Source organism: Asanoa hainanensis (assembly GCF_900188485.1).
Lineage (GTDB): Bacteria > Actinomycetota > Actinomycetes > Mycobacteriales > Micromonosporaceae > Asanoa > Asanoa hainanensis.
Genome location: NZ_FZPH01000013.1, coordinates 56,093 through 275,858 on the forward strand (window position 1 = coordinate 56,093; position 219,766 = coordinate 275,858).

Consider the following 219,766-nt stretch of genomic DNA (forward strand, 5'->3'; position numbering starts at 1 on the left):
TGGCTGGCAGCTTCTCGCAGCCCAGCACCGGGCTCCCGCCGAGGGCAACGAAGAGCTCGTCGGTCATCGGCACCAGCGCCATGCCTTGCGGCAACGGCACGACGACCGCGGACCGCGCCATGGTCCTCAGCACCTCGGGGCGGCCGATGACCGCTTCGAGCACGAAAGCCATCAGGCGTCGGCCGGGTCGATCACGCGTACGCCGGGCCAGCGGGTCGTGGGGTTGTGGCGGGTCAGGCGTTCGCGGGAGCGTTCCACCGTGATCGGGCGTGGGTTGCGGCGCCAGACGCCGCCCAGCAGGTCGGTCAGGCCGTGTGGGGCGCAGACCTCCAGCTCGCCGGCGGCGGTCAGGCGGACCGCTACCGCGGTCGCCGTCTCCGGCCACGTGGCGATGGCCTCCGCGGCGCTGCTCAGCGGCGGGATGGGGCCGCCGCCGAAGTGTGCCGGGTACCAGGTGTGCACCGCCGCCTGGTTCGTCGCCTCCCAGGGCACCGCTGGTAGCAGTGCGGTCAGCGCCTCCGTGGCCGTGCGGTCGCGGTCGCGGGTCAGGTCCGTCGGGTCGAAGAACGCCACGTCGACGTCGCGTACGCCGGTGGGGTCGAAGCCCGTGCCGAAGCGCGTGTCCCAGACCAGGTTGCGCACGGCGCCCGCGCCGGTCCAGGCGTCCGGCAGGTTCGACGCGCGCACCGCGGTCAGCACGGCCATCAGCCACGGGCTGGACCGCACCAGCTCGGTCAACTCCGTCTCGGGCATCGGCACAGCATGTCAGCCGAGCAGGTCCACCTGGGTGCCCGCGCCGGCCTGCGCGGCCTGTTGGTAGACGGCCCAGCTCAGCGCGAGGTCCTGCCAGGGCAGCCCGACCGGGCTGTAGACGCTGGTCATCCCCGGCGCGACAGACGGGAGCTCGCCGCGCAGCACCGCACCCAACGTGCCCGCGCACCCGTCGACGCTCAGGCCCGCGCTGCCCAGCGCGCCTCCCGCCAGCGCCAGGTCCACGTCGTCGACGATCAGCCGGCTCGCGGCCAGCAGGTCCGCCGACAGCTCACGCTTGCCCGGCTCGTCCGCGCCGAGGGACGTCAGGTGCTGCCCAGGACGGACGTCCGCACGCCCGAGCAGCGGCTCGCGCGACCAGGTGGCGAGCACCACCACGTCCGCCGCAGCGGCCACCTCGCGCGGCGATGACAGGACCGATGCGGGCAGGGCCGCCGCGCGGGCCGGGTCGAGGTCGGTCGCGACGACGCGGGACCACGGGCGCAGGTGGCGCAGGCCAGCCAGGGTGGTGGCGGCTTGCGCGCCCGCGCCGACGAAGCCGAGCGTGCGCGCGTCCGGCGGGGCCAGCGTGTGTGTGCCCAACGCCGCGGCCAGGCCCGTCCGCCACGCCGTCACGCTGGCCGAGTCGAGCAGGGCGAGCAGTTCGCCGTCGACGAGGGAGTGCAGGCAGACCACGCCGCGCAAGGCCGGCGCGGCGGCGGGGAACTTGGCGTTGACCTTCACCGTGTACGCGGGCACGTCCGGCAGCAGACCCGGCATCAGGCAGGTCGCGGTGCCCGGGCCGGGCAGGTCGGTGCGGACCCGCAACGCCTGCGGCGAAACGACCGGGGCGCGGAACCCGGCGGCCAGCAGGTCCAGCACCGCGCCCGGGTCGACGGCGGAGGCAACGTCACGGCGGCCGAGGAGCAAGGTCACCCGGCCAGTCTGGACCACGAACGCCACCCCCGACCAAGGGAGGCCAGGGGTGGCGAAGGCAAGCTCAGTCGTCGGAACCATGGCCACGACCACCATGGCCGCCACGGTCGCCGCCCTTGTCGTCGTCGCTGTCCAGCTTCACGATCTCACCGGTCGCGCGGTCGACGTAGACGTCGTGCTCGACGCCGGCCCGTACGATCTCCACCTTCCACGTCGCGAAGCCGTGTTCGAACTCGGACTCGATCTCGGTGACCGTGCCGCCACCGACCTTGGCCAGCGCGATCCGGCGTGCCTCGGGGGCACCTAGGTCACCGGCCAGCGGCGGCTTCGTGCTGGTGGCCGAGTCGTCCGGCGTGGGCTCGGAAGTGAACGAGGGTGTCGCGGTCGGCACCGCGCTGCCGAGGCCGGTCAGCGGGCTGGCACCGTCGTCGGCCGCGGCCGCCAGCGCCGTGCCGGTGACGGCGAGCGCCGCCATGCCGGCCAGGGTGACGATCACCGGTGTGCGCTTCATGTCATGACCTCCGTATCGGGGTGATACGGACGAGGTTCGGCCAAGCATGGATAGCGGCGCGCTGCGCGAGCGCTAAGCCCGGGTTAAAGCCAGAGTGACCACCGCGCCCCCACCGGGACCGTCCGAAATGTCCAAAGCGCCACCCGCCGCCCGCCGCGCGATGTCCAGCCCGAGACCGGTCCCTCCCCCAGCGCTCACACCCCGAGAAACCAGAGCGCCGCCCAGACCCGGGCCCTCGTCGGACACCACCAGCACCCCGTCCGCCGACAGCGACACCGCGAAGGGCGTCCCGTCCGGCGTATGCGCGAACACGTTGCCGAGCAGGGCGTCGACCGCCGCCGCGAGCTCGTCGGCGGCCAGCTCGACCAGCACGGGCCCGTCGACCAGCGACAACCGCAACGCCCGACCCGTGTCCTCGGCCAGCACCGACCAGAACTCCACCCGGTCGCGTACGACCTCGACCGCGTCACAGACAGCCGAGCCCGACGGCGAGCTCCGCCATCGGGCCTGGCGGATCAGCCCGGTCACCGCCCGCTCCAACGCGTCGACCCCGGCCGCCACCCGGCCCCGCTCGTCGGGGTCGCGCACGGACTCGACCTCGAGCCGCAACGCGGTCAACGGCGTACGCAACCGGTGCGACAGGTCGGCCACCTGCTCCCGCTCCTCGCGCAGCAGCACCTGGATCCGCTCGGCCAGGTGGTTGAGCGCGCCGGCCACCTCGCGCAGCTCCGGCGGGCCGGCCGGCACCACCGCGCGGGCACCCAGCTCCGCCCGCGCCAGCCGGTGCGACACCTGGGACAGGTCGTCGATCGGGCGCACGAGGCCGCGCGCCAGCCGGTCGGCGACGAGCAGGCCGAGCACGACCAGCAGCAGGCCCAGGGCGGCGAGCACGAGCCAGGCCCGGCCCACTCCGGCATGCAGGTCGGCCCGCGGTACGACCGTGCGGATCACCGCGGTCCCACCGGTCCGGCCGACGCCGATCACGATCTCCCGCCCGCCGTCGAGGGATGCGGTCAGGCTCGTGCCGGTCGCGGCGAGGTCGACGGCCGGCGTACGCGGGACCGCCGCACCGATCGGTGCCCCACCGTCCGGGAGGAACACCGTGACGGGTCGGCCGGAAGCGGTGAGCTGGTCGACGGTCAGCTCGATGGCGGCCCGGTCGGCGGTGCCGACCACCGGCACGATGCCCTGGAGGTCGGCGGTGGCCCGGCCGGTGGCCCGGTCCTCGGCCACTCCGCGCAGCAGCAGCGCGAGCGGCACCAGGAAGGCGATCAGGATCAACGACGTCGTCGCCGCGACCAGCAGGGTGAGCCGCCGTCTCACGACGGCTCGCCCGGTGCCGACAGCCGCACGCCGACGCCCCGGACGGTGTGCAGGTAGCGCGGCGCCGCGGCGGTCTCGCCCAGCTTGCGGCGCAGCCAGGACAGGTGCACGTCGACGGTCTTGTCGGCCCCGCCGTATGGGATCTGCCAGACCTCGGTCATCAGCTCCCGCTTGGTGACCACCTCACCCCGCCGGGTGGCCAGGTGGTGCAGCAGATCGAACTCCCGGGGCGTGAGGTCGATCGGCTCGCCGTCGAGGCGTACCCCGTGCGATCTCGGGTCGATCTCCAGACCGCCCACGACGACGGTCTCGTCGGCCGTGCCGGGCGACCCGACGCGGCGCAGCACCGCCCGCACCCGGGCGTCGAGCTGGGCGGCGGTGAACGGCTTGACCAGGTAGTCGTCGGCGCCCGCGTCGAGCACGCGGACGATCTCGGTCTCGGCGTCCCGGGCCGTCGCGACGATCACCGGCACCCGGCTCACCGCGCGCAGCATCCGCAGCAACTCGGCGCCGTCGACGTCGGGCAGGCCCAGGTCGAGCACCACCAGGTCCGGACGGTCGTCGAGGGCCGCCCGCAGCCCGTCCATCGCGGTGGTCGCGGCCGCGACCGCGTGCCCGCGATCCCGCAACGCCCGCAGCAGGGGCGCACGGATGGCCGGATCGTCCTCGATGAGCAGCAGGCGCGGCACAGCTCGCACCGTATCCCCCCGGTGCCCGGCCGGTCGGCTCGCTTAACCCGCTCTTAGCGTCGCGCGGTGCCGTTCTTAGCGTGCGACCGGGCATAGTCGGGTGGTGTCCCGCCGCAGTCTCGCCGCGCTCGGATGGCTCGCCGCCGTCGTGGTCGCCACACTGGCCGGCATCGGCGCGATCCGGCTGGTCGGCGACAGCCTCACGGGTACGCCCGGCGGCGTCCGCAGCCAGGCGGAAGTGGCGCGCGACCTGGCCGCGGCGGCCGACCGCAGCCCCGCGCCGACCATCGCGCCGCCGGCGTCGCCAACCGAAAGCACCACACCGCCGAGTGACGTCCAACGTAAGACCTTCCAGATCGCGGGCGGCACGGTGGTGGCCCGCTGCGAGAACGGGCTGGTGTCGATCGAGACCTGGTCGGCAGCGCAGGGTTTCGCCCTGCGTGACCTCGACGAAGGCCCGGACGACGAGGCGGAGGCCAAGTTCGAGGGCGCCGGCGGCCGGTCCGAGATCAAGCTGGAGTGCCGGGCCGGTCAGCCGGTCCGGAAGGGACACGACGACTGACGGCCGCCGATCCCCCGGTAGGCTCCGGCCATGCACCAGCGATGGCTGCTCGGCGCCGCGTCCCTGGGAGCGGTGTGGGGTGCCGCCGCGATCGCCTTCGACCTCCCCGTGCTGCTGCTCGACTTCCTGCTGCATCTCGGCCCGACGCTGCTCGGGGTCGGTGCGCTGGTCGCGCTGATCGGCTGGCTTCCCGCCGGGCCGGCCAGCTTCGAGGTCAACGGCGACACGTTCGTGGCGCCGACCAACCGCCGCCGCACGATCGAGACCGCCGCCCTGGTGCTGGTGCTGACCTCGCAGGCGGCGCTCGCGATCGACCGGTTCGCCGACGGCGGTGGCACCTTCGACGCGATCGTCTCGGTCGTGCTCGGCCTGCTCGCCGCGGCGCTGCTGCTCCGCTCGCTGCTGGTGCCGAACACGGTCGAACTGCGCGCGGAAGGGCTGCGGATCCCGGGTCGCCTGCACCGCGTCGACGTGCCGTGGGCCGCGATCCAGCCGGGCACGCCGTGGGCGCCGCAGGTGCGTACGCAGCGGCTCGAGCTGCGCGTGGGCAAGGGATATCTGGTGCGCCCGCCGAGCGAGCGCCGCCAGCGCCTCGACGTGCCGATCGACGTGCTGGACATCCACCCGTGGTTCCTGGCCGACGCGATCCGCTACTACGTCGCCCATCCCGAGCACCGCGAGTCGATCGGCCGCCCGGCCGAGCTCGAACGGCTGTCGCGGCGGCTCCGCGACGGTGGCGCGCCGCCCGCGCTGCCGGCCGGCCCGACCGTCAGCGTCGTGCGGCAGGCCGAGGCGCCGCAGAGTGAACGGACGACCGCCGCGCACCGGAGATAGAGCCAATCGCGTGCGTGATGCTCAGCAACTCCTCGCCGACGCCAAAGTGATCGCGGTCGTCGGTGCCTCGCGCGACCCCGGCAAGGCCGCGCACTCCGTCCCGCTCCAGATGCAGCGCTACGGCTGGCGGATCATCCCCGTCAACCCGTTCGTCAACGAGCTGTTCGGCGAGAAGGTCTACCGCTCGGTGGCCGAGATCCCGTTCCCGGTCGACCTGGTCAACGTCTTCCGCCCGGCCGCCGACGCACCCGACGTGGTGCGCGACGCGATCGCGGCCGGCGCGCCGGCCGTCTGGCTCCAGCTCGACATCGTCTCGCCCGAGGCACGCGAGCTCGCCACGGAGGCCGGCCTCGACTACGTCGAAGACCGCTGCCTGGCCGTCGAGCGCGCGGTCGGCGCCCTCACCCGCATCTAGCGCATTTGCTCTGCTTACATCGGCGCATCACCCGTAGCCGGCCTACCGGTGATGCGTCCGTGGAGGCAGAGCAAATGCGGTCGCGAGGTGGCAGGCGGGGAGCTACCGTCCGAGCATGCTGACGGTGCGGCGGGCCGGGAACGACGACGACTACGCGCTCGTACGCCAGGTGCGGATGGCCGTCATCCCTTACGAGCGGGCGCCCACCGTCGCCGAGATGCGGGCGTCGTTGACCCGCGACTCGCTCGTGCTCGTGGTCGAAGACGACGGCAAGCTGATCGGCAGCGGTTCGGCCGACCACTCCAGCATCTCGGGCGCCGCGGTGGTGACGCCGCGGGTGCTGCCCGAGTTCCGCCGGCAGGGTGTCGGCACCCGGGTGCTGTCCCACCTCTGGGCGCACGCCGTCACGCTGGGCGTCGAGCACGTACTCGCCCACGCCGACGACGAGGGCTCCCGGGCGTTCGCCGAGCGGCACGGCTTCACCGAGGTCGACCGCCAGGTCGAGCAGGTGCGCGCCGTCGGCGCCGAGCCGTCTCCCCCGCCCCGCACCGACGTCGAGGTGGTCACCGTCGCGCAGCGGCCGGACCTGTGGGACCTCGCCTACGAGACGCTCGCCGCACAGGCGTTCGAGGACATGGCGCTGATCGCCCCGATGCACGCGTCCATCGACGAGTGGCGGACGAGCTGGATCGGCGACCCGACAGCGATGTTCCTGGCCGTCGAGGGCGGCGAGCCGGTCGCGCTGGCCGGCCTGATCGCCGACGCGGACAACCCGCACCGGGCCGAGAACGCGCTGACCGTGGTCCGCCGCGACTGGCGCGGTCGGGGCGTGGCGGCCTACCTCAAGCGGATCGCCCTCGCGCACGCCGCCGTCACCGGGATCACCGAGGTCTACACCTGGACCCAGCGGGGCAACGCCGACATGCGGCGGCTCAACGAGCACCTCGGCTACGCGACCCGGCTACAGAGCTTCACCATGCGCCGGCCGGTGTAGCGAGGGTGCCCGTGTCCGCAGCGGCGAGAACGCGGCGATCAGGGCAACAAAGCCCAGGCCAAGACCGAGAACCAGCATCACCGCGGGTACGCCGGCCCGCGCCGCCGCGAACGTGACCAGCGGTGCGCCGAGCGGGCCCGGGAGGTAGTGGACGGTCCAGAACGCCGACGTGACCCGACCGAGCAGGTGGTCCGGGGTGATCTCCTGGCGCAGCGACATCGAGCAGGTGCCGGCCACGCCCTGGCAGAACAGGATCAGCGCGACCAGGCCGGCCAGGACCGGCACCACCGTCGCGCTTCCGGCGGCGGCCAGGGCGACCGCGTCAGGGCGTACGCGCCGATCCAACAGGCACCGAAGCCGAGCCGGCGGCGGAGCACGGCGACCACCGTCCCGGCCACGACCGTGCCCGCCGCGCCGACCGCGAAGACCACGCCGACCGCGCCGGTGCCCTGGCCGAGGTCCGCCCGCAGCCGATAGACAAGCAGGTCGTCCATCGTGTACGTGAGGAGGATGACGCCGCACAGCAACAGCGTGATCGTGCGCAGCACCGGGTGCCCCCAGAGGAACCGCAGGCCGGTGACGAAGCCGCGGATCGGCGACTCCCGCGACGGCGCGCTCTCCCGGGGCCGCAGCCGCACGAACGACATCGCGATCGCCGACAGCCCGAAGCTGACCGCGTCGATCCCGATCACCCACGCCGGGTCGAGCACCGCGAACAGCGCGCCGGCGATCGCCGGGCCGGTGATGCCCGCGACCGCGAACGAGGCCGAGAGCAGGCCGTTGGCCTGGGTGATCTGCTCCTTGCCGACCAACGCCGGCACCGCGGTGATGTAGCCGACCTGGTAGAGCATCCCGGCCGCGGCGCCGAGCGGCATCGCGACGTAGAGCACCCAGACGTGCGGCTCGACCAGCCAAACCAGCGGCCAGGCCGTAGAGCCACCACCGGCACCGCGAGGGTGGTCAGCGAGTCACCGGCGACCGAGACGGTCTGCAGGACCCAGAAGAGCAGGAAGTTCCGGTCCTGGCGTAACGACACGCGCCGAGCCTAGATGCGGTACTCCTTCAGCAGGCCCCGCGAGATGATCGTTTTTTGGATCTCCGACGTGCCCTCGCCGATGAGCAGGAACGGCGCCTCGCGCATCAGGCGCTCGATCTCGTATTCGGCGGAGTAGCCGTAGCCGCCGTGGATCCGGAACGCCTCCTGCACCACCTCGGCGCAGTATTCCGAGGCGAGCAGCTTGGCCATCCCCGCTTCGACGTCGTTGCGGGCGCCGGCGTCCTTGAGCCGGGCCGCGTTGACCATCAGCGCGTGCGCCGCCTCGATCTTCGTGGCCATCTCGGCGAGCTTGAACGCGATCGCCTGGTGGCCGGCGAGCGGCTCGCCGAACGTGTGGCGTTGCTGCGCGTACGCGATGGCCAGCTCGAACGCCCTGATCGAGATGCCGCACGCGCGCGCGGCCACGTTGACCCGGCCGACCTCGATGCCGTCCATCATCTGGTAGAAGCCGCGGCCGAGCTGGTCGGGGCCGCCGAGCACGGCCGACTCCGGCACCGCGTGCCCGTCGAGGATCATCTCGGTGGTCTCGACGCCCTTGTAACCCATCTTCGCGATCTTCCCGGGAATGGTCAGCCCGGGCGCGGTCTCGCCGAAGCCGGGCTCCTTCTCCAGCAGGAAGCACGTCATGTTGCCGTAGACACTGTCGGCACCGACGTCGGTGCGCACGAGGGTGGCCACCACCGACGAGTAGGCGCCGTTGGTCAGCCACATCTTCTGGCCGTCGAGGACGTACGCGTCGCCGTCGCGCCGGGCTGTCGACCGGATCGCGGCCACGTCCGAGCCGCAGCCGGGTTCCGACATCGAGAACGCGCCGCGCACCTCGCCCGTCGCCATCTTCGGCAGCAGGGTCGCGCGTTGCTCGTCCGAGCCGTGGTGCGCGATCAGGTACGCGACGATGAAGTGGGTGTTGACGATCCCGGAGATCGACATCCAACCCCGGGAAAGCTCCTCGACCACCAGCGCGTACGTGAGCAGCGACTCACCCAGGCCGCCGTGCTCCTCGTCGATGGTCAGTCCGAAAAGGCCCATCTCGCGCATGCCGTCGACGATGTCGGCCGGGTACTCGTCGGCATGCTCGAGCCGTTGCGCGTGCGGAATGATCTCTTTGTCGACGAACTCCCGCACCGTCTCGAGGATCGACGTTTGCACGTCGGTGAGGTTCGGTGTCTGGGCCAGGCGCGCCATGACCCACATCTTCCCTCGTCACGAGGGTGGGCGGGGCGGGAAAGCGTTTAGTAGCGTGCCGGCATGAGTTACCCCCCGCCGCCGAACCAGCCCGACCCCTACCAGCCCGGTCAGCCGTACGACCCGCAGCAGTCCGCGCCGCCGTCGTACGGGCCGCCGCCGGTCTCGGGACAGCCCGACCCGTACGGCCAGTACCCGCCGGCTCAGCCCGCTTACGGCGCCGGCTACCCGCAGCAGCAGCCGTACGGCTACCCCGCCGGCTACCCGCAGCAGCGCCGCACCAGCGTGATGGCGATCCTGGCGTTGGTCCTCGGCATCCTGATCCCGCCGGCGGGCATCGTGCTCGGCCACATCGCCAAGAAGCAGCTGCGCACCTCCGGCGAGGACGGCGCGGGCCTGGCCACCGCCGGCCTGATCATCGGCTACGTGCTGACCGGCCTCTACATCCTCGGCTGCTGCGGCATCATCGGGCTTGGCATGCTGAGCTCTGACGTCAACACCGGCAGCGTCAGCGACACGGGCTACTAGCGGAACTGGGCCTCGCGCACACTGTTGCCGCCGTCGACCACCAGCATCTGGCCGGTGATGTACGACGCGGCCGGTGAGCAGAGGAAGGCGATCGCGGCGGCCACCTCGTCGGGGGTGCCCGGGCGGCCGATCGGTGTGCCGAGACCCTGCTTGATCTCGGTGACCGTGGACGCGGCGGTGTAGATGGTGCCCGGCGCGACCGCGTTGACCGTCACGCCGTCGGCCACCATCTCCATGGCCAGCGCCCGGGTCAGGCCGATCACACCGGCCTTGGCCGCGGCGTAGGCCGCCTCGGTCGGCAACGCGTTGACGGGGCCGGCCGTGGCCGAGAGGTTGACGATGCGGCCCCAGCCGCGTTCGGCCATGCCGGCGATGAACGCCCGGCTGCACAGGAACGCGGTGCTGAGGTTGCGGTCGATCTCGGAGCGCCACTCGTCGAACGTGAGCTGACCGACCGGACGGAGCACCTCCGGGCTGGCCCGGCTCGCCAGGCCGGCGTTGTTGACCAGCACCTCGACGTCGCCGAGCTGCTCGGCGACCGCGTCGGCCAGCGCGCCGACCTCGGCTTCGTCGGTCAGGTCGGCGACGAACCCGGTGGCGCCGAGCTCGGTCGCGCGGTCGTGGATGCGTCGGGTGGTCGACACGATGGCCACCCGGGCGCCGAGCTGACGCAGCCGGCGGGCGGTCGCGTAGCCGATGCCGTCGGGACTGCCGGCCCCCGTGACCAGCGCGACCCGGCCGTCGAGGCGCACCGTGGTCAGCCCGTCGTCGGCCTGCGTGTCGATTCCCATGCGTGAGATCCTGCCCGGTCCGCGCAACACCGGCAACGACACCCCCTGTCGGAGGAGGACACGGGCCGCCGGAGAATGCGTCCGGCCGATACCCTACGGGCGCCAGCCTGGCCCGACCTCGGAGAGCGCGATGACCGACCAGAACCCGAACGCACCCTTCGACCCGACCGTGCCGATGGCGGATCCCACGGTGCCGAGCCAGCCGGTCTACCCGGCCCCGGCTCAGCCGGCCTACCCGCCGGCCGAGCGCTACCCGGCCGCGCCGGCCTACCCCGCGACACCGGGCTACCCGCCCGCGCCCGGCTATCCGGCTCCGGCGGGCTACCCCGGGTCCGAATACGCCGCGCCGGTGAGCGCCTACCCCGGCTACGGCTACCCCGCGGCGCCGAAGACCAACGGCCTCGCGATCGCCGCCCTGGTCTGCTCGCTCGCCGGGCTCGTCACCTGCATCTCGGCCCCGGTCGGCGCGATCCTCGGCCACGTCGCGCGCAAGCAGATCCGCGAGCGCGGCGAGGGCGGCGACGGCATGGCGCTGGCCGGCATCATCGTCGGCTGGATCCTGACCGCGCTGCTGCTGGGCTATCTCGCGTTCATCATCATCATGGTCATCATCGGCGCCAACGAGGGCATGTTCGACGACCCGTACGCGTTGATGGGCGCCTTGTTCAGCTCTCCGGTGGGGTGAACCGGGAGGTCCGGGTCAGCCCGGCGGCCCGGCCCTTGGCCGCGATGACCAGGGCCATCTTGCGCGACGCCTCGTCGATCATCTCGTCGCCGAGCATGACGGCGCCGAGCTTGCCGCCGGCCTCCGACGTCGCGTGCTCGTACGCGTCGAGGATGAGCTCCGCCCGGTCGTAGTCGTCCTGCGCCGGGGCGTAGATCTCGTTGGCCGCGTCGATCTGCCCCGGGTGCAGGACCCACTTGCCGTCGAAGCCGAGCGCGGCGGAGCGCTTGGCCACCTCGCGGAACGCGTCGACGTCGCGGATCTGCAGGAACGGGCCGTCGATCGCCTGCTTGTCGTGCATCCGCGCGGCCATCAGCAGGCGCATCAGGATGTAGTGGTACGGGTCGCCCGGGTAGTCCGGGATGAGCCCACCGACCACCAGCGACCGCATGTTGATCGACGCCATGAAGTCGGCCGGACCGAAGATGATCGTCTCGACCCGGGGCGACGCCGACGCGATCGCGTCCACGTTGACCAGACCGGCGGCGTTCTCGATCTGGGCCTCGATGCCGATGCCGCCGACCGGCAGGCCGACCGCCTTCTCGATCTGGGTAAGCGTGAGATCCAGCCACTCGATGTGCGCCGCCGACTGCACCTTGGGCAGCATCACGCAGTCCAGGTTGGCTCCGGCGCCCTCGACCACCTCGACCACGTCGCGGTAGGTCCACTCGGTGGTCAGGTCGTTGACCCGGACGACCCGGGTTTTGGTGCCCCAGTCGCCCTCGTTGAGCGCCGCGACGACGTTCTTGCGGGCCTCCGGTTTGGCCAGCGGGGCCACCGCGTCCTCGAGATCCAGGAAGACCTGGTCGGCCGGAAGTCCGCGGGCCTTGTCGAGCATCTTCAGACTGGATCCGGGTACGGCCAAACAGGACCGGCGTGGGCGACCCGCAGCAACCATCGACGTGTCCTCACGATCGTTATTGTTAGCTCAGCACTGGCTTAACCAGACGGTAACCTCGCGCGAAGACCGAGGAGAACCAAGCTGTGGAAGAAGTCACCGGCCGAGTCGTAGTGATCACCGGGGCCAGCTCCGGCATCGGCCTGTCCGCCGCCGTCGCCCTGGCCGGGCGCGGTGACCAGGTCGTTCTCGTCGGTCGCGACCCGGCCCGGCTGGCCGCGGCCGCCGCCGAGGTGCGCGACGCCACCGGCACGCTGCCCGCGTCGTTCCGCGCCGACTTCGCCGCTCTCGACGACGTGCGGGAGCTCGCCGGGCAGTTGCGCGCGGCGTACGACCGGATCGACGTGCTGGCCAACAACGCGGGGGCGATCGTGCTGCACCCGGCGACCACCGTGGATGGTCACGAGCTGACCATCCAGGCCAACCACCTGGCCAGCTTCCTGCTCACCGTGCTGCTGCACGACCGGATCGGGCGGATGGTGGTGACGGCGTCGGGAGCACACCGCTGGGGCAACCTCGACCCGCGCGACCTCAACCGGCCACTGGAGCGCTACGTGCCGTTCCGCGCGTACGGCACGAGCAAGCAGGCCAACATCCTGTTCGCCGGCGAGGCGGCCCGGCAGTGGCCCGGGATGATGGCCTTCTCGTTCCACCCTGGCGCCGTGCGCACCCGGTTCTACAACGACAACCGGCTGGTCGCCTGGGGCATGAAGCACTCGCCGCTGCTGCGCAGCCCGGAGAAGGGCGCCGAGACGCTGGTCTACCTGGCCACGGCCGACCCGGCGCGCCTGGTCAACGGCGCCTACTACGTCGACAAGAAGCCACGCCGGGTCGGCCGCAAGGCCACCGACCCGGCCATGGCCGCCGCCTTGTGGAAGGCCAGCGAACAGGCGATCAGCTAGTCAGGGCAGGGTGCCGGCGGTCTCGACCTCGAGGGCGCGAGCCCGGCGGCCGGCGTGCGCGCCGCCCAGCACCACGATCAGGACGCCGACCATCAGCAGGGCGAGCCCGGCCAAGGACTCGGCCGGCGGCACCTGGTCGAGCCAGAGCCAGGCGATCAGGCCGGCGCCCGGCACCTCCAGCAGGATCAGCACGCTGATCGTGGTGGCCGAGACCCGCCGCAGCGCGTAGTTGAACATCGTGTGGCCCAGCAGCTGGGCGCCGGCGACCAGGCCCAGGATGGCCAGCCAGGTCGTGGCCGGGTAGCCGCCCAGCGACTGGCCCGACGCGACGCAGATGACCAGCAGGAGCACCGCGCAGACCGAATAGCAGATGGTCGTGTACGTGGTCGTGCTGAGCGTGACCCGGGCCCGCTCGCCGAACGCGGTGTAGGCCGCCGCCATCATCGCGCCCAGCACGGCCAGCAGGTCGCCCAGCACCGCGCGGGACGAGACGCCGAAGTCGGCGCCGGTAGCCAGCACCGCACCGAGCACCGCGACGCCGATGCCGGCCCAGGTGACCGTGCGGAGCCGGCGGCCCTGGGCGACCGAGATCAGCCCCTGCCAGACCGGCTGGGTGGCGACCAGGGCGGTGGACGCCGCCACGGTGGTGAACCGGATGCTCGGCATCCAGGCCGCGAAGTGGGCCGCGAGGGCTACCCCGGCCAGCACGCAGAACGCGGCTTCGCGGCGGGCCAGGTTGGCGTACTCGGCGCGGCGCGCGAACAGCGAGATCGGGCCGAGCACGCCGACCGCCAGCGCGTTGCGCCAGAACGCGATGGCCAGCGCCGGCGCGGCCGTGGCGAACGCGATCAGCGGGCCCGAGGTGGACACGGCGAGGACCGCGACGACGAGCGCCATGGACGCGGCCGGGTCGAGTGCGGGGCGGGGCACAGTGAACCATCCTCACAAATCACTTACTGCGGCTATCCGACTACTCTCGGTCGATCAGCCGATAGGGTGCGACGGTCAACCGTCGATAGGCTCGCCCGGTCTTGCCAGCTACTGCCCCCAGGTCATGCCATGGAGGCTGATGTTGCCCGCATTACGCGCCGTCGTGTTCGACTTCTTCGGCACTCTCACCCGGTCCGTCCACCGCGGCCCCGAGCACCTCGAGATCGCCCGCATCCTGGGATGCGATCCCCGGGTCATGATCTCGCTGCTGGACGCCACGTACTACCGCCGGGCCAGCGGCGATCTCGGCTCGGCGGAGGACACCCTGCGCTGGATCGCCGTCCGCGCCGGGGCCGACCCGTCCGACGACGCGGTCCGGGCGGCGCTCGACTGTCGCCTGCACGCGCTGCGCCGCGACACGGAACTGCGCGACGAGGCCGTGCCCGTGCTCTGGGCCCTGCGGCTGCGCGGGCTGCGGACGGCGCTGATCAGCGACTGCACCCACGAACTGCCGGTGATGCTGCCGGGCCTCGCGGTCGCACCGCTGCTCGACGCCGCGGTGTTCTCCGTCGAGGAGGGGGTCTGCAAGCCCGACCCGAGCATCTACCTGGCGGCCTGCCAGCAGCTCCACGTGGCGCCCGCCGAATGCCTGTACGTCGGTGACGGCGGCAGCCACGAGCTGACCGGCGCCGCCGAGGTCGGCATGACCGCGATCCGGCTGGCCGCCCCCGACCTGGCCGACCACCTGGTCTTCGCGGCCGACCGCGACTGGTCCGGCCGGTCGGTCACCCACCTCGTCGGCGTCCTCGACGAGGTGGACCGTGGCGCACCCGCCGCCCTCCCGGCAGGATGAGAGCCATGACGGACGCCGTGGTGGAAGAGGCGATCAAGAAAGCGGCCATTGCCTGGGTGTCCGTCGACGGCGGCCCGGCACGCGGCCTGTGGTGCGTGCCGGTCGACGGTGCTCTCTACGTCGTCACCGGCATCGGTGAGCAGCAGCTGGCCGGGCTGGCCGGGGCCGGCACGGCCGAGGTGACGCTGCGCGGCGACCACGGCGGCCGGATCGTCACCTGGACGGCCGACGTGCGCCGCGTGCAGCCGGGCGACGACGAGTGGAACACGGTCGCCCCTCAGGTCGGCGGCAAGCGGCTCAACGCGCCGGGCCCGACCGACAAGCTGATCGAACGCTGGGCGATGGACTGCACGCTGAGCTGCCTGAGCCCGGCGGCGGGCGGGCCTGTGGTGACCCGGCCCGACCTGCCGGACGGCAGCCTCGCCGAGGTGCCCCGTGACACCCCGGCGACCCGGCCCGTCCGCAAGCCGTTCCGCCTGCACAAGGTGCGCAAGCGCTAGTCCCGGAACCACAGTGCGGCGTCGCCGCCGTACGGGGTCAGCAGCAGCGCCGGCAGGACGACGGCGGAGATCGCGGCGGCCAGCAGGACCCGCCAGGCCAGGGGGCTGACCCGGCGCCGGCCGATTCCCAGCAGCGGCATCGAGACGAACAGCAGCAGCGGGGAGAGCACGACGCCGGCGTACGAGAACACCATGACCGCCGCGTACAGGGGCAGTGGCAACACGTCCTTGGGGTCGTGCGCGCCGCTGAGCATGGCGACGCGGTCGGCTCCGGTGGCCACCATGCGCACCGTGAAGCTGACCAGGACGGTCGCGATCGCGGCGCCGAACGCGAGGTGGGCCGCCGTGACGGCACGGACACCCACGCGCACCAGGTCGGTCGGCGGGCGCGGGGGCGCGGCCGCGTCGGCGGGCGGCAGGACCGCCGCGAGCAGCAGGGTCAGCGCCAGGGCGGCCAGACCCATCCCTTCGGGGAGCGTGCCGGTGAACAGGGTCGGACCCGACACGTCGAGTTCGGCGGCGGTGCTGACCGCGACCGCGCCGACGAGCAGCAGGCCCGAGGCGCCGGTCAGCGCGATCAGGAGCTGCCCGGCCGGCGTGCGGGACCGGAACCGCCGCAACGTCCAGGCTCCGGCCAACCAGCCGGCCAGGGCGCCGAGGAGGACGGCGACGATGCCGACGGGCAGGAGCGCGGCGGGCCAGGGGTACCGCGTGTGGAAGGACGCTCCGAGCTCGGGTTCGGCCGGCACACCGCCCGCGACCGTGACGACCAGCGTGCGGCCGTCGCGTTCGAGGGTGAACCGGTGCGCGTCGATCGGGTCCACCGCCCACCCCTCGGCGACTGCCCGGTCACGCACCAGGACGGCCAGGTCGTCGAGGGACTGCGATCGCGTCGCGAAGGTGAGCTCGACCTCGGTCGGGCCACCGAATGTCGTCAACATCCGCTCCTGGTCGCCGACCAGGGGCGCGTCGTGCGGCAGCAGCGCCGCGGAGGCCAGAAACAGCGAGTCCTTGCTGTTCTCGGACGCGGTGGTGAGCCGGATCGCCGCACCGAGCGCGAGGTAGGCCACCGCGGCCGCGCAGAGGAGCGCGACCAGGGCGTAGCCGCGCCCGTGGGGCGGCGCGAACCGCTGGCGCAGGCCACCACGGACCAGGTCCCACACGTCGCCGACCGGCGGCCGAGCGCGGCCGGGTGGAACGGCCTCCAGCAGCGTCGTGACGATCTCGTCGCCCCGGGCCCGCCGGTAGGCGCGCGGGTAGGCCAGCAGCAGCCGCCGGTAGTCGCGTTCGAGCCCGGTCACGATGCCGCGCCGAACGCGAGCCGGGTCGTGCGGCGCAGCCGGGCGGCCGCCAGGGCCGCGTTGGCCCGGAGGCGGTCGACCTCGGCGGACAGCGCCGCCCCGCCGTCGTCGGTCAGCCGGTAGTAGCGGCGCAGCCGGCCGTCGACGGCTTCCTCCCGGTCGACGACCAGCAGCCCTTCCTCGGTGAGCCGGTCGAGTGCGGCGTAGAGCGTGCCCGCGCGCAGCGTGATCCGCCCGCCGGAGAGGTCGTTGACGGCCTGGATCACTCCGTAGCCGTGCAACGGCTGCTCGGCGAGCGCCGTGAGAATGAAGAAGGTCGGTTCCTGCATGGCCATGCGGGGATGCTACCGACCATCGGCATATACCGCCAGCCTGACTATCCGACGAACGGCGGCACCGCCATCTCGCCGCGGGCGATCGGCACCACGCTGCCGGTCACCCGGGCCGTGGTCACGGCGCCGGACGCGGCCGTCACCACACACTCCAGTACGGACGGTCGGTGCAGCTCGAGGCCCTGGTGCACCACGTAGCCGCTCTCGCCGTCGGCCGGCAGCAGGCCGCTGGTGACCAGCCAGACACCGAGGCCGAGGGCGGCCGAGCCGGTCGCCGGGTCCTCGGGCACGGACAGCCCGGGCACGAACACCCGCACGTGCGCGGTGCGGCTCTGCGGATCCCAGGAGAAGACGTCGATGCTGTGTGCCGCCACCCCGTCGGCCGCACCGGTGTCGAGCCGGGCCCGGGCCACGGCGTCCGCGCGTACCGGCAGATAGGGGAACTCCAGACCACAACCGGCGATCCGGGGCGGCCCGGCGGGGTCGAGGTCGTCGGCCGTCAGCCCGACCGCGGCCAGCAGCGGAGCGGGGTCGAGCGGCTCGCCGACCGTGGCGGTGCCGCCGGTCAGCGTCGCGGTCGACCCGGAGACCACGACCGGAAGTAATCCCGCGCCGCACTCCTGGACGACCGCACCCGCGGCGAACATCCCGCGCGCGCTCGCGGTCACCGCGGCGCCGACGCTCGGGTGCCCTGCGAACGGAAGCTCGCTGTTGGGAGTGAAGATCCGCGCGCGATAGGTGGCCGCGGCGCCGGGCGTCGGCGGCAGCACGAACACCGTCTCGGACAGGTTGAACTCGCGGGCCAGCTCCTGCATCTGGCTGCCGGCCAGGTCCTCGGCGCCGAACACCACGGCCAGGGGATTGCCGGTGAACGGCCGGTCGGTGAAGACGTCGACGATCTCGTACGCCACGCTAGACATGCGAGACAGCCTAGGGAATTAGTCTTGGGTAGTGACGACGGCGCGGGTTTATATCGCCAGGCTCGCGGGCCTGCCGGTCTACGACCCCAACGGGGACCAGGTCGGTCGGATCCGTGACGCCGTGGCCCGCCTGCGCACCACCAACCGCCCGCCCCAGGTCGTCGGCCTGGTCGCGGAGATGACGGTCCGCCGCCGGATCTTCCTGCCGATGGGCCGGTTCACCTCGATCGACGCGGACGCGGTCGTGCTCAGCACCGGCACGCTCAACCTGCGCCGGTTCGAGAAGCGCCCCAACGAGCTGCTGGTCCTCGAAGACCTGCTGGACCGCCGGGTGACGATCCTGCCCGAGGAGACCCCGGGCGTGGTCGTCGACCTGGCGATGGAGACCAACCGCACCGGTGAGTGGTCGCTGGTCAAGGTCGCCGTCCGCCAGCCGAGCCGCCGGCTCACCCGGCGTGGCCAGCTGGTCGAGCTGGAGTGGGATCGCGTACGCGGGCTGATCGGGCTCACCGACACCCAGGGCACCGCCGGGCTGCTCGCCGTGCTGGAACAGATGCGCCCGGCCGACGTCGCCAACGCGCTGCAGGAGATGTCCGACACCCGGCGCAACGAGGTCGCCGCGGCGCTCGACGACGAGCGGCTCGCCGACGTGCTCAGCGAGCTTCCCGAGCACGACCAGGTGGAGATCCTGGCCGTGCTCGACCAGGAGCGCGCGGCGGACATCCTCGAGGAGATGGACGCCGACGACGCGGCCGACCTGCTCGGCGAGCTGTCCGGCCCGGACCGGCAGGCGCTGCTCGACCTGATGGAGCCCGACGAGGCCGAGCCGGTGCGGCAGTTGCTCAAATACACGGCTGGCACGGCCGGCAGCGTGATGACCTCCGAGCCGGTGATCCTCACCCCGGACGCCACGGTCGCCGACGCGCTGGCCCGCATCCGCGAGCCGCAGCTGCCCCCGGCGGTGGCGGCCCAGGTGTTCGTCGCCCGGGCGCCGATGGCCACGCCGACCGGGCGCTACCTCGGCATGGTGCACTTCCAGAAGCTGCTCCGGGAGCCACCCTCGGAGATCATCGGCGGCGTGGTCGACAGCGGCATCAACCCGCTGCGCCCGGAGACCCCGCTGATCGAGGTCACCCGCCGGATGGCCATGTACGACCTGGTCGCGATGCCGGTCGTCGACGCCAACAACCGCCTGGTCGGCGCCGTGACCGTCGACGACGTGCTCGACCACTCGCTCCCGCCGGACTGGCGCGACCGCGACGTACCCGACGAGCCGGGCGTGCCCGTACCCGCGCCGCCACACGTCGTGCCACCGAGGGACCGCACCGATGGCTGAGCCACGCCCGCCCGCGCGGCTGGACCAACCGCGCGAGCCCCGCCGGCTGGCCATGCCCCGGTTCGACCCGGAGTCCTTCGGCCGCTGGTCGGAGGCGATCGCCCGGGCGCTCGGCACGGCGAAGTTCCTCGTCTACATGACCATCGTGATCCTGCTGTGGGTGGGCTGGAACACACTGGCGCCGTCGGGCTGGCGCTTCGACCCGTACACCTTCACGTTCCTGACCTTGATCCTCTCCTTGCAGGCGTCGTACGCCGCGCCGCTGATCCTGCTCGCGCAGAACCGGCAGGCCGACCGCGACCGCCTCGCGCTGGAGGAGGACCGGCGGCGCGCCGCGGCGCAGAAGGCCGACACGGAATACCTGACGCGCGAGATCGCCTCGCTGCGGCTCGCGATCGGCGAGGTCGCCACCCGCGACTTCCTGCGCTCGGAGCTGGGCCGACTCGCCGAGGATCTCGACGAGCTCCAGCGCCGCCGCAAGCGCAAGTCGAAGCAGAGCCTCGCCGAGCCGGACGACCACGCGGACACCGACGCCTGACAGCCGGCATACAGTTGCAGCATGTCTGCGCCTGCCACGTCTCGTGAGGAAGCCATCCAGGCCGCCCTCGCCACCGTCGACGACCCGGAGATTCGCCGCCCGATCACCGATCTGGGCATGGTCAAATCGTTCACGATCGACGAAGACGGGCTCGTGCGCGTCGAGCTGTTGCTGACCGTCTCCGGTTGCCCCTTGCGCGACAAGCTCAACAACGACATCACCAGCGCCGTGAGTGCCGTGCCCGGCGTCAGCGGCGTGCTGGTCGACTTCGGCGTGATGAGCAAGGAGCAGCGCCAGGACCTGCAGACCCGACTGCGCGGTGGTGGCGGCGCCGAGCCGGTCATCCCGTTCGCCGAGCCGGGTTCCCGCACCCGGGTGTACGCGATCGCCAGCGGCAAGGGCGGCGTCGGCAAGTCGAGCGTCACGGTCAACCTGGCCGCCGCACTGGCCGCGCGCGGCCTGTCCGTCGGCGTGGTCGACGCCGACATCTACGGCCACTCGGTGCCGCGGATGCTCGGTGCCGCCGGCAAACCCACCCGGGTCGAAGACATGATCATGCCGCCCGAGTCGCACGGCGTGAAGGTGATCTCGATCGGCATGTTCACCGCCCAGAACGCGGCGGTGGTCTGGCGCGGCCCGATGCTGCACCGGGCCCTCCAGCAGTTCCTCGCCGACGTCTACTGGGGCGACCTCGACGTGCTGCTGCTCGACCTGCCGCCGGGCACCGGCGACGTGGCGATCTCCCTGGCCCAGCTGCTGCCCAACGCGGAGATCCTGGTGGTCACCACCCCGCAGACCGCCGCGGCCGAGGTCGCCGAGCGGGCCGGAGCCATCTCGCTGCAGACCCACCAGCGCCTGGTCGGCGTCGTCGAGAACATGTCGTGGCTCGAGCTGCCGACCGGCGAGCGGATGGAGATCTTCGGCTCCGGCGGCGGCCAGGTGGTCGCCGAGAAGCTGAGCCGCACGCTGGGTGCCGAGGTGCCGCTGCTGGGTCAGATCCCGCTGGACACCCGGGTCCGCGAGGCCGGCGACGCCGGCCTGCCGATCGTGCTCGCCGAGCCGACCGCCCCGGCCGCCCAGGCCATCACGGCGGTGGCCGACCGGCTGGCCGTGCGCCGCGAGTCGCTGGTCGGCAAGCCCCTGGGCCTGAAGCCGGCCGGCCGGTAACGCTTTACGTGTAGTCGTCGAACGAGCGACGGGCCGGCGGGGCAGGAGTGCTGGCCGTGCCCGTCGCCGGGCTCTTGACGTCGGCCGCCTTCGCGACGTCCTTGAGGTCCTGGTGCACCCCGGACAGGTCGGACTTGGCGTCGTCGAACATCTTCTGCAGCGGCTTGCGCAGCGACTCCTGCTCCTCCTCGCTCATCAGGTGCTTGCGGATGAACGCCTTCGGGTGCAGGTCTTCGAGCTGGATGTCGGTGCCGAGCTCGCGGCTCAGGTCACCGGTCGCGTTGCTGGCCATCTTGCGCAGGTTGCGGACCATGCGCAGGCCGTCGGTGATCACGTTGGGCAGCTTGTCGCCGAAGATCAACAGAGCGACCAGCACGAGCAGGCCGATTTCCCACCAGTTCAAGTTGTCGAGCAACAGGGCCTCCCTCGTGCGTTCCCCGGCGCAACCATACGCGCGGCCCGAGCGGGAAGGGAACGGCCGAGGCTACTGGGCGTCTGCGGCCAACGTCACCGACGCGGTCTGCGTCTCCGTGCCGCGCCGGTATTCCACCGTGACGACCGCGCCCGGCGCGTATTTGCGGACCAGGGCGATCAGGTCGGTCGACTCCTCCAGCGGGTGCCGGTCGATCCTGGTCACGACGTCGCCGGCGCGCAGGCCGGCCGCCTGGGCCGGGCCGCCCGGCTCGACGGTGTCGAGGCGGACCCCGGTGCCCGTCGTGCGCCCGTTGGTCACCTTGGCGCCGATCACCGTGCGGCGGGCCTTGCCGGTGTCGATGATGTCCTGCGCGACCCGTTTCGCCTGGTTGATCGGGATCGCGAAGGCCAGGCCGATGTTGCCTGCGGTGGTGTCGTCGGCGGACACCGACTTGATCACCGCGTTGACCCCGATCACCCGGCCGCCGCCGTCGACCAGCGGGCCGCCCGAGTTGCCCTGGTTGACGGCCGCGTCGGTCTGGATCGCGGCGTAGTAGCGGACCGGCCCGCCCGGGTCGCCGGCCTGGATCGTCCGGTCGACCGCGCTGACGATGCCGGAGGTGACCGTGTTGGCCAGTGCCAGCGGCGAGCCGATGGCGAGCACCGGGTCACCGACCGCGATCGTGTCGGAGTCGCCGAACTCGATCGGCGTCAGGCCCTCGCGGGCCAACTTGATCACCGCGATGTCGGACTCCGGGTCTTGGCCGACCAGCTTGGCCGAGGCGACGCTGCCGTCGCTGAAGACCGCCGTGTACGTCCTCGTGCCGCTGCCCTCGACCACGTGGTCGTTGGTGATGACGTAGCCGTCGGCCGAGACCACGAAGCCGGAACCGAGGCTGGAGCCCTCGCTGGAGGCCACCCGCACGGTGACCACGCTCGGCAGCAGGCGCGCGGCAACGCCGGCCACCGAGTCCGGCGGGCGGTTGGCCGCCGCCGGTGGTGTGGCGCCGTTGCCGCCGAGCACGGTGCGCCCGCCGACCCCGCTACGAGCGGCGAACGCGTAGCCGAGGGAACCACCGAGCAGGCCCGCGAGCAGGGCCGACACCACGGCGACGACCAGCACCGAGCGGTTGCCGGGCGGGCGCGGCGCGTTCGGGTCGACCACGGGCTCGGGCTCCGCGGCGCCGGTCGGGCCGGGCGGGAGCACGACCGCGGCCGGTGCGTGCGGGTCGCGCCAGGGGTCGCCCAACGCGTCGGACCACCACGGGCTGGCCGGCACCGAGCTCGTCGGTGGCGGGCCAGCGGGCCGGCCACCACCGGGCTGATACCCGTTCCAGCCGTCGGTCACGTCGCCTCCCGGTCGCCGCCCAGTACCCCGACTCAAGGATTACATGGATACCTGAAGAGCATTCAGTAGTTGCCGAACGCCTTCCGGGCACCGCCCGTCCATCCAACACCGACGGTGCGCTCTACGCTCATACCCGGTCCCCCCGCTTCCCCCTCGCACGGAGGTTCACCCATGGGCACCGCCGGCCCGGCGTCAGCGCAGGCGCTGCAGTTCGCCGACGCGTACCCGCCCGAGGACCTGGTGCTGCAGACGGCGCGCCGGCTCGCCGACGAGGTCGGGCTCGCATGCGTGACACCCGGTGCCGGAGCGGCGCTGCGCCTGCTGGCCGCCGCGGGCAACGCCCGGTCGCTGGTCGAGATCGGCACCGGCACCGGAGTGAGCGGTGTCTGGCTGCTGCGGGGCATGCGCCGCGACGGCGTGCTCACCACGATCGACGTCGAGAACGAACACCAGCGGGTGGCCCGGCGGATCTTCCAGGAGGCCGGTTTCGCGCCGTCGCGTACGCGGATCATCACCGGGCGTGCCCTCGACGTGCTGCCGCGGCTCACCGACGGCGGATACGACCTGGTGTTCGTCGACGCGGACCCGACCGAGTACGCGGCCTGCGTCGCCGCCGCCCGCCGGCTCCTGCGCGTCGGCGGCGTGCTCGCGGTCAACAACGCCCTGGCCGGCGGCCGGATCGGCGACCCGGCCGCCCGCGACCCGGAGACGGTGCTCATTCGCGAGGTGGTCAAGGACCTGCGCGACTCCGACGACTGGGTGCCCGCGCTGCTGCCCACCGGTGCCGGCCTGCTCACCGCGGTCCGCCGCTAAAGGGTCGCCAGCCAGCGCAGGAGGGTGCGTACGCCCCAGCCGGTCGCGCCCTTGGACAGTTCGGAACTGTCGGACTCGATCCAGGACGGGGCTGACATGTCGATGTGCACCCACCGGTCACGCAGCGGCCCGGTGAACTCGGCCAGGTAGAGCGCGGCCATCACCGAGCCCGCGCCGCCCTCCGAGGCGATGCTGCTCAGGTCGGCCAGGTCGCTGCTGAGGAAGTCGCGGTAGTCGGTCGTCAGCGGCATCCGCCAGACCTGCTCGCCCGCGTCGGTGGCGGCCTCGGTGAACGACTTGGCCAGCCCGTCGTTGTCGCTGTAGAGCGCCGCGGTGCGCTTGCCGAGCGCGACCGCGTTGGCCCCGGTCAGCGTGGCCAGGTCGACGATCACGTCGGGCTCCAGCCGGTCGACGGCGTAGGCCAGCGCGTCGGCCAGCACCAGCCGGCCCTCGGCGTCGCTGTTGTTGCTCTCGCTGGTGCGGCCGCCGTAGTGCCGGATCACGTCGCCGGGCCGGAAGGCCGAGCCGCTGACCAGGTTCTCCGCGAGCGGGGCGAGCGCGGTCACCCGAACGGGGAGGCGCAGCGCGGCGGCGGCGATCGTCGCGGCCACGATGGCGGCCGCGCCGCCCATGTCCTTGCGCATGAGCTTCATCGCGTCGCGCGGCTTGATCGAGATGCCGCCGGTGTCGAACGTGATGCCCTTGCCGACCAGCACGACGTGCTGAGTCGCCTCCGCAGGCGACCCATCGAGCCCAGTCGCGCCTGCGGGCGCGTAGGTGAGCTCGACCAGGCGCGGCCCGCGGGACGAGCCGCCACCGACGGCCAGGATGCCCCCGAAGCCCTCGGCGGCGAGCTGCTGCGGATCACGGACCGAGATGGTCAGTCCGTCGTACGCCGCCGCGGCTGCACTGACCCGCTCGGCGAACCATTCCGGCGTCTTGCGGTCGGACGGCATGTTGGTCAGGTCGCGGGCCAGCGTGGTGGCCTCGGCGGTGGCCCGGGCGACGGTCAGCGCTTCCTCGTCGGGCGGGCCGGCCAGCAGCACCTCGTCGAGCGCCGGCGGCGCGTCGGGGCGTGGCGCGCCGAGCCGGAAGCGGTAGGAACCGAGCAGGACGCCTTCGGCGAACGCGCGGAGGTCGATGTCGTCGGCGGTCGGGAGGGCGACCGTGACGGTGCTGGTGCGAGCCGCGGACCGGGCCAGGCCGGCACCGGCGGCGCGCCACCCGCTGGCCCCGCCGTCGCCGACGCCGACCAGCAGCACCTTCGACGGCCGCTGGCCCGGCCGGGGCAGCACCTCGACGACGCCGCCCTTCCCGCTGTGGTCGGCGGCCAGCGCGACCACGTCAGCGGGCAGCCCCGCCCGCAGCGGCTCGCCGGCCCGGGTGGGCACGACGAGCGTCTCGGCGGCTACGTCTGCCGGGTCGATAAAACGAAATGTGGGCACGCCGGCCTCCGGGTTGTGCTGAGCTGTCCTGCGCGGGCTGTCCTTGCGACAAGGAGCCCGCCGGCAGCCCGGGCGGGGCGTGCCGGCGGGCGCGGTTCGGACGTCAGCCGGCAGCGGTCTTCAGTGCGTCACCGAGCGCGTTGGCCTCGTCAGGGGTCATCTCAACGACGAGCCGCCCTCCGCCTTCCAGCGGAACCCGCATCACGATGCCCCGGCCCTCCTTGGTGACCTCCAGCGGACCATCGCCCGTCCGCGGCTTCATCGCCGCCATGTTGTCTCCCCTCAGACTCGCCAGGGTGGTGGGTTATCCCACAGCCTCTTCGTACCGGCGGCACCACGCTACGGCCCGTGGCACCGTATTACCCGAGGGCGCCTCGCAGGGCGCCGACCAATGATTTTCCCTGATAACCACCGCTGGGCCCAAACCGAGCCGGTATTGATGTGACAGCATCTAGCTTATCTTGAAAGTGGCTGTCACAATGTGCGGTCATGCAGGCACGGTCGGCACTCTTCGACCTCTACGGTGACTACCTGCGCCCCCGCGGCGGCAGGGCACCCGTGGCGGCGTTGGTTCGCCTGCTCGCACCCCTCGGCATCGCACCGCCCGCGGTCCGCACCGCCGTGTCCCGCATGGTGCGACAAGGCTGGCTGCACCCCCTGCGGCTGGCCGCCGGACCGGGCTATCTGATCACGTCGAAGGCCGCGCGCCGGCTCGACGAGGCCGCCGCCCGGATCTACCGCACCAACCGGCCGGGCTGGGACGGGCGCTTCGACCTGATCGTGCTGGAGGCACCGGCGGCGCGTCGGGAACGCCAACGCCTCGGTGCGAACCTCAGCTATCTCGGCTACGGCATGCTCGACGAGCGCACCTGGGTCGCCACCCGGCCCGGCCTCGACGTCGACGCGCTGCTCGTCGAGACCGGCATCGGCTACGAGCGGTTCACCGCGACCCACGCCGCCGGCTCGTCCGGTGCGATGGCGGTGGTGCGGCGCGCCTGGGATCTGGCCGAGATCGGCAACGCGTACGAGGCCTTCGTCGCCGAACAACGCCCGTTGCTGTCGCACGTGACACCGCGCAGCGAGGACGAGCACGCGTACGCGGCCAGGTTCCGGCTCGTGCACGCCTGGCGCACGTTCCTGTTCCGCGACCCGCAGCTTCCGCCGGCCCTGCTGCCCGAGCGCTGGGCGGGCACCAACGCGGCCGCGTTCTTCGACCGGCACGCCACGCGGCTGCGCCCGGCCGCGGACCGCTACGTGGAAAGCTGTCTCGAAGCGGGCCTGCGGGCCGCCCGATCGAAAGGTTCCTGACACGTGAGTGACGTGCTGCTCGTCGACCGCACCGACGCCGTGGTGACGCTGACCCTCAACCGGCCCGAGGCGATGAACGCGCTCGACGTGCCGCTCAAGGAAGCGCTCCGGGACGCCCTCGCGGCGCTGGAGACCGACCGCTCCTGCCGCGCCGTGGTGCTGGCCGGTGCGGGCCGGGCGTTCTGCGCCGGCCAGGATCTCCGCGAGCACGTCGGCGTGTTGGAGTCCGGGGCCGCGGACTCGCTCGACACGGTCCGCCGCCACTACAACCCGATCGCGTCCAAGCTCGGCAGCATGCCCAAGCCGGTGATCGCCGCGGTCGGTGGCATGGCCGCCGGGGCCGGTGCCGGCCTCGCGCTGCTGGCCGACTTCCGCATCGGCGGCCCGAGCACGTCGTTCCTGATGGCGTTCGCCAACGTCGGCCTGGCCGCCGACACCGGATTGTCCTGGTCGCTGCCCCGGCTCGTCGGCCACGCGAAGGCGATCGAGCTGCTGATGCTGGCCGAGCAGGTCAAGGCCGACGAGGCGCACCGGCTCGGCCTGCTGACCCGGGTGACCGACAACGACGCCGACGTCCTGTCGACGGCGCAGGAGCTGGCCGCCCGGCTCGCCGCCGGCCCGACGGTGGCCTACGCGGCGATCAAGCGCGAGCTCTCCGTCGGCGACGCCGGCACACTGCAGGACGCGCTGTCCGCGGAGGCACAGGCCCAGTCGATCAGCGGCGCCACCGCCGACCACCGCAACGCCACGACCGCCTTTGTCGAAAAGCGGAAGCCCACCTTCGAAGGGCGCTAGCTAGTCCTCTTCCTCCGGGTCCTGGTTGGCTTCCTCGCCCAGGACGAAGGCCTGCATGGCCAGCTCGTCGTCGGATGGGGCCACGTAGGTGGGTAGCTCGCGGGGGCCGAGCTCCATCACGTAGGACCAGAAGAGGCGGACCGCCTCGGCCGGGGTGGGTGCTTCGATCGGCAGGTCGAGGCTCACCAGCCAGGTGCGGTTGTCGACGGCGGGCGTGACCCGGGCCGAGAGGGCCGCGAAGGTCGGTGCGTCGACCGGCGTCAGCGGGCCGGCCAGGGTCAGCTCAGCGGCGTCGGCCGGCTCGTCGAAGAAGCGGCGCGTGTAGGTGACCACCACCGGGCCGCCGGGTGCGACGTCGGCGTTGTCCGGGTCGTCGTCGGCGCGGCCGGCACCCGCCGTGATGCGGCCGAGCGCCACCACCCGCGGCGCCGGCTCCTCGGCGACGACCAGCACCTGGTCGCCCTCGACCGGGCCGGGGACGTCACCTCCGTCGGACAGCTCGAGCGTCTCGTGGTGGAAGAGCCGCTCGCTTGCCAACCTCGCCTCGGGGATGACGACCGCCCACTGTGCCATGCCGACCATCCCACCACAGGGCCTCGCCAGGTCAGTGCGGCGGCACGTGGCAGCCCTCCAGATGGTCGTCGACCATGCCGGTCGCCTGCATCAGCGCGTAGGCCGTGGTCGGGCCGACGAACCGGAACCCGCGCTTCTTGAGGTCTTTGGCCATCGCGGTCGACTCGGGCGTGGTGGCCGGGACCTCGGCGCCACCGCGCGGGCGGTGGGGCCGGGGCGGCGGCGCGTAGGACCACAGCAGCTTGCTCAGGCCACCGGGCAGCTCGAGCGCGGCGCGGGCGTTGGCGATCGCGGCGTCGACCTTCTGCCGGTTGCGCACGATCCCCACGTCGGCCATCAGGCGGGCGACGTCACCGGCGTCGTACGCGGCCACCTTTTTGATCTTGAAGTGGTCGAAGGCAGCCCGGAAGTTTTCCCTCTTGCGCAGGATGGTCAGCCAGGACAGGCCCGACTGGAACGCCTCCAGCGTCATCCGCTCGTAGAGATGGTCGTCACCGCGCAGCGGCTGCCCCCACTCGGTGTCGTGGTAGGCGAGGTAGTCGGTGCTGCTGCCCCACGGGCAGCGCGCCTTGCCGTCGGCGCCGATCACGAGGTCTGTCACGAGCCCGAGCCTATGAGCCGGGTACGACAGTATTTACGGCAGCCGACCGGCCTCGACCAGGCGCGCGAAGCGCTTGAGGGCCTGGGTCAGGCTGAGCTTCGAACCCGGCCACAGCACCGGCCAGGCGACCCGGCCCGCGGCGCCGCCGGGCAGGTGGAACCACTCGTGCCAGACGACCTGGGTGCGATCCTGGCCCATCGGGGTGCAGCGCAGCACGCCCGGGCCGCGCAGCAGCCGGCCCTGGTGGATGACCCGCACCTCGTACGGCGGGTCCAGCCGCGCCACCCGGAACTCGTCCCGGAGGACGGCGGGACCCAGCGCGGTGACCGCCTCGATCACCGAGCCCTCACCGCCGTCGCCGGAGATCACCCGAACGGTGGTGAACGGGATCCACTCGCCCTGCCGGCGCCAGGCAGTGAACGCCTCGTACACCTGCTTCGCGGGCGCGCGGACGATGACCGTCGCGGTGACCTCGCCGGCACCGGGCTGGGCGGCCTCCCGCAGGTCCTCCTCCCTCATCGGCGCGCCGATTCGGCGTCTTCCGCCGGAGTCGGGACTTCTGAGGTTTCCGACGCGATGGCCGATTTCCTGATTGGCGCGCCTTCCGGCGAAACGCCCGGGCCTTCGGTGTCGGTCGGCTCCGCGGCCTCGGTCGGCTCCGCCACGGCGGCCGCGGCCCGCTTGCTCGGGCGCGAGGTGCGGGTCGTGGCGGTCCGCCTGGTGCGCGGCTTGGTCGCCGCGGCCGGCTCGGTGACGCTGAGCTGCTCGGACGCCGCAGCCGGCTCAGCTGCGGACGACTCAGCTGCGGACGACTCAGCTGCGGACGACTCAGCTGCGGGCGGCTCGGTCGCGGCCGGCTCGGCTGCGGGCGGCCCGGCTGCGGGCTGCTCGGTCGCCGCCGTCGCACCGGCCGACTCGACCTTGGGGGCCGGCTCCGGCTCGGGCTCCGCGACCGCGGCGACCGCGGTCGAGTCCTGCCCGTCGACCGCCGGTTCGGCCTGGTCAGGCGACACCTCGGCGGCTTCGGAGACCGACCCGGACGAGGCCTCCAGGGCCGGCTCCTCGGCTGCGGCAGCCTCCGTGGCCGCGTCGGCGATTTCGGCAGAGTCAGCCGGGCGGGTGAACTCGGTCCACCCCGGCTTGCCCGGTTCGGTCGCCGCGGGCGCGGGCGGCGGCGGGGCCTGGGCGGCCTCGCGGGCCCGGCGCAGCGCGTCGGCGTCCAGGGTCCGGCCCTCGCGAAGCGCGTTGACCTCGGCCTCCAGGACCCCGATCAGCTCGTCCTTGTAGCCGATGTCGTAGGCCGCGCGCCGCAGCGCCTGGTCGACCTGGGACATCCGGTAGCCCCGGGTGGCCAGGTCGAAGCGCACGTCGCCGAGGTCGGACTCCAGCAGTGGCCGGGTGGTGGGCAGCGGCAACGCCCGCCCGTCGGGCTCGGCGGGCGACAGGCCCGGGTCGCGTCCGCTGACCAGCACGGTCACGCCGAACACGACCGCCGCGACCGTGACCGCGACGACCACAATAAGGAGTAGCTGACCCATACGCCCGATCGTGGCATGTCGCGCCGAGAGGGTCGACCCCGCCACCCCGTCGTCCACCTTCGCGGGCAAGGATCAAGCCAGTGGTACGACGGCGGCAGGAGGAATCGATATGTCGGGCGAGTTGCGGCTGGGTCCGCGTACGTTCGGCCCGACCGACCTCGTGGTCATGGCGATCGTGAACCGGACACCCGACTCGTTCTTCGACCGGGGCGCGACATATGCCGCCGACGCCGCCCTGCGCGCGGTCGAGGCAGCGGTCCGGGACGGCGCCGACGTCATCGACATCGGCGGTGTGAAGGCTGGCCCGGGCGACCACGTCGACCCCGCCGAGGAGATCGCCCGCACGGTCGCCACCGTGGCCACGGTGCGCGCGGCCTTCCCGGACACGGTCATCTCGATCGACACCTGGCGGGCCGAGGTCGCCACCGAGGCGGTCGCGGCCGGCGCGGACCTGATCAACGACACCTGGGCCGGCGCCGACCCGCACCTGGCCGAGGTCGCCGCCGCGACGGGTGCGGGACTGGTCTGCACCCACGCGGGCGGCCTGCGGCCGCGCACCCGCCCGCACCGGGCCGCGTTCACCGACGTGGTCACCGACGCCGTCGACACGGTCACCGCGCTGGCCCGACGGGCGGAGGCGCTGGGCGTGCGCAAGGACGGCATCGTCGTCGACCCCGCGCACGACTTCGGCAAGAACACCCGGCACTCGCTGGAGCTCACCCGGCGGCTGGGCGACCTGGTGGCCACCGGCTGGCCGGTGCTGGTCGCGCTGTCCAACAAGGACTTCATCGGCGAGACGCTCGACCTGCCGGTGGCGGAGCGGCTGGAGGGCACCCTCGCGGCGACCGCCGTCTCGGCCTGGCTGGGCGCCCGGCTGTTCCGGGCCCACCAGGTGCGCGAGACCCGCCGGGTGCTCGACACGGTGGCGTCGATCCGCGGCGACCGCCCGCCGGCCGTCTCCCGCCGCGGCCTCGCCTGAGCGTCAGGTCCAGTTGAGGATCTTCTTGCGCCAGGCGTAGAGGATGCCCAGCGCGAGAACGGCCACGAAGATGGCCATTTCCACCACTGTCGTCGCGCCGAAGCCGGGACGGTCGAAGACCACCGCCCACGGAAAGAGAAAAACGGCTTCGACCGCGAAAAGCACGTAAAGGTACGCGTACACGTAATAGCGGATCTGCATTTGTGCCCAGTCGCCACCGACCGGGTCGACGCCGCTCTCGTAGGTCGCGCGCTTGCCCGCGGGCTCGGCCGGGTTGGCCGGGCTGAGCAGCCGGTTGGCGGTGAACGCCCCGACAAAGATCAGCACGCTCGCCAACAGGAGGAGCCCCAGCGTCGCGTACGACCCGAGGTAACCCGTCATGGCCGGGACTCTACCGCCGTTCGGGCGATTCGAGTCGGCCGATGATCTCGGGTCGTCCGGCGAAGGGCAGGAGTTACGGTTCTGTTTCCGACCGAACGGGTGTCCAGCGGCAAGTAACGCCGAATAATGAGGCACCCAACGACGGTCGGAGGAGCCATGGCGAACAGCCGGCGCGCGCACGCGATGCGGCGCGCGGCCGTCGCCGGCCTGATCGCGGCCGGCCTCACGGCCCTCATCGTTACCGTCCCGTCGATGGGAGCCGGCGCGGCCGGCCCGGTCGGCGGCACAAGGGTCCTCGACCCCGTTGGCGACACGGCCACCAACCCGGGCGACCCCGACACCGGCGCGACCGGCGCGACCGAGCCGGACCCGCCGCCGACCAACCCGATGTCGAGCAGCGACCCGACGACGCCGGATCCGACCGCTTCGCCGACCACCGACCCGCAGCCGACCACCGACCCACAGCCGACCGCCGACCCGCCGAGCCGGCCGCCGGTCCTGCAGCCGTCGGTCAAAGTGGACCGTCCGACGGCGCAGCCGCCCGAACCGCCCGGCCCGGTGCTCCCCGGTGAGCCGCGGCTCGGCGCCACGATCTCGACCGGCGACATCGGGCTGGGCTGGTCCTACTGGTCCCGGTCCAGCAGCCCGGCCACCCTCCGGGTGGTGATCCGCAACACGGGCTCGATCGTCGAGCGGATGACCCTGCGATACACGCTGCCGGCCGGGGTGACCGACGCCGGCACGCCGGGCTGCACGCTCGCCGGCGGGCGCTCGTACGTGTGCGGCTCCTGGGTCGTCGGGCCGGGCCAGCGCTTCGAGACCGCGGTCCGCGTCCAGGTGGCCGGCGACGCCTGGCTGCGGATGCCGCTGGGTGGCTCGGTCGACATCACCGCGGCCGCGGTCGCCCGGCCCGACCTCGGCACGGTCGTCGACAACCAGGGCTTCGCGGTGCTCTTCCCGCCCGGGCCGCCGGTCGCCGGGATCGGGCTCACGGCCGCCGAGGTCAACTTCGCCGCGGTCGACGGCCCCGCCAACCTGCGGGTCGAGCTGACCAACACCGGCGACGACACCTCGACGGGTGCCATCGAGGTGCTGCTGCCCGACGGCGTGACGGTCGACGGCCAGCCCGACGGCTGCGCGCCCAACGGCGAGCGCTACCGGTGCGAGCTGGGTCAGCTGGCCGTGGGCCAGACGGTCACGACCACGCTAGCGCTGCTCGCGACGGCCGAGGCACAACGGCTGGCACCGCTGTCCGGTGCGGCGTTCGGCATGCTGACCTCGGGCGGCCGCACCAAGCAGGTGCAGATGAGCTTCCGGATCACCGCCGCCGCGGCCACCGCCACGCCGGCGGCCAGCCCGGTCGCCGTCGTCGGCCCGACGGCCTCCCAGGGCGTGATCGGTGGCCTCGTGCCGGTCGCCGACAGCAGCGGCGGGCTGACCACCGTGCAGAAGACCGCGCTCGCCCTGGTGATCGTCTCGGTACTCCTCGTGGTCTTGGCGGTCGCTCTCGCCACGTCGTCGCTACGGCGCCGTATAGAAGACGACACCACCGCGGCCCTCGATATGGGGAGCCGAGACTAGGCCCGCGAGCAGTGCTTTCGCTCACAAGTAAGGCAACCCTGACCCCGCCATGAGAAGGTCGTCTCACCGGGCGGGACCCGGTACGTGGAAAGGCTGTTCCCGGGACGTACGCTTTTCCAAGACACAACATGGAGCGGGACGGCCCAACGACGCGCGACCCCGCCGCCGCCGTCCGGCAAGGAGGTCAGCTTCTCGTGGCCAAACAGGTCCGTCAACTGGATCGCGTGGTCATCCGCTTCGCTGGCGACTCCGGCGACGGCATGCAGCTCACCGGCGATCGGTTCACGTCGGAGACCGCCCAGCTCGGCAACGACATCTCGACGCTTCCCAACTTCCCCGCGGAGATCCGGGCGCCCGCCGGCACCCTGCCCGGGGTCTCAAGCTTCCAGGTGCACTTCGCCGACTACGACATCCTCACGCCGGGCGACGCGCCCAACGTGCTGGTCGCGATGAACCCGGCGGCGCTCAAGGCCAACCTGGGTGACCTGCCGCGCGGGGCCGACATCATCGTCAACACCGACGAGTTCACGAAGCGCAACCTCACCAAGGTGGGTTACACGGCGAACCCGCTCGAAGACGGCTCGCTCGACGGCTACTCGCTGCATCCGGTCGCGCTGACCGCGATGACGATCGGCGCCCTCGCCGACCACGACGTGTCGAAGAAAGACGCCGAGCGCGCGAAGAACATGTTCGCCCTCGGCCTGCTCTCGTGGATGTACTCGCGGCCGTACGACTCGACGATCCGCTTCCTGGAGCGCAAGTTCGCCGCCCGCCCGGAACTCGTCGCGGCCAACATCGCGGCGTTCAAGGCCGGCTGGAACTTCGGCGAGACGACCGAGGACTTCGGCGTCCGCTACGAGGTCAAGCCGGCCAAGATGAGCCCCGGGACCTACCGCAACATCACCGGCAACCAGGCGCTGTCGCTGGGCCTCGTGGCCGCCGGCGTGCGCTCGGGCCTGCCGGTGTTCCTGGGTGCCTACCCGATCACCCCGGCGTCCGACATCCTGCACGAGCTGAGCAAGCACAAGCGGTTCGGCGTCACCACCATGCAGGCCGAGGACGAGATCGCCGCGATCGGTGCCGCGCTCGGCGCCTCGTACGGCGGCAGCCTGGGCATCACCACCACCTCCGGCCCGGGCGTCGCGCTCAAGGGCGAGACCATCTCGCTGGCGGTCGCGCTGGAGCTGCCGCTGGTGATCATCGACGTGCAGCGGGCCGGCCCGTCGACCGGTATGCCGACCAAGACCGAGCAGGCCGACCTCAACATGGCGCTGTTCGGCCGGCACGGCGAGGCGCCGGTCGCCGTCGTCGCGCCGCGGTCGCCGTCCGACTGCTTCTTCGCCGCGCTCGAGGCCGCTCGGATCGCCCTGACCTACCGCACGCCGGTGATCCTGCTGTCCGACAACTACGTCGCCAACGGCTCGGAGCCCTGGCTGCTGCCCGAGGTCGACTCGCTGCCCGACCTGCGGGTCGACTTCGCGACCGAGCCCAACGGCGAAGACGGCAAGACGTTCCTTCCCTACCTGCGCGACCCGGTCACGATGGCCCGGCCGTGGGCGATCCCCGGCACGCCGGGGTTGGAGCACCGGATCGGCGGTCTGGAGAAGGCCGACAAGACGGGCGACATCTCGTACGACCCGGCCAACCACGACTTCATGGTGCGCACCCGGGCCGCCCGGATCGAGGGCATTCCGGTGCCTGACGTCGAGGTGGAAGACCCCGACGGCGACGCACGGACGCTGGTGCTGGGCTGGGGCTCGACCTACGGCCCGATCGGCGCCGCCTGCCGGGCGCTGCGCCACCGCGGCCTGCCGATCGCGCAGGCCCACCTGCGGCACCTCTCGCCGCTGCCGGCCAACCTCGGCGAGGTGCTGCGCGCGTACGACCGGGTGGTCGTCCCCGAGATGAACCTGGGCCAGCTCGCCCACGTCATCCGGGGCCGTTACCTGGTCGACGCCATCCCTTACAACCAGGTCAGCGGCCTGCCGTTCACGGCCGCGAAGCTTGAGTCGATGCTCGAGGAAGTCGTGAAGAATGGCTAATCCCGTCGCAGTGAAGCTGACCCAGAAGGACTTCAAGTCCGACCAGGAGGTTCGCTGGTGTCCCGGGTGCGGTGACTACGCGATCCTCGCCGCCGTCCAGTCGTTCATGCCCGAGCTGCAGATCCCGCGCGAGCGCACCGTGTTCGTGTCCGGCATCGGCTGCTCGTCGCGCTTCCCGTACTACATGAACACGTACGGCATGCACTCGATCCACGGCCGCGCGCCGGCGATCGCGACCGGCCTGTCGGTCAGCCGCCCCGACCTGTCGGTCTGGGTGGTCACCGGCGACGGCGACGCGCTCTCGATCGGCGGCAACCACCTGATCCACGCGCTGCGCCGCAACGTCAACCTGAAGATCCTGCTGTTCAACAACCGGATCTACGGGCTGACCAAGGGGCAGTACTCGCCGACGTCCGAGATCGGCAAGATCACCAAGTCGACGCCGGTCGGCTCGGCGGACTCGCCGTTCAACCCGCTCTCGCTGGCGTTGGGCGCCGAGGCCACCTTCGTCGCACGGACCCTCGACTCCGACCGCAAGCACCTCCAGTCGGTGCTGCGCGCCGCGGCCGAGCACAACGGTTCCGCGTTCGTCGAGATCTACCAGAACTGCAACATCTTCAACGACGGCGCGTTCGAGACCCTCAAGGACCCGGCCACCCGCGACGAATACCTGATCCGGCTCGAGCACGGCCAGCCGATCACCTTCGGCGCCGACGGCCAGCGCTGCGTGGTGCACCCGCCGGGCGGCTTCGGCCTCGAGGTGCGCGACACGGCGTCGGTGGACCCGGCCGACATCGTCGTGCACGACGCCACGGTTTCCGAGCCGGCGTACGCGTTCGCGCTGTCCCGCCTGCCCGGGCTCGACCTGCGCAACACGCCGATCGGGGTGTTCCGCAAGGTGGACCGGCCGTCCTACGACGAGCTGGTGGTGTCGCAGGTCGAGACCGCGAAGGCGAAGGCGACCGGCACGCCCGAGGACCAGCTCGCCGGGCTGCTCACCGCCGGCGACACCTGGACGATTCTGTAACTGCTCCTACCGGCCCTCGGCCAGCGCCGAGGGTCGGTCGTCGCGGACGTAGACCAGCATGTCGCCGGTCTCGATCGTGAGGCCGGCCGGCTCGGCCAGCGAGACGACCTTGCCCCGCCGCACCAGGGCGATGACCAGCGGTTCCAGGTCGCGCGGCGCCGAGCCGACCTCGCGGCGTTCGGCGGAGCGGATCGCCAGCGCCATGCCCTGGCCCGGGGTCAGCAGGTCCTCGACCACCTCGATCAGCGGCGGCGCCGAGGTCGACAGTCCGAGCAGCCGGCCGGCGGTGGACGCCGAGACGATCACGTGGTGCGCGCCGCTCTGCCGCAGCAGGGGCGCGTTCTCGGCCTCGCGGGCCGCCGCGATGATCCGCACCTTGCCGGCGGTGAGCTGGCGCACCGTCAGCGTCACCAGCACCGCCGCGTCGTCGCTGTGGGTGGCGATGATCACTGACTTGGCGTCTTTGACGTGCGCCTCCAGCAGCGTCGCCGACCGGGTCGCGGAGCCTTCGATGCCGACCAGCCCGTTGGCGATCGCCGACCGCAGGGCGGTGGGATCCTTCTCGACCACCACGATCTTGCGCTTGTCCAGGCCGTCTTCCAGCAGCACGTTGACGGCGCTGCGGCCCTTCGTCCCGTACCCGCAGATGATCACGTGGTCTTTCACTTTCTTCCTCCACCGCGTCAGCCGCAGGTTGGTGCGGTACTGCTCGGTCAGCACCTCGAGGGTGGTGCCGACCAGGATGATCAGGAAGAGCACGCGGGCCGGCGTGATCACGAAGACGTTGACCAGGCGGGCCGACTCACTGATCGGCGTGATGTCGCCGTAGCCGGTCGTCGAGAGCGTCACCACCGCGTAGTACGCGCTGTCCAGCAGCGTCAGCGGGGTCTCGGTGATGTCGCGGTAGCCGTCGCGGTCGACGTAGACGATCAGCACGACCACCAGGACCAGCGCGACGGCAGCCAACAGCCGCACGCCGAGCGCGCGCAGAGGACTCTGGCGTACCCGGGGAAAATGGATCACGCCGTCTCCCGCACGCCCACACCTTAAACGAGGCGCGCGAGACCCGACGCCCGGGAATCAGGCCTTGTCCGACTCGGCGTCTCCGATCAGCGCACCTCGATAGGTGCGGGAGCGCCGGGGATGCGGTGGCTGCGGCTCGACGCCGCCACGGTTGGGGCGCGGCTCGTGGATGACGACCGTGGTGTTGTCGTCGCCGTCGCGGTCGGCCCGGTGCCGGGCGGCGGTCACCGGCTCCGCGGCGAACCGGCTGGAGCCGGCGGCCAGGTCCGGGTGCTCGACCGCGAGCGCCATCCCGGCCGCCTGCTCGAGCGTGAGTTCCGCGCCACCCGCGTAGGCCGCGTCGAACGCCGCGTCGCCGAGCACCGACCGGATGGCCGCCTGCTCCTGCGACCAGTAGGCCGCGAACAGGCTGCCCCCGCCGCGCTGCGTCGTGCGGGTCGCCTGCGCCGCGCCGAACAGCCGGGCGGCGGTCTTCGGGTCACCGCCCTGCGCGCACCGGACGGCCACCGCGTTGAGGCTGTCGCAGGCCCTGCTGCGGAACCCGTACGCCATCCGCGAGCGCAGCGCGACGACCAGGTGGTCGTGCGCCGCCACCAGGTCGCCGCGGGCGAGCGCGACCATGCCGAGCAGCATGTCGACGGTGCGCCGGCCGCGCTCGGCCGGCCGGGCGGCCTCCAGCGGGCGGGCGGCGCCGAGCAGTTCGGCGGCCTCGTCGAGGGCACCCCGTTGCCACAGCAGCTCGGCCAGGCTCAACACCGCGACCAGCGCCTCGCTCGCGACGCCGTTGTCCGTGGCCCACTCCATCACGTCGCGGCTGGCCCGCTCGGCCTCGGTCAGCCGGCCCATGTCGATCAGCGGGCCGGCGCGGCCGGCGATCACCCGGGCCAGCAGACCGGCGTCGCCCGCCTGCTGGGCGGCGGCCTCGGCGCGCTGGGCGAACCGCAGCTCCTCGGCGAACTCGCCGTCGGCGGCCGCGTGCTGCGAGTGCATGTGGTACGCCGCCGCGAGCTCGGCGTCCGGGATCGGCTCACCGGTCTCGGCGATGCGGCCGTACAGGCGGAACAGCCAGAGCCGGCCCTCGCGGGCCAACCCGCGCTCGCGCCACCACTGGTCGAGTCCGCCGGCCAGGCGCAGACCCATCCGCGCGCTGCCGCCGGTGGCCGTCCAGCGCAGTGCGGCGCGCAGCTCGTCGGCCAGCGGGTCGAGCGTGGCCAACGAGAGCGTCACCGGTCGGCCCTCGGCGTCGTGGAACACCCGCGCCAGCGCGTGCGCGCACCACGCGACGTGCCGGTCGCGGGCGCCCTGCTCCTCACCGGCGTCGACCAGGCGGCGGGCCGCGTACGCCCGGATCGGGTCGAGGATCCGGTAGGTGCTCGCCGCTCCGTGCGGCTCGACCTGGATCATCGACTTGTCGACCAGCACGGCGAGCGGGTCGAGCGGGTCGTCGTCGAGCAACCACTCCACAGTGGCCAGATCGACCGGGCCCGCGAAGACGGCCAGCCAGCGCAACAGGCGGGCGGCGCGGGGGCCGAGCGTGCGGTACGACCACGTGACGGTCGCCTGCATGGTGGCGTGGCGTTGGGTCGCCGAGCGCAACGCGGCCCGGGTCTGCGCGCTGCGCGCCCCACCCAGTGCCGCCGCGTTGAGGTCGACCGTGTCTTCCTGTTGGCCGCCCGCGTACTCCGTCGACGGGTAGCCGGGGCCGCTCTCGGCGGAGTCCTCCCGGCCGGCGTCGAGCGTGCCCAGCACGTCGTCCAGGCGCTCGGCGAGCTGGCTCGCGGAGAGCACCCGGAGCCGGGCCGCGGCGAGCTCGATGGCCAGCGGCAGGCCGTCGAGGCGGGCCACCACGCGGTGGAGCTCGCTGGACTCGGTCAGACCACCACGCCGCCCGCCACGGGCTGCCGCGGTGCGGTCGAGCAGCAGCGCCATCGCGTCGCTCGGCCCGCCGTTGGGGCCCGGCTCCGTCGACAGCGGAGGGATTCGCCACACGACCTCACCGGGCAGCCCGAACGGCTCCCGGCTGGTGGCCAGCACCCGCAGTGCGTTGCCACCGGTGAGCAGCCGGGAGATGGCCTCGGCGGACGCACCCGGCTGAGCGTCACAGGTGTCGAGCATGAGCAGCATGCGCCGGCCGGCGGCGTAGTCGACCAGGGTGTCGATCATCGGGCGGCCGGGCTCGGGGCGCAGGCCGAAGACCGCGGCGACCGCGAAGGCGACCAGGCCCGGGTCGGTGACGGTGGCGATGTCGACGAACCACACACCGTCCGGATAGGAGTCGACGAGCGTGCCGGCCACCTCGACGGCGACCCGGGTCTTGCCGGCACCGCCGGCGCCGACGACCGTCACGAGCCGGTTGTCGCGCAACAGGGCCGACAGCTCGGCGCGCTCCGTCTGCCGGCCGACGAACGACGTCACCTGGGTCGGCAGGTTGTGCGCGGCCTCGTCGACGGTGCGCGGGCGCGGGAACTCCCGCGCCAGGCCCGGTGCGACGAGTTGGAAGAGGCGTTCGCGGTCGTCGAAGCCGCGCAGGCGGTGCAGCCCCAGGTCGATCAGCGAGGCGTCGGCCGGCAGCGGTGCCGCGTGGTGTGCGGTCGACGCGGAGAGCAGCACCTGGCCGCCGTGCGCCGCGGCCGCGATCCGGGCCGCCCGGTGCACCTCGGGACTCGCGTACTCACCGGCGAGCGGGACCGCGTGTCCGGTGTGCAGGCCCATCCGGACCCGGGGCATGGCCTCGGGGGTTGGCCACTCGTGGTCGGCCAGTGCCCGCTGCGCGGTGACACAGGCGTCGAGGGCCGCGGCGGCGTCGTCGAACGCGATGAAGAACGAGTCGCCCTCGGTGAACAGCTCGACGCCGTGGCTGGCCGCGAGGGTGGCGCGCAACAGTCGCCGATGCTCGGTGAGCACCGGCCGGTAACCCGCACCGAGCATCTGGGCAAGTCGTGTCGAGCCCTCGATGTCGGTGAACAAGAAAGTCACCAGCCCACTGGGAAGGTGAACTCGTCCCGGCACGCCTGAAACCTCCGCCCCCCTGGAAGTCGGGTCCATGCTGCCGCACTCCGGACTGCCGGCGCATCGTAGGTTCGGCTGGCCCGGCCGGGCTCAAGGTCGAAAACCCGCTCCTACCTGGAGCAACGTGCCACGCCGGGGTTAACCGCGGGTGTCCGGCCCGTGGTTACACGGCTGAGTAACGAGGTGTTCCGAGGGTGGATGCGGCACCCTCGGCCAAGCTTCCCGGCCCAAAGGATGATCGACAGGCGGGTCGGCGAGCGGAGGTCAACAGCCGCAAGCGCCGCCGCAGCAACCACCGCCGCCACCCGCGGCCGGCGCGGAGGCCGCACCACCGCGACCGCCGACCGAGACGGCGGAGAGGAGCTTGACGGTGTCGCCGTGGCCGTCCGGGCACTGCGCCGGAGCGGACGCTTCGGCCATCGGACGGTTGACCTCGAAGGTGCTCCCGCAAGCGCGGCAGCGGAACTCATACCGGGGCATGCCAGACAGGGTACGGCCTCCGCGTTGCGGAAACCCTCACCCGGATCGGTAGGCTCGCTGTCGTGGGTGCCGGGGAGGAGTCACCGACGGCTGCGGGGAAGCTGCGCGCTTCCGTGCCTGACCAGCGACCGCCGGGCGATACGCCGGCCGGTCCGGAGCCGCCATCGCCGCCATCGCCCGCGAGCCCACCCACCAAAGTCGACATCGACCTCGACAAGGAGTGGGACCCGGCGAAGCGTCCGCCGCCCGGCATCGAGCGTCCGGCCGCCCGCGGTGTCCCGGGTGTCGCGGCGGTCCGGTCGGGTGCCACGGCCGTCGGCGCCTGGGCCCGCCGTCCGAGCGGCCGCCTGGTCCTGCCGGGTGTGCTGCTGTTCGCGCTGGTCACCCTGACCGCCGTAGCGGGAGCCGTCGTGCTGCCGGCCAACGCGCCGCCCGCCGCGCATCCGAGTCCGGCGACCAACCCATCGGTCGACCCGTCCGCCGGCGTCCAGCCCGACAGCGGCTTCCCGACGGGGCTGCCGACGGGCGACCCGGGCTTCCCGACCGCGTTCCCGACCAACAGCCCGTCCACCGGCGTGGGCCTGCCGCCGGTCGCGGGTGGCGGGTACGGGCAGCCGGCCGACGTCATCAACTCCTGGGCGCAGCAGGTCTCCACGAAGACGGGCATCAGCGCGACCGCGGTGCGGGCGTACGGCTACGCCGAGCTCGTCGTCGGCCAGAAGACGCCGTCCTGCCACCTCACCTGGACCACGCTCGCCGCGATCGGCAAGGTCGAGTCGGCGCACGGCACCGCCAACGGCGCCACGCTCACGGCGAGCGGGCAGTCGCTGCCGCACATCATCGGGCTGCCGCTCGACGGCCAGGGCGGCCGCCAGCGGATCACCGACACCGACAACGGCGCGATGGACGGCGATCCGACGTACGACCGCGCGGTCGGTCCGATGCAGTTCATCCCGTCCACCTGGGCGAACGCCGGCGAGGATGCGGACAACGACGGCATCAAGGACCCGCACGACATCGACGACGCAGCCCTCGCAGCGGCTAACTATCTGTGCCGTAACGGCCGGGACCTGCAGAACCCGCAGCACTGGTGGGGAGCCATCCTCAGCTACAACGACGTGCGGCGATACGCCGAGGACGTGTTCGCGGCGGCCAACGAGTACGGCACCAAGAGCCGCACGTAGCGTAGCCGCATCGGCACTTTGGAGAACTAAGGCCTTTCGCGTCGGACCCGTTAGCGGCAAGCTAGACAGGTGATGGTGCGCGAGTGGGATCCGAAAACCGCCTCCGCCGATGAACTCCGTTCGATGCTGGACAGCCTCAATGCGGTGCTCATGGCGGACCTCCCGGATGACCCACTGTGGCAAGAGAGTTATCTCCGTGAATACCTTGCGGAGACGATGCCCGGTGAGCGACGCATTTCCTGGCTCGCCGAAGAGCCCGCCGGCCGGGTCGTCGGGCACGCCAACGTGCTGCTCCTCGGCGATATCGGCGTGGTCGAGCTGCTGATCCACCCCAAGGCGCGGCGCGCCGGCCTCGCCCGGGAAATGCTCGCCCAGGCCGCCCGCAAGACGTATCACGAAGGCTTCTCCGTTATCGGTGCCGAGGTCGTCGGCGGCACCCCCGCTGTCACTTTCTTCGAGTCGGTGGGATTCGTCCGCGAATACACCGAGACCCGCAGCGTGCTCCGGCTCAACTCGGTCGACTGGCTGGCGCTGGGCGAGATGGCCCGCGGCATCGGGGCCGGCTACCGCATCGAGTTCTGCCCGGGCGGCCCGCCCGACGAGCTGCTCGAGGCCTACGCGAAGGCCAAGGCGGAGCTCCGCGAGATCGACGACGGCGACCTTGACCTGCGGCCCAGCTCCTACGACCCCCAGCGACTACGGGCGAGCCTCGACTGCCTGCACCGGCGGGGCATGCAGCCGTACATCGTGCTCGCGATCCACGACAAGACCGGCGACGTGGCAGGCCTCACCGAGGTCGTCGTCCCGGCCCAACACCCCACCCGCGCCGACCAGTACGACACGATCGTCGCCCAGGACCACCGGGGCTACGGCATCGACCGCGCCATCAAGGCCCGGATGCTCTTCGAGTTGCGTTCGGCCGAGCCCAAACTGGCCGAGGTGCAGACCTGGAACGCACAGGCCAACGAGTCGATGCTCAAGGTCAACGCCGAGCTCGGCTTCCAGGCTGACCGCGAATGGTACGAATACGGCGCTGATGTCGCCGACGTCCTCCGACACCTTGAGCACGGCGTTTAGCTAGCCGACACTGGATCGCCTTACGGGGCTGTTACACAGCCCCTGACTGCTCAACCCCTCGTTACGCCCCCACCACCCCTGGAGGCTTCCTTGCGCTCGTTGCGCGCGCCCGCGTTGCTGGCTGCCGCGACCCTCACGACGACCGCCACATTGTTCGGCGTGTCCACTGGGGCCTACGCGGCACCAACCGATCTGATCATTTCCGAGTACGTCGAAGGCTCGTCCAACAACAAGGCGGTCGAGCTCTACAACGGCACCGGCGCCCCGGTCGACCTGACCGCTTACCAACTGTCGGTCTACTTCAACGGCTCCACCACCGCCACGTTCAACCAGTCGCTGACGGGCACGGTCGCCGCCGGCGACGTCTTCGTGTTCGCGCACTCGGCCTCCGTCCCGGCCATCCTGGCCCAGGCCGACCTCACCAGCGGCTCCGGGCTGTGGAACGGCGACGACGCGATCGTCCTCCGCAAGGGCGCCGCGGTCGTCGACTCGATCGGCCAGGTCGGAGTCGACCCGGGCACCGAGTGGGGCTCGGGGCTGACCAGCACGGCCGACAACACGCTGCGTCGCAAGTCGACGGTCGAGGCGGGCGACACCGATCCGAACGACGCCTTCGACCCGGCCGCGCAGTGGGACGGCTTCGCCATCGACACCTTCGACGGGCTCGGCAGCCACTCCACCGGCGGCGGCCCCGTCGACGCACCCGCGGTGCTCACCTGCGGCAGCGCGCTGACCACCGCCGAAGGCACCGCGGCGAGCCGTGACGTCACCGCGGTCGACGCGGACGACACGATCACCGACCTCGCGGTCACCAGCGTCACACCGGCACCGGCCTCGGGCACCATCAGCCGCACGGCGTTCACCGCGGCCACGGGCCCGGGCGCGACGGCCACGGCGACGGTCACCGTCAGCGCCGAGGTGCCGGCCGGCAGCTACACGGTCGGGATCACGTCGACCGACGACACGGGCACCACCGCGACGTGCACGCTGGCCGTCCAGGTCAACGGCGTGCTCTCCGTCGGTGCGGTGCAGGGCCAGACCACCGACGCCGAGCAGGGCAAGCTCGACCGCTCGCCCCTGGCGCCGGCCAGCGGCAACAGCCAAGCGCTCTACGACGTGCGCGGCGTGGTCACCCAGCGGACCCTGTCCCGCACCTCGGCCGGCGCGCTGCAGTACGGGTTCTTCCTGCAGAGCCGCCCCGGCACCGAGGACGGCGACCCGCTGACCTCCGACGGCATCTTCGTCTACACCAGCACGTTCCAGACGCTGATCGGCGGCTACCTGCCGGTGGTCGGCGACGAGATCGTCGTCCGCGCCCGGGTCACCGAGTTCTTCAACCTGAGCCAGCTCGCCAGCGTCTCGCTCGTGTCCAAGCTGGCCAGCGGCGTGCAGGTCCCGGCCACCGACGCGGTCCCGCCGGTCGACCTGGCCAGCGCCGACCGGTTCTGGGAGCGGCACGAGGGCATGCAGATGCGCGTGCGGGCCGGCGCCCAGGCCGTCAGCGGGCGCGACGTGTTCGCCAGCACCGCGGACTCCGAGGTGTGGGTGGTCGACAAGGACGACCCGCTGCTCGACCGGGCCGACCCGTACGCCCGGCGGGTCTTCCGCGACTCGCACCCGCTCGACAACGACCCGGCCCGGTTCGACGACGAGAACGGCAACCGGATCATGTTCGGCTCGATGGGCGTCAAGGACAGCTCGGGCGACAGCTTCACGCTGCTCCCGCCGGCCCACACCTTCGACACCCTGACCAGCGACGCCACCGGTGGTCTGTACTTCTCGTTCGACAAGTACGGCATCCAGGCGGGCCAGGTCACCTTCGCGGGCGGCGCCGACCCGTCGAAGAACAACCCCCCGAAGGCCGCCAACCGCAACACGGAGTACGCGGTCGCCACGTACAACGTCGAGAATCTCTATGACTTCCGCGACGACCCGTTCGACGGCTGCGACTTCCTCGGCAACACGGGTTGCCCGGGTGTCAGCCCGCCGTTCGACTACGTGCCGGTGGACCAGGCCGACTACGACAACCAACTGGCCGCGCTGGCCGACCAGGTCACCAACGACCTGCACAGCCCCGACGTGATCCTCGTGCAGGAAGCCGAGGACCAGGACATCTGCACCGTCGCGGGCAACGCCCTGTCCTGCGGCACCACCGACAACGCCGACGGCGCGCCCGACACCATCCAGGAACTGGCGCTGACCATCAAAGCCAAGGGCGGTCCGGCGTACGCGGCAGCCTATGACCGTGACGGCGCCGACGACCGAGGCATCACCGCGGCGTTCCTCTACCGCGCGGACCGGGTCACCCTGGCCCCCGTCGACGCGGCGGACACGGTGCTGGGCGCGACCCCCACGGTCTCGTACCGGGCGCCGGGCCTGCCGTACAACACGGACGTCCAGAACCCGAAGTCGCTCAACGCCGACCTGCCCAGCGACGTCGACACGTCGACGGGCGTGGATGGCTCGGACGTCTTCACCCGCGCGCCCCAGGTAGCGAAGTTCCTGGTAGCCGCAACTCCGGGCGGCAACGAGAAGTCGGTCCTGTGGGCGGTGAGCAACCACTACTCGTCGACCCCCGACGGCCGCGTGGGCCAACGCCGCGAACAGGCCCGCTACGGCGCCGCCATCGTCACGGCGATCGAGCAGTCGGACCCGAACGCGCGGGTCGTCTACGGCGGTGACCTCAACGTCTTCCCACGCCCGGACGACCCGGTACAGAACAACCCGGGCGACCAGCTGGCCCCGCTGTACGACGCGGGCCTGCACAACCTGTGGGAGGACCTGGTCCACGACGTCCCGGCGAGCGCGTACTCGTACAGCTTCGAAGGACAGGCCCAAACGCTGGACCACCTGTTCGTCAACAACCCGCTGCACGCGGACCTGGTTGAGATGCGCGCGGCGCACATCAACGCGGACTGGGCGGCGAACTACGCGGGAGACGGCTCGAGGGGCTCCAGCGACCACGACCCACAGGTAGCCCGCTTCAACTCGAGGGCAGAACTGAAGGTCTCGGACGCCACGGTGACCGAAGGCAACACAGGCACGACAAAGCTCACGTTCACGGTGTCGGTCTCCCGCCCGCTGAGCCAGCCGGTCCTCCTGTGCGGCACCACGTTGGGCCTGACAGCCAGAGCGGGAAGCGACTACGACCCGGTGATCGGCTGCCGCACCCTAGCGGCAGGAGCCACGTCGACAACGGTGGACGTAACGGTCAAGGGCGACCGCCAACGCGAACCGAACGAAACCCTGACGCTGATAGTGGCCGGCATCCCCGGCCTGGTCCTAACAGACCCGATCGGCGTAGGCACAATCCGCAACGACGACTAACCAGCGGAACGCGAGAAGCGGCCCGGCCCCAACGGCCGGGCCGTTTCGCGTCTCACCCGCCGTAGTACTCGAGAAGCGTAGGAGGCGGCGGCAGCCAACGCTGCTGCTTGACCCGAACCTCCCACTGACTGCGCCGCCGCTGCCGATCCCGCTTACCCCGATCGCGATAAAACGTCTCAGGCGGCCGCGCGAGCCCGTAGATGTCGCCCCACCACTCCCCCGGCAACGGATCAAGAATCACGTCAAGATGAGCCGGAAACCGCCGCCGAGCGCCGTCGAGCGTGTTGTCACTGTCAGCCATAGGCCGCAAGCTCCGCCGCCCCTGATCGACCACCAAGAACCGATACCCACAAGCGGCCAGCAGCTTCTCCATCATGGCCAAACTAGGAGCCAACCCACCGGCCTCAATCCGGCTGATCGTCCCGTGACTAGCCCCACTCTTAGCCGCCAACTGCCGCTGACTGAGATCAGCCTGCCGACGAGCAGCCCGCAAAAGCCCCGAAACCGAAAGCGCCAGCCCACCCATAACGAAAAGCATGCTCGCCCGGAGCCCACCCCAACACCCCAACCCAGAACCTGTGGATAACTCCAGCGACTTTGCTCTGCACCCACATACGCACCGGCCCCCCGCGCGCACGCCGGCGCGCCCTGCGCGGGGTGGTGCGTATATGGGTGCAGAGCAAATGCGGTGAAACAGGGGGTGGGGTGGTGGGGCCGGTGATCTTTAGTAGCGCGAGCGGAGGAGGGCTGCTGCTTCTGTGGCCCAGTACGTCAGGATGATTTGGGCTCCGGCTCGGCGGATTGAGGTCAGGGTTTCCAGCAGGGCTCGTTCGCGGTCTACCCAGCCGTTCGCGGCTGCTGCTTCGACCATCGCGTACTCGCCGGAGATTTGGTACGCGGCTACCGGGATCGTTACCGCTGCTCGGACTGCGGCTATTACGTCCAGGTTTGTTAGGGCTGGTTTGACCATCACTATGTCCGCGCCCTCTTCGACGTCCAGCGCTACCTCGCGTAGGGCGTCTCGGAAGTTGGCTGGGTCCTGTTGGTACGTGCGGCGGTCGCCTTCCAAGGACGACTCCACCGCTTCGCGGAACGGGCCGTAGAACGCCGATGCGTACTTTGCCGCGTACGCCAGGATTCCTACGTCCTGGTAGCCCGCTGCGTCCAGGGACTGGCGGATTACGCCTACCTGGCCGTCCATCATTCCGGACGGGCCCACCATGTGTACGCCGGCGTCTGCCTGGGCTACCGCCATCGTGGCGTAGGACTCCAGGGTCGCGTCGTTGTCTACTCGGCCCTGGGCGTCCAGGACTCCGCAGTGGCCGTGTGAGGTGAACTCGTCCAGGCAGAGGTCGCCCATGACTACTGTGGCGTCGCCTACCTCTGAGATCACGTCTCTGATCGCTACGTTGAGGATGCCGTTCTCGTCCAGGCCGCCTGAGCCTTCTGGGTCCTTCTCCAGCGGCACGCCGAAGAGCATGATGCCGCCTACGCCTGCTCGGACCGCTTCCGCCGCGGCTTTGCGTAGCGACTCTCTCGAGTGCTGCACTACGCCGGGCATCGCCGACAGGGGGCGTGGTTCGGTCAGGCCCTCTTTGACGAACATCGGGAGTACGAGCTCCGACGGCGCCAGTTTCGTCTCTTCTACCAGGCGGCGGACCGCCTGGTTGACGCGTAGGCGGCGCGGGCGGTCCGTGGGGAAAGCCATCAGCGGAACCGCAGTGCTGTCGGACCCTGCACCTTCGAGCCGCGGCGCTGCTTCGCCGGCATCGCCGCCAGTTTTTCGCGCAGTTCCACCGCGTACGAGGCCAGGGCTTCGACCAGGTCCGGTACCGAGGCGTGGGCCGGCTGGACGTCGACCCGCAGGCCGAACTCCGTCGCCGTCTCCGCCGTCTTCGGGCCGATGACCGCGACCACCGTGCGGGTGTGCGGCTTGCCGGCGATGCCGACCAGGTTGCGGACCGTGGACGAGCTCGTGAAGAGCACCGCGTCGAAGCCGCCCGACTTGATCGCGTCGCGGATCTCGGCCGGCGGCGGGGCCGCGCGGACCGTGCGGTACGCCGTCACGTCGTCGACCTCCCAGCCCAGCTCGGTGAGGCCTGCGGCGAGCGTCTCCGTCGCGATGTCGGCGCGCGGGAGCAGCACCCGACCCACCGGGTCGAGCACCTCGTCGTGCGGCGAGAACTCGGCCAGGAGGCCCTCCGACGACTGCTCGCCGGCCGGGACCAGCTCGGGCTGGATGCCGAAGGCACGGACCGCGTCGGCCGTCGCTTCTCCTATGCAGGCGATCTTCACACCGCCGAAGTGGCGGGCGTCGAGGCCGTGCTCGCCGAACTTCTCCCAGACCGCGCGGACCGCGTTGACCGAGGTGAACAGCACCCAGGCGTAGCGGCCGTCGACCAGGCCCTTGACCGCGCGCTCCATCTGCGCCGGCGTGCGGGGCGGCTCGACCGCGATCGTCGGCACCTCGCACGGGATCGCGCCGTAGGCCCGCAGCCGGGCGCTCATCGCGCCGGCCTGCTCCTTCGTCCGCGGGACCAGCACCTTCCAGCCGTACAGCGGTCGGTTCTCCCACCAGCTCAGCTTGTCGCGGTGCGCGACGCCCGCGCCCAGGGTGAGCACCACGCGGCCGGTGAAGCCGAGGGCGGCGGCGACGAAGCTGTCGACGGTCGACGTCGTGGTGAACTGGGTCTCGCCGGTGCCGTCGCCGGTCACCCCGACCGGGGTGGTGCCGTCGAGGCCGGCGGCGAGCAGACCGTCGCGGAGGGCGGCCAGGTCACCGGCGTCGACCGCGAGGGCCAGCGAGTCGCGGGCGACCGCGGTGGCCAGCGCCTCGAAGTCCAGCGACGAGACGTCGTCGACGTCGGCCGCGGTGCGCAGCCCGGGGAGCGGAACGCCCGCGTACGTGGCCACGCCCTCGGCCTGGCCGACTCCCGGCACGACCTCGAAGTGGACGGCGGTGCGGGCGACGGCCTGCACCTCCTTGACCACCGACTCGTGCCCGAACGGGTCGCCGGCCACGAGGTGCACGGCGGAGAGTCCGGAGCGCGCGGCCGAGATCAGCACCTTGGCCACGTCGCCGGTGGTGCCCTCGGCGGGGGTGAACTGGGCGTCGTCCTTGGCCTCGGCGCGGATCGCCGCGAGCAGCGACTCCGGCACGCCGCGGTCGTAGACCACCTGGTCGGCCTCGACCAGCGCGTCGTGCGCCCGGCGGGTCAGCAGGCCCGGGTCGCCGGGTCCCGCCCCGACGAACGAGATGTGGCCTGCGGGCTTACGGGTGCGGGTCATTCTGTGCTCCCAAACAAGGTATCGGCGCCACGGTCGAGGAGCTCGGCGGCGAGTGCCTTGCCGATCTCCGCGGCGGCGCTGGGCGTTCCGGTGCGCGAAAGCCGGATGGCGCGTTCGCCATCCGCGCTGATCACCGCACCGCGCAGGTAAATCTCATCGCCGTCCTCACCCTCCGCGAGCTCCGCGTAGGCGGCGACCGGGGCACTGCACCCGGCCTCCAGTGTGGCCAGCAACGCCCGTTCCGCGGTGACCGCGGCCCGGGTCGGTCCGTCGTCGAGCGCTCCGAGCTCCGCGACCAGGTCGTGGTCGTCGTGGCGGCACTCCACCGCAAGCGCACCCTGTGCCGGTGCGGGCAGCATCAGCATGGGGTCGAGCGTTTCGGTGATCTCGTCTGCCCGCCCGAGCCGGACCACTCCGGCGCGGGCGACGACGACGGCGTCAAGGTCGGCCTCCGGGCCGGTGACCCGCCTGATCCGGGTGTCGACGTTCCCCCGGATCGGTGTCACCCGCAGCGGCAGCCGCAGCGCGTTGAGCTGAGCGATCCGGCGCATCGCGCCGGTGCCGACCGTCGCGCCCTCGGGCAGGTCGGTCAGCATCCGGCCGTCACGCGCGATGAGCGCGTCGCGCGGGTCCTCCCGCAGCGGGATGGCCGCGATGTGCAGCGCGCCCGGCTGGGCCGACGGCAGGTCTTTGTAGGAGTGCACCGCGAAGTCGATCCGGCGCTCGGTGAGCGCGTCGCGCAGCGCCGACACGAACACACCGACGCCGAGCTGGGCGACCGGAGCGGACGACCGGTCGCCGGCGGTGCTTATCTCCACCAGCTCCACCGGACGGCCGGTGGCCGCAGTCACCGCTTCGGCGACGAGGCGGGACTGGGCCAGCGCGAGCTTGCTGCCCCGGGTGCCGAGGCGCAGGGAGGTCATCTGGGTTCTCCCAACGGGGGGACGTCATCCGCCAGCGCGGTCTGCGGCACTTCGAGGTCGAAGAGCTGACGCATCAGCGCGGCGTACTGGTCGCCACCGGGCTCGGCGGCGAGTTGCCGGACCCGGACGGTCGGCGAGTGCAGGAGGCGGCGGACCACCCGGTGCACGGCATGTGCCACCTCGGCCCGCTGCTCCTCGGTCAGCTCCGGACGGCGCTGCCGGAGGCGGCCCAGCTCGGCGGCGACGACCTCGTCGGCCCGGGTGCGCAGCGCAGCCACGGTCGGTGCCACGTCGGCACCGCGCAGCCAGCCGACGAACGCCTCGACCTCGGTCTCGACGATGTCCTGCACGGCCGCCTCGTCGGCGGCGTGCTGGCCGGAGCGCAGCTCGGCGGCGAGGGTGTCGATGTCGACCACGACGACGCCGGGCAGGCCCGCGACCTCGGGCTCGACGTCGCGCGGCACGGCCAGGTCGAGCAGGACGAGCGGCGTGCTGCGACCGGGCAGGGCGGCTTCGACGGTCGCGCGGGTGAGCACCGGCTCGGTGGACGCGGTCGCGGCGATCACCAGGTCGGCCTCGGACAGCAGCCGGGGCAGGTCGGCGATCGGCGCCGCGGTCGCGCCGTAGGCGGCGGCGAGCCGGTTCGCGCGGTCGGCGCCCCGGTTGGTCACCGACACGGGGCCGACACCGAGCCGGGACAGCGTGGCCACGGAGAGGGCACCCATCGCACCGGCACCGACGACCAGCGCCGGCCGGTCGGTGAGGCCACCGGCGAAGTGGGAGGCGGCGATGTCGAGGGCCGCGGTCACCACGCTCTGGCCGGCCCGGTCGATGCCGGTCTCGGCGTGCGCCCGCTTGCCGACCCGCAGCGCCTGCTGCATGAGCTCGTGCAGGGTGCGGCCGGCGGTGTCGGACTCGGTAGCGGCGTGGTACGCGTCGCGGAGCTGGCCGAGGATCTGCGCCTCGCCGATCACCATCGAGTCGAGCCCGGTGGCGACCCGGAACGCGTGCTCGACCGCGGCGGCGTCGTGGTGCACGTAGAGGTGGTTGGCCAGCTCGGCCGGGGCGCGACCGGCGCGCTCGCCGAGCACCGAGCAGATGTCGGTGAGGCCGCCGTGGAACCCGCTGACCGCGGCGTAGATCTCCACGCGGTTGCAGGTCGAGACGATGACCGCCTCGCGTACGTAGGGCTGTGCGACCAGCTGGTCGAGCGTGTTGGTGAGGTCGGCCGCCGGGACCGCCAGCGTCTCCAGCATCGCGACCGGCGTCGTCTTGTACGAAGCGCCCACCACGATCAGGTTCACGTGCCCACCGCCTCTTCTGCAAGACCGCCCGGTAGGGAGGTCAACGCCGACTTACGGTGCTCGTGGAACGACAGGATCTGCAACTCGATCGCCAGGTCGACTTTGCGGACGTCCACCCCTTCGGGTACCGAAAGTACGCAAGGCGCGAAGTTGAGGATGCTGGTGACGCCGGCCGCGACGAGAGCGTCGGCGACGTCCTGGGCCGCGGCGGCGGGAGTGGCGATGACGCCGATCGCGATCGACTCGGCGGCGGCCACCTCGGCCAGCTCGGAGATGTGTCGCACGTCCAGGCCGTTGATCGGCTCACCCACCCGCGCCTGGTCGGCGTCGAAGAGGGCGGCGATGCGGAACCCGCGGCTCGCGAAGCCCGCGTAGCCGGCCAGCGCGTGACCGAGATTACCGACGCCGACGAGCGCGACCGCGCGGCGCTGGTCGAGCCCGAGGGTGAACTCGATCTGGTCGATGAGCAGCGCCACGTCATAACCAACCCCACGCGTCCCGTACGAACCGAGGTGGGAAAGGTCTTTTCGAAGCTTTGCCGAGTTGACCCCGGCCGCCGCGGCGAGCCCCTCGCTCGAAATGGTGTCGTTGCCCGTTTCGGCGATGTGGTGCAACGCACGAAGATATTCGGGCAGGCGGGCCACCGTCGCCTCGGGCAGGTCCGGGAGGGCGGGTACGCCGCCGGGCCGTCCGTTGGGGCCTGTCGGGCGGTGCTGGCTCATGCGACTCCGTTTTGCGATCGTCCGGCTGCCCGCGAGCGGGGCCCGCGGCAATGCCGCCCCGACCCAATGCGCGAAGACCGGCTGTGTTAACGGGATTCGTCGGGAACACAGACTAGGCGCTTGTGAACTCGTGCACAAATCGCGATCTTGGTCGCCGTTCCTGCTCACGATTATTGCGTAAATGGGACCCATACCACCAATCGCGAGTCGCGGGTACGGGGGTGAGGTACGGCCAGCCCTACCCTGAAGAGGCAAGCCGACGGGATGGGGGTAAACAGGGCCGATGCCTAGCGTCGATGGCATGACAACAGCCGTCGTTTCCAGCCCCACCCCGAGCACCACGGCTCACCGTGGCATCGTGCGTCAACTGATGACCGACTCGGCGTACGTGATCGTGGGCTTTCCGCTGGCGATCGCCGGTTTCGTCGCGGTCCTGGTCGGGCTGGTGCTCAGCGCCGGTCTGATCGTCACGGGCATCGGCCTGCCGGTGATGGCGGGAGCGCTGCTGCTCGCCCGGATCTTCGCCGACCTCGACCGGCTCGCGATCGGCCGGATCCTGCGGCTGCCCCGGGTGCGCCCCGAGTACCGCACCGCCGCACCCGACGCGGGCCTGTTCAAGCGCGTCATCGCTGTCATCGGCGACAGCCAGTCCTGGCTCGACGCCGTACACGCACTCGTCAAGTTCGTCCTGTCGATCTTCGGCTTCGTGGTCACGGTCACCTGGTGGGCCGGCGCGATCTTCGGCGCGTTCTACTGGGCCTACGACTGGGCGATCCCCCGCGGCGACGACGAGGTCGACCTCAACACGCTGCTCGGCCTGGGCGACGGCACCGGCCCGCGCCTGCTGCTGTACACCGCCATCGGGGTGTTCTTCCTGCTCAGCCTGCCGATCGTGGTGCGCGGCGTGGCCCTGCTCCAGGCCAACTTCAGCAAGGCGATGCTGACCGGCGTGGCCGAGATGCGCAGCAAGATCACCACGCTCGAAGGGCAGCGGCGCGCGGCGGTGTCGGCCGAGGCGACCGCCCTGCGCAAGCTGGAGCGCGACATCCACGACGGCCCGCAGCAACGCCTGGTCCGGCTCGCGATGGACCTCGGCCGCGCGCAGCAGCAGTTCGACCAGGACCCCGAGGCGGCCCGCCGGACCATCGAAGAGGCGCTGACCCAGACCCGGGAGACCCTCGACGAGCTCCGCTCGCTGTCCCGGGGCATCGCACCGCCGATCCTGGTCGACCGTGGCCTGCCCAGCGCGCTGGCCGCCCTCGCCGGTCGCGGTGTGATCCCGATCGACCTCTCGATAGACCAGAGCCTCGGCACCGCCGGCGGCCGGCTCGACCCGGCGCTGGAGAGCGCGGCCTACTTCGTGGTCGCCGAGTCGCTGACCAACGTCGCCAAGCACAGCCGGGCGGAGATCTGCCGGATCGCGGTCTCCCGCGAGGGCAACGACCTGCGGGTGGAGATCTCCGACGACGGCGAGGGCGGGGCGCACGTCTCCAAGGGCCACGGCCTGGCCGGCCTGGCCGACCGGGTGCACGCGGCCGGCGGGCGGCTCACCGTCACGAGCCCGGCCGGCGGTCCGACCCTGATTCAGGCCACCCTCCCGATCTGAGCGTTTCCACTACGCTCGACCGGTGCGCATAGTGATCGCTGACGACGCCGTGCTCCTCCGCGAGGGCCTGGTCCGGCTCGTGACCGAGCACGGCCACGAGGTGGCGGCCGCGGTCGGCGACGGTCCGAGCCTGGTCGAGGCCATCGTGCGGGAACGGCCCGACGTCTCGATCGTCGACGTGCGGATGCCGCCGTCACACACCGACGAGGGGCTCAAGGCGGCCGTCGAGGCGCGCCGCCTGGTGCCGGGGACCCCGGTGCTGGTGCTCTCGCAGTACGTCGAGGTGTCGTACGCCGACGACCTGCTCGCCGACCGGGCCGGCGCGGTCGGCTACCTGCTCAAGGACCGGGTGGCGGCGATCACCGAGTTCCTGGACGCGCTCGGCCGGGTGGCCGGCGGTGGCACGGTGCTCGACCCCGAGGTGGTCGCCCAGCTCCTCGTCCGGCGCCGGCGCGACGACCCGCTGCGCGAGCTGACCGCCCGCGAGCGCGAGGTGCTCGGGTTGATGGCCGAGGGCATGTCGAACACCGCGATCGCCCGCAAGCTGGTGGTCAGCGACGGCGCCGTCGAGAAGCACGTGCGCAACATCTTCACCAAGCTCCAGCTGCCGCCCGACGAGGAGCAGCACCGCCGGGTGCTCGCGGTGCTGACCTACCTACGCGGTTAGGGCGAGCGCGACGGCCTCCGAAAGCGACCCGGCGACCGGGTGCCCCGAGGCGCGCAGCCGGGCCTCGTCGGTGAACCCGCCGGTGTAGAGCACGCACCCGGCGCCCACCGAGGTGGCGGCGTCGGCATCGTCGAGCGAGTCGCCGATCAGCACCACCGACCCACCGTCGACTTCGAGCGCGTCGATGTGCCGCGCGAGATGGCCCGCCTTGAACGCGCGGTCGCCCCCGAGCGCCACCTGGACCCCGTCGACCCGCTGGAACCGCCCGTCGAGCCCGAACGCCGTCACGGCCGGCACCAGGTCCTCGTGGAACCACATGGACAGCAGCGACTGGCTGCCGCCCCAGGAGCGCATCGCGTTGACGGCGTCGTCGGCGAGCGCGCACGTCGTCAGCCCGGCCCGGTACGCGTCGTGGAAGATCTCGTCGAGCCGGTCGAACTCGTCGGCGTCGACGGCCCGCCCGAGCACCATCGCGTAGTAGTCGGCGACCGGCCGGATGAAGTGCCGCCGGTGGTGGTCGGCCGTCACGGCCGGGCCACCGACCGTCGCGAGCGCGTGGTTGGTCGCCCGTAGGACCAGCTCGAAGTCGTTGAGCAGGGTGCCGTTCCAGTCCCAGACCAGGTGAGTGCGCTTCACGGGCCGACTCTACCCACCTAGATCGACGGCCAGCCGGTCCTCCTCGACCCGCCAGTAGCCGTGCTCCTTGCCGTCGAGCAGCACCACCGGCAGCCGGTCGCCGTAGTCGCGCTCGAGCTCGAGGTCGTCGTCGACGGACAGCTCGGTCCACGCCTCGCCGGTGCGCGCCGCCACCCGGTCCAGCGCCGATCGGGCCGCGTCGCACAGGTGGCAGTCGGCCCGGGTGAGCAACGTGACCCTAGGCATCCCGCAGCTCCGCCTTGCGCACCTTGCCGATCGCCGAGTGCGGCAGCTCGGCCACGAACTCCAGCGCGGTCGGCGTCTTGAAGCGAGCGAGGTTCGCCTCGGCGTGCGAGAGCAGCTCGTCGGGGTCGACGTCGGTGCCGGGAGCGCGCACGACGAAGGCCTTGACCGTCTGCCCGGTGTACGGGTGCGGCACGCCGATCACCGCCGCCTCGGCCACGCCGGGATGGGCTTCCAGGACCTGTTCCACCTCGCGAGGGTAGACGTTGAAGCCGTTGACGATGATCAGCTCACCCCGGCGGTCGACGATGAACAGGTCACCGTCGGCATCGGCGTACGCGATGTCGCCCGTGGCCCACCAACCGTCGGCGTCGGGACCGCCACGTCCGTCGGGCCAGTAGCCGTCGAACAGGTTGGCGCCGCGAACCACGATCTCGCCGGGGTCGGTCTCCGGTGGCCCGACCTCGAGGTCGAACTCGTCACCGTCCAGATCGGACACCTCGGAGACCGGGCTGCCGTCCGGCGCGACCAGCCGCAACTCGACACCGGGAATCGCCCGCCCGATCGAGCCCGGTTTCGGCTCCGGGCTCGCCAGTGTCGAGGTGACCGCCGGTGCGGTCTCGGTCAGCCCGTACCCGACGAAGACCGGAAGCGACGTCACCTGGGTGAACCGCGTCGCGGTCTCGGGGTCCAGCGGCGCGGCGCCGCACACCGCGACCCGGACCGTCGACATCGCCGCGCCGGCGTCCGGCAACAGCGACCACGCCTGGTACATCGAGGGAACGCCGACGAGGCCGGTGACGCCGTGGCGGGCGATCAGGGCGAGCGAGTCGGCCGGATCGAAGCGGTCGACCAGCACGCCCGTGGCACCGTGATAGGCGACCGCGCCGAGCGACGAGTTGAGCCCGTAGGCGTGGAACAGCGGCAACGCGAGCAACAGGGTGTCGTCCGGGCCGACCACCGTTGGCGAGATGCCGTCGATCTGCGCGTGGTTGGCCATCAGCGCCCGGTGGCTGAGCATCGCGCCCTTGGGCGCACCTTCGGTGCCGGACGTGTAGAGCAGCACCGCGAGGTCGCCCGGCTCGACCCGGGAGCCGGCCGGACCGTCGTCCGGAAGCTTCTCGAGTACGCGCGCCAGCTCGGGCAGATCACCTCGGACGCCCTCGACGACACGCGCGACCTCGGGGCTCGCGACCAGCAAGGACGCACCCGAGTCGGCCAGCACGTGCCGCAACTCGCGCGCGGTGTACGTCGGGTTCACCGGCACCGCGACCAGGCCCGCGCGCAGGACGGCGAAGAAGGTCACCGCGTAGCGGGGTGAGTTGGGTAACGCGAGCGCAACCCGAGCGCCCGTTGGCAGGTTGAGCCCGGTGAGCGCGGCCGCGGCGGCATCGACGCGGCGGTCCAGCTCGCCCCAACGCATGCTCGTGTCGTGCCAGATCAAGGCGGTCTTGTCGGGCGACGCGGCAGCGGCTGCGGCCACCCGGTCGGCAAGTGTGTCGGAACGGCGGTCCACCACGGTCGCCGAGTCTGGCACAGTGTCGCCGACCGTGGCCACGGTTGTCGTCCAGCGCGTTGTGCGAGTGTGCGTCGCGATCCCACCTACGGGACCGTGCTCACGAACCGACGAGGCACCCGCGTGTCGCCGATCGGCTAGAGCCACCTGTGCATATCGGCGTGTCGCGATTCGGCGTGTCGCCCGCTTTCCGCAGGTGACAGCCGTCCTCCGGCTAGGTGTCTTAGGTCCGGCAGCGGACAAGATGTGCGACACGTTCAGGTGGTATCGGGAAATACTTCGGCTCTGTGTAACGGACTCCCCACACGTGGGTGATGTTGGCCCTATCATTCCTGGGTCGGCTCACCCCTTTTGTATGTGAGTCACACCCCTCATCCCCGAGGAGGCCGCTGTGCCCGTAGACGCGTTGCATGAGCACCTATGTCCCGGTGCCCCCTCGTGGTGGCTCCGGTTGGAGGGCGGCAAGTGACGGCGTACAGCTATGCCCCCGGCTGCGAGCTCCACGACGTGCCCGCCGCGCTCAGCGCCGGCCTGGCGGCGTTGCGCCGGACGGTGCACGAGATGCGGAGCCTCGACGTCCGAGGTGACGGATCCACCTGGCGTGGCGACGGTTCCGTCGCCGACGGGGGCGCCCGGCGGACCCGCAACAAGCCGCACACCGACATCCCGGGCCGGCCGGTCGGCCCGGGCAGCAACTCCAAGCAGGTCAACGGCGGTCGCGTGGGCACACCCAACCGGCCGACCATGCCGGCCCAGCCCGGTGTCGGCCAGAGCCCGGCGGAGAGCGGCGAGACCGCCGTGCTGCCCGCCGTGCCGTCGATCGCCGAGCAGCGCACCGGCGGCTCCGGCAACGCGCCGACCCAGTACCCCTCGCGCCCCGACCCGTCCGACCCGGCGACCGAGGTCTGGACCCTGGTCGAGCGGGCCCAGGCGGGCGAGGCCGAGGCGTTCGGGCTGATCTACGACCGCTACGTCGACACCGTCTTCCGGTTCGTCTACTTCCGGGTCGGCAACCGCCAGCTCGCCGAAGACCTGACGTCCGACACGTTCCTGCGCGCCCTCAAGCGCATCGGCAGCTTCACCTGGCAGGGCCGCGACCTCGGCGCCTGGCTGGTCACGATCGCCCGCAACCTGGTCGCCGACCACTTCAAGTCGGGCCGCTACCGGCTCGAGGTGACCACCGGCGACGTCCTGGACGCCGACCGCGAGGACCGCGGGCCCGAGGGCAGCCCCGAAGCCGCCGTCGTCGACCACATCACCAACGTCGCCCTGCTCACGGCCGTCAAGCAACTCAACCCCGAGCAGCAGGAGTGCATCGTGCTCCGGTTCCTCCAGGGCTTCTCGGTGGCCGAGACGGCGCAGGCGATGGGCAAGAACGAGGGAGCCATCAAGGCGCTGCAATACCGTGCGGTCAGAGCCCTCGCCCGGCTGCTGCCGGACGGGTTCCAACCGTGACCGGTGGGGACCGACCCGTAACTTTTCGTGCCCTACGACAGTTGAACTCGATGCGTCCGGTGATGGGTTTCCATCCCGGTTTCACTGTCGTAACCAGCGAAGGGAGGTGCCCGCGGTGAACTCCGTCCTTTTCCACCGGCGGCGCGCCGAGCGCTTCGCCCAGCTTCTCGACGAGGCCCACGGCGGCCGTCGTCACCACGTGCGGTCTCCGGTGGACAACGATCTCGCCGATGTCGTGGCTGTCGGGCATCGGGTGTCAGCGCTCAAACACTCGGTCGACGTCGACGTCGACCCCGAGTTCCGGATGAGCCTGCGCGCGGCCCTCGTCGCTGCGGCGGAACGCGAAGGGATCGGCGCGGTCGCCGACACCGGCGCGACCGTCGACCTGCAGGCGTTCCGGGCCGCGGCCAACGCGCCGAAGCAACGGGCGCGCCGCATCCGTACCCGTGGAGCGATCCTGGCCGGCGTCGCCGTCGGCGCGATCGCCATCTCGGGCATGTCGGCGGCCAGCGAGAACGCGGTGCCGGGCGACGCCCTCTACGGCGTCAAGCGCTCCACCGAGCGGGCCCAGCTCGCCCTGGCCAGCTCCGACCTGTCGAAGGGCCAGCTGTTCCTGGACTTCGCGCGCAACCGACTGTCGGAGGCGCGGGCCGTCAGCGACAGCGACGGGTTCGCCCGGGCGCTCGACGACATGGACGCCAACACCACCGAGGGCGTACGGCTGCTCACCACGACCGCGACGCAGCGGCACGAGATGGCCGCGCTCGACGCGGTCGACGCGTTCCTCAAGCACCAGCGCACCGAGGTCAGCGGCCTGCTCGGCACGACGACGGAGGCCCGCCACGAGCGTGCGCTGTCGTCGGTCGCGCTGCTGCTCTCGGTCGAGAAGCGGGCCGACGAGCTGCGCCGGTCGCTGGAGTGCGGCGGCGACGCGGCGGCCAGGTCCGACGCGCTGGGTCCGCTGCCGGGTGCCTGCCCGGCGGGCAGCGCACCGGCCGACGGACCGGCCGGCAAGCAGTCCGGCGGCGACGGTGTGGCCAACGAGTCGCGGCCGGAGAAGACCGACCCGAAGCCGGCCCCGTCCGGCTCGCCGGCGGCGCCCGGCTCGGCCGACCGCCCGGGTGCCAGCCCGGCACCGGCCACGCCGACCCCGGCGCCGAGCAACAACAGCAACCTCGTCGAGGATCTCGGCGACCTGCTCGGCGGGCTCGTCCCCGGTTCCTGACTCCTGCCGACCTACCACGATCGGGGCGTTCCTCACCTGGAGGAACGCCTCGATCGCTGAAGCGACGAGTTCGGCCGGATACCCTCGTTGATGGGGCCAAGGGCGGATCGGAGGCAACTGCGTGGCATCGGAGCACCGGCTGACCATCAGCACGGACGCACACGGTCACACGGCGGGTTGGGCGGCGGCCGAGCTCGAAGCGGCCCTCGAGGTCGACATCGACAAGAGCGCGGCGGCCTTCTTCGACATCGACAACACCATGCTCCAGGGCGCGTCGATCTACTGGATCGCCCGTGGGCTGGCCGCCCGGCGCTACTTCACCACCACCGACCTGGCCCGGTTCGCCTGGCAGCAGGCCCGCTACCGGCTGCTCGCGGCCGAGCACGCCGGCGACATGTCCAACGCCAAGAAGGTGGCGCTGGCGTTCATCGAGGGCTGGCGGGTCGACGACATCGAGCGGCTGACCGAAGAGATCTTCGACGAGCTGATGGCGCCGCGGATCTGGTCCGGCACCCGCGCGCTCGCGCAATTGCATCTCGACGCCGGCGAGCGGGTGTGGCTGGTCAGCGCCGCGCCGGTGGAGATCGGCCGGGTCATCGCACAGCGGCTCGGGCTGACCGGGGCGATCGGCACGGTGGCCGAGGTGATCGACGGTGCCTACACGGGCCGGCTGGTCGGCGACCTGATGCACGGCCCGGCCAAGGCCGACGCGATCACCCAGCTCGCCAACGTCGAGGGGCTCGACCTGCGGCGATGCACGGCGTACAGCGACTCCGTCAACGACCTGCCGATGCTCTCGGCCGTCGGCAACGCGGTCGCCGTCAACCCCGACAGCGGGCTGCGCCGGGCCGCCCGCGAGCAGGGCTGGGAGATGCGCGACTTCCGCACCGGCCGCAAGGCCGCCAAGGTCGCGGTGCCGTCGACACTGGCCGCGGGTCTGCTGGCCGGCGCGATCACGACGGTCCTGGCGGCCCGCCGGCGCCGCCGCGGCCAGTCCTAGCGCCTAGCGCCCGAACGGGTCTGGCCGGCGCTCCAGCAGGGTGTGCAGCGTCTGCTGGATGGTCTCCCGCACCTGGTCGGCCAGGTTGAACACGACCAGCGGGTCGTCGGCCTGGTCCTGCAGGTGCGTGGTCGGGATCGGCTTCGAGAACTCGATCAGCCACTTGCTCGGCAACGGCAGCATGCCCAGCGGCCCCAGCCAGGGGAACGTCGGCGTCACCGGGAAGTAGGGCAGGCCGAGCAGCCGGGCCAGCGGCTTGATGTCGGCGAGCATCGGGTAGATCTCCTCGGCGCCGACGATCGCGGCCGGGACGATCGGAGTGCCCGTGCGCAGCGCCGCCGACACGAACCCGCCGCGCCCGAAGCGCTGGAGCTTGTAGCGCTGCGCGTACTGCTTGCCGACGCCCTTGAAGCCCTCGGGAAAGACGCCGACGAGCTCGCCGGTGCTCAGCAGCCGCTCGGCGTCGGGGTTGCAGGCGACCGTGCCGCCGGACTTGCGGGCGAGCTCGGAGACGATCGGCATCCGGAACACCAGGTCGGCGCCGAGCAGCCGCAGGTGGCGGCGGTTGGGCGTGCGGTCGTTGACGGCCGTGGCCAGCATGATCGCGTCGAGCGCGACGGTGCCGGAGTGGTTGCCGACGACCAGCGCCGACCCGTTGGCCGGCAGGTTCTCGACGCCGAAGACCTCGGTGCGGAACCAGTCGCGGTAGAGCAGGCGCAGCAGCGGCAGGAAGACCTTGTCGGTGAGCTCCGGGTCGAACCCGAACTCGTCGACCTCGTAGTCGCCGCCCAGCCGGCGCCGCAGGAAGGCCAGCCCCTTGGCGACGCGATCGTCCCAGACGTCACCGGGTTGGTCGGCTACCGACGGCGGCAGCGGTGCTGGCCTGTCGTCGGCGGGGATCGGAGCACTGCCGTTGGCGGCCGCCGGGCCGCTGCCGTTCGGCATCGGCGGGGTGGTGCCGTTGGACGACGTCGCGTCGATCGTGAAGTCGGTGGCCGGCACGCTCCCCCGGCGGGTGGCGCCGTTGGTCTTCTGCGCCGGCGCGCGGCGGGGGGCCGCCTTGCGGGTGCTCTTGCGCGGGGGCCGGTCGGGCCGGCCCGATTCCTCAGTCATGCCTTCTCCTGCACGGTCGCGCGGGCCTGCCGGATCCCGTCGAGGATGGCCTGCTCGGCCAGGGCCAACTGCTCCCTGCGCAGCACCGCCCCACCGCGGTGGCCCGCGACGAAGTCGTCGAACGCGTCGGCGGTGCTCCGCGGGCTCCAGCCGAACTCGCCGACCAGCTTGGTCGTGTCGACCACCCGGCCGTGCACGAACAGGTCGACCTGGTCGAGCCCGTAGCCGCTGCGGCCGAGGTTGCGCACCAGGTTGGAGGCGGCGGACAGGCCCGGCTCGAGGACCGGCACCGGGATGCGGCCGGCGCGGCGGATCGCCTGCGACAGCGAGAGCACCCCGGCCCCCGCGACGTTGAACGTGCCGGCGTGGTCGTCGACCACCGACCGGTGGATGATCTCCAGCGCGTCGTCGATGTGCAGGAACTGCAGGCGCGGGTCGCGGCCGAGCACGGTGGGCACCACCGGGCGGGCGAAGTAGCGGGTCAGCGTGGTGTCGGCGCTGGAGCCGATGAACGGCGCGAAGCGCAGCACGGTCGCGGTGACGTCGGTCCGGCGGCGCCGGAAGCCACGGACGTAGCCCTCGATGTCGAGGATGTCCCGGGCGAACCCGCCGCGCGGCACCTCACGCGGCTCGGTGTCCTCGGTGAACACCGCCGGGTCGCGGAAGGACGCGCCGTACGCCGCGGTGGACGAGCGCATCACCAGCTTGCGCAGCCGCGGGGCCTGTTGGCAGGCGGCGAGCAGGTGCATGGTGCCGATGACGTTCTGCTCTTTCATCGCCGCCCGGCCGCCGTGCTGCGGGTCGGGAGCGGTGGCCAGCGCGAGGTGGACCACCGCCTCGGCCTCGAGGTCGGCGATCACGGTGCTGGCGGAGCCGGCGTCGCCGCGCACCTGCTCGACACCGTCGAGCAGGTGGGCGAACTCCGCTGGTGGCGCGTGCGGGTCGAGCCCGACCACGCGGCCGATCCGGTCGTCGGCGGCGAGCCGGGCGGCCACGTGGGCGCCCAGAAACCGGCTGACGCCGGTGACGACAACCGAGCCTGTTGGTCGCGACCTCACGTTGGCCTCCGGTCAAAGGATCAGGAGGGTGCCGCGCGGACGCGCCGGGCCACCGGCACTGACGTCAGACCCGAGCCGCCGGCCCAGGAGTGGACCTCAGGCTCGGGCCGGCGTCACTTGCCGAGACGGCGACGCTGGACGCGGGTCTTGCGCAGCAGCTTGCGGTGCTTCTTCTTGGCCATACGCTTGCGGCGCTTCTTGACCACCGAGCCCATACGACAGCCCTCTCCCAGTGAACGTGCGACATGCGCCGGACGTCACGGGGACGTGAAGGCCGACGGCGATCTGACATCGGATCCGACCCGACGGCGGGCGCATTGCACCACAGCGGGGTGAGAATCGCGATCCAGGGTACGCGTCGACCGTCGGCCCAGCCAAAGCGACCCCGGCCGCGGGGCCGTCACAGCCCCGCGGCCGGCTCCATGGCCACTCTTATGCGGACTCTTGGAACGCGCCGCGTAAATACTCGTTCACAGCGTGCTCCGGAACCCGGAACGATCGACCGACGCGCACCGCGGTGAGATCACCCGAATGCACCAAGCGGTAGACCGTCATCTTTGACACCCGCATCAATGTCGCCACCTCGGCCACCGTGAGGAACTTGACCTCCGACAGCCTGTCGGCTTGTGGTGATCCTGCCATGGCTCACCAACCAATCCATCCCCGGCGCGCGCCGTCAGGCGCTCGTGTAACTAGTACGGTAGCGGTGCCGTTGTTACCGGCGCGATCCCTTCGCGGGTTTGATCATGGTTAGTCAAGGCAACTCACCGAGTTTTCCCGAAATTTACCCCTAAAGGGGACATATCTCGATGGGCGATCAGGCCGCGGCCGCTCGCACAGCAGCCACACACTGATCATTGAGCACAGACCACGGCTCGCCGAAAACCTCTCGACTGGCCTCGTCGATCGACAACCGGTCATGTGTCAGGGCCTGCATGAAGGCCAGCACGGCGGGCTCGCCGAACCGCTCCGCGAGCTGCCGGACAGCCAGGTAGCCGATCCCGTACGCGCCGGCGACCTCCCAGTCGGCCGCGCCATCGGCGATCTTGAGATCCTCCAGCGGGCCGGCCCAGCCACGCTCCTTGACCACCTTGCGCACCTCTTCGATGCCGTCGTACGCCCGCGGAGCCGCACCGCCGGAGGCGGCGAGCTCGGCGAGCCCCTCGACCAGCCACCAGGCCGACGTGGGGAAGCCGTTCTGCGGCATCTGCGAGGCGTGCGTCATCTCGTGGCGCAACAGGTCGTCGAGGTTGTTGCGCTGCGGCGCGGCCGCGTTGATCACGACGTCGACCTGCCGCCCGCCGACGGGCAACGCGTAGCCGGCCGTCCACGCCGGCCGGTTGCCGCCGAACCACCGCTTCCACTGGTCGGTGCCCGCGTAGAACACCTCGTAGTGGGCCGGGGGCGGTCCACCGACGGCGTACCGGTCGGCGACCACGGCGGCCTTCTCGGCCTCGGCCAGCACGGTCTTGAGCTGCCCGCGCAGCGCCTTCGTGGTGGCCACGGTGACCCGCTTGCCGTGGGCGACCACGAGCTGGTCGACCTCCCACGGGCGGGGGCCGTCGTACGTCGACATCGACGGCTCGACGCCGACCAGCTTGAGCCCGGCCGCGGTGTCGGTCCACACCGTGCCGTACGTGATGGTCATCGGCTTGCAGTCGGGCTCGACGAAGCAGTGCTCGACCTCGATCAGCGTGCGCCACTTGCGCGGGCCCACCGACGAGGGGATCGAGTCGGCCGACGGCACCCAGCGGGTGACCTTCATGGCCCGCAACGAGGCGAACTGCGCGGTCAACGTCGCCTGCGCCGGGCTGGCCGGGTCGGCGATCGCGAGGAAGCCCGCCTGGTCACCGCCGAGCAGCGCGGTGCCCTGTGCAACCAGGGCCGCCCGGATCCGGTCGCGCAACCAGGCGGCGGTGACCCGCTCGGCGTCGCCCGCGACCGGGCTGCGGGCCGGCTCAGCCTTCGCCGACGGGCTCGCCGGCCAGGCCGGCGAGTCGAGCCCACGGAACACGACGACGCCGACTCCGACCGGAGCGACGCACAGCACGAGCGCGGCCACCAGGCCGAGGGAAAGCCACAAGGACCATCGCCGGCGTGGTGCCGGCGCACCTGTCTCCTCAGCCATCCGGGCGAGATTAAGGCCGTCCACCCGATCGAGGGATCAGCCGTACGGATGAGTTACTTGCGCGATTTCATGGCACGGGCGAAGAACAGCAGGTTCGCCGGACGTTCGGCCAGCCGGCGCATCATGTAGCCGTACCAGTCGGTGCCGTAGGGCACGTAGACCCGCACCGTGTAGCCCTCGTTGGCCAGCCGCAGCTGCTCGTCGGGACGCACGCCGTGCAGGAGCTGGAACTCGAAGGCGTCGGTCGAGCGGTCGAACCAGCGGGCCCGGTCCTCGGCGATCGCGATCAGCCGGGGGTCGTGGGTGGCCAGCATCGGGTAGCCCTCGCCGGACATCAGGATGTTCATGCAGCGCACGTACGACTTGTCGACGTCGATCGCCGACTGGAAGGCCACCGACTCGGGCTCCTTGTAAGCGCCCTTGCACAGCCGGACCCGGGAGCCGAGCGTGGCCAGCTCGCGGCAGTCGGCCTCGGTGCGGCGCAGGTAGGCCTGCAGCACGGCGCCGGTGGTCGGGTAGTCGAGCCGCAGCTTGGCCAGGATCTCCAGCGTGGAGTCCGTGGTGGTGTGGTCCTCCATGTCGAGGGTCACCGTCGTGCCGGCGTTGGCCGCCGCGGCGCAGATCTGCCGCGTCAGGTCGCACGCGAGCTGCTCGTCGAACTTCTGGCCGAGCGCCGAGAGCTTGACGCTGACCTCGGCGGCCGGCGTCAGGCCGCCACCACCCAGGGCGCTCAGGACCGCGAGGTACTCGTCCTTGATGGCTGTCGCCTGTGCCGGGTTGACCGTGTCCTCGCCGAGGTAGTCGAGGGTCACCCGGAGGCCGTCGCCCACCAGGTCGCGGGTCGTGTGCAGAGCGTCATCACCGGTGACGCCGGCGATGAAGCGGTGGACGACGTCGCGGGTGAGCGGAGCCGTCTCGACGAGCCGCTCGACCCGGGATGACCTGGAGGCGGCGAGGATGACCGAACGGAGCATGCCCGCAGCGTAGCGCCCGTGGGCGGGGGCTACTCGGCGAGCTTGGCACACGTTCATGATCGCTTAGCGGAGTGGCTTCGTCGCGGAGTGACCCCACGGACGAGGCACGCGCTTCCCACGTCGTCTACGGTTGTCGGGTGAACTTCGATGCGTACGCGCGCACCGCCGTTGACCTGGTCAACGCCCCGATGGAGGGCATCGACGACCTGCGGGCCGTTTTCATCGCCGACAACGCCTGGATGCGCGACGAGGTCACCGAGCGTGATGTGACGACGTTCCGCCGCGCCCAGAAGCGGCTGCGCGACGTCTTCCAGTTCGGCAGCGCCGGCCGCGACACCGAGGCGGTCAACGAGCTCAACTCCTTGCTGAAGGACCATCCGGTCCAGCCGCGGATCTCCGGGCACGATGCCAGCGACTGGCACATGCACGTGACCAGCCGCGGCGCCTCGGCCAGCAACGAGTTCCTCGCCGCGGCGGTGTGGGGCCTCGCGGTCTGGCTGACCACCCACGGCAGTGCCCGGTTCGGGGTCTGCGCCGACGACCGGTGCGGCAACGTCTACCTGGACACGTCGTCCAACAACTGCCGGCGGTTCTGCTCCGAGCGGTGCGCCACCCGCTCGCACGTGGCCGCGCACCGAGCGCGCAAGAGAGCGACATTGGCCGGCGTCTGAGCCGGCTCCGGGCGCACTGCCGGCGGTTTCCTCAGACTTTTGCTGGTGTCGGCAGGTGGGCGCGGGCGAACTCCAGCGCCGCGCCCAGGTCGGCCTCGCGGTCCGCGCGGCTCTTGGCACCCCGGGTGTTGACCTCCACGGCGATCGAGCCGCGGAAGCCCCGCCCGGCCAGCGACTCGAGCAGCTCGCCGCAGGGCTGGCTGCCGCGCCCGGGCACCAGGTGCTCGTCGCGCCCTTCGCCGCTGCCGTCGCCCAGGTGCACGTGCCGCAGGCCGTCGCCCATGGCGTCGGCCATGGCCAGCGCGTCCGTGCGGCTCGCGGCGCAGTGCGACAGATCCAGGGTGTACGCGTCGAAGCCGGACTCGGTCGGGTTCCAGCCCGGCTGGTAGGGCACGAACTCGCGGCCGGCCATGCGCACCGGGAACATGTTCTCGATGGCGAAGGTCAGGTCGCTGTGCTTGTGCGCGATCCGCTCGAGCCCCGGCTGGAACGACCGGGCGTAGTCGCGCTGCCAGCTGAACGGCGGGTGCACGACCACGGTCGGCGCCTCCACCGACTCGGCGAGCTCGGCCGCGCGGCGCAGCCGCTCCCACGGGTCCGGGCTCCACACCCGCTGGGTCACCAGCAGGCAGGGCGCGTGGACGCTGAGCACCGGCACGCCGTAGTGGGCCGCGAGGCCCTTCAGCGCCCCGGCGTCCTGGCTCACGGCGTCGGTCCAGACCATGACCTCGATGCCGTCGTAGCCCAGCCGCGCGGCCATCTCGAAGGCCGCGGCGGTCGGCTCGGGGAAGACCGAAGAGCTTGACAGGATCACGGGGGTGCGCGAGGTCACGTCAATCAGGGTAGTCCTAGGTGGCAGTGGCCACCTGGACGAGCCACCCCAAATCCATCGTTTATGCCGATTCAAGCTGGTCGAGCCGGCGCAGGATCACGCCTTCGCGGAGGGCCCACGGGCAGATGTCCGCCGCGTCGATCTGGAGCCGGCGGAGCACGGCCTCGGCCACCACCGCGCCGGCCAGCAACTGGTGTGAGCGGCTGGCGCTGACGCCTTCGAGCTCGTAGACCTGGCGCGGCGGGATCAGCCGGATGAAGCCGAGCACCTGGCGCAGACCCGTCGCGGAGAGCGCACGCGGCTCCCACAGCCCCTGCCGGGACGGTGCCGCGCCGGCGAGGCGGGCCAGCGTGCGGAACGTCTTCGAGGTCGCCACGGCGCGGTCCCAGCGGACGTCGCCCAGCTTGGCCACGGCCGCCTCGAGCTGCTTCTCCACGTACGCCTGGAGCTCGTCGACGCTCTTCGGCGACGGCGGCGACGAGGTGTCCCGGTCGACACCGAGGCGCTCGCGGCTGAGCCGGCCGGCACCCAGCGGCAGCGACATCGCGAGGTCCGGCGTCTCGTCGATGCCGGCCGCGATCTCCAGCGAGCCACCGCCGATGTCGAGCACCAGCAGCCGGCCCGCGGACCAGCCGAACCAGCGCCGGACGGCGAGGAAGGTGGCCCGGGCCTCGTCGGCGCCGGAGAGCACCTGGAGCCGCACGCCGGTCTCCTTGCGTACCCGGGCCAGCACCTCTTGCGAGTTCGTCGCGTCCCGGACCGCGGACGTGGCGAACGCCAGCAGGTCGTCGGCCTTCAGCCGGCGTGCGCTGGCCTGCGCGTCGTGCGCGGCCTTGACCAGCGCGTCCGCGCCCGCCTTGGTGAGCGCGCCGTCGGGGCCGATCTGCTCGGCCAGCCGCAGCACCGCCTTCTCCGAGTGCGCCGGCCACGGGTGCGCACCGTGGTGCGCGTCGACCAACAGCAGGTGAACGGTGTTGGAACCGACGTCGAGAACGCCCAACCTCATGTCCGAACCTTATGGCCCAACGCTTATCGCCACCGCGTTGCCGTGCGGCAACGCGGGTGGGCAGCCTATTCGGGCGTAGTCTTGTCGGGTGCCAGCACGCAACCAGCTACGCGTTCTCGTCGATTCGGCCGACGATCCCCGCAGCCGCGAGGTCGACCTGGACTTCCCGCGGGAATGGGTCGAATTCTTCGATCCCGAGGACCCCAAGCACCTCATCCGTGCCGACCTGACCTGGTTGCTGTCCCGCTGGACGTGCATCTTCGGCAAGGGTTGCCACGGCATCATCGAGGGCCGGGCCGCCGACGGTTGTTGCTCACACGGCGCGTTCTTCACCGACTCCGACGACGAGTCCCGGGTCCGCGCGGCGGCCAAGAAGCTCACGCCGGAGACCTGGCAGCACTACCGCCGCGGGTTCAAGAACTACACCGAGATGGACACCGTCGACGGCAAGACGCCGGCCCGGCGCACCGCCACCCAGAGCGCCGACGGCCCGTGCGTGTTCCTCAACGACGCGGACTTCCCGGCCGGCGGCGGCTGCGCGCTGCACGCCCAGGCCCTGCGCGACGGGGTGCACCCGCTGGAATACAAGCCGGACGTGTGCTGGCAGCTCCCGGTGCGCCGCGACCAGGACTGGAACAAGCGCCCCGACGGCACCAAGATCCTGATCACCACGCTGACCGAGTTCGACCGACGCGGCTGGGGCTCGGGCGGCCACGACCTGCACTGGTGGTGCACGTCGTCCCCGGAGGCCCACGTCGGCAGCGAGGCCATGTGGCAGTCCTACGAGCCGGAGCTGACGGCCCTGATCGGCAAGGCGGCCTACGCCAAGCTGGCCGAGATGTGCGCCGCCCGCGCCCGCCGCGGCATGGTCGCCCCACACCCCGCGGACCCGAAGCGCCGCCTCCCCCTGACCCGCACGAAGGACCTCAACGGCGCCGCGGAGCCCGCCGCCCCACCAGCGCCGAAGAAGCGCTAACCGATGCAGCTGCGGAGTCCTGCGGCGATTTCGGGAACTTCACGGATCTTGCCGGAGGCGATTCCGATCGTCAGCTCGTAGGCAAGGTCCTCGTCCAAGGGCTCCGTCGCGATCCCGTTTCGCTCGAGGAAAGCCAGCGCCGCGACAAGTCCCGTACGTTTGTTGCCGTCGACAAAGGGATGGTTGGCGACCAGCGAGTGCATGAACGCCGCAGCCTTGTCCCAGATGTCGGTGTAAGCCTCGACCCCGAACATCGCTGACTGAGGGCGCACCACAGCCGAACTCAACAGACCAGGATCGCGAAGATCGCCGCCGGCTCCGATCTCGTCCGCGATCGCCAGGACATCCGCAACCGTCAGGTAGTGGATCATTCGGCCAACCGATCGAGCAGCGGCCCATGCCGATCGGCGAACCGCCGCGCGAACGCGCGAGCCTGGTCGCTGGCCACCTGTTCCGGCAGGTCCGCCGGGACGAGCGCGGCCGCACGCCGACCGTGCCGGCTCAGATAGATCACCTTGCCGGCCTCAGCCTCGTCGACAAGCTCCGCAAGTCGGGCGCGGGCGTCACTGACGGAGATCTCTAGGTCTTCCGCGGGAGGTAGCGGCTCAGCGCTCATACCGCAAACTGTACAACGATTGTACAGATCGCGCCGCGCAGTTGCCGTTCGGCCCCGGGTCCTTGTTTGGGTTCAGGAGCTCGAGGGCGACCCGGCGCGGAGGTGGCAGCGGAGCGCAGCGCAGCGGTCTCTGGAGCGACGGTCGCGCCCACCGCGAGCCCGAGTCATGAATCCGGGCTTGATCTACGGCTCGAACTTGTAGCCGAGGCCGCGGACGGTGACGATGAAGCGCGGCGTCGACGGTTCCGGCTCGACCTTCGAGCGCAGGCGCTTGACGTGCACGTCGAGGGTCTTGGTGTCGCCCACGTAGTCGGCGCCCCAGACGCGGTCGATGAGCTGGCCTCGGGTGAGCACCCGGCCGGCGTTGCGGAGCAGCAGCTCCAGCAGCTCGAACTCCTTCAACGGCAGCTGCACCGACGAGCCGTCGACGGTCACCACGTGCCGCTCGACGTCCATCCGGACCGGGCCGGCGGCCAAGGTCGGTGCGTCCGGCTCGGTGACCTCGGTGCCCTGGCGGCGCAGCACCGCGCGGATGCGGGCGACCAGTTCGCGCGGCGAGTACGGCTTGGTGACGTAGTCGTCGGCGCCGATCTCCAGGCCGACCACCTTGTCGATCTCGCTGTCCCGGGCGGTGACCATGATGATCGGCACGCGGGAGCGCTGGCGGAGCTGGCGGCAGACCTCGGTGCCGGACATCTCCGGCAGCATGAGGTCCAGCAGCACGATGTCGGCGCCGGTCCGGTCGAACTCGGTCAGCGCCAAGGTGCCGGTCGGTGCGACCGAGACCTCGAAGCCCTCCTTGCGGAGCATGTACGAGAGGGCATCGGAGAACGACTCTTCGTCCTCGACCACGAGCACGCGGGCCACGGACTTTCCTTCCTTACCGCTCGGATCGGCTCGACTCGGCCGATCCGGTCACGATCTCAATAGAGGGGGGTAGCGGGAGGGCGGCGTCCGGCGGACTGGCCGGAAACCGGAGGGTGAACGTCGAACCCTCCCCCAGTGTGCTGACTACATCGATGCGACCGCCATGGTTGGTGGCGATGTGCTTGACGATGGCCAGGCCGAGCCCGGTGCCGCCGGTGGCCCGGGAGCGGGCGCGGTCGGCACGGTAGAACCGCTCGAAGATCCGGTCGACCTCGTCCGGCGCGATGCCGATGCCCTGGTCGGCCACCGAGAGCACGACCGACGACTCCTCGAGGGCGGTCGTGATCGTGATCCGGGTCTCTTCCTTCGAGTACGCGATCGCGTTCTCCACCAGGTTGGACAGCGCGGTGGCGAACTGGCTGTCGCTGCCGTAGACGGTCAGCCCGCGCTTGCCCTCGACCACGACCTCGATCTCGCGGGCGGCGGCCGTCGTGCGGGTGCGGTCGATCACCTCGGCGACCACCCAGTCGACCGGCACCGGCTCGGGGTCGGGCAGCGGGTCGGCGCCCTGGAGCCGGGTCAGCTCCAGAAGCTCGTTGACCAGCCGGCCCAGCCGCGTCGACTCGTGCTGGATCCGCACGGCGAACCGGCGGGCGGCGGCCACGTCCTCCTCCGGGCCGGCGCCGGGCTGCGGGCCGACGTTGGTCGGGTCGGTGGCGTCGAGCAGGGCCTCGGCGAGCAGTTGGAGCGCGCCGATCGGGGTCTTCAGCTCGTGGCTGACGTTGGCGACGAAGTCCCGGCGCACCCGGCTGACCCGGTGCGACTCGGTGACGTCGGCGGCCTCCACGGCGACGAAGTTGCCGCCGAGGCCGACCGCGCGCAGGTGCACGCCGAGGGGGTCGGAGAGGCCGTCGCCGCGCGGCAGGTCCATCTCGACCTCGCGGCGGACGCCGGAGCGGCGGACCTGGCCGGCCAGGGTACGGATGATCGGGTGCGCGACCAGGCTGCCCGGCGTGCCCGCCGAGCGGAGCAGACCCATCGCCCGGGCCGCCGGGTTGACCAGCACCACGGTGTCGTCGCTGTCGAGCACCACGACGCCGACCCGCAGCGAGTCGAGGCTCTTGCGACCCAATCCGGGCTGCGGATCGTGCCGGTCGATGGTGATCGCCTGCCTTCCCTCGCCAGCCGCGCGGGTAGGTGCGACGGTCGCTGACCCCCGCCGCCTGAAGCGCGGGATCAGCGATCCGGCGGCGAAGCCCGCCAACAGACTGACGCACACGCCAGTCACGATCGCCCATTCCACGAGGCGATCGTAGGGTCATTCTTAACGAAAAGCCTGGTCGGGCCGGAGCGAGCGGGCGCAGATCGCACAATGTTCACCGGCCGGCAGAGCGCCGTTCACTAGCGTTCTGTGGCGTACACCTACGGTGAACCGGACATATGTCAATCGTTCCCCAGGAGCACCAAATGGCCTTGCGCGAAGAGTTCCGCGCTGACCTGCACATCGTGAGTCAGCTGTTGGTCGACATGGCCGAGGCGGTCCGCACCGCCATGGGTGAGGCGACCACCGCACTGCTGCGTGCCGACAAGGCCGCCGCCGAGGACGTGATCTCCCGGGACGCCGAGGTCGACTCGCTCTACCGCCAGGTCGAGGAGCGGGTGACCGATCTCATGGCCCGCCAGGCCCCGGTGGCCAGCGACCTGCGGGTGCTGATCACCGCCCTGCAGACCGCCGCCGACCTGGAGCGGATGGGCGACCTCGCCGACCACGTGGCGAAGACCGCCCTCCGCCGGCACCCCTCACCGGCGGTCCCGGCCGAGCTCCGCCCGGTCTTCCAGGCCAAGGCCGCCGTCGCCGACAAGATGGCGGCCAAGATCGCGACAGTCATCTCGAAGCTCGACACGGTCGGCGCCGCGGAGCTGGATACCGACGACGACGCGATGGACGCGCTGCACGTCGAGCTGTTCAAGGTCATGCTCAGCCCGGACTGGCCGTACGGTGCGGAAACCGCGATCGACGGCGCCCTCTTGGGCCGTTTCTACGAGCGCTTCGCGGACCACGCCGTGAACGCCGGCCACCACGTCATCTATTTGGTGACCGGCGAACAGGTTTGATCTTTCAGCGTCCCTGGTTGGCCACGGCGGCCGCGGCTTCGGCGGCGGCCGCCGGGTCCAGGTAGGCGCCGCCCGGGGCGATCGGGCGCAGGTTGGCGTCCAGGTCGTAGCGCAGCGGGATGCCGGTCGGGATGTTGAGCTTGGCGATCGCCTCGTCGGAGATGCCGTCGAGGTGCTTGACCACGGCGCGCAGCGAGTTGCCGTGTGCGGCGACCAGCACGGTCTTGCCGGCCAGCAGGTCCGGGACGATCGCGTCGTACCAGTACGGCAGGGTGCGCACGAGCACGTCCTTGAGGCACTCGGTGCGCGGCATCAGCTCCGGCGGCAGGGCCGCGTAGCGCGGGTCGTCGGTCTGCGCCCACTCGTCGCCCGGGTCGATCGGCGGCGGCGGCACGTCGTACGACCGGCGCCAGAGCATGAACTGCTCCTCGCCGTACTCCTCGAGCGTCTGCTTCTTGTTCTTGCCCTGGAGCGCTCCGTAGTGGCGCTCGTTGAGCCGCCACGACCGGTTGACCGGAATCCAGGAGCGGCCGGCCTCGCCCAGCGCGAGCTCGCTGGTGCGGATCGCGCGCCGCAGCACGCTGGTGTGCAGCACGTCGGGCAGCAGGTCGTGCTCCCGCAGCAGCGCGCCTCCGCGGCGGGCCTCGGTCTCGCCCTTGTCGGTCAGGTCGACGTCGACCCATCCGGTGAACAGGTTCTTCGCGTTCCACTCACTCTCGCCGTGCCGGAGCAGCACCAACGTCCCCACAGTCATGCCGCCATCCTCGCGCAGCCGGTGAACCGGCCTGCGACCCACCCGGCGTGACGACCGCCATGCGGTAATCCTGATGACTTCCTGGGTGCCCACCCCCTAGGTTGCGTAAGGCCGCTGTGGATTGGCGGTCGTTACAAAAGGGGGGCCTGGGAGTGGTACGAGGCTGGTTGCGCGAGACAACGGGTGGACTGCCCAGGACGTTCTGGTACCTCTGGTGCGGCACCCTGGTCAACCGGCTCGGCGGCTTCGTACTGATCTTCTTGACGGTCTACCTGACCAAGGAGCGCGGCTTCAGCGACATCCAGGCCGGCCTCGTGGTCGGCCTGTGGAGCGCCGGCGGTGGCATCGGCACGATGGTCGGCGGCATCCTCGCCGACCGCTGGGGCCGGCGGCCGACGCTGCTGATCGCCCACGTCGGCGGCGCGAGCATGATGCTGCTGCTCGGCTTCTCGCGGCCGTTCGCGATGATCGCCGGCGTCGCGTTCGCGCTCGGCACGTTCGCCGAGGCGGCCCGGCCGGCGTTCGCCGCGATGATGGTCGACGTCGTGCCCGACCGCGACCGGGTACGCGCGTTCTCGCTGAACTACTGGGCGATCAACCTGGGCTTCGCGTCGGCGGCGATCCTCGGCGGTTTCGCGGCCCACCTCGACTACCTGCTGCTCTTCGTGCTCGACGCGTCGGCGACGCTGGTCACCGCGGCGATCGTGTTCGTCAAGATCAAGGAGACGCGACCGACCGGTGCGCACGTGCCATCGGGTGCCGGGTCGGGCCGCGGCGGGCTGGGCATGGTCCTGCGCGACCGGGTGTTCCTGATCTTCACGGGCGCCAACCTGCTGGGCGCGATGGTCTTCCTCCAGCACGTCTCGATGCTGCCGATCGCGATGAGCGACGACGGCCTCTCCTCGTCGACCTTCGGCTGGGTGATCGCGCTCAACGGCCTGCTGATCGTGCTCGGCCAGCTCTTCATCCCCAAGCTCATCGCCGGGCACGGCCGGGCCCGGGTGCTCGCGGTCGGCACGATCGTGCAGGGCGTCGGCTTCGGCCTGACGGCCCTGGCCGGAAGCGCCTGGCTGTACGCGATGACAGTGCTGATCTGGACCGTCGGCGAGATGGTCTACTCGCCGGCCAACGCGGCCACCATCGCCGACCTCGCCCCCGCCTCGGTGCGCGGCCGCTACCAGGGCGTCTTCGCGCTCTCCTGGTCGATCGCCGGTTTCACCGCACCGGTGGCCGGCGGGTTCGTCCGGGATCTGCTCGGCAACAGTGCACTGTGGATCGGCTGCGCCCTGATCGCCTTCGTGGCGGCGGCGATCAACCTGTCCGCCGGACCGGCCCGTGAGCGGCGGGCCGCGGTGATCGCGGCGGCGGCCCGGGTGCCTTCGCCGCGCGCGGCCGTCGCGCCGGCGCCGCCCGGAGTGATCAGCGACACGCTGGCGCCCACCTCGTCGGCTTCGTAGCGTCCCTTCGGTAAGGCTTCTTAACTGAAGGAGGGACCGGGGTTGCGGGCCTGGTTGCGGAACACCGCGGGCGGCCTGCCCGGCACGTACTGGTACCTCTGGACCGGCATGCTGATCAACCGGGTCGGCGCGTTCGCCATGCTGATCATGTCGGTCTACCTGACCGACGAGCGCGGCGCCTCGGCCAGCCTGGCCGGCCTGGTCGTCGGCGGCTACGGGATCGGCGGCGTCGCCGGCACGCTGCTCGGCGGCGTCCTGGCCGACCACTGGGGCCGGCGGGCGACGCTGTTCTGGGCGCACACGGTGGCGGCCGGGCTGATGGCCGCGCTGGCCTTCACCACGCACCTGGGCGCGATCGCGGCCCTGACCGTCGCACTCGGGCTCGTGCACTCGATGCCGATGCCGGCGTTCGTCGCCGCGATCGTCGACGTCGTGCCGGCCGAGCGCCGGTCACGCGCCTTCAACCTGCAGTTCTGGTCGTTCAACCTCGGCATGGCTGCGGCCGGCCTGCTCGCGGGACTGCTGGCCCAGGTGAGCTACCTGGCACTCTTCCTCGCCGACGCGGGCGCCACCGCGGTGACGGCGGCGGTGATCGCGTGGAAGGTGCCGGAGACGTTCCAGCGCCACCGCCGGGCAGAAGCGACTGGCGGCCTGCTCACCGCCCTGACCGACCGCACGTACCTGGTCTTCGTCGGGCTGACCTTCCTGCTGGCCGCGCTGTCCACCCAGACCTCGACGATCATGCCGCTGGCGATGCGGGCCGACGGGCTGAGCCCCGCCGCGTACGGGACGGTGGTCGCGATCAGCGCGGCCCTGATCGTGGTCGGCCAGCTCTTCGTGCCCCCGCTGATCGACGGACACCGCAAGCACACCGTGCTGGCCACCGCCCTCGGCCTGATCGGCCTGGGCTTCGGCGCGCTGGCCTTCGCCGACCACCTGGCCGTCTACCTGCTCGCCTCGGTGATCTGGACGATCGGCTCGATGCTGGCCGCACCGCCCAATGCCGAGGTCAACGCGGAGCTGTCCCCGGAGGAACTGCGGGGCCGCTACCAGTCGGTGTTCAGCCTGACCTTCCCTGCGGCGGCCTTCATCACCCCGGCCCTGGGCGGCCTCAGCCTCGACCACCTGGGCAGCTGGCACTGGATCGCGGTCGGCACGGTCGGCCTGGTCGCAGCCGCCGGCCACCTGCTGACGGGCCCGGCCCGCGACCGCGAAGCCGCCCGCCGGGCGCTACGGGTCCGCGAGCTGGAGCGGGTCTAAGCCGACTCTCTGATGATGAGCTCTGTGGGGAGCATCGTGATCGGTTCGATCTCTTCGCCTGCTACCAGGCGCATGAGTTGGCGGGCCATTTCGCGGCCGATCTGTTGGATCGGCTGCCGGACCGTGGTCAGCGGCGGCTCGGTGTAGCGGGCCATCTCGATGTCGTCGAAGCCGATCACGGCGACGTCGTCCGGCACCCGCCGCCCGGCCTCCCGCAGCGCCCGCAGCGCGCCGTGGGCCATCAGGTCCGAGGCCGCGAACACCGCGTCCAGCTTGGGGTCGTCGTCGAGGAGCTGGCGCATCGCGACGGTGCCGGACTCCCTGGTGAAGTCGCCGATCGCGACGATCGAGCGCCGGTCGGAGTCGCGCAGCGCCTGCCGGTAGCCGGTCAGCCGGTCGATGCCGGCCACCATGTCCTGCGGGCCGGAGATGGTCGCGATCCGCTTGCGGCCCGATTCGAGCAGGTGCCGGACGGCCGAGACCACGCCGCCGATCTGGTCGACGTCGACGTAGGGCACCTCGACCGTCGTGCGCCCGAGTGGCCGGCCGCTGCAGACGACCGGGATGCCCATCCGGATCAGCGCGGCGGGCAGCGGGTCGGCGCCGTGCATCGAGGCGAACATGACGCCGTCGACGTGGCGGCCCATCGTGTAGCGCTCGACCCGGTCGTGCCCGGCGGTGGAACCGGCGATCAACAGCACGAGCTGCTTGTCGGCGGCGTCGAGCTCCATCGAGACGCCGCGGATGACGCCGTGGAAGAACGGGTCGTCGGAGAACACCCGGGTCGGCGTCTCCGGCAGGATCAGTGCGGCGGAGTCGGTGCGCTGGGTGACCAGGCTCCGGGCGGCGAGGTTGGGCACGTAGCCGAGCTCGCGTACCGCCCGCCGAACCGCCTCCTGGATCGGTTCGGCGACCGTGGTCGAGCCGTTGACCACGCGCGACACGGTGGCCCGGGACACGCCTGCCCGCTTGGCCACCGCCTCGAGCGTCGGCCGCTCGCGCGTTCCGTTCTTCGCCCTGGTCAAGGAATCACCCCGTGCGTAACGCCGTCAGCAGGGTCGGGTCGCCGCTGACCACCAGGACATCGAAACCCACCCGGCCGTAGAGCGCCAGCAGCAGATCACTCGCGGTGCCCTCGGCCTGCACCCGGGCCGGCGGCTCGTCGGTGTCGAGGATCGTGTCGGTGTCGAGCAGCGCGACGCCCTCGCCGCGCAGTCGGACCAGCCATTCCTGGTCGGCATCGGCCGCGAAGAGCTGCACGACGCCGTGCGGGCGCTCGCCGCTCTGCCGGCGCCCGGCCGGCAGCCACGTGTCGAGCACCTCGGAGATCCCGTCGGCGGCCAGCTTCGCCTCGATCGGCTCGCTCGCCGCCAGCGACATCTGCGCGTCCCACCGGTGCACGGCGGTCTCGTGCGCCATGCGGCGGCTCCAGAACCCGGCCTTCTTGGACTGCGGCGCCCAGTTCCACAGCGGCGTCTCGGGATCGGTCGCGTCCAGAGTGGAGATCAGGGTGTCGTAGCGCATCTGCCACCAGGCCAGCGACGCTTCGCCGCCGGGCGCGTCGACGGGGTGCTCCCGGAGGTCGGGGCGCTCGGTGCCGCCCCGCTCGACCAGGGCGGTCACCCACTCGTAGCAGCTGCCCAGGTGGTGCACCAGGTCGGTGACGGTCCAGCCGGGGCAGGACGGCACCGGCGCGTCCGGCGGAGCCTGGGCCACCGCGGCGGCGAAGGCGGCCGCCTCCGCCCGCACGCCGCCGAGCCAGAAGTCCTTGGTGCCGTGCAGTCTGGTCATCGGATGCTCCTTCGGTGCGGGCCGGACCGTCGCCACTGATGCCGGAGCACCCCAGCCTAGGGTGAACAACGTGCCAGACGTTAGCGCCGAACCCCCGACCGCCACCGGCCCGCTCGATCCACGGGCGTTGGCCGACTTCACCACGCTGCGATTGGGCGGCCCGGCCAGTCAGGTGCAAACGGCGGAAAACAGCGATCAAATCGTGCAAATGGTACGCGCAGCCGCGCGCGACGATGCACCCGCCATGATCCTGGCCGGTGGCAGCAACGTGGTGATCGCCGACGCGGGCGTACCCGGACCGGTGATCCTGGTTCGGTCCCGCGGTTTCGAGGTCGTCGGGTCCGACGACGACCACGTCGTGGTCCGGGTCGCGGCCGGCGAGCCCTGGGACGAGTTCGTCGCCGCCACCGTCGACGCCGGCTGGTCCGGGGTCGAGTGCCTCTCCGGGATCCCCGGCTCGGCCGGCGCGACGCCGATCCAGAACGTCGGCGCCTACGGCCAGGAGGTCACCGAGACGATCGTCGGCGTCGAGGTCTACGACCGGCTCGACGACACCGTCCGCCGGATGGCACCGGACGAGTGCCGCTTCGCCTACCGGACCAGCGTCTTCAAGCACAGCGACCGCTGGGTGGTGCTCTCCGTCGACTTCCGGCTGGCCGTCGACCCGCGGTCGGCGCCGGTGCGCTACGCGGAGCTGGCCCGGGCGCTCGCGGTGGCGCCGGGCGAACGGGTGCCGCTGGCCGAGGCGCGGGCGGCGGTGCGCGCCCTGCGGGCCGGCAAGGGCATGGTGCTCGACCCGGCCGACCACGACACCTGGTCCGTCGGATCGTTCTTCACGAACCCGGTGCTCGACGCCGGCGCCTTCGAGTTCCTGCGCGCCCGGGCCGGCGGCGTCGGTGACCCGCCCTCGTGGCCGGCCGCGGGCGGCACGGTCAAGGTCAGCGCCGCCTGGCTGATCGACAAGTCCGGGTTCACCAAGGGCTACGGCGGGCGGGGTGGCGTGGCCATCTCCGGCAAGCACACGCTGGCGTTGACCAACCGCGGCCAGGGCAGCACGGCCGCCCTGCTCGACCTGGCCCGGGAGATCCGCGACGGCGTACACGAGCGGTTCGGCGCGACCCTGCACCCCGAGCCCGTCCTGGTCAACTGCGCTCTCTAGCGCATGGGAAGGGGGCCCGCGGCGAGCGGACCCCCTTCGGTAACCCCCACTGGACCCCCGGGTACGCACCGGGCTGGGGGTGTTGCAGAGCTCAGGCCTCGAAACGGTGGCGGCGGCGGAAAGCGGTCGCCCACAGCGCGATGACCACACCGACCAGCAGCACGCCACCGCCGATCCCGGCCACGACCCCGGCGTCCGCACCGGTCTGCGGGAGCATCGGCGTCGGCTGCGGCTCGGGCTCCTCCGTGACCGCCGGCGGCGTCGTCGGAGTGTCGGTCGGCACGCAGTAGTAGTCCTGCTTGACCGAGCCGGGCGGACACGGCGCGGCAGCCACGTGCGCGGCCGGAGCGGCCTGGGCGGCCACACTGGTCAGCGCGATCGCCGGCACCAGCAGCGCGAACGCGGCGAGAATGAGGGACAGCCGGTTACGCACAGCCTGTCCTCCCCGTCTGTGTGATGGGTTGTTGTCGAACGGCCCAACGAGGCTGCAGCGATTTAGGTGGCGTGTCCGGTTAAGGGAATTTTGTCGGCATGATCGCCGACCAGGCGACCGTCAGCTCCCCCAGGCGCCAGCGGGCCGGCCGATCCAGCACCGGCCAGCCGCCGGCCTTGACCGCGGCCACCGCGCGCTGCCAGCGCTGCCGGGCGCCGAACGTCGCGTACGGCGCCGCGTCCCGCCATCCGTCGTCCAGCGCGCGCAGCAGGTCGTACACCGGCTCGCCCGGCACGTTGTGGTGGATCAGTGCCTTGGGCAGCCGTTCGGCCAGCGTGGCCGGGGTGTCGAGGGTGGACAGCCGGGCGGCCAGGGTGAGCGAGCGCGGACCGGTCCGGTCGAGGCAGACCCAGGCGGCCAGCCGGCCGAGCTCGTCGCAGGTGCCCTCGACCACGATCCCGTCCGGCGCCAGCGCATCGGTCATCGTCGCCCAGGCGCCGGCCACCGCGTCCTCGTCGTACTGGCGCAGCACGTTGAACACCCGCACCACCACCGGGCACAGGCCGGCCAGCTCGAAGCCGCCACGAGCGAAGGTCAGCCGGGGCGGGTCGGCGGCGGGCGCGGCGGCGGCCACGCGCGCCGGGTCGATCTCCAGCCCGACCACCCGCACCTCGGGCCGCACGCGGGCCAGCCGCGACCGGAGCTCGACCGCGGTCACGGGGGTGGCGCCGTAGCCGAGGTCGACCACCAGCGGGTCGACGGCATCCCTCAACGCGGAGCCCGCGTACGCCGCGATCCAGTTGTCGATCCGGCGCAGCCGGTTGGGGTTCGTCGTCCCTCTGGTGACGAACCCCTGCGGTCGCTGCGACCTGGTCAGCTCTGCTTCCCGATGGGACCTTTAGCGACCTTGTGCTGAGCCGCCTGGGCCAGGGGCCGGACCACGATCCGGTCGATGTTGACGTGCTGGGGCCGGGTCGCCGTCCAGGCGATGCAGTCGGCGACGTCGTCCGCGGTCAGCGGCATCTCGACACCGGCGTAGACCGCGTCGGCCCGCTCCGTGTCGCCGCGGAACCGCTTGGTCGCGAACTCGTCGGTGCGGACCATGCCGGGGTCGACCTCGACCACCCGCACCGGACGGCCGGCCAGCTCGAGCCGCAACGTGCCGGTCATCGCCGTCATGCCGTGCTTGGCGGCGCTGTAGCCGCCTCCGCCCTCGTACACGATGAAGCCCGCGGTCGAGCTGACCATCACGATCGTGCCGGCCTCGGACGCCTCCAACAGCGGCAGCAGGGCCTTGGTCACCCGCAGGGTGCCGAGCACGTTGACCTCGAACATCCACTGCCAGTCGTCGACGGAGCCGTGCTCGACGGGGTCGAGGCCGAGCGCGCCGCCGGCGTTGTTGACCAGCAGGGTGACCGGCTCGTCAGGGCCGCCGGCCTCGCGGCCGTAGGACTCGGCGAGGTCGGCGACCGCCTCGGCCAGGCCCGCCACCGACTCGTCGGACGTGACGTCGCAGGGCACCGCGACCGCGCTGCCGCCGGCGTCAGTGATCTGCGTCACCAGCTCGGCCAGGCGGTCAGCCCGGCGGGCGGCGACAACGACGGTGAACCCCTCGGCGGCCAGGCGGCGGGCGGTGGCCGCCCCGATCCCGCTGGACGCGCCGGTGACGATGGCGATCGGCATGCCCACAATCCTCTCCCATCCCGTGGCGCGCCTCACTGCCGGATGAAGTCCGTCACGTCTGAACGCCGCCGGGTAGGCGTAGCCACTCGTCCGTGGGGAAGATGTCGCCTGGGGGAGAGGTTTATACATGGGCGCCCGGCGATGTCGGGCCCGGCTTGGAAGGAGCAGATGTGGTGCAGGCGCCGTTCGGCGTCGGCCGGCAGCGAGGACCCAAGCCCTGGCCGCTCCCCCGACGCATCGCCACGCTGTCCGTACACACGTCACCGCTCGACCAGCCCGGCACCGGTGACGCGGGCGGCATGAACGTCTACGTCACCGAGGTCGCCCGCCGGCTCGCCGAGGCCGGTGTCGAGACCGAGATCTTCACCCGGGCCACCTCCAGCGACCTGCCGAACACCGTCGAGATGGCGCCGGGCGTGCTGGTCCGGCACGTGATCTCCGGTCCGTTCGAGGGCCTCGCCAAGGAAGACCTCCCGGCGCAGATGTGCGCCTTCGCCACCGGCGTGCTGCGGGCCGAGGCGGCCCACGCCCCCGGCTACTACGACCTGGTGCACTCCCACTACTGGATCTCCGGACAGGTCGGCTGGCTGGCCCGGGAGCGCTGGGGCGTGCCGCTGGTGCACTCCGCGCACACCCTCGCCAAGGTCAAGAACGCCCAGCTCGCCGCCGGCGACCGCCCCGAGCCGCTGGCCCGGGTGGTCGGCGAGGAGCAGGTGGTGGCCGAGGCCGACCGGCTGGTGGCCAACACGACGTTCGAGGCCCGCGACCTGATCGACCGGTACGGTGCCGACTCCGACCTGGTCAGTGTCGTCGAGCCCGGTGTCGACCTGGACCGCTTCACCCCCGGCGACCAGGGTGCCGCCCGCCGCCGGCTGGGGCTGCCCGAGCGCGGCCACATCGTCGCGTTCGTCGGCCGGATCCAGCCGCTCAAGGCGCCCGACGTGCTGCTGGCCGCGGCCGCCGCGCTGCACGCCCGCGACCCGGAGCTCGCACGGGACCTGACCGTGGTGATCGTCGGTGGGCCGAGCGGCACCGGCCTGGCCCGGCCGGCCGCGCTGATCGAGCTCGCCGCGTCGCTCGGCATCAGCCACGCCGTGCGCTTCCTGCCGCCGCAGACCGGCAGCGACCTCGCCGACGTCTACCGCGCCGCCGACCTGGTGGCCGTGCCGTCGTACAACGAGTCGTTCGGGCTGGTCGCGGTCGAGGCGCAGGCCTGTGGCACCCCGGTGGTCGCCGCGGCGGTCGGCGGCCTGGTCACCGCGGTCCGCGACAACATCAGCGGCGTCCTCGTCGACGGGCACGACCCGGACGACTGGGCCCGGGCGCTGGGTGGGCTGCTGGCCGCGCCGGGCCTGCGGGTCGAGCTCTCCCGGGGTGCGGTCGCGCACGCCAGCGAGTTCTCCTGGTCGCGCACGGCGAGCGGGCTGCTGGCGGTTTACGGTGGTGCGGTGACGGAGCATCGGGAGCGGCTGACAGCCCGGCTCGAGGGCGAAGCGGCGGCGTTGGGCGCGGGCACGGCCGCGTGGTGAGCGGCCCTTCGCCGGCCGAGGTCGCCGCGCTGATCGAGCGGGTCTGCGCCGAACGGGAGCTCGCGATCGAGCCGACCGGCGAGCTGTCCTACGTGGTGACGCTGCCCGGCACCCACAAGCTCAAGACGACCTGCAACCTGATCGTCGGCGAGCACGCGCTGCGGGTCGAGGCGTTCGTGATGCGCCAGCCGGACGAGCGGCGCGAGGAGCTGTGGGCCTGGCTGCTCCAGCGCAACGCCCGCATGTACGGGGTCGCCTTCTCCATCGACCAGGTCGGTGACGTCTATCTGACCGGCCGCACCGGGCTGGCCGCGGTCACCGAGGACGAGCTCGACCGACTGCTCGGCGCGGTGCTCAGCTACGCCGACGACTCATTCGACACGATGCTCGAAATCGGCTTCGGCACAGCGATCCGGCGCGAGTGGGAGTGGCGCGTCAAGCGCGGCGAGTCCACGGCGAACCTCCAGGCATTCACGCATCTGTTCCCACCGACGTCCCCTACTGAACGGTAAGGACCGATGTGATGGGCGAGACAGGCATTCTCGCTTGTCCACTGATCTCGCCTCGAACTACCGTTCTCCTTAGCGCCACGCTCGAAGGGGTTTTGGGGGTAGCCGCAGGCCGCGAGGCCCGGCAACGACGAGCGCAAGCGTTGGGGGTACGGTGGCCCACCCGTTGGGGGACGGTCGGTCACCTGAAACCGGCGGGCGAGCGGGCGACGCTTACGGGGGTGGGCGTCGTTCGCCCCGCTGGTTGGCCCATCCGCTTCTGACATGATCAAGGGCGTGTCCCGCCCGCCGCAGATCTTCGCCGTCTCGCCCGCTGCCCGTCCGGCCGGCACGCCGCCTGACCAGCGCAGCGCCCTGCTCAATCACGCGATCTCGCTGACCGGCGTACCCCGGGCCAAGGTCTGCTTCGTCACCACCGCGGTCGGCGACGACCCGGCGGCGATCGCCAGCCTCTACACCGTGCTGCGGGACTCCACCGACGCCGAGCCGAGCCACTTACAGCTCTTCCCCCAGCCGAACGTCCGTGACGTGCGATCCTTCCTGCTCTCACGCGACCTGATCTGGGTCAGCGGCGGCAGCGTGGTCAACCTGCTGGCGGTCTGGCGTGCGCACCGGCTCGACGAGATCATGCGGGACTGCTGGGAGGCCGGCGTCCTGCTCGGCGGCGGCAGCGCGGGCAGCATCTGCTGGCACACCGGCGGCACCACCGACTCGTTCTCCGACGACCTCGACCCGGTGACCGACGCGCTGGGCTTCCTGCCGCACAGCAACGGTGTGCACCACGACTACGCGCACCAGCCCCGGCGGGCGCTGTTCCAGCGGTTGGTCGACGACGGGACCCTGCCACCGGGCTACGCCACCGACGACGGGGTCGGGCTGCACTACGTGGGCACCGAGCTCGTCGAGGCGGTCACCTCCGCTCCCGGGGGCGACGCGTACCGGGTCGAGCCCGGGACGCACCAGCCGCTGCACGCTCGGGTGATCGCGCAGCGGCCGGTCTAGTCGGTCTGGAGCTCTGCCTTTCCAGTGGCTCCCGACGGCTCCCCCGGCTCCTCCAGGCTGCCGTACTTGGCCAGCATCAGGCTGGACGCGATCGCCAGCGCGAAGCCGACCGCCGCGACGGGGATGAAGCCGCGCCGCGTGGTGTCACCCAACGCGAGCACGCCGACCACCGACGGAAGCACGGTCTCGCCAATCACCAGGCCGGCGGTCACGGTCGTCACCGAGGCCTTCTGGAGGCCGATCGTGTAGAAGACGAAGGCCAGGCCGCCGGCGACGACCAGGGTGTAGATCTCCGGACCGCTGAACCAGTCGACGAAGTCGACGTCCGAGATCGACCGCGCGGCCAGGGCCACGATCCCGAAGAACAGGCCGCCGACCAGACCGAGGGTCGCCGCCCGCAGCGGGTCCTTGAGCTTGATCGCCGCCAGACCGAGCAGGGCCAGCACGGGTACGGCGATCGTCAGGCCGATCCGGAACGTCCAGGAAGGCTGGTCGGCGTTCTCGCTCCCGGCCGAGACGCCGAGCAGCGCGAGACCGACGCAGACGCCGCCGACCGCCAGCCATTGGATGGTGCCGAGCCGCAGCTTGAGCAGCGGGATGGCGAGCACGGCGGTCACCGCGAGGCTGGCCGCCAGGGCCGCCTGCACCAGGAAGATGGGCAGGCTGCGCAGGGCGATGAACTGGAACACGAAGCCGGCGCCGTCGAGGGCCAGGCCGAGCAGGTACCGCCACTGCGCGAACACCCCCATCAGCGACTTCGCGCTGACGGTGTCCGAGCTCGGCGCCCGGCGGGCGGCTATCGCCTGGAACACCGACGCCGAGCCGTAGCAGATCGCCGAAACGATCGCCAGGATCAGGCCCATGAGCTGACCGTACGGGCGACGGCTTCGTTTATGGGCGGTTTAGCCGGTTTTATCCCTGCGGCTCCGGACTGGGCTCTTCCGGGCTCGGGCTCGTGTCCGCGGGGCTCGGTTCCGGGCTCGGCGTCTGGTCCTCGGGCACGACGGTCGGCTGGACGGCCGGCTCCGGTGCTTCGGTCGGCTTCGGCCGCTTGGGTTTTGGCGACGGTGCCGCCAAGGTGGTGGCCATCGGCACCAGCGTGGGCGCGTCGTCGTAGACGTCGTACTGGGCTGCCGGCGAGGGCACCCGCTCGTGCGGCGCGGTGCCCATCGCCCCCGAGCCGTCGGCCGGGGTGCCGGTGGCCTGGCGCTGACCGAGCACCCAGCCGGCCGCGACGACGACGGGCAGGCCGAGCCCGAGGATCAGCGCGAGGGTCTTCTTCGGCGTGAGCTGCACACCGGTTACACCGTTCGGGGCGGGCGCGAGGTTACGGCCCGTGACGTCGCCGGTCGTCGGTTCTTCGGTCATGTGGCGACGAGCACGACGGCCGCGTCGCTGGTGGCCGTCGATGGGCTCACCTCGGCCGCCGGCTCGCTGGTCGCGGCGGCGTCGGTGGCGGGGGCGTCGGGCTCACCCTCGGTGCCCGCCGTGCTGGTGTCACCGGTCGCCGGCTCGTCGCCGCCGGCCGACTCGGTCGTACTCGGCGTGCCGCCGGGTTCGGCCGTCTCGGTGGTCTCCGTGCCCGGCGTGGGCGCTGCGGGGGTCTCCGGGGTGCCCGTGCCCGGGTCGGTGCCTGGGTTCGTGCCTAGGTCCGTGCCGCCGGTCGTCGGGTCGGCACCGGCGGTCGGATCGGCCGGCGCGGTGGCCGCCTCGTCCGGTGCCGGTGCGACGCGCGGCGCGCCGAGCGTGACCACGATCCGGCCCTGCACCTCGGCCAGCGTCGCGTCGAAGGTGGCGTTGGCGGGCACCGTCGCGGGCGGCACCGCGAGGGGTCCGAAGACCCGGGTGGCGCCGTCGTCGACCGTCAGCACCGGCTGCGCTCCGGCCTCGGCCACCACGGTGACCGGGCGGGCTTTGCCGTCCCAGCCGGTGACGACGTCGCCGGGTGCGACCGGTGCCCCGCCCGCGTAGGTCAGCGTGTCGTCCGTGCCGAGCACCCCGTCGGTGCCGGGCTGCACGGTCCAGGCCGGCGGACTGCCCGGCGCGGGGGTGGCCGCCGGCTGGGCGGGGTCGCCGATCGCGACGACGGCGGGACCCGCGGCCGGACCGGCCGGCTTCTCCACCGCCGGGTCGGGGACCACCACGGCCTTGCCGTCGGCAGCGACGATCACGGCGTCGCTCTTGGCACTCTCGGGCCCGGTCCAGCCGCCCTTGACCGGCACCACCGTGTAGCGCCACGAGCCGGTCGGCACGCCCGAGTCGGCACAGGACTCCTTGGCGACGTTCTCCTCACAGGTCCCCTGTGGCTGCTGCACAGAGCCGGCCAGGTCGTACCGCTGTATGCGGTAGCTGTCGACCTTGCGCTCGCCGAACGTGTTGGGCGTCCACGACACGGTGACCACGTTGCCGGCCGCGCTGACGACCGGCTTGTTGCCGGGCGAGAGCGTCGCGGTCTCCGCGGTCAACACGACCTCGTCACTCTGCACCCGCCACGCGGCGATCGCCGCCCCGGCGCCGGCAACCAACGTGACAGCGGCAATGCCACCGAGCACGGCGGGGGACGTGGCGATCAGTCTCTTCACTTGTTCACCTTCGTGGCTACACCGGTGATCCGGATGGTGAAGGTGACCCCCGAGCATTCGTTGGTCACCGAGGCGGGCATCCGGATCGGAATCGAACCGGCATCACGCGACTGACGGGCGCGCACCGTTATCGGCAGCCGGCCGTCGTGCGAACCAGCGATGAGGTTGCCCGGGTGGGCGGGGCAGGCCCGGCGGGAGCTCTTGACCACCTCGCCGCTGATGCGGCTGATGCTCAGATCGAAGTGGTACGGGTTGCGCACCCGCACCGCCATCGATCGCTGCGCCCCTGGGTAGAGGCCGGCGACCGAGGTGCCCTCGATCGTGAAGCTGTGCGCGCCGGGCGCAGGCGAGTGCGGCTTCTGCCACGGCCAGCGGAGCGTGGAGAAGTTCGAGAGCTTCAGCTCGGACTCGTTGGGGACGGCGACCGAACCGGTCGCCGCCCCCGCCAGGCTGAGCACCATCGCGACGGCGGCCAGCGCCGTAGTCAGTTTCACGGCGTCTTCTCTCAGTCCGGCAGCGTCACGCCGGCGAGCGCCAGCGTGATCTCGAATGACGCGCCCTGGCACGCCTCCGGGGCGTTCTTCTTCATCACGACGGCGTCGGGCACCGTGAACTGCTCCGTGTCGCCGGCATCTACGCGTTGCGCCAACGCGTTCTGGTCGATCACGACGACGCTGCTGGCCGTGCATCCGTCGGCAAGGTGCTCCGCGTCCACCTGCACCGCCGCGCCCGAGGTGAAGGACTGCACCTCGACGGCGAAGTCGTTGGGGTTGGTGACGCTGACCACGATCGTGGCCTTGGCGCCTGGGTAGAGGTCGGACTGTGGAGCGGCCTTCGCCTGGAGCGCCGTCACGCTCCCCGCTTTGGCGGTGCCCGTGGCGGTGCCCGTGACGCTCCATGCCGCCCAGGCCACGCTCGCGATCCCCGCCACGATGACGGCGACGAGCGTGATCACCGCAGTTCGCTGGGACACGTTACGCATCGAGGTTCGCTCCTACGGAGAAGGCTTGGAAAGTGCCGCGGTGGGGCAGCTGAACCAGCCGCCCCACCGCACGTTCGGATCACGGTTGGGTGCTGAGGCCTGACACCGTCGTCGTGAGCGTGAAGGTCGCGCCCTGGCACGCATCCGGGGTGCTGAGGGCCATCTGAGCGCCGTTGACCACCGTCTGCTCGTGGTAACCCTTCTGCAGGATCACCGGGTTCGTCGGCGGCGTGAAGGACACATTGCTTCCGGCACAGTTCGCCTTGTCGGAAACGATCGTGGGCGAACCCCACGACGTGATCTGCACCGGGAAGTCGTTGGGGTTGTTCGACTTGACCAGGAGGTCCTTCGCGCCACCGGGGACCAGGTTGTAGGCCTCGCCGGTGACGGTGATCGTCTGGGCCGTGGCAGCCGTCGCGGTCGCGGTCGCGGTGCCGGTGATCGACCACACCGCCCAGGCAACTCCGCCGCTGATGCCGAGGGCGGCGACGCCGATGATTACGCCGGCGCGCTTGGTGATCTTCCGCATGATGATTCCCTTTCATAAAGCCGAACAGGCGGGAGTGGGCGAAAAGAATTCGGTGTTGGCGCCGGTCCGGTGGAGGCGGTCCGGCGCCGAGGACTACTTTGCCGCAGTTAGCGCTTTTCGCTCAACAAGCAACCGTCCGACCTTTGCTGTGCACAAATAGCGCCAGTCAACCCCGACGGCTTAACTCTTTTGAGTGGTCCGATATGCCCGTTTGGTCGACTTCATCAACGCCCGGCGATCCGCCATCACCGCCCTGACCTGCTAAAACGCCGCCGTAGCACATCGGTTAAGCGAATCGATATCGGTGTCATCCGAAACAGTGACCGAATCTCCAATTCGCGAGGTGCCTTCATTTCGCCATTGCGCGCAGCACGCGAACCAAACGCACAAATAACGGCGGCCTTCTTCCACCGGAATTGCAGCATTGGGGTCCGTCACCTATTCGCGGTCACCCGAGCTGTCAGCCCAACAATCTGATTCGGCCGGGTGGATCACTTGTCGGCGAACAACCACGAACCATGTTCTCTATGCCGCGATCTCACCAGTTCGGGAAGAGTCTTCTGGGTCGCCGCAACCGACGGAAACACTCCGGATTGTCCGCGACACCCGCCATGAACACCGCGCCGGTCTGGAACGCCGGCACCCTCTAGGAGACCTCCCTTGCAGAAGCGTTCGAAGCGCATCCTCGCCGCCACCCTCGCCGCCGCAGGCGTCCTCGTCGCGAGCGGCATCGCATACGCGACCTGGGTCCAGGCGGACGACGTCGCGGTCAACGGATCCAGCGAGACCTTCAAGCCCATCACCCTGTCCGGCGAGTGGCTTGGCCGCGACAAGGTGCAGACCGGTGACGCTGGTCTGCTTCCCGGGGAGTCCGGCGTCGTCAAGCTGACCCTCCCGGTCTCCGCGAACAACACCATCAACGCGCGGATCGCGACCATCATCGGAACGAACATCACCGCCGACCACATCTCCGGCACCGACAACGACCACTGTGCCCAGTACCTGTCGGAGGGCACCTACACGCCGACAGCCATCCTCGCTCCCGGCACGACGAACGAGATCTACCTTCTGAGGGCGGTCAAGCTGATCGACGCTGCACCGGTGACCTGCCAAGGCATGACGTTCCAGACCGAGTGGACCGTTTCCCTCGAGCCGGATCGGACCGCACCGACCGGCGGCACAAGCTTCGACCTGTCGCCGTCCAACAACTGACCCTGGCGGGTTCGGCGCCCCCCACTTCTTCGGAGGTGCGGGGCGCTCCGGCGCCTAGACGAGTAGGTCCGAAGCACCCGCCGAGTTGGATGGTCCGTCGCATGCGAGCCGGACCACCAGATCCTGACCCGTCCCGCGCCATGCCCCCGGGACCGCGTCACTCAGATCGTGTGCGCCCCAATCGAGAACCGGCACCCCAGACCGCATGATCGAGTGCATGTGCTCTGGTCGCCGCACGGCGTGTCGACCAGACCAGACACACCCGATCAACCAGCACACCGCTGATCTCCCAGACGTCGCACACCCGATCACAGCCAGGCTCGACACCCACCGGAAACCGGTCCAACCTCCACCGGCATCCCCGAGCCGCAGTACCGCCGGCAAACGCGACACGATCAGCCTGCTCGCCGCGGACACCGACTCCGGACCTACTCGTCTAGGCGACGGCCTTGACGTAGCGGTGGCAGGGGACCGGGATCGGGCCGTCGGCGGTGCTGGCCAGGTAGTCGAAGAGGCCTGCGTCTGACCAGCCGCTGCGTTCGTAGAAGCGGCGCGCTCGGGCGTTGCCTGCCGCCACCGCTAGCCAGGCCTCCGCGTAGCCCTCGGCCGCTACCTGGCGCTCGGCCTCGCCCAGCAGGACCCCGGCTACGCCGGAGCCGCGGTGGGTGGCGGAGACGTAGACCTGCTCCACCTCTTCGTCGACCACCTTGACGAAGCCGGCGATCGACTCGCCGACCAGGGCCACCGTGGTGTGCGGGAGGCCGTCGGCGGTGCGGGAGCGGAACGTATCCGGGGTGCGGACCGCCACCAGCGCGTCGGGCACGTTGCCGAGATGGCCGTCGGCCCAGCCGCGGTGCCAGATCTCGGTGAGCGCCTCGATGTCGGCCTCGCGGGCCGGGCGGAGGGTCACCTGGGGCATGCGCCGAGGCTACGGAACTGTCGTACCCCGGCGCTACGGTCCTGTCATGTCCGCACCCGGCGACGTCCCACCCGCGATCCTCACCCGGCTCCGGGCGATCTGCCGCGGGCTGCCGGAGGCCTACGAGGAGCCCGCCTGGATCGGCGTGCGCTGGCGCATCCGGCAGCGCACCATCGCCCACGTCTACACCCGCGACGACGACCCTGTCGTGCGGATGACCTTCCGCGCGCCCGACGACGAGGTCGCCGCGTTCGCCGCCGCGGGTCCGCCGTTCTTCCAGGCCGACTGGGGCGGCAACGTGGTCGGCATCACCTTCAGCCGGCGCACCGACTGGGAGGAGGTGAGCGAGCTACTGACCGAGAGCTACCGGCTCCTGGCGCCGAAGCGACTGGCGGCGCTGTTGCCCGAGCCGTCCGGATAGCGCGATTCGCCGCACGCCCGACAATCGCCCGCGCGATGATCTGGGCATGGCAAACGCGTGGATTCCGGTCATCGGCGGCCCGCAGGACGGCACCCAGGTCGAGGTACCCATCACCGACGGCCTGCCACCGAGCCCGCTCACCCACGAATGGCGCTGGACCGGCCCGGGCGGCGACAAGAAGGTCACAGAAACATATGTGGCCGACGACGCACCCGGCAGCGACCCACCGTGGCGCTACGTGCCGGAGCACTGAGGCACCGAGCCGCCGCGCGGCAGAGTAGGCCCGCCGCTCCGACAACCCGCCAGGGCGAAGTCGCCGCCACGCGGCAACTGCCGCAAGCGGCCTGCCCGCAGGACGACGGGCCGAGACGGCCGCCGCCCGGCGGCAGCCGCATCGAACGCGGCCGGGCCCGGGGTGTGAGCAGGCCCAGCAGCAGCTCAGGGAGGCCGCCGAGGCCGAGTTGCGGGCCGGGCTCGCCGAGGCGACCCGGCAAAGCCGGGCCATGCCCGGGGCGCGAAGGCGACACCGCCGCCGCGCAGCAACCGCCCCAAGCCGACACGCACGCAGGTAGGCAGAACGAGACGGCCGCTGCGCGGCAACGTCGTCTGGGTGGTGCGGGCGACCGCGCTGGCCATGATCAGGTGGGTGCCCTAAAGCTCCCGGCACCCGTGTGGCCGACACGGAAGTACGCTTAGGGGCATGTCCACGAGCGCGCCCATTTTCTACGACAATGTCCTGTGGGGCATCAACATCGCGAGCCTGATCCTGGCGCTGGTGCTGATCGGTGTCGCGTTCGTGCACTGCCTGACCCAGCGCGGCGACGCGTTCGCGGCGATCGGGTCGCTGCCCAAGGGCGGCTGGCTGGCGATTCTCGGCATCTGCTTGCTCTTGTCGTTGCTCCTCAACGACTCACTGAGTATCTTCCGCCTCATCGGCATCGGTGCGGCCCTGGTCTACCTGCTGGACGTGCGACCAGGGCTGAAGGACCTCACTGACGGCAAAGGCTTCTGGTGAGGGATTTCCGCTGGCCCCCACCGCCCGACGGGGGCCCGCGGACCTACGGGCCCGGCCCGAGCGCCCCGCGCAGCGGGCGGCCGACGCTGCCCGAGCCCGAGACCGAGGTCGTCGCCACACCCCACGGCGTGCGGCTGGAACGCCTGACCACCGGCACCGGCAGCCCGACCACCGTGTTCGCCCACGGCCTGGCCAGCGGCATCGCGGTGACGCGGCCCTACGGCAGCGCGGTCGGCGGGCGCAAGGTGTTCTTCCAGTTCCGCGGCCACGGCCGGTCCGACGCGCCCCCGGGACCCTGGTCGTACGCCGATCTGGCCCGTGACCTGCGCGCCATCGCCGACCTGTCCGGGGCGACGCGGGCGTTCGGCGTCAGCCTCGGCGCCGCCGCGCTGACCCGGCTCGTCGCCGACAGCCCGGACCGGTTCGACCGCCTCGTCTTCTTCCTCCCGGCGGTGCTCGACCAGCAACGCTCGGCCGCGGTCAAGGCCCGCCTGACCACCCTGGCCGCCGCCGTCGCCTCGGGTGACGTCGCCGCGGTCGCCGACGCGATCTCCGTCGAGTTCCCGCCCACGCTGCGGGGCACGCCGGCGGTCTGGGCGTACCTGCGGCAGCGGATCGACCAGCTCATGCGCGACGGCCTGGCCAAAGACCTGGACTCGCTCGCCGAGCAGGTGGCGATCCCCGACCCGGCGCGGCTGAGCGACGTCACCGCCAAGGCGTTGGTGATCGCCTGCGCCGGCGACGACCTGCACCCCGTGCCGACCGCCGAACGGCTCGCGGAGGCACTGCCCAACGCCACCCTGCACGTCTACGACCGACCCGGCGTGGTCTGGACCGATCGCGCGGACCTGCGTACCCGGATCTCCGACTTCCTCAACGCTCCGGAGTAGTCTGCCCGGTCATGGGCGTTTCCGAGCACGGCCGCACACACCGCCTCGACCTGATCGACCCGACGCTGCGCGAGTGGGAGTGCACGGTGCTGCACTCGTCGCCCGACGACGGCATCGTCCTGGACCGGTCGGCCTTCTACCCGGGCGGCGGTGGCCAGCCGCCGGACCACGGCACGCTGCTCTGGCAGGGCACCCAGACCCGGATCGTCGGCACGCGCAAGGGTGACGACCTCTACCTGCTGCCCGCCGTGGGTGACCCGCTGCCGCCGGTCGGCACCGCGGTGACCGGCGCGGTCGAGGATGCCCGCCGCACGATGCTCATGCGTACCCATTCAGGCCTGCACGTGCTCTGTGGTGTGGTGTTCCGCGACTTCGGCGCGCTGGTCACCGGCGGCAACATGGAGCCCGGCGAGGCCCGGATGGACTTCAACCTCCCCGAGGTGCCGCCGGACTTCAAGCTGAAGCTCGAGGAGTTGGTCAACACCGAGGTGACCGCGGACCGGGCCGTCGCGGTGAAGGTCCTCCCCCGCACCGAGGCGCTGGCGCTGCCCGACATCATCCGCACCCAGTCCAACCTGATCCCCGCCGACGAGCAGGAGATCCGGATCGTCGACATCGTGGGCCTCGACGTGCAGGCCGACGGCGGCACCCACGTGGCCTCGACGCGCCAGATCGGCCGGGTGCAGGTCGTCAAGGTCGAGAGCAAGGGCAAGGCGAACCGGCGGGTACGGGTCCGGATCGCGGACTGACGCCCAAGCAACGCGAAAGGGGACCGACCAGGTGGTCGGTCCCCTTTTCGGTGTGGCGCTTACTGCTTGGCGGTCTTCTTCGGGGGCGTGGTCGGCGCGGCCTTCTTGGCGGCAGCAGGGGCGGCGGCCGGCTTGGCCTCGTTGCCGTGCAGGGTGCCGTGCCCGTTGCTCTCCGACTTCGGCTGGATCGGCTTGCCGGTCGAGACCATGTCGGCCTGCACGACGTCGGCGGCCTCCACGACGCCGGTGCCGACGACCTTCTCGCCGCGCGCGACGAGCTCGCCGTAGAACGCGATCGCGCGCTCCTGCATCTCCTGGGCGGTCACGATGAACTGGCCGGCGTTGCGCATGGCCAGGTCACGCAGGCGGTCCATGTCGAGGTCCTCGCGACGCAGCTTGACCGCGCGCTCGTTGGCCTGCCGGTAGGCCGCGGTGGCCCGCTGGCGCAGACCGGTGGTCGTGGTGATCACCGACTGGCGCAGCTCCGCGCCGTTGTTGGCGGCCTTGTCGCCCAGGTCGTTGGCGTACGTCGGCAGCTTGAGCAGCTGACGGTAGGCCATCTCCCCGGCGCCGGCGGCCGCGTACAACGGAGCCGGAATGCGGGTCGTCTTCGGCTGGGACATCAGTTCTCCTCCTCGGCGGCCCTTGGTGCCGCCTTCTTCACGGCCTTCTTGGCCGTTTTCTTGACCACCGGCTTGGCGGGCTCCGCCGCCGGTGTTGGGGTGGCTTCTGTGTCGTCGGGCCAGCCGGTCGGGGCCTTCGTGGGCCCACCGGCGGCGCGACCGGCCGCGGCAGCGGCGGCATCAGCGGCGCGCGCGGCCTCGGCGGCCGCCTCGCTGGCGGCCTCGGCCTGCTTGGCCGTCTCCGCCTCCGCCTCGGCGTGCCGCGCGTTCTCGCGGCGGAACGTCTCGTAGATCTGGCTGAGCGACTGCTTCTGGGCGATGGTCAGCTCGGAGTCGGCGGCGATGGCGGTCAGCACGCCGTGGCCTTCCTTCTCCTCCAGCAGGCCGGCGCGCAGGTACATCACCGGCGTCGACACCCGCAGGGCGTTGGCCAGCTGCTGGAGCACCTCGGCGCTGGGCTTGCGCAGCCCGCGCTCGACCTGGCTCAGATAAGGGTTGCTGACGCCCGCCTGCTCGGCGAGCTGGCGGAGCGAGATCTGCGCGTTGCGCCGCAGGTCTCGGATGAAGCCCCCCACGTCGCGGGGCAGATCTTTCGAGGGCATGCGAACCACGTTAGCGCCGTTTGCTAGCTCCTGCAAGCGAAACGCTAACAGCAGTTAGCAGAGTCACGAAGTATCAAAAACGGACACCTACCAGGTGCTATGCAGTTCTCCGACCGTTTCGCCGCCACCCAGGACGAGCTCTTGCGCGGCCTGCTCCAGCGCCGGCCCGGTCACGCCGATCCGGCGCAACGCCGACACGAGCACCGGCCGGTTGCCCCGGTGGGCGCCGTCATCCATCTTGATCGCGACCGCGCCGGCTCCAGGCACGGCGACGGCCATGACGCCTTCGGCGCCGCCTTTGAGGAGCATTCCGGGTACGGCCGCCATCAGCTTCCGCTCCACGGTGTCGGTGCCGGAGACCAACTCCGGGTACGCGCGCATCGCGTCGGCGACGGACCGCTCCGCCCCGCCCGGTGCGGCCTCCACGAGCGTGCCGAACGCCCGGGCCAGCCCGGTCAGCGAGATGCCGAGCAGCGGCGCGCCGCAACCGTCGACGGCCGTGGCCACGATCTCCTCGCCGGCGAGGTCGGCCACCGCCGCGGTGAGTGCCTGCTGCAGCGGGTGCTCGGGCGACAGGTAGCCCTCGGTCGGCCAGCCGGCGGCCACGCAGGTCAGCAGCATGCCGGTGTGCTTGCCGGAGCAGTTCATCTGGATCCGCGACGGCTCACCGCCCGCCCGGATCGCGTCGGCGCGGGCCGCGGGGTCCAGCGGCAGGTCCGGTGGGCAGCGCAGCGCCGACTGGTCCAGCCCCACGGAGCGCAGCATCGCCGCGGCCCGGTTGACGTGGATGTCCTGGCCCCAGTGGCTGGCGCAGGCCAGCGCCAGGTCGGCCGGGTCGGTCAGCCGCAGCCCCGCGCGCAGCATGCCGACGGCCTGCATCGGCTTGTTGGACGAGCGCGGGAACATCGGCGACTCGACGTCACCGGTGGCGGCGACGGTGGTGCCGGACGCGTCGAGCACCACCACGGATCCGTGGTGGTAACCCTCCGAGAAGCCGGAACGGACGACCTCGGTGAGGCGTACGCCGCCTTCGTAGAACTTGCCCATGGCTGCGACCGTACCCCGCCTCGATCAGGAGTTGGTCTTGAGCCCGAGCAGCTCACGCGCGTCGGCCGGCGTCATCGGCGGGCGCTGGGCGAGCTGCGCGAAGCCGACCGCGCGGGCGACGAGCTGCATGTTGGACTCGACCGGACGGCCCTTGGCGTACGTCACGGTGTCTTCCATGCCGACCCGCAGGTGCCCGCCGGCCGACAGCGACGCGAGCATGACCGGGATCGTCGTGCGCCCGATGCCCGTGGCCGAGAACGTCGTGCCCGCCGGCAGGTTGCGCACCTCGTTGGCGCAGGCGACCAGGGCCGCCGTCGTGCCCGGCATCCCGCCCGGCACGCCCATGACGAAGTCGACGTGCACGTGCCCGCCCGCCGGCAGCCCGTGCTTGCTCAGCAGCCGCTCCAGCGCGGCGAGATGGCCGAGGTCGAAGATCTCGTACTCGGGGACGATGCCCCGCTCCTGCATCCGGGTGTGCAGGTCGACGACGAACTCCCAGCGGTTCATGAAGACGTCGTCGCCGAAGTTGACCGTGCCCATCGTGCAGGAGGCCATGTCGGGCTCGGCGTCGAGCACCCGCAGCCGGTCGGCCTCGGGGTCGGTCACCGCGCCGCCGCTGGAGAGCTGCACGATCAGGTCCGTCGACTCGCGCAGCGCGGCCACGGTCTCCCGTAGCCGGCCGAAGTCGAGCGTCGGCCGCGCGTCCTCGCCGCGGATGTGCACGTGGATCACCGAGGCACCGAGCGCCGCGCACTCCTTGGCGGTCACCACCAGCTCGTCGAGCGTGACAGGCAGGGCGGGCACGTCGGACTTGGCCGACTCGGCCCCGGTCGGCGCCACCGTGATCAACGTCGTTGTTGTCATAGGCGGATCCTAAGGCGGGCTCGGCCTGAACGGCCGCTCAGGTCGGGTCGATCGCCGCGGTGGACTCGCCGACGCGCAGCGTGGCGTCGTCGGGGACGTTGCGCTTGAGGACGGCCAGGGCGACCGCGCCGAGCTCGTGGTGGCGCACGGCGGTGCCGACGAAGCCGACCGTGCGGCCGTCGGAGATGACCTCGGTGCCCTTGGCCGGCGGCTGGTCGGTGGTGACGCCGTCGAGGTGCAGCAGCACCAGCCGGCGCGGCGGCCGGCCGAGGTGGTGCACCCGGGCCACCGTCTCCTGACCCCGGTAGCAGCCCTTGTCGAGGTGCACGGCCGGGCCGATCAGGTCGACCTCCGCCGGGATGGTGCGGTGGTCGGTCTCCCAGCCGAGCCGCGGCAGGCGGGCGGCCACCCGGGTCGCCTCGTACGCCCAGAGACCGGCCGGCGCGATGCCGGCGTCGAGGAGCTTGCGGGTCGTCTCGGCGAACTGCTCGCGCGGCACCAGGACGTCGACACCGAGCGTGGTGCGCCGGGCCCAGCCGCCACCGGGCAGGGGGCGGACGTCGTAGATCGTCGTCGGCCGCGGCGGCGCGTCACCCGCGGAGAACTTGGCGCCCGGCACCGCGACGGCGTCCGGCGGGGCCAACGTGCCCAGGCTCTCGTCGAGCTTGGTCGCGGCCTGGACCGCGTTGGGGCCGACCAGGGCGAACATGGCGTATTCAGCGGTGGCGTCGCGCGGGTCGACCTTGGTGAAGAACCGCATCATCTCGAGGTATTTGAGCAGCCCCGCGGTCGCGCCCGGCTCGGTGTCGAGCCAGGTGGTCTCGCCGTCCTCGGCGACCAGCGCGTGCTGCTCGACGTGCCCGTGCGGCGAGAGCACCAGCAGCTCGCTGCCCTGCCCGGCGCGCAGGTCGGCCAGGTGCTGGGTGGTCAGGGTGTGCAGCCAGGAAGCGCGTTCCTCGCCGGGCACGGCGATCACGCCCCGGTTGGACCGGTCGACCAGTGCGACGTCGTCGGCCAGCAGCCGCTGCTCGCGTACCGGGTCGCCGTAGTGCGCGGCCACCCCCCGGTCAGCGCTCTCCTCGTCGATCGCCTCGATGGCCACCGCGCCCGGTGCGTCGATCATCCCTGCTCCCGCCCCTCACAGCTCCCGCAGTCGCCGAACAGCGCCACGTGCCCGACGTCGACCCGGAACCCGCGCTCCGCGGCGAGCTGGTCCACCAGTGGTTGGAGGACCGACGGTTCGATCTCGGTCACCTCGCCGCACGACCGGCACACCAGGTGGACGTGCTGGTGGTTCCCAGCCGCGTGGTACGTCGGTGACCCGTGCGAGAGGTGCGTATGGGTAACCAGCCCGAGGTCCTCGAGCAGTTCCAAGGTGCGGTAGATGGTGGTGATGTTCACACCGGCGGCCGTCTCGCGGACCGCGCTGTGCAGCTGCTCCGGTGTCGCGTGACCAAGCTCGTAGACGGCTTCCAGGACGAGTTGGCGCTGCGCGGTCAGCCGCAGCCCGCGCGCCCGGAGCACTTCAGCAAGCGAGGAATCCGACACCATCGAATAATAGTTCGCTGGTCTACGTCGCCTTGGCCCAGCGGTTGGCGAACTCGCCGGCGTACGGCGGCGGGCCGGGCAGCGGTGTCGCGTCGGGCTGGAACAGGCCGGCCATCAGCAGCCCGAGATAGCGGCGGCGGAGCTGGCCCCGGCGTTCGTCGTCGCCGAACCGGATGGCAGCGATCATCTCGAAGAGCTGACCGAGGTCGGCCAGCTCGAGGTCGGGGCGCACCACCCGGGCCGCGTGCAGGCTCTCGACCAGCCGCTTGTTGAGCTCGCCGGCCCGGATCGCGTTGGTGGTGTGCTCCTCGGTCGGCTCGAACGTCCCGGCCAGCTTCTGCGTGAGCGAGTGCGTGTCGGCGTCGACGACCCGCACCATGAACGTCTCGAAGGTCTCCGCCGGGTCGGCGCCCGCGTCCAGAGCCGCGTTGGCCTCCTCGGCGAGCTCGACGTAGAGCAGCAAGCCGTCGAGGCAGAGCTTGGCCAGCAGCTCCTCCTTGCTCGGGTAGCGGCGGTAGAGCGCGCTGATGCCGACGCCGGCCTTGTGCGCCACAGCGGCGATCGGGGCGCTGGGATCGGCGATGAAGACCTCGCGCGCGGCGTCGAGGATCACCGAGTCGTTGCGGGCGGCCTGGGCGCGGCGGCCGCTCAGCGGGAGGGTCGTCATACCCACCACCCTACCACCGGAACGGAACGAAAAATTCTGTTCTGTTTTCCGTTCCAGGACTGGAACGGATCGTTCCGCTCTGCTAGCCTGAAGGCGGAACAGTTCATTCCGCTCCGCTTCGGAGGTCGCCGTGAGCACCGTCGTTCTTGACCCAGTCGCCATCGCTTCTCCGGCCCCCGTGGCGGCGCCGGTCCGTTCCCGCCGCTGGCTCGGCCTCTTCGCGATCCTGGCCGCGACGATCATGAACCTGCTGGACACCACGGTGGTCAACGTCGGCGCGCCGGCGATCCAGGCCTCGCTGGGCGGCAGCTACACGAGCCTGCAGTGGGTCGCCGCCTCGTACACGCTGGCCCTGGCCGTCGGTCTGCTCACCGGCGGGCGGCTCGGCGACATGTTCGGCCGGCGCCGCGTGCTGCTGGTCGGCGTGGTCGGCTTCGTCGCGGCGTCACTGCTGTGCGCGGTCGCGTGGTCGCCGGAGAGCCTGATCGCCGCGCGGGTGGTGCAGGGCCTGTTCGCGGCCATCATGGTGCCGCAGGGCTTCGGCCTGATCCGCGACCTGTTCCCGCCGCACGAGATCGGCAAGGCGTTCGGCACCTTCGGCCCGATCATCGGCTTCTCGACGATCCTCGGCCCGGTCGTGGCCGGCGCGCTGATCGACGCCGACCTGTTCGGCACCGGGTGGCGGATGGTCTTCGCGATCAACCTGCCGCTGGGCCTGTTCGCCCTGCTGGCCGGCCGGGCCGCACTGCCCGCGGCAACCGCACCGCGGACCCGCACCCGCCTGGACGTGACCGGAGCGCTGACCGCCGCGATCGGCCTGCTGCTGCTGGTCTTCCCGCTGATGCAGGGCCGCGAGGCGGGCTGGCCGGTGTGGACGTTCGCGATGATGGCGGCGGCGGTGCCGGTGCTGGTGGCGTTCGCGCTGCGGCAGATCCGCCGATCGGGCTCGGGTCGCGACCCGCTGGTGGAGCTCCGGGTGTTCACGCGCCGCTCGTACGCGTCGGGCGTGCTCTTCGTGATCTTCTTCTTCGGCGCCATCGCCGGTTTCTCGCTGGCGGTCGGAATGTTCCTGCAGCTGGTGCTCGGCTACAGCCCGATGAAGGCCAGCCTGACCATGGCGGCGTGGGCGGTGGGCGCGTTCGTCGGCTCGGGCTTCGGCAGCACGATGATGAACCGCCTGGGCCGGCACATCCTGCACATCGGACTGGCGCTGATGCTGGTCGGCACCGCCGCCCTGTACCCGGTGTTCCAGCTGGACGGCCTCGGCTTCCGGCAGTTGCTGGTGCCGCTGCTGGTCTACGGCATCGGAATGGGCATGATCTTCGTGCCGCTGTTCGACATCATCATGGGCGAGGTCCGCGACGACGAGGTCGGCTCGGCGGCAGGCATCCTGGAATCACTGCAGCAGCTGGGCGCGGTCCTGGGCGTGGCGGTCCTGGGCACGGTCTTCTTCAGCCGCATCGACGTGGGAGTGGAGCGGGTGACCCTGATCGCCCTGGCCCTGACGGCGATCACCTTCGCCCTGGGCTTCCTACTCCCCTGCAAGGCCCGCGCCTGACAAATCCCCGCAAATAAGCGCCCTCTCCACTCCAGGAGGGGGCGCTGCTTTTTGGAGGCTTTGCTCTGCACCCATATACGCACCGCAGGTCAGCGGGGGTGTTGCGTATATGGGTGCAGAGCAAAGCCTGGCGAACACCCCGGGGCGGGGTGTCCGATTTGTCAGCGCTGGAAGGTGAAGAGGCTGCGGCCCGGGGTGAGTGGGCGGCTCGGGCCCGTGTTGCGGTGCGCGCCGACTCCGTAGTCGACGTCCGGTGGTGAGACCGAGAGCGGTTCGAAGCCGGCCGCGGCGAACCAGGCCAGGAGTTGGGGCACCAGGTCGGGTTCGCGGCGGTGGCGGGTCCAGATCACGATGCCGCCCGGCGCCGTGAACTCCGGGGCTGCCGCGATCGTGGCCGCGATGTCCGCGTCCGAGATGTTGCCGAAGATTCCGCAGAACAGGACCACCTGCGCCGGGACCGCTCCCGTGTACGAGTCGGTGAGTGCCGCGTCCGCCTGGAGCACTTCGACTCGTGCCGGCAGTGTCGCGGCCGCGGCGCGTGCCCTGTCGGCCAGGATCGGGTCGAGCTCCACCAGTCGCGCGTCCACGTCTGCCGCCCGGGGGTGGTCTTCGAGGACGCCGAGGAGGTCGCGGCCCTCGCCCGCGCACAGGCTGACGACGCTCATGCGGCCGGGTGGGGCCGTGTCCAGGGCCAGGCGGATCTGCTCCTGCACCGCTACCAGTCGGCGGGAGATCGTGGAGGTCGGGTCCGCGTAGCCCGTGTGCCAGTCGACCCAGTCGCGGGCCATCAGTAGACCAGCGCCTGCGCGCCGTCGGTCAGGGCCTCTTCCACGAAAGCCGCCGCGCCCGCGATGCGTACGCCTGGGATCACGTCGGCTTCGGTGATCTCTCGGCGGGCCGCGCACTGGGTGCAGAGGGTGACGCGGCCGGCGGCCAGGACCGCGGCGAGTAGGTCTTCGAGCGGGGCCGAGTGGGGCAGTTCGAAGGTGGCCGCGCGGTCGGGGAGCGCGAACCAGGACGATTCACCGGTCAGCCACAATGAGACGTCGGCCCCGGCGGCAACTGCTGTCGCGGCGACGGTGAAGGCCTGGGCACACCGCTCCGGCGCGTCCGCCCCGGCGGTGACCTTGACGATCAGGGTACGAGCCATCGGCTCAGAATAGGATCGTTCACGTGGTGACCGAGATCGGGTTCGTGAGCCTGCTCGTGGCAGGCTTCGGCGCGTTGGCGGGTGGTCTGGTCTACCTGGCAGCACGCGTAGCAAGGGGCAGATGGTGACCGACGAGAACCCGATCGAACCCCCGCCGTGGCTCAACGCCCCGCCGGTCGATCCGTATCCGTTCGTGGAGACGTACGACCTGCGCGAGGGGCCTGACCTGCACCCGGCACTCCAGCCGCTGCTGCCGTACATCGGGTTGTGGCGCGGCCGCGGGCGCGGTGGTTTCCCGACGATCGAGGACTTCGACTACGGCCAGGAAATCAAGATCACGCACGACGGCCGGCCGTTCCTCTACTACGAGTCGCGCGCTTGGGTGATCAACGAGGAGAACCTGCCGGTCAAGCCAGCCGGTCGGGAGACCGGCTGGTGGCGCCCGGTCATGGTCGACGGCAAGGGCACCGGCGAGCTCGAGGTCCTGATCACCACGCCGAGCGGCATCATGGAGATGCACATCGGCAAGATCGAGGGCACCCGCGTCGAGATGGCGACCGACCTGGTCCTGCGCACCCCGACCGCCAAAGAGGTGACCGCCGGTCACCGCCTCTACGGCATCGTCGAAGGAGCCTTGCTGTACGCGCAGGACATGGCGGCCCTGGGCCAGCCGATGTCTCCGCACCTGTCGGCCCGCCTCATCCGCGTCGGCGGCTGACCCCAAACGCGATTCGGCCCGCGACCGAGCACGGTCGCGGGCCGAAAGAGCGAGCGCTCAGCCGAAGCGACCGGTGATGTAGTCCTCGGTCTTCTTCTGGCTCGGGTTGCTGAAGATCTTCTGGGTCGAGTCGTGCTCGATCAGGCGGCCCGGGTCGCCGGTGCGCTCGATCGAGAAGAAAGCCGTGCGGTCGCTCACGCGGGCTGCCTGCTGCATGTTGTGCGTGACGATGATGATCGTGTACTTGTCCTTCAGCTTGAACATCAGGTCTTCGATCGCCAGCGTCGAGATCGGGTCGAGGGCCGAGCACGGCTCGTCCATCAGCACGACCTGCGGCTCCACCGCGATCGTCCGCGCGATGCACAACCGCTGCTGCTGACCACCCGACAGACCCGCACCCGGCTTGCCGAGCCGGTCCTTGACCTCGTCCCACAAGTTCGCCGACCGCAACGCCTTCTCCGCCGCGTCCTGCAACACCGACTTGCGCCGCACGCCGTTGAGCTTCAAACCCGCCACCACGTTGTCGAAAATCGACATCGTCGGGAACGGGTTCGGCCGCTGGAACACCATGCCGATCATCCGGCGCACGGCCGTGACGTCGACGTCCTTGTCGTAGATGTTCTCGTCGTCGACCGTCAGCGAGCCTTCGACCCGGGCACCCGGCAGCACCTCGTGCATGCGGTTGATCGAGCGCAGGAACGTCGACTTGCCGCAACCGGACGGACCGATCAACGCGGTGACCGTCTTGGGCTCGACACGCAGGTTGATGTTGTCGATCGCCTTGAACGAACCGTAGTAGGCGGTGACCCCGGTCGCCTCGACACGCTTGGCCATTTGTCAGTCCTTCGGTTGCTAGCGGGGAATGCGGTTGCGGCGGGCAAGCAGCTTCGCCGCGATCGTGAGGATGAGGACCAGCGCCACCAGGGTGAGCGCGGCTGTCCAGGCGCGCGCCGGTGCGAAGCGCGAGGCGTCGCCGGCCTGCTGGAAGACGAACAGCGACAACGAGCCCTGCTGTGCGCTGAACGGGTTGAAGTTGATCGCGGCGCTGCCGCCCGCGACCAGCAGCACCGGGGCGGTCTCGCCTGCGGCGCGGGCGATCGACAGCATGATGCCGGTGACGATGCCGGGCAGGGCCGTCGGGATGACGATCTTCATGATCGTCTTCCACTTCGGCACGCCCAGGGCGTACGACCCTTCGCGCAGCGGTGCCGGCACGAGGCGCAGCATCTCCTCCGTCGACCGGACGATCGTCGGCAGCATCAGCACGCTCAGTGCCAGCGCGGCCGCGAAGCCCGAGAACACCGGAGCGCCGTCGTTGAACCACGGCGAGACGATGAGCACCCAGAACGCCAGCACGAACAGGCCGGCGACGATCGACGGGATGCCCGTCATGACGTCGACGAAGAACCGGATGACGAAGGTGAACCGGCCGCGGCCGTATTCCACGATGTAGATCGCACCGAGTACGCCCAGCGGGATGGTGATCAGAGCGGCGATGCCGACCTGCTCCAGCGTGCCGATGATCGCGTGGTAGGCGCCACCGTTGGGGTCCCGCGCGCCGATGTTGTTCATCGACGTCAGGAAGAAGTCGCCGTCGAGGCGGTCGAGGCCGTTGGAGACCAGCGTCCACACGACCGAGGCGAGCGGCAGGATCGCGAGGACGAACGCCGAGTGGATCAGCGCGCTCCAGGTGCGGTTGCGCGCGGAGCGCCGGCCCTCGACCGCGTTGACCGCGACGAAGATGCCGACCAGGTAGAGGACGAGCCCGACGACCAGGGTGAGCACCCAGCCGCCGATGCCGGTGCCGTAGCAGATCGCGGCCGACAGGCCGAGCGCGACGACGGCCACGCCGAGGAACGCGACCGACGGCAGCTTCTTGGTGTGCAGCTTGGGGCTCTGCCCCGGAGCCGGGAGCGTGGTGGCGGTCATGCGGCGGACTCCGTGAACTCGCGACGCCGGTAGATGATCGCGCGGGCGATCATGTTGACGACGAGGGTGATCGTGAAGAGCACGAGACCCGACGCGATGAGGGCGCCGCGGCCGATCTCGCCGGCTTCGCCGAAGCCGTTGGCGATGTTGGCGGCGATCGTGTTGCCGCCGTTCTTGATGATGTTCGGGCTGATCTCGTTGATGAAGCCGAGCGTCATCGCGAGCGCGATGGTCTCGCCGAGCGCGCGGCCGAGGCCGAGCATCACGGAGGCGATCACGCCGGGCCGGCCGTAGGGCAGGACCGCGGTGCGGATCATCTCCCACTTGGTGGAGCCGAGGGCCAGCGCCGCCTCTTCGTTGGCGGTCGGCGTCTGCATGAACACCTCGCGGGACAGCGAGGTGATGATCGGCAGCACCATGATGGCGAGCACCAGGCCACCGAGCATCAGCGAGCGGCCGAACGGGCCGTCACCGCCGAAGAGCGGGATCCAGCTGAAGTATTTGTTGAGCCAGACCGAGAAGTCCCGGACGGGCTCGACGAAGACGATCACGCCCCAGAGACCGAAGACCACACTCGGCACGGCGGCCAGCAGGTCGATCAGGAAGCCGAGCGTCGTCGCGATCCGCTGGTGCGCGTAGTGCGACAGGTAAAGCGCGATGCCCAGCGCGATCGGCACCGCCACGACCAGGGCGATCACGGCGCTGACGACCGTGCCGAAGGCCAGCGCCGCGATGCCGAAGCGGGGCGGGCTGTCGTTGGCGAACCAGTCGGTCTCGGTGAGGAAGTTGGCGTCGTCGGCGCGCAGGGCGGGCACCGCCTTGGCGATCAGGAAGACCGTGATCGCCACGATGATGACCAGGACCATCGTGCCGGCGGCCAGGGTGAGTCCGCGGAACATCGACTCCGCGCCGAACCCCTTGCGGCGCGGCAATGACCCGCCGCCGCCCAGCCCGCCACCGTTGATGCGGAAGTCTGGCGGCACCGGGGCGTTTCCACCCGGTTGCCCGTCGAGAACGCCGGTCGACGCGGTTGCGCCGGCGGGCCGGGCGTGACTGGAAGTCACACCCGGCCCCCCGGTGCTGACGTCGGCCGAGCGGGAGTGCCTGTCGGCCATCTGCTCGCTCGTTTCGTCTTCGTTCGGTTCCTAGGACTTGCTCAGGCGAGGGACTTGATAGCGGCGGCGACCTTGGTCTGGACCTCGGTCGGCAGCGGCGCGTAGCCGAGCTCGGTCAGCGAACCCTGGCCCTCCGCGCTGGCGGCGTAGCTCAGGAAGCCCTTGACCAGCGCGAGCTTGTCGGCCGGGGTGCCCTTGCTGCAGACGATCTCGTAGGTCACCAGGACGATCGGGTAGGCACCCGGGGTCTTGGTGGCGTAGTCGATCTTCATCTTGAGGTCGTCGCCGGTGCCGGTGACCTCGGCGCCCGCGATGGTCTTGCCGGCCGCCTCGGCGGTCAGCTCGGTGAACTCACCGGCGCCGTTCGCGATCTTGGCCTTGGACAGGCCGCCGTTCTCCGCGTACGACCACTCCATGTAGGCGATCGAGCCCTCGGTCGACTTCACCGAGCCGGCAACGCCGTCGGAGCCCTTGGAACCGGTGCCGCCCGGGGCCTTCCACGCCTTGGCGTTGCTGAAGGCCCAGCTGCCCGGGGCGACGGTGCTCAGGTACTTGGTGAAGTTGTCGGTCGTGCCCGACTCGTCCGACCGGTGCACGGTCTGGATGTTGGTCGACGGGAGCGTGGCGCTCGCGTTGTCGGCCTTGATCGCCGGGTCGTCCCACTTCTTGATGGCGCCGGAGAAGATCTTCGCCAGGGTGTCGGGCTTGAGCTGCAGGCCGTCGACGCCGGGCAGGTTGTAGGCGACCGCGACCGGGCCGATCACCATGGGCAGGTGGATGGCCGGGCCGGAGCCACACCGGGCGTCGGCCTGCGGCTGCTCTTCTTCCTTGAGCGCCGAGTCCGAGCCCGCGAAGTCGGCGGTCTTGGCGATGAACGACTGGATGCCGGCGCCGGAGCCGTTGGGCTCGTAGTTGATGGTCACGCCGGTGCAGAGCTGCTGGTAGGCCTTGCGCCACTCGTCAACGGCGTTCTTCTGCGCGGACGAGCCGAACGCGTTGAGCGTGCCCGTAGCGCAGTCGGCCGCCGCGGTGGAGGCGCCGCCGGTCGCACCAGGCGTGCTGGGCGCCTCGTTGTCCGAGCCACACGCGCTGAGCGCGAGCGCCGCCGTCAGAGCAAGGCAGGCGATGGTGCCGTGCCGCTGGAGCTTCACCTGAGGGATATCCCTTCGAAACGAGGTTTCTCGGTAAGGCCCGGAAGCGTGCTGCCCCCGGTGCTACCAGCGAAGTTAAGAGGGGTAGGTAGCCGACTCCCCGGGCCCGAGTGAACGTGGGGTGAACAGCTCCGGCCGCGCGGATGGCCACCTGCTGAGCCATGGATGTCGATCCCGTTAACCGGCCGCAGACGACGGCGTATGCGCGCGAGCGTTTGAGCGATGGTTCGATGTCCGCCAACCGAACAGACTCATGGGTATGACTGACGTGCTGACCGTCCGTGGCGGCTTTCTCGCGCTGGCGGTGCTGGCCACCGGGCTGGCCGCCGGCCTCTTCTACACGTTCAGCGTCGCGGTGATGCGCGGCCTCGCGAGCACCGACGACCGTACCTTCGTCATCGCCATGCGGGAGATCAACATCAAGATCCTGAATGGCCTGTTCGCGTTCTCGTTCGGCGGCGCGCTGCCCTTCACGCTGGTCGCGCTCGGTCTGAACGCGGGTGAACGGACGGTGTGGTGGATCGTCGCCGCCGCCGTCCTCTACGCGATCCAGCTCGGCATCACCTTCGGGGTCAACGTCCCGCTCAACAACGCCCTGGTCGCCGACGGCGATCCGGAGAAGCTGACCGACCCGCACGCGGTACGGGTCGCGTTCGAGGCGAAGTGGGTGCGCTGGAACCACGTGCGCACGTGGCTGTGCCTGGCGGCGTTCGTCAGCCTGATCGGCGCGGTGGCCGAGTATGGCCGCTCACTCTGAGCGGCGGTAGCTCACGTCCGTCGACCACACGGCGAAGCCGAGCCCGGTGTACAGCCGGAACGCGGCGGTGTTGGACTCGTCGACGTAGAGCATCGCCTGGTCCAGGCCGGCACCGCGCAGGTGGCGCAGCCCGGCGACGGTCAGCGCGCCGCCCAGCTTGCGACCCTGCGCGTCCGGGTCGACGCCGACGACGTACACCTCGCCGATCGGGTCGTGCTGGTGTGCGCCCTGCCCGTGCACCTTGGTCCAGTGGAAGCCGAGCAGCTCACCTGAGTCCGCGTCGACCGCCAGCAGGAAGCCGGCCGGGTCGAACCACGGCTCCGCCATCCGGATCCGCAGGTCGTCGATGGTCCACCGGCCCTGGTCCGGGTGGTGGGCGAAGGCGCGGGCGTTGACCCGCACCCAGTCCTGCTCGTCGCGGCCCGGCTCGAAGGCGCGCAGGGTGACCCCGGGCGGCAGCTCCCGTTCGGGCAGCGGCGCGAAGAGCGAGCGGCGCATCTGGAACAGCACGCGGGCCCGGGTGAAGCCGAGCTCGACGGCCAGCGCGCCGGCCGACGGGTGGTCGCCGTGCGCCCAGAGCCGCAGCGACCGTGACCCGGCCGCGGCCGCGGCGTCGATGGCGGCGTTGACCAGCTCCCGTCCGAGGCCGTGCCGGCGGCGCAGCGGGTGCACGACGAGCTCGGCGGCGGCACCCTCCACCTCGTCGGTCGTGTCGACGTGCGCGTAGCCGGCCAGCGTCCCGTCCGGATCCTGGACCAGCAGGTGTACGGCCGCCTGCTCGCCGCCGTGGCGGATGTGCAGCACCACGTGCTCGGAGAACGGGTAGGCGCCGTCGGTGTCGCCCGCCTGGGAGGCCAGGTCGAGCACCGCGGCGACCTCCGCCGGGTCGAGACGGTCGAGCCGGATCACAGTCACGTGATCACGTTAGCCGTCACCTCTGTCCGGCATGGATGGGCAGTTCGATGCCGTGGCGCTTCGGTGGGTCGATGCCCGGCGGCAGCGCGGCGAGCGCGAACCGCTTCTCCAGGTCCGGCAGGATCGTCTTGAGGGCGGTGACGGTGCCCTCCCGCTCGCCGCCGGCGTCGTGCATCAGCACGATCGAACCGATCGCCGTGCCGGTGTTGACGACGCTCTCGATGCTCTTCGCACCCGGTTTGGTCCAGTCCTGCGGGTCGACCGTCCAGTGCAGCGACGACATGCCGAACTCCTTGGCCACGTCGACCGCCGCCTGGGTCCAGGCGCCACCGGGGTGTCGGAAGTACGAGATCTTGGCGCCCGGCACCGCCTGGTGGATCGCGTCGTTCGTGCGCTTCATGTCGGCCCGGATCACCGCCTTGCTCTTCTTGCCGAGCTCCACGTCGTGGTTCCAGGTGTGGTTGCAGAGCGTGTGACCCTCGTCGACGATCTGCCGCACCAGCGCGGGGAACTGCACGACCATCTCGCCGACCAGGCAGAACGTCGCCTTGATCTGGTACTCGTCGAGCAGCGCCAGCACCTCAGGCGTGTACTTCGGATCAGGCCCGTCGTCGAAGGTCAGCGCGACCTGGAGCGTGCCGGTGGTCATCCGGCTGCCGAAGGGCCCGTCCTTGTCGGGCAGCAGCGGCGGCTGGCCGGGGCCGACGACGACCCGCTGGTTGAACACGGCGGGGATCGGCGGCATCGCTGGCACGCCCTGTTGGACCGGTCCAGGACCACCGGGCGCGGCCGTGGACGGCGGCGGAGTGTCCGGCTTCGGTGGTGGCTTGTTGGCCGCGCTCTGCTTCGCCCGATCGCGGCCCGACGGAGACGTCGCCAGGCCGCGACCGTCGTCGGCGGCGCCGCGGTGACGTTGGCCTCGGGCGGCGTCGCTGTCGTAGCTCCCGGCCGCCGCCCTGCCCTGCTCGGGCTCGTCCTGGGAGGAGTCCCCGATGAGGTGCGAGCTGCCGATGATCGCCGAGACGATGACCGTGACGATCGCGATGGTCCTGGTGGTGGGTCCGATCTTCACGAAGTCAGCGTATGGATTTTTCGTGTTTTACGTGCCCAAACCCGGACAAACGACAAAGGCCGCCCCGAAGTTACGGGGCGGCCTTTACGGAACTCGGAGAATCACACCGACAGCAGCTCGTTGTCGGGCAGGGAACGCGTGGGCGGCACGACGAACTTGTAGCCGACCTGGCGGACGGTGCCGATCATCGACTCGTATTCGGAGCCGAGCTTGGCCCGCAGCCGCCGCACGTGGACGTCGACCGTGCGGGTGCCACCGAAGTAGTCGTAGCCCCAGACCTCGCGCAGCAACTGGTCGCGGGTGAACACCCGGCCGGGGTGCTGGGCGAGGAACTTGAGCAGCTCGAACTCCTTGTAGGTGAGGTCGAGCGGGCGGCCCTTGAGCTTGGCCGCGTAGGTGTCCGGGTCGATCGCCAGCTCGCCCGCCCGGATCAGCCCGTTGGCGGCGTTGGTGGCGTTGGTCAGCCGGCCGACCGCCAGCCGCAGCCGGGCCTCGACCTCGGCGGGGCCGGCGCTGGCCAGGATCACGTCGTCGACACCCCAGTCGGCGTTGAGCGCGATCAGCCCGGCCTCGGTGACCACGGCGATCAGCGGGACGCCCAGGCCGGTCGCGTGCAGCATCCGGCAGGTCGCCCGGGCTTCGGAGAGCTCGGAGCGCGCGTCGACCAGGACGGCGTCGGGGCTCGGGCCATTGACCAGCGTGCGCACGTCGCGGGGCGCGGTGCGAACCGAGTGCGGGAGCAGGTCGAGCGCGGACAACACGCTGGCCGGCTCGCCGGCGCGAGCGGTCACCAGTAGCAGGATCTCCACGCGTCAGTCACCTCCGTCTTATCGCGGCGTTGGGGCCGCGGCGGGGAACCCGGCTTCGCTGACGGGGTGGTGCCAGCCTCGCTCAGCCGTGTTACGCCTGCGTAAACGCCCTCCACGAGTCGAACCGAGCTTAACCGATGAGGCGGCTGTAACCGCCCGGTGTCCGTCCGTTCATCTCCGGCGTTCGGTGGAGATGACCCGGCGAAGTGTCCGTGGTTGGGGCGGGTCTGGCACGATCGGTGCGTGTTCCCCTCGACTTCCCCGGCGACCTCGGCCGACGCCGGCGCTCCCGACGACGAAGATCTCGAAGAGATAGAGATCACGCCGGTCCGGCCCGCGCTGTCCGTGGCGATCGCGGTCTTCTCCGGGTTGGTCGGGATCGGTCTGATCTTCGGCGCCCAGTCCTCGAGCCCGGGCGCCCGCGTGCCGTTCGCCCTCATGCTGGCCGGCGTCCAGGCGCTCTTCGTGCTCGCCTGGCTGATGGCCACCCGCCCGCCGGCGCCGCTGGTCGTCGGCGGCGTCTGCCTGGTCGTGGCGGGCTGGAGCGACCTGCACACGGTGCGCGCGGCGGAGCCCGGGCTGGGCACGCTGGGCCTGATCGGGCTGGCCGGGGTGGCGGTCGCGGTGGCCGGCCAGGCGATCCGCCCGGACGACCGGCGGCGGATCAGCGAGTCGCTGCGGTCCACCCTCGTGCTGGTCCTCGGCATGGTCGCGTTCGCGTCGCTGGTCATGCTGAGCCGGATCCCGCTCGGCACCCAGGTGATCCTGCTGTGCGTCACGGCGAGCGCGGTCGCGCTGATGGTCGCCCGGATCGCCGACGCGGTCTACCCGAAGCCGAGGCTGGCGCCCCAGGTGCCGCGCGGCGCCAGCGGCGTGATCTTCGGTGCGATGGCCGGCACCCTGCTCAGCGCCGTCCTCGGGTCCTACCTCTTCACCTTCAGCCCCAGCAGCGCGGCCGTCGTCGGCCTGGTGGCCGCCGTCTTCGCCGTGCTCGCCGACCTGGCGGCCGACTACTCCGAGGCCGGGCGGCAGATGGCCGGCGACCGGCCCACGCTCTGGGTGGCGCGGCACATGCAGGGCCCGCTGGGCGGCTTCGCCCTCGCCGCGCCGGCCGCGTACGCCATGACGGTGTTGTTCCTGACTTGACCCGGCTGGGTAAGAAGCCGCGTAAGTAAGGAGGAAGACAACAACGAGGAGGAACGGTGACGACCACCTACTACGCGGAGGAAACCCGTCCACGACGCCGCCGCGGGCGACGCGTGTTGATCACGTTGCTCGTGATGCTCATCGTGATCGCCGGGATCCTGGTCGCGGGTGACCGGGTGGCCGCCAACTTCGCCGAGAAGAAGATCGCCGAGCAGGTCAGCCGGGAGGTGGCCGCGCAGAAGGTGCAGTCGGCCCCGCCGGAGGTGTCGGTCGGCGGCTTCCCGTTCCTGACCCAGGTGCTGGCCGGCAACTACAAGGAGATCTCGATCGTCATGCGCGACGTCAAGGGCGACGTCGACGGCAACGCGGTCAACCTGCCGCGGCTCGACGTGGTGGCCCGCGACGTGGCCGCCACGCTGAACACCCTGCGCAGCGGCCAGGGTGACGTGATCGCCAAGACCGTCGACGGCACCGGGACGGTCACGTACGAGAGCGTCACCGCCCTGATCGACCAGCCGGGCCTGAAGCTCTCCGAGCGCGACGGCAAGCTGCTCGCCAGCGCGCCGGTCGAGGTGCTCGGCCAGCGGTTCACGGTCAACGGCGCCGCGGAGCTCGCGGTCGAGGGCCGGAAGATCAAGATCAACCTCAAAGACGCGACGGCGGACGGGCTGCCGGCGGTGCCGCTCGCACAGGAAGTGGTCGCCAACTTCGTCCAGCGGATCTCGATCAGCGTGGATGTGCCGGCGCTGCCCTTCAACATGGAGCTCAAGCGGGTCGAGGCCACCACCGACGGGCTGGCCGTGACCGCGACGGCCAAGGACGTGCCGCTGAACGGGTGACCCGGCTCACCCGGTCGGCACTCCCGGATGGTGGTCAGCCCGGTGACCACGCAGTGCACTGCTGGTAGCCTTCATCCCCATGGGGACGTTCCTCACCAAACGGCGCGCGGTCGACCTGTGCCGCGTGGCCACCTGCCTGTGTCGCCCCGTCAGCTGACGGCGGCGCGCTGAGGTCTGCTCTTTCCCTTTCCCGCCCGGCAGTGCCGCCGTCGCTCTACCCGTGATCCCTAATCCTGGGTCACGCGCGTGAGCGGCGATAACCACCTTCCCCGCGCGCGTTGACTCACCACCACCTCCGTCCACACACAGGAGTGAACTGATGAGTCGCGACACCGCACTCGTTTCGGCCGACTGGGCCGAGAAGAACCTCGGCGCCTCCGGCGTGGTCTTCGTCGAGGTCGACGAGGACACCAACGCCTACGACGGTGGCCACCTGCCCGGCGCCATCAAGCTCGACTGGAAGACCGACCTCCAGGACCCGGTCCGCCGGGACTTCGTCAACAAGGAGCAGTTCGAGGCGCTGCTCTCCGCCCGGGGCATCGGCAACGACGACACCGTGGTCCTCTACGGCGGCAACAACAACTGGTTCGCGGCCTACGCGTACTGGTACTTCAAGCTCTACGGCCACGGCGACGTCAAGCTGCTCGACGGTGGCCGCAAGAAGTGGGAGCTCGACGCCCGGCCGCTGGTCAAGGACCTGCCGAGCCGCGAGCAGACCACCTACTCGGCGCAGGAGCCGGACACCACGATCCGCGCCTTCCGCGACGAGGTGGTCAAGGCGATCGGCACCCAGAACCTGGTCGACGTCCGCTCCCCCGACGAGTACGCCGGCCGCCTGCTGGCCCCGGCGCACCTTCCGCAGGAGCAGGCGCAGCGCGGTGGCCACATCCCGACCGCGGTGTCCGTGCCGTGGTCCAAGGCCGCCAACGAGGACGGCACGTTCAAGACCGATGACGAGCTCCGCGCCATCTACTCGGCCGCCGGTCTCGACGAGGGCAAGGACACCATCGCGTACTGCCGGATCGGCGAGCGTTCCTCGCACACCTGGTTCGTGCTCAAGGAGCTGCTCGGGCACGCCAACGTGAAGAACTACGACGGTTCCTGGACCGAGTACGGCTCCCTCGTCGGCGTGCCCGTCGCGCTCGGCGACGAGCCGGGGAAGGCGTGACCACGATGACGACCGTTCCCGTCGACGCCAGTTGCGCGGCGCCCGACCAGTCGGCGCCGCTGCCGGCCAGCGTCGACCTCGAGAAGGAAACCGTGATCACGGGCGTCGTGACGGCGGCGGACGGTTCCGCCGTCGGCGGCGCGTACGTCCGGCTGCTCGACGCGACCGGTGAGTTCGCCGCCGAGGTGGTCACCTCGCCGGCCGGGCAGTTCCGGTTCTTCGCCGCACCGGGCACGTGGACGCTGCGCGCCCTGTCCCGGCACGGCAACGGCGACACGACGGTCACCGCCGCGCGTGGCGTGACCGAGACCGGTGTCCAGGTCGGCTGACACTTCGCTTCACCAACGGCGCCCCGGCCATCGGTCGGGGCGCCGTCGTGTCACCATGGCCCGGTGACACGACGGCGCCGCTGGGTGGTCGGCGGCCTGGCCGCCTGGGCTCTGGTCCTCGGCGTGCTCGCCGTGGTGTCGCACCGCACCGACGAGCCGACCGTGCGCGAGCAGCGCGACCTGGCCGCGGCGTTGCGCGTGGTCGACGGGGCGGTGGGCCTCAGCCTCGCCCAGGCCGGTGCTGACGTCGTGCCGGTGCTCATGCCGGTCACGGTCGAAGAGGGTTGCCGCATCACCCCGTTCCGCGCTGGCGCGACCGCGACCAGCGTGGTCCGGTTCTTCACGCCGGACGCCGCGGCCTTCCTGGGCCGGCTCGGCACCGGCTACCCGCCGGCCTACCAGGTCGAGGTCAGCACCGACGGCAAGGCACTGCGGGCCGACGCCGGGGAGTTCGTGGCCGTGCGCGGCAAGGTGATCACGCCGAGCGAGGTGCAGGTGACCATCACGACGGGCTGCCGGCCCAGCGACGGCGTCGTGTCGGCCGACCTGCTTCCGGAGACCGAGCAGCACGCCAAGCCGGGCGAGGTCCTGTCGGTGCTGGGCGCGGCGTCGGTCGAGGAGCCGAGAGTCGCGTTCGCCCGATGCCCGTCCGGCCGGCCCGCCGCGACGGCGTCCGCCGTCGGCTACCAGGTGTCCGTCGACCCGGCCGTCGCGCGGCAGCACGACCAGGGCGTCGTGGTCGTCGACAGCGCCAAGGTCTACGCGTACCGGCGCGGTGCGAACGAGGCGGTCGTGGTGCTGCCCACCTCGGACCGGGACGCCCGGGTCTACGTGACGGAACTCTGTTGACGCGTTCCGTACAGTGTACGGGTGCTGACTGACCACATCGAGATCGTCGGAGCCCGCGAAAACAACCTCAAGGACGTCACCGTCCAGATCCCGAAGGGCCGGATCACCGTGTTCACCGGTGTCTCCGGTTCCGGCAAGTCGTCACTGGTGTTCGACACCGTCGCCGCGGAGGCACAGCGGCAGCTCAACGAGACCTTCACCGCGTTCGCCCGCAACTTCCTGCCGAGCTACGGCCAGCCCGACGTCGACTCGATCGCCAACCTGTCGGCCGCGATCGTGGTCGACCAGAAGCGGCTCGGCGGCAGCTCACGCTCGACCGTCGGCACCATCACCGACATCAACCCGCTGGTCCGGCTGCTGTTCTCGCGGGTCGGCACCCCGCACGTCGGCTACTCGAACGCGTTCTCCTTCAACGACCCGCAGGGCATGTGCCCCGAGTGCGAGGGACTCGGCCGGGTGACCACGCTCGACCTCGACAAGCTGCTCGACCGGTCGAAGTCGCTGGGCGAGGGCGCCGTGCTGCACCCCGACTTCGCGGTCGGCGGTTGGTACCTGAGCACGTACCTGGTGTCCGGCTGGTTCGACGCCGACAAGCCGCTGAGCGACTACTCCGACCAGGAATGGGAGGTGCTGCTGCACGGCACCGGCAAGGTTCCGGTCGAGTGGCAGGGCGGCAAGATAAACACGACGTACGAAGGCCTGGTCGACAAGTTCACTCGGCTCTACATCAAGAAGGACATCGGCGCGATGTCCGACCGCAACCGCGAGAGCCTCCTCCGCTTCGTCACCACCGGCACGTGCCCGCTCTGCAAGGGCGGCCGGCTGTCTCCGGCGGCGTTGTCGGTCGAGGTCGCCGGCTACCACATCACCGACCTGCTGGCGATGGAGGCGACGTCGCTGCTGGCCACGTTGGTCGAGCTGGCCGGCTCGGTCGAGGGCGCGGGCCGACCCATCGTCGAGAGCCTCACCGACCGGGTGCGCAACCTGGTGACCATCGGGCTCGGCTACATCCGGCTCGACCGCGAGACGACCAGCCTGTCCGGCGGCGAGTCGCAGCGGATCAAGATGGTCCGGCACCTGAGCAGCAGCCTGACCGACATGATGTACGTCTTCGACGAGCCCAGCATCGGCCTGCACGCGCACGACGTGCAGCGCCTCAACGAGCTGCTGGTCAAGCTGCGCGACAAGGGCAACACGGTGCTGGTCGTCGAGCACGACCGCGACGTGATCGCGGTGGCCGACCACGTGGTCGACATGGGTCCGAAGGCCGGTGCGCACGGCGGTGAGGTGGTCTTCGAAGGCAGCTTCGCGGACCTGGCGTCGGCGCCGACCCTGACCGGCCGGTTCATCCGGCACGCGCTGCCGCTCAAGGAGCGGGCCCGCACACCGACCGGCGCGTTGACCATCCGCGGCGCGACGCTCAACAACCTGCGCAACGTGACGGTCGACATCCCGACGGGCGTGCTCACGGTGGTCACGGGCGTCGCCGGGTCCGGCAAGAGCACGCTGGTCAACGAGGTGTTCCTCAGCCAGTTCCCGGACGCGATCAACATCGACCAGTCGGCGGTGGGTGCCTCGATCCGCTCGAACCCGGCCACGTACACGGGCCTGATGGACGACATCCGGCGGCTGTTCGCCAAGGCCAACGGCGTCAACGCCGGGCTGTTCAGCTTCAACTCCAAGGGCGCCTGCGCCAACTGCCAGGGCCTCGGGGTGATCTACACGGACCTCGGGTTCATGGACGGTTTCAAGTCACCGTGCGAGATCTGCCGGGGCCGGCGGTTCTCGCAGGAGGTGCTCGACTACCACCTGCGGGGCAGGTCGATCGCCGACGTGCTGGAGCTGACGGCGGCCGAGGCGGCGGAGTTCTTCACCGAGAAGAAGCTGCGCACGATCCTGTCGGCGGTCAACGACGTGGGACTCGACTATCTGCGACTGGGCCAGCCGTTGTCGACCTTGTCGGGCGGCGAGTGCCAGCGCATCAAGCTCGCCACCGAGTTGCACAAGACCGGCACGGTGTACGTGATGGACGAGCCGACCACCGGCCTCCACATGTCTGACATCTCGCATCTGTTGGCGATCATCGACCGGCTCGTCAACCAGGGCAACTCGGTGGTCGTGATCGAGCACAACCTCGACGTCATCAAGAACGCCGACTGGATCGTCGACCTCGGGCCGGAGGGCGGCACCAAGGGCGGCGAGGTGCTCTTCACTGGCCCGCCGGCCGAGCTCGTCAAGGCCGACACCCACACGGCTTCGGCGGTGCGGCGCGACCTGGCGTCGTTCGCGGCGTCCTGACCGCGGTCAGCCGTACCTGAAGCGCGGGCCGCCGTCCGCGGTGAGGTCGATCGTCGGCATCGTGCCGGCGGCCGGCTCGCGGCGGGCGGCGGCCGCGAACACCGACGGGATGTCCGCGCACTCGGCGACCTGCCGGAGCGTCATGATCGTCGGTGGCAGCATGGCCACATCGCCACGCTGGGCCTGGGCCACCGCGTCCGCCGGGCGGATCCACATGGTGTGGTCGGCCTCGCCCGAGACGTCCCGGGTGACCTGCCCGCCGGGCAGCGCCGCGACGAAGAAGTAGGCGTCGAAGCGGCGCGGCTCGAACTCCGGCGTGATCCAGCGGCTCCACGGCGCCAGCAGGTCGGCCCGCAACGTCAGGTCGCGGGTCTTGAGGAAGTCGGCGAAGCCGAGGTCCCGGCCGACCAGCGCGTGCCGGGCGGCCTCCCAGTCGTCGCCGCTGACGTCGCCGACCACGGTGTCGCCGGTCGGGCCGGCGAGCAGGACGCCGGCCTCCTCGAAGACCTCGCGGGCGGCGGCGCAGACGATCGCCTGGGCGCGCTGCGGGTCGGTGGCCAGCCGGGCGGCCAGCCCGGTCGGGTCGATGCCGAGGTCGGCCTGGGAGTCGGTGGGGTCGACACCGCCGCCGGGGAACGCGTACATCCCGCCGAAGGCCATCGCCGCGACCCGGCGGATCAGGTAGACCTCGAACCCGCTGTCTCCTGCCGGTCGCAACAGGAGAACGGTCGCCGCCAACCGCGGCGTCGCCGGTGTCTTGCCCTCGGCCACGAACCGCCGCGCGTGGTCGGCGATCTGGGGTGGCACTGCGAACTCCTCGACCACCGGCCGAGCCTATCCGCAGCGAGGTGGACTAGCGTGCGGGCCATGACGAGATGGGGAATCCTCGCGACCGGCGGGATCGCCGCCAAGTTCGCCGGCGACCTGCGCTACGCGCCCGGCGCCGAGCTGGTCGCGGTCGGCTCGCGGTCGATCGACTCGGCGAAGTCGTTCGCGGCCCGGTTCGACGCACCCCGGGCGTACGGGTCGTGGGCGGAGCTGGCCGCCGACCCCGAGGTCGACGCGATCTACGTGGCCACCCCGCACTCGGCACACCACGAGGCGGCCCTGGAGTGCCTGCGGGCCGGCAAGCCGGTGCTCTGCGAGAAGCCGGTCACCCTTGACCGGGCCAGCGCGGCCGAGCTCGTCGACACGGCACGGGCGGCCGGCGTGTTCTTCATGGAAGCCATGTGGACCCGGGTCAACCCGACCGTACGCGCGGTCCTGGACCTGATCGCCGACGGCGCGATCGGCGAGGTGACCACCGTGGCGGCCGACTTCGGCATCTACGGCCCGTTCCCGCCGTCGCACCGGCTGCGCGCCAAGGAGCTGGGCGGCGGCGCGCTGCTCGACCTGGGCGTCTACCCGGTCACGATGGCGCACCTGGTGCTCGGCGCCCCGGACCACGTCCGGTCGTGGGCCAAGATCGGACCGGAAGGCACCGACGAGAACACCGCGATCGTGTTCGGCTACGACTCGGGCGCGATGGCCACGCTGACCTGCGGCCTACTGGGCACGACACCCACCCGGGCCACGATCTCGGGCACCGGCGGGCGGATCGAAATGCCGTCGTTCTTCAACACGACCAGCTACACCCTGCACCGCCCGGGCGCGGACCCATCGACGGTGACGCGGGCCCAGGACGGCTCGGGCTACCAGTTCGAGGCGATCGAGGTGCAGCGCTGCCTGGAAGCAGGCCTGATCGAAAGCCCCCTGATCCCCCACGCCACCACCCTCGAGGTGATGGGCCTGCTCGACGAGGTCCGCACCCAGATCGGCGTCACCTACTAGCGGAAACCGGCCCATAGGCCCTCCCCCACGGCGAAGATAAGGGAAATCTTCGCTTCCCCAGGGGGTCGGCCATGCAGGCGCTTGTCGGAACGCTGACGGAGACCGAACAGGGCCTGGTCCGCGAGACGTCGGCCGACCAGCTCGCCCCGCTCGACGAGGACGAACTGGTCGCACTGCACACCCGGGTGCGCCGGGCCCGCGACAAGTACGTGAAGCTCTACCGCCGCCAGTCAGCGACCCGGGTGCGGTCAACGGGCGCACGCGGCAAGGCCCACCCACGCGGCAGCCGCGACCGCGACAAGGCCGAGGTCTTCGAAGAGGCCCTGGCCCGGGTCAGCCGCCGCCTGGCCACCGCCGCGCGCGCCGCCGCCCGCGCCTTCAAGGCGGAACGCATCGCCGAAGCCCGAGCGGCAACCTTCACCCCGCCGCCGGTTCCGCCATCGTCAGGCGGCCGCCGCAACCCACGCGGCGACCAGGTAGCCGACCGCAGCCAGCGCACCCCGGACCGCCTGAAACGCCACGCCACCACCCGAGCTGCGACAAAGCGAGCCCAGTCCCGCAAGGACTCCCGCTAGCGACAGGCCCGCGGTTGGTTCTGGAAACCAACCGCGGACCTGGCAAGCGGAGCGCTAGCGGAGCGATCCCTCGCGGGAGGAACGGTCCGGACCACCGCGAACCCGAGTCATGAATTGGATCTTCTAGAACATCGGGCGGACCGCGTAGTAGGTCAGGGCGGCCATTGCGCCGGCGGCCGGGAACGTCAACACCCATGCTCCGACGATGTTGCCGGCTACGCCCCAGCGGACCGCGGAGAGCTTCTTGGTCGCGCCCACGCCCATGATCGCTGAGGTGATCGTGTGGGTGGTCGAGATCGGGGCGCCCAGGACCAGGGCGTTGAAGTAGAGCACGCCGCTGGCCACCGTCTCCGCCGCGAAGCCCTCCGGCGGGCCCAGGTGGATGATGCGGCGGCCCAGGGTGCGGATGATCCGCCAACCACCCGCGTACGTGCCGAGCGCCAGCACCGACGCCGATGTCCAGAACGCCCACTCCGGGATCGTGCCCGGGTCGCTCTGGTGCCCGCCGACGTAGAGCGCCAGCACGATGATGCCGATCGTCTTCGCGGCGTCCTGCATGCCGTGGCCGACGGACATCGCCGCGGCCGACGCGGTCTGCGCCCAGCGGAAGCCGCGGTTGAGCTTGCTCGGTTGCCCGTTGCGGAAGAAGAACCGGATCAGCCGCATCACGATGTAGCCGAGTGCGAAGCCGACCAGCGGCGACAGGACCATCGGGAGCACGACGCTGTCCAGGACCTTGGCCCAGAGCACCGTGCCGGACGCGGCGAGGGTGGCGCCGACCAGGCCGCCGATCAGCGCGTGCGACGACGAGGAGGGCAGGCCGAAGTACCAGGTGATCAGGTTCCAGACGATCGCGCCGGCTACGCCGGCGAAGACCACGCCCAGGCTGCCGGAGCCGGTGGGCAGGTTGACCAGCCCGCTGCCGACGGTCTTGGCGACCTTCTCGCCGAAGTGGGCACCGATGAAGTTGCCGATGGCGGCCATCAGCAGGGCCACGCCGGGGGTCAGGGCCCGGGTGGAGACGCTGGTGGCGATGGCGTTGGCCGCGTCGTGGAAGCCGTTCGTGTAGTCGAAGGCCAGCGCGACGAGGATCACCGCGAGAACGGCGATAAGCGGAGCGTCCAACGGTTCAGGATTCCTTGACAGCGATCGTCTGGACCGTGTTGGCCACGTGCTCGAAGGCGTCGCAGGCCGCTTCGAGCTCGTCGGCGACCTCCTTCATCTTGAGCACGGTCAACGCGTCGTACTCGCCGGAGAAGAGCCGGACGAGCAGCATCCGGTACGCCCGGTCGCCCTCGTTCTCGAGCCGGTTGCACTCGATCCAGTAGTCCTCGAGGTCCTTCATCGACTTGAGCCGCGGCATCGCCTCGGCGGTCAGCTTGGCCTGCTGGTCCAGCACCTCGACGAGCTCGTGCATCTCCCGCGGCAGCGCCGGCAGCTTGGTCAGCCCGTAGAGGTAGAGCAGGCTGCCGACCGCTTCGAGGTGGTCCATCACGTCGTCGAGCAGCGAGCCGAGCCGGTAGATGTCCTCGCGGTCGAACGGGGTCACGAACGTCGAGTTGATCTTTTGGTACAGCTCGTGCGTGATCTGGTCGCTGTCGTGCTCGACCTCGGTGAGCCGCTCGCTGACCGACTGCACGTCGACGCCGGGCAGCGCCAGTTCCTGCAGGAGCTCGGTGCCGCGGACGTGGTTGTCAGCGGCTCTGGTGAAGAGCTCGTAAAAAGCGCCGTCGTTTGGACGGAAGGTGAACTTCACGGCACGGACCTCGTCGCGTCGAAGGGGGTGTCCGGACGCGCCGCCGGGGAACGCGTTCAACGAATGCTAGGAAACCTCGGATCGCGTTTTTCGTGGGGCTACCAGGGTCTATCCGAACGCAACCTCTGGTTCACCTGTTGTTCATCTAGATCAACCGTCCGCTTCCAACCGACGCCGCTGCGCTGCCAAGTCGTAGTCCGGCTGGGGGTAGCTGAGCTTCAGGTCGGCGAACGTCTGGCGGAGCAGATGGGACAGGGCCCAGTCGCGGTACCACTTGCGGTCGGCCGGCAGCACGTACCAGGGAGCGGCGTCGGAGTCGCACCTGGCCAGGGCCTCGGCGTACGCCGCGTGGTAGTCGTCCCAGCGCGCCCGCGAGTCGAGGTCGGACGGGTTGAACTTCCAGTGCTTGGCCGGGTCGATCAGCCGCTGCATCAACCGCTCCCGCTGTTCCTCGCGCGAGATGTGCAACATCACCTTGACCACCGTGGTGCCGCCGTCGACGACCTCGCGCTCGAAGTCGTTGATCTTCTCGTAGCGGGGCCGCCAGACCGACTCCGGCGCGAGCCCGTTGACCCGCACGATCAGCACGTCCTCGTAGTGCGACCGGTTGAACACCCCGACATAGCCGCCTGGCGGCAGGGCCTTGCGGATCCGCCAGAGGAAGCCACCCCGGCGCTCCTGCGCCGTCGGCGGGCCGAACGCCTTGATGTGCATGCCCAGCGGGTTCATCGCGCCGGCGACCCGCTTGACCGCCCCGTCCTTGCCGCCACAGTCCATCGCCTGGAGCACCAGCAGCACCGACCGGCCCTGGCCGTCGTCCACGGCGGCCTGGGCGAACAGCATCTCCTGCTGCGTGGCCAGCTCTGCGCCGATCCGCTCGACCTCGGCCCGGGCCCACAGCTTCGGGTCCTTGCCGGTGACCTTGCGGCCCGGCAGGCCCGGGGTCGACTTGGGGTCGATCGCGTCGAGGTCGATCGGGACGTCCGGACTCTCGGATCGCACGCGCAACAAGCTCCGCATATCAGGCATATCGGTCACTCCACGTGCGCTAGGCGGCGGCCGGCGGCAATGCCGACGCTGGCAGAATGCCCACAAGGGGAGGCCGGCATGCAAGACCTGGCAAGCGAGTTCGAAGCCGAGCGGGACCATCTGACCGCGGTCGCCTACCGCATGCTGGGCAGCCGGGCCGAGGCCGAAGACGCCGTGCAGGAGACCTGGCTGCGCTGCTCAGGGGCCCTGTCCGACCCGGCCGCCCGCGCCGAGATCCGCGATCTGCGGGGCTGGCTGACCACGGCCACCGCCCGGATCTGCCTCGACGTGCTGCGCTCGGCCCGCGTGCGCCGCGAGGCGTACCCCGGTCAGTGGTTGCCGGAGCCCGTGGTGACCCGCCTCGGCCCCGACGGTTTCGCCCCCGACCCCGCCGACCGCGCCGTGCTCGGCGAAGAGCTGGGCACGGCCCTGATGGTCGTGCTGGAGCGGCTCACCCCGGAGCAGCGGGTGGCGTTCGTGCTGCACGACGCGTTCGGTGTGCCGTTCGACGAGATCGCCACCGCGATGGGCAGCACGGTGCCGGCCGCCCGCCAGTTGGCGTCGCGGGCCCGGCGCGCGGTCACCGACGGCGCGCCGCGCAACACCGCCTCGCGGGCCGAACAGCGGCGCGTGGTCGAGGCGTTCCTCGGCGCGACCGAGACCGGCGACCTGGACGCGCTCATGGCGGTGCTGGCACCGGACGTGGTCTTCGTCGGCGACTCCGGCGGCTACTTCCCGGCGGCCCGCCAGCCGATCGTCGGCGCCGAGCGGGTGGCCACGTTCGTGCTCGGGCTGCTGCGCCTCCTGCCGAGCGAGACCGCCGACCTGCGGTTCGAGATCGTCGAGGTCGACGGCGCGATCGGGGTGCTGGCCGACGCGACCTACAAGGACGGCCGGCCGTTCCGGTCGGTGCTCTCGTTCGCGATCCACGACGGGCGCGTGACGGCCGCGTACAACCAGCTCAACCCGGAGAAGATCGCCCGCGTGCTCTCCTAGGTCTCAGACGACCAGGGCCAACCACTTGCGGTACGCCGTGGCGAACGGCTCGGTGCCGTCGCCCAAGGCCTGGAAGAGCAGCTTGGCCGCGGCTTCGGCGTGGGCGACCAGGTCGTCGGGGTAGCCGAAGCGGGCCCGGTGGTCGGCGAACTCGTCCTCGTCGCGCAGCTCGACCGTGCCGGTCGCCCTTCTGCGGACCACGTCGAGGTCGAGGTCGATCAGGTGCACGGTGTCGCCCCGCCACTGGGCGGGCGTGGTGATGTCGCAGTAGACCTCGCTGGTGCGCGGCGGCGGGTTGAACATGCCGCTCCACCAGGCGTCGTGCGGCACGAGCACGACAAACGGGATCTTCTCGACGGAGGGCCGACCGTGGTAGACGGATTCGGTGCCACGAGTCACGCCAAGCCAGACGCCCAGGTCGTCTTCGGCTAGGCGACGAGCGGGATAGTCCCTGTGGGCGGATCCGTCATATTTGCGGTAGACCACCCGGACGTTGTCGCTCGACACGCAAATACCCTAACCGATCCGTGGGTTACCACTCTCGCGTCCGCGGGTTAACGGCACGTGGCGCGGGCGGGGATCGTCGGGGGGTACGGGTACGGTCGCACGGTGACCTCGTCAGCGCGCACCCGTCCGTCCGCCGAGGCACTGCTCGCCGCCGCGGTGGGCGCGGTTCCCGGCGGCTCGGCCCGCGAGGGCCAACAGCGGATGACGGCCGCGATCGCCGAGAGCCTGGCCGACCGCGAGCACCTGCTGGTGCAGGCCGGCACGGGCACGGGCAAGTCGCTCGGCTACCTGGCGCCGGCGCTGACCGTCGACGGCCCGGTGGTCATCTCGACGGCGACGTTGGCGCTGCAGTCGCAACTGGTCGACCACGACATGCCCCGGCTCGCCGACGCGGTCGAGCCGGTGCTGGGCCGCCGACCGACCTTCGCCGTCCTCAAGGGACGCCACCACTATCTCTGCCTGGCCCGGTTGGAGAACTCGGCCGAGGAGGAGCCGGAAGACACGCTGTTCGACGCGCCCGCCGCCTCCCCTGCCGCTCCCGCTCCCGTCAAGTGGCTCGGCGAGGCCGGCAAGCTGGGCAAGCAGATCCTCCGCCTGCAGGAGTGGGCGATGGAGACCGCGACCGGCGACCGCGACGAGCTCGACCCGGGCGTCGACGACCTGGCCTGGAAGCAGGTCTCGATGCCGGCCCGCGAGTGCGTCGGCGCGCAGCGCTGCCCCTATGGCACGGAGTGCTTCGCCGAGGCGTCCCGGGCCCGGGCCCGCGAGGCCGACGTCGTCATCACCAACCACAGCCTGCTGGCCGTCGACATGCTCGCCGGGCGCCACATCGTGCCGCCGCACAAGCTGCTGGTCATCGACGAGGCGCACGAGCTGGCCGACCGGGTCTCCTCGGCGTCCCAGGAAGAGCTGACCCCGGAGGTGGTCGACCGGGCCGCCCGCCGGTCCCGCCCGCTGATCCAGCCCGAGCTGGCCGAGACGCTGCTCGAGGCCGGCGACGCGCTGGCCGTCGGGCTCGCCGAGGCCCCCGCCGGCCGCATCGTCGACGGGCTGCCCGACGCGCTGCGCGAGGCCTGCACGCTGCTCGACGCGGCCACCCGGCGGGCGCTCGAGAAGATCGGCGACATCAAGGCCGACGATCCCGACCCGGTGCGCAAGCAGCAGGCCAAAGCGGTGATCGGCGACATCTCCAAGACCGCGCAGCGGCTGCTCGAAGAGAACGACCACGACGTGGCCTGGGTCGAGAAGCCCGACCGCCCGGGCTCGGGCCGGCGGGCGCTGGTGGTGGCGCCGCTGTCGGTGGCCGGCACGCTGGCCACCCACCTCTACGAGGAGCGCACCGTGGTGGCGACCTCGGCGACGCTGGCCCTCGGGGGCCGCTTCGACACGGTGGCCCGCGCACTCGGCCTGCCCGGCCCGGCGCCCGCGCCCCGCACGCCGGCCGCCGCGGCCGCCGCCACGAAGACTGCCGCCCGCTCGCCCAACCTGTCGACCGCGGCCGGCGAGGTGGCCGAGATCGGCGGCCCCGGGTGGCGTTCGCTCGACGTGGGCTCGCCGTTCGAATACGCCAAGCAGGGCATCCTCTACGTCGCCGCGCACCTGCCCCGGCCGGCCGCGTCCGGTCTGCCCGCCCAGGCCGGCGAGGAGCTGATCACCCTGGTCGAGTCGCTCGGCGGCCGCACGCTGGGGTTGTTCTCGTCGCGCCGGGCCGCTCAGCAGGCCGCCGAGCTCGTCCGGGCCCGCACCGACCTGCCGGTGCTCCTCCAGGGCGACGAGGCGCTGCCGCTGCTGGTCCGCCGCTTCCGCGAAGACAAGGCCAGCTGCCTGTTCGGCGTGATGTCCCTCTGGCAGGGCGTCGACGTCCCGGGCGACGCCTGTCAGCTCGTCGTCATCGACCGGCTGCCGTTCCCCCGCCCCGACGAGCCGTTGGCCGCGGCCCGCGCGGCGGCGGTCGACGCCAGCGGCGGCTCGGGCTTCGCCGCGGTCAGCGTGCCGATCGCCGCGATCCGCCTGGCCCAGGGCGCCGGCCGCCTGATCCGCTCCCACGGCGACAAGGGCGTGGTAGCGGTCCTCGACTCCCGCCTGGAAACCGCCCGGGGTTACGGCGCCTTCCTCCGCAACTCCCTACCCCCGTTCTGGTACACGACGAAGCAGGACGTGGCGGTAGGCGCCTTGAAACGCCTGGCAGCAACGAAATAGCCGGTTCGCGCTACCCCTTGGTGCTGACTACTTCCATGCCTGGCGGGATGCTCGGGGGGCGGCGTTTGTTGAGGCGGCGGACGGCGGCGTTGAGGACGGCGATCAGTGGCACCGCGATCAGCGCGCCCACGATGCCCGCGATGACCACGCCCGAGGCGATGCTGACGATCACCGCGAGCGGGTGCAGGGCCACCGCGCGCCCCATGATCAGGGGTTGCAGGACGTGGCCTTCGAGTTGCTGCACGCCGATCACCGCGCCCAGGATGATCAAGGCGACGATCGGGCCCTGGGCTACCAGGGCTACCAGCACCGCTACCGCTCCGGAGAGGGTGGCGCCGACGATCGGGATGAAGGCGCCCAGGAACACCAGGGCGGCCAGGGCGAACGAGAACGGGATCCGGCAGATCACCAGGGCGATGCCGATGCCCACCGCGTCGATGAACGCGACCAGCACCGTCGCCCGCACGTAGTTGCCCAGCGCCGACCACGACGCCTGGCCCGCGTCGTCGACTCGCCAGCGGGCGCCCAGCGGGAAGAGCCGCACGATGAAGCGCCAGATCTTGCGGCCGTCGCGGAGGAAGAAGAACGTCGAGAAGAGCACCAGCAGCGCGCCGGTCGCGAGCTCGGCCACCGTCGCCGCCGTCGCTATCGCGCCGCTGGTGAAGCGCGACGAGTTGTCGGTGATCCACGACTGGGCCTCGTCGATGTAGCGGGTGATCTGCGCGTCGCTCAGGTGCAGCGGGCCGGTCTGCAGCCAGTTCTGGATCTGTTTGACGCCCTTGGCGGCGTCGGCGCCCAGCTGCGGCGCGCCGGAGACGAACTCGTTGACCACCAGCGTCAGCGTGCCCGCCACCGCCGCCAGGCCGCAGATCATCACCACGACCACCGCGAACGTGCGGTGCAGCCGGGCCCGCAGCAGCCAGCCGACGGCCGGCGACAGGAAAGCGGTCAGCAGCAGCGCGATGGCCAGCGGGATGACCACGAAGCGCAGGATCCCGATCACCCGGACCACGCCGTAGACCGCGATCGCCAGCACCAGCAGGCGCCAGGACCAGGCGGCCGAGATGCGCAAGCTGTACGGCACGTCGGCGTCGTCGCGGCTCGTCGTCGAGGGATGCGTCGCCGCGGTCGGTGGCGGTGGCGGCGGCTCGGCCTCGGGCACGACCGGCTGGAAGTGCTCGCCGCCGCCGCCGCTGGTCAGCTCCCGGGTGCGGGCGGACCGCACCGAGTCGCGGCCGAGCCGGTACGCGCGCCCGACGCTCGCCCTGACGTGCTGGAAACGACCCAAGACTCCCCCTGACTCGTGAATCGCCCTCCCACCGTAGCGGGAACGCGAGCCCGCCTTTGGCCCATCGCACCGTGATTCGCCCTGCGGGTCAGGCTGGTCCGGCCGCGCGGTAGCGTTCCCGGCGTGATGGCCGACTCTGAGACCGAGAAGCTGCCCATCCGGATGCTCCACGACCGCGTGCTCGTCAAGCTTGACGGTGCCGAGGGCGAGCGCCGTTCCACCGCCGGCATCGTGATCCCGGCCACCGCGTCCATGGGCCGGCGGCTGGCGTGGGCGACGGCTGTCGGCGTCGGCCCGCACGTCCGCTCGATCGTGATCGGCGACCGGGTGCTCTTCGACCCCGAGGACCGCTCCGAGGTCGAACTGCAGGGCCGGGAGTACGTGCTGCTCCGCGAGCGCGACGTGCACGCCGTGGCCGCGCAGCGGGTGGAGGACGGCTCCACCGGGCTCTACCTGTAGGTCGGGCCCCAGTAGGGCGCCGGCGGCCCGTAGTAGGGCACCGGCGGCGCGAGCACCACCGGGATCGGCACCACCGGATCCTCCGGCGCGGCCAGCGGCCGCTGGACCCCGTCCGGGAACATCACCTGGTAGCCGGCGCCGTCCCAGACGGCCGGCGGCACCTGCGGATCGCGGCCGACGAACACCTGGCGATATGCCGAGATCTCGGCCAGCAGCCGCTGCTCGTCCTCGGCGGCGCGGGCCCGGTCGGCCGGGCGGCTGTCCAGGCCCCGGTCGAGCCCGTCGCGCAGCAGCGCGAGCCGAGTGGCGGCGAACTGGAAGTCGCGCATCGCCTTGACCCCGGGCGGTCCGGCGACGCGGCGGGCCCACTGCCGGGCCGAGTGCCGGCGGGCCAGCGAGCCGAGGGCGGCCACCTCGGGCGGGCTGAGCCACCCGGCCCGCACGTAGACCGGCAGCGCCCGCTCGGTGAGCCGACCCTCCCAACCGCGCAGCCAGATGGTCAGGCCGACCACGGCGAAGAACACCGGCACCATCACGGCGATGTAGCCGTACAGCAGGATCAGGCCCTCGCCCGTGCTCAGGGCCAGCGTCGGCACCAGGTTCCAGGTGCCGTGCAGCATCATCGCGACCAGCAGGCCGGCCAGCGGGGCGCAGACGCGCACCCAGCGGTCGGCGGAGCGGGCCGCGATGCCCAGCCCGATGCCGGTCATCGAGGTGAACAGCGGGTGGGCGAAACCGGTCAGGAAGATCCGGACGATGAAGGTCAGGATCAGCATCTGCGCGCCGAACGCCGGACCGTACTGCTCCGCGCCCGCGGCGTACCCGTGGCCGCCGAGGTAGAGGATGTTCTCCACCATCGCGAAGCCGACCGCGGACAGCCCGCAGTACACGATGCCGTCGGTGATGCCGGAGAACTCCCGCCGGAACAGCAGCAGGATCAGCAACGGGCCGAGGGCCTTGGTCGTCTCCTCGATGAACGGTGCCACCAGCACCGCGACCAGGCTGTCGGGCAGGCCCAGGTTGGCGAAGAGGTGCACGGCCCCGGTGTTGACGCCGTACGAGACCAGGGTCGCGACGAACGCGCCCCAGGCGAACGCGACGGCGAGCAGCACAGCCGGCTCCGGCTCGTAGCGGTCGAGCCACAGGAAGCAGGCGACCAGCACGGGCACCGGCAGGATCGCCGCGGCCAGGCCGATCACGGTGGCCTGGATGCCGATGTTCCAGCCGAGGACGACCGACATGGCGATGGCGCAGAGCGCGATGAAGCCGATCACGCAGAACAGCACGACTACGCGCCAGCCTTGGCCGCCGCGCTGCTTGAGCCCGGTCGCGGGCCCGGGCGTGATCATGGCCGGCGTCATGGGGACAGCGTAGCGACGCTGGCCACGCCGCCGTCGATCACGAGCGAGAATGGACGGGTGAGGGATCTTGCGAGCGCCTGGCGGTCCGCCGCCCGAGGCGCCGGTGCGACCGCCGACGACCAGGCCGTCGATGCCGAGGGCTCCGCGCTGCTGGCCCGCTGGGCCGAGCCGCACCGGCACTACCACACGCTGGAGCACCTGGCGACCGTGCTCTCCATCGTGGACGAGGAGGCCGACCGGGCCGAGCAACCCGACCTCGTGCGCCTGGCCGCGTGGTTCCACGACGCCGTATACGACCCGCACACGCCGGGTGACGGGAACGAGCGGGCCTCCGCCGAGCTCGCGGTGGTCTCGCTGGTCACCCTGGGTGTGCCGACGGCGGCGATCGACGCGGTACGCCGGCTCGTGCTGCTCACGGCCGGCCACGCGGTGCAGGTCGGCGACGCCGACGGCGCACTGCTCTGCGACGCGGACCTGGCCGTGCTGGCCAGCCACCCGGCGGCCTACGACGCGTACGCCGCCGCCGTCCGGAGCGAGTACGAGTTCGTGCCGGACGCCGAGTTCCGCGCCGGCCGGGCGGCGATCCTGCGCCGGCTGCTGGAGCTGCCCGCGCTCTACCGCGACCCGGACCTGGCGGAGCGGTGGACCGAGCCGGCCCGGGCCAACCTCATCCGCGAGCTGGGTGCCCTCGACCATTGAGGTGCTTGGGGCGGCGCAGGCCGGACTCCCGCAGCACCCGCGCGATCTCCCGGCTCGGCACCACGGTGGCGCCCAGCCAGACCGCCATCGCGAAGCGGTTCGCCGGCAGGTCGTAGTGGTCGCGGTCGAACGCCCTGGGCGGCGAGCCGAGCATCTCGGCGAAGACGTGGAGCTCGGCGTACGAGACGTCGCTGACCAGGTGCGACCAGAGTCGCCCACGGTGCGGCCACGCGGGCGGATCGAGATAGACCACGAGAGAAGGCTAACGTCGCGGGTATGGCTGACCTCGTGACGCGGTTGACCGCGGTGCTGCCCGACGGCGCCGTCCTGACCGATCCCGACCTGCTCCGGGTGCACCAGCGCGACGAGGCCGACCTGGTGCCGTACGGTACGCCGGCCGTGGTGGTCCGGCCCAGGACGACCGCCGAGGTGGTCGCGGTGGTGCGCGCGGCAGCCGAGGCGGGTGTGCCGATCGTGCCGCAGGGCGCGCGGACGGGACTGGCCGGCGCGGCCAACGCGATCGACGGTGCCGTGGTGCTCTCGACGGTCGCGATGGACCGGATCGTCGAGATCGACCCGATCAACCGGTACGCCGTGGTGCAACCGGGCGTCGTCAACGCCTCGCTGGCCGCCGCCGTCGCCGCTGCGGGGCTGCGCTACCCGCCCGACCCGGGCTCGTGGGAGTCGTCGACCATCGGCGGCAACGTGGCCACCAACGCGGGCGGCATGTGCTGCGTGAAATACGGGGTCACCGCCGAGTACGTGCTGGGCCTCGAGGTCGTGCTGGCCTCCGGCGAGGTGTTGCGCACGGGCCGGCGTACCGCCAAGGGTGTCGCCGGTTATGACCTGACCAAGCTGTTCGTGGGCTCGGAGGGCACGCTCGGGGTGATCACGGAGGTCGTGGTCGGGTTGCGCCCGGCCGCCGACACCTCACTGACGCTGATCGCCCTGTTCCCGACCACCGCCGCGGCCGGTGCCGCCGTCGCCGCCATCTCCTCCGGCGGCTACGCGCCGAGCCTGCTGGAGCTGCTCGACCAGACCCACCTGAAGGCGATCGAGGCGCTGCGGCCGATGGGCCTGCGCACCGATGCCAAGGCGCTGCTGCTGGCCGCCGTCGACACCGGTTCGCGGGCCGCCGGAGACCTGGCCGAGATCGAGGCGGTCTGTACGGCGGCCGGCGCGCTGGAGGTGTTCGCGGCCACCGACGAGGTCGAGGCGGCCGAGCTCCTGCGGGCCCGCCGGCTGGCGCACCCGGCGATGGAGAAGTTCGCCGCCGACACCTACCCGGAGGGCAGCGGCGGGATCATCGTCGACGACATCGCCGTGCCCCGGACCGCGCTGGCCGCGATGCTCGACGGCATCGAGAAGATCGCGGCCGAGTACGCGTTGCCGATCGGCGTCGTCGGGCACGCCGGCGACGGCAACCTGCACCCCAACATCGTGGTCGACCGGCTCGACCCGGACTCGGTCGCGCGGGGCCGTGGCGCCTTCGACGAGATCATGCGGCTCGGCCTCGGCATGGGCGGCACCTGCACCGGTGAGCACGGCGTCGGCCTGCTGAAGAAGGACTGGCTGGAGCAGGAGATCGGCCCGGTCGGCATGGCGGTGCACCGGGCCATCAAGGGTGCGCTCGATCCGACCAGGCTGCTGAACCCGGGCAAGGTGGTCTAGGGCTTTACAGGGCCGCGCTGGTCGGGATCTCCAGGCCCCGGTCGGCGGCCAGGCCGCGGACGTCGGCCGCGCCCATCCGGGCCGCGTCGGCGGTGGCGTCGTCGGGCATCCGCTGCGACTCCCGCTCGGCGTCGACCCGGGCCAGGTAGTGCTCGACCTCGCGATCCTGGACCGCCTGGTCCCAGCCGAGCACCCCGCCCAGCACCTCGGCCGCGTGCCGCGCTGACTCGCTGCCGCGGTGGGCGGTCTCGAACGAGATCCGGGTGCGCCGGGTGAGCACGTCGTCGAGATGCAGGGCGCCTTCCGCGTACGCCGCGTAGGCCACCTCGGCCGCCAGGTATTCGGGGGCACCGGCCAGCGGGGCCGCCAACGTGGGGTCGGTCTCGACCAGTGCCAGCAGCTCGCCGGTCAGCGTGCCGTAGCGCTCCAGCAGGTGCTCGACCACGCCGGCCGGCACACCCCGGCGCCGGGCCAGGTCGGCCCGGTCCCGCCAGGTGGCCGCGAACCCGTCGGCGCCGAGCAGCGGCAGGTCGGCGGTGGTCGACGGTTGACCGCCGCCGAGGCGCCGGACCGCCCGGTCGACCACGTCGGCGGCCATCACGCGGTACGTCGTGTATTTCCCGCCGGCGACCAGCAGCAGGCCCAGCATCGGCTCGATCACCGCGTGCTCGCGGGACAGCTTCGAGGTGGCGTCGGCCTCGCCGGAGAGCAGGGGGCGCAGGCCGGCGTACACGCCCTCGATGTCGGCGGTCGACAGCGGCCTGGCCAGCCAGGGGTTGACCTGGTCGAGGATGTACTGGATGTCGCGAGCGGACGCGGCCGGGTGCGACCGGTCGAGCTCCCAGTCGGTGTCGGTCGTGCCGATGATCCAGTGACCGCCCCACGGGATCACGAAGAGCACCGAGGTCGGCGTGCGCAGGATCAGGCCGGCCTCGCCGGTGATCGCACTCCGCGGGACCACCAGGTGCACGCCCTTGGACGCGCGGACCCGGAAGCCGGGGCGGACGCCGACGTCGCCGAGCATCCGCGACATGTCGTCGCTCCACACGCCCGTGGCGGCGATCACCGTGCGGGCGCGTACCTCGAACTCGGCGTCGGGGTCGCCGGGCCGCGCCTCCATGTCGCGGACCCGGACGCCGACGACCTCGCGGGCCTGGCGCAGGAAGCCGACCGCGCGGGCGCTGGTCACCATCGCGGCGCCCAGGCTGGCGGCGGTGCGGGCGAGCGTGACGACCAGCCGGGCGTCGTCGACCTGGCCGTCGAAGTAGCGGATCGCGCCGGTGGTCACGTCGCCGCGCAGGCTCGGGAACAGCCGCCGTGCGCCCTCGCGGGTCAGGTGCTTGTGCAGCGGCATGCCCCGGCCGTGCCCGAAGACACCCGCGAACACGTCGTACGCGGCGACGCCCATGCCGTAGTAGCCCCGCCGGAAGGCCCGCCCGGGCAGGCCACCCGCCTGGAGCGGCACCAGGATCGGCACCGGGCGCACCAGGTGTGGCGCCAGCCGGGTGGCGAGCAGGCCGCGCTCGGTGAGCGCCTCGTGCACCAGGTGGAACTCGAGCTGCTCCAGGTAGCGCAGGCCGCCGTGGATGAGCTTGCTCGACCGGCTCGACGTGCCGGCCGCGTAGTCGCGCGCCTCGATGAGGGCGACCTTGAGGCCACGGGACGCCGCGTCCAGGGCGGCGCCGGCGCCGGTCACGCCACCGCCGACGACGAGCACGTCGAACCGCTCGCTGCGCAGGCGGCGCAGGTCGTCGGCTCGCCGGGTCGCGGAGAGGTGGCTGGCGGCGAAACGGGATATCGCGGGGTCACGCACGGATCCACGGTAACCCCGGCCGACCCTATGCTGGCGCCCATGGTCTTTCCGGCGGTCACGCCACGGCCCGCGCCGCCGCGCTGGCTCGGTGTCGTGGCCGCCATCGTGGCCGGCTGCTGGGTCGTGCTGGGCACGGTGGTCAGCCAGAGCCTGGGCTACCTGGCCGACCAGTTCGCCCTGCTGACCGCCGTGTCCCTGCCGGGCTGGCGGTGGCCCGCCATCGGCCTCGTGGGTTTCCTGCTGGTCTGCGTGCCGGCGATGCTCACGCGCACGCTGGCGACCGATCCGGCGCTGCGGGCGACCGGCCGCGCCTGGTTCACCGCCGCCGTGGTGCTGGCCGTGCTGACCTCGGCGCGCGTTGTTCCGGTGGTCCAGCACGAGCTCTATCTGGCGCTGTTGGCGGCGTTGGCGGCGGTCGGTGCGGTGGTCGTCGGTCGGCCCGGTCGGCTCGGTCGGCTGTGGCGGCCGCCACTCCCGGCGGCCGGCGGGTTGCTGCTGCTTCTGCCGTGGTTGTGGCTGGGTGCGCTGGGCGGGGTGCTGGAGACCGTGCTCGCCGTGGTCGCCGCGGCTTGCGTCGGGTGGCTCGCCGCGGCCGTGCTCGGTCCGGCGTTCTGGGCCCCGATGGCCGGTTGGAGCCGGGCGCGGACCATCTGGGTCGGTGGACCGCGGGCCGGCGTCGCGCTGGCGCTGCTCGGTGCGGGCGTCGGGCAGAGCGGCCCGCACCTGCTGGTGCTGCTCGGGCTGCCGATGGTCGGTCTGGCGCTAGCGGCACTGCGGCCTTCGGGCGGGCCTTCTGTTGCCTGGTTGGTCGGGCTCGGGGTGGTCGGTCCGCTGGCGTTCACCGATCCCGAAGAGGTGTCGCTGCTGCTGCTCGGGCGCGACGTGCCGTTCTGGGCCTTCGTCGCCGCCGGCTGCGCGCTCTTCGCCGGAGTGCTGCTGGCGCTGGGCTTCGGACTCGTGCGTTTGCGGCGCCCGCTCGCTCTCGGACTGGCCGGCCTGCTCGTGTTGGGCGGTGTCGGCGTCTATCTCGGGCCTGGGCAGCCCGGTTTCGCCGGCGAGCGGTTGTTCGTCGTGCTCTCCAGCCAGGCCGACCTGTCCGGGCTGCCGGGCGGCACGGGTCAGGCCGCGCTGACCGCGCGCACGACCGAGGTCTACCACCGGCTGGTCGCGCACGCCGACCGCACCCAGGCCGACCTGCGCCGCTCGCTCGACCGGTGGCATTTCTCGTACACGTCTTATTACTTGGTGAACGGGATCGAGGTGCACGGCGGCGGGCCGGCGTTGCGCTCCCTGCTGTCGCGCCGGTCCGACGTCGACCGGGTGTTGGTCGACCAGCGGCTGCGCCCGCTGCCGGCGCCGGCCCTGGCCTTGAGCGCGGGCTCGTCGCCCGCGCCGACCGGGCCGCAGTGGAACCTCACCCAGATCGGTGCGCCGGTCGCCTGGGCCTCGGGAGCGACCGGGCAGGGCATCGTGGTCGGCAGCTCCGACTCGGGCGTCGACGGCACGCATCCGGCCTTGGCGCCCGGCTTCCGGGGTGGCGACGACTCGTGGTTCGACCCGTGGTCCGGCACGTCGACGCCGACCGACTCGGGTGTGCACGGCACGCACACGCTCGGCAGTGCGGTCGGTCGCGACGGCATCGGCGTGGCGCCGGGCGCGCAGTGGGTCGGTTGCGTCAACCTGGCCCGCAACATGGGCAACCCGGCCCACTACCTGGACTGCCTCCAGTTCATGCTGGCGCCGTTCGCGGCCGGAGGCGACCCGTTCACCGCCGGGCGGCCCGACCGGGCGCCGCAGGTGCTGACCAACTCGTGGGGCTGCCCGTCGATCGAGGGCTGCGACCGGCGCGCGTTGGAGCCCGCGATGGCCGCGTTGTCCGCGGCGGGCATCTTCGTGGTCGTGGCAGCCGGGAACACCGGGCCGACCTGCGGTTCGGTCGCCGACCCACCCGCCACCTATCCCTCGGTCCTGACGGTGGGCGGGGTCGACTCCGCGGGCCGGCTGGCGCCGTCGTCCAGCCGCGGGCCGGCGCCGGGCGGGGTCGACAAGCCGGACGTGGTCGCGCCCGGTGTCGACGTGGTGTCCGCGCTGCCCGGTGGCCGGTACGGCGCGCTCACCGGCACATCGATGGCCGCGCCGCACGTCGCCGGAGTGGTCGCGCTGATGTGGTCGGCCAACCCCGCTCTGATCGGCGACGTCCCACGGACGCGGTCACTGTTGCTCGGCACCGCCGGGCCGCCGGTTCCCAATTCGTGCCCCTCCCGCGCGGGCGGGCTGGTCGACGCGGCAGCGGCCGTGCGCGCGGCCAGGTAGCCTCCGGCTCGTGGATCATGCGTACGAGCTTGCCGAGCTGACCCCCGAACGCGAGGCCGACGTCGCCGCGCTCTGCCGGATGGCCCTGGACCTGCCGTCCGACTCGATCGAGGCGGACCAGATCGTCGACCGGCTGCGCTCACCCGGCCCGGTGCCGGGGTCGGCCGGTGAACGCCGGATCACCGGCTGGGTCGCCCTGCTGGGCTCGGCCGTCGTCGGCGTGGTGCTCGGCTCGACCGGCTACGGCGACCCCTCGGTCGGGCACGTCGACCTGATCGCGGTGCATCCCGAGCATCGGCGACACGGCATCGGACGGGCGCTGCTGGCTCGAGCGGAGGCTTCTCTCGCCGAGTTCGGCGCCACCTCGATCGCCCTGGTCGGCAACGCGCCGGTGTACGCGTGGCCGGGCATCGACGTGCGCTACACGGCGGCGGTGTGCCTGGCCGAGGCGTCGGGGTACGCGCGGGCTGACATCGCGTGGAACATGACGGCGGACCTGACACCGGGATCGCCCGCGCTGGCCCCGACCACGGAGGCGGAGGCGCGACTGGCTTCGGCCGGGGTGGCGGTGCGCCGGGCGGTGCCAGCCGACGTGCCGGGGCTGGCGGAGTTCGCGGCCGCGGAGTTCGGACCCGGCTGGGGCGCCGAGGTGGCGGCGTCGGAGGGGATCCACTACGCGGTGCGGGACGGCGCGGTGCTGGGCTTCGCCTGCTGGGGCTCGTCGCGGCCGTCGTACTTCGGCCCGATGGGCACGGCCGCCGCGGCGCGCGGCCTGGGCGTCGGGGGCGTCCTGCTGCGGCGGTGCCTGCGCGAACAGCACGCGGCGGGGCTGTCGTCGGCCCAGATCGGCTGGGTCGGCCCGGTGCCGTTCTACTCGACCAACTCGGGCGCCCGCATCGAGCGGGTCTTCTTCCTGTACCGGAGGAGCGTGTAGCCCGCGCGGTGCATTGTGTCGCGAAACCCAGCGGGACGGCCGCCGAGCCCCTACCGTGCCGGAATGAGCCTCGAGGACGAGCCGACGGCATCGGAACCCTCTGGTGACCTACCCACGGCTGGCGAACCGCCACCCGTCGTAGACGAAGACCTGACGCTGCCCGGTGATCTTCCTGCTCCCGGGCCACCCCGCAACGCGACAAGCCGAGCGGACAAACGCCGCAACCAACGCCGCTAGCGCCGGCTGTTTCGGCGGCTTTGCTCTGCACCCATATACGCACCGCAGGTCAGCGGGGGTGTTGCGTATATGGGTGCAGAGCAAAGCCTGCGCGAACCTGGACAGCCGAAAGGGCGGCCCGCTCGCGCGGACCGCCCTTTGGTTTGTTGCTGTGGGGGGACTTAGAAGTCCATGTCCCCGCCGCCCGGCGCAGCCGGGGCCTTGTCCTTCTCCGGCTTGTCCGCCACCACAGCCTCGGTGGTGAGGAACAGGGCCGCGATCGACGACGCGTTCTGCAGCGCCGAACGGGTCACCTTGGCCGGGTCGATGATGCCGGCCTTGAGCAGGTCGACGTAGTCACCGGTCGCGGCGTTGAGGCCGAAGTTGGTCTCCAGGTTGCGGACCTTCTCCACGACGACGCCACCCTCGAGGCCGGCGTTGACGGCGATCTGGCGGAGCGGGGCGTCGAGCGCGATCTTCACGATCGTCGCGCCGGTCGCCTCGTCGCCAACCAGGTCGAGCTTGTCGAAGGCGGTCTTGCCGGCCTGCACCAGCGCGACGCCACCACCGGGGACGATGCCCTCTTCGACGGCGGCCTTCGCGTTGCGGACCGCGTCTTCGATGCGGTGCTTGCGCTCCTTGAGCTCGACCTCGGTGGCCGCGCCGACCTTGATGACCGCAACACCGCCGGCCAGCTTGGCCAGGCGCTCCTGCAGCTTCTCGCGGTCGTAGTCGGAGTCGCTCTTGTCGATCTCGGCGCGGATCTGGTTGACCCGACCCTGGATCTGGTCCTGGTCGCCACCACCGTCGACGATGGTGGTCTCGTCCTTGGTCACGACGACCTTGCGGGCGTGGCCCAGCATGTCGAGGCCGACGGCCTCGAGCTTGAGGCCCAGCTCCTCGCTGACGACCTGGCCGCCGGTGAGGATCGCGATGTCGGTCAGCATGGCCTTGCGGCGGTCACCGAAGCCCGGGGCCTTGACGGCGACGGACTTGAAGGTGCCACGGACCTTGTTGACGATCAGGGTGGCCAGGGCCTCGCCCTCGACGTCCTCGGCGATGACCAGCAGCGGCTTGCCGCCCTGCATGACCTTCTCGAGGATCGGGAGCAGGTCCTTGACCGACGAGATCTTGCTGTTGACGATCAGGATGTACGGGTCGTCGAGGACGGCCTCCATACGCTCCGGGTCGGTCCAGAAGTAAGGCGCGATGTAGCCCTTGTCGAAGCGCATGCCCTCGGTGAGCTCGAGCTCGAGGCCGAAGGTGTTGCTCTCCTCGACGGTGATGACGCCTTCCTTGCCGACCTTGTCCATCGCCTCGGCGATGATCTCGCCAACGCTGCTGTCGCCGGCGGAGATCGAGGCGGTGGAGGCGATCTGCTCCTTCGTCTCGACGTCCTTGGCGATCTTGGCCAGCTCTTCCGCGACGCGCGCGACGGCCGCCTCGATGCCCCGCTTCAGGGCCATCGGGTTGGCGCCGGCGGCGACGTTGCGCAGGCCCTCGCGGACCAGCGCCTGGGCCAGGACGGTCGCCGTCGTCGTGCCGTCACCGGCGACGTCGTCGGTCTTCTTGGCGACCTCCTTGACCAGCTCGGCCCCGATCTTCTCGTACGGGTCCTCGAGCTCGATCTCCTTGGCGATGCTCACACCATCGTTGGTGATGGTGGGCGCGCCCCACTTCTTCTCGAGCACGACGTTGCGGCCCTTGGGGCCCAGCGTCACCTTGACGGCGTCGGCGAGGGTGTTCATGCCCCGCTCGAGGCCGCGGCGCGCCTCCTCGTCGAACGCAATGATCTTGGCCATACGGCGTTGTCCTCCTGGACACTCGCGGTTGCCACGGCCTGGTCGGCCACGGAGAACCGCCTGCTTTACGCACCTTCGGACGTCACTACCTGGCGACAGTGACGTCCGCCGGCCGGGCCGGAAAGCCCGCGACGACCGGCCCCTGCCGAGCCCATCTCCTTAGGGCTCGACGGTGGCCCCACCGCCCCGACCATTGGCACTCACGGTTGGTGAGTGCCAATGACTTGTTTAGCACTCGGACCAGGCGAGTGCAAGCGAAGTCGGCCTCGCGGGGCACCGCGCCGGCCGTCCGGCGAGCGCCGGCCGAGCGCTGTTGGCGGGGACCGCGTACCCGGGCGTTTAGTGACCTGTCAATTGTTGAAAGGTGCCCCTGTCCGCAATGGGCAAAGTCGCGAATAGATGGCAAGACCAATGCATCATGCAGCAATTCGGCGGGCTACAAAGCCAAAGAAGCGCCGACCCCGTTCATGGGATCGGCGCTAGGTCGTCGCGGACCCGGGTGCGGTGCCCGGCTGGACTTCGCTTCAAATTAGGCGGACCTGCTCCGCCTGCGGGCCCTTCTGCCCCTGCGCGACCTCGAACTCGACGCGCTGGCCGTCGTCTAGCGACTTGTAGCCGTCCATCTGGATCGCGGAGAAGTGGACGAAGACGTCCTGACCTCCATCGACCGCGATGAAACCGTAGCCCTTTTCACTGTTGAACCACTTGACGGTGCCCTGTGCCACGGTGCACTTCCTAACCTTTGATGCGCCTGCCGGTCCAAGACCGCCCATTCAAGGCCGTTGGTGAGCCCTCGAACATTGCGGCCGAAATCGTAAGGTACACGAGGAGTGACGACCGTGCACTACCCCAAAATGGACACCCTGAGCGCCCATACCGGCGCCTCGCTCGTTAACCGAACGTGTTTCGAGGCAGACACGGCGCACAGCCCGGGCGACATCGGTCCCGTGCACGGAACACGCTCCCAGCCGTCGCCGTCGTCCTGCTGATCATCGCCGGCACGGTACTCACGATCCGCTACGTGGTGCCGAAAGAGCAGGTCACGGCGGCTTCGTCGAAACGGCCGGGCCCCGCGGTGGCCCGCGGCCGGACCCCCGAGATGCGGGTCGGAACGGTCACCACCCAGGTCGACGGCTTCCTCTCGTGGGCGTTGCTCGACCGGCGGAGCGGACGGATCACCGGCTCGTCGAACATGGCCGAACCCAGCGACACCATGTCGATGGTGAAGGCATGGTTGGCCGCCGATTACCTAAGAATTTCGGAAGATAAAGGCGAGCAGCCTTCGGATTTTCGGCTACATCAGCTCACCATCATGATCCGGGACAGCGACAACGACGCCGCGATCGCGATGTACGACCTAGTCGGCGGCCAAGACTCGATCTTTCGAATGATCAACAAGTGTGGCCTGACCGACAGCGCCCCGCACGCGTACAACTGGAGCAACACCGTGGTCTCGGCCCGCGACACGGTGCGCCTGGCGGACTGCATCGCCGACGGCCGTGCGGCGGGCCCGCGTTGGACGCAATGGTTGCTTTCGGAGATGCGCGCCGTACGCGGAACCGGCGATTTCGGCGTCCGTCGCGCATTGCCCGAACCGGCAGCGGCCACCGTAGCGATCAAGAACGGCTGGCTCCTCCGCGACGACGACGGGCTTTGGCACATGGCCTGCCTCGCGGTGACCGACCATTGGGCGATCGGCGTGCTGCTGCGCTATAGCAGCGCCCTGGGATTCGAGTACGGCGCCGCCCGGTGCGCGGCGGTCGGCGCCGAGCTCCTGGCGCCGTCGACCCCGTTGGCGACACCCTCCGCGTGACCCCGCCGGGCCGGGCATGATCAGAGCCATGCCCCTGCTCTTCTCGTACGGCACACTCCGCGACCCAGCCGTCCAACGCGCCAACTTCGGCCGCGAGCTCGGTGGCCGCTCGGACGCGCTGCCCGGCTACACGATGGGCGTCCTGGAGATCACCGAGCCGGGCGTGATCGCCCTGAGCGGCACCGCCCACCACCCGGTCGCCAGCCCGACGGGCAACCCGGTTGATCGCGTGGAAGGCACGGTCTTCGAGATCACCGACGAGGAGCTGGTCGCGGCGGACGGCTACGAGGTGTCCGACTACCGGCGCGCGCTGTGCCCGCTGGCGTCGGGCGCCCAGGCGTGGGTCTACGTGGCCGCGTGAGCTCCGTTGCCTCTCGCGCCGGTTGCCGGGTAGGCATGCCAGCATGACCCGGACCGCGCCCACCTCCTCACCGACGCTACCGCCGGCGGTCGAGGTCCGCCGGGTGCGCCCCGCGGACGCGGCCCGCACCCGGGCCCTCAGGCTGGAGATGCTCGCCGACTCCCCGCTGGCGTTCCTGGAGACGCTGGCGCAGGCAGCGGCCCGCTCGCACGCCGAGTACAAGGCCCGCATCGCGGAGACCTCGGCCGGCGACCGGATCGCCCAGTTCATCGCGGTGGCCGACGGCCGAGCGATCGCCCACGCGGGCGGCACGGTCATCCCGGAAGAGCCCGGGGTGACGGTGATCTTCGCGGTGTACGTGACCCCCGCGTGGCGCGGGAAGGGCCTGACCGGCGCCCTGACCGAGGCGGTGGCGGCCTGGTCGCGCGCGGCGGGCCGGCCGGACCTGATGCTCGAGGTGGTCGTGGGCAACGACCGCGCGGTCCGGGCGTACGAACAGGTCGGCTTTGTCGACACCGGGGTACGGCTCCCCCACCCGACCACGGCCGCGATGACGGAGCTCCAGATGCGCCGCCGCGCCTGACGGCCAGGCCAAGAGGGCGCCGACAGGCGCGGCGGGCCGCTCGGGTCGCGTCAGCCAGCCGACCTGGCAGCCCGGGCTGCCACACCTGGCACCCCCGACAGCAACGCTCGGATCTGTGCGGCGAACGCGCTCGGGTGGGTCAGGTTGCCGTTGTGGCCGCCCGGGAAGCGCTCCGCCGGCGCGCCGAGGTGGTCGGCCAGTGCCAGTGCGGCCAGGTAGTCGAAGCCGTCCTCAGGGCTGGTCGCGCCCACCGCCGGGATGATCCGGCCGTCGCGGGGGACCTCAGTGAGCGACAGGGTGTCCGTGAGGGCCGCGTCGAGGTCGTTGGTGAGGAAGTACTCGAAGTTGGCGGCGCGCTGCTCCGTGAACGGGAACGCCGTGATGCCCGGCTCGGTGGGCTGGTCGCGGGGGTCGATGCCGAGCACCGCCGCCACCTCCGCGGCGGCGGCGCGCCAACCCTCGGCCTGGTGTACGCGCCGCACACCGGCCAGCTTCGCCCTCGCCACGTCGGCATCGGCCGGCGCGAGGAAGGGCAGGGCGATCGGCTCGTGGGCGATCAGGCGGCGAAGGCTCCGGGGGTACGCGCTCAGCAGGTGCAGACCGATGACGGCGCCGAGGCTCAGGCCGAGCATGTCTGCGGGCTCGTCGGTCACCTGCCGAAGGACCGCCGCCGCGTCTTCGGCGTGCTGGCGGATGGAAACCGCGGCCGTGCGGTCGTCGGCGGTGCTCCGGGAGAGCCCGCGGCGGTCGTAGGTGACGACCGTGAACCGGTCGCTCAGGTAGCCGACGAGGTCGACCGTGCGATCGGCGTCGCCCTCGCCGCTCTGCGAGACGAGCAGGACCGGGCCGGAGCCGGCGACCTGAAACCAGAGGCGAGCACCGTCGACAGCTACGTAGTTGTTCATGGACCCAGACGCTAAAGCATCATTTCTGATGTATCAAGAGTGATGTAATCTGGCGAACATGACGCCCGTCGAGATCATCCTGTTGGGCCGGACGCTGATGAAGATCGGCGAGCAGGCCCTGCCCGCGCCGGAGGACGGCACCCCGCTGGGCGGCGAGCGCACGGTGGTCATCGTGATGAGCGACATCTTCGAAAACCCAGGCACGACCGTCGGCGAGGTAGCCCGCCGCACCGGCCTCCCCCAAAGCGCCGTCTCGGGCTCGGTGGCCCGGCTCCGCTCCGTCGGCTCGGTGATCTCGGAGCCCGACCCGCGCGACCGCCGCCGCCAGTTGCTGGCCCGCAACCCGGACCTGACGGCCCGCCGGCGCACGGTCGCGACCACCACGGTCGACGAGGCGGTAGCCGCCGCCCTGGGCCAACACACCCCCACCGACCTGACCACGGTGCTATCGGCCCTGGAAACCCTCGGCGAATGGCTCACACCGCAAACGCTCACCCGCCTACGACCGGACGGATAACCGCCACCGAGCCCAGCCGCCACGCTGCACGCACCCGGGTCGCATGACGATCCACGCCGCGGCCTGAGTGAGCGCTTACTAACCGCAGGGTGGGTAAGCGCTCACTAACCGCAGGGAGGGTGAGCGCCCGCCAACCACAAGGTGGGTAAGCGCCCACTAACCGCAGGGAGGGTGAGCGCCCGCCAACCACAAGGTGGGTAAGCGCCCACTAACCGCAGGGAGGGTGAGCGCTCACTAACCACGGAGAAGGTGAACGCCGGCCAACGGGGTCGCCGAACGACAGCGGCCCGGTCCGGCGCGCACACCCGGCCACGCGTTGGACCACGTCGGGCTACGCCCGACCACGGACGGACACGTTGGGCCAGGGCGGCCGGCGCGACCGCTATCCGCCGGGCCTGGCCACGTTCGGCCGCATCCGGTCTGTTCCGGCCGCCAGGCGCGGGTGGGTCGCGCCTGGCGGGTCGGACAGCGGCTCCGGTCAGGCCGTCGTGTGGCGGCGGGACTGGACTACGCGGAAGCGGTTGCTGACGTACGCGCCGTCGGTCAACGCGGCGTTCGCCGCCGGGTTGGCGCCCGTCGCGTGGAAGTCCGAGAACGCCGCCGACTGGTTGACGAACACTCCGCCCGTCAGGTTGCAGGAGAGGTGGACTCCCGCGTCCAGGGAGGCGTCCTCCACCGCCGACAGGACCAGCTCCGACGTTGAGTACACCGCCGCCGTCAGCGCGCCCTTGGCGAGCACCGTCGACCGGAAGATGTCGATGCTCGCCGCCGTCGAGTCGGTGGCGATGACGAACGAGATCGGGCCGAACCACTCGCGGCCGTAGACAGCCGCGTCCGCCGACGTCAGTTTCACGACCGTGGGCGTGCGTACCGTGGCCTCGGCGAAGGCTGGGTGGGCGACCGGCGACGACGGCAGGACCGCCTCGCCGACCGACTCGACCTCGGACAGGCGGGTCAGCACACCGTCGTTGACGATCGCCCCGGTCAGCTCGACCGCGCGCGCCGGGTCGCCGGTCAGCTTGGCCACCGTGGCGGCGATGCCGGCCGCGACCTCGTCGAACGACTTGTGGCCCTGGTCCGTTTCGATGCCGCCCGCAGGCACCAGGATGTTCTGCGGCGTCGTGCACATCTGGCCGCTGTAGAGGGTGAGCGAGAAGCCGATGTTGCGGCACATGCCCGCGAAGTCGTCGGTCGAGTCGACGACGATCGTGTTGACGCCGGCCTTCTCGGTGTAAACGGCGGCCTGGCGGGCGTTGGCCTCCAGCCAGTCACCGAACTCGGTCGATCCGGTGAAGTCGATGATGCGTACGGCCGGGTCCAGGGCGAGGGTCTTGGCCAGGCCCTCGCCGGGCGCCTCGGCGGCCAGCTGCACCAGGTTGGGGTCGAAGCCGGCCTCCTCCAGCGCGGCCCGCGCGTAGCGCACGGTGATCGCCAGCGGCAGCACGGCGCCCGGGTGCGGCTTGATGACCACCGGGTTGCCGGTGACCAGGCTCGCGAACAGTCCCGGGTACGAGTTCCAGGTCGGGAACGTGTTGCAGCCGATCACCAAGGCCACACCGCGGGGTACGACGTGGAAGGTCTTGGTCATCCGCAGCGGGTCGCCCTTGCCGGCCGGCTTCTCCCAGCCCGCGGTGGCGGGGTGGCGGGTCATCTCCGCGTACGCGTACGCCACCGCCTCCAGCGCCCGGTCGAGCGCGTGGGCGCCACCGGCCTGGAACGCCATCACGAACGCCTGGCCGCTGGTGAACTGCACCGCGTTGGCCAACTCGAAGATGTGGGCGTGCAGCCGGGCCAGGATCTCCATGCAGACGCCGGCGCGGGTCTGCGGGCCGGCGTCGCGCCACGCGGGCAGCGCCGCGGTCGCGGAGGCGATCAGCGTGGCCGGGTCGACGTGCGGGTACGACACGAGCAGCGGCACGCCGAAGGGGCTGCGCTCGGTGGCCACCCAGTCGGTGATGCCGGGCTGGTCGAGCGGGAACTTCGCGTCGAGGTAGCCACGGAACGCGGCCTCGCCCTCGGCCGCGGCGGTCTCACCGTAGACGCGGGGGCTGGGCGACTCGGGGTAGGCCGACCAGTAACCACGGTCCTTGATCGCTTCGGTGGCACGCTCGAGGGTCGCGGCGTGGTTGGCGAACCAGCTGTGCGGGGTCTCCGTCATACCCGCCATCTTGCCTCGTGAACCGGCGCCGGGTGCGGGCAGAACCGGTTAGGCAGTGTTTCGTATCTGGGGTCGCGGCGAGGCGGAGTCCAGGTGTCGTCAGGGTGTGCGGCGCCGTCACCCGGAGACCACACCGGTATCCGGGCAAAGGCGCCGTGCGGCCAGGCGGCGCCTGGGCCCGCCGCAGCCCGGCTCCGAGCGGGACGGCGACCAGGTCGAGGTGCGCCCCCAGGAGCAGCCGCAGATACGAAACAGGGCCTGTCCTGTCGCTCAACGTAGCCGAGCCAGCGTCACCGCCAGTGCCCGGCCGGGATACCGGCGTCGTATCCCGGTGATCCCGGGACGCCGCCAGGCGGCGGAGCCCCCAGCGGCGAGGTTGGCCGCCAGGTGCTCGGCTGGGCCCGGCGCAGACCGCGATGATCGGCGGGACCGGCCCTACAGAGCGATCTGCCAGCTGTGCCACTCGTCGACCGGGCGGAAGCCGATCGCCTCGTTGATGGCGACCATGTGCGCGTTGACCGAAGCGTTCCACGTGTCGATCGCGCGCAGGGCCGGCTCGGCGGCCAGCACCGCGCGTAGGTTCTCGACCTTGACCAGGGCGCCCAGGCGGTGGCCGCGATGGTCGGAGTCGACCAGGGTGATCTGTTGGAACGCGTGCCAGTCGGGCGCGTCGTTGAGCTCGATCGCGGTGATCGCGACCAGCTTGCCGCTGGCGTCGTGCCGGGCCGCGGTGGTGTAGGTCCGGCGACCCCGGCGCTCGCGGGCCGCTTCGAACTCGCGAAGCCGCGCGGTGTCGATCTTCATCCCTTCGACCGCCAGGTCGCCGGTCGGCGCGTCGGACATCAGCCGGCCCTCGAGGTAGGCCTGGTCGGCGGCGTGCTCCTCCGGCGTGGTACCGCTCCACCGCACCAGGCTGTAGCCCGATGCGTGCGGCCACGACGTGTCGACCAGCGCGTCGAGCGCGGCGTGGTCGAGCGACGAGACGTCGAGCCGGCGCCGGACGTCGGTCAGGGCGAGATCGGCTCCGCGCGCGCGGGCGAACGCGTGGCCGTCGGACGGGCGGGCGGGGCCGCCGGGCAGGGCGAAGACGGACTCACCGATCAGGTGCTTGCGGCCGTCGGCGCGGGAAACCTCTTCGGCATGGGCGAGCAGGGCGCGGCCGACCCCGCGCCGGCGCGCCGCCGGCGTCACGTCGAGGGTCAGGTCGGCCGTGCCGGTGTTGTCCAGGTAGGGCAGCCGCAGCTCGAGGTAGCCGGCCGGCTCGCCGTCGAGCCGCGCCAGCGCCCGGACCAGGTGGATGCCGGGCCACGGGTCGACCAGACCCGCGAAGAAGCCCTTCTCGCAGGGCGGCGGGAAGTCGGGCACGTCGGCGGCCATGCTCAGCGACCGGATCTCGAGCGCGTGCCGGCCGTCGTCGGGCCCGAGCGGGGCTACCTCGATGCTCATGCCCGCCAGGGTGCCCAACCCTGGACGGGCACGCGAGCGATTTACGCGCCGGTGCAGGTCACCGCCGGCGCCGGGTTGGAGCCCGTCCAACTGCCCAGGAAACCGAACGTGGCCGTCGCACCCGGAGCGAGGGATCCGTTGTAGGACACGTTGCGCGCGGTGACCGCGGACCCGGACTGGGTCGTGGCGGCGTTCCAGACCTGCGTGATCTGCTGGCCGGCGAACGTCCACCGCGCGGTCCACGAGCCGAACGCCGCGGACCCGGCATTTCGGACGGTCACCTCGCCCTGGAACCCGCCGTTCCACTGGCCGACGACCCGATAGGTCGCCACGCAGCCACCACCATTGGCCGGCGGCGTCGGCGAAGCAGTGGGCGAAGCGGTTGGCGAAGCGGTGGGAGACGGCGTCGGCACGCCGCCCGAGAGCACGGCGGCCAGCGCCGGATACCACCGATCCGACATCTTCTGGTCGCCGGACGCGTTGGGATGGACCCCGTCGTACGTGTCGGACGAGGTGTTGAAGCTGGTCCACTGGTCGACCACCACGATCGGGCTGGCCGCGGTCGTCTTGCCGGCAGCCCACGCGGGAATGGCGTTGTTCAGCGCGACGACGCGAGAACCGCAATCGCCGCAACTGCTGGGCGCCATCGGAATGATCTTCGCGACCAGCACCCGCATCGCCGGGTTGCTGGCGCGCATCTGGTCGACGAGCGTGCCGTACGCGGCCAGGATCGTGGCCGGTGGGATGTTGCTCCACACGTCGTTGGTGCCGAAGTGCATGAGCACGACGTCCGGCCGGGTGGCGGCGAGCCAACCGACCAACTGGTTCTGGTTGGCGACGTTGGTGGCCAGGAAGCCACCGTGTCCTTCGTTGTCGCCGTCGTGCGCCTGGCCGCAACCCTGCGGCGGAAGCGTGCCGACGAAGTCGACGTTGGTGTAGCCGGTGCTCTGGAGCCTGTTCCAGAGCAGGGATCGCCAGCAACCGGGCGAACCGGTGATCGAGTCGCCGAGCGGCATGACCCGCACGGGTGCGGCGGCGACGGAGTTGGCCGGCGCCGCGAAAGCGACGCCGATGAAGGCAGCGAGCAGGGCAGCGAGCACGGCGGCCAGGAACGCGCCGAAGCGGTGCATGGTGTTCTCCCGTCACGATGAGATGAGTGACGGCCCGGAGCTCCCAAGACATTCAAGCACGTAACTATCATGGAGGCCAGGAACGGCGAAGGCCCCGTCCGCCGGACGGGGCCTTCGACAACGTTTGGTCGGAAGGGCGGTCGCACAACGCCTCCGGCGCTGGGTCGCTAGAACTTCAAAAGTCTACGGCGGCTCGCCCTCCCGCACGGAGCATCCTGCGAGATACCCATCATGGTCGTCAAGTCCCTGTAGACATGTTTTCTCGACGGACGGCAAAATCACCGCTACGGGGTGCGATTGTTGCATCACCCGAACGTATGAGTCCATCCTGGATAACGGGCCTCCGTCAGCCCAGCAAACCGGCTTCGCGAGCTGCCCGAAGCGACGGCTTGACGCGGTAGGTCGGCCCCACCTGCTCGGCCACGGCGTCGATCGTCTTGAGCCCTTCGCCGGTGTTGAAGACGACGGTCTCCAACGACGGGTCCAACCGCCCCGACGCGACCAGCTTGCGCAACACGGCGGTGGTCACTCCACCGGCGGTTTCCGCGAACACTCCGGTGGTACGCGCGAGCAACTGGATCGCGTCGCGGATCTCGTCGTCGGTGGCGTAGTCCATCCAGCCGCCGGTGCGCTTGACCGCCTCGAGCGCGTAGAGGCCCGCCGCCGGGTCGCCGATGTTGAGCGACTTGGCGATGCCGGTCGGTCGCACCGGGACGATCTCGTCGGTGTCGTTGTGCAGCGCGGTGGCGATCGGGTTGCAGCCCGCCGACTGCGCGCCGAACACCCGCCAGCCGCCGGCCGGCGCCTCGACCAGGCCGATCTCCACGAGCTCGGTGAACGCCTTGTCGATCTTGGTCAACAGCTCGCCGCTGGCCATCGGGATGACGACCTGAGAAGGGATCCGCCAGCCGAGCTGCTCCGCCACCTCGTAGCCGAGGGTCTTGGAGCCCTCCGCGTAGAACGGCCGCACGTTGACGTTGACGAACGCGGTGTCCTCGAACTCGTCGGTCTCCACGAGCTCGCTGCAGAGCCGGTTGACGTCGTCGTACGAGCCGTCGATGGCGACGAGGTCACCCCCGTACACCGCGGTCGTGATGATCTTGCCCTGCTCCAGGTCGCCCGGGATGAAGACGATCGACGGAACACCGGCCCGGGCCGCGTGCGCGGCCACCGAGTTGGCCAGGTTGCCGGTCGAGGCGCAGGCGAAGCGGGTGAAACCGAGCCCGCGGGCCGCGGTCAGCGCGACCGAGACGACCCGGTCCTTGAACGAGTGGGTCGGGTTGGCGCTGTCGTCCTTGACCCAGAGCGGCGCGGTGAACCCGAGCTCGGCACCCAGCGCGGAGGCCGAGACGAGCGGGGTGAGACCGGGGTCGAGGGTGACCCGGCTCGACGGGTCCTGCCCGACGGGCAGCAGCGGCGCGTAGCGCCAGATGTTCTGGGGGCCGGCGGCGATCTGGGCGCGCGTCACCCGGGCCAGCGCGGCGGGGTCGTAGGCCACCTCCAGCGGCCCGAAACACTGGTAACAGGCGTGCTGGGCGGCCAGCGGGAACTCGGCTCCGCAGCCGCGACAGACGAGGGCGCGGGCCGGCGAGTCTGCGACGGAGGAGGCGGTTTCGTCGATGGTCGACGTCATGAGGGAGGTCCTCTCATCTTCCCCACGCCGCACCGTGCGACGGGGACGGAATTGGCACCTGCGCACCGCGACTCAGCGATGAGTCGACGGCGGTGGTTGCCGGGGCGTCTTCGGGCCGTATCCCTCAGCCCCTCTGGATGAGGTATTCAGTTGTGCGTACCAGGGTAAGGCCTAGACCGCGGAAAGGTCCTGTCCCTTCTCAGCTTGTGAACCAGACCTCAGGCGATCAACTGGTCACGTCCTTGCGGGTGAAGCGCCAGAAGGCCAGCGACCAGAACAGCGTCGCGTAGACCACGGCCGATATCGCGCCCTTGACGACGTCGTCGAACTGCGTCGGGGTGGAGAGCAGCCCGAGCCACGCCGTGCTGTAGTGGGTCGGCAACAGGTTGCGCACTGCGCCCAGCGCGCTGATCTGGTCGAGGATGCTCGACAGGATCCACAGCAGCACCGCGCCGCCGACCGCGCCCAGGGGTGCGTCCGTCGACACCGACAGCAGGAAGGCCAGCCCGGCCACCACGAGCAGCACGACCGCCAGGTAGCCGAGGATGGCCAGCAGCCGGACCAGGCCGGCGCCCGGCGCGATCTCGTTGGCGACCGTGCTGCGCAGCGGCTCCCAGCCGTACCGGGCGGTGCCGACGGCCAGTGCCGTGCCCGCCAGGGTGAGCAACGCCAGCCCCGAGTAGCCGAGCGCGACGACCAGCTTGACGGCCACCAGGCGGGCCCGCGGCACCGGGACCGCCAGCAGGTAGCGCAGGCTGCCCCACTGCGCCTCGCTGGCCACCGTGTCGCCGCAGAACAGGGCCACCGCGACGACCAGCAGGAAGGTGGCCGACACGTACAGGCAGAACAGGGTGAAGTTGAGGCCGCCCGAGGTGGCCAGGTCGATCAGGCTGCCGAACTCGCCGCCGCCGTTGTCGTCGTCGCCCCCGTTGTCGAACTGGAAGGCGATCAAAATGATCAACGGCAGGGCGACCATCAGACCCAGGGCCCAGCGGGTACGCGCACGCGACCACTGCCGCCGCCATTCGGCCCTGATCGGTAGCGTGCGGGCGGCCCGATAGCCGGCCGCCGCGCCCGCCTGAAGGTCCGTCATCAGCGGTCTCCGCTTCCACTAGAGCTCTCCCCCACCAGGGCGAGAAACGCGTCCTCGAGGCGGCGCCGGGGCACCACCCGCTCCACCCCGATGCCCGCCCGCACGAGCTCGGCGACGACCTCGCTGCGTGCCGTGCCGTTCGTGTCGACCACCAACTGCCGCGAGTCACCCTCGACCGAGACCGAGCGGACACCGGCGAGCTGACCGAGCACGCCGGCCGCCGCGGTCGCGTCGGAGACCTCGATCTGCACCGTCGGCGACTCACCGACGATGTCGTCGACCGGGCCCGACGCCACGATCGCGCCCTTGTTGACCACGACGACGTGCGTGCAGGTCTGCTCGACCTCGGCCAGCAGGTGGCTGGAGACCAGCACCGCCCGCCCGTCGGTGGCGTAGCGCTTGAGCACCCGGCGCATCTCGGCGATCTGGGGCGGGTCGAGCCCGTCCGTCGGCTCGTCGAGCACCAGCAGATCGGGCAGGCCCAGCATGGCCTGGGCGATGGCCAGCCGCTGCCGCATGCCGTGGCTGTAGGTCTTCACCCGGCGGTGCACCGACGCACCGAGGCCGGCGATCTCCAGCGCCCGGTCGAGCTCCGCCTCGGCCTCCGGGCGGCCGGTCGCGGCCCAGTACGCCTTCAGGTTGGCCAGGCCGCTCAGGTGCGGCAGGAAGCCGGGGCCTTCGACCAGCGCGCCGATCCGGGACAGCACCGGCGAGCCCGGCACGAGCTGGTGCCCGAACACGTGGATCTGGCCTGCGGTCGGGTTGGTCAGGCCCATCAGCACCCGCAGCGTCGTCGTCTTGCCGGCGCCGTTGGGGCCGAGCAGGCCGACCACCTGGCCACGCTTCACCTCGAAGTCGACCCGGTCGACCGCGACGAAGTCGCCGTACTCCTTGCGCAGCCCGTCGACCCGCAGCGGCACGTCGGCGTACTCGGGATGCACCGAGGTGTCGTGCCGGCTGCGCCGCCGGCGCACCACCAGGACGACCACCGCGAGCCCGATGGCGATCGCGGCGAGCAGGCCGACCAGCACGTACCGCCAGATGACCTGCGGGCTGGCGATCGGCTCGCCGGTCACGGTCGGCAGGGTGACCGCGGTGGCGTCGTCGGGCACCGCCACCGTGTAGACGGCCGGCTGGTTCGGCGTGGCGAACGCCTGGTCCGCGGTCGCGACGGCGATCCGCAGCGTGTGCCCGGCCTCGACCCGGTGCACGATGGCCGGCAGCGTCACCTGGACCGGCTGGGCCTGCCCGATGTCCGCCGGCAGTCCGGTCAGCCGGACGGGCGCGACCAGCCCACTGGACAGCGTCGCCACGCCCTTCGGGTCGACGTCGTAGAGCTTGACGAACAGCACGGCCTCACCGGTCGGCGACGCGGCCCGGATCCGTACGGTCGGCGCTCCGACGATGTCGAACGGCCGGTCGAGGGGCTCCGACGTGAACCGGGCGTGCTGGCCGGGCAGGTCGGTGACGATCCCGTTGACGAACGAGGAGAGCCCGCCGCCGGTGCCGGGCAGCGACGAGATCGCCGCCGGGTTGCCGGAGGGCGGGTTGGCCACCGGCTGCGCCGGCCCAGAGACGGTCACGGCCTCGCTCGAGGTGCCGGCGAGCCCCGGGTACGCCGGGTCGGAGTAACCGCTGGTCACCACGCCCCGGTCGAGCGCGTTGAAGCCGGTGATCCGCGACCAGGTGAAGCTGGTGGCCGGGGTATCGCCGGTGCCCTTGACGTAGTGGTCCAGCCACTGCGCCATCAGGAACTTGACCCGGTCGCGGTCGGACTGCGGGCCGTCGCCGCCGTCGTGGCCGCCGGTGAACCAGGCGACCCGCACCGGGGTGCCGTTCGCGGCGATGCCCCGCGCGTTGGCGTCCGCTTCGGAGAGCGGGAAGAGCGTGTCGGCGGTGCCCTGCACGAGCAGGGTGGGCGCCTTGATCTTGTCGAGCACAGCGGCCGGGCTGGAACGGCGCAGCAGGTCGACGGCGGCCTGGTCGGCCCGGCCGGTCGTGGCGATCCGCTGGTAGGCGGCGCAGACGTCGGCGGCGAACCGGCCGCAGGACGGGTCGGCGCCGGCCGTCACCCCGGCCGCCGCGACGCCGGTCGGCAGCTCGCCCAGCGCGCCGAGGCCGCTGCCCGCGCCGTTGCCGAAGAACAGCCCGGCCCAGGTCTTCTTGAAGACGCCCTCGACCGGGCCCTGGCCCGTCGACTCCGGCAGGAAGGCGCCGGCCAGGTCGTTCCAGGTGGCCATCGGCACGGCGGCGTCGATCCGCGGGTCCTGGCCGGCCAGCAGGAGGGCCAGGCCGCCGCCGTACGAGCTGCCGACCACGCCCACCCGCGGGTCGCCGGGTGCGTCGGTGCGGATCTCCGGGCGGGCGGCGAGCCAGTCGACCAGGCGCTGCGCGTCGCGTACCTCGTAGTCGGGGTCGTCGAGGTGGATCTGCCCGCCGCTGCGGCCGAAGCCCCGGGCGGTCCAGGTCAGCACCGCGTAGCCGATGCCGGCCAGGTCCTCCGCGTCGGCGTAGGTGCTCTCCTTGGTGCCGCCGAAGCCGTGGGCGAGCAGCACCGCGGGCACCTTGTCCGTGGCCGACGCCCCGTCCGGCAGGAACAGCCGGGTGTCCAGGTCAACGGGCTCGTCGCCACCGGGGCCCGAACGGACGATGATCCGGGCGTCCTGCGTGCGGTAGTCCGGGTCGTCCGGCCAGACCGCCCAGGTCACGGCGCCGGCGAGAACGAGCACGGCCGCACCCGCCGCCAGGACACGGCGGCGGAGGACACGGGACAGGGGTGGCGACATGCCGCCAAAGGTACGGCGTACGCCCTGAGCGTTCTCTGAGTGTCAATGGCCGCCGGTCGGTGGGACGCATGCTTATCCCGCGAAATCCGACGAATCACACCGAGCGGGCAATGAACCGACAGCAAGTTACACAGCGTGAAGATTCGCATCTTGATCCATCACTGACGGCCATAGAAACCGACGGATGAAGAAGATATGGCTGTTCGGTTTGGGCCGGCATGGGTGCCCCTCCACTAGTTTCTCCGTCCGGTGGACGGGACGGCCGGGGCAGATGTTTTCGCCCGTGCCACCACTTCGTGGAGGGGTTGCCGATGACACGTTCCGCACCGCGTTCCCGGGCCCGTACGGGAGCGCTGTCCGTGCTGCTGTCCATCCTGGTGGTAGCGCTGCTGGTGCCGACCGCGCTGCTGTTCGCACAGACCTGGCGCACCGAGGGCGACCGGGCCAGGGCGACCGAGCGCGAGCTCGACGGCGTCGAGTACCTGCGCAGCCTGCAGCAGGTCGTGTTCGCGGTGGCCGACGCGCAGTCCGCGGCCGTGTCCGGCCGGCCGGCGCCGCGCGACGCCATCGTCGTCGCCATCCAGCAGGCCGACGCCACCGACGCGAAGCTCGGCGCGACCCTGCGCACCACCCAGCGGTGGACCGAGATCCGCAGCCGCATGGAGACCCTCCGCGACACGCCCGCCACCGCCGACCGGCAGCAGGCGTTGGCCGACTACCGCGAGGTGGGCGACCTGCTGCTGGCCCTGTACGCCAAGATCCGCGACGAGTCCGGTCTGGTGCACGACCCCGACGGCGACGCGTTCCACCTCCAGAACAGTGCCGCGAACGAGCTTCCGATCGCCGTCATCGCGGCGGGCCGGCTGACCGACATCGCGACGCTCGCCAAGGCCGCGCCGCCGGCGCAGACTCCGCCAGCGGTGACAGCACAGCAGCAGGCGAAGCTCCTCACGCAGCTCACCGCCGAGGGGGTGCTGCTCCAGCAGGCCGCGACCACGCTGGTCAACGACCTGCGGGCCGCCGTCGACAGCACCGAGAGCCGCACGCTGGGCAGCAACCTGCTCAGCCGCCTCGACCGCTTCCAGCGCTCGGCGGACACGATGGCCGCGATCTTCGCCCAGGTCGGCGCGGCCCCCAGCAACGCACCGGCGACCGGCAGCGACGAGTCGATCCTCGGCGTCGCGCGCGGCGAGCTCCAGGCGGCGGCCGGCGAGCTGTCCAGCACGATCCTCAACGAGGTCGAGCGGCTGCTCAACACCCGCGCCGACGAGATCGACCAGAACCGGCTGCTGGCCGTCTGCGCAGCCGCCGCGGCGGTGCTGATCGCCGTCGGCTTCTTCCTCGCCTTCTTCCTCGGCGGGCGGCCCAGAAAGGCCCGCCCGTCCGGCCCGTTCCCCGAGGGTGGCCCGGGCGCGTTGCCGCCCGACGAGCCCGTGTCGTGGCCGACGGTCGCACCGATCACCGGTGCGCCCTACCAGGGCGCCGCGCAGGGGAACCAGACACAGTGGGAGCGGTCCGGTGCTGCTCGGTAGGTTACGCATCCGCGGGAAGCTCGCGCTCCTGCTCATCGCCCCGCTGCTCGGCATCGTCGCGCTGGCCGTGCCGGTGGTCAGCGACCGGGTCGAGATCGCCGAGCAGGCCGACAAGACCGCCCGCGCGGTCGACATCGCCGGCGAGGTCGGCTCGCTCGTGCAGCAGTTGCAACAGGAGCGGCTGCTCTCGATCGGCCACTACTTCGGCGTGGTCGGCCGCGACCGGCTGGTGCTGCAGAGCGCCCTGGTCACCGACGCCATCGCCGACCTGCGCGCCCAGCCGGACCTACCGGTCAACCTCCGGTTGGCGCTCGACGCGCTGCCCGCGCTGGCCACCGTGCGTGCCTCCGTCCTGAGCGGCGCGGCCCGCCCGAACGTGGTCATGGCGACGTTCGGTGGCGAGGTCACCCGGCTGATCGACTCGCTGGGCCTGCGCAACACCGCCGACACGACCGCCCCTGCGGGCCGGCAGATCATGGCGCTGGACTCGGTGCTCCGCTCCGACGAGGGCATCAGCCTGGTCGCGGCGCAGATCGTGCTGCTGGCCGCCGTGGGCGACAAGGCGCCCAAGGACCTGACCACGGCGACGATGGCGATCCTGCTGCAGGACAGCGACCGGTTCCGCTCGTACGCGACACCCGAGCAGAACGGCGTGTACGACCTGGTGCAGCAGGGCGTCGACGCGCGCAGCCCCACCGGCAACTTCCTCGGCCGGTTCGCCGCCGACCCGCTGGGCGCGCTGAACAACATCGCCCTCCCGCAGCTCTTCCCGATGGCCGAGTCGCTGATGACGCTCGGCGGGTTCGTCGAGAAGCGGATCATCGCCGACGTCAAGGTGGAGGTCGGCGAGCGGCAACGGCGAGCCCTGACCGAGGCGTACGGCGTCGCCCTGGCCTGCCTGCTCCTCCTGCTCTGCGTCGTGCTGTTGAGCGTCGCCGTGGCGCGCGCCGTCGCCCGGCCGCTGACGCGGCTCACCGAGTCGGCCGACGGCGTCGCCAAGGTCGCCGAGGCCGAGCTCACCAAGGTGGCCGACGGCGAGTTGGACTCGTCGGTGCCCGTCCGGCTGGAAGCCGTCGACGTGCGGGCCCGCGACGAGGTCGGCGACCTGGCCCGGGCCTTCGAGCGGGTCCAGGCGACCGCCGCCCGGCTGGTCGAGCGCCAGGTGGCCGGCCGGCGCAACGTCGCGCAGATGTTCGGCCACGTCGGGCGCCGCACGCAGAACCTGGTCGGCCGCCAGCTCGCGCTGATCGACCGGCTGGAGCGGCAGGAGGCCGACCCGGGCCGGCTGCAGCACCTCTACCGGCTCGACCACATCTCCAGCCGGCTGCGGCGCAGTGCCAGCAGCCTCGTGGTGCTCTCCGGCTCGGCCGGCGCCGACAGCCACGTCGCGCCGCTGCCGCTCACCGACGTCATCCGGCTCGCGCTCGGCGAGATCGAGGAATACCTCCGGGTCGACATCAAGGTGCCGACCGAGATCAGCATCGCGCCGTCGATGATCGGCGACCTGGTGCTGGTGCTGGCCGAGCTGATGGAGAACGCGACCACCTTCTCGCCGCCGCACACCCGGGTCACCGTCACCGGCGTGGTCAGCGACCCCGGCATCCGGCTGCTCGTGGTCGACCACGGCCTGGGCATGACGCCGGAGCGGATGGCCGAGGAAAACGCCCGGCTGGCCCGCCGCGAACGGCTCGACCTGGTGCCGACCGAGGTGCTCGGGCTGTTCGTCGTCGGCCGGCTGGCCCGCCGCCACGGCATGCGGGTCACGCTGACCCCGACACCGGGCGGCGGCGTCACCGCCGAGCTCGAGGTGCACGAGCGCGACCTGGTCACCAAGACCGAGCCGCCGCCGGTCTCGGCGGTCGCCCGGGCGCGGGTGGGCAGCGCGCCCGACCCGGCGCCACCGGCCGCACTCGAGGACCAGCGGCCCACGCCGCCGGTGGTCGGTGGCGACGGCTCGTCCGCGCCGGTCTACGACCCGTTCCGGCCCGAGCGCCGCGCCGGCGTCGGGAGCGGTGGATCGTCCGCGGCACCGGCCACCGGGCCGGCACCCGCACCGGCCGGTGCCGCGGATCCGCAACCAACCTCGGCGCCGCCGGCGCCCGAGCCGGCGGAGGCGTCCGACGCGGCGCTGCCACCGCCGGTGGCGGCCGCACCCGAGTGGCCGATCCGCCAGCGGGTGCCCGGCAAGACCGAACCGCCGACGCAGGCACCCGCGGCCAAGGAGGGCGACCAGGCGGCGGAGGAGCCACGGCCGATGCGCCGGCCCGGCGCGCCGACCGGCAACGTCCCGGGGTTCGACGAGGGTGCGCTCAACCGGGCCAGTCGGATGCTCGCCAACGGGCAGCCGTGGAACGCGTTCGTGCCCCAGCCGCGCGTGGCCGGCGAGGTCGAGCCCGACCAGAAGCCGCCGGCCAACCAGCGCCCGGCGGCGCCCGCCAAGCCCACCGGGGCCGAGCGGCCGCCCGCGGCCGCACCGGAGCGACCGGCTCCCGGCCGGGCCCAGGTGAGCAAGCCCGCCAAGCCGACACCACCGGCCACGCCTGCCAAACCGGCCAAGGCCGCCGGCAAGCCGGCTCCGGAGCTCTCCGACGAGGAGACCCAGGCCGTGCTGCGCCGTCGGGTGCCCGGCGCGCGGCTGCCCAGCGGCGACCCCGAGCCGGCACCGACCTCCGCACCGCCGTCGCCGGCCGACCCGGCCGCCGCTCGCGCCCTGGTCGAGGAGTTCGAGGCCGGGGTGCGGTACGCCGAGCGGCAGGTCCGCGGCGGTGCCGTGCCGGGCGCGCGACCCGTACCCGTGAACGGTTCGACCAACGGTTCCGCGAAAGCCGCGACCAACGGGACAGCGGCCAGCACCAAGGGCGAGGCGGCCCCATCGGGCCGGCCGCTCAACCGGCGCCAACCCGGCGCCACGCTCGACGACCAGGCGCCGCCGAGCGAGCGTCCGGCGTCTGACCAGCCGCCGGACCCGATCGCGGCCCGCGACCTGGTCCAGCAGTTCGAATCCGGTGTGGCACGCGCGATGCGTCAGATCAGTGCCGGCCCTGGCGACGAAGAGGAATCACGATGACGAGCCCGTACATCCACGACAGCATCGAACGACCGGATGCGGACGTGTCCAACGGCCAGCTCAGCCAGGAGGCGCAGACCTTCAACTGGCTGCTCGACTCGTTCACCTCGGGCACCGCCGGTGTCCTGGAAGCCATCGCCGTGTCCAGCGACGGACTGCTGATGGCGATGTCAGCGATCAAGGACCGGGCCAACGCCGAGCGGCTGGCGGCGATCGTCTCCGGCATGACCAGCCTGGCCGGCGGCGCCGCCAACTGGTACACCCTCGGCGGCCTCAACCGGGTCATCGTCGACATGGCCGACGGCTACCTGCTGATCACCTCGATCAGCAGCGGCTCGGTGCTCGGGGTGATCGCCGACCGGTCGGCGAACCTGGGCACCCTGGCCTACGAGATGACCCTGTTCGCGAGCCGCGCCGGCGGCGCGCTCACCCCCCGCCTGATCGCCGAGCTGAAGAACTCCGTGCAGTCATGACCGCGGCGCAAGACCCCGAGCCGGCTGCGGGCGTACGCCCGTACCTGCAGGCGGGGTTCCCCGGCGGAGAGGCCAGCGGCGCGCCTCCCGACGGCGACCCGTCCGGCGCCCTGCGCCCGTTCGTGCTGACCTCCGGCCGGGTCATCGGTGTCGACCCGGCGATCGGCATGGAGACGCAGGTGACCGTCCACGACGGACCCCCGCGCACCCACCTGCCGAGCAGCGCCCGCGAACTGCACGCGATCGTGGCGCTCTGCGCCGCACCGATGTCGGTGGCCGAGATCTCGGCCACGCTGCGCATGCACCTCGGGGTGACCCGGGTGCTGGTCGGGGACCTTCGGGCGACCGGCCATCTGGACGTACACACCTTTGAGGTCGCTGATCCGCGCGACCCCGAGACGATTCGGCGGGTGATCCGTGGACTACGTGCGATCTCCTGAGTGGCCGTTGACCACCGACCGCCCACCGGTCGGCGGCCTGGGGCCGGAGTCCGGTGGGCGGCATCGGGAGCAGCAGTCGGCGTACGCGCCCAACGTGGGCTGGCACCACATCGGCGCCACGCCGCCGCCGAGCGTCGACGCGCGCGTGGTCGGTCCGCCGGTGAAACGCCGTCGCGCGCCGATTCCCGTCAAAATCGTCATCGCCGGCGGCTTCGGGGTCGGCAAGACCACCACGGTCGGCGCGATCTCCGAGATCGCCCCGCTGACCACCGAGGCGGAGATGACCACCGCCTCGATCGGCGTCGACGACCTGCACCCGGACTCGACCAAGACGACCACCACGGTCGCGATGGACTTCGGCAGCGTCACCATCGACGGGAGTCTCAAGCTCTATCTGTTCGGTACGCCCGGGCAGTCCCGCTTCGGGTTCATGTGGGACGACCTGACCCGCGGTGCACTTGGTGCCCTGGTAGTGGTTGACAGCGCCCGCTTGGACGAGTGTCATTTCGCCATCGACTACTTCGAACGGGCTGATTTGCCGTTCGTGGTGGCCGTGAACGCGTTCGACGGGCAACTCACCCACGACCTCAACGCCGTGCGGTGGGCGCTGGCGGTCGGCGACCACGTGCCGGTGGTCCGCTTCGACGCGCGGCAACGCCTGTCGGTCCGCGACGCCCTGCTCGTGCTCCTTGACCGGGCGTTGGATCGGGCCCTGCGGGAGCGCGGTGGGTCGTAGGGCGGGGCACGGGGACGGAGGTCGGTCCGATGAGGGATGCGTTCGGCGAGGCACTTGACCGCATGGCGCGGCGGGAGGAACTGGAACGGCTCAAGGCGGAGGCGGACACCCGAAAGCGGACGTCCGTCGCGGTCGAGCTCGCCCAGGCGGTCCGGCGGGTGGTCGCGCACCATCCGGACACCACGGTCACGGTGTCCGTCGAGTCGGCCGGCGACAGCACGGCGTTCATGGTGGGCTGGGTCAACGACGCGGTGGCGATCTCGCCAGGGCCGGTCAAGGACGCGGCCGCCCAGCTCGCCGAGCTGATCCGGCAGGACCACACGTTGCTGGGGCCCGATCCGGATTAGTCTCGGCGGGGTGGCCGACCGTGACCTTGTCCTGACCGTGAGCCTGCGCCCGGCGGCGCTCGACGCCCGCCGCGGCATCGTCCGGCTGCACCCCGACGTGCTCAGCGCGCTCGGCCTGCGCCCCGGCGACCCGGTGCGGCTCACCGGCCGGCGCACGACCGCCGGCATCGTCGCGCCGGGCGAGCCGTCCGACGGCCGCGGCCTGCTGCACGCCGACGACCTGATGCTGGGCAACCTAGGCGTACGCGACGGCGCCCAGGTCACCGTCGCACCGGCACCGGTGGTCGCCGCCCGCCGGGCCACGCTGCGCGGCGCGCCGGGCGTGGTCGCCGTGGTGTCGCCCGAGATGCTCCGGCTCGCCCTGCTGGGCAAGGTCATCTCGACGGGCGACGACGTCTCGCTGCTGCCCCAGGACGTGGTGCCCGACGAGGCGGCCCGGTCCCTGGTCGCCGCGGCCCGGCAGAGCCTCGCGAACCGGGTCGGCTACGCCTGGACCAGCACGTTGCTCACCGTCGCGGACGTGGCCCCGAGCGAGGCCGCGCTGGTCACGATGGACACGGTGGTCGGCTGGGAGAGCGGCCAGATCACCCAGGCATCGGGGGTACGCACGACGGCGGGCCGCGTCGGCCCGGGCGGAGCGGCCGGAGCCGCCGGAGCGGGCGGAGCTGCTAGCCCGGGCGGAGCAGCCGGGTCGACCGGCGCCGGCCCCGGCGGGCCGGCGAGCGCCGGCGAAGCCGGCTCCGACGCCCAGGACGGCCACGCCGTCATCGACGGCGACGTGGTCGAGGGCTCCGTGGTCGACGAGAACGCGCCCAGCGTCGACGACCTGCCCGGCCTGCGCAACCAGGCGCACCAACTGACCGAGCTCCTCGACCTGGGCTTCCACCACCGCGACGTGCTCACCCGGCTGGCCACCTCGGTCTCGCTCGGCGTGCTGGTTACCGGTGCGGCCGGCTCGGGCAAGTCCGACCTGGTGCGGGCCGTCTCGGCCGCCGTCGGCGCCCGCCTGCTGACCGTCTGGGCACCGGAGATAGCGGCGCTGACGCCGGATTCGGCCGCGGCCCGGCTGCGCGCGGTGGCCGCCGAGCGCACCACCGACCCGCCGACCGTCGTGCTGGTCACCGACGTCGAGGCCCTCGCCCCGCGCGAGAACCCCGGCCCGCTGGCCACCGTCTTCCGGCGGGTGCTCGGCGACCTGGTCGCGGCCGGCGCGGCGGTGGTCTGCACGAGCAGCCGGCCGGAGGAGATCGACCCCGCGCTGCGCGCGCCCGACCTGCTCTCGCTGGAGATCTCGGTGCCGCTGCCCGACCAGGCGATGCGCCGCGAGCAGCTCGCCGTGCTCACCCGGTCGACGCCGCTAGCCGGCGACGTGCAGCTCGACGACGTCGCCGCGCGTACGCCCGGGTTCGTCGCCGCCGACCTGGCCGCGCTGGTCCGCGAGGCCGGCGTCCGCGCGGCGTTGCGGCAACGCACGGCGGAGACCCCGCTGATCGCGGCGGAGGACTTCGCCGCGGCGCTGGAGGTGGTCCGGCCGACCTCCATGGCATCGTCCACACTGGAGCTTTCGGGCCTGACCCTGGACGACGTCGGCGACCTGGTCGAGGTCAAGGAGGTGCTGACCGAGTCGGTGCTGTGGCCTTTGACGTACCCGGACACCTTCGCCCGCCTCGGGGTGCGCCCGCCGCGCGGCGTGCTGCTCTACGGTCCGCCCGGCTGCGGCAAGACGTTCCTGGTCACCGCGCTGGCCGGAAGCGGCAAGGCCAACGTGCTGTCGGTGAAGGGCGCCGAACTGCTCAACAAGTGGGTCGGCGAGAGCGAGCGCGCCGTCCGCGAGCTGTTCCGCCGCGCCCGCGAGGCGGCGCCGACGCTGATCTTCCTGGACGAGGTCGACGCGCTCGCGCCGATGCGCGGCCAGTCCACCGACGGCGGCACCACCGACCGGGTCGTCGCGGCGCTGCTCACCGAGCTCGACGGGATAGAGACGCTGCGGGACGTCGTGGTGATCGGGGCGACGAACCGCCCGGACCTGATCGACCCGGCCCTGCTGCGACCGGGCCGGCTGGAGCGGCTGGTGTTCGTGCCGCCGCCGGACGCCGCCGCTCGCGCCGAGATCCTGAAGGCGGCGGCCAAGGGCGTGCCGCTGGACCCCGAGGTCGACCTGGTCACGCTCGGCCGCGAGCTGGACGGCTTCTCCGCGGCCGACTGCTCCGCGCTGGTCCGCGAGGCGGCCCTGGTGGCGATCCGCGAGTCACTGGAGGCGACGTCGGTCACCGCGAAGCACGTCGCCGCCGCCCGGCAGCGGGTGCGCCCGTCGCTCGACCCGGTGCAGGTGGCCCGGCTGGAGGCGTACGCCCAACGTCGTTGAGGCTTATCGCCGCCGGGAGCGGGCCCGGGTGGAGCGCAGGCGGCGCAGCCGGGACACCACGACCGGCTCGGCCGCCAGCGCCGCCGGGTTGTCGAGCAGGCCGTTGAGCAGCTGGTAGTAACGGGTCGCGGACAGGTCGAACGCGTCGCGGATGGCCTGTTCCTTGGCGCCGGCGTGCTTCCACCACTTGCGCTCGAACGCCAGGATCTGCTCCTCGCGCTCCGTCAGCCCAGTGTCCACAGCGGACGGCTGTGCCACCTGGTCGTCTTCGTCGTTGGTGTCGGCCTGGTCAACGGCAGGCATCATGGCGCTCCTCGACGTCGACCCTGCATCACCAGGGACCACGGGATGCCAACCAGACTAACCGCGGCCAGGCCGCCGTGCACCGCTCATTCACTGTGATCAAGACGTCCCGTCAGGCGACGTCGCGCCGCCGCATCGACCACGCCGCGCCGAAGACCGACAGCACCAGCACGACACCCAGCAAGACCGACGCGTGCTGCCAGGTGACGACGTACTCCGGTGGCTCGCATGCGGTCTGCGCGAACTGACAGGCCCGCCAGTCGGTGATGGTGATGCTCTTGTCGAACCAGGCGATGAGGTACGTCGACAGGACGTACCGGTCGCCGTAGCGCACCTGGAGCAACTCGAACGCGACCCGCAGGCCGATCTCGCTGACCACGACGGCGCCGATGCCGACGCCCAGGGCCATCGCGGTGTGCCGGCCGATCGAGGCCAGGCAGAACCCGACGGTCGCGGCGAGCAGCACCATCGTCGCGCCGCGCAGGCCGGTCAGGCCGAGCGACTGCCACACGCCCGCGGTGAGCTTGCCGAGGTCGCCGTCGTAGCGGCCGATCGACCAGAACGCCGCCGTCCACAGGGCGCCGAGCACCGCGGTCAGGCCGAGGATCGAGCCGAGCAGCACGCCGAGCTTGGTGAACAGCACGGGTAGCCGGCGCGGCCGCCAGAGCAGCAGGTTCATCATGCCGCCGGTGCTCCATTCGGCACCGACGAACGACGCGCCGATGACGAACGCCGCCAGCGCCAGGATCGCCGAGAGCACGGCCAGCGACGGCGCGAACTCCTCCTGGAAGTTGAACTCGTACGGCAGGAACTGCTCGGCCGGGTAGTACTCAGGCCGCGGGCCGTAGTCGGCGCCGCAGTTGGGGCCGTAGCGGTCGTCGAGGCCGGTCTCGCCCCGGGCCTTGGCGGCCTCGCACTCCGCGGTCATCCGCTCGAACTCGACCTGGGCCTGCCGGTACGCCTGGTCGGCCTGCGCCTGCGCCGCGGCACGCGCCTCCGGGCTGTTGGGCTTGCTGTTGAGGGCGAAGACGATCGGGAAGATGGCCAGCCCGACCAGCGTGATCACGAGGAAGATGCGGGTGACCCGGCGCTTGAACAGCCGGCGCACCTCGGCCTTGGTCAGGCTCACAACCCCCACCCGCCCTGCGCCGGCGCGACCGCGGAGTCGTCGACTTGGCGGGCCTGGCCCGCGACCGGCGCGGTCTGGGTCAGCTCGAGGAAGACACTTTCCAGGTCGACCTTCACCGGCGCCAACTCGCTCACGTAGTAGCCGCGCTCGGCCAGCGTGCGGGTCACCCACGCCGGCTTCTCGACGTTGCTGACGATCAGGCGGTCGTGGTCCGGCGTGACCCGGGCACCGGCCGCGATCAGGATCTCGGCGGCGACCGACTGGTCTTCGGCGGATTCCATCCGCACGGTGACACCGCCGCCGGCGTGCTGCGCGAGCACCTCCGCGACCGCACCGTAGGCCACCCGGCGCCCGCGCGAGATGATCGTGACGGAGTCGCAGATGAGCTGCACCTCGCCCAGGATGTGGCTGGACAGCAACACCGTCATGCCGGACTCGGCGAGCCCGCGCATCAGCGTGCGCATCTCCCGGATGCCACCGGGATCGAGCCCGTTCGCGGGTTCGTCGAGGATCAGCAGGTCGGGCTTCTTCAGCAGCGCGGACGCCACGGCCAGGCGTTGCTTCATGCCCAGCGAGTAGGTGCGCACCCGCTCCGCGGCCCGGTCACGCAGGCCGACGAGCTCGAGCACCTCGGTCACCCGCTGCTTCTGCACGCCGCCCGCGTCGGCCAGCAGCGACAGCGTGTCGTGCGCCGAGAAGTTGGGGAAGAACTGCGGGCTCTCCACGATCGCGCCGACCCGGCCGGCCACCTGCGGCAGGGCCGCCGGCACCTCCTGGCCGAGCAGCATCATCCGGCCACCGTTGGGTGCGATCAGACCGAGCAGCGTACGCAGCGTGGTGGTCTTGCCGGAGCCGTTGGGACCCAGGAAGCCGTGCACCTGGCCCGACTCGACGACCATGTCGAAGCCGTCGAGCGCCTTGCGGGCCCCCCGGCGTCTGCTCCGATAGGTCTTCTCCAGACCCGATATCTCCAGTACGGCCGGCACGTGCGCTCCCCGTCTCCCGTGGTCGGATCGCGCACACAGTACTGGGTATGTAGATATTCGGATAGACCGCTATGCGTTGATCACCCGCACGCCTACGGCCTGGAACGACTCGATCGCCTCTGGTGACGCTCCGGAGTCGGTGACGAGGGTGTCCACCCGGTCGATCGGGCAGATCCGGGCGAACGCGTGACCGCCCAACTTGGACGAGTCAGCGATGATCACGACACGCCGCGCCCGGGCGACCATCAGCGCGTTCATCGACGCCTCGCCCTCGTGGTGCGCCGCCGCGCCCAGGGTCACGTCGATGGCGTTGACGCCGAGCAGCGCCACGTCCAGGGTCACCTCGCGCAGCAGCGCGCTGCCCAGCGGGCCGACGAGCTCGAAGGACTGCGGCCGCACCACGCCGCCGGCCACCACGATCTTCATCCGGGACCGGACCAGCAGCTCGTTGGCGATGTTGAGCGCGTTGGTGACCACCGTGAGCTGGGCGCCGTCGGCACCGGAGTTGAGGTCGGGGCGCATGGCCAGGGCGCGGGCGACCTCGGTGGTCGTGGTGCCGCCGTTGAGCCCGACCACCATGCCGGGCTCGACCAGGGCGGCGGCGGCCGCGCCGATGCGCTGCTTCTCCGCGGAGTGCTTCGCGGTCTTGTAGCGCAGCGGCAGGTCGTAGGAGACGCCGTTCGCCACGGCCCCGCCCCGGGTACGCGTGATCATCTGCTGCTGGCCGAGCTGGTCGAAGTCGCGGCGGATGGTCGCCTGCGAGACGTTGAGGCGCTCCGCGGCGTCTTCGACGCTCACCCGGCCGCTCTCGGTCAGCAGCTCGAGCAGGGCGTTCCAACGCGCGTACCGGTCCACATCGACCCCCTGGCACGGACCCTGTAATTGCGTGCACACTAGTGCGCGAAACGGCCGGCAAGCAACGTCTTGGATGCGCGCTCGTGCGCGATCCGCGCACGCTTGCCGCACGATACGTCTTCCTGCACAATAACGCGCGGAAACAGCGATTATCGAACTGATTCGCGCAAGCTCCCGTGGGGGTGCTCGGTGACGTACGTCGAGGCGGAAATCGCCACCCAGCCGGCGGCCTGGTCCCAGGCGGCGGCGCTCGACCTCGGTCCGCTGCCGCGCCGTGGCCAGCGGGTCGCCGTCGTCGGTTGCGGCACGAGCTGGTTCATGGCGATGGCGTACGCCGCCCGCCGCGAAAGCCTCGGCCACGGCGAGACCGACGCGTTCCAGGCGTCGGAGTTCCCGCGCGGCCGTGGCTACGACCTGGTCGTGGCGATCAGCCGGTCCGGCACCACCACGGAGGTCGTCGACCTGCTCGCGGGCCTGTCCGGCCCGTCCCTGGCCATCGTCGGCGACCCGGCCGGCGGCGCCGCTTCCGTCGCCGGCACGGCGATCGCGATGCCCTTCGCCGACGAGCGCTCGGTCGTGCAGACCCGGTTCGCCACGACCGCCCTGGCCCTGCTCCGGGCCGGTCTGGGCGAAGACGTCGCCGCGCTGGCGTCGGATGCCCGCCGCGCCCTCGACGTCGCGGTGCCGCTGGACGCCGCCGCCGTCGAGCAGGTGACCTTCGTCGGTCAGGGCTGGACGGTCGGGCTGGCCCAGGAGGCGGCCCTCAAGTGCCGCGAGGCGGCGGCCTTCTGGACCGAGGCGTACCCGGCGATGGACTACCGGCACGGCCCGATCGCGATCGCCGCGCCCGGCCGGGCGGTCTGGTCGTTCGGCCCGCCGCCGCCCGGGCTCGCCGCCGAGGTCATTGCGACCGGGGCAAGTTTTGTGAGCGGCCGCGCTGGTGACACGCTTGATCCGATGGCCGAGCTGATCCTGGCGCAGCGGTTCGCGGTGGCGCTGGCGCAGCACCGCGGGCTCGACCCCGACGCGCCCCGCAACCTGACCCGCTCCGTCGTGCTGGACCAGCGATGACCGAGGTGGTCGTGGCGCTCGACGTGGGCGGCACGGTGATGAAGTGCGGCCTGGTCTCGCGCGCCGGCGAGCTGCGGCACGCCGAACGGCACCCGACCAACGCAGCCGCCGGGGGCGCCGCGGTGGTCGACACGATCCTCGGCGTGGCCGCCGGCCTGGCCGACACCGCCCGCGCCCAGGGGCTCACCCCCGTGGCGGCCGGCCTCGCGGTGCCCGGGGTGGTCGATGAGGAGCACGGCGTCGCGGTCTGGGCGGCCAACGTGGGCTTCCGCGACGTACCCCTGCGAAAGCTCGTGTCCGATCGCCTCGGCCTGCCCGCGGCGCTCGGCCACGACGTGCGCGCGGGCGGGGTCGCCGAAGCCCGACTGGGCGCCGGCACCGGCCAGCGGCACGTCCTGTTCGTGGCGATCGGCACCGGCATCGCGGCCGCCCACGTGGTCGACGGCCGGGCCTTCGCCGGCGCGCACGGCGCGGCCGGCGAGGTCGGGCACGTCGTCGTCCGCCCCGGCGGCCCGCAGTGCGGTTGCGGCCAGCGGGGCTGCCTGGAGGCGGTGGCATCGGCGTCCGCGCTGGCCCGCCGCTACACCGACCTGGCCGGCGTCGCGCTGTCGGCCGCCGAGGTGGCGGCCGCGGCCGCCGGCGGCGACCCGCTCGCGGTCCGCGCGTGGGACGAGGTGGTCGACGCGCTCGCCGACGGGCTGACGATCGCCCAGACGCTGTTCGACCCGGCGGTCATCGTCATCGGCGGCGGCCTGGCCGAAGCGGGCGCGCAGCTTCTCGAGCCGTTGGGCGCGGGGCTGCGGGCCCGGTTGACCTTCCAGCGCGAACCGGCGCTGGTCCGAGCGGCACTCGGCGACGCGGCGGGTTGCCTCGGCGCCGGCCTGCTCGGTGGGGACGCTCTGGAGGCGGCGTGAGGATCGACGGACGGGTGGTGACGCCGAGCGGCGTCGTGACGGGCTCGGTGGAGGTGACCGGCAGCCAGATCGGCGCGGTCACTCCTTCGGACGTCAGCGATCCACAGTGGATCGTCCCGGGCTTCGTCGACATCCACAACCACGGCGGCGGCGGTGACACGTTCACCACGGGCGACCCGGACGCCGCGCTGCGCGCGGCCGCGTTCCACCTGCGGCACGGCACCACGACGCTGTTCGCGAGCCTGGTCAGCTCGCCGTTCGCGCTGATGCGCGCGGCCACGGCGGCGTTCACGCCGCTGGTCGACGCCGGGGTACTGGCCGGCATCCACTTCGAGGGCCCGTACCTGTCGTCGGTCCGGTGCGGCGCGCAGAACCCGTCGTTCCTGCGCGATCCGTCGGTCTCCGAGCTGGCTGAGCTGATCACGCTTGGCGGCGGAGCGGTCCGGATGGTCACGATCGCACCGGAGCTGCCGGGCGCGGTCGAGGCGATCGGGATGCTGGTCTCGCACGGGGTGGTCGCCGCCGTGGGCCACACCGACGCGTCGTACGCGCAGACGCTGGCCGCGGTCGACGCGGGCGCCAGCGTCGGCACGCACGTCTTCAACGGGATGCGCCCGCCGCACCACCGCGAGCCGGGCCCGGTCTTCGCCCTGCTGGGCGCGCCGAGCGTGGTCTGCGAGCTGGTCGCCGACGGCGTGCACCTGCACGACGGCACTCTCTCGTTCGCCGCCTCGGTCACGGGAGCCGACCGGGCCGCCCTGGTCACCGACGCGATGGCCGCGGCGGGCATGCCCGACGGCGCGTACGAGCTCGGCGGCCAGGCGGTCACGGTCAGCGACCGGGTGGCCCGCCTGGCCAGCGACGGCGCGATCGCCGGCAGCACCCTGACCATGGACGCGGCGCTGCGCCAGGCGGTCGGCGCCGGCATCCCGATCGTCGACGCCTGCCGGATGGCCGCGACGACCCCGGCCCGCGCGATCGGCCTCGGCGACACGGTCGGCGCCCTCCAACCGGGCTGGCGAGCGGACCTGGCCATCCTGGACGCGGACCTACGCGTGGTCCGCGTCATGCGCGCGGGCTCCTGGGTCAGCTGACGCCCCGCCCGTTTGTCCGCGCCGAGTGGCACGGGTCCGCGATGATGCCTAGGTGACCGCAAGGCGGCGTTTGTTGACCTTCATGTTCTGCAGCGCCCTGGCGGGCGCCCTCCTACTGGCGACGGTGGTCTTCAGCCTGCGCGACGAGAACGCGGTGAGCTGGCTATGCGGCGGAGCCAGCCTGCTCGTCTGGGGAGCGGGCCTGATCACGGTCTGGCCGGTCCTACGCGCCATCCGCACCGGCACAGCCCCGGACGCGGAACGCGACGCGAACCATCACCGTTCCCACACCTAGGAGACGGTAGAAACCTCCGTTCTCGCTCACACGATGTGCATGGAGGACTCGGCGGAACACCGTCAGGTGTCGTTCAAAGACGTGATGCATTTGCTGCTCTCTCTATGCGACGCTGTGGACATGCCCGCCGCCCGTGCAGATGACAGGTTCACCCAAGGCCTGCTCAACCTCTCGCAGGCCGGCCGATACCTGCGCGTTCCCAGGCAGACCTTTCACCGTTGGGCTAAGGGTTACGAGCGTGGCGAGCGGCTGCTTCACGTAGTAGACGACGGCGCGGCACTACCCGTGACCTTCATCGCGCTGGCCGAGGCCCACGTCCTCGAGGCGCTGCGTGACGCAGGTGTGCGGCCACAACGAATTCGGCCAGCTCTCAACAGGCTCCAGCGCGAGTTCGGGCGCGACTATGTCCTCGTAGCGCCGGAACTGGCTACCGATGGCATCGACGTCCTGTGGGACTTCTCCAAAAGCGCAGAAGGCGAAGGTCTGATTGCTGGTGACACCCACCAGCAGGTCATTCGGGAAATCGTCAAGGATCAGATGTCCTACATCGCATGGGACGCGGAGGGCCTGCCGGCGCTACTTGAGCTACGGCATTGGCTACCAACCAAGATCGTCGTTGACGTACGCCGCTCGTTCGGGCAGCCGGTATTTGCTGGCACCGGAACGAGGGTGGCCGATGTCGCCGGAATGATCAAGGCGGGAGAAGACGCTGACACCGTCGCCGAAGAGTTCGGGATCGACGCCGCGGATGTCCGCACCGCCACTCGCATCCTCCTGGGCCGCGCCGCCTGAGTTCTACATCGATGAGAACATGGCGGGCCGAACGGTCCGCCGGTTCATCGCCGGCCTGGGCTACCGCGTACATACGCCCGGATCCGTCTTTGGCCGCGACCGGCTCGAAAAGCAACTGCTCGACGAGGACTGGCTTCCCGTGGCGGGGACCAACGGATGGGTGGTGTTCGGACGAGACCAGCACATCCTGGAACGGGAGAACGAACTCCGCGCGTACCTCGACGCCAAGATCCACATGTTTCTGCTGCCCGGCGCGGCGACGATCGCCCAAATCCTGCTTCTACTCGGCACAAATCTCGAGCACATTTGCGCGCTGGCCTGTGCACGAAAGCCTGGCGTCTACTGGCTGACACACACCGGCGTGGTGAACTACGAGCGGCGCCGCGCAAACCTTGCCAGGTCACGAAAACGCGCTCGTTAGCTCACATCTCGGTTGACGGCCCGCAACTGAACAGCGTCACAGCACTCGCCTTGTAAGTGAGATGTCGCCGGTTCGATGGTCCATGGCCTCCGCGCCCAAGGCGCTGGTCTAATCGACCGGCGGCGGCCGACGCGAAGACTACGAAGACGCCGGCGCCGCGCATCGAGCCCGAGCCCGGCCGCGTCGCGCAGGCCGAGCTGGCGCGCGAGGCTCGTTCGCCTGCCCTACTCGCCGACGCCGCAGGTTTCGTGGACCGTTGCGAAGTTGGACCGCACGGCCTTCTGGGCCAGGTGGTCACGCGCCTGGGTTACGCCGTCCGGCTGTTCGAGGTGGTAGGCCGCGATGTCGTAGGCGGACCCCACCTGGAACAGTGCGTTCCGGAACGGGCCCGTCCCGTCGACGGGTAGCTCCCAGTACAGCTCGTCGTAGCCCTCGCTCATGCGGCCCAGGAGTCCCGCCAGTTTCGCGCGGTCCGCGGCCGACACCAAGCCGCCGAGCATCGACTTGAAGAGGTCCGCGGCCTTGACCCCGTCGCCCTCCTCGAGGGCGGTGACCTTGGCGCAGGCCGTGCGCACCAGCGCCTGGTCGGCCGCGGCGGGGCTCGGGCTCCGCGGGTCGGCGCAGAGCTTGCGCACCGCTGCCTCGGAGGCCTCCACCGCGTCCGTGTCGAGCGCGTCCACCTTTGCCGGGTCGTTGCCGGCCAGCACCTCGATCGCGTTGGCGGCCCGGTCGGCGTGCGGTTCGAGAGCGGCGTCGAGCTCCGCATCGCCGTCCGCCGCGGATCGCATCGCGGTGGTCAGCTCGGCGAGACGGTCGGCCACCCGCGCGCCACCACCCATCGCGTCGTATGCCAGGCGCTCCACGTCGTCCATGGTCTTGGTGGCGGCCAGGCAAGCCGAACTTCGATCGGCGACCGGGGTTGCGGCAGTGCCGGAGCCCTGGACCTGCTCCGTGCACCCGGAGAGGGCGGCGGCTGCCGCGAGCGTTCCGACTCAGACGTGGAAAGACCTCATGCTCACCCTTCAGCGATCGCTGCTTTGCGGCTCGCGGGAGGGTAGCTGCCATGGGACTCGGTCGATCAAGCGGGAGATGAACACGCCCAGGAGTACGCCGGCGACCGAGTCCGTCAGCCAGTGGTAGTCCAGGTAGATGGTGGTCACGAAGACGATCGCCGGTGGGGCTATGCGTAGCCACAGCCGGGCCGTGCGGTTCAGCCACGGTGCCAGGAGCAGGGCGATCACGCCGTACCAGACGACGGTGTTGACCAGGTGTCCCGACGGGTAGCTGACGTCGTACTCACCCGCCGGGATCGTGCTGTTGAACAGGTCGACGGCGTTGGGGCCCTCGTATCCCGGAGCCGCCCGCTCGGTCCAGATCTTCAGCGGCATGATCACGATGCCGGTGATCAGGAACGCGGCCACGACCGGCAGGATCGGCCAGATGTTGCGGCGGCGGACCGCCAGGAACAGGGCGATGGCCAGGCTGATCAGGGTGAGCGGGGTGCCCTGGCCGAGGAAGTTGAAGACCCGGGCCAGCCAGAACGTCGCCTGCGTCTGGTGGCTGACCACCCAGTCGTGCGTCGCGGTGTCGAGGCCGAGCAGGCCGCCGGCGGCCAGCACGCCGGTGAGCAGCGCGAACAGGCCGACCAGGAGCGCGTCGAACCACCAGCCGGCGGGCCGGACCGGCTGGAGCCGAAGCGCCGCCACACGTTCGGTGATCGCGTTTCGCACGTGACCACGGTATCCGCGCGGCGCCAGACCGGTCGGCCCGCCCAACGAGACCTCAGAGCAGCTTCTTGATCCGGTTGTAGATCAGGTCGATCCGGACACCGCTGTTCGGGCAGCCGCCGAAGTGGTGCAGGGCGATCACCCGGTCGGTCTTGCGGGAGATCACCGGCGAACCCGACGAACCGCCCGCGGTGTCGCAGTAGTACGAGACGTCGCTGTCGGTGGTGTAGCCGTCGTACGCCGGATCGTTGACCGCGCAGATGCCGCCGCTGTCCTTGTCGCTGCCCATCGCGATCATGCCCGGGTCGCCGCCCGGGTGCTGCGGGATGTAGACCTCGCTGCCGCGGGTCGGCCGGGCGGGCTCGATGGTCAGGTAGCCGAACTTCTGCACCTGGGCGAAGTTCTCGACCGTGAACAGCGTGTAGTCGAGGTCCCGGTTGGTGCTCAGCACCTTGTCGCCCCACACCTTGGTCGCCTTGAACACGGCGTGCCCGCCGCACTTGGTGCACTGGTAGTCGAACCAGACCTCGGTGTCGTACGCGTCGCCGGAGGTCACCATGCAGTGGTTGTTGGTGAGCATCCGGTTGGTCGTGCCGAGCCGCCAGCCGGTGCAGAGCTCGGTGCCGTTGATCAGCAGCCGGGCAACCGCCTTCGACTTCTTGTACGCGGCCGGGTCGGCCGACTTGTAGCAAACGGCGTCGCGGGCCTCGTTGCGGCCGCAGACGCTCTCCTCACGGCCGTTCTCGGTCAGCGCGCGATCGCCCGCGTCGGCCGCCTCCTGCTCGGTGTCCGTGAAGCCGCGAGCCACCTTGTCGACCCGGACGCCGAGGCCGGCGACCTCCTGCACACCCAGCGGGTCGGGGACGGCCCGGTGCAGCGTGACGACGGCCGTGTCGCCGGTCACCGACATCGCCCACCGGCCAGCACCGGCGACGGCACCGTCGCCGTCCGCCTCGGCCCGGCTGCCGAGCAGGCCGCCGACCACGTCCAACGGGTCGCTGTCGATCCGGTGCACCTCGGTGCGGGCCGGGTCGGCGACCGTGACGTAGTCGCCCGGCAGCATCGTCAGCTCGGCGAAGTGCACCTTCACGTACTCGGCGCCCGGGTAGGAGAACGTCTGGGTCGCGCCCTCACTGCGGTAGTCGAGCAGGCTGTCGACCGACTCCAGCGCGCCTACCTGCTGGCGGCCGACGGCGTCGATGACCGGGCCGATGCCCTTTTCCCGGGGGGCGGCGGCTTTGCCAGCGGCGGCGGGTGCGTCAGCCGGCGCCGCGCCCGCGTCCAACGGCGCCTCGGCCCGCCCGAGCCCCGCGCTTCCGACCGGCTGTGCCTCGATCGGGTCGTTGGTCATCGCGTACGCCGTCGCGCCCGCCAGGACCACCGCCGTGCACGCACCGGCGATCAGCGCCAGACTCCGCCGCATCCTTGTCTCCCATCGGCTCCTACGTGGACTGCCAGCCAGGAGAAAAGCCCCAGAGCAGACAATCAGATCATCTCGCCACTGTGTAACGAGCCACGGACACCTGCGTAGCGGCGAGGTGAGCGGGCAGACTTGTACCCGTGCGGATCACCTCGGCCCTCATCGACCCGGCGCTGCTCGACCTACCCTGGTCGACACCGCTGGAAGAGTGGCCGGCCGACCACCTCGTGGCGCTGCCCCAGGGCATCTCCCGGCACGTCGTGCGGTTCGTCCGACTGGCCGGCACCGTCTATGCCGTGAAGGAGACCGGCGAGCGGGTCGCCGAGCGCGAGTACGACCTGCTCCGGTCGCTCGAGCGCATCGACTTCCCGGCCGTGGAGGCCGTGGCGATCGTCGCCGACCGCACCGACGCCGCCGGCGAGCCGCTCGACCCGGTGCTGGTCACCCGGCATCTGCAGTTCTCGCTGCCGTACCGCGCCGTGTTCTCGCACACCCTGCGCCCGGAGACGATGAACCGCCTGCTGGACGCGCTCGCCGCGCTCCTCGTGCGGATGCACCTGACCGGCTTCTTCTGGGGCGACTGCTCGCTGTCCAACACGCTGTTCCGGCGCGACGCGGGCGCCTTCGCGGCGTACCTGGTCGATGCCGAGACCGGCGCGCTGCGTCCCTCGCTGAGCAACGGCCAGCGCAACGAGGACGTCGAGATCGCCCGGCTGAACATCTTCGGCGAGGCGCTCGACCTGCAGGCGGCCGAGCTGCTCGACGAGGCGATCGACCCCGAATGGGTGGCCGACGAGGTGATCGCGCGGTACGAGCGGCTCTGGCACGAGGTCACCTTCGAGCAGGAGGTCGCCCGCGACTCGCGGCACGAGATCGAGAAGCGGATCCGCCGGCTCAACGAGCTCGGCTTCGACATCGCCGAGGTGTCGATGTCGGTGGGCGAGGAAGGCCGGGCGTACGTGCGCCCGAAGGTGGTCGACGCCGGCCACCACACCCGCCGGCTGCTCCGGTTGACCGGCCTCGACGCCGAGGAGAACCAGGCACGGGCGCTGCTCAACGACCTCGACGCGTATCGCGCCGACTCCGACCTGGCCGACGAGCAGCAGGCCGCCCACCGCTGGTTGATCGAGGTGTTCGAGCCGGTCGTCCGGGCGGTGCCGGCCGACCTGCGGCGCAAGCTGGAGCCGGCCGAGCTGTTCACCCAGGTGCTCGAGCACCGCTGGTTCCGCTCCGAGGAGTCCGGCCGCGACGTCGGGCTGGCGGCGGCCGTGCAGTCGTACCTGAAGGACGTGCTGGTGCACCGGCCCGACGAGCAGGCGGTGCTCGGCGTCGACGTGCCCGCGTTGTCCGCGGAGTCGGTCTGAGGCTTGCCGAAGATCAGCCGGCTCAGTCCGAGGTGCCGGCGGGGCTGCCGTCGCCCATCGTCGGGTCCTCCGGGACCTGCTGGGTCGGCAGGTTCGGCACCGGGCCGGCCTGCTTGATCAGCCAGCTCAGCCCGGCCCGGCGGGCGATCACGGTCAGCTCGTCGCCGGGGCCGAGCACGGTATCCGGCGCCGGCGACCAGCGCGGCCGCTGACCGGCCTGGAGCAGGGCCATCACGCGTACGCCGCGGGTCTGGTCGGCGGCCCGCACCGGCTGGCCGTCCAGCGCGGAGCCCTTGGCGACCACCACGATCGTGACGAGCAGCGCGTGCCGGCCCACCGGGACGGTCGCCACCACCTGGCGCTTGCGCAGCACGGCGGCGAACTCGGGTGCGGCCAGGTACGACACGCTGTGCGAGCGGAAGATGCCGAACGTCGACCGGATCCGCTGGGCCAGGTCGCCGTCGAATAGCCGCAGCACGACCCGCAGATCCGCCTGCAACGCCCGCCCGTTGAGCGCCGCCTGGAGGTTGGTGACGTCGTCGGTGGACACCACGACCAGCGCGCGGCAGGCGCCGACCGAGGCCTCGACCAGGGTCTCCTCCAGCGCGGCGTCGCCGATGATGACCGGGATGCCGAGCTGCTTGGCGACGACGGAGCCACGCGCGTTGGGCACCTTGTCGATCGCCACCACCTCGACGCCGAGGTTGTGCAGTTGGCGGATCACCCGCGTGCCGACGTTGCCGAGCCCGACCACCACGACGTGCCCCTCGCGCGGCACCGCCAGCCGGCCGGCGCTGAGCGCGAGCCGGGCGTTGACCATCGCGTCGACCACGGCAGCGGTGATCAGCGGTACCAGCGCGAGCCCGGCCACGGTGAGCACGATCTGCATGAGCTGGACCGCGATGCCCTTGTCGATCTCGACCTCGGCGCCGTTGAGCGCGGTCAGCAGCGTCGTGTAGACGGCCTGCCAGGGGTCGAGGTGCGCGGCGCCGTCGGCCCGATAGAGCAGAAAGCCAAAGGCGAGTGCGATCGCGAGTACGGCGGCCGTGGTGATGCCGATCTTCCGGCTCAGGAACGATTGGAGCGCCTTGCCGGTGCCGTAGAGCGGTCGGCGCAGCCGGCGGGCGCGGGCGATCCGGTTGGCGGCGACCTCGGTGGCCGGCTGCGCACCGGTGGCCTCGGCCAGGACCAGGTCGGCCTTTTCCGGCTCGGGCAGCACCACCAGGTGGCCCGGGTCGCTGGTGTCGGCGATGCCGCAGACGACGTGCTCGGGGCGCACGTCGGCCCGGCGGGCCACCACCAGCGTGCGGCCGTAGTGGTGGAAGTTGGTCGGCGCCACCTCGCCCAGCGCGGCGGCGACGAACGTGGGCGCGGCCATCGCCGCGTCCGAGAGCACCTCGCAGTCGCCGAGGAGGCGCTTCACGCCGTACCCGAGACCGGTGTTGAACATCCGCAGCACGATCCGGACCCGCGTCGCGATCTCGTGCGCGGTCAACGCGGCGTGGATGTTGCCGACGTCGTCCTGCTGCATGAGTGCGAGCCCGGCGGCGGTCTCCAGGCCGGCCGAGCGCAGGGTGGCCTCGTTGACGCGGTCCGCGCTGATCACCTTGATGCCGCGGATCTTCGTGATGTCCGGTGCGGTGGGGTGTCGCTTGGGCGGCACCACGACGGTCACCCGCACCGTCGCGGGGCCCAGCGCGTTGACCAGGTGGTACGCGAGCGCGTCGTGCCCACAGACGATGTAGTGCGGCCGGGCGTCGCCGTTGGGTCGCAGCAGGCTGCCGGCCGTCGGCTGGCGCAGCATCCGGGTCTCGACCGCGCGACGCGCCCGATTGCGCCAGGGAACGACCATGAACGGGATCGTAGGTGCTGACCGAGCATCGAGAGCAACGGAATCCGAGCTTGCGTCGTTGGTCCGTTTGGTGAGTTAGGCGGTAAATGCCGCTAATGCGCTACGGAATGGACTGACATGACCAAGTGGATCTATCGCGCGGTGGGTACGGTCGGCGTCGCTGCCGGTGGCGCCCTGCTTCTGGCGGGCGGAGCCGCACAGGCCGACCCGATCGACTCTCCGGTGAACGACCTACGCGGTTCACTCGACGGCTTCTTCACGCCGATGGGCGAGCTCCAGAGTGCCGTGCCCGCGGACGTGGCGCCGGGCCAGCACCTCGGTTTCCTCGGCGCGGTCCCGTCCGACCCGGCGGCCGGCGTCGACCCGGCGGCGCTGGAGGCCGGCCCGGCGCCGGCGCCCATGCCGGGGGACAGCCTCACCCTGCTCGGGTTCGGCGGCAAGAAGCTCGGCGTCAACACCGTCGGGGACACGGTCGACTCGGTCGGACCGCTGGCGAACGACCCGGCCGGCTCGATCCGCACCGCGGACCTCGGCGCCGACCAACTGCTCAACGGCCGGGCGCAGACGGGCTCGACGCTGCCCGCGCTCGGCGGCAGCCCGCTCGGGGAATCCCCGCTCGGCGAGCTCGGCGGTGATCCCCTGGGTCTCGGCGGATCCGCGCGCGGCGTGCTCGACGAGGACCAGCTGACGGGTGCGCTCGGCGACGGCGCCGACCAGACCGGCCGGACGCTCAGCGACGACAACCTCAACACGATCGGGAGCGACTCCCAGATGCGGACCCTGGGCAGCACGGTAAGCGCGGACCAGTTCGGCGGCCTCGGCACCGGCGCGTTCGACTCGCTCGGTGACCTCGGCCGTGGCGGTCTCGGCGGTGGGTCCCTGGACGAGCTGACCAACGACCCGCTCGGTGCGGTCGGCAAGCACGCGGCGCCGGAGCCGAACTCGTTCGGTGTCGCCGACCTCAAGGGCGGCGAGCTCGACGGGTTCAGCCAGGCGCTGGTGCCGCCGCTGATCGGAGAGGCGCTGGAGGCCGAGATGCCGCCGGGGTTCCTCGGCGGGGCCACCGAAGCCGGCGACTCCATGGTCGGCCTGCCGTTCGTCGGCAGCCTGCCGTTGTCGGGCGTCGACACCAACAACTCGTCGATCAGCGACATGTCGCTGATCAACTCGCTGACCGGTGGTGGAGCGCCGAAGGATGGTGGCGCTCCAGCCGGTGGTGGCGCGCCGGCCGGTGGTGGCACCGCCCAGCAGCCGGCCGCTCCCGCGCAGAAGCCCGCGCAGGCGCCGGCCCGGACTCAGCCGGCGCCGTCGCCGACGGCCGACGACGGCGGCAACAACCAGCGGACGCACCGCCAGTGGTCGCGGTCGTCCTCCGAGCGGCCGGTCGACGGCGAGGACGCCGACTTCCGCTGACCCCGCACCGGCGCCGGCGGCGCATAATTGCGATCATGGATTTCGCGCCGCCGGCCTGCCGATGACCGCCCGAAGCTGGGACGCCGCCGCGTACCACCGCGTGTCGGTCGCCATGGACGCGATGGCGGCTCAAGTGCTCGAAAGGCTGCCGCTCGACGGCTCGGAGACCGTGCTGGACGCCGGCTGCGGCACCGGCCGGATCAGCGCGAAGCTGCTGGCCCGGCTGCCGCGCGGGCGGCTGATCGCGGTCGACGCCGACCCGGAGATGGTGGCCATCGCCCGGGAGACGCTGCCCGAGGTGCTCCGCGTCGACCTGCTCGACCTGGCGTTGCCGGAGCCCGTCGACGCGATCTTCTCCACGGCCACCTTCCACTGGGTGCTCGACCACGACCGGCTCTTCGACCGGCTGGCCGGGGTGCTGCGCCCGGGTGGGCGGCTGGTCGCCCAGTGCGGCGGCGCTGGCAACATCGCGGCGCTGCGGACAGCGGCGGACGAGGTCTCTTCGTTGCCGGCGTGGCGGTCGCATTTCGTCGACTTCACACCGCCCTTCCTGTTCGCCGACCCGGACTCGACCCGGGACCGGCTCACCGCGTCCGGTTTCGTCGACGTCGAATGCTGGCTGCAGCCGTTCCCGGTCGCGTCCGACGAGATGCCGTCGTACCTGGAGACCGTGCCGCTCGGGCCGTGGGCGCAGCGGGTGCCTTCGGACCGGCGGGCCGAGTTCGTGGCAGCGGTCTGGGACCGGACGCCCGGCGACACGGTCGACTACGTGCGGCTCAACATCACCGGGCGGCGTGGATGAGCTGGGAGCAGGCGGTCGCGCACGTGGCGGCCCGCTCGGTCGGCGCGCCGGTGGACCCCGCCATGAGGGTGACGGTGCACTTCCACCCGGACCGGCTCTTCGCGGGCGAGCCGATCCTCGTGGCGATGGCCCGGGACGGCGTCTACCGCTCCCAGTTCGAGACAGGCACCGGCAACGGCGGCCTGACCGCCTTCCCGGGTGGTGACCGGTGGCGCTGGGAAAGCCGGATGTTCGGCGGCGCGTACGACGCGGCCCTGGCGGAGTCACGACCGAAGTACGGCTCGCTCAACCACCGCCGCCGCGCGGTCGGCGGATCACCCAGGTTCGGCTCGGCCCACCTGCGGCTGCGGGCGGCGACCCTGCCGCGGACCACCTTCTGCTATCCCGACAGCTACCTCGAGCCGGCCGACTTCGGCGTCGCGGCCCGGATGTCGTTGGTCGCCCTGGCCGACGCCGACGACCAGGACTACCTCGACGACTACATCGAGGCGCACGTGCACGGTGTGCTCCGCTTCGCCGACGACGTCGAGGCCGTGGTGCTGGACCCGTGCTACCGAAACACGGCGATCGAGGAGCTAGCGACGGCGCTGGCCTGCCCGGTGGAGTGGCACCCGGGCTTCACGCTGCCGGTGTCCGATTTCGTGCGGCACCCGGACTACCGCGGCCCGGAGATCATCGAGGCGGGCCTGGACATCGCCCAGGACGACCGCCTGGACGCCCGCATCATCGGCGCGGCGGCTAACGCCGGCAAACACGACCCCCAAACCCTGAAACGGGTCTGGCACCACGTAGCCCGCTTCGGCGGCGGTCTCTGAGCCCCCGGCCGGGATCGAACCGGCGACATCTCGCTTACAAGGCGAGTGCTCTGGCCAACTGAGCTACAGGGGCAGGTAGAGCACAGCATAGCGAGCCGCGACGCAGCTGGCGCTTGCCAGGGCAAATGGGGCAGGAGTCGCGGCCTGCCCTTGGCACAAATGCGAGAAACGTTTACGGTGCAAAGCACTGGTGTCGGCACGGTGACGTGCCGGCAGCTCTTTTCACTCGGATCGTCCGGCACGTTCCTGCCGGTGAAAGGAAGCGGTGTCCCCCCATGGCTACGGTCACCTACACCCAGGCCACCCGGATCTACCCGGGCACTGAACGGCCTGCGGTCGACCACCTCGACCTGGAGATCGGCGACGGCGAGTTCCTCGTCCTCGTCGGCCCCTCCGGCTGCGGCAAGTCGACCAGCCTGCGCATGCTCGCGGGCCTCGAAGACGTCGACGAGGGCTCGATTCACATCGACAGCCGCGACGTCACGCACCTGCCGCCGAAGGCCCGCGACATCGCGATGGTCTTCCAGAACTACGCCCTCTACCCGCACATGACGGTGTACGAGAACATGGCGTTCGCGCTCAAGCTGCGCAAGACCTCGAAGTCTGAGATCGACCGCCGGGTCAAGGAGGCCGCCGGCCTGCTGCAGCTGGAGGAATACCTCGGCCGCAAGCCGAAGGCGCTCTCCGGTGGTCAGCGCCAGCGTGTCGCGATGGGCCGCGCGATCGTGCGTGAGCCGCAGGTCTTCCTCATGGACGAGCCGCTGTCGAACCTCGACGCCAAGCTCCGCGTGCAGACCCGCACCCAGATCGCCTCGCTGCAGGCCAAGCTCGGCATCACCACCGTCTACGTGACCCACGACCAGGTCGAGGCCATGACGATGGGCCACCGGGTCGCGGTCATGCTCGACGGCGTGCTGCAGCAGGTCGACACCCCGCGGAACCTCTACGACAAGCCGTCCAACGTCTTCGTCGCGGGCTTCATGGGCTCGCCGGCCATGAACATCAAGACCGTGCCGCTCACCGACGGTGGCGCCAAGTTCATCGACATGGTCATCCCGCTGACCCGCGAAGAGGTCGAGAAGGCCCGCGCCAACGGCGGCGGCGACAAGGTGACCGTCGGCTTCCGGCCGGAAGACTGCGACCTGGTCGGCCCGACCGAGGGCGGCCTGCCGGTCGTCGTCGAGCTCGTCGAGGACCTCGGCTCCGACGCCAACATCTACGGCCACGCCGCGATGGACGGTGTCTCGGAGCGGTTCACCATCCGCACCGACCGCCGGCACATGCCGAACATGGGCGACACCGTGTTCGTCAAGCCGCGCGCCGACCGGCACCACGCGTTCCACGCCACGGCCGGCACGCGCATCTGATCACTCGCGTAACAGACGGCGGGCCGGGCGACCGGCCCGCCGTTTCGCGTCTCTACCCGGCGAAGCGGCTCAGCCGCAGGTCGGCGTCGCCGACGCAGGCGATCACCGAGGTGGTCCAGGTGCAGCTCGACGCGCGCACGTCGGCGAGGGCGCCCAGCTGGACCGGCTGGGGCTCGCCGAGCAGCCAGCCGACGACGTTGTAGTCGTCGACGCCCGAGGTGGGCGCGCGCCCGAAGATCAGCACGCTCGACCCGTTGACCCGGGCCGCCACGCCGGCGCTGTCGAGCACCTGCTTGCCGTCCGCGTCGTAGCCGACCACCCGCGGCGTCCCGCTCTCGTCGCTCTGCACCACCACGTGGGAGCCGACCGGCAGGATCGTGTCGACGCCGGCCGCCGGGTGCTTCCACGTCTCGCCCTCGCCACCCAGCGGCACCGCGACGAGCTCGGTGGTCTTCCGGTCGAAGTCGGCCTGCTCCAGCACGCAGATGCGGTTGTCGCCGCACGGGCTCAGCGCGATCGCCCGGCGCTTCGGGTCGTCGGCCCGGTAGACCAGCCGCGGCTTGTCGAGCGCGTCCAGGTCGATCGCGACGACCTCGGTGGTCTCGTTCTTGCTCGTGGTGAACAGCTGCCCGTCGTACACGGTGACGAGGTCCCCGGGTGCGGCCACGGCGGTCTGCTCCCCGCGGACCTCGCCGGAGACCGCGTCGATGACCCGCACCGAGCTGTCCGCGCCGATCTGCACGAGCCGGGGGTCGTCGCCGCGGTCGGGGTCGAGCGCCACGCCGGTGAAGTCGGCCGGACCGGTCAGGTCCTTGCGCGTCTGCATCCCGTACACGGCTGTGGTGACGGCGTCGTACTCGTCCTTCGGCGCCGGCCGGTCCCACTTCTGGGCACCGTCGCGCAGGCCGTAACCGACGAGCTTGGCGTTCTTCCGGTCGACGACGACGAGCCGGTCGGCGACCACGAACGTCTCGTCGTCGTCGAACAGGTCTAGGTCCCACATCCGCTCGCCGTTGTCAGGGCTCAGCACATAGAGCTTGTGGGGCTGGGCGCTGGCGGTCGCGTCGGCGTAGGCCAGGATCGCGCCCGGCACCGCCCGTATCCCCTGCCAGGAGTCGGCCGCGTCGGGCGCGTCCTTGCTCCAGAGCTGCTTGCCGGTGGCGGCGTCGGCGGCGACCACGGTGAGCTTCTTCTGCTCGGTCTGGTAGGCGTAGTAGGCCCGATCGCCCATCGCGTGCGTCCACGAGTAGTAGGACGACCCGGACATCGGCAGGGGCTCGCCCACCGCGCCGAACGCCGCGAACTCGACCTTGTCGTAGCCGCGGCCCTTGACCATCGCGATGATCACCGAGACGGCGACGATCACGACGACCAGGGCAACGGCAGAAGCAGAGATCAATAGCTTTCGGGATACGCGTCGCGTGTTCTCGGTCGGCGAAGGACTCCAGCCACCGGTGGGCGGCGGCGAACCCGGCGCGGGCGACGCCGGCACAACGGAGATCGGCCTGGCGTCCTCGGCGGCCGGGACTGCGGCGCCAGCCTGGACCGGGGCACTGGCTCCAACCCGTCCGTAGGCTGCGGCCTGGCCGTGGGCTGCCGCCTGGCCCGGCGCCCCAACCTGGCCGTTGGCTGCGGCCTGGCCGCCGGCCGCGACGGGAGCACTCGCCGCGGCCGGAGCGCCCGGTTGCGCGGGGATGTGTGCGGCGCTGAGCGCCGGCAGTTCGGCCAGCGCGCCTTCCGCCACCGGCAGTTCGGGCTGCTCGAGCACCGTCGGGGCGACGCCCAGGTCGGCGTGCAGCAGCCGGGCCACCATCGGCACCCGCGACGAGCCGCCGACCAGGAAGAGCCCGGCGAGCTGGTCGGGCCGCAGGCGCGCGGCTGCGATCACCCCGGCGGTCTCCAGGACGCCGCGCCGGAGCAGTGGCGTGACCAGCCGTTCGAGCTCGTCCCGGGTGAGATGCACGGCCTGCTCGACGCCGGGCACCGCGACCGGGGCGACCGCGGCGCGGGACAGCATCTCCTTGGCGCCGCGCACGTCGTCCCAGAACCGCTGCCGGTCGCGCCACTGCGCCGCGTTGGTCGGCTCGCGCAACCGGGCCCAGGCGGCCGGGTCGGTCGCGGCCACCACCTGGCCGAGGTGCTCGACGAGCGCCGCGTCGAGGTCGAGGCCGCCGAGCTCGGCGACGCCGCCGGCCGCGACCACGCTGAACCGCACCCGGCCGCTAGGGTCGGGACCGTCGTTGCGGATCACGGCGATGTCGAGGGTGCCCCCGCCGAAGTCGAAGACCCCGAGGGCGGAGCCGACCGGCACCGGGCGGCGCAGCACCTCGGCGAAGTAGCGGGCGGCCGCGACGGGCTCCGGAGCCAGCACCGTGCTGGCCGGCCAGCCGGCGCGGGTCAACGCCTCGGTGAGCGCCTGCCGGCGTTGGGTGCCCCAGACCGCCGGATAGGTCAGCACGGCCGGCGGCAGATGCCCGACCGCCTCGACGGCCGCGTGTGCGACCGCGGCCAGGATCGCGGCCAGCAGGTCGACGGTGGCGATCTCCCGGTCGCCGAGCAGCACCCCCGGCGCGTCGACGTGCCGCTTCGGGTTGGGCTCGTAGCGGGCCGGGTCGGCCTGGGCCAGCCGTTGCGCGTCGCGGCCGACATGTAGCCGCCCGGCCGAGTCGAGGAGCACACCGGACGGAAGCAGCGGTTGGCCGTCGAAGAGCAACGGACGCGTGCGCCCGTCGGGCCAGCGCAGCACGGCGACCGTGTTCGACGTGCCCAGGTCGACCCCGAGCGCGTGCCCTTGCATCTGCCGACTCCTCCACGAACGGGCGAGGGGATGCCCGGCCTGCATCCTATGTGCCGGGCACCCCCTCGATCAGGAAGCGTCGTCAGTCGAGAAAGCGCCGGTCCGCGTTGAGGCGCTGGGTCAGCTTCAGCGTGATGAACTCGTTGTTGTCGGGCACGCCGGCAGTGCGGCCGGCCGAGCCCGGTAAGTTGTTGTCGTTGAGCACGGCGATCGTCTGGTCGTCGAGGATGACGACGTCCTCGATCGTCTGGAACGGGAACGTGAAGGTCTTGCCGAACCCGCCGAGCTGCTTGGGGTTGCGGATGTTCATCAGGTCGGCGACCAGCGTCTTGTCCATGGCGCCGTCCTTGTCCCGGTCGCTCATGCTGGCCAGGTAGATCTTCTTGACCTTGGCGGTGTCGCCCTGGCCGTTGTCGCGCTCGATGACCAGGAACCGGTGGCCGTCGACCGCGATGGCGTCGCCGATCGCGTTGGCCGGGTCGTCGAGCTGGTAGACGTAGCGCTTGCCGGTGTACGCGCCCGCGCGCACGTCGAACTCGTTGAGCCGCAGCGTGCCCGGGGTGTCACCGGCGACGGTGCCCTCCAGCAGCGGGTACAGCTTGCGGCCGTCGGGCGACTGGGCCATGCCCTCGAAGCCCTTGCTGCTGTTGATGTTGTTCGGCGTGGTGCCGCGCAGCGGGTTCTCCGGCGCGAAGACGCCCGGCAGCGAGATCGGCGCCTGCATGAGCGCGCCGGTCCGGTCGAAGTGGAGCAGGAACGGACCGAACTCGTCACCGATCCAGTAGGTGCCGTCCGCGGCCCGCTGGATCGACTCGACGTCGAAGTCGGAGCCGGTCAGCACGCGGTCCTTGCGGGTGAGCGGCCAGCTCACGTACCCCTTGGGGTCGGTCAGGTTGACGCCACCGAGGACGTCGACCTTGTTCGTGTCGAACACCGGCGCGATGGTGTGGATCCGCAGGACGAAGTCGCCGCTGTTGGCCTTGTTGCCGAAGCCGTTGTCCGACATCACCTCGTAGCTGCCGTCACCGTTGCGCACGATGCCGGAGAAGCCCTGCACCGGCTGGTCGTCCCACGGCGCGGCGACGCCGTTGACCGGCGCGGTGTCCAACAGGGATCCGGACGGCTCGCTGGCCGGCACGAAGGTGAGTGCCGGCAGCGACGCGAAACCGGTCAGGGTCGCCGGGCCGAACTCGTCGGCGTCGTGCGCCGACGCGGGGCCGGCGACGCCGACGGCGAGAGCGGCGACGATGGCCGCGCCCGCCAGAACATTGCGACGTTGAGTCATGAGCCGAGAAATTAGTCAGCTCGGATGAACCGACCGGGGTGGTGATGTGAACGCTCGCTGTCAGGCGGCGTCGGCCCTCCGGCGCGCGACCTCGGCGAGGGCGACCGCGGCCGCGACGCTCGCGTTGAGCGACTCGACCTCGGACACCATCGGAATGCCGACGCGCATGTCGCAGGTCTCGCCGACCAGGCGGGACAGCCCGCGCCCCTCGGAGCCGACCACGACCACGAGCGGGCCGACCGCGGCCTCGAGGTTGTAGAGGTCGGTCTCGCCGTCGGCGTCGAGGCCGATCACCACGAAGCCCTCGCGCTGGCAGGCCTTGAGCGCGCGGGTCAGGTTGACGACCTGGCTGACCGGGACCCGGGCCGCGGCGCCGGCGCTGGTGCGCCAGGCGGTCGCGGTGATGCCGGCGGCCCGGCGCTCGGGCACGAAGACGCCCTGCGCGCCGAACGCGGCCGCCGAGCGGATCACGGCGCCCAGGTTGCGGGGGTCGGTGATCCCGTCGAGCGCCACGAGCAGCGGCGTCGGGTGCTCAAGCGCGGCGGCGACCAGGTCGTCGAACGCCTCGTAGGCGAACGGCGGGACCTGCAGGCCGACACCCTGGTGCAGTACGCCACCGGTCATCCGGTCGAGCTCGGCGCGGCTGATCTCCAGCAACGGGATGCCCCGGTCGCCGGCGGTGCGGACGATCTCGGTGACCCGGTCGTCGAGGTCGAGGCCCTGCGCGACGTAGAGGGCGGTCGCCGGCACCAGCGTGCGCAGCGCCTCCAGCACGGGGTTGCGGCCGACCAACAGCTCCGGCGCGTCCTTGGGCGTGTTGGAGCGGCGCCCGGGCGCGACCCGCGGGCCGCCTCCGCCGCTGCGGGCCGGCTGGCGGCCGGACTTGGTGGCTTTGGTGGCCTTGCTGCCCTTGGTGCCCTTGCCCCAGGTGGTGTCCTTGGTGCCGGGCTTGCCGATCTTGGGCGCCCGACCCTCGGCCGCCGCGGCCCGCTTCTCCTTCTCCTGCTTCCAGGCGGTGCGGTTCGGCAGCTTCTCGGTGCCCGAGTAGCCCTTGTGCCACGGCCGCTCGTCGGCGGGCAGGGTGCGTCCGCGACCCTCCAGGGCGCCCTTGTTCTTGCCACCGGAGCCGATGGTCGCGCCCTTTTTCTGCGTGACCCGCCGGCCGCGTCGCTGTGAGTTGCCCGCCATCAGTCCCTCGTTCCGATTGTCCAACGTGGGCCGTGCGGAGTGTCTTCGACGTTGACCCCGGCCGCGTTGAGCTGGTCGCGCACCGCGTCGGCGGCGGACCAGTCCTTCCTGGTGCGCGCTTGTGCGCGCTGCTCGAGCGCCAAGGCGACGAGCGAGTCGATGATCGATCGGAGCTCCGCGCCGGGCGTGCCGCCGGTCGACGCCGTCGACCACGCCGGGTCGAGCGGGTCTATGCCGAGCACGTCGAGCATCGCCCGGACAGCGCCGAGCGCCGCGCGTACGCCGTCGTCGTCGCCCTTGGCCAGCGCGGTGTTGCCCAGCCGCACGTGCTCGTGTGCGACGGCGATCGCGCCGGAGGTGTTGAGGTCGTCGTTCATCGCCTCGGTGAACTCCGCCGGCAGCTCGCCCGCGGGGATCGCACCGACGGACTCGACCGCGCGCTGCACGAAACCCTCGACCCGGCGGTACGCGGTGGCCGACTCGCGCAGGGCCTCGTCGGAGTAGTCGATCCGGGAGCGGTAGTGCACGGTCACGAAGTAGTGCCGGAGCTCGACCATCCGTACGCCGAGCGCGGTGATGTAGTCGAGGTCGAGCACGTTGCCCGTCGACTTGCCCATCTTCGACTCGCCGAGATTGAGCAGGCCGTTGTGCACCCAGTAGCGGGCGAACGGCAGGCCCGCCGAGCGGGACTGGGCGATCTCGTTCTCGTGGTGCGGGAACGTGAGGTCGAGGCCACCGCCGTGGATGTCGAACTCGGGGCCGAGATAGCGCAGGCACATGGCCGAGCACTCGATGTGCCAACCAGGGCGCCCGGGCCCCCACGGGCTGACCCACTGCGCCTCGACCGGCTCCTCGGGCTTGTAGCCCTTCCACAGCGCGAAGTCGCGCGGGTCGCGCTTGGCCCGGTCGGCACTGTCTGCCGCGCTGGTCATCTCGTCGACCCGCTGGCCGGACAGGGCGCCGTAGTCCGCGTATGACTTCACGTCGAAGTAGACGTCGCCGGAGTCGTCGTCGGCCGCGTACGCGTGACCGTTGTCGATGAGGGTGCCGATCAGCTCGTGCATCTCGGTGATGTGGCCGGTGGCCCGCGGCCCGTAGGTCGGCGGCAGCACGTTGAGCGCGCGGTAGGCGGCGTCGAGGACGACCTCGTTCGCGTACGCGATGGCCCAGAAGGGCTTGCCCTGCTCCAACGACTTCTGCAGGACCTTGTCGTCGATGTCCGTGATGTTGCGGACGAAGGTCACCTGGTAGCCGTCGCGCTCGAACCAGCGGCGGAGCACGTCGTAGCTCACGCCGGACCGAAGATGGCCGATGTGTGGCTCGGACTGCACGGTGAGGCCACACAGGTACATCGCGACCTTGCCGGCCTCTCGCGGGACGAACTCCCGCACCGAGCGGGTCGCGGTGTCATGCAAACGCAGCGTCACCTGACAAGGGTAGCGTTGATCCGTTTGCGCCTATGCTCGCGGTGTGACGCAGCCGGCCTATCGCGCGGGCGAGACCGCCCAGACGCTCGATCGCGGGCTGCGGCTGCTCTATCTGGTCGCCGACACCCCCGAGGGGCTGACGATCACCGAGGCCGCCGAACGGCTCGGGGTCGGGCGGGCCGTGGTCTATCGGCTGGTCGGCTCGCTGACGTCGCACGGCCTGGTCCGGCGGGACGGTGCGGGGCGGCTGCGGCTGGGTGCCGGGGTGCTGCACCTGGCCCGGCGGGCGCACTCGGTGGTGATCGAGGCGGCGTTGCCTTCGCTGCGGCGGCTGGCCGAAGAGGTCGGTGCGACGGCCCATTTGACGATCGCCGAGGGTACGGAGGCAGTGGCGCTCGCCGTGGTCGAGCCGACCTGGACGGCGTTCCATGTGGCGTACCGGGCCGGGTCGCGGCATCCGCTGGCCCGCGGCGCGGCCGGGCTGGCGATCCTGGCCGGGCGGTCGGGTTCGCCCGATCCGGTGACGACGGTCGGTGAGCTCCAGGCGGGTGCGTTCGGGGTCGCGGCGCCGGTGCTCGGGGTCGACGGGTTGGACGCCAGCGTCGGGGTCGTCGCGCTGGGCGCCCTCGATCTCGACGAGGTGGGTCCACAGGTGGCGACGGCCGCCGCGGCGGTGGTCCTAGCACTTTCCACAGCGTCCGGGTGAGTTATCCACAGGCTGTGTACAGCGCTCAGCCGTGAGTTATCCACAGGTCTGTCCACCGGTGGCTGCCTGGCGCGACCCTGTCTCCATGAGACCTCCTCCGCTCGAGTGGCAGGTGTTCCGCGGCAGTGCGGCCGTGGCGGCCGGGCTGCTCTCGGCGCACCAGCTCCGCGGGCGCGGCTGGATCCGGCTGCGCCACGACGTCTATGCCGACTCGCGGCTGCCGGTCGACCACGCGCTGCTGTGCCGGGCGACGCTGGCCCGGTTGCCGCCGGACTCGGTCGTGCTGGCCGGGCCGTCCGCCGCTGTCGCGCACGGCGTGGTTTCGGCCGCGCTTGCTTCGGACCCGGTGCACCTGATCGTGCGGTCCCGCGTCGGTCGGCAGACCGGCACGCAGCTGCACCGGGTGCCGGTCTCGCCGGACGACCTCTGCCTTGTTTCGCTGGCGGGCGGGTCGTCCGTCGTGCCGGCCACGACCCCGGCGCGGACCGCGTGGGACGCCGCGGTCTGGCTGCCGCTGGCCGACGCGGTGGCGCTGACCGACGGGCTGCTGTTCCATCGGTTGGTGACCGTGGCGGCGCTGCGCTCGGTGACATCGCGGCTGGCTGATCGCCCCGGCGGGCGGCGGGCCGGGCACACGCTGGGCCTGGCCGACGGTCGCGCGGCGAGCCGGGCCGAGTCGCTGCTGCGGGTCCGGCTCTATCTGGCCGGGTTGCCGCTCGGGGTGGCCCGTCCGCCGATCTTCGCTGTCGCCCCGTGCCTGGCGTGGCCGGAGTTCCGGGTGGCGTTCTTCCGCACCGCGTCGCCGTCAGCTGCGGCCTCGGCTTCGGGTGGGGCAGTCACGGTCGACGATGGGTGGCTGGTCGTGCGGCTGGCGCCCCAGTCGGCGTTTTCAGAGGTGGTCCGGCATCTCCGGGCGGCGCTGGCGGGCCGAGGATGGCGCAATGCGCGAAAACAGGATGTTGTGGAGAGCGCTCTCTCTTCTACCATGCGGTGATGGAGGCAAAGAAGCCGACACTCGAAGACGTAGGCCGCGCGGCCGGCGTTTCCCGCGCGACCGCATCCCGCGTGATCACCGGCGCCCACCGGGTGTCCACCAAGACCCGCAACCGCGTCTGGCACGCCGTGGAGGAGTTGGGCTACCACCCCGACCTGGCCGCCCGCGCCCTGGCCAAGGGCCGCACCGAGGTGATCGACCTGGTCGTCATCGACGACGACGCGACGCGCGTGGGCAGCAACCCCTATTACAGCCGCGTCGTGTCCGGCATCCTGTCCGTCCTGGCGGGCACCGACACCCAGATGCGCACGCACGTGATCGACGAGCCCGAGGCGCCGACCAGGCTCGACGACGTGGCCCGCACGGTCGGCGTGGGCGCCCTGCTGGTCAACGTCCCGCCGGCGCTGGCGGCCCGCTTCTCCGCGCGCTGCGACCGGGTGGTCTCGCTGGGCCACTCGGCGCCGGGCGTCCCGTCGATCGAGGCGGACAACGCGGCCGGCGCCATCGCCGCGGTCGAACACCTCTACCGCACGGGCCGCCGCAAGGTGGTCGCGGTGCACGGCAAACCCAACAACTCGTGCGCGATCGGCCGCCGCAGCGGCTACAGCCTGGCCTCGGTCGAAGCAGGCCACGAGCCGATCGGCGCCGAGGGCGGCTTCTGCCTGGAGGCAGGCGTCACGGGCACCCAGGAGCTCCTAGCCGCCCACCCGGACCTGGACGGCATCTTCGCGGCGTGCGACCTGACCGCGATGGGCGTGCTGCGGGCCTTGAACGAAAGCGGCCGCCGCGTACCGGACGACGTGGCCCTGGTGGGCTTCGACGACAGCTTCCTGGCCTCGGTAGCCACACCGGCCATGACCTCGGTCCGCCAGCCGGTCGAACACATGGCCGCGATGGCCACCCGCGCGCTGCTAACGGGCGAAACCAGCGCGCACTGGCAACACGTAGAGCCGGCCCCACTCCAGATCCGCCGCAGCTCCGCCGCCGCGTGACCCACCCTCTAGAGGGCGGGCCGGGCCGCCGGCTCAGGGGCGGGTCATGCGGAGGACGTCCAGGAGTTCGTCGAGCTCCGTCTCCGAGATCTTTCCGGTGGCCACGTGGCCGCGGTCCACCACCACCGCACGGATGGAGCGCCCGCTGGCCAGGGCCTCCTTGGCGATGGCGGCTGCCTCGTCGTAGCCCAGGTGGCGGTTCAGCGGGGTGACGATGGACGGGGAGCCTTCCGCGTACGCCCGGGCCACCTCCTCGTTCGCCGCCAGCCCGACGACGCACCGATCCGCGAGCATCCGGCTGGCCGCGGCCAGGAGCCGGATCGACTCCAGGATGTTGCGGGCCATCACCGGCAGCATCACGTTGAGCTCGAAGTCGCCCTGCGAGCCCGCGAACGCGATCACCGCGTCGTTGCCGATCACCTGCGCGGAGACCTGGCGTACGGACTCGCAGACCACCGGGTTGACCTTGCCCGGCATGATCGACGAGCCCGGCTGCAGGTCAGGGATCCGCAGCTCGCCCAGACCGGCCCGCGGCCCGGAGCCCATCCACCGGATGTCGTTGGCGATCTTGTACAGGCCGATCGCCACCGTCCGCAGCTGTCCCGACGCCTCGACCAGCCCGTCCCGGGCGCCCTGCGCCTCGAAGTGGTCGCGCGCCTCGGTCAGCGGCAGCCCGGTCGCGTCCCGCAGCCGCTCGATCACGGCGGCCGCGAACCCGGGCGGCGTGTTGACGCCGGTGCCGACCGCGGTGCCGCCCAGCGGCAGCTCCGCGAGCCGCGGCAGCGCCGACTCCAGCCGGGCGATGCCGTTGCGGACCTGGGCGGCGTACCCGCCGAACTCCTGGCCAAGGGTGACCGGCGTGGCGTCCATCAGGTGGGTGCGGCCGGCCTTGACGACGGTCGCGAACTCGTCGGCCTTCGCGGACAGCGCCGCGCCGAGATGGGCCAGCGCCGGAACGAGCTCGTTGACCACAGCCTCGGTGGCCGCGAGATGGATCGACGACGGATAGACGTCGTTGCTGGACTGCGACGCGTTGACGTGGTCGTTGGGATGCACGTCGCGCCCGAGCTCCCGGGACGCGAGGGTGGCGATCACCTCGTTGGCATTCATGTTCGACGACGTGCCGGACCCGGTCTGGAACACGTCGATCGGAAACTGGTCGTCGAACCCGCCACCGGCAACATGCGCGGCGGCGACCTGAATAGCCGTGGCCAGGTCCGCGTCGATCACACCCAACGCACCGTTGACGGCGGCCGCGGCCCCCTTGATCTGCGCGAGCGCCCGGATGTTGGCGGGCTCGATCCCCCGCCCGGACACCGGAAAGTTCTCGACCGCCCGCTGCGTCTGCGCCCGCCACAACGCCTCGGCCGGCACCCGTACCTCACCCATGGTGTCCCGCTCGACGCGGAACCCGCTCTCCTCGGTCACCACTCCATCCTGCCCCCACCACCGGAAGCACGCAGAGTGATCCATACCGCTCAAGGTCAGTCCACGTCGAACGGATCCCGCCCGAGTGCGGTCTTGATCGCTTCGCGGAGCGAGATCAACGTCGCCGGATCGGTCGCGTCGGCCCGGTTCTCGAGCTCGTGCGCGATAGCCCGCAGTTCGTCGGGCGAGACGACGATCGGGACCGCCTCGCCGTGCGGTGTGGACAGCACGAGACCTGCCAACGCGCCTTGGTTGCTCACGGTCAGCATGCCAGTGCTGAGCGCTCGCTTGGCGGTCTCGACCTTCATCACCAACCGCAACGGGTCGCCCTTGATCGGCTGGAAGCCCCGCCGCTGGTAGTACTCGGCCACCCGGCTGTTGATCGCGTCGACCACGATCAGTCGGCCGCCGGCGGCGCTCGCCGCTTTGGTAATGAGCTCCATGGCGTCGAGGAGGAGGTCGTCGCTGAGCTGCTGCCCTTGCAACGACCGATCAAGAGCGAACCGAGTCAGCAGGTACGCGGGAACGACGCTGAAGCCACCCGCCTGGCCGGCGGTGAGCCCGGCCCGCTCGACCTGCGTCGGTGCGACCGAGTAGTAGGCGACCACCTCGTCGCTGTGCTCCCGAGTCCAGACGTAGGTCCGGGAGGTGCCGGCCGATTGGGCCCGGCGAGCCTGCTTCACCAGCCATTCGTCGAGGGCCGGCGAGCCGCACGAGAATTGGGCCAGCTTGTGATGATCTTTCAAACGACTCGAAAGAAACACGTCACACCCGTCGGAAACGCCTGGGCCGATTCGCGATCTCAGTGAGCGCTGGGGCTTCGTCTGCCTCGTCGAGTGACGAGATGAGCAGATCGAATTGCTCTGCCGGCATTACGGTGCGGTGCGCCCTGGCGAGAACCCTGTCCGCTTCCGCGCGTGCCGAACGCACCATGAAAGCAGAGACGGGTTCGCCGAGTAGCTCGGCCGCTTCGGAGATGCGTGACTTGCTGGCTTCGTCGGCCCGCACCTCAATGCGCTCGGTCTTCGCGCTCATCGCAGGCTCCATCCGTCGTGCGGTGTCCCACCCACTGTACGGCGAATGTACGGCACAGCCCAGCGAAATGCCCTACCGCCTGCCGATGGTCAACGTCGGCTTGGTGACCTCGGCGAAGAAGTCGTTGCCCTTGTCGTCGACCACGATGAAGGCCGGGAAGTCCTCGACCTCGATCTTCCAGATCGCTTCCATGCCCAGCTCCGGGTACTCCAGCACCTCGACGTGCTTGATGCAGTCCTGGGCCAGCCGCGCCGCGGGGCCGCCGATCGAGCCCAGGTAGAAACCGCCGTTGGCTTCGCAGGAGCGGGTTACCTGGGCCGAGCGGTTGCCCTTCGCCAGCATCACGTGTGAGCCGCCGGCCTCCTGCAGCCGCGCCACGTACGAGTCCATCCGGCCCGCCGTGGTCGGACCGAACGAACCCGACGCGTACCCCTCGGGCGTCTTCGCCGGGCCCGCGTAATACACCGCGTGGTCACGCATGTAAGCGGGCAACGGCTTGCCCGCGTCCAGCAGCTCCAGCAGCTTCGCGTGCGCGATGTCCCGGGCGACCACCAGCGGCCCGGTCAGCGACAGCCGGGTCTTCACCGGGTACTTCGACAGCTCCGCGCGGATCTCCGGCATCGGCCGGTTGAGGTCGATCTTCACCACGTCGGTCGTGTCGAGCTGGTCGTCGGTGACCTCCGGCAGGAAGCGGGCCGGGTCGGTCTCCAGGCGCTCCAGCCAGACGCCGGACGGGGTGATCTTCGCGACCGCCTGGCGGTCGGCCGAGCACGACACCGCGATCGCGACCGGGCACGAGGCACCGTGTCGGGGCAGGCGGACGACCCGGACGTCGTGGCAGAAGTACCGGCCGCCGAACTGGGCTCCGATGCCGAACTCGCGGGTCAGCTCCAGGACCTCGGCCTCCAGGGCGACGTCGCGGAAGCCGTGCGCCGAGAGCGACCCCGAGGTGGGCAGCCCGTCCAGGTATTTCGCCGACGCCAGCTTCGCCGTCTTCAGCGCGTGCTCCGCCGAGGTGCCGCCGATGACCACGGCAAGGTGGTACGGCGGGCAGGCGGACGTGCCGATCAGCCGCAGCTTCTCCTCGAGGAACTGCATCATCCGCGTCGGGTTGAGCAGGGCCTTCGTCTCCTGGTAGAGGAACGACTTGTTGGCCGATCCACCACCCTTGGCCATGAACAGGAACTTGTACGCGTCCGCGTGCCCGCCCGGGTCCTCCGCGTACAGCTCGATCTGCGCCGGGAGGTTCGTGCCCGTGTTGCGCTCTTCCCACATGGTGATCGGCGCGAGCTGCGAATAGCGCAGGTTCAACCGGGTGTACGCCTGGTAGACGCCCCGGGCGATGGCTTCCTCGTCGGTGCCGTCCGTCAGGACGTGCCGGCCCCGCTTGCCCATCACGATCGCGGTGCCGGTGTCCTGGCACATCGGCAGCACGCCGCCGGCCGCGATGTTGGCGTTGCGCAGCAGGTCGAGCGCGACGAACCGGTCGTTCGGCGACGCCGCCGGGTCGTCGATGATCGAACGCAGCTGGGTCAGGTGCGCCGGGCGCAGGTAGTGCGCGATGTCGTGCATCGCCTCGGCGGTCAGCGCGGTGAGCACCGCCGGGTCGACGGTCAGGAACTGCCGCCCGCCAGGCCCCTTGACGACGTCGACACCCTCGTCGGTCACCAGCCGGTAGTCGGTCAGATCATCGCCCGTGGGCAACAACGGGGAGTACCGAAACGCGGCGTCGCTCATGAGCGGCTAGCTTAGTTGCCGCGACAGACTTCCTGTTTGGGGCCGCCGCAGTTGTCGTCATCACTGCCCGAGTTGCCCGAATTGCCGCCGGCGGGCGGCGGGGCGGGCACGCCGCTGCCGCCCTTGAACTGCAGGTAGGCCAGGTCGCGGCCGCTCACGATGACCATGCCGGCCGGGCCGACGGCCAGCACGTCGGCGCTGGAGCGCACGTTGACCAGTTCGGCGCCGGTGCCCGGGTTGAGCGCAATGATCTTGTCGGGGTCCTCGTCGACCACCACGACCGCGGGCGGGGTCAGCGCGACGCTGCTGCGCGGCGCCGCCGGTCGTTGCCAGCGACCCTTGCCGCCGAGCTCGACGGTGCGGACCGCACCGCCGTCGGCGCTACGCACGACCGCGTACCGGTCGTCGACACCGAGCAGGTGCTCGCCGGGCGCACTGGTGAACAGGATCCGGCCGTCGTACGCGTCGATCACCAGCTCCCGGGCATCGGCGGCGACCCCGACTACGACGTTGCGCCCACCGGCCGGGTCGTCGCGCTGCGCGCACCCGCCGTCCTTGGCGGTGCGCAGGTTGATCCCGGCGTTGCGCCACACCTCGCCGCCGGTCGCCGCGTCCGAGGCGACCACGGAGAAGTAACAGGTGCCGTCGGCCGACACCGCCTTGATCCGCAGTACCCGGCCGCCGACCACCACGACCCGCTCGTCGCGCTCCGGCTCGAGCTCTTGCACCACCTTGCCGGTGGCGGTGTCGACGATGAAGACCCGGTTGTCGATCGGCAGCCCGAGCATCGGCGGCATCAGGTCCGGGCCGGCCGCGTTGCCGTCGATCCGTCGCGCGGTCATCGGTTGGGTGCCGAGGATGTCGGGATTGTCGGCGAACAGCACGAACCCGATGCCGGGGATCTCGACGCTCCACCGTGGCGTGCTGCCCCGCGGGTCCCAGGCGGTCAGCGTGCAGTCCTCCGGCGCGTGGCAGCGCACGTCGAGCAGGCCGTTTTGATAGGTCCAGACCGCTCGCGCCTCGGTGTCCTTCCGCAGCAGCGCGCCGCTCATCGGGTCGATGACGTCGTACCCCTTGACCAGCAGCTTGCCGGTGGCAACGACGGCGCTGTTGCCCTCGCCCGCCACCGCGGCCCAGTCGGCCTTGTGCTCCCAGAGCTGCGCGCCCGAGCCGAGCCCGCGCGACTCGACCAGCGTGCGGTGCTCGATGATCACCGCTCCGCCGGCGATGGTGCCGCTGCGCGGGGTGCCGCCGAGCTTCTGTTGCCACAGCGGAGCCGGGGTCGTCATCGGGCCGGAGGTGTTGACCATGGCCCAGACCTTGTCGAGCACCGGGGTCAGCACGCCGGTGAAGTAGCCCACGACGAGGAGGACCGCCACGAACGCGGCCCAGCACTTCACACAGGGGCCCTTACCCCTAGCCACCGGCACACGGTAGCGACGCGCCGAGACGAGATCCGGGATGGCGATAAACCCGTGTCGATCGGATTTGCGAGATTAATCCGCGTCTGTGGGAAGGGGGCCGTCGGCCGCGGCCGCCACCAGCGGCAACACCCGGAACGCGATCTGCTCCGTCAACGAGATGATCGTCGACGCCCGCGCGACCGCGCCGTGCGCGACGATCCGGTCGATCACCCGCTGCAGGTCGGCGTTGGACCGGGCGACCACCCGGCACATCAGGTCGCCGGTGCCGGTGATGGTGTGCGCCTCGAGCACCTCGGGGATGCGCGACAGGTGCACCGCGACCGGGTCGTGCCCCTGCCGCTGGCTGATCTCCAGCGTCACGAACGCGGTCACGCCGTAGCCGATCGACGCGGGCTCGATCTCCGGCCCGAAGCCGCGGATCACCCCGCGGGCGACGAGCTTGTCGAGCCGCGCCTGCACCGTGCCGCGGGCCACCCGCAGCCGCCGCGCGCATTCGAGGACACCGATCCGGGGCTCGGCCGCCAGCAGTTTGATCAAGGCGGCGTCCAGGCCGTCGAGCTGGACAATTTGCGATGTCATTTCGCCCATCCTCCGGACGGATTGCACAACCTGCGCAGACAATTCTAGGACAGTTGACCAGCAATGCGAGCCCGGGCGACGCTCGGCCAAGACGGCAGCCACACGAGGGGAGTCGGTCATGACTCAGGCGCTCAACGACATCGACCAGGCCACCGCCGATCGGTTGATCGGGGCGGTGGCGCACGACATCGCCGACGACCCGTTCCCGGTCAAGGGCCTCGACCACGTCCTGTTCCTGGTCGGCAACGCCAAGCAGGCCGCGCACTACTACTCGACCGCGTTCGGCATGACCTGTGTCGCCTTCCGGGGTCCGGAGCAGGGCTTCCGGGACTACGCCGAGTACGTGCTGACCAGTGGCGCCGCCCGCTTCGTGTTCCGCGGCGCGGTGCGTCCCGACGCGGCCGACGCGCAGCACGTGGCCCGGCACTCCGACGGCGTCGTCGACATCGCGCTGGAGGTGCCCGACGTCGACACCGCCTTCGCGTACGCGGTGAAGCAGGGCGCCACCCCGCACACCGAGCCCACCGACGTCAGCGACGAGCACGGCACCGTCCGACACGCCGCGATCGAGACCTACGGCGACACCCGGCACACGCTGATCGACCGCTCCCGCTACACCGGCCCGTTCCTGCCGGGCTTCGTGGCACGATCGCCGATCGTCGACCGGTCCGCCGCCATCGCGGCCGGCGTGCAGCCCAAGCGCTACTTCCAGGCGGTCGACCACGTGGTCGGCAACGTCGAGCTCGGCAAGATGGACCACTGGGTCGAGTTCTACAAGCGGGTCATGGGCTTCACCAACATGGCCGAGTTCGTCGGCGACGACATCGCGACCGACTACTCGGCGCTGATGTCCAAGGTCGTCGCCAGCGGCACCCGCAAGGTGAAGTTCCCGCTCAACGAGCCCGCGGTCGCCCGCAAGAAGTCGCAGATCGACGAGTACCTCGAGTTCTACGACGGCCCGGGCGCGCAGCACATCGCCATCGCCACCAACGACATCCTGGCCAGCGTCGACGCCATGCGCGCGGCCGGCGTCGAGTTCCTGGACACGCCGGACTCCTACTACGACGACCCGGAGCTGCGGGCCCGGATCGGCACCGTGCGCGTGCCGATCGAGGAGCTCAAGTCCCGCAAGATCCTGGTCGACCGCGACGAGGACGGCTACCTGCTGCAAATCTTCACCAAGCCCGTGCAGGACCGCCCGACGGTGTTCTTCGAGCTCATCGAGCGCCATGGTTCGCTCGGCTTCGGCAAGGGCAACTTCAAAGCGCTGTTCGAGGCGATCGAGCGGGAACAGGACGCGCGCGGCAACCTGTAACACTGTCGGGATGCACCCCGACCCCCAGGCAACACCCGGCGCGCGGGACCCGCGCCAGCCGCCCGGGCCGCCGGCGGGCTACTCGCCGGCCGGCCCGGGCCACATACCCATGCAGCCGGGGTACGCCGGACCGCCGCCGATGTGGCGGCCGCCGGTGAGCCCGACCGGCCATCCGCTGGCCGGTTTCGGCGACCGGTTCCTCGCGTACCTGATCGACGGTCTGATCCTGAGTCTGGCCACCGCCGTCCTCGTCGTCCCGATGATGATCGTCATGTTCGCCGCCATGGCGAACGCCGCGGAGCAGCAGAGCGACGACGTCGGGTGGATTTTCCTGCTCTTCTTCGCGCTCTACGGGCTGGTCTTCCTGCTGCAGCTGGCCTTCACCTACCTCTATTTCGTGGAGTACCAGCTGCGATCCGGACAGACGGTCGGCAAGCGGGTGATGTCGCTGCGGGTGCAACCGGTCAGCGGCCGGCCGCTGGACCGTGGCGTCCTGGCGCGCCGCTACCTCGTGCAGTTCGTGGCCGGCACGTTCGTACCCTTCTTCAGCTTTGTCGATGGTCTCTGGCAACTGTGGGATCAGCCGCTCCAGCAGACCCTCCACGACAAGGCGGCCGGCACAGTGGTAGCTAAGGTCGTGCAGTGAGCTCAGTGCCCCCGGGTTGGTACAAAGACCCAGCCGAACCGACGACCCAGCGCTACTGGGACGGTGAAGGCTGGATCGGCGCACCCCTTCCCGCCGACGCGACGCCACCCGACGGCCCGCCCGAGCTGCCGCCGCCCCCGGAGCCCGAGCCCCCGGCACCCACCTCCCCCGCGGTGCCGGCGCCCGCGCAGGCCCCCGGCTACCCCGCCTACCCCGGCTACGGCACCCCGCCGCCGGCCAACGGGCACCCGGGTCAAGGCGCCGAGGGCTACGGGTACGGCGTGCCGGGCGGTCCCGCGTACCCGCCGGTGCAGACCCTCCAGCAACCGGTGGTGGCGCCGATCGGCGTGCCGCTGGCCTCCCCCGGCCTGCGGCTGGTCGCACGGTTGATCGACATCTTCGCGGTGCTGCTGCTCAACGTCGTGGTCAACGGCTGGTTCGTCTACCAGTACGTGCGCGAGGTCGCGCCGTTCTACCGCGAGTTCAACGCCCGCGCGCAGGAAGGCGAGTCGTTCGGCTCGCTCATGCAGATGGCGCCCAGCGCGCAGGCCAGCCGGTTGCAGCTGGTCATCCTGATCATCGCCTGCGCGCTGTGGTTCGCCTACGAGGTGCCGGCCGTCGCCAACACCGGCCAGACCCTGGGCAAGCGGCTCGTCGGCCTGCGCGTCGTCCGCGTCGACGGCTCGCCCAAGCTGGGCTTCGGCCGGTCGCTGCGCCGGTGGAACCTGCTCGGCCTGCCGATGCTGTTCTGGACCTGCTGCGTCGGCTTCATCTGGCAGCTCGTCGACTGCTTCTGGCTGACCGTCGACCGCCCGCTGCACCAGGCGCTGCACGACAAGGCCGCTCGCACGGTCGTGGTTGTCGCCAACCCCCGCCCGCCGGCCGGCGCCAGCCCGCCGCAGAATCCTGGAGGCACGTCATGACCCCCCGACTCACCCGGGCCGACCTCGACGCGCTGCCCAACTACGTGCCCGGCCGCAGCCCCGCCGACCTGGCGCGCGAGCTCGGCCTCCCGGCGGCGATCAAGCTGGCCAGCAACGAGGTGCCGTACGGTCCGCTGCCCGGGGTCGTCGAGGCGATCGCGGAGGCCGCGGCCACCTCGCACCGCTACCCGGACATGGGCGTCGTCGAGCTCCGTGACGCGTTCGCCGCCACGCTCGGCGTCGAGGCCGAGCGCGTGGCCACCGGCTGTGGTTCGGTCGCGCTGGCCGAGCACCTGGTTCGGGCCACCTGTCTGCCGGGCGACGAGGTCGTCTACTCGTGGCGCTCGTTCGAGGCCTACCCGATCATCGCCCACACGGCCGGTGCCACCAGCGTGCGCGTGCCCAACACCGCCGGGCACGGCCACGACCTGACGGCGATGTCGGCGGCGATCACCGACCGCACCCGCCTGGTCTTCGTCTGCAGCCCCAACAACCCGACGGGCACCGCGATCAGCCGCGCCGAGCTGACCCGCTTCCTCGACTCCGTGCCGGACGACGTGCTGGTGGTGCTCGACGAGGCGTACCGCGAGTTCGTGACCGACCCCGACGTGCCCGACGGGCTGGCGGCCTTCGGCGACCGACCGAACGTGGCCGTGCTGCGCACCCTGTCCAAGGCGTGGGGCCTGGCCGGGCTGCGGGTCGGCTACCTGGTCGCCCAGCCGGTGGTGGCAGCGGCCGTGCGCAAGGTCGTCACGCCGTTCTCCACCAGCGCCGTGGCCCAGGCCGCCGCGCTCGCCGCGCTCGAGCAGGCCGACGAGGTCGCCCGCCGGTGCGCCCTGGTGATCGCCGAGCGCGACCGGGTCACCACCGCGATCCGCGCGCTGGTGCCGGACGTGCCGGACTCGCAGGCCAACTTCGTCTGGCTGCCGCTGGGCGCCGAGTCCGCCGAGTTCGCGGCCGCCTGCGAGAAGCAGGGCGTGATCGTGCGTCCGTTCCAGGGCGACGGCGTACGCGTCACGATCGGCACCCCGGAAGAGAACGACGCGTTCCTGACTGCGGCGGCGTCGGCGCTTTAGGTAGTCGCCAGGATGACTGGCTGCGGGTCGAAGTAGTAGTCGGCGTCCTCGCGGGCGGAGGTGTCCGCGAGGCGCTCGGTCAGGAGATAACCGCCGGCCGTGTACGAGTAGCCGGGCACCCAGTCGGTCTTCTCGGCGAAGTACGTGTACCGGAACCGGGAGATCTCCGCGCCCGAGGTGGCGTCGAGCGTGACCAGGTCGCGGTCGGCGGTGAGCACGTAGACCCGGCCGTCAGCCGCGGCCAGGATCGTGGCATCCGGCCGGCCGAGCTCGACGCGCCAACGCTGCTCGCTGTCGGTCGCGCCCGACGCGACCACCCCCGTCTCCTCGACCGTCACCGCGAGGCCGTCGACCAGCGCGGCGCCGGGCCGGGCGAGCCGGGGCACACCGCTGGCGATCTCCGAAGCCGTGCCCGCCGGCTTGGTGCCGCCGTTCGCGAAGAGCCAGGCTTTCCGGGTGGCGAAGTCGTCGACCCGCAGGCCGGCGCAGCTCGTCCGAGGTGCGACACAGTCGAGCGGTTCGAGCGTGGTTTCCGGCGCCAGGTGCTCGTACAGCTCGATCGAGCCGGCGGCTGTGCCGGTGGCGGCGTCGAACAGGCGGACCGCCTCGTCGCAGGCACGCAACACGGCCACCCGGCCGTCTGCGGTGGTGAAGCCGATCGGATCGGGCCGGGTCGGACAGGGTTGGGCCGGCTGTTGCCAGCCCGGGGCGCCGGTGTTAAGCGCGTACGCCCGGGTGCTGGTCGAGCCCGCCACCACGACCGTGTCACCCGAGAGGAACAGACCCGGCGGCGCGTAGACGGTTAGCGCTCCCGTGCGCCGGCCGGCGTACTCGGGGATGACCGGAACCTCGCCCTTGGTCCGCCAGACGTCGCGCCCGGTGCGGGCGTCCAGCCCGACAAGCACCCCGTCGGACCATCGGCTGACCACCGTGCCGCCGGCGGCGACGACCCCGACGAGCTCGGCGGGCCAGCGCCGGAACGACCAGTAGGGCGTGTTGAGGTAGCGCGAGTCGACCGGGCCGTCGGCGCGGACCTGGCGCTTGTCGGCGACCACCCGCAGGCGGCCGTCGACGATCAGCGGCGCGGCCGGCAACGTGCCGAGCACGGCCGCCGGGCGCGGGGTCGGTGCCGCGGGATAGCCGACCGTCGGCTCCGCCAGCACCTCGCCGGGTGCGAACACCCGGTAGACGACGAGGCCGGCGCCCGCGACCAGCACGAGGCCGGCGAGCACCGCTACCACCCGGCGCCGGGCCGCTCCCACCACGGAGGGCACCCTACCGGGGTGGTGCACCGGCCGGGACGATGGTGCCCCGCACCTCGCCGAGCCCGACCGTGGTGCCGTCCGGTCCGGGTGCGGTCGCGCTGATCGTCACGGTGTCGCCGTCTTCGAGGAACGTCCGCTTCACCCCGGCATCGAGCCCGACCGGCTCCGCGCCGCCCCAGGTCAGCTCGAGGAACGAGCCGGTCTGGGCGCGGTCCGGCCCGGAGATCGTCCCGGAGGCGTAGAGGTCTCCGGTGCGGACGGAGGCGCCGTTGACGGTCAGGTGGGCGAGCTGCTGTGCCCCGGTCCAGTACATGCCGGCGAACGGCGGGCGGCTCACCACCGTGCCGTTCCAGTCGACCTCGAGCCGCAGGTCGAGGCCGAGGTGCGGCACGTCGCGCAGATAGGGCAACACCGGCGGGTCCTGCTCGGGCGCCGGCACCCAGGCGTCGGCCAGCGCCTCGAGCGGCACCACCCAGGGCGACACCGAGGTGGCGAACGACTTGGCCAGGAACGGGCCGAGCGGGCGATATTCCCAGGCCTGTAGATCGCGGGCGGACCAGTCGTTGACCAGCACGATGCCGAAGACGTGGTCGGCGAACCGGTCGACCGGCACGGGCTCGCCCAGCGCGGACGGGACCCCGACGACGAAGCCGACCTCGGCCTCGATGTCGAGCCGCGTCGACGGGCCGTAGACCGGGCCGTCGGGGGTGGCCCGCTGGCCGCTCGGCCTCCGCACGGGCGTGTCCGAGACGACGACCGTGCCGGCCCGGCCGTGGTAGCCGATCGGCAGGTGCCGCCAGTTGGGCAGCAGCGGCTCGTCGTCGGGCCGGAAGATCCGCCCAACGTTGGTGGCGTGGTGCTCCGACGAGTAGAAGTCGACGTAGTCGCCGACCTCGAACGGCATGACCAGCTCTACCTCGGCCAGCGGCAGCAGCATCGGCTCGACGGCGGCCCGGTGGGCGGCGTCGGTGAGCAGCTCGCTGATCCGCGAACGGACGGCGCTCCACTGCGGGCGGCCGAGCGCGAGGAACGCGTTGAGCGTCGGCTCGCGGAGCGCGCCACCGGCGAGCACCAGTCCGGCCGCCTCGACGCTGTCGAGATCGAGCAGCAGGTCGCCGATCCGCACGCCGATCCGCGCCGGCCGGTCACCCTGGCGGAACACCCCATAGGGCAGGTTGTGCACGCCGTACGGCGAGCCCTCCGCACCCGGAACCCAGGTCATCCCTCGTATCCCCCGTTCACCAGGCCGAGCCGGATCAGGTCGGTCAGCGGCTCGATCATGCTGCACGAGCCGAACCCGACCCACAGCCCCCTCGGCTGGTGGCGGCGGGCCCGGACCGGCTCGATCAGCGGCACGGCGTCGATCGCGGCGAGCACCTCGGCCACGTCGGCCACCTCGCCGCCGTCGAGCGCCAAGGCGGCGCCGGCCAGCACGTTGAGGAAGCCGTGGTGGGTGAAGCCCGTCTCGGGGTCGGCGTGCCGGAGCGCGTGGTGCAGGCCGGCCGTCAGCTTGAAGGGCAGCTCCCGGTCACGGCACGCGCAGATCACCGCGGCCAGCTCGACCGGGGTCGGGAACAGCTCGGCGGCCAGGCCGCCGGTGCGGAACTTGGCCGCCACCCGCGTGCCGTTCGCGCGAGCCTCCGCGATCGTGTCGAGGCCGGCCAGGAGGCCGAAGGTCAGTGGGATCTCGGCGTAGACGTCGAGCTCGGGCTGCCTGTTCGCGAGGTCCAGCATGCGGGCGATGCCGGGCTGCGGGTCCTCGCCGCGCTTGGCCACGGCCGCTTCGATCTGGCGTACGACCACGCGGGGGTCGTCGGGCACACCCAGCCGGTCGATCGGCAGGTCGCCGATGATGCCGATGTCCAGGCGCTCGGCCGGGTCCAGCAGCCCGGTCAGCGCGTCCACGGAGGTGGCCGGGACGAGCAGGGGGCCGACCAGGTCGGCGTACCAGGCGGCCCGATGTTCGCGGTGCGCCGTGACCGCGTCGGGCAGCGCGGCGTTGCCAGGTGGGAACACCGCCGCGTCGTCGATGAGCCGATGGAACAGCGGGGCGATCAACGGCTGGTCGGTGGGTGTCCGGCGATCGGTTGACACGGTTACTGAACTTAGTGGACGCTACAAGAAACGGACAATGGCGTCCGATTATCGGACGCCGGCGGGAGGTCGACATGCCCTACTACCGCAGCGTCGGCGAGGTGCCCCGCAAGCGGCACACCCAGTTCCGGCAGCCCGACGGCAGCCTGTACGCCGAGGAGCTGATGGGTCAGGAGGGGTTCTCGTCTGATTCGTCGCTTCTTTACCACCGTGCGATGCCGACGGCGATCGTGGCTGCCGAGGCGTTCGACCCGCCCGCCTGGAGCCGCACGCCCAACCGCCCGCTGAAGCCCCGGCACCTGCGCACCCACAAGCTCGACACGGCCGGCGCCGACCCGGTGCTGGGCCGCGCGCACCTGCTCGCCAACGACGACGTGCGCATCTCGTACGTGACCGCCGAGCGCCCCTCGCCCCTCTACCGCAACGCGGTCGGCGACGAGTGCCTCTACGTGGAGGCCGGCGCGCTGCGGGTCGAGTCGACGTTCGGGGTCCTGGACGCCACGGCCGGCGACTACGTGATCATCCCGACGTCGGTGATCCACCGCCTGGTGCCGGTCGGCGAGGAGCCGCTGCGGCTGCTGGCGATCGAGGCGACCGGGCACATCGGGCCGCCCAAGCGCTACCTGTCGGTGCGCGGCCAGTTCCTGGAGCACGCGCCGTACTGCGAGCGCGACATCCGTGGCCCTGCGGGGGTCTTGGTCGAGGACGGCACGGACGTCGAAGTGCTGGTGCAGCACCGGCGCGGCTGGACGAAGCACGTCTACGCCAACCACCCGTTCGACGTGGTCGGCTGGGACGGGCACCTCTACCCGTGGGCGTTCTCGATCCACGACTTCGAGCCGATCACCGGCCGGGTGCACCAGCCACCGCCGGTGCACCAGACCTTCCAAGGCCCGAACTTCGTGATCTGCTCGTTCGTCCCGCGCAAGGTCGACTACCACCCGCTGTCGATCCCGGTGCCCTACAACCACCACAACGTCGACTCGGACGAGCTGCTGTTCTACACCGGCGGCAACTACGAGGCCCGCCGCGGCTCGGGGATCGAGCAGGGCTCGATGTCGCTGCACCCGTCGGGTTTCACGCACGGCCCGCAGCCGGGCGCAGCAGAGCGGTCGATCGGCATCGACTACTTCGACGAGCTCGCGGTCATGGTCGACACGTTCCGCCCGCTCGACCTCTGCGACGCGGCCCTGACCTGCGAAGACACCGGCTACGCGTGGACCTGGTCGGGGCGGCAGGCCTAGAACTTCATCCGAGATACGACCGCGATCGCGGCTACGGCGGTCGCGGCCAGGGCGGCGGCGACCGCCCAGGGTGAGCCGATGGCGCCGTAAACGATGACGCTCAGGGGCCCGGCGACCGTCGCGCAGCCGGCGACGGTCGACGCCCGGTCACCGCGCAGCATCTCGCGCGGCGATCCGGGCAGGCGGGTGGCGAACAGCGCCACCAGGCCCAGGCCGACCAGCCCGAGCAGCACGGCGACGACCCGGGACGTGCCGGGGTGCACCTGGTGCAGCACCGCCGCCAACATCGCGACCGGCACGGTGAAGGCACCGGCGTAGAGCGCCAGCCAGCCGATCGCGGTGGCCGGAGTGGGGCGCAGGTCGCGGGCCTGCGGCGGCGGCACGGCATAGCGGCCGAGCTGGCCCTGGCCCTCGGCCGAGGCGATCGCCGGGTCCAGCCGCAGCGCCTCGTCGCGGGCCCGCTCGGCGATCTCCTTGAGCTCCAGGCGGCCGGCGATGCCGGACAGCACGAGGTGGGCCTTCGCGTCCTGCGGCGCCAGCGCCACCGCCTGCCAGGCGGCGTCCAGGGCCCGCTGCCCGTTGCGCGCCTCGCCGAGGATCGCGGCACCGTGCAACTGGGCGAAGGGGTCCTCCGGCCCGGCGTCGAGGATGCGCTCGGCCACCGCGGCCGCCTCTTTGAACCGGCGCAGCTGGATCAACGCCTCGGCCTCGGTCACCTGCGGCGCGGCGGCGCCCGGGGTCGCGGCGACGGCCCGCTGCGCGGCCGCGAGGGCGGGCTCGGGGCGGCCGGCGGCGAGCTGGATCGCGGCGAGCAGGGCCAACGCGACGCCGTCGTCGGGCTCGGCGGTCAGCTGCGGGTCGAGCTCGGCCACGGCCTCGTCGAAGTGCCCAAGGTCGGCGAGCAACTCGGCCCGACGCAGGTGGCCCTCGGTGGGATCGGCATCCATGCTCGACACGGCCCGAGCGTAGCTTGCGACGATCAGCAACGGCTGCCGAGCAAGGTCATGCCGCGATCGACAGCGGGCCACGACCGGCCGTCAGGCAAGCCACGGCGCACGACCGGCGCGACGATCAGGACTGGCCGTGGAGCAGGGCAACCGCGATGCCGGCCAGGCCCTCGCCACGGCCGGTCAGGCCGAGGCCGTCGGTCGTGGTGCCGGAGACCGTGACGGGTGCGTCGACGGCGGCACCCAGCGCCTGCTGCGCCTCGGCGCGGCGCGGGCCGATCTTGGGTCGGACGCCCACCACCTGGATCGAGATGTTGCCGATCTCGAAGCCGGCCGCCCGCACGAGCCGGGCGGCCTCGCCGAGCAGGGCCACGCCGGAGGCGCCGGCCCACTCCGGCCGGTCGACGCCGAAGTTGCTGCCGAGATCGCCGAGGCCCGCCGCGGAGAACAGCGCGTCGCAGGCGGCGTGGGCGGCGACGTCACCGTCGGAATGGCCGGCCAGGCCGTCGACGCCCGGCCAGAACAGGCCCGCCACCCAGCACTCACGGCCCACGCCGAAGGCGTGCACGTCGGTGCCGATGCCCACCCGAGGAAGCTCCACGCGGGCAGCCTATTCGGTGGCGAGGAGGTGCTCGGCCAGCAGCAGGTCGAACGGGCGGGTGATCTTCAGGGCGTGGTCGGAGCCGGGCACGCAGGTCACCCGTACCCCCTGCTTCTCGACCAGGCCCGCGTCGTCGGTCAGCGGGTCGACGGCGGCGGCGTGCGCGGCGGCGAGGATCTGGCGGCGGAAGCCCTGTGGGGTCTGCACGGCGCGCAGCGGCGCCCGGTCGACGGTGCCGCGTACCGCGTCGTCCGGACCGACTTCCTTGATCGTGTCGACGACCGGCAGCACCGGGATCACCGCGTCGGCGCCGGCCCGGACCGCCGACGCCACGGACTCGACCAGGTCAGGCGGCACGAGGGCACGCGCGGCGTCGTGGACCAGCACGATCGGGACGTCCGGGGGCACGGCGGCCAGTGCGGCGGCGACGGAGGCTTGGCGGTGAGCCCCGCCCGCTACCACCGTGACGGGTGCGACAGGCGCCAGGAGAGCGCGCACGCCGGCCACCTCGTCGGGCGGGGCGGCGACCACGACGACCGCGACGGAGGGCGCCTGGCAGATCCGGCGCAGCGCGTGCACCAGCAGCGGCTCGCCGCCGAGCAGGCGGAGCGCCTTGGGTGCGCCGGGACCCAGCCGGGTGCCACTGCCCGCGGCTGGAACGAGGACCGCGACGTCACCGCGCGGGTTGAGCTGCGCGGTCACGTCGCGGTCCTCGCGAGGAGTTGATCTGTGTGCGGTGCGGACGTCAGGCTTCGGTCAGCACCTTGTCGAGGAGCATCTCCGCCTCGTCCTTGGTGCTCTTCTCGGCGAGGGCAACCTCGCCGACCAGGATGTCGCGTGCCTTGGCGAGCATGCGCTTCTCGCCCGCCGACAGGCCCCGCTCCCGCTCGCGGCGCCAAAGGTCACGCACGACCTCGGCAACCTTCAGCGGGTTGCCCGAAGCCAGCTTCTCCAGGTTTGCCTTGTAGCGCCGTGACCAGTTGGTCGGCTCTTCGGTGTGCGGAGCACGGAGCACATCGAAGACCTTGCCCAGGCCCTCTTCCCCAACCACCTCACGCACGCCAACGATCTCGGCGTTCTCGGCGGGCACCCGCACCGTCAAGTCACCCTGAGCGACCCTGAGAACGAGGTAAAGCTTTTCCTCGCCCTTGACGACCCGAGTCTCGATTGCCTCGATGAGTGCGGCCCCGTGGTGGGGGTAAACAACGGTCTCGCCGACACTGAAAACCATAGGTTCGAAACCCCTTTCGCTGTGTCTAGGGTAACACGCGGGAGCACCGATGTCCCATCCCGGTCCTGACCGTAAGTGCAGCTCAGAGGGCTTGTGACAGGTCTTTCTCAGGCTTGACACGCTCCGCGCCGGCCGATTTCAACACGCTGAGTAACCTTCGGGTTACCAATCCGCAGGGGCCTCGTCGATATCGGACGTGAATGCTTCCCACCTCTAAGGGTAACCCGCAAGGGTCGTCGCGCGCCCGCGTGCGGACGGACACAGCGGTAAGGATCGAGATCCAACCCCTCCCTTGTCGGATTGAACGGTGGCGCTCGCCCGACTCGTACGCCACTCTGGAAGCAGACGCGACTTCGGGCGCGATCAAAGGCTCAGGGGGCGGCATGGGCGGTGACGGCGGGCCTTTCGACGAGCTTCCAGAGCTACCACCTGACGTACGCGTGCCCGACGACGCGGCCGAGCTCGCCGAGGAGGCCGCCCAGGTCCGCCGGGAGCTGCGCGAGGAGCGGGTCGGCGGGTCCCGGACCGGTTCGCGGATCTTCTCCGGCGGAGGGTTCCGCGGCAGCGTCCCGCCCGACGGCGCGCACACCGCGACCGAGCCGGCGTCGCTGCGGATCCCTTTACTGATCATGACGGCCGCGCTGCTGGCCGCGGTGATCAGCCTGTTCGCGGCGGCCTGGCCCAACGAGCGGCGTGGCCTGCCGACGCCGGCCGCCGCGAGCTCCTCCGGTCAGGCCGCGCCGACCAGCCTGATCCGCACCGTGCCCCCGGTCGACCTGCTCGACGAAGCGGGCAACACCGTCTCACTCGGTTCCCTGCTGCCGGCGGTGCTGATCCTCGGCGACGACTGCCCGTGCGCCACCGAGATCGCCGCCGTGACCCCGGCCGGCGTGACGGTCGTCGCCGTCAGCGTCTCCCGGGGTGGGATGCCGTCGCCGGCGACCAGCCGACCGGTCGCGGCCGCGCCGCCGCCGTCGACCGCGACGCTGCCCGGGCCCGTGACCGCCACCGTGCGCCGGCTGCGCGACCCGTCCGGCGGGCTCACCACCCTCCTGGAAGGCTCGACCCCCGGCACGGCCACACCGGTCGCGCTCGTGGCCCGCTCGGGCGAGATCACCACGATCGTGGACGGGGCCACACCCAGCAGCGCGTACGCCGCGGATCTCGCATTGCTACCCAGTCGCTAGGTATGCCTAGGCAGGGGTAAGGAGCCGCGTAAGTACCCCCGAGCGCCCAAGTTAGGGAATCGCTCCCGATGTCCGCGGGTCCGGCGCCGCCGAAGATTGATACATCAACGCAGACCGTTCAAGGAGACGCACGATGTATCAGAACCCGGAGTTCCTGCTCACCCTCGCCCACGACCACCAGCGCGAGCTGATCGCGGAGGCCGACCGCAAGCGGCTCTTCTCCCGGATCAACCGCGCGCGGCGCGCCGAGCGCACGTCCCACGCGCGCTCGACTCGAGGGCCTTCCCACTGACGACTCCGGCCGGCGCGACCTCGCGCCGGCCGGTGTCGGCGTTTCAGGCGGCGCTGCGCAGCAGCAGTGCCGCATAGAGCGTCAGGCCCGGCCCGAACGCGAGTGTGACGATCCGCTCGGGCGGGCGGACCCGCCGGCGGAGCCGCTCCAGGATCAGCAGCACCGTCGGCGAGGAGCAGTTGCCGTTCTCGGCCAGCGTCTCCCGCGACGCGGCCATCTGCTCGACGCTGAGCTCGAGCTCCCGCTCGACGACGTTGAGGATGCGCGGCCCACCGGGGTGCACCGCCCAGCCGTCGACGTCGCCGCGGCTCAGCCCGTGCCTGGCCAGCAGGTCGTCGACCAGCGTCCGCACGTGCAGTGCGAGCACCTGGGGCACCTTCGGCGAGAGCCCCATCCGGAAGCCCAGATCGGTGACGTCCCAGGTCATGTGGTCGGCGGTGGCGGTGTCGGTGACCGAGGCGACCTCGGCCAGCGTGTAGCCCGAGCCCCCGGGACGCACGACCACGGCGGCCGCCGCGTCCGAGAACAACGCGTGCGCCACGATCTGCTGGGTGTCGAACCGGGTCGCCGACGGCTGGATGTGCAGACCGGTCAGCTCGGCGCAGAGCAGCAGCGCCGGCCGGCCCCGCGCGGTCACGTAGTCGCTGACCGCACCGAGCCCGGGCAGCGCCGCATAACAGCCCATGTGCCCGACGAACAGCCGCTGGGTGGCGGGTGCCATGCCGAGGTCGCGGCTGAGCAGGATGTCGAGGCCGGGCGTGACGTAGCCGGTGCACGAGCAGACCGCGAACAGGCCGATGTCGTCGATCGACAGGTCCGCGTCGGCGATGGCCCGGGTCACCGCCTCCTTGCCCAGCGGCAACGCCTCGACCAGGTAGCGCCGCATGCGCTTCTCGGTGGGCCAGTCGGAGACGTCCTCGATCAGCGGGTTGACGCACGCCTGCCGGGTGACCACTCCCGCGTTGAGGAAGATCCGTTCGGCCAGCGGGCGGGCGGAGGCCGGGAAGTGCTGCCGGAAATAGCCGTCCCACAGCTCCGTCTGCTTGGCACCCGGCGGCAACGCCAGCCCGATGCCGGCGATGGTCACCACCGAGGAGCCGATCCGTCGTGGTCCGGGTCGCCGCCCAGCGCCGCGATGCCGAGCCAGTCGGCGCAGACGTCGGAGGTCGCCGGGTGCAGCGAGCCGCACCGGGCGTCGCGGTAGAGCCGCTCCAGTGGATGGCCGCGCCGGGTCGCCGACGTGCCCGCCGCCTCCAGCATCGACGCGGCCACCTCGGCCGCGGTCGTGCCGGCGAGCAGCTTGGCGCGCCACACCCAGCGGTTGGTCTCCGGCTCGCCGGGCTCCTCGTCGACGCGCCGGCCGGCCTCGGCGACCACGAGCCGGGCGGCGGCTACGGCGGCGTCCGCGCGGCCGACCCGGGCCCGCACCGCGGGCAGGTGGGTCAGCTTGCGTGCGTTGAGGTGCTCGACGGCGGCGTCGATCGCGGCCTGCGCGACGCCGACATAGACGGCCGCGTAGCTCGCGATCAGCCAGTGCGGCATGAGCTGGGCGACCACCAGCGCCAGCCCTTCCATGCCGCCGAGCAGCCGGTCGGCCGGCACGGTCACGTCGAGGTGCAGGTCGTGCGACGACGTCGCGCGCATGCCCAACGAGTCCCAGGTGCGCTCCACCTGCAGGCCCGGGCTGTCGGCCGGCACCAGGAACTGCGAGACCACCGACTGGTCGCCGATGCTGCGGGCGGCGACCAGGTACGCGTCGGCGTGGCCGGCCCCCGAGCAGAACGTCTTCGCGCCCTTGAGGTGGTAGCCACCCTCGACCGGCTCGTACGTGGTGGCGAGCTGGGACAGCCGGGAGCCGGCACCGCGCTCGCTCATCGCCACGGCGTACCAGGCGCCGCCGGCCGCGTCGCCCAACAGCCGGTCGCGGGCGGCCAGCGCGCTGTCCGGCAGGCCCAGCGAGTCGGCGAGCTCGGCCGTGACCGCGCCCAGCGCCCCCGTCACCGACGCGTGCATGTTGAACACCAGCGCCGAGGCGCCGTTGCCGCGGGCCAGCTCGTACGCCACCGCCGTGTACTCCGCGAAGCTGGCACCGGCACCGCCGAGCGCGGTGGGCACCATCAGCCCGAAGAGGCCCGCCGACCGCAGATCGGCGAAGTCATCGACGGGAAAGTCGCCCGCCCGGTCGTAGTCGCCCGCGCGGGCCGCCATCCTCGGCGCGACCCGGCGCGCAGATTCCAGCGCGTTCACCACTTGCCACCTCCGGCTGCCGGCATTGCTTCCTTGAGGCCGCGCCCCTGGTAGAGCACGGCGGTGCTGGCGACGGGAACGATCCGCCGCCGGCCGGGCCGCGGGGGCCGGCCGGCCAACCAACCGGCGACCGCCGGCAGTGCCGGCCGGATGCCGCGCACCTCCAGGCGCACGCCGTGCCCCGCGCACAGCCCGGCGAGCCGGACCGGGTCCACGAACAGATCGGGATCGTGGATGCCCCGCGGCGCGCGCGGCATGCGCTCGGCGATGTGCACGGCGAGGACCCGGCTGACGGCCGTGTCGTTGAGGGTGTCGAGCAGCAGCAGCCCACCGGGGCGCAGCACGCGGCACAGCTCCGCGACGGTGCCGGGCAGGTCGGGTACGTGTTCGAGCAGCTCGCCGGCGACCACGACGTGCGCGCTGGCGGTCGCGAGCGGGATGGCCGCCGCGTCACCGGCCAGCGGCTTGACGCCGTGGCTGGCCGCCTGCTCCAGGGCGGAGGGCACCAGGTCGACACCGACGTGGTGATAGCCGTGGTCACGCAGGTGCGGCGCGAGCAACCCGGCACCGCAGCCGACGTCGACGAGCACGGCACCGGGCTCGGTGGCCGGCGGCACGAGCCGCGCCCGGGCCTCGGCGAGCCAGTGCAACATCGCGAATGGACCGTCCAGCCGCCACCATTCGCCCGCCAGGTCGTGGTACTGGCGCGGGTCGTTCCGGGGCCGCGGTAACCGCATTTCCCAAACGGTACAGGCAGGTCATGCCTGGCACGACCACTGACGAACCGGCAGACTTCGGGTCATGCGATGGTCCGTTGCGGCACTGGTGCGCGCCTCCCATCCGGAGCCCGCGGTCGCGGTCACCGCCGTCACGGCGCTGCTGGCCTGGGGCGTGGGTCACGACGCCGCCGGGATCGCCAGGACGGCCGGGGCGATCTTCGCCAGCCAGCTCGCGATCGGTTGGGTCAACGACTGGCTCGACGCGGATCGGGACGGGGCGGTAGGGCGCACCGACAAGCCCGTCGCCACCGGCGCGATCGACCGGACGCTGGTCGGCCGGTGCGGGCTGGTCGCCACGCTGGCCTGCGTACTGGTCGCGCTGACCACCGGCTTCCCGGCCGCGCTGTTGATGATCGCGGCGCTGGTCTCGGCGCTGCTCTACGACTGGCCGCTCAAGCTGACCCCGTTCTCCGTGCTCCCGTACGCGGTCTCGTTCGGTCTGCTCCCGGCCTTCGTCGTGGTGGCCCTGCCCGGCTCGCCGGCCCCGCCGGTCTGGCTGGTGCTGGCCGGTGCGCTGCTCGGCGCGGGCGCCCACTTCGCGAACGCGCTGCCCGACCTCGACGACGACGACCGGACCGGCGTACGCGGCCTGCCGCAACGACTCGGCCCGGCGGGCTCCCGGCTCGCCGCCGCCGTGCTCCTGCTCGCCGCCACCATCGCGCTGGTCGCCGGGCCGGCCGGCCCACCATCGTGGTCCGGCGTCGCGGCCGTCCTCGCCGCCGTGGTGGTGCTACCCCTCGGCTGGTACGCGGGACGCGCGGCGGCCGCCCGTGGTGGCCGCTCGGTGGCGATGTTCCGGGCCGTGATGGCCGTAGCCGTGATCGACGTCATCCTGCTGGTGGCGAGCGGTCGCGTGGTGTGACCGTACGGGCGCGCGGCGCGCTGCTCGCGGGTCGATCGTCCACGGCGGATCACGTCCCACTACCCTGGAGCGCGGCCCGCCGGAGCGGCCCGGCCGCGACCAGTACGCATTGCGAGGAGGAGCGACGTGACGCGCTCGAAGTTCGGGACCCGCCGTCGCGCGGTGCTGCTCGCCGGCCTGGCCGTGGCGGCATCCGCGAGCCTGTTGCTGACGGGTTGTGGCTCCGGCCAGACCTCGTCGACGGCTGACACGGTGCCGGCGATCGACGGCATCGACGCCGACCTCAACGCGCCCGACGGCGGCACCTACAGCGTGCGCAACATGACCGTCGACTTCAAGGCCGACGGCTACGCCACGGGTTCCGACGCGCGCCTCGCGCTGGCGCTGTACAACAACACCAGCTCGCCGGTGACGGTGCGGGTGAGCAGCCCGGGCGCCGAGTCGGTGCGGCTGGTCAACCCGAGCGCGACGCCGAGCCCGGTGGTCCAGCCGACGGCGACCGCCACCGCGACGCCGGACGCGGGTGCCACCGGCACCCCGACGCCGACCACTCCCACCGCGCCGCCGGCCCCGGCCCAGCCCGGTGGCCCGGCCGAGATCACCATCCCGCCGGCCGGCTTCGTGCAGCTCAACCAGGCGCAGGGCAACTACCTGCTGCTGACCGGGCTGACCGGTGACCTCAACGACGGCAACTCGGTGCCCGTGGTCTTCGACTTCAACGGCCAGCAGCTCACCGCCAACGCGGGTCTCGCGGTGCCGCTGTCGCCTCTGCCCCGCGGCCCGAAGGTCGTCCCGGACGAAGGCCACGAAGCCGACGTCGCGCCCTTCCAGGACTGATCTGTCGTACGGCCGCGATAAGTTCCGCGGGTGAGTACCCGAGCGGCCGCGCGGCCGGCCTACGTCTGCGACGCCTGCGGTCACCAGCCGCCCAAGTGGCTCGGCCGTTGCCCCGAGTGTGGTGAGTGGGGCTCGGTCGTCGAGGCGACCTCGGGGCCCGCGGTGGCCGGCAAGGTGGTCGCCACCCGCCTGCCGTCCGAGCCGGCCCGCCCGATCGCCACGATCAGCGCGGCGCCGGCCAAGGCCCGCCCGAGCGGCGTCTCGGAGCTCGACCGCGTGCTCGGCGGCGGCTTCGTGCCCGGCGCGGTCGTGCTGCTCGCGGGTGAGCCCGGTGTCGGCAAGTCGACCCTGCTGCTCGACGTGGCCCAGCGCTGGGCGGCGGCCGGCGAGACGCCCTCGCTGGTGATCAGCGGCGAAGAGTCGGTGAGCCAGGTCCGGCTCCGGGCCGAGCGCATCGGCGCCCTCGACGAGCGGCTCTACCTCGCGGCCGAGAGCGACCTGGCGGCCGTGCTCGGCCATCTCGACGCGGTCAAGCCCGGCCTGCTGGTGCTCGACTCGGTGCAGACCATCTCGATCGCCGGCGAAGGCGTCCCGGGTGGGGTGACCCAGGTGCGCGCCGTGACGGCGGCCCTGGTCGCGGTGGCCAAGGAGCGGGGCATCGCCACCGTGCTGGTCGGCCACGTGACCAAGGACGGCCAGGTGGCCGGTCCCCGGGTGCTCGAGCACCTGGTCGACGTCGTGCTGCACTTCGAGGGCGACAAGCACTCCGCGCTGCGGCTGGTGCGCGGCATGAAGAACCGGTTCGGCGCGGCCGACGAGGTGGGCTGCTTCGAGATGCACGAGTCGGGCATCGCGAGCCTGGCCGACCCGTCCGGCATGTTCCTTACCCGCTACGCCGAAGCCGTCCCGGGCACCTGCGTGACGGTCGCGATGGAGGGTCGCCGCGCGCTGGTGACCGAGGTGCAGGCGCTGATCGGCGCGGCCGTGCCCGGCTCGCCCCGGCGCACCGTCTCCGGCATCGACAGCGCCCGGCTGGCGATGGTGCTGGCCGTGCTGCAGACCCGCACCAAGCAGCTCACCCTGCACGACCGCGAGGTGTTCGCGGCCACGGTCGGCGGCATCCGGGTCACGGAGCCCGCGGCCGACCTGGCGATGGCGCTGGCGGTCGCGTCCGGCGGGCTCAACCTGGCCATCTCGCCCAGGCTGGCCGCGATCGGCGAGGTCGGGCTGACCGGCGAGGTGCGTCGGGTCGGCGCGGTCCCCCGCCGGCTGGCCGAGGCGGCCCGGCTGGGCTTCCGCTACGCGCTCGTGCCACCCGACTGCGGGCCGGCCAAGACCGGGGTCGCCGCGCCCGGGCTACGGGTCGAGGAGGTTGGCGACCTGGCCACGGCGCTGCAGTGGGCGGCCCGGTTCTCCGCCGAATAGCCAGCGGGGATTCGCCCGATTCGCACCATAATGCCGGCCGGGTTTGGCCCACGAAGGCCGACTTGAGCGCCACAGCGCCCAACCGTGACCGCAGCGAGTTCATGACGGTCCGTAGACTGTTGCCCGTGCCGTTCGACCGCGACTCCAACAAGACCGCTGGCGCGAGCCTGCCGGGCCGCGCTGGTGTCGCCGGTGCACCCCAGCAGCGGGTCGTCGGGTCCGCCGCGACTGGTCCGGCGCCGGCCGGCGCCGTCGTGGGTGACCCCCTGCGCGCCAACCTCGCCCTGATGGCGCCGGGCACCGCCCTGCGCGACGGCCTGGAGCGCATCCTGCGCGGCCGCACCGGCGCGCTGATCGTGCTCGGCCACGACAGCGTGGTCGAGGAGATCTGCACCGGCGGCTTCCCGCTCGATGTCGAGTTCTCCGCGACCCGGCTGCGCGAGCTGTGCAAGATGGACGGCGCCGTGGTGCTCTCCAGCGACGGCACCCGCATCGTCCGGGCCGCCGTGCACCTGATGCCCGACCCGTCGATCCCGTCGGAAGAGTCCGGCACCCGGCACCGCACGGCCGAGCGGGTGGCCAAGCAGACCGGCTTCCCGGTCATCTCGGTCAGCCAGTCGATGCGGATCATCGGCCTCTACGTGAGCGGCCACCGGCACGTGCTCGACGACTCGGCCGCCATCCTGTCGCGGGCCAACCAGGCGCTGGCCACGCTCGAGCGCTACAAGATGCGCCTCGACGAGGTCTCCGGCACGCTCTCCGCCCTGGAGATCGAAGATCTGGTGACGGTCCGCGACGCGGTCGCGGTCGTGCAGCGGCTCGAGATGGTCCGCCGCATCGCCGACGAGATCTCCGGCTACGTGGTCGAGCTCGGCACCGACGGCCGGCTGCTCGCCCTCCAGCTCGACGAGCTGATGGCCGGCGTCGACGCCGACCGCACCCTGGTCATCCGCGACTACCTGCCGTCCGGCCGGCGGGCCCGCACCCTCGACGAGGGGCTGGTCGAGCTCGACCTGCTCTCCTCGACCGAGCTCATCGACCTGGTCGCCGTGGCCAAGGCGATCGGCTACCCCGGTGCGTCCGACGCGCTGGACGCCGCGGTCAGCCCGCGCGGCTTCCGGCTGCTGGCCAAGGTGCCCCGGCTGCCCGGCACGGTGGTCGATCGGCTGGTCGACCACTTCGGGAGTCTCCAGCGCCTGCTCGGTGCCACGGTGGAAGACCTGCAGGCCGTCGACGGGGTGGGCGACGCCCGCGCCCGAGGCGTCCGGGAGGGTCTGTCCCGGCTTGCCGAGGCGTCCATCCTGGAGCGCTACGTCTGATCGGCCGCGGCCTCAGTTCAGCGTGAGTTTGACCGGGTTGCTGGTCTTGGTGGCCAGGCGTCCGAACACCTGGTAGTCGCCGGCGGCCGGCACCGGGCCGTCGGCCAGGTTGTCGGCGCACTTGCTCACGTCTTTGCCGTTCCAGTCGACGCGGTATTCGCGCTCGAAGTTCGGCGTGAACGGCTGCACGTCGCTGCCCTTGACGTTGCCGCAGGTGTCCGAGGACCAGACCTTCGCGGCGCCCTTCTTGATGTAGAGCTCCTGCTGGTCGGCGCCGACGTCGCGGCTGCAGGTGCGCTTGCCGGTGTTCTTGATCCGCAGCCGGATCGCGATCATCGAGCCACGCGCGGCCGACGTCACCTCGGGCACCGGCGTGATCAGCATTTCCGCGTCGGTGCAGGAGCCGTCGTCGGGCGGCGGTGCCGCCTCACCCGTACGCGGAGCCGGGTTGGTCGGTGGTGGCTCTTCGTTCTGCGGTGTGGTCTGCTGCTCCGGCGGGTCGGTGTGCGGGCGCAGGATCGTGACGGTCGGCTTCGGGTCGGCGGCCGGCGCACTGCTCTGGCCGTTCTTGCCGTTGCCCACGGAGCTCGCGTCGCCGCCGGAGCAGGACTGCACGATCAGGAAGATGACGACGACGGCAGCACCGAGCACGATTGCCCGACGCCGCCAGTAGACGGCGGAAGGCAGGGGGCCAACCGTCAGTCGCATGATGGGATCACCGTATCGGTGTGTGCCGTTCCGACGGTGGCGACGCGCCGCGTGACATTCGCGGCTCCCGAGGGTCGTTTACAGATAGACCTTCCGCTGATACAGCGCGTGCGCGCCGGCGACCCGATCCAGGAACAGCAACCCACCACAGTGGTCGATCTCGTGCTGCAGGGCGCGGGCCTCGAAACCGTCGGTGGTCAGCTGGATCGGCTCGCCGCTGCCGGGCAACACGCCCTCGACGACCACCCGGCTCGCGCGCTTCACGTCACCGGTCAGGTCGGGCACCGACATGCAGCCCTCACGGCCCGGTCGCCAGCGGGTCGCCGACACCACGGTCGCGTTGCAGAGCACGAAGGTGCCGTGCACCGTCACCGCCTTCGGATGCCCGGTCACGTCAACGGCGAACACCCGCGCCGACGCGCCCACCTGCGGAGCCGCCAGCCCGACGCAGCCCGGCGAGACCCGCATGGTCGCCACCAGGTCGGCGGCGAGCTGGACCACCGCCGGGTCGGTGGGGTCGACGACCGCGCCGGCGCGGGCGAGCACCGGGTCGGGGGCACTGACCACCGGTCGCACCTGGCCCGGCTGGGCCAGCTCCGTGAGCCAGCCGGCGAGGCTCACGCCGGCATCACAGGACATCGGACTCGGCGCGGCGGAGCACGACGTCGACGCCGAGCCCGGTCGCCACCTCGGTGAGCCTCCGCTCGGTCGGCTCGGCCGTGCCCGGTGGCAGCTCCACCTCGGCGACGAGCACGTAGAGCGGGCCGGCCAGCCGGGTCGTCAGGTCGGTGATGTTGCCGCCGGCGTCGGCCACCACCCGGGTCACCTCGGCGACGATGCCGAGCCGGTCGGCGCCGTGCACGCTGAGCACGTAGGGCTCCCCCGTCGGCTCGGTGCTCTCCTCCGGCCCGACCGCCCGCACGGTGGCCAGCAGCCGGCCGCGCACCGCCACGGGGTTCAGCGCCGCCTCCACGTCGGCCGCGTCCGGGCCGGTGCAGACCAGCGTCATCGCGAAGTGCCCGCGCAGCCGGGTCATGGTCGAGTCAGTGAGGTTGGCGCCGAGGTCGGCCAGCACGCCGGCGACATCGGCCACGATGCCGGGCCGGTCACGGCCGAGGACGGTGATCGCTAGCTCCTCCACCCGAGAGAGTCTGCCCGATTCCTACCCTGAGCGGACGTCGGCGCGCGGCGGTGGCAGGATCGCTCATCATGCCCGAGGAGAGCGTCGCCGAAGCCGCGATCGCCTGGTTCGACGCCAACGCGCGCGATCTGCCGTGGCGGCACCCGGACGCCGGCGCCTGGGCGATCCTGGTCAGCGAGGTCATGCTCCAGCAGACGCCCGTCGTACGGGTGCTGCCGGCGTACGCGGCGTGGCTGGCGCGCTGGCCCACGCCGGCCGCGCTGGCCGCTGACGAGCCGGGTGAGGCGATCCGGATGTGGGGCCGCCTGGGCTATCCGCGCCGCGCGCTGCGGCTGCACGAGTGCGCGACCGCGATCGCCCAGCGCCACGACGGCGTGGTTCCGGACGACCTCGACCTGCTGCTCGCGCTGCCCGGCGTCGGCACCTACACCGCGCGGGCGGTGGCCGCCTTCGCGTACGGGCAGCGGCAGCCGGTCGTGGACACCAACGTCCGCCGGTTCGTGGCCCGGGCGGTGGCCGGGCAGGCGGACGGCGGGCACACGACCCGCCCGGCCGACCTGGTGGCCACCGCCGCCCTGCTGCCGGACGAGCCGGCGGTGGCGGCCCGGGCCAGCGCCGCGTTCATGGAGCTCGGCGCCGTGGTCTGCGTGGCCCGCTCGCCGCGCTGCACGATCTGCCCGCTGGTCGAGCGCTGCGCCTGGCGGGCCGCCGGTCGCCCGGCGCTGGACGGGCCGAGCCGCCGGCCGCAGACCTATGCCGGCACCGACCGCCAGGTCCGTGGGCTGCTGCTGGCCGTGCTCCGGGAGGCCGTCGAGCCGGTGCCCCGGCCCCGGCTCGACGTGGTGTGGCCGGAACCGACCCAGCGCGACCGGGCGCTGCGGGGGCTGATCGAGGACGGCCTGGTCGACCCGCTGCCCGGCGACCTGTTCACGCTGCCCAAGGGCCCATAGCGAAAGGGCCCGGCGCGTTAGCTCCGAGCCCTTCCGTGTCGCACTTTGTCAGTCGGTGGCTTCCGCCGCACCGAGGTCGGCCGGCACCGCGTCGGGCACCTCGACCGGCTTCTCCGCGCCGCGGAACACCAGCTTCGACTTGTCGATGTTCTCCGGGTCACCCTCGCAGTCGACCACGACGATCTGACCGGGCTTCAGCTCGTTGAAGAGGATCCGCTCGGACAGGTTGTCCTCGATGTCACGCTGGATGGTGCGGCGCAGCGGCCGGGCACCCAGCACCGGGTCGAAGCCCTTCTTCGCCAGGTACTTCTTGGCGTTGTCGGTCAGCTCCAGACCCATGTCCTTGTTGCGCAGCTGAGCCTCGATCCGCTGGATCATGATGTCGACGATCGACAGGATCTCGCGCTCGGTCAGCTGGTGGAAGACGATCGTGTCGTCGATCCGGTTCAGGAACTCGGGCCGGAAGTGCTGCTTGAGCTCGTCGTTGACCTTCTGCTTCATCCGCTCGTAGTTGGAGTCGGAGTCTTCCGAGGCCTGGAAGCCCAGCGACACCGCCTTGGCGACGTCACGCGTGCCCAGGTTGGTGGTCAGGATGATCACCGTGTTCTTGAAGTCGACGATGCGACCCTGACCGTCGGTCAGGCGACCGTCTTCCAAGATCTGGAGCAGCGTGTTGAAGACGTCCGGGTGGGCCTTCTCGATCTCGTCGAAGAGGACCACCGAGAACGGCCGGCGGCGCA

The 219,766-nt window shown here is 71.6% G+C and carries 223 protein-coding genes, 1 tRNA gene, 3 pseudogenes and 1 riboswitch (1 of these 228 only partly in view); of the genes and pseudogenes, 99 read left to right on the top strand and 128 right to left on the bottom strand.

Annotation, left to right across the window (positions count from 1 at the left end; all coding sequences use genetic code 11):
* The 6 genes from CHC05_RS27555 to CHC05_RS27580 all read right to left on the bottom strand — a co-directional run.
* Positions 1–172, bottom strand: the start of a protein-coding gene (locus CHC05_RS27555; protein WP_089253497.1) for a hypothetical protein. Its footprint begins 284 nt before the window's first position; the window shows 172 of its 456 coding nt (coding positions 1–172); the start codon lies at positions 170–172; its stop codon lies beyond the left edge, outside the window.
* On the bottom strand, positions 172–753 hold the full coding sequence (locus tag CHC05_RS27560; protein WP_089253498.1) for a nucleotidyltransferase family protein: 582 nt from the start codon (positions 751–753) through the stop codon (positions 172–174). The genes CHC05_RS27555 and CHC05_RS27560 overlap by 1 nt, the downstream gene beginning before the upstream one ends.
* A 12-nt stretch (positions 754–765) precedes the next feature.
* Entirely contained in the window at positions 766–1,686 is a 921-nt protein-coding gene (locus tag CHC05_RS27565) for an ornithine cyclodeaminase family protein (RefSeq protein ID WP_179266410.1), read from the bottom strand.
* 64 nt (positions 1,687–1,750) lie between these two features.
* Positions 1,751–2,197: a PepSY domain-containing protein gene (locus CHC05_RS27570; protein ID WP_179266411.1), complete on the bottom strand. Its 447-nt coding sequence runs from the start codon at positions 2,195–2,197 to the stop codon at positions 1,751–1,753.
* A 72-nt stretch (positions 2,198–2,269) separates the two neighbouring features.
* Positions 2,270–3,520: a HAMP domain-containing sensor histidine kinase gene (locus CHC05_RS27575; protein ID WP_089253500.1), complete on the bottom strand. Its 1,251-nt coding sequence runs from the start codon at positions 3,518–3,520 to the stop codon at positions 2,270–2,272.
* Entirely contained in the window at positions 3,517–4,209 is a 693-nt protein-coding gene (locus CHC05_RS27580; protein ID WP_089253501.1) for a response regulator transcription factor, read from the bottom strand. The genes CHC05_RS27575 and CHC05_RS27580 overlap by 4 nt, the downstream gene beginning before the upstream one ends.
* A 103-nt stretch (positions 4,210–4,312) precedes the next feature.
* On the opposite strand from CHC05_RS27580, the gene CHC05_RS27585 reads away from it, so the two are divergent.
* The 4 genes from CHC05_RS27585 (at position 4,313) to CHC05_RS27600 (ending at position 7,014) form a co-directional block, all read left to right on the top strand.
* A complete protein-coding gene (locus CHC05_RS27585; RefSeq protein WP_089253691.1) occupies positions 4,313–4,771 on the top strand; it encodes a hypothetical protein in 459 nt (152 codons plus the stop codon).
* Positions 4,772–4,801: 30 nt separating this feature from the next.
* On the top strand, positions 4,802–5,605 hold the full coding sequence (locus CHC05_RS27590) for a hypothetical protein (RefSeq protein WP_089253502.1): 804 nt from the start codon (positions 4,802–4,804) through the stop codon (positions 5,603–5,605).
* Positions 5,606–5,615: 10 nt separating this feature from the next.
* Complete coding sequence (locus tag CHC05_RS27595) at positions 5,616–6,020, top strand: CoA-binding protein (protein ID WP_089253503.1); 405 nt, start codon at positions 5,616–5,618, stop codon at positions 6,018–6,020.
* A 115-nt stretch (positions 6,021–6,135) separates the two neighbouring features.
* On the top strand, positions 6,136–7,014 hold the full coding sequence (locus CHC05_RS27600; protein ID WP_089253504.1) for a GNAT family N-acetyltransferase: 879 nt from the start codon (positions 6,136–6,138) through the stop codon (positions 7,012–7,014).
* On the opposite strand, the gene CHC05_RS27605 is transcribed toward CHC05_RS27600, so the two are convergent.
* The 3 genes from CHC05_RS27605 to CHC05_RS27615 form a co-directional block, all read right to left on the bottom strand.
* A complete protein-coding gene (locus CHC05_RS27605; protein ID WP_089253505.1) occupies positions 6,982–7,302 on the bottom strand; it encodes an MFS transporter in 321 nt (106 codons plus the stop codon). The two genes, CHC05_RS27600 and CHC05_RS27605, sit on opposite strands and share 33 nt — an antisense overlap.
* The gene (locus CHC05_RS27610) at positions 7,269–7,934 is read right to left on the bottom strand and encodes an MFS transporter (RefSeq protein ID WP_089253506.1); all 666 of its coding nucleotides are present in this window, start codon (positions 7,932–7,934) and stop codon (positions 7,269–7,271) included. The genes CHC05_RS27605 and CHC05_RS27610 overlap by 34 nt, the downstream gene beginning before the upstream one ends.
* Positions 7,935–8,059: 125 nt before the next feature.
* A complete protein-coding gene (locus CHC05_RS27615) occupies positions 8,060–9,256 on the bottom strand; it encodes an acyl-CoA dehydrogenase family protein (protein ID WP_089253692.1) in 1,197 nt (398 codons plus the stop codon).
* A gap of 63 nt (positions 9,257–9,319) precedes the next feature.
* Here CHC05_RS27615 and CHC05_RS27620 point away from each other — a divergent pair, with 63 nt between their 5' ends.
* The gene (locus CHC05_RS27620; protein WP_089253507.1) at positions 9,320–9,784 is read left to right on the top strand and encodes a DUF4190 domain-containing protein; all 465 of its coding nucleotides are present in this window, start codon (positions 9,320–9,322) and stop codon (positions 9,782–9,784) included.
* Here the strand turns inward: CHC05_RS27620 and CHC05_RS27625 are convergent.
* Positions 9,781–10,575 carry an SDR family NAD(P)-dependent oxidoreductase gene (locus CHC05_RS27625; RefSeq protein ID WP_089253508.1) on the bottom strand — a complete coding sequence of 265 codons (795 nt, stop codon included), beginning with the start codon at positions 10,573–10,575 and terminating at the stop codon, positions 9,781–9,783. The two genes, CHC05_RS27620 and CHC05_RS27625, sit on opposite strands and share 4 nt — an antisense overlap.
* A 130-nt stretch (positions 10,576–10,705) precedes the next feature.
* Here CHC05_RS27625 and CHC05_RS27630 point away from each other — a divergent pair, with 130 nt between their 5' ends.
* Positions 10,706–11,260, top strand: a complete 555-nt coding sequence (locus CHC05_RS27630; RefSeq protein WP_089253509.1) for a DUF4190 domain-containing protein — start codon at positions 10,706–10,708, stop codon at positions 11,258–11,260.
* Here CHC05_RS27630 and CHC05_RS27635 read toward each other — a convergent pair.
* On the bottom strand, positions 11,241–12,197 hold the full coding sequence (locus CHC05_RS27635; protein ID WP_089253510.1) for an HpcH/HpaI aldolase/citrate lyase family protein: 957 nt from the start codon (positions 12,195–12,197) through the stop codon (positions 11,241–11,243). The two genes, CHC05_RS27630 and CHC05_RS27635, sit on opposite strands and share 20 nt — an antisense overlap.
* 86 nt (positions 12,198–12,283) lie before the next feature.
* Between CHC05_RS27635 and CHC05_RS27640 the strand changes: the two genes are divergently transcribed.
* Positions 12,284–13,099 (top strand): SDR family NAD(P)-dependent oxidoreductase, encoded by an 816-nt coding sequence (locus tag CHC05_RS27640; RefSeq protein ID WP_089253511.1) that lies wholly within the window; start codon positions 12,284–12,286, stop codon positions 13,097–13,099.
* On the opposite strand, the gene CHC05_RS27645 is transcribed toward CHC05_RS27640, so the two are convergent.
* The gene (locus CHC05_RS27645; RefSeq protein ID WP_089253693.1) at positions 13,100–13,996 is read right to left on the bottom strand and encodes a DMT family transporter; all 897 of its coding nucleotides are present in this window, start codon (positions 13,994–13,996) and stop codon (positions 13,100–13,102) included.
* A gap of 175 nt (positions 13,997–14,171) precedes the next feature.
* Between CHC05_RS27645 and CHC05_RS27650 the strand changes: the two genes are divergently transcribed.
* Both CHC05_RS27650 and CHC05_RS27655 read left to right on the top strand, forming a co-directional pair.
* Positions 14,172–14,882, top strand: coding sequence for an HAD family hydrolase (locus CHC05_RS27650; protein WP_089253694.1), 711 nt, complete (start codon positions 14,172–14,174; stop codon positions 14,880–14,882).
* Positions 14,883–14,887: 5 nt separating this feature from the next.
* Positions 14,888–15,382: a hypothetical protein gene (locus CHC05_RS27655; RefSeq protein ID WP_089253512.1), complete on the top strand. Its 495-nt coding sequence runs from the start codon at positions 14,888–14,890 to the stop codon at positions 15,380–15,382.
* Here the strand turns inward: CHC05_RS27655 and CHC05_RS27660 are convergent.
* From CHC05_RS27660 to CHC05_RS27670, 3 genes are read right to left on the bottom strand one after another with little or no spacing between them, the layout of a single operon-like run.
* Positions 15,379–16,683, bottom strand: coding sequence for a hypothetical protein (locus tag CHC05_RS27660; protein ID WP_089253513.1), 1,305 nt, complete (start codon positions 16,681–16,683; stop codon positions 15,379–15,381). The genes CHC05_RS27655 and CHC05_RS27660 overlap by 4 nt on opposite strands.
* Complete coding sequence (locus CHC05_RS27665; protein ID WP_089253695.1) at positions 16,680–17,012, bottom strand: PadR family transcriptional regulator; 333 nt, start codon at positions 17,010–17,012, stop codon at positions 16,680–16,682. Before CHC05_RS27665 ends, CHC05_RS27660 begins: the two co-directional genes overlap by 4 nt.
* 47 nt (positions 17,013–17,059) lie before the next feature.
* On the bottom strand, positions 17,060–17,935 hold the full coding sequence (locus CHC05_RS27670; RefSeq protein WP_089253514.1) for a PhzF family phenazine biosynthesis protein: 876 nt from the start codon (positions 17,933–17,935) through the stop codon (positions 17,060–17,062).
* 31 nt (positions 17,936–17,966) lie between these two features.
* Between CHC05_RS27670 and CHC05_RS27675 the strand changes: the two genes are divergently transcribed.
* Genes CHC05_RS27675 through CHC05_RS27685 form a run of 3 tightly spaced genes read left to right on the top strand, consistent with a single transcriptional unit; the run spans position 17,967 to position 20,976 of the window.
* Positions 17,967–19,271 (top strand): magnesium transporter MgtE N-terminal domain-containing protein, encoded by a 1,305-nt coding sequence (locus CHC05_RS27675; protein WP_089253515.1) that lies wholly within the window; start codon positions 17,967–17,969, stop codon positions 19,269–19,271.
* The gene (locus CHC05_RS27680; protein ID WP_089253516.1) at positions 19,264–19,809 is read left to right on the top strand and encodes a DUF1003 domain-containing protein; all 546 of its coding nucleotides are present in this window, start codon (positions 19,264–19,266) and stop codon (positions 19,807–19,809) included. The genes CHC05_RS27675 and CHC05_RS27680 overlap by 8 nt, the downstream gene beginning before the upstream one ends.
* A 21-nt stretch (positions 19,810–19,830) precedes the next feature.
* Positions 19,831–20,976: an Mrp/NBP35 family ATP-binding protein gene (locus tag CHC05_RS27685; protein ID WP_089253517.1), complete on the top strand. Its 1,146-nt coding sequence runs from the start codon at positions 19,831–19,833 to the stop codon at positions 20,974–20,976.
* 4 nt (positions 20,977–20,980) lie between these two features.
* Here the strand turns inward: CHC05_RS27685 and CHC05_RS27690 are convergent, their stop codons facing one another.
* Positions 20,981–21,391, bottom strand: coding sequence for a twin-arginine translocase TatA/TatE family subunit (locus tag CHC05_RS27690; protein ID WP_089253518.1), 411 nt, complete (start codon positions 21,389–21,391; stop codon positions 20,981–20,983).
* 69 nt (positions 21,392–21,460) lie between these two features.
* Positions 21,461–22,738, bottom strand: a complete 1,278-nt coding sequence (locus CHC05_RS27695) for a S1C family serine protease (RefSeq protein ID WP_089253519.1) — start codon at positions 22,736–22,738, stop codon at positions 21,461–21,463.
* Between the two features lie 171 nt (positions 22,739–22,909).
* On the opposite strand from CHC05_RS27695, the gene CHC05_RS27700 reads away from it, so the two are divergent.
* Positions 22,910–23,551: an O-methyltransferase gene (locus CHC05_RS27700; RefSeq protein ID WP_089253520.1), complete on the top strand. Its 642-nt coding sequence runs from the start codon at positions 22,910–22,912 to the stop codon at positions 23,549–23,551.
* On the opposite strand, the gene CHC05_RS27705 is transcribed toward CHC05_RS27700, so the two are convergent.
* Positions 23,548–24,996: a leucyl aminopeptidase gene (locus CHC05_RS27705; protein ID WP_089253521.1), complete on the bottom strand. Its 1,449-nt coding sequence runs from the start codon at positions 24,994–24,996 to the stop codon at positions 23,548–23,550. The two genes, CHC05_RS27700 and CHC05_RS27705, sit on opposite strands and share 4 nt — an antisense overlap.
* Before the next feature lie 103 nt (positions 24,997–25,099).
* Positions 25,100–25,267, bottom strand: coding sequence for a DUF3117 domain-containing protein (locus CHC05_RS27710; RefSeq protein ID WP_089253522.1), 168 nt, complete (start codon positions 25,265–25,267; stop codon positions 25,100–25,102).
* 218 nt (positions 25,268–25,485) lie between these two features.
* On the opposite strand from CHC05_RS27710, the gene CHC05_RS27715 reads away from it, so the two are divergent.
* On the top strand, positions 25,486–26,304 hold the full coding sequence (locus CHC05_RS27715; protein WP_089253523.1) for a PaaX family transcriptional regulator: 819 nt from the start codon (positions 25,486–25,488) through the stop codon (positions 26,302–26,304).
* A 3-nt stretch (positions 26,305–26,307) separates the two neighbouring features.
* Positions 26,308–27,099, top strand: coding sequence for an enoyl-CoA hydratase-related protein (locus CHC05_RS27720; RefSeq protein WP_089253524.1), 792 nt, complete (start codon positions 26,308–26,310; stop codon positions 27,097–27,099).
* Here CHC05_RS27720 and CHC05_RS27725 read toward each other — a convergent pair whose 3' ends face one another.
* The 4 genes and pseudogenes from CHC05_RS27725 to CHC05_RS27740 all read right to left on the bottom strand — a co-directional run.
* The gene (locus tag CHC05_RS27725; protein WP_089253696.1) at positions 27,100–27,672 is read right to left on the bottom strand and encodes a hypothetical protein; all 573 of its coding nucleotides are present in this window, start codon (positions 27,670–27,672) and stop codon (positions 27,100–27,102) included.
* A 31-nt stretch (positions 27,673–27,703) separates the two neighbouring features.
* Entirely contained in the window at positions 27,704–28,273 is a 570-nt protein-coding gene (locus CHC05_RS27730; RefSeq protein ID WP_089253525.1) for a DNA-3-methyladenine glycosylase I, read from the bottom strand.
* 33 nt (positions 28,274–28,306) lie between these two features.
* Positions 28,307–28,792: an SRPBCC family protein gene (locus CHC05_RS27735; RefSeq protein ID WP_089253526.1), complete on the bottom strand. Its 486-nt coding sequence runs from the start codon at positions 28,790–28,792 to the stop codon at positions 28,307–28,309.
* A 658-nt stretch (positions 28,793–29,450) separates the two neighbouring features.
* Positions 29,451–29,811: pseudogene (locus tag CHC05_RS27740) on the bottom strand (DivIVA domain-containing protein); the annotation flags it as partial.
* Between the two features lie 109 nt (positions 29,812–29,920).
* Between CHC05_RS27740 and folP the strand changes: the two are divergent.
* The gene (folP, locus tag CHC05_RS27745) at positions 29,921–30,790 is read left to right on the top strand and encodes a dihydropteroate synthase (RefSeq protein ID WP_089253527.1); all 870 of its coding nucleotides are present in this window, start codon (positions 29,921–29,923) and stop codon (positions 30,788–30,790) included.
* A 3-nt stretch (positions 30,791–30,793) separates the two neighbouring features.
* Here the strand turns inward: folP and ndhC are convergent, their stop codons facing one another.
* Complete coding sequence (gene ndhC, locus CHC05_RS27750; RefSeq protein WP_089253528.1) at positions 30,794–31,171, bottom strand: NADH-quinone oxidoreductase subunit A; 378 nt, start codon at positions 31,169–31,171, stop codon at positions 30,794–30,796.
* Positions 31,172–31,327: 156 nt separating this feature from the next.
* Between ndhC and CHC05_RS27755 the strand changes: the two genes are divergently transcribed.
* From CHC05_RS27755 to CHC05_RS27765, 3 genes are all read left to right on the top strand, one after another.
* Positions 31,328–32,752 carry a hypothetical protein gene (locus tag CHC05_RS27755; RefSeq protein ID WP_089253529.1) on the top strand — a complete coding sequence of 475 codons (1,425 nt, stop codon included), beginning with the start codon at positions 31,328–31,330 and terminating at the stop codon, positions 32,750–32,752.
* A gap of 194 nt (positions 32,753–32,946) precedes the next feature.
* Entirely contained in the window at positions 32,947–34,794 is a 1,848-nt protein-coding gene (locus tag CHC05_RS27760; protein ID WP_089253530.1) for a 2-oxoacid:acceptor oxidoreductase subunit alpha, read from the top strand.
* Positions 34,787–35,821 (top strand): 2-oxoacid:ferredoxin oxidoreductase subunit beta, encoded by a 1,035-nt coding sequence (locus tag CHC05_RS27765; RefSeq protein WP_089253531.1) that lies wholly within the window; start codon positions 34,787–34,789, stop codon positions 35,819–35,821. The genes CHC05_RS27760 and CHC05_RS27765 overlap by 8 nt, the downstream gene beginning before the upstream one ends.
* Positions 35,822–35,827: 6 nt before the next feature.
* Here CHC05_RS27765 and CHC05_RS27770 read toward each other — a convergent pair whose 3' ends face one another.
* The 3 genes from CHC05_RS27770 to CHC05_RS27780 all read right to left on the bottom strand — a co-directional run bounded on the left by CHC05_RS27770 (position 35,828) and on the right by CHC05_RS27780 (position 40,333).
* Positions 35,828–36,844: a potassium channel family protein gene (locus CHC05_RS27770; RefSeq protein WP_089253532.1), complete on the bottom strand. Its 1,017-nt coding sequence runs from the start codon at positions 36,842–36,844 to the stop codon at positions 35,828–35,830.
* Between the two features lie 57 nt (positions 36,845–36,901).
* Entirely contained in the window at positions 36,902–39,853 is a 2,952-nt protein-coding gene (locus tag CHC05_RS27775; protein ID WP_245871252.1) for an ATP-binding protein, read from the bottom strand.
* A gap of 264 nt (positions 39,854–40,117) precedes the next feature.
* A complete protein-coding gene (locus tag CHC05_RS27780; protein ID WP_089253534.1) occupies positions 40,118–40,333 on the bottom strand; it encodes an FmdB family zinc ribbon protein in 216 nt (71 codons plus the stop codon).
* Positions 40,334–40,446: 113 nt separating this feature from the next.
* On the opposite strand from CHC05_RS27780, the gene CHC05_RS27785 reads away from it, so the two are divergent.
* The 3 genes from CHC05_RS27785 (at position 40,447) to CHC05_RS27795 (ending at position 45,921) form a co-directional block, all read left to right on the top strand.
* Positions 40,447–41,517 (top strand): lytic murein transglycosylase, encoded by a 1,071-nt coding sequence (locus CHC05_RS27785; RefSeq protein ID WP_245871253.1) that lies wholly within the window; start codon positions 40,447–40,449, stop codon positions 41,515–41,517.
* A 72-nt stretch (positions 41,518–41,589) separates the two neighbouring features.
* Complete coding sequence (locus CHC05_RS27790) at positions 41,590–42,594, top strand: GNAT family N-acetyltransferase (RefSeq protein ID WP_089253536.1); 1,005 nt, start codon at positions 41,590–41,592, stop codon at positions 42,592–42,594.
* 90 nt (positions 42,595–42,684) lie between these two features.
* Entirely contained in the window at positions 42,685–45,921 is a 3,237-nt protein-coding gene (locus CHC05_RS27795; protein ID WP_089253537.1) for a lamin tail domain-containing protein, read from the top strand.
* Between the two features lie 52 nt (positions 45,922–45,973).
* Here the strand turns inward: CHC05_RS27795 and CHC05_RS27800 are convergent, their stop codons facing one another.
* The 6 genes from CHC05_RS27800 to CHC05_RS27825 form a co-directional block, all read right to left on the bottom strand.
* A complete protein-coding gene (locus CHC05_RS27800; RefSeq protein ID WP_089253538.1) occupies positions 45,974–46,459 on the bottom strand; it encodes a helix-turn-helix domain-containing protein in 486 nt (161 codons plus the stop codon).
* Positions 46,460–46,645: 186 nt separating this feature from the next.
* Entirely contained in the window at positions 46,646–47,629 is a 984-nt protein-coding gene (gene hemB, locus CHC05_RS27805; protein ID WP_089253539.1) for a porphobilinogen synthase, read from the bottom strand.
* Positions 47,629–49,209, bottom strand: a complete 1,581-nt coding sequence (locus CHC05_RS27810; RefSeq protein ID WP_089253540.1) for a bifunctional uroporphyrinogen-III C-methyltransferase/uroporphyrinogen-III synthase — start codon at positions 49,207–49,209, stop codon at positions 47,629–47,631. Before CHC05_RS27810 ends, hemB begins: the two co-directional genes overlap by 1 nt.
* Positions 49,206–50,132 (bottom strand): hydroxymethylbilane synthase, encoded by a 927-nt coding sequence (gene hemC / locus CHC05_RS27815; protein ID WP_089253541.1) that lies wholly within the window; start codon positions 50,130–50,132, stop codon positions 49,206–49,208. Before hemC ends, CHC05_RS27810 begins: the two co-directional genes overlap by 4 nt.
* Positions 50,129–51,436 carry a glutamyl-tRNA reductase gene (locus tag CHC05_RS27820; protein ID WP_089253542.1) on the bottom strand — a complete coding sequence of 436 codons (1,308 nt, stop codon included), beginning with the start codon at positions 51,434–51,436 and terminating at the stop codon, positions 50,129–50,131. Before CHC05_RS27820 ends, hemC begins: the two co-directional genes overlap by 4 nt.
* The gene (locus tag CHC05_RS27825; protein ID WP_089253543.1) at positions 51,433–52,158 is read right to left on the bottom strand and encodes a redox-sensing transcriptional repressor Rex; all 726 of its coding nucleotides are present in this window, start codon (positions 52,156–52,158) and stop codon (positions 51,433–51,435) included. Before CHC05_RS27825 ends, CHC05_RS27820 begins: the two co-directional genes overlap by 4 nt.
* Before the next feature lie 301 nt (positions 52,159–52,459).
* On the opposite strand from CHC05_RS27825, the gene CHC05_RS27830 reads away from it, so the two are divergent.
* Entirely contained in the window at positions 52,460–53,764 is a 1,305-nt protein-coding gene (locus tag CHC05_RS27830; RefSeq protein ID WP_089253544.1) for a sensor histidine kinase, read from the top strand.
* A gap of 22 nt (positions 53,765–53,786) precedes the next feature.
* Positions 53,787–54,431, top strand: coding sequence for a response regulator (locus CHC05_RS27835; protein ID WP_089253545.1), 645 nt, complete (start codon positions 53,787–53,789; stop codon positions 54,429–54,431).
* Here CHC05_RS27835 and CHC05_RS27840 read toward each other — a convergent pair.
* Genes CHC05_RS27840 through CHC05_RS27850 form a run of 3 tightly spaced genes read right to left on the bottom strand, consistent with a single transcriptional unit; the run spans position 54,420 to position 56,829 of the window.
* Positions 54,420–55,067 (bottom strand): HAD family hydrolase, encoded by a 648-nt coding sequence (locus tag CHC05_RS27840; protein WP_089253546.1) that lies wholly within the window; start codon positions 55,065–55,067, stop codon positions 54,420–54,422. The two genes, CHC05_RS27835 and CHC05_RS27840, sit on opposite strands and share 12 nt — an antisense overlap.
* Positions 55,068–55,076: 9 nt before the next feature.
* On the bottom strand, positions 55,077–55,313 hold the full coding sequence (locus CHC05_RS27845; RefSeq protein WP_089253547.1) for a glutaredoxin family protein: 237 nt from the start codon (positions 55,311–55,313) through the stop codon (positions 55,077–55,079).
* Positions 55,306–56,829: an AMP-binding protein gene (locus CHC05_RS27850; RefSeq protein WP_245871254.1), complete on the bottom strand. Its 1,524-nt coding sequence runs from the start codon at positions 56,827–56,829 to the stop codon at positions 55,306–55,308. The genes CHC05_RS27845 and CHC05_RS27850 overlap by 8 nt, the downstream gene beginning before the upstream one ends.
* A 558-nt stretch (positions 56,830–57,387) precedes the next feature.
* Between CHC05_RS27850 and CHC05_RS27855 the strand changes: the two genes are divergently transcribed.
* The 3 genes and pseudogenes from CHC05_RS27855 (at position 57,388) to CHC05_RS27865 (ending at position 60,506) form a co-directional block, all read left to right on the top strand.
* On the top strand, positions 57,388–58,281 hold the full coding sequence (locus CHC05_RS27855) for an ECF subfamily RNA polymerase sigma factor, BldN family (protein WP_089253697.1): 894 nt from the start codon (positions 57,388–57,390) through the stop codon (positions 58,279–58,281).
* A gap of 115 nt (positions 58,282–58,396) precedes the next feature.
* Positions 58,397–59,263 (top strand): annotated as a pseudogene (locus CHC05_RS27860) (DUF5667 domain-containing protein); the annotation flags it as partial.
* Positions 59,264–59,627: 364 nt separating this feature from the next.
* Positions 59,628–60,506, top strand: a complete 879-nt coding sequence (locus tag CHC05_RS27865; protein ID WP_089253549.1) for an HAD family hydrolase — start codon at positions 59,628–59,630, stop codon at positions 60,504–60,506.
* Between the two features lie 3 nt (positions 60,507–60,509).
* On the opposite strand, the gene CHC05_RS27870 is transcribed toward CHC05_RS27865, so the two are convergent.
* The 6 genes from CHC05_RS27870 to CHC05_RS27895 all read right to left on the bottom strand — a co-directional run bounded on the left by CHC05_RS27870 (position 60,510) and on the right by CHC05_RS27895 (position 65,779).
* Positions 60,510–61,451, bottom strand: coding sequence for a lysophospholipid acyltransferase family protein (locus CHC05_RS27870; RefSeq protein ID WP_089253698.1), 942 nt, complete (start codon positions 61,449–61,451; stop codon positions 60,510–60,512).
* 164 nt (positions 61,452–61,615) lie between these two features.
* A complete protein-coding gene (locus tag CHC05_RS27875; protein WP_089253550.1) occupies positions 61,616–62,677 on the bottom strand; it encodes an NAD-dependent epimerase/dehydratase family protein in 1,062 nt (353 codons plus the stop codon).
* 113 nt (positions 62,678–62,790) lie between these two features.
* Positions 62,791–62,892: a 30S ribosomal protein bS22 gene (locus CHC05_RS27880; RefSeq protein WP_007465623.1), complete on the bottom strand. Its 102-nt coding sequence runs from the start codon at positions 62,890–62,892 to the stop codon at positions 62,791–62,793.
* A 217-nt stretch (positions 62,893–63,109) separates the two neighbouring features.
* Positions 63,110–63,319 carry a helix-turn-helix domain-containing protein gene (locus CHC05_RS27885; protein ID WP_089253551.1) on the bottom strand — a complete coding sequence of 70 codons (210 nt, stop codon included), beginning with the start codon at positions 63,317–63,319 and terminating at the stop codon, positions 63,110–63,112.
* A 175-nt stretch (positions 63,320–63,494) separates the two neighbouring features.
* The gene (locus tag CHC05_RS27890; RefSeq protein WP_144022800.1) at positions 63,495–64,805 is read right to left on the bottom strand and encodes a hypothetical protein; all 1,311 of its coding nucleotides are present in this window, start codon (positions 64,803–64,805) and stop codon (positions 63,495–63,497) included.
* Between the two features lie 53 nt (positions 64,806–64,858).
* Positions 64,859–65,779, bottom strand: a complete 921-nt coding sequence (locus CHC05_RS27895; RefSeq protein ID WP_089253553.1) for a proline dehydrogenase family protein — start codon at positions 65,777–65,779, stop codon at positions 64,859–64,861.
* 137 nt (positions 65,780–65,916) lie between these two features.
* Between CHC05_RS27895 and CHC05_RS27900 the strand changes: the two genes are divergently transcribed.
* Positions 65,917–66,450: a CGNR zinc finger domain-containing protein gene (locus CHC05_RS27900; RefSeq protein WP_089253554.1), complete on the top strand. Its 534-nt coding sequence runs from the start codon at positions 65,917–65,919 to the stop codon at positions 66,448–66,450.
* A gap of 31 nt (positions 66,451–66,481) precedes the next feature.
* On the opposite strand, the gene CHC05_RS27905 is transcribed toward CHC05_RS27900, so the two are convergent.
* Both CHC05_RS27905 and CHC05_RS27910 read right to left on the bottom strand, forming a co-directional pair.
* Entirely contained in the window at positions 66,482–67,282 is an 801-nt protein-coding gene (locus CHC05_RS27905; protein WP_179266412.1) for a sugar phosphate isomerase/epimerase family protein, read from the bottom strand.
* A gap of 61 nt (positions 67,283–67,343) precedes the next feature.
* Positions 67,344–68,288, bottom strand: coding sequence for a Ppx/GppA phosphatase family protein (locus CHC05_RS27910; RefSeq protein WP_089253556.1), 945 nt, complete (start codon positions 68,286–68,288; stop codon positions 67,344–67,346).
* 88 nt (positions 68,289–68,376) lie between these two features.
* Here CHC05_RS27910 and CHC05_RS27915 point away from each other — a divergent pair, with 88 nt between their 5' ends.
* Entirely contained in the window at positions 68,377–69,264 is an 888-nt protein-coding gene (locus tag CHC05_RS27915; protein WP_245871255.1) for a DUF3109 family protein, read from the top strand.
* Here CHC05_RS27915 and CHC05_RS27920 read toward each other — a convergent pair.
* The 4 genes from CHC05_RS27920 to CHC05_RS27935 all read right to left on the bottom strand — a co-directional run bounded on the left by CHC05_RS27920 (position 69,261) and on the right by CHC05_RS27935 (position 72,050).
* Positions 69,261–69,635 carry a type II toxin-antitoxin system death-on-curing family toxin gene (locus tag CHC05_RS27920; RefSeq protein WP_218824704.1) on the bottom strand — a complete coding sequence of 125 codons (375 nt, stop codon included), beginning with the start codon at positions 69,633–69,635 and terminating at the stop codon, positions 69,261–69,263. The genes CHC05_RS27915 and CHC05_RS27920 overlap by 4 nt on opposite strands.
* A complete protein-coding gene (locus CHC05_RS27925) occupies positions 69,632–69,880 on the bottom strand; it encodes a type II toxin-antitoxin system Phd/YefM family antitoxin (RefSeq protein ID WP_089253557.1) in 249 nt (82 codons plus the stop codon). Before CHC05_RS27925 ends, CHC05_RS27920 begins: the two co-directional genes overlap by 4 nt.
* A 183-nt stretch (positions 69,881–70,063) precedes the next feature.
* The gene (locus tag CHC05_RS27930) at positions 70,064–70,747 is read right to left on the bottom strand and encodes a response regulator transcription factor (RefSeq protein ID WP_089253558.1); all 684 of its coding nucleotides are present in this window, start codon (positions 70,745–70,747) and stop codon (positions 70,064–70,066) included.
* Positions 70,748–70,760: 13 nt separating this feature from the next.
* Entirely contained in the window at positions 70,761–72,050 is a 1,290-nt protein-coding gene (locus tag CHC05_RS27935) for a sensor histidine kinase (protein ID WP_089253559.1), read from the bottom strand.
* Between the two features lie 170 nt (positions 72,051–72,220).
* Here CHC05_RS27935 and phoU point away from each other — a divergent pair, with 170 nt between their 5' ends.
* The gene (gene phoU / locus CHC05_RS27940; protein ID WP_089253700.1) at positions 72,221–72,862 is read left to right on the top strand and encodes a phosphate signaling complex protein PhoU; all 642 of its coding nucleotides are present in this window, start codon (positions 72,221–72,223) and stop codon (positions 72,860–72,862) included.
* Positions 72,863–72,866: 4 nt separating this feature from the next.
* Here phoU and CHC05_RS27945 read toward each other — a convergent pair whose 3' ends face one another.
* Positions 72,867–73,616, bottom strand: coding sequence for a phosphoglyceromutase (locus CHC05_RS27945; RefSeq protein WP_089253560.1), 750 nt, complete (start codon positions 73,614–73,616; stop codon positions 72,867–72,869).
* A 146-nt stretch (positions 73,617–73,762) separates the two neighbouring features.
* Between CHC05_RS27945 and CHC05_RS27950 the strand changes: the two genes are divergently transcribed.
* Both CHC05_RS27950 and CHC05_RS27955 read left to right on the top strand, forming a co-directional pair.
* Entirely contained in the window at positions 73,763–75,073 is a 1,311-nt protein-coding gene (locus tag CHC05_RS27950) for an MDR family MFS transporter (RefSeq protein WP_089253701.1), read from the top strand.
* 42 nt (positions 75,074–75,115) lie between these two features.
* On the top strand, positions 75,116–76,333 hold the full coding sequence (locus CHC05_RS27955; RefSeq protein WP_179266413.1) for an MFS transporter: 1,218 nt from the start codon (positions 75,116–75,118) through the stop codon (positions 76,331–76,333).
* Here the strand turns inward: CHC05_RS27955 and CHC05_RS27960 are convergent.
* Together CHC05_RS27960 and CHC05_RS27965 are read right to left on the bottom strand one after the other, a co-directional pair.
* Entirely contained in the window at positions 76,330–77,358 is a 1,029-nt protein-coding gene (locus CHC05_RS27960) for a LacI family DNA-binding transcriptional regulator (RefSeq protein ID WP_089253561.1), read from the bottom strand. The two genes, CHC05_RS27955 and CHC05_RS27960, sit on opposite strands and share 4 nt — an antisense overlap.
* A 4-nt stretch (positions 77,359–77,362) precedes the next feature.
* Positions 77,363–78,124: a maleylpyruvate isomerase family mycothiol-dependent enzyme gene (locus tag CHC05_RS27965; RefSeq protein WP_089253562.1), complete on the bottom strand. Its 762-nt coding sequence runs from the start codon at positions 78,122–78,124 to the stop codon at positions 77,363–77,365.
* A gap of 70 nt (positions 78,125–78,194) precedes the next feature.
* Between CHC05_RS27965 and CHC05_RS27970 the strand changes: the two genes are divergently transcribed.
* Positions 78,195–79,283, top strand: coding sequence for a UDP-N-acetylmuramate dehydrogenase (locus CHC05_RS27970; RefSeq protein ID WP_089253703.1), 1,089 nt, complete (start codon positions 78,195–78,197; stop codon positions 79,281–79,283).
* Positions 79,284–79,374: 91 nt separating this feature from the next.
* Here the strand turns inward: CHC05_RS27970 and CHC05_RS27975 are convergent, their stop codons facing one another.
* The 3 genes from CHC05_RS27975 to CHC05_RS27985 all read right to left on the bottom strand — a co-directional run bounded on the left by CHC05_RS27975 (position 79,375) and on the right by CHC05_RS27985 (position 81,399).
* Positions 79,375–79,716, bottom strand: a complete 342-nt coding sequence (locus CHC05_RS27975; RefSeq protein ID WP_089253563.1) for an LPXTG cell wall anchor domain-containing protein — start codon at positions 79,714–79,716, stop codon at positions 79,375–79,377.
* 79 nt (positions 79,717–79,795) lie between these two features.
* On the bottom strand, positions 79,796–80,593 hold the full coding sequence (locus CHC05_RS27980) for an SAM-dependent methyltransferase (protein WP_089253564.1): 798 nt from the start codon (positions 80,591–80,593) through the stop codon (positions 79,796–79,798).
* Complete coding sequence (locus tag CHC05_RS27985; protein WP_089253704.1) at positions 80,590–81,399, bottom strand: SDR family oxidoreductase; 810 nt, start codon at positions 81,397–81,399, stop codon at positions 80,590–80,592. The genes CHC05_RS27980 and CHC05_RS27985 overlap by 4 nt, the downstream gene beginning before the upstream one ends.
* A 170-nt stretch (positions 81,400–81,569) precedes the next feature.
* On the opposite strand from CHC05_RS27985, the gene mshA reads away from it, so the two are divergent.
* The 3 genes from mshA (at position 81,570) to CHC05_RS28000 (ending at position 84,439) form a co-directional block, all read left to right on the top strand.
* Positions 81,570–82,928 carry a D-inositol-3-phosphate glycosyltransferase gene (gene mshA, locus CHC05_RS27990; protein ID WP_425426851.1) on the top strand — a complete coding sequence of 453 codons (1,359 nt, stop codon included), beginning with the start codon at positions 81,570–81,572 and terminating at the stop codon, positions 82,926–82,928.
* Positions 82,925–83,440, top strand: coding sequence for a type III secretion system chaperone family protein (locus tag CHC05_RS27995; RefSeq protein WP_089253705.1), 516 nt, complete (start codon positions 82,925–82,927; stop codon positions 83,438–83,440). Before mshA ends, CHC05_RS27995 begins: the two co-directional genes overlap by 4 nt.
* Positions 83,441–83,701: 261 nt before the next feature.
* Positions 83,702–84,439 (top strand): Type 1 glutamine amidotransferase-like domain-containing protein, encoded by a 738-nt coding sequence (locus CHC05_RS28000; RefSeq protein WP_089253566.1) that lies wholly within the window; start codon positions 83,702–83,704, stop codon positions 84,437–84,439.
* Here CHC05_RS28000 and CHC05_RS28005 read toward each other — a convergent pair.
* The 6 genes from CHC05_RS28005 to CHC05_RS28030 form a co-directional block, all read right to left on the bottom strand.
* Positions 84,436–85,302, bottom strand: coding sequence for a DMT family transporter (locus tag CHC05_RS28005; protein WP_089253567.1), 867 nt, complete (start codon positions 85,300–85,302; stop codon positions 84,436–84,438). The genes CHC05_RS28000 and CHC05_RS28005 overlap by 4 nt on opposite strands.
* Positions 85,303–85,351: 49 nt before the next feature.
* Positions 85,352–85,807 carry a hypothetical protein gene (locus CHC05_RS28010; protein WP_089253568.1) on the bottom strand — a complete coding sequence of 152 codons (456 nt, stop codon included), beginning with the start codon at positions 85,805–85,807 and terminating at the stop codon, positions 85,352–85,354.
* On the bottom strand, positions 85,804–87,021 hold the full coding sequence (locus CHC05_RS28015) for a hypothetical protein (protein ID WP_089253569.1): 1,218 nt from the start codon (positions 87,019–87,021) through the stop codon (positions 85,804–85,806). Before CHC05_RS28015 ends, CHC05_RS28010 begins: the two co-directional genes overlap by 4 nt.
* Complete coding sequence (locus CHC05_RS28020; RefSeq protein WP_089253570.1) at positions 87,018–87,515, bottom strand: hypothetical protein; 498 nt, start codon at positions 87,513–87,515, stop codon at positions 87,018–87,020. The genes CHC05_RS28015 and CHC05_RS28020 overlap by 4 nt, the downstream gene beginning before the upstream one ends.
* 11 nt (positions 87,516–87,526) lie before the next feature.
* Positions 87,527–87,994 (bottom strand): hypothetical protein, encoded by a 468-nt coding sequence (locus CHC05_RS28025; protein ID WP_179266414.1) that lies wholly within the window; start codon positions 87,992–87,994, stop codon positions 87,527–87,529.
* Between the two features lie 88 nt (positions 87,995–88,082).
* Positions 88,083–88,532, bottom strand: coding sequence for a hypothetical protein (locus CHC05_RS28030; RefSeq protein WP_089253572.1), 450 nt, complete (start codon positions 88,530–88,532; stop codon positions 88,083–88,085).
* Between the two features lie 660 nt (positions 88,533–89,192).
* On the opposite strand from CHC05_RS28030, the gene CHC05_RS28035 reads away from it, so the two are divergent.
* Positions 89,193–89,744 (top strand): hypothetical protein, encoded by a 552-nt coding sequence (locus CHC05_RS28035; protein ID WP_089253573.1) that lies wholly within the window; start codon positions 89,193–89,195, stop codon positions 89,742–89,744.
* Positions 89,745–90,180: 436 nt separating this feature from the next.
* Here CHC05_RS28035 and CHC05_RS28040 read toward each other — a convergent pair whose 3' ends face one another.
* Positions 90,181–90,663 carry a GNAT family N-acetyltransferase gene (locus CHC05_RS28040; RefSeq protein WP_089253574.1) on the bottom strand — a complete coding sequence of 161 codons (483 nt, stop codon included), beginning with the start codon at positions 90,661–90,663 and terminating at the stop codon, positions 90,181–90,183.
* Between the two features lie 46 nt (positions 90,664–90,709).
* On the opposite strand from CHC05_RS28040, the gene CHC05_RS28045 reads away from it, so the two are divergent.
* The 5 genes from CHC05_RS28045 (at position 90,710) to CHC05_RS28065 (ending at position 93,738) form a co-directional block, all read left to right on the top strand.
* On the top strand, positions 90,710–91,084 hold the full coding sequence (locus tag CHC05_RS28045) for an MmcQ/YjbR family DNA-binding protein (protein ID WP_089253575.1): 375 nt from the start codon (positions 90,710–90,712) through the stop codon (positions 91,082–91,084).
* A 46-nt stretch (positions 91,085–91,130) separates the two neighbouring features.
* Positions 91,131–91,337 (top strand): hypothetical protein, encoded by a 207-nt coding sequence (locus CHC05_RS28050; protein ID WP_089253576.1) that lies wholly within the window; start codon positions 91,131–91,133, stop codon positions 91,335–91,337.
* A gap of 447 nt (positions 91,338–91,784) precedes the next feature.
* A complete protein-coding gene (locus tag CHC05_RS28055; RefSeq protein ID WP_089253577.1) occupies positions 91,785–92,099 on the top strand; it encodes a DUF2516 family protein in 315 nt (104 codons plus the stop codon).
* Positions 92,096–92,989, top strand: a complete 894-nt coding sequence (locus CHC05_RS28060; protein ID WP_089253578.1) for an alpha/beta fold hydrolase — start codon at positions 92,096–92,098, stop codon at positions 92,987–92,989. Before CHC05_RS28055 ends, CHC05_RS28060 begins: the two co-directional genes overlap by 4 nt.
* Before the next feature lie 11 nt (positions 92,990–93,000).
* A complete protein-coding gene (locus CHC05_RS28065) occupies positions 93,001–93,738 on the top strand; it encodes an alanyl-tRNA editing protein (protein ID WP_089253579.1) in 738 nt (245 codons plus the stop codon).
* A gap of 59 nt (positions 93,739–93,797) precedes the next feature.
* Here CHC05_RS28065 and CHC05_RS28070 read toward each other — a convergent pair whose 3' ends face one another.
* The 7 genes from CHC05_RS28070 to CHC05_RS28100 all read right to left on the bottom strand — a co-directional run bounded on the left by CHC05_RS28070 (position 93,798) and on the right by CHC05_RS28100 (position 99,089).
* Positions 93,798–94,361: a hypothetical protein gene (locus CHC05_RS28070; RefSeq protein WP_245871256.1), complete on the bottom strand. Its 564-nt coding sequence runs from the start codon at positions 94,359–94,361 to the stop codon at positions 93,798–93,800.
* The gene (locus CHC05_RS28075; RefSeq protein WP_089253581.1) at positions 94,361–94,963 is read right to left on the bottom strand and encodes a helix-turn-helix domain-containing protein; all 603 of its coding nucleotides are present in this window, start codon (positions 94,961–94,963) and stop codon (positions 94,361–94,363) included. Before CHC05_RS28075 ends, CHC05_RS28070 begins: the two co-directional genes overlap by 1 nt.
* 87 nt (positions 94,964–95,050) lie before the next feature.
* Entirely contained in the window at positions 95,051–96,010 is a 960-nt protein-coding gene (locus tag CHC05_RS28080; protein ID WP_089253582.1) for an asparaginase, read from the bottom strand.
* Positions 96,011–96,034: 24 nt separating this feature from the next.
* Positions 96,035–96,874 (bottom strand): beta-keto acid cleavage family enzyme, encoded by an 840-nt coding sequence (locus CHC05_RS28085; RefSeq protein ID WP_089253583.1) that lies wholly within the window; start codon positions 96,872–96,874, stop codon positions 96,035–96,037.
* A 37-nt stretch (positions 96,875–96,911) separates the two neighbouring features.
* The gene (gene ygfZ, locus CHC05_RS28090) at positions 96,912–97,997 is read right to left on the bottom strand and encodes a CAF17-like 4Fe-4S cluster assembly/insertion protein YgfZ (RefSeq protein WP_089253584.1); all 1,086 of its coding nucleotides are present in this window, start codon (positions 97,995–97,997) and stop codon (positions 96,912–96,914) included.
* Complete coding sequence (locus CHC05_RS28095; RefSeq protein WP_089253585.1) at positions 97,994–98,425, bottom strand: Fur family transcriptional regulator; 432 nt, start codon at positions 98,423–98,425, stop codon at positions 97,994–97,996. The genes ygfZ and CHC05_RS28095 overlap by 4 nt, the downstream gene beginning before the upstream one ends.
* A gap of 19 nt (positions 98,426–98,444) precedes the next feature.
* The gene (locus CHC05_RS28100) at positions 98,445–99,089 is read right to left on the bottom strand and encodes a TetR/AcrR family transcriptional regulator (protein WP_089253586.1); all 645 of its coding nucleotides are present in this window, start codon (positions 99,087–99,089) and stop codon (positions 98,445–98,447) included.
* Between the two features lie 130 nt (positions 99,090–99,219).
* Between CHC05_RS28100 and CHC05_RS28105 the strand changes: the two genes are divergently transcribed.
* Positions 99,220–100,647 (top strand): MFS transporter, encoded by a 1,428-nt coding sequence (locus tag CHC05_RS28105; RefSeq protein ID WP_245871257.1) that lies wholly within the window; start codon positions 99,220–99,222, stop codon positions 100,645–100,647.
* Positions 100,648–100,808: 161 nt separating this feature from the next.
* On the opposite strand, the gene CHC05_RS28110 is transcribed toward CHC05_RS28105, so the two are convergent.
* Positions 100,809–101,435, bottom strand: coding sequence for an SAM-dependent methyltransferase (locus tag CHC05_RS28110; protein WP_089253587.1), 627 nt, complete (start codon positions 101,433–101,435; stop codon positions 100,809–100,811).
* Positions 101,435–101,797 (bottom strand): DsrE family protein, encoded by a 363-nt coding sequence (locus CHC05_RS28115; RefSeq protein WP_089253588.1) that lies wholly within the window; start codon positions 101,795–101,797, stop codon positions 101,435–101,437. Before CHC05_RS28115 ends, CHC05_RS28110 begins: the two co-directional genes overlap by 1 nt.
* A gap of 23 nt (positions 101,798–101,820) precedes the next feature.
* Here CHC05_RS28115 and mtfM point away from each other — a divergent pair, with 23 nt between their 5' ends.
* The gene (gene mtfM, locus CHC05_RS43145) at positions 101,821–101,925 is read left to right on the top strand and encodes a small membrane protein MtfM (RefSeq protein ID WP_275408206.1); all 105 of its coding nucleotides are present in this window, start codon (positions 101,821–101,823) and stop codon (positions 101,923–101,925) included.
* On the top strand, positions 101,922–102,515 hold the full coding sequence (locus CHC05_RS28120) for a heme-binding beta-barrel domain-containing protein (protein WP_089253707.1): 594 nt from the start codon (positions 101,922–101,924) through the stop codon (positions 102,513–102,515). Before mtfM ends, CHC05_RS28120 begins: the two co-directional genes overlap by 4 nt.
* A 57-nt stretch (positions 102,516–102,572) precedes the next feature.
* On the opposite strand, the gene pstB is transcribed toward CHC05_RS28120, so the two are convergent.
* Genes pstB through pstS form a run of 4 tightly spaced genes read right to left on the bottom strand, consistent with a single transcriptional unit; the run spans position 102,573 to position 106,710 of the window.
* A complete protein-coding gene (gene pstB / locus CHC05_RS28125; protein ID WP_089253589.1) occupies positions 102,573–103,349 on the bottom strand; it encodes a phosphate ABC transporter ATP-binding protein PstB in 777 nt (258 codons plus the stop codon).
* An 18-nt stretch (positions 103,350–103,367) separates the two neighbouring features.
* Positions 103,368–104,444, bottom strand: coding sequence for a phosphate ABC transporter permease PstA (pstA, locus tag CHC05_RS28130; RefSeq protein ID WP_089253590.1), 1,077 nt, complete (start codon positions 104,442–104,444; stop codon positions 103,368–103,370).
* The gene (gene pstC, locus CHC05_RS28135) at positions 104,441–105,559 is read right to left on the bottom strand and encodes a phosphate ABC transporter permease subunit PstC (protein WP_089253591.1); all 1,119 of its coding nucleotides are present in this window, start codon (positions 105,557–105,559) and stop codon (positions 104,441–104,443) included. The genes pstA and pstC overlap by 4 nt, the downstream gene beginning before the upstream one ends.
* Positions 105,560–105,600: 41 nt before the next feature.
* Positions 105,601–106,710 carry a phosphate ABC transporter substrate-binding protein PstS gene (gene pstS, locus CHC05_RS28140; RefSeq protein WP_089253592.1) on the bottom strand — a complete coding sequence of 370 codons (1,110 nt, stop codon included), beginning with the start codon at positions 106,708–106,710 and terminating at the stop codon, positions 105,601–105,603.
* 259 nt (positions 106,711–106,969) lie between these two features.
* On the opposite strand from pstS, the gene CHC05_RS28145 reads away from it, so the two are divergent.
* The gene (locus CHC05_RS28145; protein ID WP_089253593.1) at positions 106,970–107,467 is read left to right on the top strand and encodes an anthrone oxygenase family protein; all 498 of its coding nucleotides are present in this window, start codon (positions 106,970–106,972) and stop codon (positions 107,465–107,467) included.
* Here CHC05_RS28145 and mshD read toward each other — a convergent pair.
* The 3 genes from mshD to CHC05_RS28160 all read right to left on the bottom strand — a co-directional run bounded on the left by mshD (position 107,459) and on the right by CHC05_RS28160 (position 110,263).
* Positions 107,459–108,382, bottom strand: a complete 924-nt coding sequence (gene mshD, locus CHC05_RS28150; protein WP_089253594.1) for a mycothiol synthase — start codon at positions 108,380–108,382, stop codon at positions 107,459–107,461. The genes CHC05_RS28145 and mshD overlap by 9 nt on opposite strands.
* A gap of 16 nt (positions 108,383–108,398) precedes the next feature.
* A complete protein-coding gene (locus CHC05_RS28155) occupies positions 108,399–109,454 on the bottom strand; it encodes a polysaccharide deacetylase family protein (RefSeq protein ID WP_245871258.1) in 1,056 nt (351 codons plus the stop codon).
* Between the two features lie 101 nt (positions 109,455–109,555).
* On the bottom strand, positions 109,556–110,263 hold the full coding sequence (locus tag CHC05_RS28160) for a winged helix-turn-helix transcriptional regulator (protein WP_089253595.1): 708 nt from the start codon (positions 110,261–110,263) through the stop codon (positions 109,556–109,558).
* A 243-nt stretch (positions 110,264–110,506) separates the two neighbouring features.
* On the opposite strand from CHC05_RS28160, the gene CHC05_RS28165 reads away from it, so the two are divergent.
* From CHC05_RS28165 to CHC05_RS28190, 7 genes are all read left to right on the top strand, one after another.
* Positions 110,507–111,409 carry a hypothetical protein gene (locus tag CHC05_RS28165; protein WP_089253596.1) on the top strand — a complete coding sequence of 301 codons (903 nt, stop codon included), beginning with the start codon at positions 110,507–110,509 and terminating at the stop codon, positions 111,407–111,409.
* 56 nt (positions 111,410–111,465) lie between these two features.
* Positions 111,466–112,248 (top strand): LmeA family phospholipid-binding protein, encoded by a 783-nt coding sequence (locus CHC05_RS28170; protein ID WP_425426852.1) that lies wholly within the window; start codon positions 111,466–111,468, stop codon positions 112,246–112,248.
* 79 nt (positions 112,249–112,327) lie between these two features.
* Positions 112,328–112,405, top strand: a complete 78-nt coding sequence (locus CHC05_RS43300; protein ID WP_342745687.1) for an Ms5788A family Cys-rich leader peptide — start codon at positions 112,328–112,330, stop codon at positions 112,403–112,405.
* 162 nt (positions 112,406–112,567) lie between these two features.
* Positions 112,568–113,416: a sulfurtransferase gene (locus CHC05_RS28175; RefSeq protein WP_089253597.1), complete on the top strand. Its 849-nt coding sequence runs from the start codon at positions 112,568–112,570 to the stop codon at positions 113,414–113,416.
* 5 nt (positions 113,417–113,421) lie between these two features.
* On the top strand, positions 113,422–113,745 hold the full coding sequence (locus CHC05_RS28180) for a DUF1416 domain-containing protein (protein ID WP_089253710.1): 324 nt from the start codon (positions 113,422–113,424) through the stop codon (positions 113,743–113,745).
* Positions 113,746–113,808: 63 nt separating this feature from the next.
* Entirely contained in the window at positions 113,809–114,594 is a 786-nt protein-coding gene (locus tag CHC05_RS28185; protein ID WP_144022802.1) for a hypothetical protein, read from the top strand.
* A 24-nt stretch (positions 114,595–114,618) separates the two neighbouring features.
* Positions 114,619–116,892 (top strand): ATP-binding cassette domain-containing protein, encoded by a 2,274-nt coding sequence (locus tag CHC05_RS28190; RefSeq protein WP_218824707.1) that lies wholly within the window; start codon positions 114,619–114,621, stop codon positions 116,890–116,892.
* A gap of 6 nt (positions 116,893–116,898) precedes the next feature.
* Here CHC05_RS28190 and CHC05_RS28195 read toward each other — a convergent pair whose 3' ends face one another.
* Positions 116,899–117,717, bottom strand: coding sequence for an NUDIX hydrolase (locus CHC05_RS28195; RefSeq protein ID WP_089253600.1), 819 nt, complete (start codon positions 117,715–117,717; stop codon positions 116,899–116,901).
* Between the two features lie 42 nt (positions 117,718–117,759).
* Here CHC05_RS28195 and CHC05_RS28200 point away from each other — a divergent pair, with 42 nt between their 5' ends.
* Together CHC05_RS28200 and CHC05_RS28205 are read left to right on the top strand one after the other, a co-directional pair.
* Entirely contained in the window at positions 117,760–118,722 is a 963-nt protein-coding gene (locus tag CHC05_RS28200; protein ID WP_089253601.1) for a Gfo/Idh/MocA family protein, read from the top strand.
* 71 nt (positions 118,723–118,793) lie between these two features.
* Positions 118,794–119,297, top strand: coding sequence for a hypothetical protein (locus tag CHC05_RS28205; protein ID WP_089253602.1), 504 nt, complete (start codon positions 118,794–118,796; stop codon positions 119,295–119,297).
* Between the two features lie 123 nt (positions 119,298–119,420).
* Here CHC05_RS28205 and CHC05_RS28210 read toward each other — a convergent pair whose 3' ends face one another.
* From CHC05_RS28210 to CHC05_RS28220, 3 genes are all read right to left on the bottom strand, one after another.
* Positions 119,421–120,422, bottom strand: a complete 1,002-nt coding sequence (locus CHC05_RS28210) for an inorganic phosphate transporter (protein WP_089253603.1) — start codon at positions 120,420–120,422, stop codon at positions 119,421–119,423.
* A 4-nt stretch (positions 120,423–120,426) separates the two neighbouring features.
* Complete coding sequence (locus CHC05_RS28215; RefSeq protein ID WP_089253604.1) at positions 120,427–121,053, bottom strand: DUF47 domain-containing protein; 627 nt, start codon at positions 121,051–121,053, stop codon at positions 120,427–120,429.
* 150 nt (positions 121,054–121,203) lie between these two features.
* On the bottom strand, positions 121,204–122,082 hold the full coding sequence (locus CHC05_RS28220) for a PPK2 family polyphosphate kinase (protein ID WP_425426853.1): 879 nt from the start codon (positions 122,080–122,082) through the stop codon (positions 121,204–121,206).
* 78 nt (positions 122,083–122,160) lie between these two features.
* Here CHC05_RS28220 and sigJ point away from each other — a divergent pair, with 78 nt between their 5' ends.
* A complete protein-coding gene (sigJ, locus tag CHC05_RS28225; RefSeq protein ID WP_089253606.1) occupies positions 122,161–123,078 on the top strand; it encodes an RNA polymerase sigma factor SigJ in 918 nt (305 codons plus the stop codon).
* 3 nt (positions 123,079–123,081) lie between these two features.
* Here sigJ and CHC05_RS28230 read toward each other — a convergent pair whose 3' ends face one another.
* Complete coding sequence (locus tag CHC05_RS28230; RefSeq protein ID WP_089253607.1) at positions 123,082–123,585, bottom strand: DUF402 domain-containing protein; 504 nt, start codon at positions 123,583–123,585, stop codon at positions 123,082–123,084.
* 102 nt (positions 123,586–123,687) lie between these two features.
* Between CHC05_RS28230 and CHC05_RS28235 the strand changes: the two genes are divergently transcribed.
* The gene (locus tag CHC05_RS28235; protein WP_245871259.1) at positions 123,688–125,784 is read left to right on the top strand and encodes an ATP-dependent DNA helicase; all 2,097 of its coding nucleotides are present in this window, start codon (positions 123,688–123,690) and stop codon (positions 125,782–125,784) included.
* Between the two features lie 10 nt (positions 125,785–125,794).
* Here the strand turns inward: CHC05_RS28235 and CHC05_RS28240 are convergent, their stop codons facing one another.
* Complete coding sequence (locus tag CHC05_RS28240; RefSeq protein WP_089253608.1) at positions 125,795–127,072, bottom strand: AI-2E family transporter; 1,278 nt, start codon at positions 127,070–127,072, stop codon at positions 125,795–125,797.
* A gap of 126 nt (positions 127,073–127,198) precedes the next feature.
* Here CHC05_RS28240 and CHC05_RS28245 point away from each other — a divergent pair, with 126 nt between their 5' ends.
* Positions 127,199–127,531, top strand: coding sequence for a GroES family chaperonin (locus tag CHC05_RS28245; protein WP_089253609.1), 333 nt, complete (start codon positions 127,199–127,201; stop codon positions 127,529–127,531).
* Here the strand turns inward: CHC05_RS28245 and CHC05_RS28250 are convergent.
* Positions 127,479–128,943: pseudogene (locus tag CHC05_RS28250) on the bottom strand (PrsW family intramembrane metalloprotease); the annotation flags it as partial. The gene CHC05_RS28245 and the pseudogene CHC05_RS28250 sit on opposite strands and share 53 nt — an antisense overlap.
* A 6-nt stretch (positions 128,944–128,949) precedes the next feature.
* Between CHC05_RS28250 and CHC05_RS28255 the strand changes: the two are divergent.
* Complete coding sequence (locus tag CHC05_RS28255; protein ID WP_089253611.1) at positions 128,950–129,591, top strand: HD domain-containing protein; 642 nt, start codon at positions 128,950–128,952, stop codon at positions 129,589–129,591.
* Here the strand turns inward: CHC05_RS28255 and CHC05_RS28260 are convergent.
* Complete coding sequence (locus tag CHC05_RS28260; RefSeq protein ID WP_089253612.1) at positions 129,560–129,844, bottom strand: DUF4031 domain-containing protein; 285 nt, start codon at positions 129,842–129,844, stop codon at positions 129,560–129,562. The genes CHC05_RS28255 and CHC05_RS28260 overlap by 32 nt on opposite strands.
* A gap of 23 nt (positions 129,845–129,867) precedes the next feature.
* Between CHC05_RS28260 and CHC05_RS28265 the strand changes: the two genes are divergently transcribed.
* Positions 129,868–131,262: an FAD-binding oxidoreductase gene (locus CHC05_RS28265; protein ID WP_089253613.1), complete on the top strand. Its 1,395-nt coding sequence runs from the start codon at positions 129,868–129,870 to the stop codon at positions 131,260–131,262.
* A gap of 4 nt (positions 131,263–131,266) precedes the next feature.
* Here CHC05_RS28265 and CHC05_RS28270 read toward each other — a convergent pair whose 3' ends face one another.
* Positions 131,267–133,060: a glycerol-3-phosphate dehydrogenase/oxidase gene (locus CHC05_RS28270; protein WP_179266424.1), complete on the bottom strand. Its 1,794-nt coding sequence runs from the start codon at positions 133,058–133,060 to the stop codon at positions 131,267–131,269.
* Between the two features lie 54 nt (positions 133,061–133,114).
* On the opposite strand from CHC05_RS28270, the gene CHC05_RS28275 reads away from it, so the two are divergent.
* Together CHC05_RS28275 and CHC05_RS28280 are read left to right on the top strand one after the other, a co-directional pair.
* Positions 133,115–135,388 carry a S8 family serine peptidase gene (locus CHC05_RS28275; protein WP_245871260.1) on the top strand — a complete coding sequence of 758 codons (2,274 nt, stop codon included), beginning with the start codon at positions 133,115–133,117 and terminating at the stop codon, positions 135,386–135,388.
* A gap of 10 nt (positions 135,389–135,398) precedes the next feature.
* Positions 135,399–136,322 (top strand): GNAT family N-acetyltransferase, encoded by a 924-nt coding sequence (locus CHC05_RS28280; protein WP_245871261.1) that lies wholly within the window; start codon positions 135,399–135,401, stop codon positions 136,320–136,322.
* A 398-nt stretch (positions 136,323–136,720) separates the two neighbouring features.
* On the opposite strand, the gene groL is transcribed toward CHC05_RS28280, so the two are convergent.
* Positions 136,721–138,340: a chaperonin GroEL gene (gene groL / locus CHC05_RS28285; RefSeq protein WP_089253616.1), complete on the bottom strand. Its 1,620-nt coding sequence runs from the start codon at positions 138,338–138,340 to the stop codon at positions 136,721–136,723.
* Between the two features lie 524 nt (positions 138,341–138,864).
* Positions 138,865–139,065, bottom strand: coding sequence for a cold-shock protein (locus CHC05_RS28290; RefSeq protein WP_089253617.1), 201 nt, complete (start codon positions 139,063–139,065; stop codon positions 138,865–138,867).
* 374 nt (positions 139,066–139,439) lie between these two features.
* Here CHC05_RS28290 and CHC05_RS28300 point away from each other — a divergent pair, with 374 nt between their 5' ends.
* The 3 genes from CHC05_RS28300 to CHC05_RS28310 are packed head-to-tail and all read left to right on the top strand — an operon-like array spanning position 139,440 to position 141,097.
* Positions 139,440–140,153 (top strand): serine hydrolase, encoded by a 714-nt coding sequence (locus CHC05_RS28300; RefSeq protein ID WP_144022803.1) that lies wholly within the window; start codon positions 139,440–139,442, stop codon positions 140,151–140,153.
* Between the two features lie 28 nt (positions 140,154–140,181).
* Positions 140,182–140,514 carry a gamma-glutamylcyclotransferase family protein gene (locus CHC05_RS28305; protein ID WP_218824705.1) on the top strand — a complete coding sequence of 111 codons (333 nt, stop codon included), beginning with the start codon at positions 140,182–140,184 and terminating at the stop codon, positions 140,512–140,514.
* Between the two features lie 43 nt (positions 140,515–140,557).
* Positions 140,558–141,097 (top strand): GNAT family N-acetyltransferase, encoded by a 540-nt coding sequence (locus CHC05_RS28310; RefSeq protein WP_089253621.1) that lies wholly within the window; start codon positions 140,558–140,560, stop codon positions 141,095–141,097.
* 50 nt (positions 141,098–141,147) lie between these two features.
* Here the strand turns inward: CHC05_RS28310 and CHC05_RS28315 are convergent, their stop codons facing one another.
* Positions 141,148–142,002, bottom strand: coding sequence for an alpha/beta fold hydrolase (locus CHC05_RS28315; protein WP_089253622.1), 855 nt, complete (start codon positions 142,000–142,002; stop codon positions 141,148–141,150).
* A 58-nt stretch (positions 142,003–142,060) separates the two neighbouring features.
* Here CHC05_RS28315 and CHC05_RS28320 point away from each other — a divergent pair, with 58 nt between their 5' ends.
* Positions 142,061–142,519, top strand: coding sequence for a MarR family winged helix-turn-helix transcriptional regulator (locus CHC05_RS28320; protein ID WP_179266415.1), 459 nt, complete (start codon positions 142,061–142,063; stop codon positions 142,517–142,519).
* A gap of 478 nt (positions 142,520–142,997) precedes the next feature.
* Here CHC05_RS28320 and paaN read toward each other — a convergent pair whose 3' ends face one another.
* From paaN to CHC05_RS28350, 6 genes are all read right to left on the bottom strand, one after another.
* A complete protein-coding gene (gene paaN, locus CHC05_RS28325) occupies positions 142,998–144,677 on the bottom strand; it encodes a phenylacetic acid degradation protein PaaN (protein ID WP_089253623.1) in 1,680 nt (559 codons plus the stop codon).
* Between the two features lie 435 nt (positions 144,678–145,112).
* On the bottom strand, positions 145,113–146,123 hold the full coding sequence (locus tag CHC05_RS28330; protein ID WP_425426854.1) for a GNAT family N-acetyltransferase: 1,011 nt from the start codon (positions 146,121–146,123) through the stop codon (positions 145,113–145,115).
* Positions 146,124–146,164: 41 nt separating this feature from the next.
* Positions 146,165–147,253, bottom strand: a complete 1,089-nt coding sequence (locus CHC05_RS28335; RefSeq protein ID WP_089253625.1) for a cellulose binding domain-containing protein — start codon at positions 147,251–147,253, stop codon at positions 146,165–146,167.
* Between the two features lie 346 nt (positions 147,254–147,599).
* Positions 147,600–148,886 carry a threonine synthase gene (gene thrC, locus CHC05_RS28340; RefSeq protein WP_089253626.1) on the bottom strand — a complete coding sequence of 429 codons (1,287 nt, stop codon included), beginning with the start codon at positions 148,884–148,886 and terminating at the stop codon, positions 147,600–147,602.
* A gap of 10 nt (positions 148,887–148,896) precedes the next feature.
* Positions 148,897–149,030: riboswitch (SAM riboswitch) on the bottom strand.
* Between the two features lie 82 nt (positions 149,031–149,112).
* A complete protein-coding gene (locus CHC05_RS28345; RefSeq protein WP_089253627.1) occupies positions 149,113–149,979 on the bottom strand; it encodes an ABC transporter permease in 867 nt (288 codons plus the stop codon).
* Positions 149,979–152,765, bottom strand: a complete 2,787-nt coding sequence (locus CHC05_RS28350; protein WP_089253628.1) for an alpha/beta fold hydrolase — start codon at positions 152,763–152,765, stop codon at positions 149,979–149,981. The genes CHC05_RS28345 and CHC05_RS28350 overlap by 1 nt, the downstream gene beginning before the upstream one ends.
* A gap of 311 nt (positions 152,766–153,076) precedes the next feature.
* On the opposite strand from CHC05_RS28350, the gene CHC05_RS28355 reads away from it, so the two are divergent.
* The 7 genes from CHC05_RS28355 to CHC05_RS28385 are packed head-to-tail and all read left to right on the top strand — an operon-like array spanning position 153,077 to position 161,725.
* Positions 153,077–154,297 carry a hypothetical protein gene (locus CHC05_RS28355; RefSeq protein WP_144022804.1) on the top strand — a complete coding sequence of 407 codons (1,221 nt, stop codon included), beginning with the start codon at positions 153,077–153,079 and terminating at the stop codon, positions 154,295–154,297.
* Entirely contained in the window at positions 154,284–157,364 is a 3,081-nt protein-coding gene (locus CHC05_RS28360; RefSeq protein ID WP_089253630.1) for a sensor histidine kinase, read from the top strand. Before CHC05_RS28355 ends, CHC05_RS28360 begins: the two co-directional genes overlap by 14 nt.
* The gene (locus CHC05_RS28365; protein ID WP_089253631.1) at positions 157,361–157,837 is read left to right on the top strand and encodes a roadblock/LC7 domain-containing protein; all 477 of its coding nucleotides are present in this window, start codon (positions 157,361–157,363) and stop codon (positions 157,835–157,837) included. The genes CHC05_RS28360 and CHC05_RS28365 overlap by 4 nt, the downstream gene beginning before the upstream one ends.
* On the top strand, positions 157,834–158,277 hold the full coding sequence (locus CHC05_RS28370) for a DUF742 domain-containing protein (protein ID WP_089253632.1): 444 nt from the start codon (positions 157,834–157,836) through the stop codon (positions 158,275–158,277). The genes CHC05_RS28365 and CHC05_RS28370 overlap by 4 nt, the downstream gene beginning before the upstream one ends.
* Complete coding sequence (locus CHC05_RS28375) at positions 158,255–159,013, top strand: GTP-binding protein (RefSeq protein WP_425426855.1); 759 nt, start codon at positions 158,255–158,257, stop codon at positions 159,011–159,013. The genes CHC05_RS28370 and CHC05_RS28375 overlap by 23 nt, the downstream gene beginning before the upstream one ends.
* 29 nt (positions 159,014–159,042) lie before the next feature.
* Positions 159,043–159,360 (top strand): hypothetical protein, encoded by a 318-nt coding sequence (locus CHC05_RS28380; RefSeq protein WP_089253633.1) that lies wholly within the window; start codon positions 159,043–159,045, stop codon positions 159,358–159,360.
* A gap of 10 nt (positions 159,361–159,370) precedes the next feature.
* Positions 159,371–161,725, top strand: a complete 2,355-nt coding sequence (locus CHC05_RS28385; protein WP_089253634.1) for an AAA family ATPase — start codon at positions 159,371–159,373, stop codon at positions 161,723–161,725.
* Between the two features lie 3 nt (positions 161,726–161,728).
* On the opposite strand, the gene CHC05_RS28390 is transcribed toward CHC05_RS28385, so the two are convergent.
* From CHC05_RS28390 to CHC05_RS28405, 4 genes are all read right to left on the bottom strand, one after another.
* The gene (locus tag CHC05_RS28390; RefSeq protein ID WP_425426856.1) at positions 161,729–162,070 is read right to left on the bottom strand and encodes a DUF3263 domain-containing protein; all 342 of its coding nucleotides are present in this window, start codon (positions 162,068–162,070) and stop codon (positions 161,729–161,731) included.
* A 70-nt stretch (positions 162,071–162,140) separates the two neighbouring features.
* Positions 162,141–163,157: an ABC transporter permease subunit gene (locus CHC05_RS28395; protein WP_089253636.1), complete on the bottom strand. Its 1,017-nt coding sequence runs from the start codon at positions 163,155–163,157 to the stop codon at positions 162,141–162,143.
* Entirely contained in the window at positions 163,154–164,143 is a 990-nt protein-coding gene (locus CHC05_RS28400) for an ATP-binding cassette domain-containing protein (protein ID WP_089253637.1), read from the bottom strand. Before CHC05_RS28400 ends, CHC05_RS28395 begins: the two co-directional genes overlap by 4 nt.
* A gap of 69 nt (positions 164,144–164,212) precedes the next feature.
* Complete coding sequence (locus tag CHC05_RS28405) at positions 164,213–164,998, bottom strand: DeoR/GlpR family DNA-binding transcription regulator (RefSeq protein ID WP_089253638.1); 786 nt, start codon at positions 164,996–164,998, stop codon at positions 164,213–164,215.
* A 189-nt stretch (positions 164,999–165,187) separates the two neighbouring features.
* On the opposite strand from CHC05_RS28405, the gene CHC05_RS28410 reads away from it, so the two are divergent.
* Genes CHC05_RS28410 through CHC05_RS28435 form a run of 6 tightly spaced genes read left to right on the top strand, consistent with a single transcriptional unit; the run spans position 165,188 to position 169,585 of the window.
* Positions 165,188–166,069, top strand: coding sequence for an SIS domain-containing protein (locus tag CHC05_RS28410; RefSeq protein ID WP_089253639.1), 882 nt, complete (start codon positions 165,188–165,190; stop codon positions 166,067–166,069).
* Positions 166,066–166,983 carry an ROK family protein gene (locus CHC05_RS28415; RefSeq protein WP_089253640.1) on the top strand — a complete coding sequence of 306 codons (918 nt, stop codon included), beginning with the start codon at positions 166,066–166,068 and terminating at the stop codon, positions 166,981–166,983. The genes CHC05_RS28410 and CHC05_RS28415 overlap by 4 nt, the downstream gene beginning before the upstream one ends.
* Positions 166,980–168,077 carry an N-acetylglucosamine-6-phosphate deacetylase gene (gene nagA, locus CHC05_RS28420; RefSeq protein WP_245871263.1) on the top strand — a complete coding sequence of 366 codons (1,098 nt, stop codon included), beginning with the start codon at positions 166,980–166,982 and terminating at the stop codon, positions 168,075–168,077. The genes CHC05_RS28415 and nagA overlap by 4 nt, the downstream gene beginning before the upstream one ends.
* A 52-nt stretch (positions 168,078–168,129) precedes the next feature.
* Positions 168,130–168,372 carry a hypothetical protein gene (locus tag CHC05_RS28425; protein ID WP_144022805.1) on the top strand — a complete coding sequence of 81 codons (243 nt, stop codon included), beginning with the start codon at positions 168,130–168,132 and terminating at the stop codon, positions 168,370–168,372.
* A gap of 39 nt (positions 168,373–168,411) precedes the next feature.
* The gene (locus CHC05_RS28430; protein WP_218824706.1) at positions 168,412–169,164 is read left to right on the top strand and encodes a DUF433 domain-containing protein; all 753 of its coding nucleotides are present in this window, start codon (positions 168,412–168,414) and stop codon (positions 169,162–169,164) included.
* Positions 169,165–169,183: 19 nt separating this feature from the next.
* Entirely contained in the window at positions 169,184–169,585 is a 402-nt protein-coding gene (locus CHC05_RS28435) for a PIN-like domain-containing protein (protein ID WP_144022806.1), read from the top strand.
* A gap of 224 nt (positions 169,586–169,809) precedes the next feature.
* Here CHC05_RS28435 and CHC05_RS28440 read toward each other — a convergent pair whose 3' ends face one another.
* The 3 genes from CHC05_RS28440 to CHC05_RS28450 form a co-directional block, all read right to left on the bottom strand.
* Positions 169,810–170,448 (bottom strand): hypothetical protein, encoded by a 639-nt coding sequence (locus CHC05_RS28440; protein WP_144022807.1) that lies wholly within the window; start codon positions 170,446–170,448, stop codon positions 169,810–169,812.
* A gap of 159 nt (positions 170,449–170,607) precedes the next feature.
* On the bottom strand, positions 170,608–171,315 hold the full coding sequence (locus tag CHC05_RS28445; protein ID WP_245871264.1) for a phosphatase PAP2 family protein: 708 nt from the start codon (positions 171,313–171,315) through the stop codon (positions 170,608–170,610).
* Positions 171,316–171,367: 52 nt separating this feature from the next.
* Entirely contained in the window at positions 171,368–172,735 is a 1,368-nt protein-coding gene (locus CHC05_RS28450) for a trypsin-like serine peptidase (RefSeq protein ID WP_089253644.1), read from the bottom strand.
* A 137-nt stretch (positions 172,736–172,872) separates the two neighbouring features.
* Between CHC05_RS28450 and CHC05_RS28455 the strand changes: the two genes are divergently transcribed.
* Positions 172,873–174,096, top strand: a complete 1,224-nt coding sequence (locus CHC05_RS28455) for a DUF4032 domain-containing protein (protein ID WP_089253645.1) — start codon at positions 172,873–172,875, stop codon at positions 174,094–174,096.
* A gap of 22 nt (positions 174,097–174,118) precedes the next feature.
* Here CHC05_RS28455 and CHC05_RS28460 read toward each other — a convergent pair whose 3' ends face one another.
* The gene (locus tag CHC05_RS28460) at positions 174,119–175,948 is read right to left on the bottom strand and encodes an NAD-binding protein (protein ID WP_089253646.1); all 1,830 of its coding nucleotides are present in this window, start codon (positions 175,946–175,948) and stop codon (positions 174,119–174,121) included.
* 117 nt (positions 175,949–176,065) lie between these two features.
* Here CHC05_RS28460 and CHC05_RS28465 point away from each other — a divergent pair, with 117 nt between their 5' ends.
* The 3 genes from CHC05_RS28465 to CHC05_RS28475 all read left to right on the top strand — a co-directional run bounded on the left by CHC05_RS28465 (position 176,066) and on the right by CHC05_RS28475 (position 178,978).
* Entirely contained in the window at positions 176,066–177,361 is a 1,296-nt protein-coding gene (locus tag CHC05_RS28465; RefSeq protein WP_089253647.1) for a hypothetical protein, read from the top strand.
* A 61-nt stretch (positions 177,362–177,422) separates the two neighbouring features.
* Positions 177,423–178,163, top strand: a complete 741-nt coding sequence (locus CHC05_RS28470; protein ID WP_089253648.1) for a class I SAM-dependent methyltransferase — start codon at positions 177,423–177,425, stop codon at positions 178,161–178,163.
* Entirely contained in the window at positions 178,160–178,978 is an 819-nt protein-coding gene (locus CHC05_RS28475; protein WP_089253649.1) for a DUF3626 domain-containing protein, read from the top strand. Before CHC05_RS28470 ends, CHC05_RS28475 begins: the two co-directional genes overlap by 4 nt.
* On the opposite strand, the gene CHC05_RS28480 is transcribed toward CHC05_RS28475, so the two are convergent.
* Positions 178,978–179,051, bottom strand: a tRNA-Thr gene (locus CHC05_RS28480). The genes CHC05_RS28475 and CHC05_RS28480 overlap by 1 nt on opposite strands.
* A 202-nt stretch (positions 179,052–179,253) precedes the next feature.
* Between CHC05_RS28480 and CHC05_RS28485 the strand changes: the two genes are divergently transcribed.
* Complete coding sequence (locus CHC05_RS28485; RefSeq protein WP_089253650.1) at positions 179,254–180,345, top strand: ABC transporter ATP-binding protein; 1,092 nt, start codon at positions 179,254–179,256, stop codon at positions 180,343–180,345.
* Between the two features lie 52 nt (positions 180,346–180,397).
* On the opposite strand, the gene CHC05_RS28490 is transcribed toward CHC05_RS28485, so the two are convergent.
* The 4 genes from CHC05_RS28490 to cysS all read right to left on the bottom strand — a co-directional run bounded on the left by CHC05_RS28490 (position 180,398) and on the right by cysS (position 187,042).
* Complete coding sequence (locus tag CHC05_RS28490; protein ID WP_179266416.1) at positions 180,398–183,142, bottom strand: Hsp70 family protein; 2,745 nt, start codon at positions 183,140–183,142, stop codon at positions 180,398–180,400.
* Positions 183,143–183,224: 82 nt separating this feature from the next.
* Positions 183,225–184,427 (bottom strand): esterase-like activity of phytase family protein, encoded by a 1,203-nt coding sequence (locus tag CHC05_RS28495; protein ID WP_089253652.1) that lies wholly within the window; start codon positions 184,425–184,427, stop codon positions 183,225–183,227.
* Positions 184,428–184,487: 60 nt separating this feature from the next.
* A complete protein-coding gene (rlmB, locus tag CHC05_RS28500; protein ID WP_089253653.1) occupies positions 184,488–185,615 on the bottom strand; it encodes a 23S rRNA (guanosine(2251)-2'-O)-methyltransferase RlmB in 1,128 nt (375 codons plus the stop codon).
* Positions 185,615–187,042, bottom strand: a complete 1,428-nt coding sequence (gene cysS, locus CHC05_RS28505) for a cysteine--tRNA ligase (RefSeq protein ID WP_089253654.1) — start codon at positions 187,040–187,042, stop codon at positions 185,615–185,617. The genes rlmB and cysS overlap by 1 nt, the downstream gene beginning before the upstream one ends.
* A gap of 43 nt (positions 187,043–187,085) precedes the next feature.
* Between cysS and CHC05_RS28510 the strand changes: the two genes are divergently transcribed.
* From CHC05_RS28510 to CHC05_RS28520, 3 genes are all read left to right on the top strand, one after another.
* Positions 187,086–187,748 (top strand): IclR family transcriptional regulator, encoded by a 663-nt coding sequence (locus CHC05_RS28510; protein WP_089253655.1) that lies wholly within the window; start codon positions 187,086–187,088, stop codon positions 187,746–187,748.
* Between the two features lie 85 nt (positions 187,749–187,833).
* A complete protein-coding gene (locus CHC05_RS28515) occupies positions 187,834–188,742 on the top strand; it encodes a hypothetical protein (protein ID WP_089253656.1) in 909 nt (302 codons plus the stop codon).
* Entirely contained in the window at positions 188,742–189,734 is a 993-nt protein-coding gene (locus CHC05_RS28520; protein WP_089253657.1) for a LacI family DNA-binding transcriptional regulator, read from the top strand. The genes CHC05_RS28515 and CHC05_RS28520 overlap by 1 nt, the downstream gene beginning before the upstream one ends.
* A gap of 33 nt (positions 189,735–189,767) precedes the next feature.
* Here CHC05_RS28520 and CHC05_RS28525 read toward each other — a convergent pair whose 3' ends face one another.
* From CHC05_RS28525 to CHC05_RS28550, 6 genes are all read right to left on the bottom strand, one after another.
* On the bottom strand, positions 189,768–191,207 hold the full coding sequence (locus CHC05_RS28525) for a class II fumarate hydratase (protein WP_089253658.1): 1,440 nt from the start codon (positions 191,205–191,207) through the stop codon (positions 189,768–189,770).
* Between the two features lie 11 nt (positions 191,208–191,218).
* Positions 191,219–191,845, bottom strand: a complete 627-nt coding sequence (locus CHC05_RS28530) for a hypothetical protein (protein WP_144022808.1) — start codon at positions 191,843–191,845, stop codon at positions 191,219–191,221.
* An 82-nt stretch (positions 191,846–191,927) separates the two neighbouring features.
* Positions 191,928–192,197 carry a type II toxin-antitoxin system TacA family antitoxin gene (locus tag CHC05_RS28535; RefSeq protein ID WP_089253660.1) on the bottom strand — a complete coding sequence of 90 codons (270 nt, stop codon included), beginning with the start codon at positions 192,195–192,197 and terminating at the stop codon, positions 191,928–191,930.
* Between the two features lie 72 nt (positions 192,198–192,269).
* Entirely contained in the window at positions 192,270–193,934 is a 1,665-nt protein-coding gene (locus CHC05_RS28540; RefSeq protein ID WP_089253661.1) for a fumarate hydratase, read from the bottom strand.
* An 11-nt stretch (positions 193,935–193,945) separates the two neighbouring features.
* The gene (locus CHC05_RS28545) at positions 193,946–195,358 is read right to left on the bottom strand and encodes an outer membrane protein assembly factor BamB family protein (protein WP_245871265.1); all 1,413 of its coding nucleotides are present in this window, start codon (positions 195,356–195,358) and stop codon (positions 193,946–193,948) included.
* 72 nt (positions 195,359–195,430) lie between these two features.
* Complete coding sequence (locus tag CHC05_RS28550) at positions 195,431–195,937, bottom strand: Lrp/AsnC family transcriptional regulator (protein WP_089253662.1); 507 nt, start codon at positions 195,935–195,937, stop codon at positions 195,431–195,433.
* Positions 195,938–196,055: 118 nt separating this feature from the next.
* Between CHC05_RS28550 and hppD the strand changes: the two genes are divergently transcribed.
* From hppD to hisC, 4 genes are read left to right on the top strand one after another with little or no spacing between them, the layout of a single operon-like run.
* The gene (gene hppD, locus CHC05_RS28555) at positions 196,056–197,252 is read left to right on the top strand and encodes a 4-hydroxyphenylpyruvate dioxygenase (RefSeq protein ID WP_089253663.1); all 1,197 of its coding nucleotides are present in this window, start codon (positions 196,056–196,058) and stop codon (positions 197,250–197,252) included.
* Between the two features lie 10 nt (positions 197,253–197,262).
* Positions 197,263–197,898, top strand: coding sequence for an RDD family protein (locus CHC05_RS28560; RefSeq protein ID WP_245871266.1), 636 nt, complete (start codon positions 197,263–197,265; stop codon positions 197,896–197,898).
* On the top strand, positions 197,895–198,821 hold the full coding sequence (locus CHC05_RS28565; RefSeq protein WP_144022809.1) for an RDD family protein: 927 nt from the start codon (positions 197,895–197,897) through the stop codon (positions 198,819–198,821). Before CHC05_RS28560 ends, CHC05_RS28565 begins: the two co-directional genes overlap by 4 nt.
* Positions 198,818–199,897 carry a histidinol-phosphate transaminase gene (gene hisC, locus CHC05_RS28570; protein WP_089253666.1) on the top strand — a complete coding sequence of 360 codons (1,080 nt, stop codon included), beginning with the start codon at positions 198,818–198,820 and terminating at the stop codon, positions 199,895–199,897. The genes CHC05_RS28565 and hisC overlap by 4 nt, the downstream gene beginning before the upstream one ends.
* Here hisC and CHC05_RS28575 read toward each other — a convergent pair.
* The 3 genes from CHC05_RS28575 to CHC05_RS28585 are packed head-to-tail and all read right to left on the bottom strand — an operon-like array spanning position 199,894 to position 203,217.
* On the bottom strand, positions 199,894–201,162 hold the full coding sequence (locus CHC05_RS28575; RefSeq protein ID WP_179266417.1) for an outer membrane protein assembly factor BamB family protein: 1,269 nt from the start codon (positions 201,160–201,162) through the stop codon (positions 199,894–199,896). The two genes, hisC and CHC05_RS28575, sit on opposite strands and share 4 nt — an antisense overlap.
* Before the next feature lie 10 nt (positions 201,163–201,172).
* Positions 201,173–202,384 carry a fumarylacetoacetase gene (gene fahA, locus CHC05_RS28580; protein ID WP_089253668.1) on the bottom strand — a complete coding sequence of 404 codons (1,212 nt, stop codon included), beginning with the start codon at positions 202,382–202,384 and terminating at the stop codon, positions 201,173–201,175.
* Positions 202,381–203,217: a hypothetical protein gene (locus CHC05_RS28585; protein ID WP_089253719.1), complete on the bottom strand. Its 837-nt coding sequence runs from the start codon at positions 203,215–203,217 to the stop codon at positions 202,381–202,383. Before CHC05_RS28585 ends, fahA begins: the two co-directional genes overlap by 4 nt.
* A 113-nt stretch (positions 203,218–203,330) precedes the next feature.
* Here CHC05_RS28585 and CHC05_RS28590 point away from each other — a divergent pair, with 113 nt between their 5' ends.
* Positions 203,331–204,500 carry a homogentisate 1,2-dioxygenase gene (locus tag CHC05_RS28590; RefSeq protein ID WP_089253669.1) on the top strand — a complete coding sequence of 390 codons (1,170 nt, stop codon included), beginning with the start codon at positions 203,331–203,333 and terminating at the stop codon, positions 204,498–204,500.
* Here the strand turns inward: CHC05_RS28590 and CHC05_RS28595 are convergent.
* The 4 genes from CHC05_RS28595 to CHC05_RS28610 all read right to left on the bottom strand — a co-directional run bounded on the left by CHC05_RS28595 (position 204,497) and on the right by CHC05_RS28610 (position 207,279).
* Complete coding sequence (locus CHC05_RS28595; protein ID WP_144022810.1) at positions 204,497–205,456, bottom strand: tetratricopeptide repeat protein; 960 nt, start codon at positions 205,454–205,456, stop codon at positions 204,497–204,499. The two genes, CHC05_RS28590 and CHC05_RS28595, sit on opposite strands and share 4 nt — an antisense overlap.
* A gap of 115 nt (positions 205,457–205,571) precedes the next feature.
* Positions 205,572–206,048, bottom strand: coding sequence for a 2-C-methyl-D-erythritol 2,4-cyclodiphosphate synthase (gene ispF / locus CHC05_RS28600; protein ID WP_089253671.1), 477 nt, complete (start codon positions 206,046–206,048; stop codon positions 205,572–205,574).
* Positions 206,049–206,057: 9 nt separating this feature from the next.
* Entirely contained in the window at positions 206,058–206,750 is a 693-nt protein-coding gene (gene ispD, locus CHC05_RS28605; RefSeq protein WP_089253672.1) for a 2-C-methyl-D-erythritol 4-phosphate cytidylyltransferase, read from the bottom strand.
* A gap of 43 nt (positions 206,751–206,793) precedes the next feature.
* Positions 206,794–207,279, bottom strand: a complete 486-nt coding sequence (locus tag CHC05_RS28610; RefSeq protein ID WP_089253673.1) for a CarD family transcriptional regulator — start codon at positions 207,277–207,279, stop codon at positions 206,794–206,796.
* A 383-nt stretch (positions 207,280–207,662) separates the two neighbouring features.
* Between CHC05_RS28610 and CHC05_RS28615 the strand changes: the two genes are divergently transcribed.
* On the top strand, positions 207,663–208,466 hold the full coding sequence (locus CHC05_RS28615; RefSeq protein ID WP_144022811.1) for a hypothetical protein: 804 nt from the start codon (positions 207,663–207,665) through the stop codon (positions 208,464–208,466).
* Positions 208,467–208,599: 133 nt separating this feature from the next.
* Positions 208,600–208,758, top strand: a complete 159-nt coding sequence (locus CHC05_RS41710; RefSeq protein WP_179266418.1) for a hypothetical protein — start codon at positions 208,600–208,602, stop codon at positions 208,756–208,758.
* Between the two features lie 43 nt (positions 208,759–208,801).
* Here the strand turns inward: CHC05_RS41710 and CHC05_RS28620 are convergent, their stop codons facing one another.
* The 3 genes from CHC05_RS28620 to CHC05_RS28630 are packed head-to-tail and all read right to left on the bottom strand — an operon-like array spanning position 208,802 to position 211,742.
* The gene (locus CHC05_RS28620; RefSeq protein ID WP_089253720.1) at positions 208,802–209,860 is read right to left on the bottom strand and encodes a type III polyketide synthase; all 1,059 of its coding nucleotides are present in this window, start codon (positions 209,858–209,860) and stop codon (positions 208,802–208,804) included.
* A complete protein-coding gene (locus CHC05_RS28625; RefSeq protein WP_425426857.1) occupies positions 209,842–211,005 on the bottom strand; it encodes an acyl-CoA dehydrogenase family protein in 1,164 nt (387 codons plus the stop codon). Before CHC05_RS28625 ends, CHC05_RS28620 begins: the two co-directional genes overlap by 19 nt.
* Positions 211,002–211,742, bottom strand: coding sequence for a methyltransferase domain-containing protein (locus tag CHC05_RS28630; protein ID WP_089253676.1), 741 nt, complete (start codon positions 211,740–211,742; stop codon positions 211,002–211,004). The genes CHC05_RS28625 and CHC05_RS28630 overlap by 4 nt, the downstream gene beginning before the upstream one ends.
* A gap of 64 nt (positions 211,743–211,806) precedes the next feature.
* Here CHC05_RS28630 and CHC05_RS28635 point away from each other — a divergent pair, with 64 nt between their 5' ends.
* The 4 genes from CHC05_RS28635 to disA all read left to right on the top strand — a co-directional run bounded on the left by CHC05_RS28635 (position 211,807) and on the right by disA (position 216,227).
* Positions 211,807–212,646 (top strand): UbiA family prenyltransferase, encoded by an 840-nt coding sequence (locus tag CHC05_RS28635; protein WP_089253677.1) that lies wholly within the window; start codon positions 211,807–211,809, stop codon positions 212,644–212,646.
* Between the two features lie 126 nt (positions 212,647–212,772).
* The gene (locus tag CHC05_RS41715; protein WP_089253678.1) at positions 212,773–213,483 is read left to right on the top strand and encodes a hypothetical protein; all 711 of its coding nucleotides are present in this window, start codon (positions 212,773–212,775) and stop codon (positions 213,481–213,483) included.
* Positions 213,484–213,513: 30 nt separating this feature from the next.
* Complete coding sequence (gene radA / locus CHC05_RS28645; protein ID WP_089253679.1) at positions 213,514–214,908, top strand: DNA repair protein RadA; 1,395 nt, start codon at positions 213,514–213,516, stop codon at positions 214,906–214,908.
* Positions 214,909–215,033: 125 nt separating this feature from the next.
* The gene (gene disA, locus CHC05_RS28650; RefSeq protein ID WP_089253680.1) at positions 215,034–216,227 is read left to right on the top strand and encodes a DNA integrity scanning diadenylate cyclase DisA; all 1,194 of its coding nucleotides are present in this window, start codon (positions 215,034–215,036) and stop codon (positions 216,225–216,227) included.
* A gap of 12 nt (positions 216,228–216,239) precedes the next feature.
* Here disA and CHC05_RS28655 read toward each other — a convergent pair whose 3' ends face one another.
* The 3 genes from CHC05_RS28655 to CHC05_RS28665 all read right to left on the bottom strand — a co-directional run bounded on the left by CHC05_RS28655 (position 216,240) and on the right by CHC05_RS28665 (position 218,076).
* Positions 216,240–216,935 (bottom strand): hypothetical protein, encoded by a 696-nt coding sequence (locus tag CHC05_RS28655; RefSeq protein ID WP_089253681.1) that lies wholly within the window; start codon positions 216,933–216,935, stop codon positions 216,240–216,242.
* A gap of 78 nt (positions 216,936–217,013) precedes the next feature.
* Positions 217,014–217,574 carry a peptide deformylase gene (locus tag CHC05_RS28660; RefSeq protein ID WP_089253682.1) on the bottom strand — a complete coding sequence of 187 codons (561 nt, stop codon included), beginning with the start codon at positions 217,572–217,574 and terminating at the stop codon, positions 217,014–217,016.
* Positions 217,564–218,076 carry a glycine cleavage system transcriptional repressor gene (locus CHC05_RS28665; protein ID WP_089253683.1) on the bottom strand — a complete coding sequence of 171 codons (513 nt, stop codon included), beginning with the start codon at positions 218,074–218,076 and terminating at the stop codon, positions 217,564–217,566. Before CHC05_RS28665 ends, CHC05_RS28660 begins: the two co-directional genes overlap by 11 nt.
* 68 nt (positions 218,077–218,144) lie before the next feature.
* Between CHC05_RS28665 and CHC05_RS28670 the strand changes: the two genes are divergently transcribed.
* Positions 218,145–219,026, top strand: coding sequence for an HhH-GPD family protein (locus tag CHC05_RS28670; protein WP_089253684.1), 882 nt, complete (start codon positions 218,145–218,147; stop codon positions 219,024–219,026).
* Positions 219,027–219,074: 48 nt separating this feature from the next.
* Here the strand turns inward: CHC05_RS28670 and CHC05_RS28675 are convergent.
* On the bottom strand, positions 219,075–219,766 hold a 692-nt coding region (locus CHC05_RS28675; protein ID WP_179266419.1), incomplete at its 5' end, for an AAA family ATPase.

Coding starts and splice junctions, on each gene's coding strand:
- CHC05_RS27560 (WP_089253498.1), bottom strand. CDS start 753: ATGCCCGAGACGGAGTTGACCGAGCTGGTGCGGTCCAGCCCGTGGCTG.
- CHC05_RS27570 (WP_179266411.1), bottom strand. CDS start 2,197: ATGAAGCGCACACCGGTGATCGTCACCCTGGCCGGCATGGCGGCGCTC.
- CHC05_RS27590 (WP_089253502.1), top strand. CDS start 4,802: ATGCACCAGCGATGGCTGCTCGGCGCCGCGTCCCTGGGAGCGGTGTGG.
- CHC05_RS27600 (WP_089253504.1), top strand. CDS start 6,136: ATGCTGACGGTGCGGCGGGCCGGGAACGACGACGACTACGCGCTCGTA.
- CHC05_RS27615 (WP_089253692.1), bottom strand. CDS start 9,256: ATGGCGCGCCTGGCCCAGACACCGAACCTCACCGACGTGCAAACGTCG.
- CHC05_RS27620 (WP_089253507.1), top strand. CDS start 9,320: ATGAGTTACCCCCCGCCGCCGAACCAGCCCGACCCCTACCAGCCCGGT.
- CHC05_RS27625 (WP_089253508.1), bottom strand. CDS start 10,575: ATGGGAATCGACACGCAGGCCGACGACGGGCTGACCACGGTGCGCCTC.
- CHC05_RS27630 (WP_089253509.1), top strand. CDS start 10,706: ATGACCGACCAGAACCCGAACGCACCCTTCGACCCGACCGTGCCGATG.
- CHC05_RS27635 (WP_089253510.1), bottom strand. CDS start 12,197: ATGGTTGCTGCGGGTCGCCCACGCCGGTCCTGTTTGGCCGTACCCGGA.
- CHC05_RS27645 (WP_089253693.1), bottom strand. CDS start 13,996: ATGGCGCTCGTCGTCGCGGTCCTCGCCGTGTCCACCTCGGGCCCGCTG.
- CHC05_RS27655 (WP_089253512.1), top strand. CDS start 14,888: ATGACGGACGCCGTGGTGGAAGAGGCGATCAAGAAAGCGGCCATTGCC.
- CHC05_RS27665 (WP_089253695.1), bottom strand. CDS start 17,012: ATGCAGGAACCGACCTTCTTCATTCTCACGGCGCTCGCCGAGCAGCCG.
- CHC05_RS27670 (WP_089253514.1), bottom strand. CDS start 17,935: ATGTCTAGCGTGGCGTACGAGATCGTCGACGTCTTCACCGACCGGCCG.
- CHC05_RS27680 (WP_089253516.1), top strand. CDS start 19,264: ATGGCTGAGCCACGCCCGCCCGCGCGGCTGGACCAACCGCGCGAGCCC.
- CHC05_RS27685 (WP_089253517.1), top strand. CDS start 19,831: ATGTCTGCGCCTGCCACGTCTCGTGAGGAAGCCATCCAGGCCGCCCTC.
- CHC05_RS27700 (WP_089253520.1), top strand. CDS start 22,910: ATGGGCACCGCCGGCCCGGCGTCAGCGCAGGCGCTGCAGTTCGCCGAC.
- CHC05_RS27710 (WP_089253522.1), bottom strand. CDS start 25,267: ATGGCGGCGATGAAGCCGCGGACGGGCGATGGTCCGCTGGAGGTCACC.
- CHC05_RS27715 (WP_089253523.1), top strand. CDS start 25,486: ATGCAGGCACGGTCGGCACTCTTCGACCTCTACGGTGACTACCTGCGC.
- CHC05_RS27725 (WP_089253696.1), bottom strand. CDS start 27,672: ATGGCACAGTGGGCGGTCGTCATCCCCGAGGCGAGGTTGGCAAGCGAG.
- CHC05_RS27735 (WP_089253526.1), bottom strand. CDS start 28,792: ATGAGGGAGGAGGACCTGCGGGAGGCCGCCCAGCCCGGTGCCGGCGAG.
- folP (WP_089253527.1), top strand. CDS start 29,921: ATGTCGGGCGAGTTGCGGCTGGGTCCGCGTACGTTCGGCCCGACCGAC.
- ndhC (WP_089253528.1), bottom strand. CDS start 31,171: ATGACGGGTTACCTCGGGTCGTACGCGACGCTGGGGCTCCTCCTGTTG.
- CHC05_RS27755 (WP_089253529.1), top strand. CDS start 31,328: ATGGCGAACAGCCGGCGCGCGCACGCGATGCGGCGCGCGGCCGTCGCC.
- CHC05_RS27765 (WP_089253531.1), top strand. CDS start 34,787: ATGGCTAATCCCGTCGCAGTGAAGCTGACCCAGAAGGACTTCAAGTCC.
- CHC05_RS27780 (WP_089253534.1), bottom strand. CDS start 40,333: ATGCCCCGGTATGAGTTCCGCTGCCGCGCTTGCGGGAGCACCTTCGAG.
- CHC05_RS27790 (WP_089253536.1), top strand. CDS start 41,590: ATGGTGCGCGAGTGGGATCCGAAAACCGCCTCCGCCGATGAACTCCGT.
- CHC05_RS27800 (WP_089253538.1), bottom strand. CDS start 46,459: ATGCTTTTCGTTATGGGTGGGCTGGCGCTTTCGGTTTCGGGGCTTTTG.
- hemB (WP_089253539.1), bottom strand. CDS start 47,629: ATGGCTTTCCCCACGGACCGCCCGCGCCGCCTACGCGTCAACCAGGCG.
- CHC05_RS27810 (WP_089253540.1), bottom strand. CDS start 49,209: ATGACCCGCACCCGTAAGCCCGCAGGCCACATCTCGTTCGTCGGGGCG.
- hemC (WP_089253541.1), bottom strand. CDS start 50,132: ATGACCTCCCTGCGCCTCGGCACCCGGGGCAGCAAGCTCGCGCTGGCC.
- CHC05_RS27825 (WP_089253543.1), bottom strand. CDS start 52,158: ATGAGCCAGCACCGCCCGACAGGCCCCAACGGACGGCCCGGCGGCGTA.
- CHC05_RS27830 (WP_089253544.1), top strand. CDS start 52,460: ATGACAACAGCCGTCGTTTCCAGCCCCACCCCGAGCACCACGGCTCAC.
- CHC05_RS27845 (WP_089253547.1), bottom strand. CDS start 55,313: ATGCCTAGGGTCACGTTGCTCACCCGGGCCGACTGCCACCTGTGCGAC.
- CHC05_RS27855 (WP_089253697.1), top strand. CDS start 57,388: ATGCGGAGCCTCGACGTCCGAGGTGACGGATCCACCTGGCGTGGCGAC.
- CHC05_RS27870 (WP_089253698.1), bottom strand. CDS start 61,451: ATGCCGAACGGCAGCGGCCCGGCGGCCGCCAACGGCAGTGCTCCGATC.
- CHC05_RS27880 (WP_007465623.1), bottom strand. CDS start 62,892: ATGGGCTCGGTGGTCAAGAAGCGCCGCAAGCGTATGGCCAAGAAGAAG.
- CHC05_RS27885 (WP_089253551.1), bottom strand. CDS start 63,319: ATGGCAGGATCACCACAAGCCGACAGGCTGTCGGAGGTCAAGTTCCTC.
- CHC05_RS27890 (WP_144022800.1), bottom strand. CDS start 64,805: ATGGCTGAGGAGACAGGTGCGCCGGCACCACGCCGGCGATGGTCCTTG.
- CHC05_RS27895 (WP_089253553.1), bottom strand. CDS start 65,779: ATGCTCCGTTCGGTCATCCTCGCCGCCTCCAGGTCATCCCGGGTCGAG.
- CHC05_RS27910 (WP_089253556.1), bottom strand. CDS start 68,288: ATGAGGTTGGGCGTTCTCGACGTCGGTTCCAACACCGTTCACCTGCTG.
- CHC05_RS27920 (WP_218824704.1), bottom strand. CDS start 69,635: ATGATCCACTACCTGACGGTTGCGGATGTCCTGGCGATCGCGGACGAG.
- CHC05_RS27925 (WP_089253557.1), bottom strand. CDS start 69,880: ATGAGCGCTGAGCCGCTACCTCCCGCGGAAGACCTAGAGATCTCCGTC.
- CHC05_RS27945 (WP_089253560.1), bottom strand. CDS start 73,616: ATGACTGTGGGGACGTTGGTGCTGCTCCGGCACGGCGAGAGTGAGTGG.
- CHC05_RS27965 (WP_089253562.1), bottom strand. CDS start 78,124: ATGACCAGACTGCACGGCACCAAGGACTTCTGGCTCGGCGGCGTGCGG.
- CHC05_RS27985 (WP_089253704.1), bottom strand. CDS start 81,399: ATGCCGATCGCCATCGTCACCGGCGCGTCCAGCGGGATCGGGGCGGCC.
- CHC05_RS28000 (WP_089253566.1), top strand. CDS start 83,702: ATGATCAAGGGCGTGTCCCGCCCGCCGCAGATCTTCGCCGTCTCGCCC.
- CHC05_RS28005 (WP_089253567.1), bottom strand. CDS start 85,302: ATGGGCCTGATCCTGGCGATCGTTTCGGCGATCTGCTACGGCTCGGCG.
- CHC05_RS28010 (WP_089253568.1), bottom strand. CDS start 85,807: ATGACCGAAGAACCGACGACCGGCGACGTCACGGGCCGTAACCTCGCG.
- CHC05_RS28030 (WP_089253572.1), bottom strand. CDS start 88,532: ATGCGGAAGATCACCAAGCGCGCCGGCGTAATCATCGGCGTCGCCGCC.
- CHC05_RS28040 (WP_089253574.1), bottom strand. CDS start 90,663: ATGCCCCAGGTGACCCTCCGCCCGGCCCGCGAGGCCGACATCGAGGCG.
- CHC05_RS28045 (WP_089253575.1), top strand. CDS start 90,710: ATGTCCGCACCCGGCGACGTCCCACCCGCGATCCTCACCCGGCTCCGG.
- CHC05_RS28050 (WP_089253576.1), top strand. CDS start 91,131: ATGGCAAACGCGTGGATTCCGGTCATCGGCGGCCCGCAGGACGGCACC.
- CHC05_RS28055 (WP_089253577.1), top strand. CDS start 91,785: ATGTCCACGAGCGCGCCCATTTTCTACGACAATGTCCTGTGGGGCATC.
- CHC05_RS28065 (WP_089253579.1), top strand. CDS start 93,001: ATGGGCGTTTCCGAGCACGGCCGCACACACCGCCTCGACCTGATCGAC.
- CHC05_RS28070 (WP_245871256.1), bottom strand. CDS start 94,361: ATGTCCCAGCCGAAGACGACCCGCATTCCGGCTCCGTTGTACGCGGCC.
- CHC05_RS28075 (WP_089253581.1), bottom strand. CDS start 94,963: ATGCCCTCGAAAGATCTGCCCCGCGACGTGGGGGGCTTCATCCGAGAC.
- CHC05_RS28080 (WP_089253582.1), bottom strand. CDS start 96,010: ATGGGCAAGTTCTACGAAGGCGGCGTACGCCTCACCGAGGTCGTCCGT.
- CHC05_RS28085 (WP_089253583.1), bottom strand. CDS start 96,874: ATGACAACAACGACGTTGATCACGGTGGCGCCGACCGGGGCCGAGTCG.
- ygfZ (WP_089253584.1), bottom strand. CDS start 97,997: ATGATCGACGCACCGGGCGCGGTGGCCATCGAGGCGATCGACGAGGAG.
- CHC05_RS28095 (WP_089253585.1), bottom strand. CDS start 98,425: ATGGTGTCGGATTCCTCGCTTGCTGAAGTGCTCCGGGCGCGCGGGCTG.
- CHC05_RS28100 (WP_089253586.1), bottom strand. CDS start 99,089: ATGACGACCCTCCCGCTGAGCGGCCGCCGCGCCCAGGCCGCCCGCAAC.
- CHC05_RS28110 (WP_089253587.1), bottom strand. CDS start 101,435: ATGGCCCGCGACTGGGTCGACTGGCACACGGGCTACGCGGACCCGACC.
- CHC05_RS28115 (WP_089253588.1), bottom strand. CDS start 101,797: ATGGCTCGTACCCTGATCGTCAAGGTCACCGCCGGGGCGGACGCGCCG.
- pstB (WP_089253589.1), bottom strand. CDS start 103,349: ATGGCCAAGCGTGTCGAGGCGACCGGGGTCACCGCCTACTACGGTTCG.
- pstA (WP_089253590.1), bottom strand. CDS start 104,444: ATGACCGCCACCACGCTCCCGGCTCCGGGGCAGAGCCCCAAGCTGCAC.
- pstC (WP_089253591.1), bottom strand. CDS start 105,559: ATGGCCGACAGGCACTCCCGCTCGGCCGACGTCAGCACCGGGGGGCCG.
- CHC05_RS28145 (WP_089253593.1), top strand. CDS start 106,970: ATGACTGACGTGCTGACCGTCCGTGGCGGCTTTCTCGCGCTGGCGGTG.
- CHC05_RS43300 (WP_342745687.1), top strand. CDS start 112,328: ATGGGGACGTTCCTCACCAAACGGCGCGCGGTCGACCTGTGCCGCGTG.
- CHC05_RS28175 (WP_089253597.1), top strand. CDS start 112,568: ATGAGTCGCGACACCGCACTCGTTTCGGCCGACTGGGCCGAGAAGAAC.
- CHC05_RS28180 (WP_089253710.1), top strand. CDS start 113,422: ATGACGACCGTTCCCGTCGACGCCAGTTGCGCGGCGCCCGACCAGTCG.
- CHC05_RS28200 (WP_089253601.1), top strand. CDS start 117,760: ATGACGAGATGGGGAATCCTCGCGACCGGCGGGATCGCCGCCAAGTTC.
- CHC05_RS28205 (WP_089253602.1), top strand. CDS start 118,794: ATGCAGGCGCTTGTCGGAACGCTGACGGAGACCGAACAGGGCCTGGTC.
- CHC05_RS28220 (WP_425426853.1), bottom strand. CDS start 122,082: ATGCCTGATATGCGGAGCTTGTTGCGCGTGCGATCCGAGAGTCCGGAC.
- sigJ (WP_089253606.1), top strand. CDS start 122,161: ATGCAAGACCTGGCAAGCGAGTTCGAAGCCGAGCGGGACCATCTGACC.
- CHC05_RS28245 (WP_089253609.1), top strand. CDS start 127,199: ATGGCCGACTCTGAGACCGAGAAGCTGCCCATCCGGATGCTCCACGAC.
- CHC05_RS28265 (WP_089253613.1), top strand. CDS start 129,868: ATGGCTGACCTCGTGACGCGGTTGACCGCGGTGCTGCCCGACGGCGCC.
- CHC05_RS28275 (WP_245871260.1), top strand. CDS start 133,115: ATGGTCTTTCCGGCGGTCACGCCACGGCCCGCGCCGCCGCGCTGGCTC.
- groL (WP_089253616.1), bottom strand. CDS start 138,340: ATGGCCAAGATCATTGCGTTCGACGAGGAGGCGCGCCGCGGCCTCGAG.
- CHC05_RS28300 (WP_144022803.1), top strand. CDS start 139,440: ATGCGGGTCGGAACGGTCACCACCCAGGTCGACGGCTTCCTCTCGTGG.
- CHC05_RS28305 (WP_218824705.1), top strand. CDS start 140,182: ATGCCCCTGCTCTTCTCGTACGGCACACTCCGCGACCCAGCCGTCCAA.
- CHC05_RS28310 (WP_089253621.1), top strand. CDS start 140,558: ATGACCCGGACCGCGCCCACCTCCTCACCGACGCTACCGCCGGCGGTC.
- CHC05_RS28315 (WP_089253622.1), bottom strand. CDS start 142,002: ATGAACAACTACGTAGCTGTCGACGGTGCTCGCCTCTGGTTTCAGGTC.
- CHC05_RS28320 (WP_179266415.1), top strand. CDS start 142,061: ATGACGCCCGTCGAGATCATCCTGTTGGGCCGGACGCTGATGAAGATC.
- paaN (WP_089253623.1), bottom strand. CDS start 144,677: ATGACGGAGACCCCGCACAGCTGGTTCGCCAACCACGCCGCGACCCTC.
- CHC05_RS28330 (WP_425426854.1), bottom strand. CDS start 146,123: ATGAGCATCGAGGTAGCCCCGCTCGGGCCCGACGACGGCCGGCACGCG.
- CHC05_RS28335 (WP_089253625.1), bottom strand. CDS start 147,253: ATGCACCGCTTCGGCGCGTTCCTGGCCGCCGTGCTCGCTGCCCTGCTC.
- thrC (WP_089253626.1), bottom strand. CDS start 148,886: ATGACGTCGACCATCGACGAAACCGCCTCCTCCGTCGCAGACTCGCCG.
- CHC05_RS28345 (WP_089253627.1), bottom strand. CDS start 149,979: ATGACGGACCTTCAGGCGGGCGCGGCGGCCGGCTATCGGGCCGCCCGC.
- CHC05_RS28350 (WP_089253628.1), bottom strand. CDS start 152,765: ATGTCGCCACCCCTGTCCCGTGTCCTCCGCCGCCGTGTCCTGGCGGCG.
- CHC05_RS28355 (WP_144022804.1), top strand. CDS start 153,077: ATGACACGTTCCGCACCGCGTTCCCGGGCCCGTACGGGAGCGCTGTCC.
- CHC05_RS28365 (WP_089253631.1), top strand. CDS start 157,361: ATGACGAGCCCGTACATCCACGACAGCATCGAACGACCGGATGCGGAC.
- CHC05_RS28370 (WP_089253632.1), top strand. CDS start 157,834: ATGACCGCGGCGCAAGACCCCGAGCCGGCTGCGGGCGTACGCCCGTAC.
- CHC05_RS28380 (WP_089253633.1), top strand. CDS start 159,043: ATGAGGGATGCGTTCGGCGAGGCACTTGACCGCATGGCGCGGCGGGAG.
- CHC05_RS28415 (WP_089253640.1), top strand. CDS start 166,066: ATGACCGAGGTGGTCGTGGCGCTCGACGTGGGCGGCACGGTGATGAAG.
- CHC05_RS28430 (WP_218824706.1), top strand. CDS start 168,412: ATGGAGGACTCGGCGGAACACCGTCAGGTGTCGTTCAAAGACGTGATG.
- CHC05_RS28435 (WP_144022806.1), top strand. CDS start 169,184: ATGGCGGGCCGAACGGTCCGCCGGTTCATCGCCGGCCTGGGCTACCGC.
- CHC05_RS28450 (WP_089253644.1), bottom strand. CDS start 172,735: ATGCGGCGGAGTCTGGCGCTGATCGCCGGTGCGTGCACGGCGGTGGTC.
- CHC05_RS28460 (WP_089253646.1), bottom strand. CDS start 175,948: ATGGTCGTTCCCTGGCGCAATCGGGCGCGTCGCGCGGTCGAGACCCGG.
- CHC05_RS28465 (WP_089253647.1), top strand. CDS start 176,066: ATGACCAAGTGGATCTATCGCGCGGTGGGTACGGTCGGCGTCGCTGCC.
- CHC05_RS28470 (WP_089253648.1), top strand. CDS start 177,423: ATGACCGCCCGAAGCTGGGACGCCGCCGCGTACCACCGCGTGTCGGTC.
- CHC05_RS28475 (WP_089253649.1), top strand. CDS start 178,160: ATGAGCTGGGAGCAGGCGGTCGCGCACGTGGCGGCCCGCTCGGTCGGC.
- CHC05_RS28485 (WP_089253650.1), top strand. CDS start 179,254: ATGGCTACGGTCACCTACACCCAGGCCACCCGGATCTACCCGGGCACT.
- CHC05_RS28490 (WP_179266416.1), bottom strand. CDS start 183,142: ATGCAAGGGCACGCGCTCGGGGTCGACCTGGGCACGTCGAACACGGTC.
- CHC05_RS28495 (WP_089253652.1), bottom strand. CDS start 184,427: ATGACTCAACGTCGCAATGTTCTGGCGGGCGCGGCCATCGTCGCCGCT.
- rlmB (WP_089253653.1), bottom strand. CDS start 185,615: ATGGCGGGCAACTCACAGCGACGCGGCCGGCGGGTCACGCAGAAAAAG.
- CHC05_RS28515 (WP_089253656.1), top strand. CDS start 187,834: ATGAGACCTCCTCCGCTCGAGTGGCAGGTGTTCCGCGGCAGTGCGGCC.
- CHC05_RS28520 (WP_089253657.1), top strand. CDS start 188,742: ATGGAGGCAAAGAAGCCGACACTCGAAGACGTAGGCCGCGCGGCCGGC.
- CHC05_RS28525 (WP_089253658.1), bottom strand. CDS start 191,207: ATGGATCACTCTGCGTGCTTCCGGTGGTGGGGGCAGGATGGAGTGGTG.
- CHC05_RS28535 (WP_089253660.1), bottom strand. CDS start 192,197: ATGAGCGCGAAGACCGAGCGCATTGAGGTGCGGGCCGACGAAGCCAGC.
- CHC05_RS28540 (WP_089253661.1), bottom strand. CDS start 193,934: ATGAGCGACGCCGCGTTTCGGTACTCCCCGTTGTTGCCCACGGGCGAT.
- CHC05_RS28550 (WP_089253662.1), bottom strand. CDS start 195,937: ATGACATCGCAAATTGTCCAGCTCGACGGCCTGGACGCCGCCTTGATC.
- hppD (WP_089253663.1), top strand. CDS start 196,056: ATGACTCAGGCGCTCAACGACATCGACCAGGCCACCGCCGATCGGTTG.
- CHC05_RS28560 (WP_245871266.1), top strand. CDS start 197,263: ATGCACCCCGACCCCCAGGCAACACCCGGCGCGCGGGACCCGCGCCAG.
- hisC (WP_089253666.1), top strand. CDS start 198,818: ATGACCCCCCGACTCACCCGGGCCGACCTCGACGCGCTGCCCAACTAC.
- fahA (WP_089253668.1), bottom strand. CDS start 202,384: ATGACCTGGGTTCCGGGTGCGGAGGGCTCGCCGTACGGCGTGCACAAC.
- CHC05_RS28590 (WP_089253669.1), top strand. CDS start 203,331: ATGCCCTACTACCGCAGCGTCGGCGAGGTGCCCCGCAAGCGGCACACC.
- CHC05_RS28610 (WP_089253673.1), bottom strand. CDS start 207,279: ATGGTTTTCAGTGTCGGCGAGACCGTTGTTTACCCCCACCACGGGGCC.
- CHC05_RS28615 (WP_144022811.1), top strand. CDS start 207,663: ATGGGCGGTGACGGCGGGCCTTTCGACGAGCTTCCAGAGCTACCACCT.
- CHC05_RS41710 (WP_179266418.1), top strand. CDS start 208,600: ATGTATCAGAACCCGGAGTTCCTGCTCACCCTCGCCCACGACCACCAG.
- CHC05_RS28630 (WP_089253676.1), bottom strand. CDS start 211,742: ATGCGGTTACCGCGGCCCCGGAACGACCCGCGCCAGTACCACGACCTG.
- CHC05_RS28635 (WP_089253677.1), top strand. CDS start 211,807: ATGCGATGGTCCGTTGCGGCACTGGTGCGCGCCTCCCATCCGGAGCCC.
- CHC05_RS28655 (WP_089253681.1), bottom strand. CDS start 216,935: ATGCGACTGACGGTTGGCCCCCTGCCTTCCGCCGTCTACTGGCGGCGT.
- CHC05_RS28660 (WP_089253682.1), bottom strand. CDS start 217,574: ATGTCCTGTGATGCCGGCGTGAGCCTCGCCGGCTGGCTCACGGAGCTG.
- CHC05_RS28670 (WP_089253684.1), top strand. CDS start 218,145: ATGCCCGAGGAGAGCGTCGCCGAAGCCGCGATCGCCTGGTTCGACGCC.